This window comes from Flavobacterium johnsoniae, from assembly GCF_001879205.1.
Lineage (GTDB): Bacteria > Bacteroidota > Bacteroidia > Flavobacteriales > Flavobacteriaceae > Flavobacterium > Flavobacterium johnsoniae_A.
On record NZ_MLFK01000002.1, the window covers coordinates 1 to 230686 of the forward strand.

General features: G+C 33.0%; 217 protein-coding genes, 2 tRNA genes and 2 pseudogenes (1 of these 221 cut by a window edge). 64 read left to right on the forward strand and 157 right to left on the reverse strand.

Annotated features, from left to right (window positions below; translation table 11 throughout):
* Nucleotides 1–296: 296 nt before the first annotated feature.
* Nucleotides 297–2465 carry a hypothetical protein gene (locus tag BKM63_RS02310; RefSeq protein WP_071635069.1) on the reverse strand — a complete coding sequence of 723 codons (2169 nt, stop codon included), beginning with the start codon at nt 2463–2465 and terminating at the stop codon, nt 297–299.
* A gap of 202 nt (nt 2466–2667) precedes the next feature.
* Here BKM63_RS02310 and BKM63_RS02315 point away from each other — a divergent pair, with 202 nt between their 5' ends.
* The 7 genes from BKM63_RS02315 (at nt 2668) to BKM63_RS02345 (ending at nt 8600) form a co-directional block, all read left to right on the forward strand.
* Entirely contained in the window at nt 2668–3063 is a 396-nt protein-coding gene (locus tag BKM63_RS02315) for a septal ring lytic transglycosylase RlpA family protein (RefSeq protein WP_071635070.1), read from the forward strand.
* Nucleotides 3064–3295: 232 nt separating this feature from the next.
* Complete coding sequence (locus tag BKM63_RS02320; RefSeq protein ID WP_071635071.1) at nt 3296–4063, forward strand: ParA family protein; 768 nt, start codon at nt 3296–3298, stop codon at nt 4061–4063.
* A 5-nt stretch (nt 4064–4068) separates the two neighbouring features.
* Entirely contained in the window at nt 4069–4971 is a 903-nt protein-coding gene (locus BKM63_RS02325) for a ParB/RepB/Spo0J family partition protein (protein ID WP_071635072.1), read from the forward strand.
* On the forward strand, nt 4971–5531 hold the full coding sequence (locus BKM63_RS02330; RefSeq protein WP_071635073.1) for a DUF5683 domain-containing protein: 561 nt from the start codon (nt 4971–4973) through the stop codon (nt 5529–5531). Before BKM63_RS02325 ends, BKM63_RS02330 begins: the two co-directional genes overlap by 1 nt.
* A 40-nt stretch (nt 5532–5571) precedes the next feature.
* Nucleotides 5572–6273 carry a 4-hydroxy-tetrahydrodipicolinate reductase gene (gene dapB, locus BKM63_RS02335; RefSeq protein WP_071635074.1) on the forward strand — a complete coding sequence of 234 codons (702 nt, stop codon included), beginning with the start codon at nt 5572–5574 and terminating at the stop codon, nt 6271–6273.
* Between the two features lie 64 nt (nt 6274–6337).
* On the forward strand, nt 6338–7891 hold the full coding sequence (gene lepB, locus BKM63_RS02340; protein WP_071635075.1) for a signal peptidase I: 1554 nt from the start codon (nt 6338–6340) through the stop codon (nt 7889–7891).
* 94 nt (nt 7892–7985) lie between these two features.
* Nucleotides 7986–8600, forward strand: coding sequence for a WbqC family protein (locus BKM63_RS02345; protein WP_071635559.1), 615 nt, complete (start codon nt 7986–7988; stop codon nt 8598–8600).
* A 30-nt stretch (nt 8601–8630) separates the two neighbouring features.
* Here the strand turns inward: BKM63_RS02345 and BKM63_RS02350 are convergent, their stop codons facing one another.
* Nucleotides 8631–10628 (reverse strand): hypothetical protein, encoded by a 1998-nt coding sequence (locus BKM63_RS02350; RefSeq protein WP_071635076.1) that lies wholly within the window; start codon nt 10626–10628, stop codon nt 8631–8633.
* Nucleotides 10629–10658: 30 nt separating this feature from the next.
* A complete protein-coding gene (locus BKM63_RS02355) occupies nt 10659–11948 on the reverse strand; it encodes a S28 family serine protease (protein ID WP_071635077.1) in 1290 nt (429 codons plus the stop codon).
* A gap of 308 nt (nt 11949–12256) precedes the next feature.
* Here BKM63_RS02355 and BKM63_RS24095 point away from each other — a divergent pair.
* Together BKM63_RS24095 and BKM63_RS02365 are read left to right on the forward strand one after the other, a co-directional pair.
* Nucleotides 12257–14141, forward strand: a pseudogene (locus BKM63_RS24095) (MGH1-like glycoside hydrolase domain-containing protein).
* A 40-nt stretch (nt 14142–14181) separates the two neighbouring features.
* Nucleotides 14182–15402 carry a M24 family metallopeptidase gene (locus BKM63_RS02365; protein ID WP_071635078.1) on the forward strand — a complete coding sequence of 407 codons (1221 nt, stop codon included), beginning with the start codon at nt 14182–14184 and terminating at the stop codon, nt 15400–15402.
* A 239-nt stretch (nt 15403–15641) separates the two neighbouring features.
* Here the strand turns inward: BKM63_RS02365 and BKM63_RS02370 are convergent, their stop codons facing one another.
* The 9 genes from BKM63_RS02370 to BKM63_RS02410 form a co-directional block, all read right to left on the reverse strand.
* Nucleotides 15642–19493 carry a M43 family zinc metalloprotease gene (locus BKM63_RS02370; protein ID WP_083572164.1) on the reverse strand — a complete coding sequence of 1284 codons (3852 nt, stop codon included), beginning with the start codon at nt 19491–19493 and terminating at the stop codon, nt 15642–15644.
* A 255-nt stretch (nt 19494–19748) separates the two neighbouring features.
* Nucleotides 19749–21206, reverse strand: coding sequence for a SusD/RagB family nutrient-binding outer membrane lipoprotein (locus BKM63_RS02375; protein ID WP_071635080.1), 1458 nt, complete (start codon nt 21204–21206; stop codon nt 19749–19751).
* A gap of 12 nt (nt 21207–21218) precedes the next feature.
* Nucleotides 21219–24425 (reverse strand): SusC/RagA family TonB-linked outer membrane protein, encoded by a 3207-nt coding sequence (locus tag BKM63_RS02380; protein ID WP_071635081.1) that lies wholly within the window; start codon nt 24423–24425, stop codon nt 21219–21221.
* A 389-nt stretch (nt 24426–24814) separates the two neighbouring features.
* Complete coding sequence (locus BKM63_RS02385; protein WP_071635082.1) at nt 24815–26977, reverse strand: S9 family peptidase; 2163 nt, start codon at nt 26975–26977, stop codon at nt 24815–24817.
* On the reverse strand, nt 26974–28278 hold the full coding sequence (locus BKM63_RS02390; protein ID WP_071635083.1) for an aminopeptidase P family protein: 1305 nt from the start codon (nt 28276–28278) through the stop codon (nt 26974–26976). The genes BKM63_RS02385 and BKM63_RS02390 overlap by 4 nt, the downstream gene beginning before the upstream one ends.
* Before the next feature lie 3 nt (nt 28279–28281).
* Nucleotides 28282–29517, reverse strand: a complete 1236-nt coding sequence (locus tag BKM63_RS02395) for an NAD(P)/FAD-dependent oxidoreductase (protein ID WP_071635084.1) — start codon at nt 29515–29517, stop codon at nt 28282–28284.
* A 73-nt stretch (nt 29518–29590) separates the two neighbouring features.
* The gene (locus BKM63_RS02400) at nt 29591–30601 is read right to left on the reverse strand and encodes a 4-hydroxyproline epimerase (RefSeq protein WP_071635085.1); all 1011 of its coding nucleotides are present in this window, start codon (nt 30599–30601) and stop codon (nt 29591–29593) included.
* A complete protein-coding gene (locus BKM63_RS02405; RefSeq protein WP_071635086.1) occupies nt 30601–32187 on the reverse strand; it encodes an aldehyde dehydrogenase (NADP(+)) in 1587 nt (528 codons plus the stop codon). Before BKM63_RS02405 ends, BKM63_RS02400 begins: the two co-directional genes overlap by 1 nt.
* A gap of 55 nt (nt 32188–32242) precedes the next feature.
* Nucleotides 32243–33157 carry a dihydrodipicolinate synthase family protein gene (locus BKM63_RS02410; RefSeq protein WP_071635087.1) on the reverse strand — a complete coding sequence of 305 codons (915 nt, stop codon included), beginning with the start codon at nt 33155–33157 and terminating at the stop codon, nt 32243–32245.
* 178 nt (nt 33158–33335) lie between these two features.
* On the opposite strand from BKM63_RS02410, the gene BKM63_RS02415 reads away from it, so the two are divergent.
* On the forward strand, nt 33336–34181 hold the full coding sequence (locus BKM63_RS02415; protein WP_071635088.1) for an AraC family transcriptional regulator: 846 nt from the start codon (nt 33336–33338) through the stop codon (nt 34179–34181).
* Nucleotides 34182–34311: 130 nt separating this feature from the next.
* Here the strand turns inward: BKM63_RS02415 and BKM63_RS02420 are convergent, their stop codons facing one another.
* The 7 genes from BKM63_RS02420 to BKM63_RS02450 all read right to left on the reverse strand — a co-directional run bounded on the left by BKM63_RS02420 (nt 34312) and on the right by BKM63_RS02450 (nt 41396).
* Complete coding sequence (locus tag BKM63_RS02420) at nt 34312–35358, reverse strand: endonuclease/exonuclease/phosphatase family protein (RefSeq protein WP_071635089.1); 1047 nt, start codon at nt 35356–35358, stop codon at nt 34312–34314.
* Between the two features lie 18 nt (nt 35359–35376).
* Complete coding sequence (locus tag BKM63_RS02425; protein WP_071635090.1) at nt 35377–36240, reverse strand: rhomboid family intramembrane serine protease; 864 nt, start codon at nt 36238–36240, stop codon at nt 35377–35379.
* A 45-nt stretch (nt 36241–36285) separates the two neighbouring features.
* Nucleotides 36286–37035, reverse strand: coding sequence for a rhomboid family intramembrane serine protease (locus BKM63_RS02430; protein ID WP_083572165.1), 750 nt, complete (start codon nt 37033–37035; stop codon nt 36286–36288).
* A complete protein-coding gene (gene mutL / locus BKM63_RS02435; RefSeq protein WP_071635091.1) occupies nt 37032–38966 on the reverse strand; it encodes a DNA mismatch repair endonuclease MutL in 1935 nt (644 codons plus the stop codon). The genes BKM63_RS02430 and mutL overlap by 4 nt, the downstream gene beginning before the upstream one ends.
* A gap of 159 nt (nt 38967–39125) precedes the next feature.
* Nucleotides 39126–39809 (reverse strand): DUF6624 domain-containing protein, encoded by a 684-nt coding sequence (locus tag BKM63_RS02440; protein ID WP_071635092.1) that lies wholly within the window; start codon nt 39807–39809, stop codon nt 39126–39128.
* Between the two features lie 141 nt (nt 39810–39950).
* Nucleotides 39951–40523, reverse strand: coding sequence for a 6,7-dimethyl-8-ribityllumazine synthase (gene ribH / locus BKM63_RS02445; protein ID WP_071635093.1), 573 nt, complete (start codon nt 40521–40523; stop codon nt 39951–39953).
* Nucleotides 40524–40616: 93 nt separating this feature from the next.
* Nucleotides 40617–41396 (reverse strand): tetratricopeptide repeat protein, encoded by a 780-nt coding sequence (locus BKM63_RS02450; protein ID WP_071635094.1) that lies wholly within the window; start codon nt 41394–41396, stop codon nt 40617–40619.
* Nucleotides 41397–41781: 385 nt separating this feature from the next.
* Between BKM63_RS02450 and recF the strand changes: the two genes are divergently transcribed.
* The 11 genes from recF to BKM63_RS02505 all read left to right on the forward strand — a co-directional run bounded on the left by recF (nt 41782) and on the right by BKM63_RS02505 (nt 51167).
* Nucleotides 41782–42861, forward strand: a complete 1080-nt coding sequence (recF, locus tag BKM63_RS02455; RefSeq protein ID WP_071635095.1) for a DNA replication/repair protein RecF — start codon at nt 41782–41784, stop codon at nt 42859–42861.
* A 153-nt stretch (nt 42862–43014) separates the two neighbouring features.
* The gene (locus tag BKM63_RS02460) at nt 43015–43689 is read left to right on the forward strand and encodes a DUF2461 domain-containing protein (protein ID WP_071635096.1); all 675 of its coding nucleotides are present in this window, start codon (nt 43015–43017) and stop codon (nt 43687–43689) included.
* Nucleotides 43690–43768: 79 nt separating this feature from the next.
* Entirely contained in the window at nt 43769–44815 is a 1047-nt protein-coding gene (locus BKM63_RS02465; RefSeq protein ID WP_071635097.1) for a glycosyltransferase, read from the forward strand.
* 136 nt (nt 44816–44951) lie between these two features.
* Nucleotides 44952–45965: a UDP-N-acetylmuramate dehydrogenase gene (gene murB / locus BKM63_RS02470; protein ID WP_071635098.1), complete on the forward strand. Its 1014-nt coding sequence runs from the start codon at nt 44952–44954 to the stop codon at nt 45963–45965.
* 125 nt (nt 45966–46090) lie between these two features.
* On the forward strand, nt 46091–46549 hold the full coding sequence (locus BKM63_RS02475) for a GNAT family N-acetyltransferase (RefSeq protein ID WP_071635099.1): 459 nt from the start codon (nt 46091–46093) through the stop codon (nt 46547–46549).
* A gap of 13 nt (nt 46550–46562) precedes the next feature.
* Entirely contained in the window at nt 46563–47177 is a 615-nt protein-coding gene (locus BKM63_RS02480) for an FMN-binding negative transcriptional regulator (RefSeq protein ID WP_071635100.1), read from the forward strand.
* An 84-nt stretch (nt 47178–47261) separates the two neighbouring features.
* Nucleotides 47262–48368, forward strand: coding sequence for a glycosyltransferase (locus BKM63_RS02485; RefSeq protein WP_071635101.1), 1107 nt, complete (start codon nt 47262–47264; stop codon nt 48366–48368).
* The gene (locus BKM63_RS02490) at nt 48359–48910 is read left to right on the forward strand and encodes an RNA polymerase sigma factor (RefSeq protein ID WP_071635102.1); all 552 of its coding nucleotides are present in this window, start codon (nt 48359–48361) and stop codon (nt 48908–48910) included. The genes BKM63_RS02485 and BKM63_RS02490 overlap by 10 nt, the downstream gene beginning before the upstream one ends.
* A 154-nt stretch (nt 48911–49064) precedes the next feature.
* Nucleotides 49065–49892 (forward strand): energy transducer TonB, encoded by an 828-nt coding sequence (locus tag BKM63_RS02495; protein ID WP_071635103.1) that lies wholly within the window; start codon nt 49065–49067, stop codon nt 49890–49892.
* Between the two features lie 94 nt (nt 49893–49986).
* Nucleotides 49987–50718 carry a DUF4184 family protein gene (locus BKM63_RS02500; RefSeq protein ID WP_071635104.1) on the forward strand — a complete coding sequence of 244 codons (732 nt, stop codon included), beginning with the start codon at nt 49987–49989 and terminating at the stop codon, nt 50716–50718.
* 68 nt (nt 50719–50786) lie between these two features.
* Nucleotides 50787–51167 (forward strand): PH domain-containing protein, encoded by a 381-nt coding sequence (locus BKM63_RS02505; RefSeq protein WP_071635105.1) that lies wholly within the window; start codon nt 50787–50789, stop codon nt 51165–51167.
* A 60-nt stretch (nt 51168–51227) separates the two neighbouring features.
* Here BKM63_RS02505 and BKM63_RS02510 read toward each other — a convergent pair whose 3' ends face one another.
* Complete coding sequence (locus tag BKM63_RS02510) at nt 51228–52103, reverse strand: M48 family metalloprotease (RefSeq protein WP_071635106.1); 876 nt, start codon at nt 52101–52103, stop codon at nt 51228–51230.
* Between the two features lie 330 nt (nt 52104–52433).
* On the opposite strand from BKM63_RS02510, the gene lipA reads away from it, so the two are divergent.
* The 3 genes from lipA to BKM63_RS02525 all read left to right on the forward strand — a co-directional run bounded on the left by lipA (nt 52434) and on the right by BKM63_RS02525 (nt 56570).
* A complete protein-coding gene (gene lipA, locus BKM63_RS02515; protein WP_071635107.1) occupies nt 52434–53300 on the forward strand; it encodes a lipoyl synthase in 867 nt (288 codons plus the stop codon).
* A gap of 72 nt (nt 53301–53372) precedes the next feature.
* Nucleotides 53373–54371 carry a type I glyceraldehyde-3-phosphate dehydrogenase gene (gene gap / locus BKM63_RS02520; RefSeq protein WP_071635108.1) on the forward strand — a complete coding sequence of 333 codons (999 nt, stop codon included), beginning with the start codon at nt 53373–53375 and terminating at the stop codon, nt 54369–54371.
* Nucleotides 54372–54398: 27 nt separating this feature from the next.
* A complete protein-coding gene (locus tag BKM63_RS02525) occupies nt 54399–56570 on the forward strand; it encodes a tetratricopeptide repeat-containing hybrid sensor histidine kinase/response regulator (protein ID WP_071635109.1) in 2172 nt (723 codons plus the stop codon).
* Nucleotides 56571–56587: 17 nt separating this feature from the next.
* On the opposite strand, the gene lpxK is transcribed toward BKM63_RS02525, so the two are convergent.
* Nucleotides 56588–57604, reverse strand: a complete 1017-nt coding sequence (gene lpxK, locus BKM63_RS02530) for a tetraacyldisaccharide 4'-kinase (RefSeq protein WP_071635110.1) — start codon at nt 57602–57604, stop codon at nt 56588–56590.
* Nucleotides 57605–57697: 93 nt separating this feature from the next.
* Between lpxK and BKM63_RS02535 the strand changes: the two genes are divergently transcribed.
* The 5 genes from BKM63_RS02535 (at nt 57698) to rluF (ending at nt 61912) form a co-directional block, all read left to right on the forward strand.
* Entirely contained in the window at nt 57698–58792 is a 1095-nt protein-coding gene (locus BKM63_RS02535; protein WP_071635111.1) for a Nif3-like dinuclear metal center hexameric protein, read from the forward strand.
* 3 nt (nt 58793–58795) lie between these two features.
* On the forward strand, nt 58796–59575 hold the full coding sequence (locus tag BKM63_RS02540) for a zinc ribbon domain-containing protein (RefSeq protein ID WP_071635112.1): 780 nt from the start codon (nt 58796–58798) through the stop codon (nt 59573–59575).
* A gap of 140 nt (nt 59576–59715) precedes the next feature.
* Nucleotides 59716–60579, forward strand: a complete 864-nt coding sequence (locus tag BKM63_RS02545) for an alpha/beta fold hydrolase (protein WP_071635113.1) — start codon at nt 59716–59718, stop codon at nt 60577–60579.
* Between the two features lie 66 nt (nt 60580–60645).
* Nucleotides 60646–60990, forward strand: coding sequence for an antibiotic biosynthesis monooxygenase family protein (locus tag BKM63_RS02550; RefSeq protein WP_071635114.1), 345 nt, complete (start codon nt 60646–60648; stop codon nt 60988–60990).
* 97 nt (nt 60991–61087) lie between these two features.
* The gene (rluF, locus tag BKM63_RS02555) at nt 61088–61912 is read left to right on the forward strand and encodes a 23S rRNA pseudouridine(2604) synthase RluF (RefSeq protein WP_071635115.1); all 825 of its coding nucleotides are present in this window, start codon (nt 61088–61090) and stop codon (nt 61910–61912) included.
* 65 nt (nt 61913–61977) lie between these two features.
* Here the strand turns inward: rluF and BKM63_RS02560 are convergent, their stop codons facing one another.
* The 12 genes from BKM63_RS02560 to BKM63_RS02615 all read right to left on the reverse strand — a co-directional run bounded on the left by BKM63_RS02560 (nt 61978) and on the right by BKM63_RS02615 (nt 78262).
* Nucleotides 61978–63885 carry a PQQ-binding-like beta-propeller repeat protein gene (locus BKM63_RS02560; RefSeq protein ID WP_071635116.1) on the reverse strand — a complete coding sequence of 636 codons (1908 nt, stop codon included), beginning with the start codon at nt 63883–63885 and terminating at the stop codon, nt 61978–61980.
* 141 nt (nt 63886–64026) lie between these two features.
* Complete coding sequence (locus BKM63_RS02565) at nt 64027–65415, reverse strand: DUF4153 domain-containing protein (protein ID WP_071635117.1); 1389 nt, start codon at nt 65413–65415, stop codon at nt 64027–64029.
* A 58-nt stretch (nt 65416–65473) separates the two neighbouring features.
* A complete protein-coding gene (locus tag BKM63_RS02570; protein ID WP_057124184.1) occupies nt 65474–65764 on the reverse strand; it encodes a winged helix-turn-helix domain-containing protein in 291 nt (96 codons plus the stop codon).
* 4 nt (nt 65765–65768) lie between these two features.
* Nucleotides 65769–66383, reverse strand: coding sequence for a hypothetical protein (locus BKM63_RS02575; protein ID WP_071635118.1), 615 nt, complete (start codon nt 66381–66383; stop codon nt 65769–65771).
* Between the two features lie 307 nt (nt 66384–66690).
* Nucleotides 66691–67659: a magnesium transporter CorA family protein gene (locus BKM63_RS02580; RefSeq protein ID WP_242661087.1), complete on the reverse strand. Its 969-nt coding sequence runs from the start codon at nt 67657–67659 to the stop codon at nt 66691–66693.
* 348 nt (nt 67660–68007) lie between these two features.
* Nucleotides 68008–68895, reverse strand: a complete 888-nt coding sequence (locus BKM63_RS02585) for a bifunctional 5,10-methylenetetrahydrofolate dehydrogenase/5,10-methenyltetrahydrofolate cyclohydrolase (protein ID WP_071635120.1) — start codon at nt 68893–68895, stop codon at nt 68008–68010.
* Between the two features lie 141 nt (nt 68896–69036).
* Nucleotides 69037–70389 carry a signal recognition particle protein gene (gene ffh / locus BKM63_RS02590; RefSeq protein ID WP_071635121.1) on the reverse strand — a complete coding sequence of 451 codons (1353 nt, stop codon included), beginning with the start codon at nt 70387–70389 and terminating at the stop codon, nt 69037–69039.
* Between the two features lie 300 nt (nt 70390–70689).
* On the reverse strand, nt 70690–72372 hold the full coding sequence (locus BKM63_RS02595) for an MBOAT family O-acyltransferase (protein ID WP_071635122.1): 1683 nt from the start codon (nt 72370–72372) through the stop codon (nt 70690–70692).
* A gap of 1 nt (nt 72373) precedes the next feature.
* The gene (locus BKM63_RS02600) at nt 72374–73702 is read right to left on the reverse strand and encodes a GDSL-type esterase/lipase family protein (RefSeq protein ID WP_242661088.1); all 1329 of its coding nucleotides are present in this window, start codon (nt 73700–73702) and stop codon (nt 72374–72376) included.
* Nucleotides 73703–73784: 82 nt separating this feature from the next.
* Nucleotides 73785–75266, reverse strand: coding sequence for an SGNH/GDSL hydrolase family protein (locus BKM63_RS02605; protein ID WP_083572166.1), 1482 nt, complete (start codon nt 75264–75266; stop codon nt 73785–73787).
* Between the two features lie 278 nt (nt 75267–75544).
* Complete coding sequence (locus tag BKM63_RS02610) at nt 75545–76168, reverse strand: HmuY family protein (protein WP_071635125.1); 624 nt, start codon at nt 76166–76168, stop codon at nt 75545–75547.
* A gap of 27 nt (nt 76169–76195) precedes the next feature.
* Entirely contained in the window at nt 76196–78262 is a 2067-nt protein-coding gene (locus tag BKM63_RS02615; protein ID WP_071635126.1) for a TonB-dependent receptor plug domain-containing protein, read from the reverse strand.
* A 103-nt stretch (nt 78263–78365) separates the two neighbouring features.
* Between BKM63_RS02615 and BKM63_RS02620 the strand changes: the two genes are divergently transcribed.
* On the forward strand, nt 78366–79271 hold the full coding sequence (locus BKM63_RS02620; RefSeq protein WP_071635127.1) for a DUF6607 family protein: 906 nt from the start codon (nt 78366–78368) through the stop codon (nt 79269–79271).
* Between the two features lie 490 nt (nt 79272–79761).
* Here BKM63_RS02620 and argS read toward each other — a convergent pair whose 3' ends face one another.
* Complete coding sequence (argS, locus tag BKM63_RS02625) at nt 79762–81540, reverse strand: arginine--tRNA ligase (RefSeq protein WP_071635128.1); 1779 nt, start codon at nt 81538–81540, stop codon at nt 79762–79764.
* Nucleotides 81541–81870: 330 nt separating this feature from the next.
* Here argS and BKM63_RS02630 point away from each other — a divergent pair, with 330 nt between their 5' ends.
* Nucleotides 81871–84297: a TonB-dependent receptor domain-containing protein gene (locus BKM63_RS02630; protein ID WP_071635129.1), complete on the forward strand. Its 2427-nt coding sequence runs from the start codon at nt 81871–81873 to the stop codon at nt 84295–84297.
* An 84-nt stretch (nt 84298–84381) separates the two neighbouring features.
* Here the strand turns inward: BKM63_RS02630 and BKM63_RS02635 are convergent, their stop codons facing one another.
* The 3 genes from BKM63_RS02635 to BKM63_RS02645 form a co-directional block, all read right to left on the reverse strand.
* Nucleotides 84382–85053: a copper homeostasis protein CutC gene (locus BKM63_RS02635; RefSeq protein WP_071635130.1), complete on the reverse strand. Its 672-nt coding sequence runs from the start codon at nt 85051–85053 to the stop codon at nt 84382–84384.
* 107 nt (nt 85054–85160) lie between these two features.
* A complete protein-coding gene (locus tag BKM63_RS02640; RefSeq protein ID WP_071635131.1) occupies nt 85161–85484 on the reverse strand; it encodes a GIY-YIG nuclease family protein in 324 nt (107 codons plus the stop codon).
* Nucleotides 85485–85692: 208 nt separating this feature from the next.
* A complete protein-coding gene (locus tag BKM63_RS02645; protein WP_071635132.1) occupies nt 85693–86700 on the reverse strand; it encodes a 3-oxoacyl-ACP synthase III family protein in 1008 nt (335 codons plus the stop codon).
* 263 nt (nt 86701–86963) lie between these two features.
* On the opposite strand from BKM63_RS02645, the gene BKM63_RS02650 reads away from it, so the two are divergent.
* The gene (locus BKM63_RS02650; RefSeq protein WP_071635133.1) at nt 86964–89375 is read left to right on the forward strand and encodes an alpha/beta hydrolase family protein; all 2412 of its coding nucleotides are present in this window, start codon (nt 86964–86966) and stop codon (nt 89373–89375) included.
* A 108-nt stretch (nt 89376–89483) separates the two neighbouring features.
* Here the strand turns inward: BKM63_RS02650 and BKM63_RS02655 are convergent, their stop codons facing one another.
* Nucleotides 89484–90434 (reverse strand): ABC transporter ATP-binding protein, encoded by a 951-nt coding sequence (locus BKM63_RS02655; RefSeq protein WP_071635134.1) that lies wholly within the window; start codon nt 90432–90434, stop codon nt 89484–89486.
* A 291-nt stretch (nt 90435–90725) separates the two neighbouring features.
* Here BKM63_RS02655 and BKM63_RS02660 point away from each other — a divergent pair, with 291 nt between their 5' ends.
* Nucleotides 90726–91169: a DUF1648 domain-containing protein gene (locus BKM63_RS02660; RefSeq protein ID WP_123907038.1), complete on the forward strand. Its 444-nt coding sequence runs from the start codon at nt 90726–90728 to the stop codon at nt 91167–91169.
* A 56-nt stretch (nt 91170–91225) separates the two neighbouring features.
* Here BKM63_RS02660 and BKM63_RS02665 read toward each other — a convergent pair whose 3' ends face one another.
* Nucleotides 91226–91921 carry an OmpA family protein gene (locus tag BKM63_RS02665; RefSeq protein WP_071635136.1) on the reverse strand — a complete coding sequence of 232 codons (696 nt, stop codon included), beginning with the start codon at nt 91919–91921 and terminating at the stop codon, nt 91226–91228.
* 17 nt (nt 91922–91938) lie between these two features.
* Entirely contained in the window at nt 91939–92445 is a 507-nt protein-coding gene (locus tag BKM63_RS02670; protein WP_071635561.1) for a lipocalin family protein, read from the reverse strand.
* Nucleotides 92446–92647: 202 nt separating this feature from the next.
* Here BKM63_RS02670 and htpG point away from each other — a divergent pair, with 202 nt between their 5' ends.
* The 5 genes from htpG (at nt 92648) to BKM63_RS02695 (ending at nt 98720) form a co-directional block, all read left to right on the forward strand.
* Nucleotides 92648–94531 carry a molecular chaperone HtpG gene (gene htpG, locus BKM63_RS02675; protein WP_071635137.1) on the forward strand — a complete coding sequence of 628 codons (1884 nt, stop codon included), beginning with the start codon at nt 92648–92650 and terminating at the stop codon, nt 94529–94531.
* A 205-nt stretch (nt 94532–94736) separates the two neighbouring features.
* On the forward strand, nt 94737–96002 hold the full coding sequence (locus BKM63_RS02680; protein WP_071635138.1) for a patatin-like phospholipase family protein: 1266 nt from the start codon (nt 94737–94739) through the stop codon (nt 96000–96002).
* Between the two features lie 52 nt (nt 96003–96054).
* Nucleotides 96055–96927 (forward strand): hypothetical protein, encoded by an 873-nt coding sequence (locus BKM63_RS02685; RefSeq protein WP_071635139.1) that lies wholly within the window; start codon nt 96055–96057, stop codon nt 96925–96927.
* Nucleotides 96928–97025: 98 nt separating this feature from the next.
* Nucleotides 97026–97850 carry a hypothetical protein gene (locus tag BKM63_RS02690; protein ID WP_071635140.1) on the forward strand — a complete coding sequence of 275 codons (825 nt, stop codon included), beginning with the start codon at nt 97026–97028 and terminating at the stop codon, nt 97848–97850.
* 135 nt (nt 97851–97985) lie between these two features.
* Nucleotides 97986–98720, forward strand: coding sequence for a DUF4369 domain-containing protein (locus BKM63_RS02695; protein ID WP_071635141.1), 735 nt, complete (start codon nt 97986–97988; stop codon nt 98718–98720).
* Between the two features lie 55 nt (nt 98721–98775).
* Here the strand turns inward: BKM63_RS02695 and BKM63_RS02700 are convergent, their stop codons facing one another.
* The 8 genes from BKM63_RS02700 to idi form a co-directional block, all read right to left on the reverse strand.
* Nucleotides 98776–99234 carry a DUF5362 family protein gene (locus tag BKM63_RS02700; protein ID WP_071635142.1) on the reverse strand — a complete coding sequence of 153 codons (459 nt, stop codon included), beginning with the start codon at nt 99232–99234 and terminating at the stop codon, nt 98776–98778.
* Between the two features lie 149 nt (nt 99235–99383).
* Nucleotides 99384–99457, reverse strand: a tRNA-Thr gene (locus BKM63_RS02705).
* Nucleotides 99458–99566: 109 nt separating this feature from the next.
* Nucleotides 99567–99640, reverse strand: a tRNA-Thr gene (locus tag BKM63_RS02710).
* 76 nt (nt 99641–99716) lie between these two features.
* Nucleotides 99717–99983: a hypothetical protein gene (locus BKM63_RS02715; RefSeq protein WP_012022371.1), complete on the reverse strand. Its 267-nt coding sequence runs from the start codon at nt 99981–99983 to the stop codon at nt 99717–99719.
* Nucleotides 99984–100040: 57 nt separating this feature from the next.
* Nucleotides 100041–101009, reverse strand: coding sequence for a type I phosphomannose isomerase catalytic subunit (locus tag BKM63_RS02720; protein ID WP_071635143.1), 969 nt, complete (start codon nt 101007–101009; stop codon nt 100041–100043).
* A gap of 61 nt (nt 101010–101070) precedes the next feature.
* Nucleotides 101071–101529: a peroxiredoxin gene (locus tag BKM63_RS02725; protein ID WP_071635144.1), complete on the reverse strand. Its 459-nt coding sequence runs from the start codon at nt 101527–101529 to the stop codon at nt 101071–101073.
* A 3-nt stretch (nt 101530–101532) separates the two neighbouring features.
* Complete coding sequence (locus BKM63_RS02730; RefSeq protein ID WP_071635145.1) at nt 101533–101943, reverse strand: 6-carboxytetrahydropterin synthase; 411 nt, start codon at nt 101941–101943, stop codon at nt 101533–101535.
* Nucleotides 101944–101964: 21 nt separating this feature from the next.
* Nucleotides 101965–102492 carry an isopentenyl-diphosphate Delta-isomerase gene (idi, locus tag BKM63_RS02735; RefSeq protein WP_071635146.1) on the reverse strand — a complete coding sequence of 176 codons (528 nt, stop codon included), beginning with the start codon at nt 102490–102492 and terminating at the stop codon, nt 101965–101967.
* Nucleotides 102493–102788: 296 nt separating this feature from the next.
* On the opposite strand from idi, the gene msrB reads away from it, so the two are divergent.
* From msrB to BKM63_RS02760, 5 genes are all read left to right on the forward strand, one after another.
* The gene (msrB, locus tag BKM63_RS02740) at nt 102789–103343 is read left to right on the forward strand and encodes a peptide-methionine (R)-S-oxide reductase MsrB (RefSeq protein ID WP_071635147.1); all 555 of its coding nucleotides are present in this window, start codon (nt 102789–102791) and stop codon (nt 103341–103343) included.
* Between the two features lie 6 nt (nt 103344–103349).
* Entirely contained in the window at nt 103350–103958 is a 609-nt protein-coding gene (msrA, locus tag BKM63_RS02745) for a peptide-methionine (S)-S-oxide reductase MsrA (protein WP_083572168.1), read from the forward strand.
* Nucleotides 103959–104320: 362 nt separating this feature from the next.
* The gene (locus BKM63_RS02750) at nt 104321–104773 is read left to right on the forward strand and encodes a carboxymuconolactone decarboxylase family protein (protein WP_071635148.1); all 453 of its coding nucleotides are present in this window, start codon (nt 104321–104323) and stop codon (nt 104771–104773) included.
* A gap of 79 nt (nt 104774–104852) precedes the next feature.
* Nucleotides 104853–105191, forward strand: a complete 339-nt coding sequence (locus BKM63_RS02755; RefSeq protein ID WP_071635149.1) for a YciI family protein — start codon at nt 104853–104855, stop codon at nt 105189–105191.
* 62 nt (nt 105192–105253) lie between these two features.
* A complete protein-coding gene (locus tag BKM63_RS02760; RefSeq protein ID WP_071635150.1) occupies nt 105254–106504 on the forward strand; it encodes an RNA polymerase sigma factor in 1251 nt (416 codons plus the stop codon).
* A 61-nt stretch (nt 106505–106565) separates the two neighbouring features.
* Here BKM63_RS02760 and BKM63_RS02765 read toward each other — a convergent pair whose 3' ends face one another.
* A complete protein-coding gene (locus BKM63_RS02765; RefSeq protein WP_071635151.1) occupies nt 106566–107003 on the reverse strand; it encodes an META domain-containing protein in 438 nt (145 codons plus the stop codon).
* A gap of 259 nt (nt 107004–107262) precedes the next feature.
* On the opposite strand from BKM63_RS02765, the gene BKM63_RS02770 reads away from it, so the two are divergent.
* Both BKM63_RS02770 and BKM63_RS02775 read left to right on the forward strand, forming a co-directional pair.
* Nucleotides 107263–108666, forward strand: a complete 1404-nt coding sequence (locus BKM63_RS02770; protein ID WP_071635563.1) for an aminopeptidase P N-terminal domain-containing protein — start codon at nt 107263–107265, stop codon at nt 108664–108666.
* 199 nt (nt 108667–108865) lie between these two features.
* Entirely contained in the window at nt 108866–109825 is a 960-nt protein-coding gene (locus BKM63_RS02775; RefSeq protein WP_071635152.1) for a quinone oxidoreductase family protein, read from the forward strand.
* 239 nt (nt 109826–110064) lie between these two features.
* On the opposite strand, the gene BKM63_RS02780 is transcribed toward BKM63_RS02775, so the two are convergent.
* Nucleotides 110065–111153, reverse strand: coding sequence for a DUF6630 family protein (locus BKM63_RS02780; RefSeq protein WP_071635153.1), 1089 nt, complete (start codon nt 111151–111153; stop codon nt 110065–110067).
* A 74-nt stretch (nt 111154–111227) separates the two neighbouring features.
* The gene (locus BKM63_RS02785) at nt 111228–112787 is read right to left on the reverse strand and encodes an NAD(P)/FAD-dependent oxidoreductase (RefSeq protein ID WP_071635154.1); all 1560 of its coding nucleotides are present in this window, start codon (nt 112785–112787) and stop codon (nt 111228–111230) included.
* Between the two features lie 455 nt (nt 112788–113242).
* On the opposite strand from BKM63_RS02785, the gene BKM63_RS02790 reads away from it, so the two are divergent.
* Entirely contained in the window at nt 113243–113482 is a 240-nt protein-coding gene (locus BKM63_RS02790) for a hypothetical protein (protein ID WP_071635155.1), read from the forward strand.
* Between the two features lie 69 nt (nt 113483–113551).
* On the opposite strand, the gene recQ is transcribed toward BKM63_RS02790, so the two are convergent.
* Complete coding sequence (recQ, locus tag BKM63_RS02795; RefSeq protein WP_071635156.1) at nt 113552–115747, reverse strand: DNA helicase RecQ; 2196 nt, start codon at nt 115745–115747, stop codon at nt 113552–113554.
* 87 nt (nt 115748–115834) lie between these two features.
* Between recQ and BKM63_RS02800 the strand changes: the two genes are divergently transcribed.
* From BKM63_RS02800 to BKM63_RS02820, 5 genes are all read left to right on the forward strand, one after another.
* Nucleotides 115835–116800, forward strand: a complete 966-nt coding sequence (locus BKM63_RS02800; RefSeq protein ID WP_071635157.1) for a KpsF/GutQ family sugar-phosphate isomerase — start codon at nt 115835–115837, stop codon at nt 116798–116800.
* Nucleotides 116800–117615, forward strand: a complete 816-nt coding sequence (gene tatC, locus BKM63_RS02805) for a twin-arginine translocase subunit TatC (protein ID WP_071635158.1) — start codon at nt 116800–116802, stop codon at nt 117613–117615. Before BKM63_RS02800 ends, tatC begins: the two co-directional genes overlap by 1 nt.
* On the forward strand, nt 117608–117961 hold the full coding sequence (locus BKM63_RS02810; protein WP_071635159.1) for a carboxymuconolactone decarboxylase family protein: 354 nt from the start codon (nt 117608–117610) through the stop codon (nt 117959–117961). The genes tatC and BKM63_RS02810 overlap by 8 nt, the downstream gene beginning before the upstream one ends.
* A gap of 87 nt (nt 117962–118048) precedes the next feature.
* Complete coding sequence (lptB, locus tag BKM63_RS02815; RefSeq protein WP_071635160.1) at nt 118049–118789, forward strand: LPS export ABC transporter ATP-binding protein; 741 nt, start codon at nt 118049–118051, stop codon at nt 118787–118789.
* Between the two features lie 65 nt (nt 118790–118854).
* On the forward strand, nt 118855–119073 hold the full coding sequence (locus tag BKM63_RS02820) for a DUF5808 domain-containing protein (RefSeq protein WP_071635161.1): 219 nt from the start codon (nt 118855–118857) through the stop codon (nt 119071–119073).
* A 47-nt stretch (nt 119074–119120) separates the two neighbouring features.
* Here the strand turns inward: BKM63_RS02820 and BKM63_RS02825 are convergent, their stop codons facing one another.
* Together BKM63_RS02825 and BKM63_RS02830 are read right to left on the reverse strand one after the other, a co-directional pair.
* Nucleotides 119121–119978, reverse strand: a complete 858-nt coding sequence (locus BKM63_RS02825; RefSeq protein ID WP_071635162.1) for a glycoside hydrolase family 25 protein — start codon at nt 119976–119978, stop codon at nt 119121–119123.
* A 10-nt stretch (nt 119979–119988) separates the two neighbouring features.
* Nucleotides 119989–120699 carry a CDP-alcohol phosphatidyltransferase family protein gene (locus tag BKM63_RS02830; RefSeq protein ID WP_071635163.1) on the reverse strand — a complete coding sequence of 237 codons (711 nt, stop codon included), beginning with the start codon at nt 120697–120699 and terminating at the stop codon, nt 119989–119991.
* A gap of 295 nt (nt 120700–120994) precedes the next feature.
* Here BKM63_RS02830 and BKM63_RS02835 point away from each other — a divergent pair, with 295 nt between their 5' ends.
* Together BKM63_RS02835 and BKM63_RS02840 are read left to right on the forward strand one after the other, a co-directional pair.
* Nucleotides 120995–121978 (forward strand): PorV/PorQ family protein, encoded by a 984-nt coding sequence (locus BKM63_RS02835; protein WP_071635564.1) that lies wholly within the window; start codon nt 120995–120997, stop codon nt 121976–121978.
* 38 nt (nt 121979–122016) lie between these two features.
* The gene (locus BKM63_RS02840; protein WP_071635164.1) at nt 122017–123156 is read left to right on the forward strand and encodes a DUF4105 domain-containing protein; all 1140 of its coding nucleotides are present in this window, start codon (nt 122017–122019) and stop codon (nt 123154–123156) included.
* Here the strand turns inward: BKM63_RS02840 and BKM63_RS02845 are convergent, their stop codons facing one another.
* From BKM63_RS02845 to BKM63_RS03150, 61 genes and pseudogenes are all read right to left on the reverse strand, one after another.
* Nucleotides 123157–124551 carry a sugar transferase gene (locus tag BKM63_RS02845; protein ID WP_071635165.1) on the reverse strand — a complete coding sequence of 465 codons (1395 nt, stop codon included), beginning with the start codon at nt 124549–124551 and terminating at the stop codon, nt 123157–123159. It abuts the gene before it with no gap.
* 56 nt (nt 124552–124607) lie between these two features.
* The gene (locus BKM63_RS02850; RefSeq protein ID WP_071635166.1) at nt 124608–125954 is read right to left on the reverse strand and encodes an O-antigen ligase family protein; all 1347 of its coding nucleotides are present in this window, start codon (nt 125952–125954) and stop codon (nt 124608–124610) included.
* Between the two features lie 4 nt (nt 125955–125958).
* Entirely contained in the window at nt 125959–127029 is a 1071-nt protein-coding gene (locus BKM63_RS02855) for a glycosyltransferase (RefSeq protein WP_071635167.1), read from the reverse strand.
* Nucleotides 127026–128144: a glycosyltransferase gene (locus BKM63_RS02860; RefSeq protein WP_071635168.1), complete on the reverse strand. Its 1119-nt coding sequence runs from the start codon at nt 128142–128144 to the stop codon at nt 127026–127028. The genes BKM63_RS02855 and BKM63_RS02860 overlap by 4 nt, the downstream gene beginning before the upstream one ends.
* 41 nt (nt 128145–128185) lie before the next feature.
* On the reverse strand, nt 128186–129355 hold the full coding sequence (locus BKM63_RS02865) for a glycosyltransferase family 4 protein (RefSeq protein ID WP_071635169.1): 1170 nt from the start codon (nt 129353–129355) through the stop codon (nt 128186–128188).
* The gene (locus BKM63_RS02870) at nt 129356–130006 is read right to left on the reverse strand and encodes a CatB-related O-acetyltransferase (RefSeq protein WP_071635170.1); all 651 of its coding nucleotides are present in this window, start codon (nt 130004–130006) and stop codon (nt 129356–129358) included. It abuts the gene before it with no gap.
* A 1-nt stretch (nt 130007) separates the two neighbouring features.
* Complete coding sequence (locus BKM63_RS02875) at nt 130008–131405, reverse strand: hypothetical protein (RefSeq protein ID WP_071635171.1); 1398 nt, start codon at nt 131403–131405, stop codon at nt 130008–130010.
* Nucleotides 131406–132290 carry a hypothetical protein gene (locus tag BKM63_RS02880; protein ID WP_071635172.1) on the reverse strand — a complete coding sequence of 295 codons (885 nt, stop codon included), beginning with the start codon at nt 132288–132290 and terminating at the stop codon, nt 131406–131408.
* Entirely contained in the window at nt 132290–133723 is a 1434-nt protein-coding gene (locus BKM63_RS02885) for an MBOAT family O-acyltransferase (protein ID WP_071635173.1), read from the reverse strand. The genes BKM63_RS02880 and BKM63_RS02885 overlap by 1 nt, the downstream gene beginning before the upstream one ends.
* Nucleotides 133724–133900: 177 nt before the next feature.
* The gene (locus BKM63_RS02890) at nt 133901–134599 is read right to left on the reverse strand and encodes a cytidylyltransferase domain-containing protein (RefSeq protein WP_071635174.1); all 699 of its coding nucleotides are present in this window, start codon (nt 134597–134599) and stop codon (nt 133901–133903) included.
* Nucleotides 134599–135759 carry a UDP-N-acetylglucosamine 2-epimerase gene (neuC, locus tag BKM63_RS02895; protein WP_071635175.1) on the reverse strand — a complete coding sequence of 387 codons (1161 nt, stop codon included), beginning with the start codon at nt 135757–135759 and terminating at the stop codon, nt 134599–134601. Before neuC ends, BKM63_RS02890 begins: the two co-directional genes overlap by 1 nt.
* Nucleotides 135756–136772 carry an N-acetylneuraminate synthase family protein gene (locus BKM63_RS02900; RefSeq protein ID WP_071635176.1) on the reverse strand — a complete coding sequence of 339 codons (1017 nt, stop codon included), beginning with the start codon at nt 136770–136772 and terminating at the stop codon, nt 135756–135758. Before BKM63_RS02900 ends, neuC begins: the two co-directional genes overlap by 4 nt.
* Nucleotides 136773–136851: 79 nt before the next feature.
* Nucleotides 136852–137826, reverse strand: a complete 975-nt coding sequence (locus tag BKM63_RS02905; RefSeq protein WP_071635177.1) for an acyltransferase family protein — start codon at nt 137824–137826, stop codon at nt 136852–136854.
* Nucleotides 137823–138950, reverse strand: coding sequence for a glycosyltransferase family 4 protein (locus BKM63_RS02910; RefSeq protein WP_071635178.1), 1128 nt, complete (start codon nt 138948–138950; stop codon nt 137823–137825). The genes BKM63_RS02905 and BKM63_RS02910 overlap by 4 nt, the downstream gene beginning before the upstream one ends.
* Before the next feature lie 5 nt (nt 138951–138955).
* Nucleotides 138956–139981: a glycosyltransferase family 2 protein gene (locus BKM63_RS02915; RefSeq protein WP_071635179.1), complete on the reverse strand. Its 1026-nt coding sequence runs from the start codon at nt 139979–139981 to the stop codon at nt 138956–138958.
* A complete protein-coding gene (locus BKM63_RS02920) occupies nt 139965–140222 on the reverse strand; it encodes a hypothetical protein (protein ID WP_071635180.1) in 258 nt (85 codons plus the stop codon). Before BKM63_RS02920 ends, BKM63_RS02915 begins: the two co-directional genes overlap by 17 nt.
* A 45-nt stretch (nt 140223–140267) precedes the next feature.
* On the reverse strand, nt 140268–141158 hold the full coding sequence (locus BKM63_RS02925; RefSeq protein WP_071635181.1) for a glycosyltransferase family 2 protein: 891 nt from the start codon (nt 141156–141158) through the stop codon (nt 140268–140270).
* Nucleotides 141155–142078: a glycosyltransferase family 2 protein gene (locus tag BKM63_RS02930; RefSeq protein WP_071635182.1), complete on the reverse strand. Its 924-nt coding sequence runs from the start codon at nt 142076–142078 to the stop codon at nt 141155–141157. Before BKM63_RS02930 ends, BKM63_RS02925 begins: the two co-directional genes overlap by 4 nt.
* Nucleotides 142071–142484, reverse strand: a complete 414-nt coding sequence (locus BKM63_RS24025; protein WP_071635183.1) for a hypothetical protein — start codon at nt 142482–142484, stop codon at nt 142071–142073. Before BKM63_RS24025 ends, BKM63_RS02930 begins: the two co-directional genes overlap by 8 nt.
* A gap of 11 nt (nt 142485–142495) precedes the next feature.
* Nucleotides 142496–142930 carry a glycosyltransferase gene (locus BKM63_RS24030; RefSeq protein WP_071635184.1) on the reverse strand — a complete coding sequence of 145 codons (435 nt, stop codon included), beginning with the start codon at nt 142928–142930 and terminating at the stop codon, nt 142496–142498.
* A gap of 29 nt (nt 142931–142959) precedes the next feature.
* Nucleotides 142960–143883 (reverse strand): glycosyltransferase family 2 protein, encoded by a 924-nt coding sequence (locus BKM63_RS02945; RefSeq protein ID WP_071635185.1) that lies wholly within the window; start codon nt 143881–143883, stop codon nt 142960–142962.
* Between the two features lie 15 nt (nt 143884–143898).
* On the reverse strand, nt 143899–145053 hold the full coding sequence (locus BKM63_RS02950) for a glycosyltransferase family 4 protein (protein WP_123907039.1): 1155 nt from the start codon (nt 145051–145053) through the stop codon (nt 143899–143901).
* Between the two features lie 911 nt (nt 145054–145964).
* Nucleotides 145965–146285 carry a glycosyltransferase family 2 protein gene (locus tag BKM63_RS23410; RefSeq protein WP_347511954.1) on the reverse strand — a complete coding sequence of 107 codons (321 nt, stop codon included), beginning with the start codon at nt 146283–146285 and terminating at the stop codon, nt 145965–145967.
* Nucleotides 146286–146381: 96 nt separating this feature from the next.
* Nucleotides 146382–147548: a glycosyltransferase family 1 protein gene (locus BKM63_RS02960; protein WP_071635188.1), complete on the reverse strand. Its 1167-nt coding sequence runs from the start codon at nt 147546–147548 to the stop codon at nt 146382–146384.
* The gene (rffA, locus tag BKM63_RS02965) at nt 147541–148668 is read right to left on the reverse strand and encodes a dTDP-4-amino-4,6-dideoxygalactose transaminase (protein ID WP_071635189.1); all 1128 of its coding nucleotides are present in this window, start codon (nt 148666–148668) and stop codon (nt 147541–147543) included. Before rffA ends, BKM63_RS02960 begins: the two co-directional genes overlap by 8 nt.
* Nucleotides 148668–149297, reverse strand: a complete 630-nt coding sequence (locus tag BKM63_RS02970; protein ID WP_071635190.1) for an acetyltransferase — start codon at nt 149295–149297, stop codon at nt 148668–148670. The genes rffA and BKM63_RS02970 overlap by 1 nt, the downstream gene beginning before the upstream one ends.
* Nucleotides 149298–149367: 70 nt before the next feature.
* Nucleotides 149368–150060 (reverse strand): WbqC family protein, encoded by a 693-nt coding sequence (locus BKM63_RS02975; protein WP_071635565.1) that lies wholly within the window; start codon nt 150058–150060, stop codon nt 149368–149370.
* Between the two features lies 1 nt (nt 150061).
* Nucleotides 150062–151336 carry an ABC transporter ATP-binding protein gene (locus BKM63_RS02980; protein ID WP_071635191.1) on the reverse strand — a complete coding sequence of 425 codons (1275 nt, stop codon included), beginning with the start codon at nt 151334–151336 and terminating at the stop codon, nt 150062–150064.
* A gap of 45 nt (nt 151337–151381) precedes the next feature.
* Nucleotides 151382–152248: an ABC transporter permease gene (locus BKM63_RS02985; protein WP_071635192.1), complete on the reverse strand. Its 867-nt coding sequence runs from the start codon at nt 152246–152248 to the stop codon at nt 151382–151384.
* A gap of 168 nt (nt 152249–152416) precedes the next feature.
* Nucleotides 152417–154384: a polysaccharide biosynthesis protein gene (locus tag BKM63_RS02990; protein ID WP_071635193.1), complete on the reverse strand. Its 1968-nt coding sequence runs from the start codon at nt 154382–154384 to the stop codon at nt 152417–152419.
* A gap of 82 nt (nt 154385–154466) precedes the next feature.
* Nucleotides 154467–155351, reverse strand: coding sequence for a glucose-1-phosphate thymidylyltransferase RfbA (rfbA, locus tag BKM63_RS02995; protein ID WP_071635194.1), 885 nt, complete (start codon nt 155349–155351; stop codon nt 154467–154469).
* A gap of 70 nt (nt 155352–155421) precedes the next feature.
* Nucleotides 155422–156267: a dTDP-4-dehydrorhamnose reductase gene (rfbD, locus tag BKM63_RS03000; RefSeq protein WP_071635195.1), complete on the reverse strand. Its 846-nt coding sequence runs from the start codon at nt 156265–156267 to the stop codon at nt 155422–155424.
* Nucleotides 156267–156815 (reverse strand): dTDP-4-dehydrorhamnose 3,5-epimerase, encoded by a 549-nt coding sequence (gene rfbC, locus BKM63_RS03005; protein ID WP_071635196.1) that lies wholly within the window; start codon nt 156813–156815, stop codon nt 156267–156269. The genes rfbD and rfbC overlap by 1 nt, the downstream gene beginning before the upstream one ends.
* Nucleotides 156816–156838: 23 nt before the next feature.
* Nucleotides 156839–157975: a DegT/DnrJ/EryC1/StrS family aminotransferase gene (locus tag BKM63_RS03010; RefSeq protein ID WP_071635197.1), complete on the reverse strand. Its 1137-nt coding sequence runs from the start codon at nt 157973–157975 to the stop codon at nt 156839–156841.
* Complete coding sequence (locus BKM63_RS03015; protein ID WP_071635198.1) at nt 157968–158393, reverse strand: WxcM-like domain-containing protein; 426 nt, start codon at nt 158391–158393, stop codon at nt 157968–157970. Before BKM63_RS03015 ends, BKM63_RS03010 begins: the two co-directional genes overlap by 8 nt.
* Nucleotides 158390–159355: an MraY family glycosyltransferase gene (locus tag BKM63_RS03020; protein ID WP_071635199.1), complete on the reverse strand. Its 966-nt coding sequence runs from the start codon at nt 159353–159355 to the stop codon at nt 158390–158392. The genes BKM63_RS03015 and BKM63_RS03020 overlap by 4 nt, the downstream gene beginning before the upstream one ends.
* Nucleotides 159355–160257, reverse strand: coding sequence for an NAD-dependent epimerase/dehydratase family protein (locus BKM63_RS03025; RefSeq protein ID WP_071635200.1), 903 nt, complete (start codon nt 160255–160257; stop codon nt 159355–159357). Before BKM63_RS03025 ends, BKM63_RS03020 begins: the two co-directional genes overlap by 1 nt.
* A gap of 20 nt (nt 160258–160277) precedes the next feature.
* Entirely contained in the window at nt 160278–161429 is a 1152-nt protein-coding gene (locus tag BKM63_RS03030; protein WP_071635201.1) for a glycosyltransferase, read from the reverse strand.
* 39 nt (nt 161430–161468) lie between these two features.
* Nucleotides 161469–162299: a glycosyltransferase family 2 protein gene (locus tag BKM63_RS03035; RefSeq protein ID WP_071635202.1), complete on the reverse strand. Its 831-nt coding sequence runs from the start codon at nt 162297–162299 to the stop codon at nt 161469–161471.
* A 45-nt stretch (nt 162300–162344) separates the two neighbouring features.
* Nucleotides 162345–163460, reverse strand: a complete 1116-nt coding sequence (locus BKM63_RS03040) for a glycosyltransferase family 4 protein (RefSeq protein WP_071635203.1) — start codon at nt 163458–163460, stop codon at nt 162345–162347.
* Nucleotides 163461–163495: 35 nt separating this feature from the next.
* Nucleotides 163496–164600, reverse strand: a pseudogene (locus BKM63_RS24100) (EpsG family protein).
* Nucleotides 164601–164674: 74 nt separating this feature from the next.
* Nucleotides 164675–165694, reverse strand: coding sequence for a glycosyltransferase (locus BKM63_RS03055; protein ID WP_071635206.1), 1020 nt, complete (start codon nt 165692–165694; stop codon nt 164675–164677).
* An 88-nt stretch (nt 165695–165782) separates the two neighbouring features.
* Nucleotides 165783–166799: a polysaccharide biosynthesis protein gene (locus BKM63_RS03060; protein ID WP_071635207.1), complete on the reverse strand. Its 1017-nt coding sequence runs from the start codon at nt 166797–166799 to the stop codon at nt 165783–165785.
* Nucleotides 166796–167518: an NAD-dependent epimerase/dehydratase family protein gene (locus BKM63_RS03065; protein WP_071635208.1), complete on the reverse strand. Its 723-nt coding sequence runs from the start codon at nt 167516–167518 to the stop codon at nt 166796–166798. Before BKM63_RS03065 ends, BKM63_RS03060 begins: the two co-directional genes overlap by 4 nt.
* A gap of 12 nt (nt 167519–167530) precedes the next feature.
* Complete coding sequence (locus BKM63_RS03070) at nt 167531–168427, reverse strand: glycosyltransferase family 2 protein (protein WP_071635209.1); 897 nt, start codon at nt 168425–168427, stop codon at nt 167531–167533.
* Nucleotides 168427–169083 (reverse strand): CatB-related O-acetyltransferase, encoded by a 657-nt coding sequence (locus tag BKM63_RS03075; RefSeq protein ID WP_083572171.1) that lies wholly within the window; start codon nt 169081–169083, stop codon nt 168427–168429. Before BKM63_RS03075 ends, BKM63_RS03070 begins: the two co-directional genes overlap by 1 nt.
* Before the next feature lie 91 nt (nt 169084–169174).
* On the reverse strand, nt 169175–170281 hold the full coding sequence (locus BKM63_RS03080) for a glycosyltransferase family 4 protein (RefSeq protein WP_071635210.1): 1107 nt from the start codon (nt 170279–170281) through the stop codon (nt 169175–169177).
* Complete coding sequence (locus tag BKM63_RS03085; RefSeq protein WP_071635211.1) at nt 170266–171780, reverse strand: lipid II flippase MurJ; 1515 nt, start codon at nt 171778–171780, stop codon at nt 170266–170268. Before BKM63_RS03085 ends, BKM63_RS03080 begins: the two co-directional genes overlap by 16 nt.
* A 39-nt stretch (nt 171781–171819) precedes the next feature.
* Complete coding sequence (locus BKM63_RS03090) at nt 171820–172890, reverse strand: lipopolysaccharide biosynthesis protein (protein ID WP_071635212.1); 1071 nt, start codon at nt 172888–172890, stop codon at nt 171820–171822.
* Between the two features lie 12 nt (nt 172891–172902).
* On the reverse strand, nt 172903–175335 hold the full coding sequence (locus BKM63_RS03095; protein ID WP_071635213.1) for an SLBB domain-containing protein: 2433 nt from the start codon (nt 175333–175335) through the stop codon (nt 172903–172905).
* A 45-nt stretch (nt 175336–175380) separates the two neighbouring features.
* Complete coding sequence (rfbB, locus tag BKM63_RS03100; protein WP_071635214.1) at nt 175381–176427, reverse strand: dTDP-glucose 4,6-dehydratase; 1047 nt, start codon at nt 176425–176427, stop codon at nt 175381–175383.
* Between the two features lie 4 nt (nt 176428–176431).
* A complete protein-coding gene (locus tag BKM63_RS03105; RefSeq protein ID WP_071635215.1) occupies nt 176432–177427 on the reverse strand; it encodes a mannose-1-phosphate guanylyltransferase in 996 nt (331 codons plus the stop codon).
* 1 nt (nt 177428) lies between these two features.
* Nucleotides 177429–177851: an adenylyltransferase/cytidyltransferase family protein gene (locus BKM63_RS03110; protein WP_071635216.1), complete on the reverse strand. Its 423-nt coding sequence runs from the start codon at nt 177849–177851 to the stop codon at nt 177429–177431.
* A 13-nt stretch (nt 177852–177864) separates the two neighbouring features.
* The gene (locus BKM63_RS03115; protein ID WP_071635217.1) at nt 177865–179154 is read right to left on the reverse strand and encodes a nucleotide sugar dehydrogenase; all 1290 of its coding nucleotides are present in this window, start codon (nt 179152–179154) and stop codon (nt 177865–177867) included.
* 292 nt (nt 179155–179446) lie between these two features.
* Nucleotides 179447–179911, reverse strand: a complete 465-nt coding sequence (locus BKM63_RS03120) for a UpxY family transcription antiterminator (protein WP_071635218.1) — start codon at nt 179909–179911, stop codon at nt 179447–179449.
* A gap of 95 nt (nt 179912–180006) precedes the next feature.
* Nucleotides 180007–181398, reverse strand: coding sequence for a UDP-glucose 6-dehydrogenase (locus BKM63_RS03125; RefSeq protein ID WP_071635219.1), 1392 nt, complete (start codon nt 181396–181398; stop codon nt 180007–180009).
* Between the two features lie 22 nt (nt 181399–181420).
* Nucleotides 181421–182404 (reverse strand): SDR family oxidoreductase, encoded by a 984-nt coding sequence (locus tag BKM63_RS03130; RefSeq protein WP_071635567.1) that lies wholly within the window; start codon nt 182402–182404, stop codon nt 181421–181423.
* Nucleotides 182405–182414: 10 nt separating this feature from the next.
* Nucleotides 182415–184865 (reverse strand): polysaccharide biosynthesis tyrosine autokinase, encoded by a 2451-nt coding sequence (locus BKM63_RS03135; protein WP_071635220.1) that lies wholly within the window; start codon nt 184863–184865, stop codon nt 182415–182417.
* 15 nt (nt 184866–184880) lie between these two features.
* Entirely contained in the window at nt 184881–185675 is a 795-nt protein-coding gene (locus BKM63_RS03140; RefSeq protein ID WP_071635221.1) for a polysaccharide biosynthesis/export family protein, read from the reverse strand.
* 70 nt (nt 185676–185745) lie between these two features.
* Nucleotides 185746–186366 (reverse strand): recombination mediator RecR, encoded by a 621-nt coding sequence (gene recR, locus BKM63_RS03145; RefSeq protein ID WP_071635222.1) that lies wholly within the window; start codon nt 186364–186366, stop codon nt 185746–185748.
* A 177-nt stretch (nt 186367–186543) separates the two neighbouring features.
* A complete protein-coding gene (locus BKM63_RS03150) occupies nt 186544–186909 on the reverse strand; it encodes a CoA-binding protein (protein ID WP_071635223.1) in 366 nt (121 codons plus the stop codon).
* Nucleotides 186910–187061: 152 nt separating this feature from the next.
* On the opposite strand from BKM63_RS03150, the gene BKM63_RS03155 reads away from it, so the two are divergent.
* A complete protein-coding gene (locus BKM63_RS03155) occupies nt 187062–187691 on the forward strand; it encodes a MarC family NAAT transporter (protein ID WP_071635224.1) in 630 nt (209 codons plus the stop codon).
* Nucleotides 187692–187762: 71 nt separating this feature from the next.
* Here BKM63_RS03155 and ctlX read toward each other — a convergent pair whose 3' ends face one another.
* From ctlX to rpsL, 37 genes are all read right to left on the reverse strand, one after another.
* The gene (gene ctlX / locus BKM63_RS03160; protein WP_071635225.1) at nt 187763–188698 is read right to left on the reverse strand and encodes a citrulline utilization hydrolase CtlX; all 936 of its coding nucleotides are present in this window, start codon (nt 188696–188698) and stop codon (nt 187763–187765) included.
* A gap of 78 nt (nt 188699–188776) precedes the next feature.
* Nucleotides 188777–189691: a dimethylarginine dimethylaminohydrolase family protein gene (locus tag BKM63_RS03165; RefSeq protein ID WP_071635226.1), complete on the reverse strand. Its 915-nt coding sequence runs from the start codon at nt 189689–189691 to the stop codon at nt 188777–188779.
* Between the two features lie 63 nt (nt 189692–189754).
* Complete coding sequence (locus BKM63_RS03170; RefSeq protein WP_071635227.1) at nt 189755–191032, reverse strand: citrate synthase; 1278 nt, start codon at nt 191030–191032, stop codon at nt 189755–189757.
* Between the two features lie 157 nt (nt 191033–191189).
* On the reverse strand, nt 191190–192482 hold the full coding sequence (gene eno, locus BKM63_RS03175) for a phosphopyruvate hydratase (RefSeq protein ID WP_053470835.1): 1293 nt from the start codon (nt 192480–192482) through the stop codon (nt 191190–191192).
* Between the two features lie 103 nt (nt 192483–192585).
* Nucleotides 192586–193704 carry a glutamine-hydrolyzing carbamoyl-phosphate synthase small subunit gene (carA, locus tag BKM63_RS03180; RefSeq protein ID WP_071635228.1) on the reverse strand — a complete coding sequence of 373 codons (1119 nt, stop codon included), beginning with the start codon at nt 193702–193704 and terminating at the stop codon, nt 192586–192588.
* Between the two features lie 241 nt (nt 193705–193945).
* Nucleotides 193946–194434 carry a 50S ribosomal protein L17 gene (gene rplQ, locus BKM63_RS03185; RefSeq protein WP_017495007.1) on the reverse strand — a complete coding sequence of 163 codons (489 nt, stop codon included), beginning with the start codon at nt 194432–194434 and terminating at the stop codon, nt 193946–193948.
* A gap of 36 nt (nt 194435–194470) precedes the next feature.
* A complete protein-coding gene (locus BKM63_RS03190; RefSeq protein ID WP_008464329.1) occupies nt 194471–195463 on the reverse strand; it encodes a DNA-directed RNA polymerase subunit alpha in 993 nt (330 codons plus the stop codon).
* A gap of 21 nt (nt 195464–195484) precedes the next feature.
* Nucleotides 195485–196090 carry a 30S ribosomal protein S4 gene (rpsD, locus tag BKM63_RS03195; RefSeq protein WP_029272055.1) on the reverse strand — a complete coding sequence of 202 codons (606 nt, stop codon included), beginning with the start codon at nt 196088–196090 and terminating at the stop codon, nt 195485–195487.
* A gap of 90 nt (nt 196091–196180) precedes the next feature.
* Nucleotides 196181–196564, reverse strand: a complete 384-nt coding sequence (rpsK, locus tag BKM63_RS03200) for a 30S ribosomal protein S11 (protein WP_012022477.1) — start codon at nt 196562–196564, stop codon at nt 196181–196183.
* 8 nt (nt 196565–196572) lie between these two features.
* Nucleotides 196573–196947, reverse strand: coding sequence for a 30S ribosomal protein S13 (gene rpsM / locus BKM63_RS03205; RefSeq protein WP_012022478.1), 375 nt, complete (start codon nt 196945–196947; stop codon nt 196573–196575).
* Between the two features lie 2 nt (nt 196948–196949).
* Complete coding sequence (gene ykgO, locus BKM63_RS03210) at nt 196950–197066, reverse strand: type B 50S ribosomal protein L36 (protein WP_002987490.1); 117 nt, start codon at nt 197064–197066, stop codon at nt 196950–196952.
* 12 nt (nt 197067–197078) lie between these two features.
* Nucleotides 197079–197294, reverse strand: coding sequence for a translation initiation factor IF-1 (infA, locus tag BKM63_RS03215; RefSeq protein ID WP_007136545.1), 216 nt, complete (start codon nt 197292–197294; stop codon nt 197079–197081).
* A 7-nt stretch (nt 197295–197301) separates the two neighbouring features.
* On the reverse strand, nt 197302–198648 hold the full coding sequence (secY, locus tag BKM63_RS03220) for a preprotein translocase subunit SecY (RefSeq protein WP_017495008.1): 1347 nt from the start codon (nt 198646–198648) through the stop codon (nt 197302–197304).
* Between the two features lie 13 nt (nt 198649–198661).
* On the reverse strand, nt 198662–199114 hold the full coding sequence (gene rplO / locus BKM63_RS03225) for a 50S ribosomal protein L15 (protein ID WP_071635229.1): 453 nt from the start codon (nt 199112–199114) through the stop codon (nt 198662–198664).
* 11 nt (nt 199115–199125) lie between these two features.
* Complete coding sequence (rpmD, locus tag BKM63_RS03230; protein WP_056068811.1) at nt 199126–199308, reverse strand: 50S ribosomal protein L30; 183 nt, start codon at nt 199306–199308, stop codon at nt 199126–199128.
* 11 nt (nt 199309–199319) lie between these two features.
* On the reverse strand, nt 199320–199844 hold the full coding sequence (gene rpsE / locus BKM63_RS23415) for a 30S ribosomal protein S5 (RefSeq protein WP_085950926.1): 525 nt from the start codon (nt 199842–199844) through the stop codon (nt 199320–199322).
* Nucleotides 199845–199847: 3 nt separating this feature from the next.
* A complete protein-coding gene (gene rplR / locus BKM63_RS23420; RefSeq protein WP_083572173.1) occupies nt 199848–200198 on the reverse strand; it encodes a 50S ribosomal protein L18 in 351 nt (116 codons plus the stop codon).
* 11 nt (nt 200199–200209) lie between these two features.
* Nucleotides 200210–200752, reverse strand: a complete 543-nt coding sequence (gene rplF / locus BKM63_RS03240) for a 50S ribosomal protein L6 (RefSeq protein WP_071635230.1) — start codon at nt 200750–200752, stop codon at nt 200210–200212.
* An 18-nt stretch (nt 200753–200770) separates the two neighbouring features.
* Nucleotides 200771–201169 (reverse strand): 30S ribosomal protein S8, encoded by a 399-nt coding sequence (rpsH, locus tag BKM63_RS03245; protein ID WP_029272051.1) that lies wholly within the window; start codon nt 201167–201169, stop codon nt 200771–200773.
* A 78-nt stretch (nt 201170–201247) separates the two neighbouring features.
* Nucleotides 201248–201517 carry a 30S ribosomal protein S14 gene (rpsN, locus tag BKM63_RS03250; RefSeq protein ID WP_008464305.1) on the reverse strand — a complete coding sequence of 90 codons (270 nt, stop codon included), beginning with the start codon at nt 201515–201517 and terminating at the stop codon, nt 201248–201250.
* Between the two features lie 3 nt (nt 201518–201520).
* Entirely contained in the window at nt 201521–202072 is a 552-nt protein-coding gene (rplE, locus tag BKM63_RS03255) for a 50S ribosomal protein L5 (RefSeq protein ID WP_017495015.1), read from the reverse strand.
* Between the two features lie 2 nt (nt 202073–202074).
* A complete protein-coding gene (gene rplX, locus BKM63_RS03260) occupies nt 202075–202389 on the reverse strand; it encodes a 50S ribosomal protein L24 (RefSeq protein ID WP_026727873.1) in 315 nt (104 codons plus the stop codon).
* An 11-nt stretch (nt 202390–202400) separates the two neighbouring features.
* Complete coding sequence (gene rplN, locus BKM63_RS03265) at nt 202401–202769, reverse strand: 50S ribosomal protein L14 (RefSeq protein ID WP_007803649.1); 369 nt, start codon at nt 202767–202769, stop codon at nt 202401–202403.
* Between the two features lie 2 nt (nt 202770–202771).
* Entirely contained in the window at nt 202772–203032 is a 261-nt protein-coding gene (gene rpsQ / locus BKM63_RS03270; protein ID WP_007803646.1) for a 30S ribosomal protein S17, read from the reverse strand.
* Nucleotides 203033–203049: 17 nt separating this feature from the next.
* Nucleotides 203050–203241: a 50S ribosomal protein L29 gene (gene rpmC, locus BKM63_RS03275; RefSeq protein ID WP_008464297.1), complete on the reverse strand. Its 192-nt coding sequence runs from the start codon at nt 203239–203241 to the stop codon at nt 203050–203052.
* Between the two features lie 12 nt (nt 203242–203253).
* The gene (gene rplP, locus BKM63_RS03280) at nt 203254–203679 is read right to left on the reverse strand and encodes a 50S ribosomal protein L16 (RefSeq protein WP_017495016.1); all 426 of its coding nucleotides are present in this window, start codon (nt 203677–203679) and stop codon (nt 203254–203256) included.
* 19 nt (nt 203680–203698) lie between these two features.
* Nucleotides 203699–204457, reverse strand: a complete 759-nt coding sequence (gene rpsC / locus BKM63_RS03285; protein ID WP_012022487.1) for a 30S ribosomal protein S3 — start codon at nt 204455–204457, stop codon at nt 203699–203701.
* A gap of 5 nt (nt 204458–204462) precedes the next feature.
* Nucleotides 204463–204876: a 50S ribosomal protein L22 gene (gene rplV / locus BKM63_RS03290; RefSeq protein WP_007803631.1), complete on the reverse strand. Its 414-nt coding sequence runs from the start codon at nt 204874–204876 to the stop codon at nt 204463–204465.
* A 6-nt stretch (nt 204877–204882) separates the two neighbouring features.
* Entirely contained in the window at nt 204883–205161 is a 279-nt protein-coding gene (rpsS, locus tag BKM63_RS03295; protein WP_031456039.1) for a 30S ribosomal protein S19, read from the reverse strand.
* A gap of 6 nt (nt 205162–205167) precedes the next feature.
* A complete protein-coding gene (gene rplB / locus BKM63_RS03300; protein WP_035650459.1) occupies nt 205168–205992 on the reverse strand; it encodes a 50S ribosomal protein L2 in 825 nt (274 codons plus the stop codon).
* A 9-nt stretch (nt 205993–206001) separates the two neighbouring features.
* Entirely contained in the window at nt 206002–206292 is a 291-nt protein-coding gene (gene rplW / locus BKM63_RS03305; protein ID WP_012022489.1) for a 50S ribosomal protein L23, read from the reverse strand.
* Nucleotides 206293–206299: 7 nt separating this feature from the next.
* Nucleotides 206300–206929 carry a 50S ribosomal protein L4 gene (gene rplD / locus BKM63_RS03310; RefSeq protein WP_057124293.1) on the reverse strand — a complete coding sequence of 210 codons (630 nt, stop codon included), beginning with the start codon at nt 206927–206929 and terminating at the stop codon, nt 206300–206302.
* Complete coding sequence (rplC, locus tag BKM63_RS03315; protein ID WP_057124294.1) at nt 206929–207546, reverse strand: 50S ribosomal protein L3; 618 nt, start codon at nt 207544–207546, stop codon at nt 206929–206931. Before rplC ends, rplD begins: the two co-directional genes overlap by 1 nt.
* Before the next feature lie 404 nt (nt 207547–207950).
* Nucleotides 207951–208256, reverse strand: a complete 306-nt coding sequence (rpsJ, locus tag BKM63_RS03320) for a 30S ribosomal protein S10 (protein WP_007803605.1) — start codon at nt 208254–208256, stop codon at nt 207951–207953.
* Nucleotides 208257–208266: 10 nt separating this feature from the next.
* Nucleotides 208267–210423: an elongation factor G gene (gene fusA / locus BKM63_RS03325; protein WP_071635231.1), complete on the reverse strand. Its 2157-nt coding sequence runs from the start codon at nt 210421–210423 to the stop codon at nt 208267–208269.
* Nucleotides 210424–210433: 10 nt separating this feature from the next.
* Nucleotides 210434–210910 (reverse strand): 30S ribosomal protein S7, encoded by a 477-nt coding sequence (gene rpsG / locus BKM63_RS03330; RefSeq protein ID WP_071635232.1) that lies wholly within the window; start codon nt 210908–210910, stop codon nt 210434–210436.
* Between the two features lie 24 nt (nt 210911–210934).
* On the reverse strand, nt 210935–211318 hold the full coding sequence (rpsL, locus tag BKM63_RS03335; protein ID WP_007136570.1) for a 30S ribosomal protein S12: 384 nt from the start codon (nt 211316–211318) through the stop codon (nt 210935–210937).
* Nucleotides 211319–211501: 183 nt separating this feature from the next.
* Between rpsL and BKM63_RS03340 the strand changes: the two genes are divergently transcribed.
* The 9 genes from BKM63_RS03340 (at nt 211502) to BKM63_RS03380 (ending at nt 225810) form a co-directional block, all read left to right on the forward strand.
* Nucleotides 211502–213205 (forward strand): hypothetical protein, encoded by a 1704-nt coding sequence (locus BKM63_RS03340; protein WP_071635233.1) that lies wholly within the window; start codon nt 211502–211504, stop codon nt 213203–213205.
* A gap of 89 nt (nt 213206–213294) precedes the next feature.
* The gene (locus BKM63_RS03345) at nt 213295–216573 is read left to right on the forward strand and encodes a SusC/RagA family TonB-linked outer membrane protein (RefSeq protein ID WP_071635568.1); all 3279 of its coding nucleotides are present in this window, start codon (nt 213295–213297) and stop codon (nt 216571–216573) included.
* 11 nt (nt 216574–216584) lie between these two features.
* The gene (locus BKM63_RS03350) at nt 216585–218045 is read left to right on the forward strand and encodes a SusD/RagB family nutrient-binding outer membrane lipoprotein (protein ID WP_071635234.1); all 1461 of its coding nucleotides are present in this window, start codon (nt 216585–216587) and stop codon (nt 218043–218045) included.
* Between the two features lie 302 nt (nt 218046–218347).
* Complete coding sequence (locus BKM63_RS03355) at nt 218348–221536, forward strand: SusC/RagA family TonB-linked outer membrane protein (RefSeq protein ID WP_071635235.1); 3189 nt, start codon at nt 218348–218350, stop codon at nt 221534–221536.
* Nucleotides 221537–221552: 16 nt separating this feature from the next.
* Entirely contained in the window at nt 221553–222992 is a 1440-nt protein-coding gene (locus tag BKM63_RS03360) for a SusD/RagB family nutrient-binding outer membrane lipoprotein (RefSeq protein ID WP_071635236.1), read from the forward strand.
* A gap of 13 nt (nt 222993–223005) precedes the next feature.
* A complete protein-coding gene (locus BKM63_RS03365) occupies nt 223006–223644 on the forward strand; it encodes a DUF5011 domain-containing protein (RefSeq protein WP_071635237.1) in 639 nt (212 codons plus the stop codon).
* Entirely contained in the window at nt 223595–224152 is a 558-nt protein-coding gene (locus BKM63_RS03370; protein WP_123907040.1) for a lipid-binding protein, read from the forward strand. The genes BKM63_RS03365 and BKM63_RS03370 overlap by 50 nt, the downstream gene beginning before the upstream one ends.
* Nucleotides 224153–224237: 85 nt before the next feature.
* Nucleotides 224238–224972: a 23S rRNA (guanosine(2251)-2'-O)-methyltransferase RlmB gene (gene rlmB / locus BKM63_RS03375; protein ID WP_012022498.1), complete on the forward strand. Its 735-nt coding sequence runs from the start codon at nt 224238–224240 to the stop codon at nt 224970–224972.
* Between the two features lie 37 nt (nt 224973–225009).
* Complete coding sequence (locus BKM63_RS03380) at nt 225010–225810, forward strand: DUF2490 domain-containing protein (protein ID WP_071635238.1); 801 nt, start codon at nt 225010–225012, stop codon at nt 225808–225810.
* Nucleotide 225811: 1 nt separating this feature from the next.
* Here the strand turns inward: BKM63_RS03380 and BKM63_RS03385 are convergent, their stop codons facing one another.
* Nucleotides 225812–226318, reverse strand: a complete 507-nt coding sequence (locus tag BKM63_RS03385) for a hypothetical protein (protein ID WP_071635239.1) — start codon at nt 226316–226318, stop codon at nt 225812–225814.
* A gap of 70 nt (nt 226319–226388) precedes the next feature.
* Nucleotides 226389–227147 (reverse strand): rhomboid family intramembrane serine protease, encoded by a 759-nt coding sequence (locus BKM63_RS03390; protein ID WP_071635240.1) that lies wholly within the window; start codon nt 227145–227147, stop codon nt 226389–226391.
* A 164-nt stretch (nt 227148–227311) separates the two neighbouring features.
* Between BKM63_RS03390 and BKM63_RS03395 the strand changes: the two genes are divergently transcribed.
* Nucleotides 227312–228589 (forward strand): replication-associated recombination protein A, encoded by a 1278-nt coding sequence (locus tag BKM63_RS03395; RefSeq protein WP_071635241.1) that lies wholly within the window; start codon nt 227312–227314, stop codon nt 228587–228589.
* Nucleotides 228590–228601: 12 nt separating this feature from the next.
* Here the strand turns inward: BKM63_RS03395 and BKM63_RS03400 are convergent, their stop codons facing one another.
* The 3 genes in view from BKM63_RS03400 to radC are tightly spaced (at most 3 nt apart) and all read right to left on the reverse strand, a layout consistent with a single transcriptional unit that may run on beyond the window.
* Entirely contained in the window at nt 228602–229342 is a 741-nt protein-coding gene (locus BKM63_RS03400) for a hypothetical protein (RefSeq protein ID WP_071635242.1), read from the reverse strand.
* 2 nt (nt 229343–229344) lie between these two features.
* Nucleotides 229345–230031, reverse strand: a complete 687-nt coding sequence (locus tag BKM63_RS03405) for a YjjG family noncanonical pyrimidine nucleotidase (protein WP_071635243.1) — start codon at nt 230029–230031, stop codon at nt 229345–229347.
* Between the two features lie 3 nt (nt 230032–230034).
* Nucleotides 230035–230686, reverse strand: the 3' portion of a protein-coding gene (gene radC / locus BKM63_RS03410) for a RadC family protein (RefSeq protein WP_071635244.1). The gene runs 38 nt beyond the window's last position; only the last 652 of its 690 coding nucleotides appear in the window; the start codon falls outside the window, past its right edge — the gene reads right to left on this strand; its stop codon occupies nt 230035–230037.

Here is a 230686-nt window from a genome sequence, read left to right on the forward strand (position 1 = left end):
TTTTTTTTTGCATTAATCTCAAATATAAATAATACGAAAAAAGGTTATCACGTCCCGATTGAAAATCCGGAAGACCGCAGGTTCTCCCGAAAGCTGTCGGGACTGCCACCCCGAAAAAAGTCTTTTCATTTACTTAAAGACTTTTTTAGAACAAACTGAAGACTAAAACTCCAATATTTTTAATTGTTTAAAATTTATTCCAACATAAAAAACATAGCCCGTGGTTGAAACCACGGGCTATACAAATAAACAATCTCTAAAAATCAGGATATTAAGAGGTTTTTCAATATCAAAATTTATTTCTCCATATTAATATAAGCAGGATAAGATTCCCGATTAGGCAAATTAAATTCCTCATCAAAAGGCTGTGTTCCTTCTCCATTATTATACAACGCTATGCGTTTTGCGCCAGTTGCTGTGCTGCCTCCAATTCCGTTAATAACGTTTTGAATATTCCCTGGCCCCGCAAAACGTGTAATGCACATTTTTTCGAGCTTCACATTTGGACTATTCGGTATTTCAAAGCCATTTTTCTTATTCACCTTCCCATCAGTTCCGGTAAAAACTGCATACGAACCCATACCGATAGTTTGATGTTCTTTTACTGTATTAGCTACTTTAAATGCGGCATAGCCATCTATCCTGCCTCCCTGACTGCTCCAACTTGCCTGATTTGGAGCATCGTATGGCGGTTCGTTCTGAAAGAAATACGTTCTGCCTCTTTCTCCTAGCCAAAGCACCTCATATTCTTGATAATGTTCGGTAAACAGAGCATAAAGGGTAACATCATTACCTGTAACGATAAGTCCGTTTTTACATCTGTCTCTTAACCAGCGTAAATCTCCGCCACGCTGCGAACCATGGTCGGCACGCCACAACCAGAAATGATCACCCACTACATTATTACTATTTATCTGCATCGAAGCGTGTATCTGAATATTTTTTGACTGAACACCTCCTACTCTGCACGTAATATCAGAGAGCAAAATAGGATTAGCAGAATGATCTGCGTTTGCTCCTTCGTTACCAATTCGAACCTGATAAGTTGTACTATTGAATGAATCCATCAAAAGTCCTGCAATGATAATTCCGTCCTTATCATCAGCATAGATACAACCCCACGTATTTTTCTCAGTTGGCTCTAGTGTTACCGAAGCTATCCCTGCTCCTAAAAGTATTGCATCTTTTCTATTTACCTGAATAGGTGCATTCAATGAGTAATGTCCCGGTGTAAAAAATATATTTTTACCTGTTTTTAGTGCCTTATTAATTTCTACATCAGTATCACCTTCTTTGGCAACATACCAATCCGTAAGCAAATCCTGGGCTTTCCCCTTACCCATATCTGAGGCAGTCCAAGAAACCCCTACTCTATCCTTTTCCCATGCCGGAACAAATACTTTGTATTCACCATCTTTATCTATAAAAAGAAAAGGTTTTTCCCTGATAATAGGCGTGGTTGGAATTGGAGAATTAGCTTCATCTGCCTGCGGAGGATTCACACAACCCTGCCACACCATATTGTATGAACCTCCCATAGCTCCCGATCCGGAAGGAAAAATAGTATTTCGGGTATACCATTGTTGTTGTCCGCCCCAGTTTGGTCTGGACGAAGTATAATGCGTATCAGCAATAAAACCACCGCTGCCCCAAAAGTTAGTATCACCAATATCTGAAATATATTTAGAAGTACTTTCAATCAGCATTCTTCGCGCACTGGTAGACTGAGAGACTGTCCACGCAAAATCTCTCATTACTTCTACATTCTCTACAGAACGCCAAAATGTACACGTGGCATTTGCGCCTCCCGAAAGATGAGGCCTTGTGAATACAGAACCTAATTTAACATCTGAAGGAACTTTACCTAAACCTCCAATATGGGAGTAGAAACCCAATTCTATTGAATTGGCCGTCGCCGATGACGCAGAACCAGATCCTCCCGAATCGTAAGTCTGTCCCTCAACATTTGCTTTAAAATAATAAGCCTGCCGTTTTGTGGTCCACTCACCGTTTGATCCGCTTAAACCTATAGCACTAAATTGTGAATTAATATCCTTACGTGCCGTTTCTGCTTTTTCATATTTTCTGTCGTAGAAATACATATTGCTGCCAAAAATTTGATTTTCAAGTGAAACTATAATGGTTACAGCGTTACGGGTAACCTTATAGTAATTCTCATATTTATCAGCATTTGGTTTATTATCTGTAAAGGTCAATTTAGAAGTTGAACCAACAGAAACAAAATCTGACGCCAATCGACTTCCGCCTCTGGTAATTATGTAATTCCCGGAAGAACCGAATGCAGGCCATGACAAGGTTATACTATGGTTTTTCTTGTTGTAGACAATTTTGCCTTCTACCTTATTCTCCTCATTTTTTTCAGCAGATGAATTTGGTGCTGTAAAACTGCATAGTAGCAGCATAACTGCAAACACAGCACATACTGAGATTAACTTTTTAATCATAATCTTTTTGGGTTTAATAGTATTTTTAAAGAGCCCAAAATAGTCATAATCCTTAATCTATATGTTCATTTTTAGTTCCAAATTTCTTATCAAAAACTATACAAAAATGTAAAATTTGTCTTTTAACAGCATTAATATACCTTATTGGACGAGCCCATCCTTTATAAATAGATTTTTTTTGCCGATCGTAAAAACATAGAAAATGAAAAAATTAATACTATTTGTAATATTCCTTATTTCCGCAGCCGCCACTGCACAAAAAACATTCAGGGATTCCTGTAATATCAACATAAAATATGAGTTATATAAAACAAATGCACACGCCTCGTATTATCATGATAAATTTAATGGAAAAAAAACGGCAAGCGGCCACAGATTCAATAACAATGATTTAACTGCTGCCCATAAAAAACTCCCATTCGGAACAATGTTGAAAGTTACAAACGAAATAAACACTAATTTCGTTATTGTAAAAATTACAGATAGAGGACCATTTGTTAAAGGAAGAGAAATCGACCTAAGCAAAAGAGCGTTTTTGCAAATTGCTTCCAATAAAAAAAGCGGTGTAGTTTATGTAAAAATTGAAATATTAAAATAAAGGTCCGATAAAACCCTTCATCAAAGTTAAAATCAAGCTCATTTCTCTTTTAAAACAGAAACACCACTTAAATTCATCAAATTTAGTTTACAATTCTATCAGCATCTAAAAATTATTTTTCTGCCGAAGACGCACGAAACCTCAATTAAGCGAAGTTTCATAAATGTTAACAAAATAGATTTTCAAAAACCATAAATAATTGTATTTTTACGGTTCAAAATTCAGAAAATAAATGGGCAAAATCATTGCGATTGCTAATCAAAAAGGAGGCGTTGGAAAAACGACAACATCTGTAAATCTTGCAGCCTCACTAGGTGTTTTAGAGAAAAAAGTATTATTGATCGATGCTGATCCTCAAGCTAATGCCACATCCGGCCTTGGGATTGACGTAGAATCTGTTGAACTTGGAACTTACCAAATTCTTGAACATACCATAACGCCAAAAGAAGCCATTTTAAAATGTACAGCTCCAAATGTTGACGTGATCCCTGCTCACATTGACCTTGTTGCTATCGAAATTGAATTGGTTGACAAAGAAAACCGTGAGTACATGCTTAAAAAAGCATTAGAAGAAGCAAAAGAAGAATATGATTATATCATTATCGATTGTGCTCCTTCATTAGGTTTATTAACCCTGAATGCTTTAACAGCTGCTGATTCAGTAGTTATTCCTATTCAGTGTGAATATTTCGCACTTGAGGGATTAGGAAAATTATTGAACACTATTAAAAGTATTCAAAAAATACACAACCCTGATCTTGACATCGAAGGATTATTATTAACTATGTATGATTCCAGGTTACGTTTATCAAATCAGGTGGTTGAAGAGGTTCAAAAACACTTTAATGATATGGTTTTTGATACCGTTATTCAGCGAAATGTAAAATTAAGCGAAGCACCAAGTTTTGGCGAAAGCATTATTAATTACGACGCTACAAGTAAGGGTGCAGTTAATTATATTAACTTAGCTCAAGAGATTATAAAGAAAAACAGTAAATAGTTTTTATGACAAAAGCAATTAAAAAACAAGCCTTAGGAAGAGGATTATCAGCATTATTAAAAGATCCGGAAAACGACATTACATCAGTAGAAGACAAAAATGCTGATAAGGTTGTTGGAAATATTATTGAGCTTGAAATAAGTGCTATCGAAATAAATCCGTTTCAGCCTAGAAGCAATTTTAATGAGGAATCATTACGCGAATTAGCCACTTCTATCAAAGAACTTGGTGTAATTCAACCTATTACTGTTCGAAAATTAGATTTTAACAAATACCAGTTAATTTCCGGAGAGCGTCGTTTGCGTGCTTCAACTTTAGTTGGTTTAACTCATGTTCCGGCTTACATTCGTATTGCCAATGATAATGAGTCTCTGGTTATGGCATTGGTTGAAAACATTCAGCGTCATGATTTAGATCCAATCGAGATTGCACTTTCTTACCAGCGTTTAATTGACGAAATTCAATTGACACAGGAACAAATGAGCGAACGTGTTGGAAAAAAACGTTCTACAATTGCCAACTATTTACGTCTTTTAAAACTAGATCCGATTATTCAAACAGGTATTCGTGATGGTTTTATCAGTATGGGGCACGGTCGTGCGATCATCAATATTGAAGATCTAGACATTCAGACCGATATTTATCAAAAAATTGTAAGTCAGAATTTATCTGTTCGTGAAACAGAAACATTAGTAAAAAATTACCACGAAAGCTTAAAGCCAAAAGAAGAAGGAAAACCGAAAGCTGATTCTTCATTTGTAGTTAGAGAAACACAGAAAAATTCTTTTAATGATTATTTTGGCTCAAAAGTTGATATTAAAGTTGCCGGCAACGGAAAAGGAAAAATCACCATTCCATTTAGCTCTGAAGCCGACTTTAATCGAATTGTAAAATTAATTAACGGATAGTGAATAAAATTGTCCCCATAAGTTTATTGTTCTTTCTCTTAGGAACCGTCTCTCTTTTTGCCCAGGTAAAAGAAGAAACGGTTTTGGTCGCTAAAGACAGTACTAAGTTAGAAGAAATAGACCCTCTTACACCAGCAAAAGCAGCTTTCTATTCTGCTATTTTACCCGGTCTTGGTCAGGCATATAATAAAAAATACTGGAAAATTCCTTTAGTTTACGGAGCTATTGGTACAAGTTTATATTTCTATATAGACAACAATAACAAATATCGTGATTATAGAAACGCCTACAAACGAAGATTAGAAGGCTATAATAACGATAAATATGAATTTTTAGATGACAGCAGACTTATTGCCGGTCAGAAATTTTACCAGAGAAACAGAGACCTTTCTGCTTTATTTGTTGTCGGCTTTTATGTTTTAAACATTATTGATGCCAATGTTGACGCTGCCTTGATTCAATTCAACGTAAATGAGAGACTATCAATGCGTCCGGAAATTTATCCCAACGATGTAACATTTAAACCAAATGTTGGACTAACTTTTAATTATCGTTTTTAAATAGTTTTCTTCTATTTAAAAATTCACAAATACATATAAAATGAAAATTGCGCTTTTAGGATACGGAAAAATGGGTAAAGTAATTGAACGAATTGCTTTAGAAAGAGGTCATGAAATAGTTTTAAAGAAAGATGAATTCAATACATACGACGGACTTTCAACAGCCGATGTTGCCATTGATTTTAGTGTTCCCTCAGCTGCAGTTCATAATATTTCTGCTTCTTTTAATGCTAATGTACCCGTAGTTTCAGGAACAACGGGATGGCTTGAACATTACGACGAAATGATTGCGCTTTGCAATGAGAAAAAAGGAGGTTTTATCTCGAGCTCCAATTTCAGTCTGGGTGTAAATATTTTCTTTGGATTAAATGAATATCTTGCTAAAATCATGAAGCAGTTCGATTCATACAAAGTTTCAATGGAAGAAATTCACCACATTCATAAACTTGATGCTCCAAGCGGCACTGCGATTTCTTTAGCTCAAGGCGTTATTGAAAACAGTAATTATACCGGATGGAGTTTAGATGAAGAAAAAAGCTCACATATTCGTATTGACGCAAAACGAATAGGAGAAGTTCCGGGCACACACACCGTGAATTACGATTCTGCTATTGACAGTATTGAAATCAAACATACTGCTCATAATCGTGAAGGTTTTGCTCTGGGTGCTGTTATCGCCGCAGAATGGCTTGCAGGAAAACAGGGAATTTTCACTATGAAAGATGTATTAAACTTACAATAAATCGAATAAGTTTTGGATTAATAAAACATTCAATCCTTAATTTGAAACCTAAAAATACAATATTATGACACTTTACTCTTGGTTCGTATTTTTCTTAGCTGTTCAGATAATTCATTTTCTAGGTACATGGAAATTGTATCAGGCAGCGGGAAGAAAAAGCTGGGAAGCAGCAATTCCGGTATATAATTCAATTGTTTTGATGAAGATTATCAACCGTCCAACATGGTGGACGTTACTGCTTTTCATCCCTATTATAAACTTAATTATGTTTCCGGTTGTCTGGGTCGAAACCTTAAGAACATTTGGTAAAAAATCAACTCTAGATACCATTTTAGGAATTTTTACTCTTGGTTTTTATGTTTATTATGTAAACTATACGCAAAAGTTAGAGTACAATGCCAACCGCAAATTGACTCCTGAAAACAAAACTGCTGATACAGTAAGCTCGTTGCTTTTTGCCATTATCGTAGCAACATTAGTACATACTTATGTAGTACAGCCTTATACTATACCAACTTCTTCATTAGAAAAATCGTTGTTAATTGGAGATTTCTTGTTTGTAAGTAAATTAAACTATGGCCCGAGAGTTCCTATGACGACTGTAGCATTACCTATGGTACATGATTCAATTCCTTTAACAAAAAGAAAATCATATTTAAGCTGGCCGCAATTACCTTATTTTAGATTTCCTGCTTTCGAAAAAATTAAACGAAGCGATATTGTTGTCTTTAACTGGCCTGTCGATACCGTACATTATTTTTACGAACCAAAAGGAAGACCAGGGGTTATCAAGCCTATTGATAAAAAATCAAATTATGTAAAAAGATGTGTTGGTATTCCTGGTGACAGTTTATCAATTAAAGACGGTTTTGTTTTCATTAACGGAAAAAAATTAGTTTTACCTGAAAGAGCAAAACCTCAGTATTCATATTCAGTAGCTTTAGACGGAAAAACATCTATTGATTTTGAATCTTTATTCAAAGAATTGGATATTACAGATCCGGCAGGTTTTAGAAGTGAAAAACGAGATACACTTTATTTTAGAGCTTTGACTGAGGCAAGCGCTGAACGTTTAAAAAACACTCCTGGTGTTACTGCTGTAAAAAGAGAAATTGATAAAGGAAATGACAACGCGATTTTCCCTCATATCAACAAATGGAATCAGGATAATTTTGGTCCGATTTATATTCCGGAAGCTGGTAAAACAGTTGCCTTAACGAATGAATCTTTACCATTTTACAAAGAAATCATTACCAATTACGAAGAAAACACTTTAGAACTAAGCGGTTCTAAATTTATAATAAACGGGAAAGAAACGAATACCTATACCTTTAAGCAAAACTACTATTGGATGATGGGAGACAATCGTCACAATTCTGAAGACAGTCGTTATTGGGGTTATGTTCCGGAAAATCATATCGTAGGAAAACCAGTTTTCATCTGGATGAGCTGGGATACAAATGGAAAAGGAATCAACAAAATTCGCTGGAGCAGAGTCTTCACTACTGTAGACGGCGAAGGACAACCGCAATCTTATTTCAAATATTTCCTAATTGTTCTTGCACTTTATTTCGTTGGAGAATTCTTCTGGAGAAAAAGAAAAGAAAACAAAGCATAATTAAAAAAAGTTATTTTTGTTTCAGGTTTCAAGTTTCAGGTTCGCAAAAACTTGAAACTTGAAACCTGAAACTTTTAAAACAAAAATAGAAATCATGAATTCCTTATTACTTCCTACTTATTTTCCGTCAATAAGCCACTTTGCAGTTATGGCTCAATCTGAAAATATAACTTTTGAAATGGAAGATAATTTCCAGAAACAGACCAATAGAAACCGAACTTACATCTATAGTCCAAACGGAATTCAATTATTAAATATTCCTGTTAAGCACTCCAAATCGGCGCATCAAAAAACAAAAGATGTTAGAATCGAAAATGAATTTGACTGGCAGAAACAGCACTTTAAATCCTTGGAAGCAGCTTATAGGAGTTCTCCTTTTTTTGAGTTTTTTGAAGATGATATTGCTCCTTTTTTTGAAAAGAAACATACTTTTTTAATGGACTTAAATATGGAAGTTTTAGACCTTACAGCTAAATGTCTTCGTATGAAATTAGAATTCGGAAAAACAGCTGAATACTTTCATGAAACAGAGAATATTGCTGATTTCAGATATTTAGCCAACGGAAAAAAAGACACAAATTCATTCGAAAAATACACTCAGGTTTTTGACGACAAACACGGTTTTATCAACAATTTAAGTGTTTTGGATTTACTTTTTAACGAAGGAAAATTTGCAATGGATTACTTAAAAACGCAAAAGTTACTTTAAACGTTTCTAAGCAATCCAGTATTTATTGGTTTAATTCAATTTTACCTGAATTGTTTCTCCTTCCTTAATCACTTTATTAATCCATATTTTGTTTTTGTCTGAAACTGTGATTTTTAGTTTCTTATTGATTCTCTCTACCGTAATATCAAAGTTTTTATTAGCCAGATAAATAGCACTTAAACTCATTTTTGGCCAGGATTGAGGCAACCTCGGAACAAGGTCAAAACTATTTAAACCAGTTGGACGAATTCCAAACAACCCTTCGGTAAAAACCCTGCAGTACAAACCGCTTTCTGCGGAAAGATGACGCTGGTTTCCTTCCGGAAATGCTTCTACAGGATAAGGAACATGATCGCCCAGCAATCTTCGATTAGAATAATAATGTAAAAAACGAATTGCTTTTTCAGATTCTCCTGCCGACAAAACCCCTCGCAAGGCATATAAAGTCGAACGATCCCAAAAGGTTTTATCACCTGCCTGACTCGCTAAGCCATCTTGTGTCCATAATTTTGAAGAGAATAAAGCATCAATAGTTCCTTCTTTTCGATCATAGATTCCCATTGCCAGAGGTGTACAAATCCAGGCACGCAAAATATCATTTTCTTTGTAATATTTATAAGTATCAAATCCGTCAATTCTGGCACCAAAATATCTTTCAATTGCAGCTTTCATTTTATCAGCCTGTACTTTGTAAGCTGTTAGTTTTTTTGATGATCCGCCAAGCTCTTTCCCAAGAAAAACGGCAGAAATAAGAGCATCATAATACAATGACGACGTATTTAGATTTGCTTTGCCTGAAGGAAAACGACCTTCTAATTCATCTGAATCAGAAAGAACAACTCCTTCCTCATTTATTTTTAACCGGCAGTATTCCAGACACCATTCAATCAGAGGCCATAACTGAGCAGCTTCTTTTTTACTTCCTTTCGCCAAAGCATAACGAGCAGCGCCATAAGCTATCATAGCCGCATCTCCCCGATCGCCAGCACCATTCCAAATATCGGTTCCTTCTGCAATTATAGAACTTGGAATTGGCTTATATTCTTTATTCATAAATTTCGCAAAGTGCAAATAAGCATTTAACGAAGCTTTATCTGCATATTGATAGCCTAGAAAAGGAAAAAACGGGCCTATATATTCTGCTTCATCATTTGCCCAAATAGCAGCATAATAAGCTTCGCCTCCCGGGCTGTGCATTGGACCTCCTTTTGTATCGAAGATACTTTCTGCAGCTCTTAATTTCGCGAAAGCAAATTCTGTATTTAATACTTCATCCGGAGTTTTAAGCACTAATTTATTCTGAATTTCAAAAACCAGATCTAAACGTTTCTGTTTTTCTTCTTCTATATTGATTAAAGGAATATTTTCGCCTGTTTTTGTTCCGAAGTATATAACCGAGAACGAAACTTCTTCATTGGGTTTAAGAGTAAAACTGCCATGATTTAAAGTATAAACGTTAACCTGATAACTTCCCTCTGTACCCTTTTCCGGATCAGAATGATAAACAGATTCGGTTTTAGGCACTTCAACAATGCAATTCTTGTCGAACGTGTTTTTTAAAGTATACTTTTCACAATATCCAGCCAGCGATGTCATGGGAAAATATTCTCTGGTAATTTCAAGTTTACTATCAACCTTACTGTTAACTTGTAATATTCCGTTGAGAGAAATAGCCGTTACCTTTTCATCTGTGATTGGTTTGTAATTTACAGTCACCAATTCCAGACCGTCCTGAGCAAACTGCCGTGTAAAACTCGCATGTGTATTATTGGGAATCGTTCTCAGCATTGGCCAGACCAAACTTCGGGTGGCATGAAAAGCACCATTTGCCAAAACACCATAGCGAATAACACCTGAAATTCTTTTACCGCTCATTTCGATATGGTCATCATGCGGAATATCTTCTTTAATTTTCCACGAAATTGAATTTTCAGAATCAATTTGCCAACGATTATTTTCCTGCGAAAACAAATTGCATGCGGCTAAGTTAAAAACAATTAAAAACAGAAAAGTCTGTGTTTTTTTCATTCGGTTATTCTTATTTTTTTGATTATCTATTTATAAGTTTTCTATTTCCAGCCATTTTGAAAGCGTTTTCATGATAAGCTGCTGATCCTTTTCGGGAAAATCTTTTACTCTTGTCGAATGGCTTCCTGTTGGTAAAACCATTTTCAACGCATCAAGCTTTGGATCTGGCGTTGGCGAACAAGAATACCAAGTATCGTAACCGCCATAGATATATAGAATTTTATCTCCTTTATTTTCTACATATTTTCGAACTTTTTTGATGTATTTTGGATTGTACTTTATCACAACTCCTTTGGGTGCAAAACGATCGTTTGATGAACTTCTTACAATTTGAAGCAAATCAGCAACGGGAGATAAATCAAAACCATAATATCCTAATTCAGTTAAATGCTGATAATAGGACGGCAGATAATTAAAATACATTTTGTCGTTGTAGGTTCTAACACCTACTATATTATCGAGATACTCAAATAATTCTTTGGCAGAAGCAGTTACAGGAGGAATCGCATCACATTTTCCTCCCCACTGCCAAAAAGAAAAAGGGAATTCTAAAACCGCATATTCTAAAGCTTCATTGAAAGAAACCTCAGTAAACGTCATTTTTTTTGCCACTGCATATTGCGTAAACTCTTTTAAAACAGCTTCTCTATTTTCTAAAACTGCTCTTTGAAATGCCTTAATTTTTTCTCTGCATTCCGGCGTGCCAACTGTTCTGGTATGTTCTATTGTTCTTGGATCTTCCTGCGTATTAATCAATGGAGCAACATACGGCATTGCCACATCAACATCGTTTGGATATTTTGACTTATATATTAAAGCCGTTTCACCGCCTTTACTTATTCCGGTCGAAATCCATTTTCCTGAATACAAATGCTTTAGCTTACTCACAATATCATGGTAATCTTCAACAGCCTGATCATTCGTTAAATATTCCCATTGAATTGGTTCCGGACGTGATTTTCCGTAAAAACGATATTCAACTGCAACTTGATTGGCGTTTAATAATTTACTCACTTCGCTTTTAATATTCCCTGTATTATAACCGTGCGTTTCTATAACCATTGGCTTATTAAAATCAAGATGAGAAAGATAAATGTAATGTTTGAAAGTGCCTTTTTGGGGATTTAGATGATCTAATGGTTCTTCTAAAATCAATTGATACGATTCCGAATAGCCTTCTAAATTGTCTATAAGGGTAATTTCAGCTTTAGGAAATAATTCAGTCAGCTTTAAAAATAAAGTTGATGCTGTTTGTGCTGCACCATACTGCGGACTTAGGACTATGTAAAGTAATACTAGTAAGCTTTGTACTTTTTTCATTTTTTAAGGTTTAATTGATTTTTTAAAAATACTGGCTATACAAAGCTAAATCCGATACTATATTACCTGTAAATTATCCTATTTTATCTACTTTGAGTTAAAATATGAGTATGCCAAAATATTGACTTAATTTTAATTAAAAAGTGTAAAAAAATAACCTTCAAAATCTTATTTCAATCTGAAAAAAGCTTACTACTTAACTTATGCAAAACTTTATTTATTCTGTATTTTTTTTAACCGTGGTACAGCTTTCTTGTGCCCAAACTCAGTTTCCGAATTTAGAAAACAGCAAAAACAGCCTTAATTACATGGGTTACCCGGCCTCTGTAACAGACAGAACTTCCTTAGCTTTCTCTGATAAAGGTTCTTGGTTTGCTTATGGTTTTTTAAATCCCGATAAAGCAGAAGCCGGATTTTCGGGACCTTTACTTTTAACGGAGCAAAACGGCGTTTGGCTCAGCCCGGCTTTTACTTCTTTACATCTTAAAGAAAATAACGAGCAAAATGAAATCGACTGGAAAACTTCTTTGGTACAGCAAACCAGTTACAATAGTCATCTGGAACAGGAATTTAAAACAAAGAACCTCATCATCAGGCAGGAACTTCTTTTTTTATCCGCCCATACTGCTTTACAAAAAACAAGTATCACAAATATTTCAAACCAAAAGATAAAACTGGATTCTTATTTTTCAGGAGAAAACTATTTAAATACAATGGAACTCACGTCAGGGAAAAATGAAATAATCCTGAATTCAAAAAAAGGAAATGCGATTGGTCAGATACAATTTATTGGACAAAATGTAAATTTCAATATTACTTCCGAAAGCTATAAAACACTTCTTAATTCCTTCGTTTTAAAGCCAAAAGAAACAAAAGAAATTGTAGTTGCCCAAACCTTTATTTTTCCACAATACTCCTGGGAAAAAGAACAAAACAGCATTAAAAAAAGTAATTTTGATAGTATTCTAAAAACTACTAAACAGGAAAAAGAGACCCAATTAGCTAATTTAAACACTCATAAAAAAGCTGTTTACCAGAATCAAATCTATTCTGATTTATTAGGCAAACTAACCCTTACGTTACAAAATAACAGCCGAATTGCAGCAGAAGGTTTAAAACACAGCGGCATTTTCCCAAGCTATCATTATGAATGGTTCAATGGTTTTTGGGCCTGGGACAGTTGGAAACATGCTGCGGCGGTGGTAAATTACGATCCGGATCTGGCAAAAAACCAAATGCGAGCCATGTTTGATTATCAGGAACCAAACGGCTTTATTCCTGACTGCGTTTACCGCGATACTTTAATTGAGCCTAATAATTACCGAAATACAAAATCGCCGTTAGCCGCCTGGGCCATTTTGGAAATTTATAAAAAAACAAAGGATAAAAACTTTCTGAATGAATTTTATCCGAAATTAAAAAAATATCACGAATGGAGAACGAGACCACGATCAGGACGGATTATGTGAGTTTGGTTCGACTGACGGAACTTTAATTGCTGCAAAATGGGAAAGCGGTATGGACAATGCCGTTCGTTTTGACAACAGCGTTTTATTACAAAACAATAAACATGCTTTTTCTATTGATCGCGAAAGCGTAGATTTGAATTCATTTTTGTATGCAGAAAAAATATTTTTAGCTGCAATAGCTTCGGCTTTAGAAGATCATGCTAATTCATCAGCATTTAAAAGTCAGGCTGCGATTTTAAAAGAAAAAATACAAACTCAGTTTTGGGACGAAACTTCCGGATGGTTTTATGACAGCACTATTGATGGAAAAACGCTTTTGAAAGATATGGGCTGCGAGGGTTATTTTCCTTTATGGGCAAAAGCAGCAACTCAGGAACAAGCCGAAAAAATCAAAAAGAATATGATGAATCCTGAAATCTTTAATACTTTTATTCCCCTGCCAACGCTCGCGGCGAATCATCCTAAATTTAAACCCGAAGGAGGTTATTGGCGCGGCCCAATCTGGCTGGATCAGGTTTATTTCGGTATTACCGGCTTGTCGAATTACGGTTATCAAAAAGAAGCAGACCAACTGACTTATAAAACAATTCACAATGCAGAAGGAGTTCTTGAAAAAGGGCAAGCCATTAGAGAAAATTATCAGCCAATTACAGGAAAAGGACTTGAAGCTTATAATTTCAGCTGGTCTGCAGCGCACTTGATGATGCTATTGCTTAACGATTAAATTATTTAAAAAATATACTTAACTATAAAAATAAAAAAAGATGACTATTGGAGTTGGCGGATCTGACGTAAATACAGAACTAGAAAAAATACAAAATATGACGGGGAATGTAAAAGCCATTCAGCCCGAAGAATATAAAATGCGTATTCAAAAAGCCGTATCTATCATGAAAGCAGCAGGTGTGAAATCGCTTTACATTAATGCCGGAACGAACTTATATTATTTTACAGGAACCAAATGGAATCCTTCTGAAAGAATGGTGGGCGGTCTTTTGTTTGAAGACGGCAGTTTAGAATATATTGTTCCGAAATTTGAAGAAGGGACTTTTAATAAATTCAAACAAATAGACGGTAAAATTAACTGCTGGGAGGAGCATGAATCTCCTTATCAATTATTTGGAAAAATATTGAAAAACAAAAATATCAGTTCTGGTAAAATTGCTTTGGATGAATCTGCCGGTTATTTTTTAATTGATGGTTTAACCAAGGCCAATCCGGGTTATGAATTTCAAAACGCACAGCCTGTTACAACAGGATGCCGTATTCAAAAATCAGAAAATGAAATTGCTATTATTCAGCAGGCAAAAGAAATTACGATGGTCGTACAACGCGCTGCTGCCCGTATTTTGCACCCGGGTATAAAAGCAGAAACGGTAGTCGATTTTATAAACAAAGCCCATATTAAAGCTGGAATTTCTTCCGGTTCTTATTTTTGTATAGTGTTATTTGCAGATGATTCTCAATATCCGCATGGCGTAACAAAACCGCAGGATTTAAAAGACAATGACGTTGTATTGATTGACACAGGATGTCGTTTAGAAGGTTATTTATCTGATATCACACGTACTTACATATACGGAACACCAACTGAAGCGCATAGAAAAATATGGAACCTGGAAAAAGCAGCGCAAAGAGCAGCTTTTGATGCCGCACAATTAGGAGCCACCTGTGGCTCTGTTGACGATGCAGCGAGAAAAGTAATTGCACAAGCTGGTTTAAGTGGAGATTATGAACTTCCCGGATTACCTCATCGTGTAGGACACGGAACAGGATTAGATATACATGAATATCCTTATTTGGTTAGGGGAAATAATACCGTTTTGGCAGAAGGAATGGTGGTAAGCAACGAACCTATGATTTGTATTCCGGGACAATTTGGAATTCGCCATGAAGATCATTTTTATATGACATCAAACGGGCCAAAATGGTTTACAACTCCAATGCACAGTATTGAAAATCCGTTTGGCATTGAGGTAAATTAATCCTTATTTATTAGCATACAAAAAGGGGAAACGATATCGTTTCCCCTTTTTTCTTTACAACCAAAACTAAAAATTACTTAATTAACCTGGTGGATCACATTAATTTCAACACATAGAAACATAGAGTTCGCACTTTCAAAAAAGGCATTTCACTTATTTAAAACAAACATAGAGCTATGTGTTAGAAACATGTTTTTTCTATCTGTTAAATGATTTTTTTACTAATTACATCCAACGGGTTACTTAACCAATAATTTTTTACTTTCAGAAAAACTTCCGTCTGTAGCTATGACGATATAAACTCCTTTTCTAAGTTGATGAACCGGATAAGACACCGTGTTATTTAATACCGCTACTACAACTCCGGTATGATCGTAAATCGTTATTTTAATATTTGCTGCATTTAAATTGCTGAATTCAAAATTAACTACGTCTGTGGCCGGATTAGGATACATTGCAAATGATTTTGTAAAATCGACTTGAGCTACGCCTAAGTTTCCGTTTTGCAGATCAATTGTCAATGGTGCGCTCCAATCACTAAATTCAGAGGCGTTTTTCGCTCTTACTCTAAATTGGTAAGCGGTTTGTGTTCCCTGCTTCGGAATCCATAAATAATATGTTGATGAATTTCCAAATGTTGTCCAGCCTGTATTCGCATTATTTAACTGTACTTCATAGCTTGTCGCATTTGAAACTGTGTTCCATGAAGCATAAAAACCTGTAGAATAAACTCCTGCATTACCAATGTTCGAAGGCGTTGCCAATGTTACCGGATTTGGTATAACGGTTCCGGAAACTACGGTATAATCTTCTACTTCTCCGTCGGCAATATTATCACAAGCTGATGATGGGTTCGAATAATATTTCATTACAATTCGCATTCTTGTTGACCCGGTAAATGCAGCGGCAGTAAAACTACCCGTTGCAGTTCCGTTAGACGAGATTCCATCAATCACTTTTTCTGAAGGTTCAAAAATATTGTTTTTGTTATAGTCGATCCAGATTCCCCAAAATTCTGTGTAAGCATCTCCAGAAAAACCAGCTGTCAAACTTACGTTTGTAGGCGTACTTGGCGATACTGTAATTGTTTTAGAAGTATAATCAGCGTAACCACCTGTATTTTTACCGGAAACATTATTAAAACTTCCAATCGTTACAGAATTAATATATTCGTATTTATTGTCTGCCTGAGTAGTACAATAAGCTGAATTAGCCGTAATTGTGGCAGAAACTTCATTAGAATAAGCGGAATAAACAGTATTTGCTTTGGCACGAATTTTATATTTATAAGTACTGCCTGCTGTTAAACCCGTATTGGTATAAGTTACTGCTGTACTTGCCAAAGTTGCTATTTCTGCAAAAACATTATCTGCCCCTGCTCTTTCCACAACAATATTTGTGGCATTTACAGCATTATTTGTCCATGCTAATTGCACTTCTAAACTACTATTATTAGCCGTTGCTGTTAAATTAGAAGGAGCTAATACAGTTGCAGAAGTTTGGTTTCCTGCCAAAATCGGTTCGTTAGGTTTTGTATTGTATGCAAAATCCAAAACGGTATAACCGACTCCGCCAGCTTCTACTTTTACATGCATCCAGCCATAGCAGGTACGTCCTCTGCTTTTATATTCAAAACCTACATATCCGGTTTGATTGTCCCAGGCTGTATAGCTTGAAGTTCTTAAATCTAACTGGTCCGGATAAGCAGCACCGGGAGTTACAAAATTACTTGATGCTCCAATTGAAGTTCCCTGAGTAAGCAAAGAAATGTTTCTGGTTCCTGCCTGACCTACTAATCTTTTTCCGTAGGTTTCCATTTTTAATGCTCCAGGCGCAAACTGCCACACACCATATTCTGTATTATCACCAATTGCTAAATCAAAATACTGCCATGTTTGTGCCGATGAGGCCACATAATCAGGATTGTTTACATAGAAAATTCCGTAAGGAGCATCAAATTTTAAATTGATGGTTTTTGAAGCATTGTCCAGAGTAGAAATACCGCCCGTAATTGCTGCGTCTTTAAACGTAATAATCACCGCTGCATCATTTGCCGGAATATGCGCTGTGGCTTTTCCTGTAAAAGAAACCACCGCTTTATTATTGCCCTGAAGTGTCAGCACAGCAGTCAATCCTGCCAGAACTCCCGAAACCGTATAATCAGTTCCCGCTGTAAAACTGCCGGAACTTTTTGTAAAAGTTCCATTATTAGTTGATAATGAAATCAAACTGGTTGTTGTAACACCTCCATCATTAGCTTCAGCTTCGTATAAAATACTTTCAGATAAAGTAACAGCCGTTTTATTTGACATTCCGGTATAAATTGGCGTATTTGGCTGTGTATTATAAGCATATTCAGAAATAGTAAAAGAATCTCCGTTTGCTGCAACATTCACTTTAAACCATCCATAACAAGTTTGCCCTTCAATTTGGTATTCAAAACCAACATAACCTGATTTTCCTTCCCAAGCGGTATAAGTTGATGTTCTTATATCTAACTGATTTGGATATGCTCCAGGCGCTGTCATGTTGCTTGCAGGCCCTACTGCTGTATTTTGCCCAAGCAAAGAAATGTTTCTGGAACCTGCTTCGCAAACTAATTTTTTAGCATAGGTTTCAATTTTTAAAGCATTCGCAGCATAACGCCAGCCTCCAAATGAAGTATCATCTCCTTTTGCAATATCAAAGGGCTTCCATGTTAAAGAGGAAGAAATATTGACATCTGGCATGTCTACAAAAAATATCCCGTAAGGATCTGTAAATTTCAAATTAAAGAACAAAGAGGTACAAGATAAGCCAGTAGTACCGCCGGTAAAAGCAGCTGGCAAAAATGTAATTCCGGCCGTGGCATTTTGCGCCGCTGCGTGACTAAGCGCTTTTCCCGAAAGGGTCAGGGTTACCTGTCCGTTTGAATTTACGGTAAGTATTGGCGTAATTCCTGCTGGAAAAGCATGTGTAAAATGTGTTCCTGCAGATAAAGTTCCCGAACTTAATGCAAAGGTTTTACCTCCACTCAATGTTATAATCGATGGAGTATTAAAAGCTCCGTCGTTTACAACTGTTTCTTTAAGAGTCGTTACACTTGCCATTAAACTGCTTTCTGTTGAGTTTACTCCTGTATCAATTAAGTTTTGAGGCTGCCAAAGTGTGATTCTTGCAGGATGCTGTAAGGCGGCCAGCATTCTGTCTATTTGCCCTTGCGTATACATTTTATAACAGCCTTGCGCACCGTTATATCCCATGTAGTTTTCAAAATTTACCTTGTCGCCGCTACAGTTTGTGCCCGGTGTACAGGCAAGAGTATGCAAACCATCTTCCGCCGGTGTATCGCTGACTTCATCTGTGCCGGTACAACCTCCTTCAAAAGTGTGAATTAAATTTAGAAAGTGACCAAACTCATGTGTTAAGGTTGCCGAAAACTCTTTACTATACGAATTGTCATAAAGATAAGCTCCATTAAAAACAACACGTGCCGTATTACTTGCTGTCATATCCGAATTAGGATACCAGGCAACTCCAGAATTGTTTAAAGCCCCATCGTTATATAAATCATTCTGGATATAAACATTCATATATTTTGTATTATCCCAGGCATCTGCTGCAATCTGATCGTCGTAACCACCGCCGTTTCCGTAGCCATTTTTAGCGGGATGAAAAACGACACCGGTTGTACAGCCACCATTTGGATCTTTTTTGGCTAATTTAAATTCGACGTTTAAGGTTCCTCTTCTTGGTTGAAAAAAAGGCTCAACAGTTTGGTAATCTGCATTTCTTCCATTAAAATCATCATTCAATTGTGCCAAATGATTGACAATTTTCTCGTAAGTAATCGTTTTGCCGCTTTGCACATCTCCGTATATGTGAAAAACAACTGGAATGGTATAAGTAACCGCTTCTGTTTTAGCAGTTTTACTTTTACGCTGAAGGGTAAATTTCTTCGTAAAAGCATCGAAATCTTTTTTCTCCTGCAATGAATTCGGATTGGCCCGATACACTTTAGCGTTTTCTTCTGTGGTCCGGCAAGGAAGTCCTTGCGCACTCATTTTTGCTATCGCAAAAAAAAGCAATAATACTAGTAGTTTTGTTCTCATTTTTTTTGGGTTTTGTTATTACCAAAATTATTATGATGCCTTTTAACTGACTGATACTATCTAACTAATATTTAATACAAGATTAACAAGTTTTTAACCTTAAAAAAACACATTATTAAAAAATAATACAATTAAGCAATACATTCAATAACAAAAACAACACTTTATTAAAAACACATCAACCATATATAAAAACAAAAAAAACCGGATACCTAATTAAAGATATCCGGCTAAAAACAGGAAAACTAATTCAAATCAAAATTTATCCCAGAAAATTTTTGTGGTCATTAAATCTCCTCCAATAGCTGCGGCAGCTGCCTCATAATTTTCCTTATTCAAAGTTTTATCAAAAATGGAATAAATATTACGTACCGGAACTTTTCCCTGCGCGGCATCAACTGCGGTGGAAGGCGCTTGCAATAGCGGATAATCTAATCTTCTGTATTCCGTCCAGGCTTCAAATCCTCTATTGTAATAGGCTATCCAAAGCTGATAGGCTATCTTTTCTTTAGCAGTTCCTACGGCTGTTGCAAAATCTACATCAGTTCTATTTAGGTATGTTTGAGCATCAGCATTGGCAACTCCCCAAAATTGCATACTTGCCAAAATACCTTTTTTATAATATTCTTCTGCAGTTCCCCCTACACTAAAACCTCTATTGGCTGCATCTGCCAATAGGAAACACGTCTCTGTGTAATCAAATAAAACGCCCGGATTTGTTTTTTCTTTCAGCTTTGGACCCACATTAGAAAAATCACCATAACTTACCTGTTTAGCATAAGGCGCTCCTTTATAAACACCTTGCTTTTTAGAATTCGGATTAAAGAAAATATCACGTCTTGGATCTGCTTTCGCATTTAACTCATTAACAAAAAACTCCGTAGGCACAGTCTGGCTTTCGTTTACCAAAGTATCATACAACGGATTCATATCCACCAATGACGAAAAATACTGAAAAAGAGCTGTCTGGCTTTCGTTTGTCATAAGTCCGGAATTATAGGCACTTTCAACCATAGTTTTGGCTAAAGCAGGTTCAACATCAGCAAGATGCAACCCTAATTTTAGTTTTACACTGTTCGCCAGTATTTTCCATTTTCCAACATTTCCTTTATATATTAAATCGGCTGTTCCAAAACTGGCTTTACTGCTATCCATATCTGCAATTGCAGCATCTAATCGAGCGGCTAAATCTAAGTAAATAGCTTTTGCATCATCATATTTAGGATACGGATGCCCTTTAATATCCAAAGCTTCGCTATATGAAACATTGCCGAATAAATCTACCAGAGTTTGATAGGCCATTACAATCTGAACTTCCAGAATTGCCAAATTGTTTTTCTTAACAGCCATGTCTACCGCTCCCAAAGCTTCTTTGTCTTTAATTTGCTTTTGGGCGTTTACTAAATCCTGCAAAACATCTCTGTACAATAAAACAGCATGAGCATTTCCCAGATTTCTTCTTTCCTGATTGTAATTTACCTCATCTGTATAAGTTGTGGCTGTCCAATATTGCACATAACCTCTAAAGTTATTATTGTTCACAGAGGCATTGGTCAAAAAATAAGCAAAGTTAACTTGTGCACTTGTCATTAAGGCACCCGGTAAAACAGTCGTATAGGCTTTTTCGTCCTGATTTAAATCTTCTAAATTATCACATGAAACAGCCGAAAGTAAAATGGCGCCTGCGAAAAATATTGTTTTTACTATTTTCATTTTGTTTGTTTTTTAGAATTGAACTTTCATGTTAAAGTTGTACTCTTTTGAAGTAGGCAAAACTCCGGTTTGAAAACCCTGAAGATTTCCTGAAGAAAGTCCCGCTTCCGGATCAGCATAAGGCAGATTTTTACTGATAATCCATAAGTTGCTTCCGTTGACAGCGAAAATGATATTACTTATAAAAGTCTTAGTCAGGTATTTTGACGGCAATTTGTAGCTTAAACCAACCTCACGTAATTTTACATACGAAGCATCATATACATATTGCTGCTCTGGCATTGAATTATAAAAAGAATACCCGTCTGCACCTTCTACGCTTACAATTTTATCATTTGGAGTTCCATCTTCTTTAACACCAGGCAATAAAATACCACCGCCATTTGCAATTGGATCTCGCTGCGGGTTTCCTAAATGATTATTAGATACCGTACTTTGGTATATTCCTGTTGTATGTCCAAAACGCTGGTCTAACGAATACACATCTCCTCCTTTTTTTACATCGATTAAGAAATTAAATGAGAAGTTTTTATAATTAATTACGTTATTAAAACCGCCAATCCAATCCGGATTTATATCGCCGATTGTCGCTCCGGCCGTTTGCAAATATCTTCCGTTTGCACGAATTACTTTTTGACCATCAAGATAAGTAAAGCCAGAACCGATAAGCTGCCCAACTGGTTTTCCAACCTCAGCAACATATCCTACACCCTGAAAAGATCCTAACGAGATTCTATCAGCGCCTCCTAATGAAACAACTTCGTTTTTATTGGTAGACCAGTTTATTTTGGCTTCCCACGAGAAATTTTTTGTTTTAACCGGAACTACTGTAAGTGTTACCTCGTATCCTTTATTCTGAACATCTCCTGCATTTATCCAGGCTCTGGTATAGCCCGTTTGTGTTGGAGTTTCAATAGAAAGAATCTGATTTGTGGTATTCGTTTTATAATATGAAAAATCAAAACCTACTCTGTTTTTAAACAATTTAAATTCAATACCCGCTTCTACTCCCTTTGTTAGCTCACTTTTTAAGTCAGCGTTGCTTTTACTGTTTTCCGTAGAAAAACGAACCCCGTCAGGACCAAAATTATCGTTCTTAGGATAAGTTGATGAAGTCACGGCAAAAGGCGCATCATTACCCGTCTCAGCATAATTCAGACGTAATTTCCCGAAAGACAGCCAGTCTGTTTTAATGTGATTACTAAAAATGTAAGTCCCTGTAATAGAAGGATAAGAATATGTATTATTGTCTTTTGGCAATGTAGAAGACTGATCTACGCGATAAGTCCCTTCTAAAAAATACGTTTCTAAAAAATTAAAACTTGCATTGGCATAGATACTGTTTGTTCCTAAAGTAGTCTGAGACTCTGAAGGGCTGTTGATTTTGTCGATAGAATTATTCAACGCATAAATTCCCGGAACGACCAATCCTCCATTTGTTGCAGCAAATATCGAATTACTAACAGAGCGTCTCGAGTTTGCACCAACCATACCGTTAAACTTAATATTATCTGTAATATCTGTTTTAAAGTTCATTATCAAATCAAGATTGATTTCTCTAAAAGTTTTATCATATCTTGTATACTGCCCCAGTGTATTAGGCGTTCTTTTTGATCCTACAGCAATGCGTTCCTCTTGTAATTGATGGTAATAATCCACCGCACCTTTACCTACGATATCAAACCAGTCATTGATTTGTGTACTTAATGCAGCATTTCCGAAAAAACGATCTCGATCCAGCGTATTATAATTGTTATATCTCTGGAAATAAGGATTATCGTGAAATTGAATATTCAAATCATTAGGACCGCCTACACTCCAAGTCGTATTTTCTTTGGTCAGATTATAAGCGTCTTCCAAATCCTTAAAATCTACACTTGTAGAATACCATTGTCTAACACTGCTTAAATAATTATTTCCGCCGTCGCCATAACCTGTTTCATTCATTCCTTTGGCATTTGCTTTTAAGTAATTGGCAGAAGCCGATATTTTAGTCTTAGGCTTTAAATTATAACTTGCCGAGAAATTGAAATTATCTTTACGATTGTCACTGTTAGGTAAAATTCCCTGATCCTGATTGTAATTAGTATAACCAAATCTGAAATCGCCATTTTCATTCCCTGCAGAAACTGCTATTGTATTGATATAGGTTAAACTATTCTGATAGAAACTATTTGGATTATTTTTTACTGCTGTCCAGGGTTTCGCTTTTCCGTATCCAGGCAGTTCAGGATAAAATGAACTCCAATTGTAAACCAACAAATTAGGATCAAATTTCGGTCCCCACGAGGCATCATCAGTTGCAGCAAAAGGATGAACTCCACCACCTAAATCTACTGTACCATAAAAGTCTCCATAACCGCCTCCATATTGATTTTGGTATTCCGGTAATGTTTTTTTATCGACTACCCCAACAGTAATTCCAGAGCTAAAAGTTACTCCCAAACCACCTTTAGATTTACTTCCTTTTTTTAGTGTAACTAAAATTACTCCGTTTGAAGCCCTTGAACCATACAATGCCGAAGCTGCAGATCCTTTTAAAACGTTCATGGTTTCAATATCATCCGGATTAATATCCGAAGCTGCATTTCCGTAATCATAACCACCTGTATTACCGCCGCTTTTCTGATCGGCACTATTGGTATTGTCATTATTTAAAGGAATACCATCTACGATCCACAAAGCCTGATTGTTTCCTGTAAGCGAAGTAGTACCGCGAATGATAACATTTGTCGACCCTCCGATATTGTTGTTCCTTCTAATTTGTACACCGGCAATTTTACCTGAAATTGAGTTGGCAACATTTCCTGTATTTATCTTTGTCAAATCTTCTCCCTTTATCTCCTGAGTGGCGTATCCAAGGGATTTCTTTTCTCTTTTAACACCCAAAGCTGTAACCACAATTTCTTTCAGCTGTTCTGAGCCTCCTGATAAGACTACATTAACAGTAGTATTGGCTGCTGTTATTTCCTGGGTTTTCATCCCAATATAATTAAAAAGAAGAACAGAATTCGGACTCGCCTTAATAGCATATTTTCCGTCAAAATCTGTCTGTGTTCCTGTTTTGGCTCCCTTGATCGATACAGTCGCGCCCGGCAAAGGTATTCCTGCATCATCTGAAACAATTCCTGATACAATCCGCTCTTGTGCAAGCGCAAATTGTGCTAGCAGTACAAAAAAAAGCACCGCCGTTTTTCTTTGAAAAAACTTAAATTTCATAAAATGGTTTTATAATTAGTATTGGCAAATATTTTGCTTTTTCCATAATTTTTATGATAATATATTACCACAAAAACCGATTATATTACCCTTTAATTACGTAATTATTATTTTTACATGTATTATCTTACCATTTAAAAATGCTTCATTTTTTTATTGAAAAAACTATAATATGTATGGTGAAGAAATGATACGCAGATGATACGGATTTGGTATTGCGAAAACGCAGCTTTACACGGTTTTTTTTGATTTAGAAAAATGCTCCGGCGGAGATTTCATAGCAGATCATTTTTTATAGCTCAACTGATTTTTTGATTTATCCCAAAATAAAAAAGGAAGAACTTCTTTTTACAGAAATTCTCCCTTTTTTAACAATTCTAAAAAGTCTCTTATTTTGCTCCTGGCGGGCATTTTTCTTCAATAAATTTTATAAAAGTATCTGCTAAATGTCTTGTTGTTCCTTCGCCTTCGTAAATAGAATGAGAACGATTTGGATAAATCATTAAATTAAACACTTTATCGTATTTTATTAATTCGTTAATTAAAACTTCGGCATTTTTGTAATGGACATTGTCATCGCCTGTTCCGTGAATGTAAAGCAGGTTTCCTTTTAAATTCTTTGCATGTGTTACCGGCGAAGCCTGAATGTATGCTGTTTCATTTTCGCCTGGAAGCCCCATATAACGTTCAGTATAAATATTATCATAAAAATGCTGATCTGTAACTGCTGCTATAGCGACACCTGTTTTATAAATATCAGGATATTGAAACATTAAATTCAGCGTAACAGCACCGCCGCCGCTCCATCCGTGAACGGCCACTCTGCTGGTATCAATGAAATTCCATTTCAAAATTTCTTTTGCGGCCATAGCCTGATCGCGGGTATTTACAATTCCGATATTCTTATAAATAGATTTTCTCCATTTTGTTCCTTTCAAAACCGGAGTTCCTCTATTGTCCATTGCGATTCCGATATATCCTTTTGGAATTAACAAATCTATGAATCCGTTGAAATAAGGCATATCATTGGCAACAGAAGCCATTGGCTCTCCATAAACATAAAAAAACACCGGGTATTTTTTTGACGGGTCAAAATTTAATGGTTTCGCCATGATTCCGTCCATTTCTACGCCGTCAACCGTTGTTACTTTAAACTTTTCTAAAGAGAAATTACGTGTCGGTTTCACCAGAACATCAGCCTCTTTTGGTAATATTTTTTTATGATCTGATACTGAAACTAAGCGAATATTAAAATCACGATTGATATTAGAATTGGTATGTTTTGCATAAGCCCCGTCCGTAGAAAATTCATACTCATTAGTTCCTTCAAATATTTCCGGAGTAATTCTTTTTGTTTTTCGGGAATTTAGATTGGTTTCGTACAAATAGCGCTGCGTCGCATCTTTGGGACTCGCGATATAGTAAATTGATTTTGTTTTATCATTATACGCTTTAAAATACGCATCAAAATTTCCGGTTGTAATAAGTTCTTTCTTTTTGCCGTCACGGCTTATTTTATAAATATGCATCCAGCCATCAGCATCAGAACTCCATAAAAAAGCTTTACCGTTATCTACAAACTGACATGGAAAGCCATCGTAAACTCCGGAAGAAATATCAAAAACATCAATCCACTCTGCTGATTTTTCCTCATAGATTAAATTTGCTTTTCCGGATTTTGTATTACAATTATAAATCGAAGCCTGATTTTGATTTCGGTTTAACTGTACTACCATTACAGCATCTTTCTCCATCCATTCCATACGAACCAAATAATTATTATCAGGTTCACCGGGAATATCCAGCCAGTTTGTTTTTAAAGCATAAACATCAATAACTCCAATTTTTACATTCGAAGGTTTTTCTCCGGCTTTAGGATATTCAACCGGAACAATAAAGGGATACAAAGCATCTGTATTGTTAATCATGAAATGGAATTTTGTTTCTGAAGCATCAACGCGCCAGAATGCAATACTCTTGCCGTCAGGGCTCCAGCGAAATCCGTCGCGGGCTGCCAGTTCTTCTTCATAAACCCAGTCAAAAGTTCCGTTGATTATTTTATCTGTTCCATCGGTTGTTAAAGGTGTTATTTTACCCGAAGCCAGGTTTTCAAGATAAATATTATGCTTAGAAACATAAGCCACATTTTCATTATCATTAGAAAATTTGGTAAACATCAACGAAGACTCTTCTAAATTAGCTCCAAGCTTTCTGCCTTTTCCAGTCGCTAAATCAAAAAACCAGTAATCGCCTTTGGTATTGGCTCTCCATACTTTTTTGGAATTGGTATAAACCAGCACTTTTGTTTTGTTCTGATTCCAGACTAAATCTTCAACTTCTCCGCTAAAACCGGCATTTTTTAATTGCTCATTAGTAAGTATAGTAGTTCCCTGATTTAATTTGTCAACATCATAAACCAAAATATTTTGGTTTGAGTTTACCCAAAACGAATGCGAATTGGGCAGCCATTTTAATTCGTTAATATCAATGTCTGTTTGTGCAAAAAAGCTTGTGCAAACAAACAGGAGCAGTAAAAAGCGTTTTTTTATCATGATTTATTTTTGGTATTTATCAGCTGTTCTATTTCTATAATTTCAATTGGCATTTCTTCACACAAATTGATATTTCCGTTTTCTGTCAGTAAATAATCATTTTCTAATCGGCAGCCAATTCCTTCTTCCCGAATATAAATTCCCGGTTCACAAGTCAGCACCATTCCTTTTTCGAAAGGCTTTGAATACAACCCAACATCGTGAACATCAAGTCCTAAATAATGTGCCGTGCCGTGCATAAAATATTTTTTGTATGCCGGATTTTGAGGATCCTGCGCTGCAATTTCGTCTAAAGTAATCAGTTTCAGTTTTACTAATTCAGTTTCAATAAGATTTGCCATCTGCAATTCATAATCTTTAGACAAAACTCCCGGTTTTAAAAACTTAGACCCTTCTTTTAAGCAATGCAAAACAGATTCGTAAACTTCTTTCTGACGTGCCGAAAATTTCCCGTTTACCGGAAGACATCGTGTAATATCTGAATTATAATTAGCATAACAAACTCCAAAATCTACTAAAATCATTTCACCGTCTTTACAAACCGAATCGTTGGTATTGTAATGAAGTGAACAGGCATTTTTACCGGATGCGACTATGGGTTTAAACGCGTGACGATTTCCTCCGTTTTTAATATATTGATACGCCAGTTCGGCTTCTAATTCATATTCTTTTATCCCGGGTTTTACAGCATTCAAAAGTGCTTTAAATCCTTTTACACTTATCGAAACTGCTTTTTTAATCAAATCAATTTCTTCTTCTGATTTTACCGGACGCAGCTCTCGCGTAATTTTAGCCGCACGCTCGTATTGATGCAGCGGATATTTTTGTTTACACCACTGAATCATTCGATCCTGACGCGTATTCATTTCTGAAGTCAGCCTTTTAATATGCTCATTATGTCCTAAATAAATGGCATCGGCTTCAAATGCAAAAAGCTGTATGGTCTTTTCGAATTCATCAATCCACTTTACATTTTTAATTCCGGAAATGGCGGTGACTTTTTCTTTGCTTAAAAAATCTCCATCCCAGATCAGTGTTTGTTCATTGGCTTCTTTTACAAATAAAATGGCTCGATTTTCTTCTTTAAAAGCATCCGGATAAAGCACTAAAATAGTTTCATCCTGCTCAATTCCGGACAAATAAAACAAATCATTATTTTGGGCAAATCCCATTACATCATCGGCATTATTGGGCATTACATCGTTTGACGTAAGAATTGCCAAGCTGTTGTTTTGCATTTTTGCGGTAAACCTTTTTCGGTTATTTTCGAATAAAGAAACCGGAATTGAATCGTATCTCATATTTTATAATTGGAACATTTTTGTGTCAACAGACGTTGTTTTTCCTGAAACAATTTCAGTGATTAATTTTCCTGTCGCCGGAGCAAGACTTAAACCCATCATGGCGTGTCCTGTGGCAAAAGTCAAATTTACAACTTTTTGCGATCGCATAATAATTGGCATTCCAGATGGCGTACAGGGTCTGAATCCAAACCAGGTATCCTTCTCTTCGGGCATTGCAATTTCCATTTCCGGATAGAAATCGTTTATACTATTTACAATTCCCTGCAATCTGTTTTTATTGATTTTAGTATCGGCTGTATGCGTAATCTCCATAGTTCCCCCGAAACGAATATCTGTATTCATAGGAGTTACCGCTACTTTTCCTTCACATAAAATTGAAGGAATAGAGGGTTTGTGTTTTTTATCTTTTAAGGTAAAACTATATCCTTTTCCCGGTAAAATCGAAACCGAAATTCCTAATTTCTTTGCCAATGAAGGACTCCACGAACCGGCTGCCAAAACGACTTCATCTGTTGCAAATGTACCTTTGTCTGTTACAATTTTAGTAATTTTATGATGGTCAAAAAGAAAATCCTGAACCGTTGTAAGCGGATGAATTTCAACCTTTAATTTTGTTAATTCCTCTTTGATAAACTGCAGGAATTTTTGAGGATACAAATGTGCATCACTTTTATAATGAATACCCCCAAGAACATTTGTCACGGTGCCTTTCTCCACTTTTGCCACTTCAGCTGCCGAAAGGTAATTAACTTTTAAACCTGCCTTTTCTGCTTCTTTTGCTTCGTGAAACATTTCAGCTGCTGTTTTTTCTGTTTTATACAACATCAAAAGTCCTTTTTCTTCATAAAAAAAAGAATCGTTCGTGAGGGCAAAATCCTGGTACAGCTCTTTGCTCAATAAAGACAAATCCCGAAGTGCCGGAATTGCTTTTTCTACATGTTTTGCATTGGCGTGTTTATAAAATTGAAGTCCCCATTTTATTAAATCACTATTTAATCTTGGTTTTACATAAAACGGACTTTGGCTGTCAAACATCCATTTTATCCCTTGTGCAATCATACCAGGCTGTGCCAGCGGAATTATATGCGACGGAACAATCATTCCGGCGTTTCCGTAAGAACAGCCGTCGTTCATTGCCGACTGATCAAAAATAATTACCTCATATCCTTCTTTAGCAAGATAATAAGCTGAACACAAACCTATTATTCCTCCTCCAATTATACTAACTTTTTTCATCTCAACAGAATTAAAAAATTCATTGAAGGAGATCCCCTTTTCCCCTTCAATGAATTAAAATTTTTAATAGTTTTTAAATTACCTGAAAACCGTGTGCATACGGATCATCAGATTCATCGATCATGATGGTATTATAACCGTATACCTTTGCCCAGCCCTGAATGCTTGGCACAATTGCAGGAATCTCTCCAATGTTTGTTTCTTCTACAACCCTGCCAATAAATTTACTGCCGATATAACTTTCATGAATAAAATCCTCTCCTTTTTTAAGCTTGCCTTTCGCATGCAGCTGTGCAATTCGCGCCGAAGTTCCGGTACCGCATGGCGAACGGTCTATAGCTTTATCTCCGTAAAAAACTGCATTTCTGCCAGAAGATTTTGGATCTAATGGTTCTCCTGTCCATAACATATGACTCACATCACGAATGGTATCGTTTTGCGGATGAATAAAATAATCCGGATATTTTTGATTGATTCGTTTGCGAAGTTCCTGACTCAGCTGAATAATTTTGCCTGCAGAAAAATCCTGAATACCCGAGAAATTTTCCTGCGGATCTACAATCGCATAATAATTGCCGCCGTAAGCAACATCAAAAGTAATTTCGCCCAGTTCTGGACAGTCAATTGTTAACCCTTCTGCTGCCAGATATGATTTTACATTGGTTAAACGCACCCATTCTACTTTTCCTGCAGTTTGCTGGTATTCGATATTAACCAGACCTGCAGGAGCTTCCATTTTTATTTTTCCGGGTATTTTTGGCGTTACCAAACCTTCTTCGATTGCAATTGTAATTGTTCCAATTGTTCCGTGGCCGCACATTGGCAGACAGCCGGAAGTTTCGATAAACAAAATTCCAAAATCATTTTCAGGATCACTCGGCGGATACAAAATACTGCCGCTCATCATGTCATGACCGCGAGGTTCGAACATTAATCCTTTACGAATCCAGTCAAATTCTTTTAAAAAATGCTGCCGTTTTTCGCTCATATTGGCACCTTCCAAATTGGGTCCGCCGCCAGCCACAACTCTCACAGGATTACCGCAAGTGTGTGCATCTACACAAAAAAAAGTTTTCTTTGCCATTATGATATCTGAGATTTGGTTTGAATATTATTTACTGTTCTTAAAATTTGCAGCGGATTTTCATTTTGCAATTCAGGAGGCAATAACTCATTAGGCCAATTCTGAAAACTAAACGGACGTACCCAGCGGTAAACGGCATGAATACCAACGGCAGTAAATCTCGAATCTGAAGATGCCGGATAAGGCCCGCCGTGAATCATTGACGGACAAACCTCAACTCCTGTAGGAACGCCATTAAAAATCAAACGTCCTACTTTGTTCTGCATGGCTTTAATTAATTTGTCATACTCTTTTAATTCATTTGGCTCTCCAATGATTGTCCCCGTTAATTGTCCCTCTAATTGATTAACAATTTTCAGTAATTGTTCCTCATCATTACATTGCACCAGTATAGAAACCGGTCCAAAAACCTCGTGACTTAATGTTTTATTTTCTAAAAAAGTTTTTCCGTCAACCGTTAAAATCTGCTGTACTCCATAATTGGGCGCTGTATCCCCTTTATATGCAGCAATTTTAGAAACTCCGGTTTGAGAAAGCATGGTTTCAGTGCCTTCTTCAAAACCAGCTTTCATTGAAGGATGCAGCATACAAGATGGCTCGATCTTTTCAATGGCTTGTCCTAATTCTTCCAAAAATTTATCTAGTTCTGCTCCTTTAATTCCAATTAACAAACCAGGATTAGTACAAAACTGACCTGCCCCAAGCGTAATTGATCCTGCATAGGCAGCCGCCCATTTCTGGCTGTTTACAGCTAATGCTTCTGGCAGAAATACTACCGGGTTTATACTTCCCATCTCTGCAAAAACAGGTATTGGCTCTGGTCTTTGTGATGCAAGATCAAACAAAGCTCTTCCGGCACGAATACTTCCGGTAAAACCAACTGCTTTTACTAACGGATGTTTCACCAGACTAGCTCCAAGAGTTGTTCCCCCTCCAACCAGATTAGAAAAAACCCCTTCGGGCATATTTGTTTTTTGTGCCGCCTTAATAACTGCCGATGCCACCATTTCGCCAGTTCCAACGTGCATCGAATGACTTTTTACAATCACAGGACAGCCCGCGGCCAAAGCCGAAGCAGTATCTCCTCCCGCTGTTGAAAAGGCAAACGGGAAATTGCTTGATCCAAACACTACAACCGGACCTAATGGAACCATCATTTTGCGCAAATCTTCTTTTGGAGCAGGAACTCTGTCTGTTACTGCGGTATCAATTGCAGCCTGAACCCAGCTTCCCTCAGTAAGCATTTGAGCAAACGAACGCAATTGACCAACCATTCTGCCTCGCTCTCCCTCTGCTCTACCCATTGGAAATCCGGATTCACTGCAATACTGAACTAACAAATCATCTCCTAAAGCTAAGATTTCATCGACAATAGCATTTAAAAAATCTGCTTTTTCAAGACCGGAACAATTTTTATAAATTCCAAATGCCTGGTGTGCCAATGTAACCGCTTCTTCAATTTCTTCCTGACTGGCTTCTGTAAAAACCCAGGGATTTTCGGTATTTAACTGCGGATTAAACGTTTTAAATGTTCTGTTTCCTGCAGCTTTAAGCGTATTTCCAACATAATTTTTACCTGTAATCATATTTCTTTTTTTACTTTTTGAATGAAACCTGAAAAACCACCCTTATTCCAAACAATTATAAATTTTTATAATCAGGCAATTCAGGCCTTGATGCTAAAGATTTAGCGATAATCTCTAAAACATTTTCTCTTTCAGCTCCTTGAAGTGGTAATCTTGGTGCTCGGACATTTTCTGTACCAATACCTGTGGCTACTTCCGCAAGTTTGATATTCTGAACTAAAAAAGAATTAATATCCAGCTCCAGTAATGGCAGGAACCATCTGTATATTTTAAGAGCTTCGTCTATACGTCCTGCTTTGGCTAATTTGTAAATCGCTACAGTTTCTCTAGGAAAAGCATCGACCAAACCTGAAACCCATCCATGAGACCCCATTAATAAGCTTTCCAAAGCCAGCGTATCTACTCCTGATAATATTTTTAAACGATCTCCAAAACGGTTAATCATTCGGGTTACATTAGAAATATCCCTTGTCGATTCTTTTACTGCCTGAATATTATCGAATTTTAAAATTTCTTCAAACATATCCAGTGTTACTTCAATTTTATAATCAATTGGATTATTATAAACCATTATAGGAAGCGAGGTATTTTTAGCTACTTCAGAAAAAAATGTGACCGTTTCATAATCCGAGGCTTTGTAACGCATTGGAGGCAGCATCATTAAACCCTTTGCCCCATCTTCTTCCGCTTTATTAGCCGCTAAGATTGCACCCCGGGTAGTTTGTTCTGCTATATTCATGATTACCGGCACCAGATTATTAACCATACCTACGGTACCTTTTACCAATTCTCTCTTTTCTTCTTCTAAAAGTGTGCTTGCTTCTCCTAACGTACCGCCAAGAATTATTCCTTCAACACCAGCTTCTAGTTGTGCTTTTAAATTTACCTCAAACATCCTGAAGTCTAATTTATCATCTGCAGTAAATTTTGTGGTTACTGCCGGCATTACGCCTTTCCATTGAATACTCATAATATTGATTTTAATTAGAGTCAAAATTATTTATATTGAACACAGCAGGAGACTTATAAATTACCTCAAAATGATATTATTTTACCCGATATATGATGTTTACGCAAAAAATTAACTAATATATTGCTATTTTTTTACTAGAATAAAATATATTTGAAGTAACTAACCCAACCAAATCATGAAAGTTTTTCCATTCAAAATCCCTAAATCGGGAGAAGATCCTCTTATATATCAAGAAGATAGAGAAATTGTTTTTTATGACAAACTTCATCAGCATGAAGAAATTCAGATTAGTTTTATCGAAAAAGGGGAAGGTGCAATTTTCGCCGGTGATGCTATTTCGCATTACAAAGAAGGAGATATACTCGTGATTGGAAGCAACTTACCACATGTTTTTCGAAGCGAAGTCCGGGAAAATGAAGCATCAATTATGCGCACCTTATTCTTTACAACCAATTCATTTGGAAAAGACTTTTTCAACCTCAATACTTTTAAAAATATCCATCCGTTTTTAGAAAGCAGCAAAAATGGTTTTATCATACATAATGCACCAAAAAAGATGACAAAATCTTTTAAGAAGCTAAAAAAAGCCGACAATTATGAGCGTTTCATTTTATTTTTAGAAATCATGAAATGGCTTTCAAATAACGATAAAGAATATCTTTCAAACCATTTATACGATAAAAAAATTACGGATAATGAAGGAAAAAGAATGCAGACGGTTTTTGAACATGTGATGACAAACTTTAGCAAAAACATAAATTTAGACGAAATTGCCTCGATTGCCAATATGACCAAAAATGCTTTCTGCCGGTATTTTAAAGTCCGGACGAACAAATCTTTTTTTCAGTTTTTAATTGAAGTAAGAATTGAGCATGCTTCAAAATTATTAGCAAACAATAGTGAACTTTCTGTTCTGGAAATTGCAGAATTATGTGGTTTTAATAACATTTCTAACTTCAATAGAAAGTTTAAAGAGCTAAAACAAACCTCTCCTTTACAATATCGAAAGTTAAACATATAGACTACCTCATAATTTTAACCACACAACACAAAAGATTTGTGTTAATAGCTTTGCAAAATCTGCGTTTTCTACACGTAAAGTAAAATTAAATCTAAGTGTACTTTGCGGTAAAAAAATCTTTGTGAAAAAACTATTCAATAGAAAGTCGTGTCATAATTGGATAATGATCTGAATTTTCAAAATCAGAAAAACTTTCAAACTGCTTTACTTTCATTTTACTGTCGGTAAAAATATAATCTATTCGGGCCGGATAATACTTAAACTTATAAGTAGCCCCAAAACCCTCTCCTGCCTCTTCAAAAGCATCTTTTAGTTTTCCTTTAATACTGCGGTACACATAAGAAAACGGACTATTATTCATGTCTCCGCAAATAATAATCGGGCTTTTACATTTTTTAATGTGCTCTTTAAAAATTTCGGCCTGTTCTTGCTGCTGCCTGAATCCTTTACTGATTCTGGCATAAATAAGCTGCGATTTTTTTTGGTTTACATTATCAATATCATCTGAAATCTCACTTACATCCGGAGAAATTTTAATAGACTGCAAGTGCATATTATAAACTCGAATAACATCTTTTCCGCGTTTAATATCAGCATAAACTACATTATTATCTGATTTAGGAAAAATGATTTTCCCCTGATCTATAATTGGAAATTTTGAAAAAATAGCCTGTCCTGTTTTTATCTGTTTTCCATCAATAAAAATATAACGGTGCGGGTACACTTTCAAATCAATATGAGCCGAATTTGAATATTCCTGAATACATAAAATATCAGGATCTTTTTCATCTATAAAAGCTTTAATATTTTCCGGAATATCATCTCGGTCCAGCCATTTAAAAACATTAAAAAGACGAACATTATAACTCATTATCGAGAAATCTTTTTCATCTTTTACATATTCTTTGGCGGAGAATTTATAAAATTTGCTGATAAAGGTAATTCCGGTAAGCAAAACCAGACCAGACAAAATAAGACGTTTTTTAAACTGAATTGCCCAGTAAACAAAGAACAATCCGTTTGCTACAAAAAAGGCCGGCATAAACAGCGTAAGCACCGATAAAAGCGGAAAACTTTTAGGTGCTAAAAACGGCAGGACATAGACACTAAATGTAAGCACAGTCAGCACTATATTCAAAAAGAACATTATTTTATTAAACCACGAAAGGTTTTTCATATTATTCTGCTAAAAGGATTATTTTCCAGCTTTAAATAAAAACTCTTTTTCTTCTTTTGTAAGACAATCATAGCCGGACTGGCTGATTTTGTCCAGGATCTCATCAATCTGCTGCTGTGTTTTGTCTTTTGTAACAATTCTCGATGCAGGCTTTTCTGTAGGTTTTTTGTAATTTTTATGAACTTTTGTAAATGGGGTCGTTGGGGATTTTCTAAACAGGTTAGCAAAAAAATCTAAAATTCTAGAAATGATAATACTTAAATCTGTTCCGTTTTGAAGTAATTTGATGAAAATAAATCCGAAAAAAGCTCCTGCTAAATGCGAAATATGACCGCCCATATTTTCTAAACGAAGCTGCATTAAATCTAAAATCAAAATAACCGCGGTAATATGCCAAAGTTTTACATTGCCAATCAGCAGTAAACGAACATTCATCAACGGCTGATAAGTTGTAACACCAACCAAAATTGCCATAATAGCCGCCGAAGCCCCCACTATAGGTGCCGAAATATTTAGAAAATAAAAGCTTAATGCAAATACAACTCCTGAAAAAATAGCTCCCAGAATATACAATCCTAAATATTGCTTTTGGGTAAAAAAGGTGAGGAACAAATTACTTGCAAAATTTAAAACCAGCATATTAAACAATAAGTGCATAAATCCAAAATGGAAAAATGCATAGGTTAAAAACGTCCAGGGTTTAAACATAAAAACCTGTGGATCTGAAGACAATGCAATCCAGTTTGGAAAATCAAACTGGCCAATTGAAAATTTATAGAAAAAAATTAAAGAAATAAGAAAACAAGCGATGTTCCAATAAATAACGCGCATTGCTACACCTCCTAATTTATATTGTAGTTTTAAATCGTCAAGAATATTCATAAAGTCTCCTTTTGGTTTCTAAAATTAATTAATTAAAGTTAAAAATTAATTCCAACGATTATTGTTAAACTGATTTTTTTTCCAGTACCACATCATTAAAAAACCAGTAATTGCACCACCAACATGAGCAAAATGGGCTATACCTGTACCGCCGCCGCCAAACAAAGAAGTTCCTTTAACACCTAAGAACAAGTCGATTAACAAAAGTCCAGGAACAAAGTATTTGGCCTTAATAGGTATCGGAATAAACATCAAAGCCAATTCGGCATTAGGAAACATAAATGCAAAAGCCGTTAATAATCCATAAATTGCACCAGAAGCACCAACAACTGTTCCGATGTAAGCACTAGTAAATCCTTGAAATTGTGAAACACTTACTAAACTCTGCCATCTGGTATCAATTTTTCCTTCACTTAAAAGCTGTAAAATCTCTCCTTTATTAAAGCCATTAGCTATCAGGGTATTCATCGTATCCTGAAAGAAATAGTAATTTACAACTGTATGAAGTAAAGCTGAGCCCAAACCACACGAAATATAAAAGAATATAAACTTTTTTCCACCCCAAAAATGCTCCAGGGCAGAACCAAAAGAAACCAATGCAAACATATTAAATGCTATATGCATAATACCGCCATGCATAAACATGTGCGTGATTGGCTGCCAAACTTTAAAATTTGGGTTTTCTGGAAAAAACATTGCCAAATATTCATAAGATACCGGCACTAATTGAGAACCTATAAAAAAGATAATATTAATTATCAGCAGTTGTTTTACAACAGGAGTCATGTTCATCATAAGGCAAACTTTTTATCTATATCTTCAACACGCATGGTGATAAAGGTTGGTTTTTGAAAAGGTGAAATATTGGGATCTTTGCAGGCAAACAAACCGTTTACTAAATTATCCTGCTCTTTTTCGGTTAAATAAGATCCGGTTTTAACCGCTAAACTTTTTGCCATCGATTTGGCAATGGTATCATTTTGACTGTAACTGCTGGCCGGAATTCCGTCCTGCAAATCGCTCAATAATTGCTCGATTACAAGCGAAACTTCGCTTTCGGTAATATTTACCGGAATTCCCGAAATTACGACATGATCTGTTTTTGAATCTTCAAAAACAAATCCGGTTGTTTCTAATGAAGGTTTTAATTCTTCGATCAGTTTCATTTCTGAAGAAGTATAAAATAAATCTAACGGAAAAAGCAATTGCTGGCTTGATGCCTGATTTACCGTCATATTCAATAAAAACTGCTCATACAAAATACGCTGATGCGCACGCTGTTGATCTACGATTATCATTCCGGATTTAATTGGCGAAACGATATATTTTTTATGAATTTGATACGTTTTCTGACTTGCCTGTTCAACCTCATCATCATTAAACAAAGAAGAGGTTACTTCCTCATTTTCAAAAGTAAAAGGCGAACTTTCGATAGTTTCCGGATTCTCCGTATCTAAACCCACATACAAACTTTCCCAAGTTGCAGTAGGCTCTACTCTTTTTGAATATCCTCCAGAATAGGATGAACCTGAACTTGAACCCGAAGACAATGAAGATCCTGAACTGTAACCAGAACCCGATCCCGAAGTCTTGGTGTAATGCTGATTAGTCTTATCATCCGTAAAAGGATTAAAAGTACTATCAACCTGAATAGTAGGCGTTTCAGCCTCCATATCTTTATAATGATAAGGCGTATCTAAATTTGAATCTCTGTCGAAATCTAAAACCGGTGCAACATTAAACTGCCCTAAACTATGTTTTATCGAAGCTCTTAAAATGGCATACAAAGCCTGTTCATCATCAAACTTAATTTCTGTTTTAGTTGGATGAATATTGATATCGATTGTATTGGGCGGTACCTGAAGATACAAGAAATAACTTGGCTGAGAACCATCTTTCAAAAGTCCGTCGTACGCTGCCATAACCGCATGATGCAGATAACCGCTTTTTATAAAACGATCGTTAACAAAAAAGAATTGCTCTCCTCTATTTTTTTTGGCAAATTCAGGTTTACAAACAAATCCCTGAACATTTATAATCTCCGTATCTTCGCTTACAGGAACTAATTTTTCATTGGTTTTACCCGACATAATCCCCACAATTCGCTGACGATATCCTGCTGCGGGAAGATTGTACAATTCACTTCCGTTATGATAAAAACTAAAATGAATATTGGGGTGCGCTAAAGCTACGCGTTGAAACTCATCCATAACATGACGAAATTCAACCGTATCCGATTTTAAGAAGTTGCGTCGGGCCGGAATATTAAAAAATAAATTCTTAACCGCAAATGATGTTCCTTTTGGTAAAACAGCCACTTCCTGCGAAACGAATTTACTTCCTTCGATTACAATATGTGTCCCTAGTTCATCCTGATCTTGTTTCGTTTTCATTTCCATGTGCGCAATCGCTGCGATAGAAGCCAATGCCTCTCCACGAAAACCTTTGGTTCCAAGCGAAAACAAATCTTCGGCCTGACGAATTTTTGAAGTAGCATGACGTGCAAAACACAAACGCGCATCTGTAACCGTCATTCCAACTCCGTTATCAATAACCTGAACTAACGATTTGCCGGCATCTTTTATAATCAATTTAATATCAGTTGCCTTTGCATCAACAGCATTTTCTAACAGCTCTTTTACAACTGAAGCGGGTCTTTGAACCACTTCTCCAGCAGCAATTTGGTTAGCAACGTGATCAGGAAGTAATTGAATAATACTCGACATTAAGTAAAAATAGTTTTAAAGTTTACGGTTTAAAATAAAAACCAAGAAGCACAAATTTAGTGAATTTCTGTTGGGATTTGGAATATCTGCAATCATAAAAAAAACAAAAACCACAATCGGTTAAAAAACAGAAAGGTTGCTGTAATTGCAAAAGCAGGCCTAGTTCATTTTTGCAATTTCGTCCAGCGTGTAAACCCGATATTTAACTTCCATTCTTTCTGCATTTTCTTCGACTGTAGTGGTAAAACCAGCCTGTTTTCGAAGTTCATTTACTTTTTCAGGATTTTTTATGGGCGAAACATAATAAAAGAATTCTTTAAAACCAGTATTCTTATTGGTAATTTGTTTTCCCTGAACCTGCGTTCCGTAAATCTGCTCTTTTCCCTGCTGCGTTAAATAACGATCCTGCATCATGGCAAAACGAGTAAAAGGAATTTCACCTTTCTCTGCCGCTTTTTCTATCAGAGGTAAATATTGTGCTATTTTTTTACTGTGCTGAATTACATACCAGGCCGCTTCATTGGTTGGCTCTCCCACCAGACTTTTTCCGGGATAACCATAGCTGGCGATTATTTTTTCGACCTTCATCACATTAATAGAATCATTTTTAATCATGAGAGGTATTACATTATCCTTAAACAAAGCTTCGTTTTCGTAGCCCAGCTCTTTCATTATAAACGTTTTTCGCTCTTTAGACGTATCATAATCTAAATATTCTCTCAGAATTTGATCTGATTTTAAGATCTCATCTAATTCTGATTTTAATTTAAGATTAAGACTGTTTTGAGAATGAACCAAACTGGAAATAAAAACGAACACAAAAAGAAGTAATTGTTTTTTCATAGAATAACGATTAATATTTAGTTTTAAAATTAGCACATTATTCGGCTTACTTAGTGTTAGAGTAATCACAAAAAAAGCACAAAAAAAACCTGCACTATTTTTACACAGTGCAGGTTTTAATATTATTAAAACAAATGTGTTTTATTCTTTATCGATTTTTATCGGCGTTTCTTCAATTTGAAGCGCACCTGAAGACAATAACGGCTGATTAAACGGATGCGAAATAGACGCCTGTTGACGAATATATGCCATTTTTATTGCAGCGATTGCAGCTTCGGTTCCTTTGTTTCCGTGAGCACCACCGCTTCTGTCAATAGACTGCTGCATATTGTTATCTGTTAAAACACAAAAGATAACCGGAATATCAGTTTGAACATTCAAATCTTTAATTCCCTGAGTTACGCCTTCGCAAACAAAATCAAAATGTTTTGTTTCTCCCTGAATTACACACCCAATTACGATAACAGCATCGACATTTTGTGTTTGCAGCATTTTTTTTGCTCCGTAAATCAATTCAAAACTTCCCGGAACATTCCAGCGGATAATTTGCTGAGCGGGAACATCGCAATCAACCAAGGCTTCAAAAGCCCCATTATAAAGTCCTTCTGTTATAATCTCATTCCATTCAGAAACAACAATCCCAAATCGAAAGTCTTTCGCATTTGGGATCGTAGTTTTATCGTATTCTGATAAATTTTTATTTTCGGTAGCCATCTTTAATATTTTAGATTTTTTATTTTAATCCCGAAGCCTCGGAATAAATTCTTAAATACAAATCTACAATCTTAAATCTAAAGTCTAAAATTTTTATTGCGCTAATCCAATCAAAGCATCAACAGAACCAGCTTCTGGAGTTGCATCGAAGTTATCTTTAATATCATTTAAATATTTTAAAGCATCTTCTTTTTGACCTAAAGCCAAAGCCGTTTTAGCTGCTTTTAATAGGAAACGAGGCGTTGTAAAATCATTTTTATTTGATTCAGCCGCTTTTACATAATAGCTTAAAGCTTCTTTTTGATTATTCTTTTGAGAGTAAGCATCTCCAATAGCGCCTTTTGCCAAAGCACCTAAAATTAAATCATCAGATTTGAATTCGCCTAAATATTTAATAGCGTCATCAAATTTACCTGTATTTAAATATGCCATACCAGCATAGTAGTTTGCTAAATTTCCGGCATCAGTTCCAGAATATTCGTCAGCAATCTTCACAAATCCAAATTTACCTTCAGATCCGTTTAAAGCTAATTTATATAATGAATCACTTGCTACACCGTCTACCGCTTTTTGAAAGTTTTGTTGTGCAACAAACATTTCGTTTGCAGCTTCGTCTTGTTTAGGAGCTTCGATAAATTTTTGGTAAGCCAAATATCCAATAGTAGCAACTGCAATACCAGCAACTAAACCAATAATGATTTTTTGATTTTTAGCAACCCAATCCTCCGTTTTTGAAGCCGTTTCATCTAATTTCGAAAAAACACCAGCTGTTGTGCTGTCTTTTTCATCAATTACTACCTGTTGTTCTTCATTTACTTCTTTAACTTCCTTCTCTTTTGGTGCTTTATATCCTCTTTTATTGTAAGTAGCCATTTAAAATTAATTTAGTGAACGGCAAAAATAAAATTTTTATTGAAACTGAGGTAAAAAAAATCAAATTTATCACTATTTTAAAAAAAATATTTTCAATAAAGCTAACTCCTTTCGCGTCAGTGGTAAAATAAATCAACTTGAAACATCGCAAAAGCCTTTTATATCAATAAAATTAGATAATTTTACAGCCTCAAATTCTTGGTGATTTCAAATCATACTTTTATAAGTTAAAGCTTGGTTTTGGCCGTAGATTTCGCAGATTAACACAGGTTAAAAAGGGGCAGTAAAAAATCTTTCTAATCATTTTAAATCTGTGACAAACAAAAAAAATCAAAAATTTTTATTAGAAACCATCAAATTTTTCCTTTTTAGAGTCTCTTAAAAAATGCATTTAAACAAACTTTCTTTATTCAATTATAAAAATTTCGCCGAAGCCAGTTTTGATTTCGATATCAAGATTAATTGTTTTGTTGGCAAAAACGGAATTGGAAAAACCAATGTACTGGATGCCATTTATCATTTGGCTTATGGAAAAAGTTATTTTAATCCGCTTGCCGTTCAAAATATCAAACATGGTGAAGAGTTTTTTGTAATTGATGCCGAATTAGAAAAAAATGACAGAACTGAGCAAGTAGTGTGCAGTTTAAAAAAAGGACAAAAAAAGGTTTTAAAAAGAAACGGAAAAGCCTATGATAAATTTTCAGATCATATTGGTTTTATTCCGCTGGTCATTATTTCACCTGCAGATCGTGATTTGATTATAGAAGGAAGCGAAACGCGCCGTAAATTCATGGACAGCGTAATTTCGCAATTAGATTCGACCTACCTGCATCAGCTTATACAATATCAAAAAGTAATTGTACAGCGAAATGCACTTTTAAAATACTTCGCTCTCAATCATACTTTCGACAACGACACCTTATCTATATATAATGAACAGTTAAACGAATACGGAAAATCGATTTTTGAAAAGAGAAAAGATTTCCTGGAACAGTTTATACCTATATTTAATACACATCATCAGGCCATAACAGGTTCCGAAGAATCGGTGCAGCTGGTTTACGAAAGTCATTTATTTGAAAAAGATTTATTAACGCTTTTACAGGAAAACATCAATAAAGACCGGGCGCTTCATTATACAACTTCAGGAATTCATAAAGATGATTTGTCTTTTGAAATAGATTCACATCCCATAAAGAAATTCGGATCGCAGGGACAGCAAAAATCTTTTTTGATTGCCTTGAAACTCGCACAGTTTGAATTCCTGAAAAAACAAAGCGGCGTAAAACCTATTTTATTATTTGATGACATTTTTGACAAATTAGACGAAACCCGAGTGGCTAAAATTGTAGAAATGGTAAACAGCGAAACCTTTGGACAGCTTTTTATTTCTGATACACATCCGGAAAGAACCGAAGCGATTGTAAAATCAACACATCAGACCTATAAGATATTTAATTTGTGATTTTTAGTTTTGCCGCGAATTACACTAATTTTCACAAATTAAAGCTTTAACAAAGTTTTGAACTTTGTCAAAGCTGCGTCATAAATAATTAAAAATTAGCGTAAATTCGTGTAATTAGCGAAAAACAAATCAACTGCAATAAAAAAACAAAATATGCTAACGAAAGAATCATTGCAATTTTTAGACGATTTAAAAAAGAACAATAACAGAGACTGGTTTCAGGACAATAAAAAACGATATGAAATCTTCAAAAAAGATTACCATCAATTAGTAAGCGATTTTCTCGATGTGATGAAACCGCTTGATCCTTCTTTAGAATTGTTAGAAGTTAAAAACTGTACTTTTAGAATCAATCGCGATATTCGTTTTTCTAAAGATAAATCTCCTTATAAAGCACATTTAGGCGTTTGGATGTCAACCGGAGCTAAAGGTGCGAACCGCGCCGGATATTATGTTCATATCGAAAAAGGCGCGAGTTTTATTGCCGGCGGCTTTTATTCGCCCGAAGCAGAAGATTTGAAAAAAGTACGTAAAGAAATTGCTTTCTTCCATGATGATTTAGAAGCTATTTTGGCCGATAAAAACTTCAAAAAAGAATTCGGAAGCTTAGATGTAAACGAAACCAACTCACTTAAAAATCCACCGAGAGGTTATGAGAAAGACCATCCGGCCATTGATTTTTTAAAATTGAAAAGTTTTACAGCAACTCAAAAATATGATATTGCAGAAGTGACTCAAAAAGATTTCGTTTCAAAGATGAGTAAAAAACTCATTGCTTTAAAACCTTTGAACGAATTCATAAACCGCGCTTTAGAAACTGAAGAATAAAACAGATAAATCGACACGAATTTCACGAATTGACACGAATTAATTTGTGAAATTCGCGGCGAAAAAATTCATTTACCTAATGAAAAGAAAAATACTTTTTCTTGGAGAATCTTACCGCGCCGATGCTATAACCTGGATGAAAGGACTGAAAGAATTTGGCGATTTTGAAATCATTACCTGGGAACTTCAAACATCAAATAATTACAGATTCAAACGAATTTTAGAATATTTCTTGGCTCCCGCTTCTATTCGAAAAACAATCCGAAAAGAAAAACCAGACATGGTAATTGCCGAAAGAACGACTAGTTATGGTTTTCTTGCTGCAATATCAGGCTCAAAAACTATCGCAATCGCACAGCAAGGCCGAACCGATTTATGGCCGGAGGAATCTAAATTGTATCCTTTTAAGAAATTCATCCAAAAATACGCTTTCAAAAAAGCGCATTTAATTCACGCTTGGGGACCTGTTATGGCAATTCACATGAAAGCATCTGGAGTTGATATGGATAAAGTTCTAGTTCTCCCAAAAGGAATTGATTTGTCGCTTTTTACTTCTTCCATAAATAATTCAAACAAAATTGAAGCGATTGTAACACGCTCTTTAATGCCAGAATATCGACACGATTCTATTTTAAAAGCTTTTGCAATTTTACACCAAAAAGAAATTGATTTTTCTTTGACAATTGTTGGCGACGGAACGCGTTTGCAATTCCTAAAAGATTTGGCAAAAGAATTACAAATCGAAAATAAAGTGATATTTACAGGAAGAATTCCAAATACGGAACTCCCAAAATTATTACAGCAATCAAATATTTATATCAGCATGCCAATTACAGAAGGCGTTTCGGCATCTTTGTTTGAAGCAATGGCTTGTAATTGTTACCCTATAGTTTCTGAAATTCCAGGAAATCAAAGCTGGATTGCACATCGCGAAAACGGACAATTAATTGAAATTGACAACATTGAAATGCTGGCAAAAGAATTGATTTGGTCTTTTGAAAATCCTGAATCTAGAAACGAAGCAATTATCCGAAATAGAAAATTTGTGGAAGAAAATGCTAATTATAATATTAATATGAAAATTATTGCGGAGAAGTATCATGAGTTACTGGATTCTCTGCAATAGTTTAACCGCAAAGAACACTACGTTTTTCTCAAAGTTCGCTAAGCTTTGCATTCATCGCGTAAAACTTTGCGAACTTTGCGGTTAGAAAAAAATTATAATCCTTACTTTTGAACTCAGATTTAAAAGCCTTTTATTTATGGAAATCCAATCCAATTTTTCTTTAAAAAACTACAATACTTTTGGCATTGAAGCCAGTGCTAAAAAATTCGTTGCCGTTCATTCAATTTCCGAATTGAAAACTATTTTGTCAACAAACAAAAACGAGAAAAAATTTATTTTAGGCGGCGGAAGCAATATGCTTTTGACTAAAGATATTGATGCTCTGGTAATTCATATTGATTTAAAAGGTAAAAAAACAATTAAAGAAGATGAAGATTTTGTCTGGGTTGAAAGTCAGGCCGGAGAAACCTGGCACGATTTCGTTCTTTATACTATTGACAATAATTTTGGAGGATTAGAAAATATGTCGCTGATTCCGGGAAATGTGGGTACAACTCCAGTTCAAAATATTGGCGCTTACGGAACTGAGATTAAAGACACTTTTGTTTCTTGCGAAGCGATGGATATCGAAACTCAGGAAATGAAAACTTTTACTAATGCTGAATGTAATTTTGGCTATCGCGAAAGCATTTTCAAACATGAAGCAAAAGACCAATATATTATTACGTCGGTTGTTTTTAAACTAACGAAACGCAATCATAAAATCAATACTTCTTACGGAGATATTTTGGCAGAATTAGCGAAAAATAATATTACTGAACCAACTCTAAAAGATGTCAGTAATGCTGTAATCGCTATCAGACAAAGTAAATTACCAGATCCGAAAGAATTAGGAAACAGCGGTAGTTTCTTTAAAAATCCTATTTTACTAAAATCTGATTTCGAGAAAATTCATCAAAAATTCCCTGAAATGAAATTTTACGAAGTTTCAGAAACCGAAGTAAAAGTTCCAGCTGGGTGGTTAATCGAGCAGGCCGGTTTTAAAGGAAAACGTTTTGGCGATGCCGGAGTTCATAAAAATCAGGCTTTGGTTCTGGTGAATTATGGAAATGCAACTGGCCAGGAAATTTTAGCTGTTTCAAAAGAGGTTCAGAAAACTGTTTTTGACATGTTTGGAATCCATATTGAAGCTGAAGTTAATGTGATTTAAAACACGATTTACAAGAATTATTATTTCTGTCAGACTGAGCGAAATCGAAGTCCTTTTACACTGAAAAACATCTAGATTCCGTTCGATGTAACATAGCAATAAGAATGATCTTTATACGGTAAAAAATGAGCGAGAATATTTTGATTCAAAAAGCTGATCCAAACGATGAAAAAGTTCTGACAATTCTCGAAGAATTGTCTTCAAATCTTTACCTTCGTTTTGGAAGTGATGGAAAGAATTCTTTTCAGGATTGGCAAAACGACAATTTAAATTTTGTATTTGTTACAGCTGTAATCAACAATGAAATTGCAGGTTGCGGCGCCATCAGGCCGATTGATGAAAATATTGGAGAAGTAAAACGAATGTATTCAAAATTTCCAGGCAGGAAAATCGGAAAAACAATTCTGGCTTTTTTAGAAAATAAAGCAAAAGAAATTGGGTACAAAGAATTGGTTTTAGAAACAAGAGTAAAAAATCAAGAAGCTGTTCTTTTTTATCAAAAGCAAAATTATAACGTAATTCCGAATTACGGAAAATATATAGATAGACCAGAAGCTATTTGTCTTGGAAAATCTTTGATATAAAATCACATTTATAATGTACACACCAGAATTATACAAAAACGAAGATCCGGAATCGATAAGAACTTTTTTGAAAGAAAATAGTTTTGGAATCCTGATTAACCAGACAAACGGAAAGTTATGCGCAACACATATTCCGATAGAATTAGGAATTACTGCCGAGGGAAAAGAAATTTTAGAAGGTCATATCTCTAAACTGAATCCGCAGGCTGAAGGTTTTGCCGAAAATGATCAGGTTTTGGCTGTTTTTACTGGCCCGCATAGTTATATTTCATCTTCCTGGTATGATCATGAAAATGTGCCAACATGGAATTATATAGCCGTACATGTTTACGGAAGAATTAAAATTGTCGATTATGACACTTCGGTAGAACAACTTAAAAAACTGGTAGATAAATACGAAGCTAATTCTGAGAATCCTGTTCGAGTTGAAAATTTATCAGCAAAAACAATGCGTGAAGCCAGAGGGATTTTTGGTTTTGAAATCGAAATTGATGAAATTCAGGCCACAAAAAAACTCTCTCAAAACCGCGATGATCACAATTACCAAAATATAATTTCGGAATTACAAAAAACCGAAAACCCTCAGTCTATTGCTGTTGCAAAAGAAATGTCAAAATGCCGAAAGTAAATTGGCATTAAACATTGAAAATTAGTAATTCATAACTACCTTTGTTCTCGCAAAAATTCAAGTATTAACAGACATTAAAATCATATGCTTATTACTTTATTTTACTTTTTTATTGCTATTGTTTTTATTCAACTTTTCTACTATTTAGGAATTTTTGGAAAGTTTGCTTTTGCCAAACCTCAAGAGATTACACAAAAAAACATTCCTGTTTCGGTAATTGTCTGCGCAAAAAATGAAGAAGAAAATGTAAAGAAATTTATACCGCTTTTGGCAGAACAAAATTATCCTGATTTTGAAATTGTTCTTATTGATGACGCTTCCAGCGATGAAACTTTGGAAGTTTTTGAAGAATTTGAAAAACAATATCCAAACATACGTCTGGTTAAAGTTGAAAATAACGAAGCCTTCTGGGGAAATAAAAAATACGCTTTAACTTTAGGAATCAAAGCCGCAAAAAAAGATTATTTATTATTTACTGATGCAGATTGTTATCCTACTTCAAAAGACTGGATTACTGCAATGACTTCTCAATTTACGATGAACAAAACAATTGTTCTGGGCTACGGCGGATATGAAAAAAGAGAACGTTCTTTCTTAAATAAAATAATTCGTTTTGAAACAGTTTTAACTGCTGTTCAATATTTTTCATGGGCCAGAGCCGGATTTCCGTATATGGGAGTCGGACGTAATTTAGCTTATAAAAAAGAGGAGTTTTTTAATGTAAACGGTTTTATTAATCATATTCAGGTTCGTTCAGGCGACGATGATTTATTTATAAATGAAGCCGCAAACAAATCGAATACTACCATATCGTATACTCCGGAAAGTTTTACTTATTCTAAACCTAAAGAATCTTTTAAAGATTGGTTTACCCAAAAAAGAAGACATATTTCTACAGCAGAACATTATAAGTTTTTTGATAAATTTCAATTGGGACTTTTTTTCTGCTCACAATTATTTTTCTTTTTAACAGTTATTATTTTACTGGCTTTTCAATTTGAATGGATTGCTGTAGTCGCAATTTTAGCAACACGCTATACTGTAGCTTGGACTGTAGTTGGATTTTCTGCAGGGAAATTAAAAGAAAATGATCTTAAAATTTGGTTTCCTGTTATAGAAATTGCGCTTATATTAACGCAAATTAATATCTTTATAACTAATATCTTTTCAAAACCTGTATATTGGAAATAAATTCTAAAATAGAAAAAGCAAAAAAAGGTGACCAAGTCGCCTTTACTTTTTTATTAGATTATTACTGGAATGAAGTTTATGGCTTTATGCTTAAACGCACAGAAAACGAAACTACAGCCGAAGATATTACCATTGAAACTTTTTCGAAAGCATTTGACAAAATAGCTTCTTATAACCCCGAATTTCAGTTTAATACCTGGCTGATTGCTATTGCAAAAAACGTGTACATTGATTTATTACGTAAAAAGAAAACCAGTCTTTTTATAGAAATAACCGACACTGAAGACCAACAGGCATATAATATTGCCGACACTACTCCCTCTGCAGAAGATGCTTTAATTAAAGAGCAGAACCTTTCCCGCCTGCTTTTATGCATCAAAGAATTAAAACCCCATTATCAGGAAGTAATACAGCTTCGCTATTTTCAGGAAATGTCTTATCAGGAAATTGCAGCTAAAATTGATGAGCCTTTAAGCAATGTAAAAGTAAAATTATTACGTGCTAAAAAATTATTAGCCGAAATCATCAATCGTAATAGATAATTTATTATCTTTAAGAAAAGAATACGATATAATCATATTTTATCTTAAAAAACTTATTATTCACACACTAAAACAACAACTTCTACGTTGTTTGCTAAAACCAATTCTCTTTCGCGTATGATTTAAAGTTACTTAACCTTAAAACCCAAAAATCATGTCTAAATTAAGCATCTATGAAAACAAGTGGACCGATCTTGTTTTCGAAAACAAAAACAAAGAGTACGGAGCGTACCAACTTCGCCAGGAAAATCCTAAAACAACCGTTACAGCACTGTTTATAGCATTGTTATTAATAACGGCCTTCGGAAGTGTATCGATGCTGATTAATAAATTTAGTACGCATGATCCCGTAGAAACTGAGCCAGTAATTTATGACCCAACTATAACGGTTGTGGACATAGATACAAAGGTAAAACCTCCAACAGCTGAGCCTATTACTCCTCCTGTTCAAGAGGCAGCTGCAGCGGCACCAATAACAGCTGCTCAGCTTACAAATCCTGTAGTAACACGTACCGAAGAAGCTGTTGTCGAAATTGCCACAAACACACAAAACACTCCTGTTGTAGAAAACACAACCGGGACTGGAACTGCTACAAATGTACTGCCTTCAAATGGCGGTGGCGGCGGAACAGCAACAACTGAAGTAATTCCTTCTAATGAACCTGTAAATTCAGGAATATTAGACAAACTTCCGGAATTTCCAGGCGGTATTAATAAGTTTTATACTTATGTAGGCAACAATTTTACTAAACCAGATTTGGATGCCGAAAGAACTTTAAGAGTTTACGTTTCGTTTGTAATTGAAAAAGACGGTACAATGACTGACATTGTAGTTAAAAACGATCCAGGTTTTGGAATGGGAAAAGAAGCAATTAGAGTTTTAAAATCACTAAAAACAAAATGGACTCCCGGAATATTAGACGGGAAAGCAGTTAGAACTGCTTACAATCTTCCAATAACAATAAAAACAGAAGCTGAATAAAAGAAGAAAGCAGAACTTAGGTTCTGCTTTTTTTATGTCTTAATTAATCTTATATCTTTATAAAGAAATTATTTTTCCATTAATTAACACATAAATGCCATTCACTTTTTCTCATCCTGCCATAGTTTTACCTTTAAAATATTTACCAAAAAAATGGTTTTCATTTACTGGTCTTATTATTGGCAGTATGACACCTGATTTTGAATATTTCATCAGAATGAAAGTTCAAAGTAATTACAGTCATACTATTGCCGGAATACTCTGGTTTGATTTACCGCTGGCTTTACTTCTTTCTTTTATTTTTCACAACATCGTAAGAAATCAATTGTTTGAAAATCTACCCAATTGTATTAAGTCAAGATTTCAGCCTTTTATCACATTTAATTGGAATACTTATTTTATACAAAACTGGATTGTCGTACTAATTTCAATTCTTATCGGAACAGCTTCTCATTTATTCTGGGATAGCTTCACTCATGACCATGGTTATTTTGTAAATCACATTCCCGAACTGAAAGAGCCAATCTTAATATTTGAAAAAAAAGTTCCGTTATTAAAATTAGCGCAGCATTTTAGCTCTTTAATAGGAGCCGCAATTATTTTATTTTCAATTTCGAAACTTCCAAAAAGCAATATTCTCAAAAATTCAACAAACAAAAATTATTGGTTTTCAGTTTTATCATTATCAATAATAATCTTTAGTTTTCGTTTTACAATTGGACTTACAATAAAAGAATATGGGCATATCGTCGTTTCTGCAATATCTTCATTTTTATTTGCTTTAATATTGATTCCGCTTCTTTTTAAATTTAAAAGTGATAGTTAAAATTAACAAAATCAATTACTTTTACATTCATTAAAAACAAAAGCATTTAATTACTAAAAACATTAAAAATGGGAATATTTTCAGCTCTTATGGGCAATGCAGGAACTGTAAGCCAAGAAGATTTACTTAAAAAATACGGTCAGTTATTGACTGACAATGAACAAATTGAAATGGGTTTTAAACTAATCCGCGACACTTTCATTTTTACTAACAAAAGACTAATTCTGGTTGATGTGCAAGGATTAACAGGAAGTAAAACAGAATATAAATCGATTGCTTACAAAAGCATAACACGTTTCAGTGTCGAAACTGCAGGAACTTTTGATCTTGACGCTGAATTAAAAATCTGGGTTTCGAGCGAAATAAATCCAAGTATTGTAAAGCAATTTAATAAATCTGTAAATGTATATGATGTTCAAAAAGTTTTGGCACATCACGTTTTAGGTTAATTTAAAAGAATAAAAAAAAGCGGGCAAATCTAAATTCACCCGCTTTTTTATTTATAAAGACTATTTTTTCTTTGTAGTCGTAGTTTTCTTTGTAGTTGCAGCTTTTTTTGTTGTTGTCGCTTTTGGAACTGTATTGTCAATTTTTTGCTGCACGTATGGTTTATACAAACCATCTTTTTCTGCTCTTGCTCTGGCATCATCAGCTCTTTTCTTAGAATCAGGATGTGAACTCATCATTTGATCTATAAAAGAAGCTTCTGCACCTTCGCTCATTTTGGCCAGAATTCTAAACGCAGATTCTTCAGCGTTAACATTGTATCCGTTTTTCTTCAAGAAGTTATAGGAGTAAACATCTGCTTCTGTTTCTTGTTTACGGCTGTGTTTACTATCAATTAAAGCGCTTCCTATTTTCCCTAACTGACTGTCTGTTACTGCCGAAATTTTAGTCGATTGTGAAGCTGCGCCATCAATTAAAGCTTCTTTTTGGTACGCAGCGCGCATTGCATCTCTTGAATCATTATTGGCAACGTGGCCAATTTCATGCCCAATTACTGCCAGCAGTTCATTATCATCCATGATATCCATTAAGCCTGAATATACACGCACACTTCCATCGGCTGTCGCAAAAGCATTTACTTCTTTTACTTTGTAAACTTTATAGTTTAAAGTAAAACCATCACCTGCTGTATGTTTTCCAAAGACCCTATTTAATCTTAAAGTGTAGCCATCAGTTGGACCTGCCACTTCATTTTCAGTATCTAATTTCGCCACGGCTTCTTTTGAAAGCGCTACCGCATCGGCATTTGTTAAAGTAAAAGCTGTTACACCTTTTTGAACCGCTCCTATCGCTTTTTCCCCAAAATTAATCTGTGCATTCATTTTTGTAAAACCAAAAGCGGTAAACAAAACTCCTAATACGATAAATTTCTTTTTCATCTTTAAATAATATTACAATTTAACACCAAATGTATTACAATTAAAACTTCAAAATAAGCTCTTATAGGTTTATTTTTTAACAATTAAAGATATAAAAATTAAATGAGTAATAATCAGGCGATCATTGTAATTAGTATTAAAAATTCTAACAAACAAAAAGAAATCCTATTTTAAATTGATTTTGATAATCAAAACCCAGTATTTTAACTTCTTAACCAAACAATTCACAATAGGTTTTATTAAGAACTAATCTTTTAATCATCAAAATAAGCTTTAAACAAATCCTCAAATAAACAACATTCCGTATCTTTGTATTCTGATTTATGATATATGGAAACAGTCATTGAAAACATACCACCTGCAAAACCGAAATGGTTGAAGGTAAAACTACCAATTGGACAAAAATATACTGAACTTCGTGGTTTAGTAGACAAATACAGCTTAAATACTATTTGCACCTCAGGAAGCTGCCCTAATATGGGAGAATGCTGGGGAGAAGGTACAGCTACTTTTATGATTTTAGGAAACGTTTGTACACGTTCCTGCGGTTTTTGCGGTGTTAAAACCGGAAGACCGGAAACTGTAGACTGGGATGAACCCGAGAAAGTAGCACGTTCTATCAAAATTATGAACATTAAACATGCCGTAATTACAAGTGTAGACAGAGATGACTTAAAAGATGGCGGTTCTATTATTTGGATGGAAACTGTTAGAGCAATTCGCAGAATGAACCCAAATACCACTCTTGAAACTTTAATCCCGGACTTTCAAGGAATAGAAAGAAATATTGACCGAATTGTTGAGGCAAATCCTGAAGTGGTTTCACATAACGTTGAAACGGTTCGCCGTTTAACTCGTGAAGTTCGTATTCAGGCAAAATACGATCGCAGTCTGGAGGTTTTACGTTATTTGAAAGAAAAAGGAATTAACAGAACCAAATCCGGAATTATGCTTGGACTTGGAGAAACTGAAGAAGAAGTTTTTCAAACCATGACTGATTTACGTAATGCAAATGTTGATGTTGTTACTATTGGACAATATCTGCAGCCAACTAAAAAACATCTGCCGGTAAAAGAATTTATAACACCAGAACAATTTGCAAGATACGAGAAGTTTGGTATTGAATTAGGTTTCCGTCATGTAGAAAGCGGGCCTCTTGTTCGTTCTTCATACAAAGCACAAAAACATATTTTATAAAAAGTTTATCGTTTAATCGTTTAATTGTCAAACCGATTAAACGATTAAACGGTCAAACGAATCAACAAAAAATTGAAAACAAGAGTTGCTATTAATGGTTTTGGAAGAATTGGCCGAAATTTATTTCGTCTTCTTCTAAACCACCCTGAAATTGAAGTTATTGCAATTAATGATATTGCAGATAATAAAACGATGTCGCATTTAATAAAATACGACAGTATACATGGAGTTCTGCCTTTTCAGGTAAGCTTTGATGAAAAAGGAATTATTGTAGACGGCAGACATTTTTTATTTTTTCATGAAAAAAGTATTTCAAATCTAGACTGGAAAAGCCAGACAATTGATTTTGTAATTGAATCGACCGGAAAATACAAAACACACGAAGAGCTTAATGCGCATATTGAAGCAGGAGCAAAAAAAGTAATACTCTCTGCCCCATCAGAAGTTGATAGTATAAAAACAGTAGTTCTTGGAGTAAATGAACATATATTGGACGGAACAGAAAATATTGTTTCTAATGCAAGCTGTACCACAAACAACGCTGCGCCGATGATAAAAATCATTGAAGAATTATGCGGAATTGAACAAGCTTACATTACAACAATACATTCTTACACAACAGACCAAAGTCTTCATGACCAGCCGCATAAGGATTTGCGCAGAGCCAGAGGCGCAAGTCAGTCAATTGTTCCAACAACTACAGGTGCAGCTAAGGCATTAACAAAAATTTTTCCTAAATTGCATGAAAAAATCGGAGGTTGCGGCATTCGTGTCCCGGTTCCAGATGGTTCATTGACAGATATCACGTTCAATGTTAAGCGTGCTGTTACTATTGAAGAAATTAACATTGCATTTCAAAAAGCCTCAAAAACAAATTTAAAAGGAATATTAGATTACACAGAAGATCCTATCGTTTCTGTTGATATAATTGGCAATACACATTCGTGTTTATTCGACGCTCAACTCACTTCTGTCATCGACAAAATGGTAAAAGTAGTAGGCTGGTACGATAACGAAATTGGCTATTCATCAAGATTAATAGATTTGATTTTACTGATGAGAAAAACATAAGAATTCATTGTAAATGCACAGTCATACATGAAGTACTATCTTTTATTTGTTGTTTGTTTTTTAAATTCATTTTTGTATTCTCAAACCAAACAGAATACAGATAGTATTTCCTATTATAACAAACTGGCAAACAAAAAACTGAATAGTAAAGAATACAATGAAGCGGTTCTTTTAACCAAAAAATCAATTGATTTTTGCGAAACCAACCACATTCCTGAAGATTTAGCCAACCAAACTTTTAAACTTGGTAAAATTTATTATAATCAGCGGAAGTACGATGAAGCATTAAAAAACTTTCACAAAAGCGTCGCTTCTTTTGACAGTGTAAAACCAACCTGCACAAAAATCTTAGCCCTTCATTATATTGGTGCTGTTAATACCGCTCAAGGCGATTACAAGACGGCCGATATCTATTACGAAAAAGCTCAAAAACTTCTAAAAGAGCTTGGCGTTGTTGATAGTTCTGAAATTCTTAATTTTCAGAAAGCAATGGCATTCAAATCGAATAAGAATTTTGGCCTCGCCGCTAAAACTTTTCAAAAAATCATCAAAACACCAGATAATCCTGCGGTTTTAAAAACAAAAATCAAATCTTATTATCAGCTCGGATTAATTGAAACACAGTTAAAGCGGAATGATTCTGCTATGATTTATTTTGACAAGGCTTTAGATTACAATGCAAAAACAAACGATCTTGCCCAAAAATCAAAAATTATTCTGGCAGTAAGCCGGTTTTACAAACAAAACAAAAATTACGACCTCGCCTATTCCTACCTGGACGAACATTATCAGTTAGAAAATTATATTTTAAAACTAAAAAATGCCAAAATTGATTTTAATGAATTTCAAAAATTCAAAAAAAATCAGACTCTAAACAACACTCTTAAGAGAGAAAGCGAAGAAAAAATTCAGCTAAAAACTTATCGCTATTCTAAATTAGTCAGTATTTTAGCTATTGCCTTAATTTCTATTTTATCTCTTTTGAGTTTGGCTTTATACAAAAACAATATTATTCGTAATCAGAATAATTTGCTTTTAAGAGAAAAAAACAAAGAGCTAATTCTGGCAAAAAACAAAGCCGAAAAAGCTTCAAAAGCAAGATCTGAATTCCTCTCAACAGTAAGTCATGAACTTAGAACGCCTTTAAACGCGATTAACGGAATTACGCATTTACTGCTTGAAGACAATCCTAAAAAAACACAATTAAAGTATTTAGAATCGCTGAAATTCTCCGGAAATTACCTTACTACTTTTATTAACGAAATTCTTGAAATTAATAAAATTGATTCTACAAAAGTAGAAATAGAAAATATCAGCTTCAATTTAAAAGAATTACTATTTAATATTCAAGGATCTTTAAAAGAACTGGCCACTGCCAACAAAAACTACTTTAACCTTGAAATTGACGAAGCAATACCGGATAATTTAATTGGCGACCCAACGAAGTTATCTCAAATTATATTAAACTTAATTAATAATGCTTTAAAATTTACTCAAAACGGACATGTAAATGTTATTGCAAAACTATACGCCGAAGAAGATGAAAATGCAACTGTTTATTTTGAAATAGTTGATACCGGAATTGGTATTCCAGAAGACAAATTACAAACCGTATTTGAAAGTTTCTCTCAAGGTTCTATCGAAGTAAACCGTAAATACGGAGGAACAGGCTTAGGGCTTACGATTGTTAAAAAGTTAATTGAACTTTTAGGTGGCGAAATCAAATTAAAAAGCGAAGTGGGCAAAGGATCTACTTTTACTTTCAAATTAAATTTTAAAATTAATAACGAACCGTTGGAAGCAGTTACAGAAGAAAAACCATACAATGATAAACAATTACAGCACAAATCTATTTTGCTGATTGAAGATAATAAGATCAACCAGATGATTACGCGTAAAATGCTGGAAAACAAAGCAATTTCGTGTGAAATTATCGATAACGGCGAAGAGGCAGTGGAACTTTTAAAAGTGAAGCGTTTTGATATGATTTTAATGGATGTTCATTTGCCTGGAATTAACGGAACTACAGCAACACAGCAAATTAGAGAATTTGATAAAACTACTCCAATTATTGCACTGACCGCTATTTCACTTGACGAAAACAGGGATATGCTTATATCTTTTGGAATGAATGATGTAATTACAAAACCTTTTGTTCCAGACGAATTTTACAGTACTATTGCCAAATTCTTTGATTAAACTAAGATTCTAAGTTGTTAAGAATTTAGTTTAATGTATTCTAAAATCGAAACGTCAAAATTTTGCTGATGATTGATGAATGTGCTTTGAATAGGAAGATAATACAATTGCGAAACCAATTTCGAGTCTTTTAAACGAACATAATCTTTCTCGGTAGTAATTATTTTTCTTCCATTTGCTTTATTCTGAATAGCATCTAAATCGGTATCAGAAAAGTGATGATGATCCGGGAATGTTAAACATTCATCGTTTTCATTTTTCAGATAATCAAAAAATGGTTTTGGTTTTGCAATTCCGGCCAGAAGCAGTTTTGATTCTGATTTAATTTCTTCAACCATTATTTTTTCACTTTTACCATAAATTACAGTATCATAATCTATAAAAGTAAAAAAGATTTGCTGAGAGCAGCTTAACTTTAATTTCAATCGAATCTCAGCTTGTTTTTCTTCAGACAAATGCTTCGGACATTTGGTAACAACTACAATATTTGCCCTGTCTGCACCGCTTCGGCTTTCTCTTAAGTTTCCTGTTGGCAGCATAAAATCATCTGCATACAAATCATCATAAGAAGTCAGTAAAATATAATAACCCGCTTTTACTTTTCGGTGCTGATAAGCATCATCTAATAAAACAACTTGCGGCTTTTCTTTCTGCGAAAACAGCTGCGTTATTCCGTTTGTACGATTAGCATCTACAGCGACCTGAACGTTTGGGAATTTTTGATAAAACTGAAAAGGTTCATCCCCCAGAATTTCGGCATTTGAATTTTGATCGGCCAAAACAAAACCTTCAGACTTTCGCTTATATCCACGGCTTAAGGTCGCCACTTTATATTTATCAGATAATAATCGAATCAGATATTCAATTTGAGGTGTTTTTCCTGTACCGCCTACACTTAAATTTCCAACCGCAATAACCGGGACATTAAATGAAGTTGATTTTAGAATTCCTTTATCAAACAAAAAATTACGCATGCTTGTAATGAATCCGTATAAAAGGGCGAAAGGGAAAAGTATTTTACGAAGTAAGTTCATTTTACGAAAGTATAATTTTTTTCGTTAATTTGTTTAAAGTTTCAACCTGCACATCAAGAAAACCTGAAACTTGAAACCTGAAACAAAACTAAAATGAAAATCAAAGATATAATTACCGTACTAGAAGAAATGGCTCCTCTTGCCTATGCCGAAGATTTTGATAATGTTGGACTTTTGGTTGGAAATCCGGACACAAACAGCACCGGAATCCTGGTTTGTCATGATGCTCTCGAAAATGTGGTTGACGAAGCAATAGCAAAAAAATGCAATTTGATTGTTTGCTTTCATCCCATTCTATTCTCGGGAATTAAAAAAATAACCGGCAAAAATTATGTCGAACGTGCAATTTTAAAAGCAATTAAAAATGACATCGCAATTTATGCCGTTCACACCGCTTTGGATAATCACTCCGAAGGTGTTAATAAAATCTTCTGCAATGCTTTGGGCTTAATCAATACCAAAGTTTTAATTCCGAAACAGCAGTTTCTTCAAAAATTAGTTACTTACACCGTTCCTGATAATGCAGACAAAGTTAGAAATGCAATGTTCGAAGCAGGTGCGGGAACTATTGGAAACTATGACAACTGCAGTTTTAATTCAGAAGGATTTTTTACTTTTAAAGGAAACGAAAAAAGTAATCCTGTAATTGGAGAAAAAGGAAAACTGCATACCGGAACCGAAATAAAAATCGAAGTTATTTTTGAAAAACATTTGCAATCCAGAATTTTAAAAGCTCTTTTAACTAATCATATTTATGAAGAAGTGGCTTATGAAATCTACGATTTGAAGAATTCGCATCAAAATATTGGTTTGGGGATGATAGGTGAAATAGAAACTGAAATGGACGAAAAAGAGTTTCTTTTGTATGTAAAAGACATCATGATTGCGCGCGGCATTCGTCATTCTGCTTTTTTAGGAAAAAAAATAAAAAAGGTAGCCGTTTTGGGCGGTTCAGGAAGTTTTGCTATCAAGAATGCAATTCAGGCTGGAGCCGATGCTTTTTTGACTGCCGATTTGAAGTATCACCAATTCTATGAAGCAGAAAACCAGTTACTTTTAGCCGATATTGGTCATTTTGAGAGCGAACGCTATACAAAAAACTATATTGTTGATTATCTTCGAAAAAAAATTCTTAATTTTGCGATCATTTTATCGGAAGAAAATACAAATCCAGTTAAGTACTTATAGAATATGACGAATACGAAAGAATTAAGTGTTGAGGACAAGTTAAGAGCAATATATGATTTACAGCTTATTGACTCTAGAATTGACGAAATCAGAAACGTTAGAGGAGAACTTCCTTTAGAGGTTGAAGATTTAGAAGATGAAGTTGCAGGTTTGAGCACTCGTTCAGAAAAACTGAAAGGTGAACTTGAAGTGATTGAGGAGCAAATCAAAGCAAAGAAAATTGCTATTGAGGAGCATAAAGAGGTTATCAAGAAATACACAAAACAACAAGAATCAGTTCGTAACAACAGAGAATTTAATTCTTTGACAAAAGAAGTTGAATTTCAAGAATTAGAAATTCAGTTAGCTGAAAAGCAAATCAAAGAAATGAAAGCTTCTATCGAGCATAAAAAAGAAGTTATTTCTAACTTAAAAGAAAAACTTGACGCTAAAAGCTCTCATTTAAAACATAAAAAATCTGAGTTAGATGCAATTATGGCTGAAACTCAAAAAGAAGAAATCTTCTTATCTGAGAAATCTGCTGAATTTGCAGGGCAAATCGAAGAAAGATTATTAGCTGCTTACAACAGAATCAGAAGCAGTGTTCGTAACGGATTGGCTGTAGTTTCTATCGAAAGAGGAGCTTCTGCAGGATCTTTCTTTACAATTCCACCGCAAACACAGGTTGAAATTGCTTCTAGAAAGAAAATCATTACTGATGAGCACTCTGGAAGAATTTTAGTTGACAGCGCTTTAGCTGAAGAAGAAAAAGAAAAAATGGAACAATTGTTCTCAAAATTCTAATAAACGGTCCCGATTTAATCGGGACTTTTTTTTACATACTGTTTTGCCACAGATTAAAATGATTTTAATCTGTGGCAAAATATTTTTCGGCAGGTATAAAGTCATATTTTTTTACCTTTACTAAAAATAAAATTTAAGTTTTGGGAATTAAAAAAGGAATTCGCTTTATTACATTAAAATCGGTTGGATCATACATTAACTTTTTAAGCTATGTTCGTCCGCAAAAAGCTATGGAACTTTCTTATGCACTTTTTAGTCAGCCAAGAGTTGGAAGACTGCAAAAAGAAACACTTCCGAAAGTTTTAAAAAACACCGAAACGGAAATCTTTCATCATAACGAACATCATTTTCAAACCTACATCTGGAAAGGTAACGAGACCAAAATACTTTTGGTTCACGGCTGGGAAAGCAACGCCGCACGCTGGAAAAAAACTTTACCTCATCTTCAAAAATCAGGAAGTACCATTATTGCTATTGATGCACCCGCCCACGGACAAAGCAGCGGCCGGGAATTTAATGTACCTCTTTATGCCGAATTTATCAATAAAGCAGTAGAAAAATATCAGCCTGAAATTATTATTGGACACTCTATTGGCGGCGCAGCCTGTGTATACCATCAATATTTATTTCCAAATACGAGTATAAACAAAATGGTAATTCTGGGAGCGCCTTCAGATTTAAAAACCCTGATTGACAATTATATTTCGATGTTAAGTCTGAACACCAAAATGTTTTCTCTTTTAGAAAGTAAATTTGCAGATCGTTTTAACTTTAAACTAGAAGATTTCTCAGGACAAAAGTTTGCGTCTGAATTTACTATTCCTGGTTTTGTTGCTCACGATACTTCAGACAAGATTGTCGCTTTTGAGGAAGGAAAAAAAATAGCAAGCAACTGGAAAAACAGCAAATTTATCGAAACAAATGGTTTAGGGCACGGAATGCATGATGATGAATTATACCAGCAAGTAATTGATTTTTTGTTTGCTTCAGAAGATTCAAAGTAACAGGAAACAAAGGTTTATACTTTTACACGATATTTCAAATCTCAAAATCTAAAATCCAAAATTATTATGATCGCCGTAATTTTTGAAGTTATTCCAAACGAAGGAAAAAAAGATGAATATCTGGATATTGCAGCCAGCCTTCGCCCTGAGTTAAATACTATCGAAGGTTTTATTTCTATAGAAAGATTTCAGAGTTTGAATGATCCAGGAAAAATTTTATCATTATCTTTTTGGAAAGATGAAGAAAGTATTCAGCAATGGCGAAATCTTGAAATGCATCGTCACGCACAGTCAAAAGGAAGAAATGGGATTTTCAAAGATTATCATTTACGAATTGCAGCTGTTGTTCGCGATTATGGAATGTTTGAAAGAAAAGAAACTCCGGAAGATAGTTCTATTTTTCATGACTGAGTAAAGTTCTAAAAAAACATAGGGACAAAGATTCTTCTCAAAAATCTAAAATCTACAATCTAAACTCTAAAATAGTTTTTTTGCCTACTTTTGCAGTATGGAAGAGAATTTAAAACGTCTTAATAAATTTATTGGAGAAACCGGCTATTGTTCTCGTCGTGAAGCCGATAAATTAATTGAAGAAGGACGCGTAACAATAAATGGCGTAGTGCCGGAAATGGGAACCAAAGTTTCACCGGATGATGAAGTACGCATAGACGGGAAATTAATCGTGGAAAAGCATGAAAAAATGGTTTATCTGGCGTTTAACAAACCGGTGGGCATTGAATGCACAACTAATTTAGAAGTTCGAAATAATATTGTTGATTATATTAATTACCCTAAACGAATTTTTCCTATTGGAAGATTGGATAAAGCGAGTGAAGGATTAATTTTTATGACGAATGACGGCGATATTGTAAACAAAATTTTGCGCGCCAGAAACAATCACGAAAAAGAATATACGGTTACCGTAAACAAACCTATCACGGATCGTTTTATTCAGCGAATGGGAAATGGTGTTCCAATTTTAGATACCGTTACCAAGAAATGTAAAGTCGAGCAAATCAGCAAATACACTTTCAAAATCATTCTGACACAAGGATTAAACCGTCAGATTAGAAGAATGGCGGAGTATTTAGGTTATGAAGTTACAGCGCTTAAACGCATTCGTATTATCAATATTTCATTGGATGTTCCGGTTGGACGTTATCGCGATTTAACAGATGCTGAAATAAAAGAATTAAATCTTTTAATTGAACCGTCGAGTAAAACAGAAGAAGCAAGTTTACCAAAAGTAGAAACTCCAAATAAACCTTCAAGCAGAAGAACAGAATTCATCTCAAAACACGATCCCCGATTTAAGAAAAAAGGAGATTACTAGTTTTTACTCATAAAAAAAGGCGTATTGATTTTCAATACGCCTTTTTACTTTTATCAGATTATGAATTAGATTTTCTTATTGAAAATTCTTAATTCGTTTTCGTAGATGTAATAAACAGACTGCGTTGCAAAATCTACTTCGTAGATTGGACGCATATTTTCGAATAAGATTTTGTCTAATTCCGTTCCGTCATCTTTTCTCACTTTAACTAACACTTTTTGTTGTGTTGCTTCATCTTTAGCAAAAATATAAGAGAAATCACGGCTTTGTCTCATTGCATCAAAACGTTGTGAAAATCTTTTAGAAGCATCAGCTAACATCGCAGATCCTGCTGCTTGTTTTGCTGCTCTGTTTAATTGTTTGTCATTTTGTTTCTTGATAACAGAAGAACCCGTTTCTTGTCCTGTTGCCGGATCAATGTAAACCATTCTCCACTCAGATCCTACTGCTGCATTATATCCTGCAGAAACCCCTAAACCAATAGATCCTGCAGTAGCTAAAGCTTGTCCCCAAGCTCTTCCTCCATCACCTGGCTGTGTATAGATTTTGTGGTATAAAACTTTACCTTCTTTACTTACTCCCATAACTTCTGTAGGTCCTGAAAGAGCAACACCCCATGTAAACAATTCAATAGAGTTTAATTCTTTTTCTTTCTTGATATTCACTTTTGCAAATGCATCTGGCTTATCTTTTACAGTAGTATTGAATTTGAAAAGCTCTTCGTCATTATAAACTAAGAATTGATTGTTTTCTTCGTCAAAAACATTTAATAAAGGACGTTTTGGATTAAATTTCAAGTTTCCTCTCCATAATTTTTTACCCGTTTTATAATCTACCATATTACCATAAGTAGCGGTTAAGTATAAAACTTTGTCATCAACTTTACCTAAGTAGTTAATTGCATCTTCTTTATCATCAGAGATTTCGATGAAGCTCTTCCATTTTTTCTGACCGTCTTTGTCAATAAGCATCATTTCATTTTCGGCAACATATAAATAATCACCATCAATAGAAATTACTTTTTTCAATCCGTCGCCGCGAGCATCTTTTTTCCAAACTTTAGTACCATCTTTTAAGTTATAAAAGTTGAATCCGCTGTTGTGAGCTACCAGGATTTTATCTCCCCAGTCTTCTAAATAAACAATGTATTTTGTTTTGATTGCATCTTCCCAGATTGGTTTTCCGGTTTCAGCATCTAAAACATTTAAATATTGTTTGAAAGAAATTAATCCTTTACTGTTAATTACAACTAAGTTTTTATTGTTTTGCGTTGGAAACACTTTAGTATATTCTAATTCTCCAACCCATTTTAAAGCACCTGTATTTCTATCGATAGCAGATAATTTACCCATATAAAGAGAGTAAATTGTAGTATCACTTATTTCAGCTTCATTAGAAAAGTTTGATTTGAAAGTAAACATTGAAGCAAATGCACTTTTTGCATCTCCTTGTTCTGTTTTCCAAAGCACATCTCCTGTATTCAGGTCAATTAATGACGCGATAACTTTTCCATTTTCAGCACCTTTTACTAAATATTGGTTTTCTCCATATAAAAATTGACTGTTAAAAACAGTGTATTTATAATTAGCAGAATTGTAAACTACTTTTCCATCAATAGTATTAATTAAAACTGTTTTGTAGTTTACTAAAGCTTCAACGTATGGCGTACCATCGATGTTTTTTAAAATTCTTTTGCTTGCAAATAAATTATCTGTATCTAATTTACTTAACGCCTCAAGCGTAGTACTTTGACCAACAGTCTTATCTGCATCAAAACTCCATGCTTCAGCTTTTGTTTCAGGGTTAATTCCCTTTACGACATTTCCTTCTTTAACGACAATAACTCCGGTAATTGGGTTTTGCATTAAATCTTCGATTTTCGAATTCATTTTTAAAACTTCGTCAGCAGCTCTCTGGGCAAAACCAGTGAATCCGGCGAATATTAAAAAAAGAATCATAGTAATTTTTTTCATAGTTTTCTGCAGGTTAAATTTTATATTATTTTTAACAATTTGACAGCAAATATCCTATAATAGAAATTAATTAGCAAGCGGGTTAGTAAAAAAAATCTTTATAAAAATAAATTAATTTTTTATAAAGATTTTTTATTCGTTTTATGGCCTAACTTCAAGAAAATCATAATATAACGCTTTTGACAAAAAAGAATTATTTTGATAATTTTTAATCAATTCTTCTCTATACATTTCAATGTATTTGCCTTTTAAATGATTCTTTGCGGAATAAGCCCTGCGAGCCTCATCGTTAAAATTTAATCCGCTTAAAAATTCAAGCTCAACACCCTTATTTACAGCAATATTATAATTTGTAATCAGGTTTCCCCAATTCACATAACTGCACAAAAGAATCGTGGCATAGAAATACCAAACCAATTGATTCACCAGATATGCATTGGTTTTTTGTTTTGTAATTTTAAGGAAAGAATATACTAAACCTATAATAGCAAGAATTAAAAAAGCATACACTCCAAGACGTTTATATGTTAATCCGAAAAACGAAACATATTCTGAGTTTTTAATTATCGCGCTTATAATTAAAATTACATTTAGTGTAATCCATGTTTTTGCAAGTTTTTTTAATGCTGATGCTTTTTCATCAAAATTAAAACCGCCTTTAAAGTAAAATAAGATTACCCCAACTGCCATCAAAATTGAAAAAATAACAGCGTTTACACGTTCGTGAGTATCTGCGCTTAAGTTTGTTTTTTCAACTACTTCAAAAAACTGTTCGTAATTATAAGTTCCGATGAAAATTAAAAGCATAACATTTAGTAGCAGCAAAGTAATTTCGCCGCTTTTTCTTTCAAAGTCAATATCGAGGAATGAAAACGTATTTTGATTTTTAATTTCAGAAATAGTACTGAACTCATTGTTTAGTTTTGGATTAAACTCGTAACAAGCATCCGGAACCCAATAATTCCAGAAACTAAATGAAACGTAAAAGCCAAGTATACTAATTAGGATTAGCTGGAAAATATCGATATCTAAAGTGTAATCTGTAAAAAGTGATGAGAAATGATTACTTCCGAAAGAATAAACAATAAAAAACAGTCCTAAAAATATTAGCGGAATAACAACAAACGCAACTAATTTTTTGGCAAAATCGTTATGAATTTTACGTTCCGGAAGCCATTGCTTAAAAATGAAAACGCGTCCTAATGATGCAAATGCGTTTAAGAATATTAGCGGAAATATCTGTATGATTTTGAGCTCTCCATCCTGAGTTTTAAACTGTAAAAACAAAATTGATAAGGCTAAAGCAAAAAAGGAAGCAGCATCTCCGTACCACGCAAAAGCAAAACAAGACAAGATAGAAGTTACAACTAAAACCAAATGTGATCTGTCGACAAACTTTTCCTGAAAGAAGTAACTAATTAAAAGCGTTAGTATTACTCCAAAAATTGCGAGATTAACTCCTGGAACTTCGTTGTAAAAAAGCAAGGTAAATACCACCGTGCAGGCTAAAATAATTTGATGTTTTTTCATGATTTAATTTTTAAAAGTACTTTGTATTTCAAAGTTGTTAGACAAAAAAATATAGTTATTAAGATTTCATTAATTTTTCGAGATAAGAAAGGTGCTCTTTAAACGCCGCGCGGCCAAGCGGTGTTACCTGATAAGATGTTTTGGGCTTTTTACCCACAAATTCTTTCTTAATTTCGATATATTGTGATTTTTCAAGTGCAGAGGAATGACTCGCTAAATTACCATCGGTGATATTTAAAAGCGTTTTCATCTCGGTAAAATCTACCCAGTCGTTAACCATCAGAACGGACATAATACCCAATCTGACACGGCTTTCAAAATCTTTATTTAGTTTATCAATTATTCCCATTGGGTTATTTGTATTTTTTGAACATCACTAAACCATATAAAATATGCAGGATTCCAAATCCTAAGATCCAGAAAATTAATCCATAGCCTATATAGAAAAGAGAAATACATCCTAATAAAAGTTCGCAGAAACCTAAATATTTTACATCTGAGAAAGTGTATTTTTCTGCATTTATAAGTGCAAGTCCGTAAAAAATCAAAGTTGAAGGAGCTACAAAACCGTAACTTCCGTGGTACATTAAAGCTAAGCAGAATATTCCTCCTGCTGCAAGCGGTACGGCAAGATTAAACAGCATTTTTTTTGTTGCCGATGTCCAAATTGGCAAATTGTATTTTCGGCTTTTTCTAATGGTGAAAAAGATCCCAAAAGCAAAAGCAAAAGCTAAAATTAAAACGCCAATCCAGAATAATTCTGAAACTAAATTACCGGTTAACAATATATGTTCGTCAGTAAAATATTCGATACCGTTTATTTTAAAAAGCTGATAAACATACAATCCGCCAATTAAAGCCGAAAGTCCCGCGAAAACTCCCGAAAGTCCGCTTAAAGATATAAATCTGGAAGAGCGCTCCATCATGGAACGAATATGTGCTAAATCTTCTTGGTGCTTTTGATTCATAATTAAAGTACTTTGCACTACAAAGTTATTATTTATTTTGAATTGACAAATAAAAAGTATAAAAATATTTTTAATTTTCCTGCAAGGTTTTGGAAACTTGCAGGAATGAGATTTGTTATTATTGCGAAGTGCGTGAGGGATAGTAGCATGCTACCGAAGTAGCGCGAATAGCCCGACCGTGCCGAGATAAGAAGGCGTATATGCGCAAAGTATGTTTGCCTTCTTATCTCGGCACGGTCACGCCCAAAGTATAAAAACGAAAAAGCCCATTCTAATGAACAGGCTTTGTAATAATTTTAAATTCTAATTAAAACCATCTTCTTCTTTTGAATAAAAAGACTCCGAAAGAAGACAGGATAACGGAAACTAAAAGCAGGATCCAGATTCCGTATTTACTTTCTTCTAAGCCGTTTGGCACGTTCATTCCGTACAAACTGGCAATTAGGGTCGGAATCATTAATATGATAGAAATTGAAGTCATCTGCTTCATGATATTATTCATATTGTTTGAAATCACCGAGGCATAGGCATCCATCATTCCGGTTAAGATATTACTGTAGATATTGGCGGTATCTTGTGCCTGGCTTAACTCGATTTCTACGTCTTCGAGTAAATCCTGATCATAATCGGCTTTGTAAGCTTTTAGATTTTTGATGCGTTGAAATAAAACGTCGTTTGCTTTTAGAGATGTTATAAAGAATACGAGACATTTCTCGATTTGAAGCAATGCCTGCAATTCTTCGTTTTTGATTGACTTTTCCAAATTGTCTTCGGCTAGTTTTATTTTCTGATTGACTTGTTTTAAATATTTTAAGTACCAAACACTTGACGAAAGCAGCAGTCTTAAAACCCAGTCGAAGTTGTCTTTGACCTGAATGTTTTTGCGTCTTGAATACAACATAAAATCATATATAATTTCTGTTTTGTAAAAAGTGATGGTTACGCAGACATCGTCTTTAAAAATTACGCCCAGTGGAATGGTCTGAAAAGGAAGTTTAATGTCGTTGCTTTTTATAGGAACGCGCATGATAATAAGGGTCCAGCCGTCTTCGATTTCGATACGAGGTCTTTCGTCGATATCTTCGATATCATTGTAAAAAGCTTCGGGAATTTGAAGTTCTTCTAGTAAGTACTTTTTTTCTGTTTCTGTTGGATCTTCGATATTGATCCAGCAGTTTGGAGTCCATTTTGGTATTTCTAATAATCCGTTGTTGTTTGTGTAAAAGGCTTTCATTTCAAAAATACGGGTGTTATCGCAGCATTTTGAAATTTTCAAAAGCTGCTTTTAATTAAATACTAACGAATAATAATCGTCCATTTGGAGAAGTGTTTTTTTTAAGTGGTGCAAAAGTATCCTTTATTTTTAAGAACCGAAACTTTAAAGTATTAATTATATATTAAAATGGGGTTTAGATTTTTTTAAGCACGTAGAGACATAGATATACAAGCCGTAAAAGGCATTTCTTTTACATCAATCCACATAGCTATGTGTGAGGAAACGAGTTTCCTTTTTTTTGTATTCTTTTTAAACACATAAAAAAACTATGTTTCTATATGTTAGAAAGTTTGGTACAAAAAAAAGCCTGCTCAATTGAACAGGCTCTCTATTAATATTTGAAACGATTTATTTATTTTTTGCGCTTCGCATTTTGCGTGCTAAAAGTGTATTTTTCAAAAGCATTGCAATGGTCATTGGCCCTACTCCTCCAGGAACCGGCGTAATAAAAGATGCTTTTTTGCTTACGCCGTCAAAATCAACGTCGCCTTTTATTACATAACCTTTTGCGTTTGATGCATCGTCTACACGGGTAATTCCAACGTCAATAATTACTACTCCGTCTTTTACCATATCGCCTTTTAAAAATTCAGGAACTCCTAAAGCTGTAATGATAATATCTGCATTTTTAGTGAATTCGGCTAAGTTTTTAGTACGGCTGTGTGTTAAAGTTACTGTCGAATCTCCCGGATTTCCTTTACGGCTCATTAAGATGCTCATTGGTCGGCCTACGATGTGGCTTCTTCCAATTACAACAGTATGTTTTCCTGAAGTTTCTACTTTGTAACGCTCTAACAATTCCATAATTCCGAATGGTGTTGCCGGAATAAAACTTTCCATTTCAAGCGCCATTCTTCCAAAGTTAGTTGGGTGAAATCCGTCTACGTCTTTATCAGGATCGATTGCCAATAAGATTTTTTGCTCGTCAATGTGTTTTGGTAACGGCAGCTGTACGATATACCCGTCCAGATTATCATCTTCGTTTAATTCTTTAATTTTGGCAAGCAGTTCATCTTCGGTAATCGTTTCCGGCAGACTTACTAAAGTTGAATCAAACCCAATTTCCTGGCATGATTTTACTTTACTTCCTACGTAAGTTAAACTTGCACCGTTATTTCCCACTAAAACTGCTGCTAAATGAGGTACTTTTCCTCCGGCTGCTTTTATAGATTGAACTTCGGCTGCAATTTCGTTTTTAATGTCGTTAGATGTTTTTTTACCGTCTAGTAGCTGCATTGTTTTTGTTTCAGGTTTAAATTTATTTTGTTTCAGGTTTCATGTTTCAAGTTGAAAATGAAACTTAATATTTATTGAATTAAAAAAGTTTCAAGTTTTGGTCTCTTAACTGAAACCTTAAACTTGAAACTTTTAATTTTATTATCTCGGCATTCCTCCTGGCATTCCTTTCATGCCTCCCATCATTTTCATCAGATTTTTTCCGCCTGGGCCCTGCATCATTTTCATCATCTTGCTCATTTGGTCAAACTGCTTCATTAACTGATTTACCTGCTCGACTTTGGTTCCTGAACCTTTTGCGATTCTGGCTTTTCTTTTTACGTCGATGATGGCCGGTTTGCTTCTTTCGATTGGCGTCATGGAGTGGATGATGGCTTCTATATGTTTAAAAGCATCATCTTCTATTTCTACATCTTTCATGGCTTTTGAAGCTCCCGGTATCATTCCTACCAGGTCTTTCATATTACCCATTTTCTTTACTTGCTGAATCTGCGTTAGGAAATCATCAAAACCAAATTCGTTTTTAGCGATTTTCTTTTGAAGTTTTCTTGCTTCTTCTTCATCAAATTGTTCCTGAGCTCTTTCTACAAGCGACACAACGTCTCCCATACCCAAAATACGCTCAGCCATACGATCTGGATAGAAAACATCAATTGCTTCCATCTTTTCGCCTGTACCCACAAATTTGATTGGTTTGTTTACAACAGATTTAATTGAGATTGCTGCTCCACCACGAGTATCACCATCTAATTTCGTTAAGATAACTCCATCAAAGTTTAAGATATCGTTGAAAGCTTTTGCCGTGTTTACAGCATCTTGTCCTGTCATAGAGTCTACAACGAACAATGTTTCCTGTGGCTGAATTGCTTTGTGTACACGTGCAATTTCGTCCATCATTTCCTGATCTACTGCTAAACGACCAGCTGTATCGACAATTACGACATTGAAACCGTTTGCTTTTGCATGTTTAATTGCGTTTTGAGCAATTTCTACAGGATTTTTGTTTTCTGGTTCTGAGTAAACCTCAACCCCTATTTGATCTCCAACAACATGTAACTGATTGATCGCTGCCGGACGGTAGATATCACACGCTACAAGAAGTGGCTTTTTATTTTTCTTAGTCTTTAAGAAGTTGGCTAATTTTCCTGAGAAAGTAGTTTTACCAGAACCTTGAAGTCCAGACATTAAAATAACGCTTGGATTTCCAGATAGGTTAACTCCGGCAACATCACCTCCCATTAATTCTGTCAGCTCATCTTTTACCAGCTTCACCAATAATTGTCCTGGCTGAAGCGTTGTTAAAACGTCCTGACCAATTGCTTTTTCTTTTACTTTAGTCGTAAAATCTTTAGCAATTTTAAAGTTAACGTCGGCATCAAGTAAGGCACGACGAACTTCTTTTAAGGTATCAGCAACGTTTACTTCTGTAATTTTACCGTGCCCTTTTAATATATGGAACGCTTTATCTAACTTATCACTTAAATTATCAAACATACTATTTTCTTTATTTGAAGTGCAAAGATAATCTAATTAGATATTTCAGGCAATTTTTATTTGTGTGCAATTTAACCGCAAAGTGCGCAAGGTTTTACGCAAAGTGCGCTAAGTTTTTTTGCCACGAATTACACTAATTTTCCGAATTGCTAAAATTATTCTTTTTAGCCCTCGCAGATTTACAGATTGGGCAGATTTTAAAAATCATTTTAATCCTTTAATCTGTGGCTTTAAAAACAAAAAAGCGCAAAAGAATAAACCTTTGCGCCTTTGTAACTCTGTCCCTTTGAACCTTAAAATTTAAAACTGGAAATAAATAAACGGCTGTGAACCGGCAACGGCTGTAGCGTAAACAATCCAGTAAACAAAGCCCAGAATTATAGCTTTTATTAATAATGGTGTTCTGTCGAATGTCCATTTCATTTTGTCTGTGATAACTTCCGGCAGGAAATGCCAAACGTAACCAAACAACATTAACAAAAACACATTTTTATATCCTAAAATAATGGCCTGCCAATGCTCTGGCTCAAAAGTTAACTGACCAATATTGTTGATTACCTGTAGTGCTGTTTCAAAGTCTCGGGCGCGGAAAAAGATCCAACAGAAAACCACAAAATGAAACGTGATAATGATTGAAAATAATGTCCACAAGAAATTACTTTTCCCTTCTTTTTTAGCTGGGAAAAATTCAAGGAAAATTTTATGAACCGCTAAAGCTAATCCGTGCAGCGCTCCCCAAACGATGAATTGCGCTCCTGCTCCGTGCCATAATCCGCCCAAAAGCATAGTAGTGAACAAGTTTAGATTGGTCACTAAAGTTTGTTTTCTTTTGCTTGACAGCAGAAAAGATAAACAGAAAAGAGCAATGGAAACACCTGCAACAATCAGCGGAATTATACTGATATTGTAATTTGTTATTCCCCAAAGCAATAATCCGAAGAAGAATAAACTCGGGAATAAAAATCCTGCAAATGAACCTTCTCGGTTTCCTCCCATCGAAATATAAAGGAAATCTTTTAGCCAGGTTGAAAGCGAAATGTGCCATCTTCTCCAGAAATCTGTAATAGATGTTGATTTGTACGGCGTTCTAAAGTTGGCCGGTAATTTAAAACCTAATAACAAAGCGATACCAATTGCCATATCAGAATATCCTGAGAAATCGCAATAAATCTGGATGGCATATCCGTATGAAGCCATTAAATTTTCGAACGAAGTATAACTCATCGGCGTATCAAAAACACGATCGACAAAGTTCACCGAAATGTAATTTGAAATTACCGTTTTCTTAATTAATCCGCCAATAATTAAAAACAAGGCGTTGTTTACATCTTGTTTTGTCAGGTTTAATTTTTGGTAAATCTGCGGCAGGAAATCTTTGGCACGAACGATTGGCCCGGCAACTAACTGTGGGAAAAACGAAACGAAAAATAAATATTCGATGTAATTTTTTGTAGGCTTAATTTCTTCACGATAAATTTCGATGATGTAACTCATCGATTGAAAGGTATAAAACGAAATACCTACAGGTAGAAAAATGTCATGAAATTTAAAATTACCATTGAACATATCATTGTAGGTTCCAATCATAAAATTCATATACTTGAAATACCCAAGCAATCCTAAATTCAGGATTACACTTATAACCAGATATATTTTCTTTACATTGTCTTTCTTTTCCCTGTATATAATCTGACTCAAACCATAATCTACAACCGAAGAAAGCAGCAAAAGTAAAAAGTAAATACCACTTGACTTATAATAAAAGAAAAGTGAAAAAAGAATAACGTAGGTTAATCTTAAATAAAATGTTTTGCGTAAAAAGCCATACACAAAATAAAACACCAAAAATAATCCTAAGAATAAACCGGTATTAAATAATAATTTTTCGTCTGGATTATAAATAAACCATCCCTTAACTTGTTCTATTGTAATTGCACCAAAATTTTGGATGAACCAATCATTAATGCTATCTATTGTTATCAACTTACTTCTTTGATTTAAAATTATCGTATGCTTTTAAAAACGCCTCTGAAAACAAATTACCTTGTTTTTCGTATCCTTTTTTAGAATAATGAACCCAATCCGGCCCAATTAATCCTGTTGCTTTTAGATTTCGAATTCCTTCCATTCCTCCAAACTCATCATACAAATCCCAAACTGCAAAACCATCCGTTTGTGCGATTTCTATAATTTGTTTTGTGTAATCATGAATATAGGTATTCGGTCTTTTTCTAAGCAGTGATGGCGGCGGTGTCATCACGATTATTGGAACATTTATTCCTTGTGCCTTTATATTGTTTATAAACTCTCTTAAATGCTTAATGTAATTTCCTGATTCCAGTTTTTCGTAGCTTTCATTTGTTCCGAGTGAAAACACAAGTAAATCCGGATGCAGGGCTTTTAGCTGTTCAAAAAACAAAGGATATTTATTGTAATCTGAATACTTCGCTCCGTTTACCCCAATTCCACTGTAAATTAAACCGGGCGAATCTTTTTCTAAAACAATTCCGTTTAGCTCAAATTTTGAAGCTTTTTTGCCCGGAATCAAATAAATCTTGTCTAATGCTTTTTCTGAATTATAATAATGACAGTAAGAATCAGATTCGAGATTTAGAGATACAAATTCAGATGTTTTTATGTTCTTTGCCTGCGTTTCGTTTGTTGGAATTTTTAAAATTCTTCCCGCCCGAATATTGTTTGATTTAAGCTGATTTGCTCTTTTTATTTCAGCAATCGACACATTATATTTATCTGCAATTACAGAGATTGCTTCTCCTTTTTTAATTTTATGTGTAATTACTTTTCGCTCTGTTGTCTCTATAAATTTGGTTTGAGATGATGTTGCCAGATCAAACATCTCTTCATTTCCCGGAGTTATAATTTTAATTGAATTAAACTTATAAGCCGGATCTTTGATATTAAGTTCCAAAACAAATCCTCCTGAGTCCCTCCAAAGCCCAAAACCGCTTAAACCAACCGGATAATTTCTTTGTGGATAAATATTTCGATAGCTTTCCCAGACTCTATTGCAGCGAAAACGCTCATTATACGATCCGTTTGTTTTGGCCAGTTGATACGGAAAAACCAGACCGCGCCCGGCATTTCCAAATTTTCGCTGTAGATCTTTCCTGATTTCATTTGTCATTAAATCTCCCTGAATATGCGAATCGCCAATATGAACGATATTTATTTTCTGGTTATTATGACTTTCGTTTTTCTTTATCTTTTCAAAAAAAGACTCTAACACCTTGGCATTATAAATCTCATTACTAGAAATAGGGTCAACAACTGCTGTATCCACTTTTTGAATCATATTTTTTGTGGTTGAAATTGGATCTGTCTTTTGAGTCTTATCGTTAGTTGAGAAAAAAAGACAACAAAAGAAAATAATTAGTCTATTCATTTACGCTGTCTTTTTTCACAGAGACGGAATCTGCTTTGGGTTTTCTAATCGCTTTTGGCTTAACACCCGTCTCACGCTTTTCGCGCAAGACTTTATATTGTTCGTAACCTTTGTTTAACTGACTGTACAATAAATTACCAATTGCTTTTGCCCCTCTTTGATTAAAATGTGTATAATCTTTATTGGCTTTCGCAGGAGATTCATCAACCCATTTTACCATCGATCCGTCGCCTCCCATTAAGGTATATAAATTTACAAATCCGGATTCTGTTTCGAGCGCGTACTTTTTCTGAGCTTTCATTAAAGGTACAACTGCCGAGTCGGTTTTCATTTCTAAATCATACTTAGTCGATTTATCTGCTGTCGAAACAATTAAAATAGAAACTCCCGGAAATGATTCTTTTATTTTATTAACGGTTTTGGTCATTCCTTTTTCATACCAGAAATAATTTTTGGTTCCGTAATTCAATACGTTTGTTCCGTAATGAAGAATAATCAAATCGTATTTCAGGTTATTGTTAAAAGCCTGCATTACGCTGGCATCAAACATAGAAATTGGTAATCCTGAATTTCCTCTTTGGGAAAAATTATCAACATGAACACCGGTTCCGTTATCAAAATTAAATCCATAAATCGGAATTGAATCGGCGTGGATGAAGTTAGCTTTGAAAGATTTTATACTTCCTGAAGTTACTTTTAAACTGTTCACAAGATTGTTTGGCGAAAGGTTTTTTCGAAGTGTATCTTTCCCGATAATAAAATTCTCATTTCCTTTTTTAGATGATCTTCCATAAAACAATGTTGGGTTATCTAAAGTAGTAGAATATTTATTTGGTCCGGCTTCATACTGAACCCAGGTTGTATTTACTTTATCATTTGCAAAAAACACATGACCGTTTACACCAAAAGGGCTTGTTGGTCTTTTTACATTTAAATACGATTGTGTTTTCCAGTTTTTAGAAAACAATGTTTTTACCGAACCTCGCGATGCTGATGATTCTGAAATGATAGAAACAAAGCCAACACCATTTCCTCCAAAACGTTCCTGATAATTCATACGAACATCCTGCACAATCAAATCTCCATCGGTCATAGAATCTCCGTAATAAGCGATTCTCACATGTCTCTGCGGATTTTGTTCCAGCTGATATAATTTTTCATAGAAAGAAATCAGATATTGAAATCCTTTGTAATTATCAAAAGTTTCTGATGGAAATTCGATTCCTTCTGATGCATCATAAACAATTTTTTCCTGACCCAGTTTACGTTCACTTTCGGCAATGCTGTCACCATCTGTAGACAACGAATCTTTGGCTACTGATTCCAGAAGCAGACTATCGATAAGTACATTTTTGGAATCAACCTTACTATCAGAAAAAATTTTATCTGGCAAGATTTGTTTAAACCCAATAAAAGCAACAAATGCCAATGCAACGATTGCAAAAGACTGAAAGAAATATGATTTTGTATTCACTTACTAATTATAATTTTGAAGATGGAATAACGAATAATTATTTATTAAATTTTCTGTTAATTCCGTTTATAAAAAATGATGCGCAAAGATAGAATTAAATCGTTCGTTTTTAACTCATTTTAACAATAAAGAAAATAAAAAAAGAGGTTAGAAAAAATCTAACCTCTTTATCAAAAAAAATAAAAAAAACAAAGCTAATGATTAACTAGATTTTTAAATATGTTTTACTTAAAATAACCTCAAATAATAATTTTACCCGAGATTAACAATACTTTTTTTTAGAAATTTGTAGTGCTATTAGCTTGGTATGCGAAATTGAATGTGTAAAATGGAGATACAGAAGTTTCTGTTGGTGCAGCTGGTGCATCTTTATAATAACTTAAGATCTCAAATTTTGCATATTTACCATCATGAGTTTTTATTACAAATACTTTTCCTGCGATAGGTGAAATAATGTGAGTCTCTGCATTATAAGAATACCAACCTTTACCGCTTCCTGTAGGAATTGCGTAAACAGTAGCACCATCTTGAGCAAAAGTACTAGCTGCAGGAAATGCAGTTACACTAGCAAATGTACCAGAAACAATACTTGCAGCTCCAGTTCCTGTTCTTTCAGGTTCATCGTTAATACCAATTTTAGCCCCTCCGTTAACAATAATTGTTGTACCACGGAAAGCAACATCCCAACTATTATCTGTTACCACCTTGTTTTGAGAAAAACTGAATTTTGTAAAGGCACCACCAACCGGCTGTCCTTGTCCACCTGTTTGAGGTGCAGCAAGATTAGACACTTTTGTTGTTACAACTGCAGGAGTTTCCTCTTTTTTATCATCATCGCTGCTGCAAGATGCCGTAAAGATGAATAGTGCTAATAGCGAAAGTTTTAAGAATTTTGTTTTCATTTTGTAAATGTGTTAAATAAATGTTGATTAAAAATTATATTGAAGTCTTGCAAAAAGCTGCCTGCCTGACAGGTTGCTAATTTGTCCTGGATCTGTATAATCAAGTAAGTTGTTAGCTCCAGCCTGAAGCATAAATTTATCGCCTATATATTTTGAAATTGATAAGTTTGTTATGAAGTAATCACTAACAAATTTGTCATATTTGTCAAGAATTTGGTTTCCGTTAGTATCAAATAATCCGTATTTACTTCTATAGAAAACACGTAAATTAATATCTGTTTTTATTTTAGGAATCGTGTAAGCGAATTTAATATTAGCAGTATGTTTAGATCTGTTATACAATCCAAAGTAATCCGATTTTTTAATTTGAACTGTTTGTAAGTCTGAGTTACGGATATACTGATAGTTTTCAAAATTATCCAAAACAGATTTATCTTTTGCTGTAAGATACTGGTATCCAAATGATATAGAGAATTCTTTAGTGAAATCATAGGTCGAATTAAATTCTAAACCATATGTAAAAATTTTACTGATATTGAAATAACTAAAAATATTCTGTCCATTTGTTTTTTGAGCTACAACACGAGTATCAATTAAATTATCTATCGAATTATAGAAGGCATTTGCATCTAATCTTAACTTATTTTTTTTGTAAAAAGTTCCAAAATTGAAGTTTATTGAACTTTCGGCTTCCAATGGTTTATTAAAATTTACACCCTCTGTTCTTGACAAAAGCTGGCCTTCCTGTTCAAATTGGTTTAAACGACTTTCCGCTACATTATAACCCAAAACTGTATATCCTACTGACGGGTTGGTAAAGTCAAAAAATAATTGACGGAAATCAGGCGCCTTATAACCATATCCTACTGAAGATTTTAGCGATAAGTTATCGTTTATTTTATAATTCACTGCTAATTTTGGACTTAGCTGTGACGCATATTCGCTATGGCTATCATATCTGAATCCAGCAAGAATATTCCATTTTTCTGTTGGATTACAATCATATTGCAAATAAAAATACTGAGAATTAAATTTTACATTCTTATCAAAATAAGTTCTGTCTAAAGTTTCATAATTCACCCCAATACCACCTGTTAATTTATCATTCTTTAATGAAAGAGTTGTTCTAATCTCTGGACGAAAAAGCCATTGATCATAATATGCTTGTTCATAAAGAACATTATTTTGATCATTTAGAAAGGAATCATTTTTGTAATTAGTTGCGTATAACTCATATTCAGAATAAAGCTTTTCACTCCACTTTTGTTCTAATTTAATTTGTGAATTCCATTCGTTTTCTTTTGCGTCACCTTTATAAGTTTCTGAATCAATAATTGCTATGTTATCCATTTTCATATTATAAAAACGATTGCTTACAATTAATTTCAAATTATCTGAAAAATCATAGTATAATTTAGGCTGAATTGTAAAATTATAAAATGGCTCAATGTTTTGTAAAGGCATACTTTTATCTAAATCGTACCCATCTGTAGAATAAAAATTTGCAAAAAGATTAGCGGAGAATTTCTTTTTTTTCCAAAGAAGATTAGCATTGGCATCACTTGTATTAAATGTGCTGTATCTATAAGAAAGACTACCAGAAAACATATCTTTTTTGGGCTTTTTTGTAATTACATTAATTACTCCACCCATTGCTTCAGAACCATATAAAGCTGAAGAAGCTCCTTTTACAATTTCAATCCTCTCTATATTTCCAACTGAAACTCTTGATAAATCTAACACACCAGAGCTTCTCCCCACTAAAGGAACACCGTCAATTAAGATCATTGTATATACCGCATCAAGTCCCTGCATTTGAATACCTTCAAAACCACTTTCATCAGGAATTAAGATAATCCCCGTTTGTTCATTCAAAATCTCATTTAATTTCGTTACACCAGACTTCATAATTGCTTCTGATGTGATAATTGTCATTGGTAAAGGCAATGAAGAAAGTACTCTTTCTGTTCTTGTCGCGGTAGTAACTTTAACCTCTGATAATTCGTTTGCTGCAATACTATCTTTTTTAACTTCTTGAGCAACAGAAACCTGAAACAAAAGCAAAACTGCAAAAAGAGTAAATTTTATTTTCATTATTTTTATTCAATCTTAATAATCGATGCAAATATATAACTATTTTTAATTGTTCTAAATTAAATTTATATATTTGCAAAAATTAAAAACAAATCAATAAGTTATGATTACAAAAAGCCTCTATTTTTCAGCCATTATGGCTTTAACATGCAGCCTAGGTTTCAGTCAGGACGCAAAAAAACAACAAGATATTAAGTCAATTAAATCAATGTGTGGTTGTTATGAAGTAAAATTTAATTTTGCGGAAACATTTCAATATGCTAAAGACTCAGCGGCTTACAAACCTTCGCAAACTAAACATGAATCTGCTTTAGAATGGGTAGAATTATTAGAAGATACTCCTAATAAAATTGTAATGCAGCACTTATTAATTGTAAGTGATGATATGATTATCAAACACTGGAGACAAGATTGGTTATTTGAAAATACAGACTTATATACTTTTGATAAAGGAACTTCCTGGAAATACAAAAAACTGGATAAAAAAGCTGTAAAAGGTCAATGGACTCAAAAAGTATATCAGGTAGATGACAGTCCGCGCTATGAAGGATCTTCGACTTGGGTGCACGTAGACGGACAAGATTACTGGGCTAATGTTGCTGATGCTCCGTTACCAAGAAGAGAGCAGACAAAACGTAACGATTATAATGTTTTAAAAAGAAGAAACATTCACGAAATCACTGCTACAGGATGGAACCATGAGCAAGATAATGACAAGTTAATTAGAGATGACAGCGGTAAAGATGTTTTATTAGCTCAGGAAAAAGGACTTGACGTTTATACTAAAGTTCCAGATATTAAATGTATCGCAGCTCAAAAATGGTGGAAAGAAAATAATGCCCTTTGGAAAAACGTTCGCGACAAATGGCAGACTCTTTTTGACAGACATCAGGATTTAAACTTAGAAGCAAAAGTAGACAGAAAAGCGCTTTACTCTTTATTGTTTGATTTAAAGCCAACTGCTACTAAAGCAGAATCTGATGCAATCATCAACAAATTTGTAAAATAAAATATTTGTGTTAGTTATAGAAAAGCCGATAGTTTTAGGACTATCGGCTTTTTTTATTCAAAAAAAACCGTCTAAAATGAGACGGTTATTGTTCCTTATTATTTTTACTAAAAGGGTTACTAATTCAAAATAGTTAAAAATGAATATAAGGAGGTATCTATAAATTCAGCTGTTTACTAACTCAATCATACATATATCTTTTATCTCAGTAACAGCAATTTAACTAAAAAAGTATTGCTTCAAATTACATTTCACAAAATGGTTAAAATCATTTAAAAAAAGCAAAAAATGTACTTGTTTTAAAATAAAGTACGAAAATTAATACAATTATAAATTTATTCCTACATAAAAGTCTCTTTTAACTTAAAAATTAAATTGCATTGTTTTTAGGAGCTTTTTTTGATTAAGGAATTTCTAAAAATTTTAAACAAAAAAAGCCGATAGTTTTACAAAACTATCGGCTTTTAAATTTTCGTTATTATTAAGTTTCTTACATTCTTTCCGGAACCTCAATTCCTAATAAACTAAAAGCTGCTTTTATAACCTCAGCAACTTTTTGCGAAAGCTGAACTCTGAATATTTTTTTGGTCAAATCGACTTCTCCTAAAATATGAACCGACTGATAAAATGAATTATATTCTTTTACCAAATCATACGTATAATTTGCAATTAATGCGGGGCTGTGATTTTGAGCTGCATTCTGAATTACTTCCGGAAACAATTCAATTTGTTTTACCAGTTCTTTTTCTTTCTCATGAAGTTCTTCAATAGTTGTTTTTGCAGAAAAATCAAAATCAGCTTTGCGGATTATTGATTGGATTCTGGCATAAGTATATTGAATAAACGGACCTGTGTTTCCAGCAAAATCAACAGATTCCTCCGGATTGAACAAAATACGTTTTTTTGGATCTACTTTTAAAATATAATATTTCAAAGCACCAAGTCCAATTGTTTTATACAATTTTGCTTTTTCATCGGCTGAATAGCTGTCCAGTTTCCCTAAATCCTCAGAGATTTGTTTAGCCGTATCTGTCATATCCTGCATTAAATCATCGGCATCAACAACGGTTCCTTCACGGCTTTTCATTTTTCCAGATGGTAAATCAACCATTCCGTATGATAAATGATATAAACTTGAAGCCCAGTCAAAACCTAATTTTTTCAGAATCAGGAATAAAACTTTAAAGTGATAATCCTGCTCGTTACCAACTGTATAAACCATTCCGCCAACATCCGGCATATCTTTTACACGTTGAATCGCAGTTCCGATATCCTGCGTCATATAAACGGCAGTTCCGTCAGAACGTAATACAATTTTACGATCCAGTCCTTCATCTGTTAAATCAATCCAAACTGAACCATCAGGATCTTTTTCAAAAACACCTCTATCAAGACCTACCTGAACAACATCTTTTCCTAATAAATACGTATTGCTTTCGTAGTAATATTTATCAAAATTAACTCCAAGATTCGTATAAGTTGCATCAAAACCGTCATAAACCCATTGGTTCATTTTTTTCCAAAGTGCAATTACTGCTTCATCTCCGGCTTCCCATTTCTTAAGCATTTCCTGTGCTTCAATAATAATTGGAGCCTGTTTTTTAGCTTCTTCTTCGGTTTTACCTGTTTCAATTAGTTGATTGATTTCGCCTTTGTAAGCTTTATCAAACTCAACATAATACTTACCAACAAGTTTGTCTCCTTTTAAGTTGGAACTTTCAGGAGTTTCTCCGTTTCCAAATTTTTCCCAGGCCAGCATCGATTTGCAAATATGAATACCACGATCATTGATAATTTGCGTTTTGTATACTTTTTTACCCGAAGCTTTCAGAATTTCAGCCACAGAATATCCTAACAAATTGTTACGTACGTGACCTAAATGCAACGGTTTATTAGTATTTGGCGAAGAATACTCAACCATAATTGCCTTATCATCTGGATTAGGAGTTACATATCCAAACTTATTATTGTCTTTTATATCATTGAAGAAATTAAGATAATAACTATCTGAAATTACAATATTCAAAAAACCCGAAACTACATTAAAGCGTGCGACCTCAGAAACGTTTTCAACCAGATAAGTTCCAATTTTATTTCCTAATTCGGCCGGATTACTTTTAATCACTTTCAGCAAAGGAAAAATTACCATTGTAATATCGCCTTCAAACTCCTTTCTGGTAGTTTGAAACTCGATTTTATCGACAGAAACGTCAAATAATGCTTGTATTGCTTTTTGTATAGAAGGTGTAAGAATTTGTGATAATGACATGTAAACTTATTTTAAAGTGAGCAAAGATACTGCTTATTCATCAATTACAGAAAATGAAAAACATATTAAATTCTATATTTCTCCTAGATATTCTTAAAAAACGCTTTGTTGTGATTGTTAAAATTATCAAAAAATTAAAATGCTAATCTCTTACAAAACAGGAGATCACAAAAATTAAATATTTTTTTTCGCTTTTTTATGTAACATAACGATAACAAAATAGTCTTAATAAGAGCTTCAGAATCCAAATGAAGTACAAAATCAAAAAAGAAAAAAACAAAAAAATCATCATCATCATCAATCAAATCAAAATAATCAAGTAAACAAGCTATGAAACTAAAATTCTTTCTGTTCGCACTACTGGGGGTAATTGCAACAGCACAAGCACAAAACTCGGGAACGGTCTCGGGTAAAATTATAGAAAAATCCAATAATGCACCTATTTCTTACGCTACCGTTTCTATTAAAGACAACGGAAAGGTAGTTTCCGGAGTTAATACAGATGACAACGGAGAGTTTAGCATTAAAAATTTAGCTTTAAAAAGTTATACTATCGAAATTCAATATATCGGATTTAGAAAATACATTGGTTCTGTACTTTTAAGCGAAAACAAAAAAACAGCAACTGTTAATGTTTCTCTTGAGGAAGAGGCAACTCAATTAAAAGGGGTAAATATTATTGCGGAACGTTCTACAATCGAACAAAAAATCGACAGAAAAGTAGTGAATGTTGGTAAAGATTTAACAACAGCTGGAGCTTCCGCATCAGACATCATGAACAATATTCCGTCTGTAAACGTAGATCAGGACGGGAAACTTTCGCTTCGTGGTAACGACAATGTTCGTGTATTAATTGACGGAAGACCTTCTAACATTGATCCTGCTCAGTTATTGAAACAAATCCCTTCAACTTCTATTAAAAAAATCGAGTTGATTACAAATCCTAGTGCAAAATACAACCCGGAAGGAATGTCGGGAATTATCAATATTATTCTACACAAAAATGCGAATACTGGTTTTAACGGAAGTTACAGCGGTGGTATTACTTTTGGACAAACAGCTAAATACAATCAGTCTTTAGATTTAAACTATAAAACCGGAAAAGTAAATTTCTTCGGAAATGTGGGGCAAAACTTTGGGACGTATTACAACGACGGTTTTATTAAAAGATATGATGAAGATATTGTTCAAAAAATAGACGTTATGAACGACAACGATTCTTATTTGTATAAAATAGGAATGGACTATTTAATTGATGATCACAACACTTTATCGATCTATACGAATCAAAACAAATCAAACGGAAAAGGTTTTGTAGATACTGATATCGATTATAATAACGTAACAGATTCTGATATTGCTAACATTTTTCAGAAATCTAGATACTGGGGACCAGATCAGGTTGGAACTTATAATTTAGCTTACAAACATATCTTTAAAAAAGAAGGACATACTTTAGATTTTGAAGCCAATTACAGCGACAATAAAGAAACTCAAAATGCTGCTTTTGATACTAAAACAACAAAAATTGACAATACCAGCGCTGATGTATTGTATAATGACTACCTAAAAGGGACAAGAAAATTAAGTACTGTAAACGTAGATTATGTTAATCCGTTAAACGAAAAAACAACTCTTGAAGCTGGTGCAGAAGCCAGAATTACAAGAACCGATAATGATTACACTACAGGAAACCCATTACTGCCTGTAGCAGATCGAATTTCTAACTATACTTATGACACTGATATTTACTCTGCTTATGTAACATTTGGACAGAAATACAAAAAATTCAGCTATCAGTTAGGCGCTCGTTTTGAAAGTTATAAAATGCAGGCGAACTTAAATCAAGGTGAAACTGCGAGGTCGTATGGTGATGACTACATTACTTTATATCCTTCTGCTTATTTAACTTATAACTTAAACGAAAAAAACACTTTGCAATTTAGCTACAGCCGTCGTGTTGACCGTCCTAGTTTAGAGCAGACAAAACCTATTCGTGAATTTGCTACTCCATTAGTTACTTCTTTAGGAAATCCTGATTTAAGACCACAATTTACCAATTCTGTAGAAGTAAATTACACTAAAACGCTTGAAAAAGGAAGTTTTACTGCTGGTGTTTTTGTGAGAAGCATTAACGATCAAATCAGCAGAATTTTATATCCAGACCCTGCAGATGCAAGCAAAGAAAAGCAGATAATGTCTTATACAAACTACGATCATAATACTGCTTATGGATTTGAAGCTTCTTTTAATTATAAAATTACAAAATGGTGGGACATTCAGCCTTCTATTGATTTTTCGAGCATTAATCAGGAAGGTATCGTATTTCAATACAACCCGAAAGACAAAACAAGTAATCCTATTGAAAGAAAAATTACAGTTGCTGCATTCAACGGACGTATGAATTCTAACTTTAAAGTAAACAAACGTTTAAGCTTTTTACTTTTCGGATTTTACAGAGGTGCGGTTGACGGACTTCAAAACGACAGTCACGAAATGTACAAAATGGACATTGGTTCACGCTATACTTTGTTAGACAACAAAATGAACATTAGTGTACGTTTTAATGACGTTTTCAACACTATGAAATACGCTTTCGACAGCTTGTATCCTTATCCGCAATCAGGACAATTTACATGGGAAAGCCAAACGGTTTATTTAGGTTTAACGTATAACTTTGGTGGAGCAAAAATCAAAAATTTACAGCGTAAACAAAGAGACGATAATACTAATAAAGGTGGCGGCGGCATGTTCTAATCACCGCTTTTATTAGATCTATTTTAAATAAATTCTTGTAGAAAAAAAGCCTGGAGTATGCCAACTCCAGGCTTTTCTATTTATTTAAAGAAAATTTTTCAATTCTTTTATTTCTTCGGGATTTGCTGTTTCTGAATCGTTTGTAATTGCTGATGAATGATAAAACGTTAAATCCAATCGTTCTTGTAATAATTTAATATTGGAAGACCTCAAACCACCGCCGGGCATTATTTCTATTCTGTCTCCGGCCAATTTCTGGATTTTCTCCAAAACCAAAATTCCTTCTTCAACATTTACACCTTGTCCCGAAGTTAAGATTGTTTTGAATCCACAGTCAATCACATCTTCCAGAGATTTCTCTACATCTTTAACAACATCAAAAGCACGGTGAAAAGTACAAGAAAGCGGATGCGCTAAATGCACTAATTCTCTATTTTGTTTTTTATTGACCTTCCCGTTTTCTTTTAAAATTCCGAAAACAAAACCATCGACTCCCAGTTTTTTATATTGTTTGATATCTTGTTTCATTTCGGTAAGTTCTTCATCAGAATAAACAAAATTACCGCCTCGGGGTCTTATGATCACATGCATTTTAATATTAAGACTTTCGCGCACTTTTACCACCAAAATAGAGTTGGGAGTTGTACCGCCAAGTTTCATGTTTTCACAAAGCTCGATTCTATCAGCGCCATTTTCCTGGGCAATTATGGCTGATTCATAATTAAAGCAAGCTATTTCGAGTTGATTTTTTTTCATTGTAAAATATCTAAAAAAGGCTTCGACTTCGCTCAGCCTGACAAATATAAATTAAATGACTTTAACTCGATTGGTTAGCCTGAGCAAAGTCGAACGCTAAGTTACAATTAAAGTTCTTTTTTATTAAAATTTTTATGACTGGATTCGTTTAAACATTCTGATAATTTTTTCAAATCTTCCCACTTATCATTTATTATTGCTTCTTTCTTTTTTCGACTCCAGCCTTTAACTTGTTTTTCAAATGCAATAGCCTGATACACATCATTAAACTCTGTACAAAAAACTAATTGCAATGGTCTTTTATTAAAAGTATAACAGTCTTTATTTAGACCATAATTGTGTTCATTTAATCTTCTTTCAATATTATTTGTAAATCCTGTATAGTAACCATTATCAGAACATTTTAGTATATAGACATAATATCTTTTCATTTCGTTTTTATTCTAAAAATGCAAAAGTAAGAAAATTACCTTTACTCATATTTAGTTGTCAGGCTGAGCGAAGTCGAAGCCACACTCCTATTAGCACGCCATTAACTCATGTAAAAATTGCTTCGACTTCGCTCAGCCTGACAAATGGAAATAAAAAAACCTGCTCCAAAAAGAGCAGGTTTTAAAATATAATGCAAGATGAATTAATTTACCATTTAATGATAGCACTCGCCCAGGTGAATCCACTTCCGAAAGCGGCTAAAACTACCGTATCTCCAGATTTGATTTTACCTTGTTCCCAGGCTTCGGTTAAAGCGATTGGAATAGAAGCTGCAGTGGTATTTCCGTATTTCTGAATGTTATTATGAACCTGATCGTCTGTTAATTTGAATTTATTCTGAATGAACTGCGAAATCCTTAAGTTAGCCTGATGCGGAATCAGCATATCAATATCCGAAACCTGAAGACCGTTTGCTTCTAACCCTTCGTTAATTACTTCTGCAAAACGAACAACAGCATTTTTAAATACAAACTGTCCATTCATATACGGATAATAACTTTCGTCATTTGGATCATTATCAGCCAAAATATCAGTTACCCATCGTGCTCCCATTCCCGGCGCCTGCAAAGCTAATTCCTCGGCATGCTGTCCTTCTGAGTGCAAATGTGTAGATAAAATTCCTTTTGTCAAATCTTCTTCACGGCTTAAAACAGCAGCTCCTGCTCCATCTCCAAAAATTACCGAAACACCACGTCCGCGAGTAGTCATATCTAAACCTGTTGAATGAACCTCAGAACCAATTACCAAAATGTTTTTATACATTCCCGTTTTAATATATTGATCTGCTACAGAAATTGCATAGACGAAACCAGAACATTGGTTTCTAACATCTAAAGCTCCAACTGTTTTTAATCCTAAATCACGTTGTACTAAAACTCCAGGTCCTGGAAAATAATAATCCGGGCTTAAGGTAGCAAAAACTACAAAATCGATATCTTCTTTAGCAACACCTGAACGTTCGATGGCAATTTTAGCGGCTTTTACCCCCATTGTCGTTGTGGTATCTTCTCCTCGAATAATATGTCTTCTTTCCTGAATACCGGTTCTTTCCTGAATCCATTCGTCATTGGTATCCATTATTTTAGACAAATCATCGTTTGTTACAACATTTGAAGGAACATAGTATCCTAAGCCCGCTATTTTTGAATGATACATATCGTATTGTTATTTGTTAAAAATTTAGAATGCAAATTTAAGTATACTTTAAAACATTAGCGTACAAATTACTATTTTTTTCGTTATTATCAATTTAATATACTTTAATTATCAGACTGTTTAAAATCATTTACCCTATAAAAAAACAACTTTTAGAGTATTTTACTGAAAAGAATGAAAATTAACATAGAATATGTAACAAGACAAATGTACCTTAGACAAACATTTTGAATACCATTTTTTAAACCCCTAAAATTCAAATTATGAAATTAAAGGTTACCTTGTTCTTACTTTTAGGTTTTGGGTTTTATTCTTTCGCCCAGGAGAATTTAACCTATCAAAAACCTTCTAAATCTATTTTAGATCTAGCCGATTATCAACGAGCTCCTTCTGTCTCTATGGACACTAAAAAGGAAAACATGCTCTTAATGTATCGAAACACTTATAAAACACTTGACGATTTAAATCAGGAAGAAGTTCGTCTGGCCGGTTTGAGAATTAATCCTATTACTAATATTTCTAGCACTGCAACGTATTTTATCAATCTTAAAATTAGAAAAATAAGCGGTAAAGAAGAAGTTCAGGTCTCTGGTCTTCCAACTAATCCAAAGATCACCAATATACTTTGGTCGCCAAACGAGAAGAAAATTTTATTTTCTCATACTGCCAATTCCGGTGTTGAACTTTGGGTTTTAGATGTTGAATCTGCACAAGCTGTAAAACTTACAGAAGCAAATGTAAACGCCAATCTTGGAAATCCTTTTAACTGGTTCCTTGACAACGAAACCATTTTGGTAAAAATGCTTCCTAAAAACAGAAAACCTCTTTTAGATTCTAAAAAAGATTTACCAACCGGACCAATTGTATCTAATACTTCCGGGGAAAAATCTCAAAACAGAACCTATCCTGATATGCTGAAAAACAAAAATGATGAAGCTAATTTTGAAAACAGCATTACTTCTGAATTATACAAAGTAAAACTTAACGGTGATGCTGTTTTGTTTAAAGAAGCCGCCATGTTTGCAGGAGAAAGAATTTCTCCAGACGGGAATTATATTATGCTTACAACCATTCAGAAACCATTTTCTTATGTTGTGCCTTTAAATAGATTTCCATCTAAGACAATTGTTTATGATATAAGAGGAAAAGAAATAAAAACCGTTAACGAAGTACCACTAAACGAAGTTATGCCAAAAGGTTTTATGGCTGTTCGAAAAGGAAAAAGAGAAATGACCTGGAGAAATGACAAGCCATCTACATTAGTTTATGTAACAGCATTAGACGAAGGAGATCCGGCAAATAAAGTTCAGTTTAGAGACGAGGTTTTTCTTTGGGATGCCCCTTTCGATAAAGATGCATCGTCTTTGGTAAAAACACCACAGCGTTTTAGTGATATTACTTGGGGGAATGATAATCTTGCTGTTGTTTCTGATGAATGGTATGACACCAGAAATACAAAAACGTATTTAATAAACCCATCAAACCCGACAGAACAGCCAAAAGTAATTACAGATAGAAATTCGCAGGATGTTTATTCTGATCCGGGAGTTTTTGAAACCAGAAAAAACGAGTACAACAAACATGTTCTTGTTCTTGAAAAAGACAATTTATACAGAATTGGAGAAGGTTATACTAAAGAAGGACAATTCCCTTTTATAGACGAATTTAATTCTAAAACTTTAAAGTCAAAACGTATATATACTTCGACTTACAAAGACAAAAAAGAAGATATTTTAGAAATTGAAGACTATAAAACCGGTAAAGTTTTAGTTCAGATTCAGTCGAAAAGCGAATATCCGAATTACTACTTCAGAAACATCAAAAAACAAAACAGCTTAACAGCTATAACAACTTTTAAAAATCCGTTTGAAAGTATTAAAAACGTAAGCAAAGAAGTAATTAAATACAAGCGTAAAGACGGCTTAGAGCTTTCGGGAACGTTATATCTTCCTGCTGGTTATGACAAGGCAAAAAAAGAAAAACTTCCTTTGTTGATATGGGCTTATCCTGCTGAATATAAAGATAGAAACAGTGCATCACAGTCTACCCAAAACTCAAACGAATTTACATTTCCGTATTACGGATCATTTGTTTATTGGGTAACAAAAGGATATGTTGTTTTAGACGATGCCGCTTTTCCAATTATTGGCGAAGGTACAACAGAACCAAATGATAATTTTATTTCGCAATTAGTAGACAACGCCGCAGCAGCTATTGACGCTGTTGATGCCTTAGGATATATCAACCGCAAAAAAGTGGCTGTAGGAGGACATTCTTATGGTGCTTTTATGACTGCAAATTTATTAACACATTCTAATCTTTTTGCCTGCGGTATCGCCAGAAGCGGCGCATATAACAGAACGCTTACCCCATTCGGATTCCAAACAGAACAACGTAATTACTGGGAAGCACCGGAAGTTTACAACACTATGTCGCCTTTTATGAATGCAGATAAAATGAAAACTCCTTTATTATTAGTTCATGGCGAAGCCGATAATAATCCGGGAACTTTTACTTTGCAGACAGAACGTTATTTTCAGGCTTTAAAAGGTTTGGGAGCTCCAGCAAGAATGGTAATTCTGCCAAAGGAATCGCATAGTTATGTTGCCAAAGAAAACATTTTTCACTTGCTTTGGGAACAAGATCAGTTTTTAGAAAAGTATTTAAAAAACTAACTTTTAAGAACCGCTTTATATAAAAAACCCGACAGATTTTATCTTCTGTCGGGCTTGTTTTTTATACATCAGAAATTTATCTGATTATCTAATTGGCGCATTTTCTAATTAAAGATAATTTAAGCCCAAAAATATTTCCTGTTCAAGCGGTAAATCAATTTCACTTTCAAAAAAGATCAGCTGTCTTTTGTAAACGGTTTCAATTAAATAATGACTTCCTCTAAAATAAGTTCTTCTAATTTTCACCGGAAGCTTAGATTCTGCAACCATTTTAAATTGATGCGGATATACTAACGTTTTATGCGTTTCGTCTTCATAAGGCACTAATAAATGCGTAGCAACTTCATTTACTTCACCAAATAATGAAGCTACATATTTCGTTTCCGGATCTTCGTATATTTTGTTCGGATCGCCTTTTACAAGCACTTCACCATGGCGCATTACAATTGCCTCATCTGCAAACGACAAAGCATCGGTGCTGTCATGCGTTGCAATAATACAGGTAATACCCTTTTGTTTTAAGTAACGAAATAAATTTCTGCGTAAAGCATTTTTACGAAAAGCATCAATCTGGCTGAAAGGCTCATCCAGCAAAATAACTTCTGGTTCTAATGCTAAAACACGCACCAATGCAACTCTCTGCTGCTGACCGCCGCTCAAAAATTTAGCTTTTACATTAGAAAATTGTTCCATCTCAACCATTTCAAGCAACTCCTGAACACGAAGTTTTTTCATATTAGCAAAACCATTAGAAAGGAATTTTCCAACATTTTCAGCAACAGTTTCATAAGGAGACAAATCAAAGTCCTGCGCCAGATATTTCATAAAAGGCATTCCCGGAATCAAATTGTATTTTGGTCCCAGAATAGGTTTTTCATTATAAAATATTTTGCCCTCGTCTAAGTCGAACAAACCATACATAAGTTTTAAGAGTGTGCTTTTACCGCATCCGCTCTCACCGATAATGGCAATATTTTCGCCTTTATTGATCGTAAAAGAAACATTTTTAATAACCGGAGTATCCGTATATGAAAAAGATATATTTTGAATGTCAAGCATGAGTTCTAATTGAGAGGTCAAATTTACAATGTTTAATTTCTAAAGTCAAAAAAAATAAAATTAGATTATTATCGAAATTAAATCTTTCGTTTGATAATTTAAAATTAGTATTATTGTAAGAAAATATATAATTTAATATTTTATTTTATAAACATGAAAAAATATCTAATTATTGTATTTGTATTTATATCGCAAATAAGTCATGCAACATGGTATCTTTTCTTTTTTTTCAAGTACTGCATCGTTAATACTATGTCTGTATCCAACTTACGGATCAATAAATTTTAAATCATGGTTACAAAAAAAACAAAACTTCTATACCTCATAAGTGTATCAATATTATTATGTTACACAATGGTATTAATAGAAAACTATAATAAAATTTCTGACATAGTACCTTCACATATAGACATTACTGGAAAAATAGACCAATACAGTAATAAAAAATCTTTAATCGTTATTACTATAGTCAATATCATAATTTTAAGTTTTATATGGCTTCTTATTAAAAAACCGCACTTGGCAAATTATCCTCTAGAAATTACAGAAGTAAATAAAGTTTCTATTTATAAAAAAATGCAGGTATTTTTAGCAATTATAGCAATAATTACGACGAGTGCTTTTTCATATTTAATATTTAAAACTGTACATTATGAAAATGAGTTTATCTATTTTCTTTTTTATATAATTATTTCTCCTTTATTAGTACTTCTTTTCTTTAACAATAAATATTAAAAAAAAAGCTGCTTCAATTAAGAAACAGCTTTTTTTATATTTTATTTTGTGTTCGACTATTTTCCAGCTTCAGCTTTTGCGTCGTTCACCATTTTATCATTTGCTGTAATAGAGAATTCAACACGACGGTTTTGTGCTCTTCCTTCTGGAGTGTCGTTTGTTGCAATTGGATCAACAATTCCTAAACCTGAAGTTTTAAAACGGCTTGATTTCAATCCTTTAGAAACTAAATATGCCTGCACAGAAGCAGCTCTTTGTCCTGAAAGTGTCAAGTTATACTCTGGTTTACCAGTGTTATCTGTATAACCAAAGATTTGAATATCAGTATCTCCGTAATCGTTAAATACAGGAACTAATTTATCTAAGTTTGCTTTCGCCTGAGGAGTTAAAGTTGATTTATTTGTATCAAAGCGAACTGCATTTTCATTTAAAGTTAAGTGAATTCCTTCTCCTACTCTTTCTACAGAAGCACCTGGTAAAGCCTGATCAATTTCACGGGCTTGTTTGTCCATTTTGTTCCCAATTAAGGCTCCGGTTCCACCACCTACAGCAGCTCCAATTGCAGCTCCTAGCGCAGCGTTTCCGCCTTTTCCTAAATTATTTCCCAAAATACCACCAATAAGACCACCGGCAACTACTCCAATTCCGGCTCCTTTTTGAGTGTTATTTGCGTTTTTTACTGAATCACAGCTTGCAAAAAAACTAACTAATACAAGTAAACTACTTAAACCTAAAACTGTTATCTTTTTCATTTTTATCTTTTTTAATATTAATTAGCTCTTTGAAATTGGTAAGTAACATCTTTTACTTGTCCACCAACATTGATATTATCGATTAACTGAAAAGAAGTATCAGTTAAACCTGCAACTTTTAGTAAGTATCCTTCTTTTACATTTTTTGATTTTGTTCCCGGATTAACAATTTTAAGAACAAAAAGCCCCTGATTGTTAATACTCCAAACAATTGGCGAAGTAAAAGCTGTACAGCTTGCAGAATTCAAAGTCATTGTACCTTTATTGTTGTTAGAAATAAAGTTCCAAGAACTGCCAATAAAACATTTAGAATCTGCCAGATCAAATGAGTTTACTTTAATATAGTCAGAACCCGGATAAGTTACATTGGTAAGAACCCAATTCCCCTTAATAGCAACTTGAGTAGGTCTGTCAAGTTTAGTCGAAAGCGTAGTTGCTTCTGTTGAAGTCGAAGCTGTAGACGAAGCTGATTTACACGCAAATAAAGTTGCGGCAACCATGCAAATGAAAATAATCTTCCTCATTTTGTACATTTATTTAAGTTAATACTTACACGTTTAACAATTATTATACCACAAATATACGATTCATTGACTTAAATTCAATTTTAGAATCTAATTATTTTCTTTCAAAATTAACATTTCCGCCAATTTGTCACCTTAAAAAAAATGGTATTTTATTTGACGGAATGAAAATCATCAAGTTAAATTCAAAAAGTAAAAAAATATGACAACAGGTAAAATTAATGTTTCGGTAGAAAACATCTTTCCCTTAATCAAAAAGTTCTTATACAGTGATCATGAAATTTTTCTTCGTGAGCTGGTTTCAAACGGAACTGATGCTACGTTAAAGTTAAAACACCTTATCAGCATTGGCGAAGCTAAAGTAGAATATGGAAATCCTATTATCGAAATTAAAGTAGATAAAGAAGGAAAAAAAATTCACATTATCGACCAAGGTCTTGGAATGACAGCTGATGAAGTAGAAAAGTACATCAATCAGGTTGCATTTTCAGGAGCTGAGGAATTCTTAGACAAATACAAAGATTCTGCAAAAGATTCTGGAATTATCGGACATTTTGGTCTTGGTTTCTATTCTGCGTTTATGGTAGCTGAAAAAGTAGAAATCATCACAAAATCATACAAAGATGAACCTGCAGCACACTGGACATGTGACGGAAGTCCGGAATTTACTTTAGAACCAGCTGACAAAACTTCACGTGGTACAGAAATTATCCTGCACGTTGCCGAAGATTCTTTAGAATTTTTAGAAGATTCTAAAATTGCCGGTTTATTGAATAAGTATAACAAGTTTATGCCTATTCCAATTAAATTTGGAACAAGAACAGAAACACTTCCTAAACCAGAAGATGCTCCTGAGGATTACGTTAACGAAACTGTTGAAGTTGACAACATCATCAATAACCCAAATCCAGCGTGGACAAAACAGCCTTCTGAATTATCTGATGAAGATTACAAAAACTTCTACAGAGAATTATATCCAATGCAGTTTGAAGAACCGTTGTTCAACATTCATTTAAATGTAGATTATCCGTTTAACTTAACTGGTATTTTGTATTTCCCTAAATTGGGTACAGATATGCAGATCCAGAAAGACAAAATTCAATTATACCAAAACCAGGTTTACGTTACTGATAACGTAGAAGGAATTGTACCTGAATTTTTGACAATGCTAAAAGGTGTTATCGATTCACCGGATATTCCGTTAAACGTTTCCCGTTCAGGTTTACAAGCAGATGGAGCTGTTAAGAAAATTTCAAACTACATTACTCGTAAAGTAGCTGATAAATTAAAAGCTTTATTTAACGAAAACCGTGCTGATTTTGAAGCAAAATGGAACGACATTAAAATCGTTTTAGAGTACGGAATGCTTTCTGAAGATAAATTCTATGAAAAAGCAGGAGCGTTTGTTTTATACCCAACGGTAGACAATACATATTTCACTTTAGAAGAATTAAAAGAAAAACTAAAAGAAAACCAAACTGATAAAGATGGTAAACTTGTAGTTCTGTATGCTGGAAACAAGGAAGAACAACATTCTTACATTGAAACAGCTAAAGAAAAAGGGTACGAAGTATTGCTTTTAGATTCTCCAATTATTTCACATTTAATTCAGAAAATAGAAAACGATAATCAAGATCTAACTTTTGTTCGTGTAGATTCTGATCATATTGATAACTTAATCAAGAAAGACGAAAACACAATTTCAAAATTATCTGATGACGAAAAAGCTGCTTTAAAAACTTCATTAGAAGCTTATATTCCAAAAGCATACAGTGTACAATTAGAAGCTATGGACAGCCAGGCAGCTCCATTTATTATTACGCAGCCAGAATTTATGCGTAGAATGAAAGAAATGAGCCAGACTGGTGGAGGCGGAATGTTCGGAATGGGTAATATGCCAGAAATGTACAATTTGGTTGTAAATACAAACTCAGATTTGGCTTCAAGCATTTTAAATACCGAAGATAAAACACACCAGGAGCATTTAGTTAAGCAAGCTTTAGATTTAGCTAAATTATCTCAAAACCTATTAAAAGGTGAAGCTTTAACTGCTTTCGTAAAAAGAAGTTTTGAAATGATTAAATAATTTTTCAATTACAATATTTCTTAAATCCTGCAAAATAACTTGCAGGATTTTTTTTGCTTCATACGAATCTTCGGGCTTTAAAAAAGGGGAATTCTCCCCTTTTCAGATGAAAGACGAATTTATATTTTTACAATATTGAAAATCAAACAATTAAACGAAATTTGATTTTCAAAAAAGCCAAACCAAAACATAAATTCTGAAAATCATGGAAAAAACAAAATTTACAGAAAACGGCGAAGTTTTAGCCATTCTAAAAGACTTAAAAGAACAAATTAGAGATAAGAAATTCTCAGATATTACAGATATAAACAATTATCAATATGTCGATTTAGTTCAGGAAGGCGGCGGTGTACTCGGAATTGCATTGGTGGGCTATGTGTACGTTTTGGAACAAATGGGAATTCGGTTTTTAAGTCTGGCAGGAACATCGGCCGGAAGCATCAATACCATGCTTATGGCCGCCGCCGGAACCTGCGATGTCGAAAAATCAGAATGGATTTTAGACTGCCTTTGCAATAAAAATTTATACGATTTTGTGGATGGAGATCATGATGCACGAGAATTTATTGACGCTCTACTGAGCGATGCCGGTAATTTGAAATTAATAATGAAAGGCAGTCAGGTTGTCGATAATTTCAAAGATGATTTAGGATTGAATCCCGGAAATAATTTTCATCAATGGATGACCAATCTGCTTTCGCAAAAAGGAATTAAAAATTATGCCGATTTAAGAGCATTAAGAGAAAAAGGCGTTTCAGACCAAAACAAATTATTCCGGATAAACAGAGTAAATCTGGGAGACAAAGAAGAATACAACCGTCCCGATCATTGGAGTGAGATAGCCATAATAACAGCTGATATTACCACCGAAAGCAAAATTATATTTCCAAAAATGATTGATTTATTTTATTCTAATCCTGATGTTCAAAATCCAGCCGATTTTGTACGGGCTTCAATGTCAATTCCGCTTTTCTTCACTCCTTTTAAAATTAAAAACATTCCTACTGGAGTTGAAGCCTGGAATAAATGGAACGATGCTACTTGTTTGAGAACCTCCGTTCCATCTGAAGTTATGTTTATGGATGGCGGTATTATATCTAACTTTCCTATTGATATTTTTCACGAAAATCTGAATGTCCCTGCTTCTCCTACATTTGGAATAAAACTCGGTTACGATAAAAATGAAATCAATAAAAATGAAAAGTTTTCAAATTTAATAAGTTCAATGTTCGATACTGCGAGATATGGATATGATTCTGAATTTCTGAGAAAAAATCCCGATTTCAAAAACCTCATTGGATATATTGATACCGGAAGCCACAACTGGCTTAACTTTAATCTGACTGATGATGCAAAGATTGATTTGTTTATTCGCGGCGCTCAAAAAGCTTCAGAATTCTTAAGCAAATTTGATTGGGAGGAATACAAAAAAATCAGAAAAGCAAAAAGTGAGTACTATAAAACAGTTTAAATTTTATACTTAAAACTATTATATTTGAGGATTAACTAACCAACCTTAAATAATGAAAAAAGTATTGATTGTAATTTCGATTGCACTCTTGTTTATGTCTTGCAACAACGACGATGAAAACAATTTGCAAGTTGAAAGCAAACAAATAAAAACTATTAAAATTAACCAGTTTTATGTTGACAGTCTTTTCTATAAAGAAGAAAAACTAACCTCCCTTAAGTCATATCACCGAGGATTATTAATGAAGACTGATAATTATGAATATAATACCGCTGGATTTTTATCAAAAAAGATAACCAGCAAATCTCCGGGCGGACAGTTAAATTCAGTTGATTATGAGTACTACCCTGACGGGCGTTTAAAATCGAGAAAAGTCAGACTAACAGGATTTGCCGCCACAGAGCAGATTATCACCTACGATTATGCTTATGATGGTAATAAAATTATTATTACTGATGACAAGTATGGACCAAATCAACGCACTATAATGTTAGACTCAAAAAACAGAATTACTTTAATCGAAAAACAAGGCGAATACTCACAACTGAACTTTCGGTTTTGCGAATATTCATACGACGAAAACGATAACATCACGACGATGAATTTTAAAAGTAATGAACTCTCTGAACTTAACATTTATAATTTTGATTTTGACAAAAAAACAAATCCTTTTCCTTCTTTAGATTTTAATCTTCCAAATGACTTAAGTATCAACAAACTAGAAGCAGTATCTATTGATGCCGTTTATGATTTTACACAAATGGGAACCGGCGATTATATTTGCTTTTTTAATTTTCAAAATCATAACAATATTACCAGCATTAAAGTTCAGAACTTTAATAGCAGCTATAATTATCAATATACTGATTTCAACTTTCCATCAGAAATTATATTTAAAAATTACATCATGAAATTCAGCTATTAAGAAACAAATTACTAAAAATCAACCACTTACAAAAACCATTATAACTGTTTTTTTATTAAATTTGACTGCCTTTAATCTAATCTTAAACAAAAACCAATATGAAAAAAACCATTATTTTAATTACCGCTATTTGCATTTCGGCACTTTTGTATGTTTCCTGCTCCAGCAATGATGAAGTTGTAAATCAGGCAGACACTACCAGTATAAGCGCATCTGTAGTAATCGATGCTATAAACGAAATGGATGTTAACACAGGATTAACTGTAACAAACAGTAATCCGACAGGAAAAACAGCCGAAACTCCCAACCCAACCTGCGGTAATGTTACTGTCGCAACTCCAAACGGAACTGCTTATCCAAAAGTTTTCACTGTAGACTATGGCACCTCCGGATGTACGATTAATCAGATTACAAGAAAAGGAAAACTAAAAATTACACTTTCGGGGCCAATTATTACAACCGGAAGCAAAATGACCGTAGAAAGAATAGATTATTCTGTTGGCAATCTTAAACTCGAAGGTACTATAGAATATACAAACACAACAACAGTTGCAACTGTACCGCAATGGACCAGAAAAGTAACTAACGGAAAACTGACTGATGCTGCCGGGCGTGTTTTCACAAATTCAGGATCTGTTACGGTTAAGCAGACTGCCGGGGTTGACACTCCTTATGTTTTAGAAGATAATGTATACGAAATGCCAGAAGGAAATCATACCGTTACTTCAGAAAAAGGCGGCTCAATAGTACTTACCGTATTAGAAACCTTAGTTAAAAAATATTCTTGCGATTACATCTCTAAAGGAAAATTAAAAATTGAAGGCGGTTTTTTAAATGGCGTTGTTAATTACGGAAATAACGATTGTGACAACAAATATACTTATACCCACGAAAGCGGCGCAACGTATACTTTAGGAATGTAAACGCTTCATTTTAAAAAAAATATGTAAATCCCAATTTAGAAATAGATTGGGATTTTTATTTTTTTGAAAAATTAAACAGCGGCTTATTTACATTCAAACTATTTTCTTTATTTTGCACCAAAATCCAATAAACTAATGAAAAAATCAATTATTGCCTTTGTTACTCTTGCACTACTTGCATCATGCAGCAAAAAAGAATCAGCTGACAACTTACATATTACAGGAAATGTAAAAGGCCTGAAAACCGGAACCTTATATATTCAAAGAATTGTAGATACAGCTCTTGTTGCTATTGACAGTATCAAAATCGACGGAAATTCGGCTTTTGAAAGAGATATCAAATTAGAATCTCCAGAAATGCTTTATTTATTTTTAGATCGTGGTGTAACAAATTCTTTAGACAATAATATATTATTCTTCGCTGAGCCGGGAAATATCAATATTGAAACCAATTTGGATAATTTCATTGCAAATGCAAAAATTACAGGATCTAAAAATCAGGAATTATACGAGGAATACCAAAAAATAAATACTCGTTTTAGAGACGAAAACCTGTCTATGGTTGAATTAAAATTCAAAGCTTTAAAAAGACAAGATCAAAAAGCAATTGACAGCCTTGATGCAAAACAACAGTCAAATATCAAAAGAAAATATTTGTATGCTACCAACTTTGCCATCAACAATAAAGATCATGAAGTAGCACCTTATATTGCTTTGGCAGAGATTTATGATATCAATATTAAATTTCTGGACACGATTCAAAAATCGATGACGCCAAAAGTAGCCAAATCACTTTACGGAAAAAAGCTGACCAAATATGTTGCTGAAATCAAAAAAGCAGAACAAAAAGCTCCTGCAGTAACAGAATAATAAAAAAAATGTCCTGAAAATTCAGGACATTTTTTTTTATAATAAATTGAGAATTTTAACTACCCAGAATTGCACCTAAAATACCAAATACAAATATAAGTCCGTACAGCACTATAATGGCAATCATTAAAATACCAACAAATTTATAATGTGATTTTAAATAGCCGAATGAAGTTGTCAATGCTTCTGAATCACTATCCTTAAAAGCCTTTTTGGTATTTGCACCAAATTTAAACAGATAGTACACAGGAAAGAAATAAACCGCAGCCAATACAAAATATACCACGCTCATAATTGTTCCAAAAGAACCACCATAAGCGCCCATTCCAGGCATCGAGCTTCCCATGGTTGAAAATATTGCACCCGCAAAAATGGCGATTAGGATGATAAAGCCAATTCCAACAAACCCAATTATACCTAAAAAATACGCCCATTTTCCGGCTTCTCTTAAAAAGTCTTTTGCAGATTGGTCAAGCTGCAACTCAAATTTTTCAAAAACTGAAGTTTCTTCCATTATTTTATGTTTTTTGGTTAAGAAACAAACATAAGAAAAATATTATTAACAATTACAATTCGAAAAAATTCCACCTGAAACCTAAAACTTAGAATTTAAAATTTAGGCATAAAAAAAACCACCACAAATTGTGATGGTTTTTATTGTTGAGCCGATAGAGGGACTCGAACCCACGACCTGCTGATTACAAATCAGCTGCTCTAGCCAGCTGAGCTACATCGGCCTCTTTTCAGAGTGCAAAGATAAAATTGTATTTTTAATTTCCAAAAATAATTTCACACCTCTCTCTATAAATACAAAAACCATCACAATTGTGATGGTTTTTATTGTTGAGCCGATAGAGGGACTCGAACCCACGACCTGCTGATTACAAATCAGCTGCTCTAGCCAGCTGAGCTACATCGGCCTCATTACGGGTGCAAATATAAAGCGGTTTTTCGTTTTCCCAAAATAAATTTGCACTTTTTTACACTTTTTTTTGCTTATAAAGCGTTGATTTTTTCAATCAATTGATTAGCAGTTTGTTCTAATTCAACATTGATTTGTTTGAAGTGTGCTTTTTTATTTTCAACGTTCTTAGCGTTCACTTTTGTAATCAAAGTATCAAATGCAGCAATAGCTTCATCGATTAAAGCATTCGTTTCCGGAGTAGGATTTCCTGTTGTAGACATCTCAAACAAGTAAACTGCCTCAATAATATCTCCTAATACAAAATTGATGTCTTTCTTTAAATTTTTAACGTTTGCCATTTTTATTATAATTTTAATTTGCGTCTGCAAAAGTACACATTATCTTTAGATTACGTGCTATGAAATGTAAATTTCTAAAATTGAAGCTTTTCCGTTTAAAATAAATGCATTTATCGCAGCCGGAACTAAAACGGTATCACCTTTTATATAAGTGTGTTTAAATCCGTCGTATTCGATTTCGAAGCTTCCTTCAATACACATATAAACCGTAAATGTTTCTCCGTTTTTTGAAACTTCCACTTTATCTTCTAAAGGAATAAAATTTGTCGTGAAATAAGGACAATTAACAACTGTATTCGAAGTATTCGCTTTCGAATCGTATTTCTTTTGTGTATCAACTTTATTGTAGTTAATAGCATCAAGTGCTAAATCTACATGCAGTTCTCTTTTATTTCCTTGTGCATCTACACGATCAAAATCGTATAATCTATAAGTAATATCAGAAGTCTGCTGAATTTCGGCAACCACTAATCCTGCTCCAATTGCGTGAACTGTTCCGGTTTCTAAAAAGAAAACATCTCCGGCTTTTGCTTTTACATCATCTAAAATAGAAACTAAAGTATTGTCGTGTAAATGTTTTAAATATTCTTCTTTACTTGAGTTTTCTTTAAAGCCAACAATAATTCTGGAATCAGCGTCAGCTTGCATTACATACCACATTTCGGTTTTACCAAATGAGTTGTGACGTTCTTTTGCTAATTTATCGTTTGGATGAACTTGTATTGAAAGATCTTCGCGTGCATCCAGGTACTTAAAAAGTAACGGAAATTGTTTTCCAAAGCGCTCGTAAACTCTCGTTCCAAGAATTTCGTTTGGAGTTTCATTAATAAGATCCATTAATGATTTTCCTTTTAAGTCTCCGTTGGCAACTGTGCTGACATCACCTTCTACCGTAGACAACTCCCAGCTTTCACCAGTAATTTTAGAAGTGATCGGTTTGTTTAATACTGTTTTTAGTTTCTCACCGCCCCAGATTCTTTCTTTTAGGATTGGTTCAAATTGCAATGGGTATAAATTTGGTTTCATATTTTAATTTTAGGCTAATATCTATATTAATTAAACAACGATCTAATACTATTTTTTTAATCTATAATACTAATTCTTTTATTATTTCCAGAGCTTTCGAAATATGTTTTTCGGCGTTCATACTATCAAAAATATAAATAACCACTCCGTTTCTGTCAATAATGTAAGTCACTCTGCCCGGTAAAAGCCCAAATAAATTATTTTTCACACCAAAAAGATGTCTCAGTCTTTTATCCTGGTCCGAAAGTAAAATAAATGGCAGTTTGTATTTATTGGCAAATTTATGATGCGATTTTACACTGTCGCTGCTCACACCAATAACCTCTGCACCTAAGTCTTTGAAATCTTCGTATTGATCTCTAAAACTACAGGCTTCGGTAGTACAGCCGGGCGTATTATCTTTTGGGTAAAAATAAATCACTAAAGGTTTTCGTCCTAAAACACTTTGGCTTTCAAAAACATCTCCGTGACTATCTTTTGCAGTAAAATTCGGAACTATATCTCCTATTTTTAATGACATTTATTATTCTCCTTTATAAGTTACAAAATTGCGGTCTGTTTCATAAAGCACGACTTCCAAGTCAAAATCGGGCTGAATTCTTTTTCTAATTTTATTCCATATCACAACGGCAATATTTTCTGCAGTTGGATTCAAATCCTGAAATTCCGGAACGTCCAGATTCAGGTTTTTGTGATCAAACGGAATTTCTACTTCTTCCAGTATAATATCCGCTAATACTTTCACATCTAAAACAAAACCAGTTTCCGGGTCAATTTTTCCTGTAACACTTACTGTTAAACCATAATTATGACCATGAAAATTGGGATTATTACATTTTCCAAAAACAGCATTGTTTTTTTCTAATGACCAATCTTTCCTGTGCAATCGATGTGCAGCATTAAAATGCGCTTTTCTTGATATGGTTACTTTCATTTAGGTTTTGGTTAACTTTGGTTATAATTTGTGGTCTTCGAGATAATGATCAAATTCATCAAAAATTATCTTAAACCAAACCGTGTAAATTTCGGGCTGTTTCTCAATATCGGCTTTAACATCTTCAATACTCATCCATTTCCAGTCTTCTACCTCATCAGGATTTATGGCTGGTTCATCATTATAATAACCAATCATCACATGGTCTAATTCATGCTCTGTTAAACCATTATCAAAAGGCGCCTTGTATATAAAATGAAACAATTCTTTCAGTTCTGCTTTAAATCCCATTTCTTCAAATAGTCTTCTGCTTCCTGCTTCGATGTTAGTTTCACCTTCACGCTGGTGACTGCAGCAAGTATTGGTCCACAGTAAAGGAGAATGATATTTATGATGAGCACGCTGCTGCAGCATTATTTCATTTTTACTATTTAATATAAAAACCGAAAAGGCGCGATGTAAAAGGGCTTTTTCATGTGCTTCTAATTTTGGCATCAGGCCAATTTGTTCATCGTCTTGATTAACTAATATTACGTTTTCTTCTGTCATAAGGCGTATTGATTTAACAAAAATACGAAAAAAGAAATGGCTATAAAATCCTAGAAGACATTGTGAAAAGTTTAACTACTTCTCTTTTTACATAAAATTTTGATTTACAACAAACTGCAATTATGCTCATCACAAAAAACCTTTAAAAATAAGATTAAAAAACTACAGTACTCAGTTTTACGTAAATAATAAAAAGTTAAAACATACTTAAATATATCTGAATTGTAATTAAGGCGACATTTTGAAGTTAAATCTCTCCGTATCTTTGAAATTCAGATTAATGCACCCAAAAATTTATGAAATCTAAAAACTTAATTTTCAGCCTTTGCTTTTTGATTCCGCTGTTTATTTTACAGGCATGCGGACAAAACACAAAAAAACAATCCGCAAAAACGGTTACTATGGAAAACAAAATCTCTAAGCCCGGAAATCCTTACTATTCAAACACAGACACAACCAAATTAAACGTAAGTAATGCCGAATGGAAAAAGGTTTTGCCCGAAGATGTTTATGCCGTTATGCGTGAAGCTGACACCGAAAGACCTTTTACAGGAAAATATTGGAATACCGACGAAAAAGGAACTTATTACTGCGCCTCTTGCGGCAACCTTCTTTTTAGATCAACTGCTAAATTTTCGAGCAGCTGCGGGTGGCCAAGTTTCTTTGAACAGGAAAACAAAAAAAGCATTGTTTTTAAAAATGATAATTCACTTGGAATGGAAAGAATTGAAACTCTTTGCGGACGTTGCGGCGGACATTTAGGCCATATTTTTGACGATGGACCGGAACCAACCGGAAAAAGGTACTGCATGAATTCTATTGCTCTTGATTTTATTCCGGATAATAAATAACTACAAATGAAAAATATATTTTTAATCTGCCTTTTTGCTTTATCAAGTGGCGTATTTTCTCAAAATAAAAAAGCATCAAACCTGGAAACCATTACGCTTGGCGGAGGATGTTATTGGTGCGTTGAAGCCGTTTACGAAAACCTTGACGGAGTAAAATCTGTTGTTTCAGGATTTTCTGGAGGAAAAACTGCAAACCCAACTTATGAAGAAGTCTGCACCGGAACAACAGGACATGCCGAAGTGGTTCAGATTACTTACGACAAAAATGTAACCGATATTAATGAAATCTTTAAAGTCTTTTTTACTGTTCACGACCCCACAACTCTAAATCGTCAGGGTGCAGATGTAGGAACACAATACCGATCTGTAATTTTTTATAAAAATGCCGAACAGAAAAAAGCAGCCGAAAGTATTATTGCCGAATTAAACAAAGCAAAAGTGTACAATAATCCAATCGTAACAAAAGTCGAGCCTTTTAAAGTTTTTTATAAAGCCGAAGATTATCACCAAAATTATTATGCAAATAACAAAAACCAGCCGTATTGCAAAATGGTGATTCAGCCCAAAATAGAAAAATTCGAAAAAGTTTTTAAAGACAAACTCAAAAAGAAATAAAGAGTATTAAACAGATTTTATAAAGACTGTCTTTTTGAGACAGTCTCTTTCTTTCTTCAAGCTTCGGAGGAGCGGCATATATTAGATTATAAAAAATATGTCGCTCCTCCGGAGCTTTTTTATTTGTCTTATTAAATTCTATAAATATTTCACCCCGCTGGTGTTTGCTGATAGCATAATTTTATAAATATTCTATTACCCCAAAAAGGCTGTCTCAATAGACAGCTTTTTTTATTTCACAAACCCTTGTAAATATTGGGTTTTTCTCTAGCTGAAAAAATAATTCACTTTTTTTTTATTTTTTTGTCCAATTCTGAAAGTTCAGTTGTCATTAGGGTATAAACATTTAAAATTATATTATTATGGAAACTAGAATTAATGTATTCGAAAAAGGTCAAAAAGCAATCAGCACTTTATTTGGAGTAACCGGCTATTTGAAAAAATCAACAATCGAGAGATCTCTTATGGAATTGGTAGATTTCAGAATTTCTCAAATAAACAATTGTGCTTATTGTTTAGACATGCACTCAAAAGAGGCTTTGGCCAATGGCGAAACTACACAACGTTTGTTTGGATTAAGTGCTTGGAGAGAAACTCCTTATTTTACAAAACGAGAAAGAGTCGCCCTTGCTTATGCAGAAGCGGTAAACGCATGTGAAGTTCCTGATGATATTTACGATTTAGCAAAAACAGAATTTACAGAAGAAGAATTAATCGACCTTACCCTTGCAATAGCAACTATTAATACCTGGAACCGCATAAATATCGCTTTTTCTAATACTCCGGGATCTTACAGAGTAGGGCAATTTGGATAATAACCAATAGGTTGTTTTCTAAAAACAATTAACTTTATACAGCTTAAAAAGAAATTGATCACTTATAAAACATAAAAAAATGAATGAGTTTTTATTGATTTTCAGAAGAGATTTTATAACAAAAGAAACACAGCCTTCTCCAGAAGAATTACAGCAGCATTTGCAGCAATGGCAAAACTGGTTTGGAAGTCTGGCTGCTCAGGATAAATTAGCAAGACCTTTACAACGATGGGACGGACAAGGAAAACTTGTAAATTCTAATAAAGGAATCACTGACGGCCCTTTTGTGGAAATTAAAGAATCGATTGGCGGATTAATTATCATTAAAGCCAAAGATTATGATGAAGCTGCCGAAATCGCACAAGGATGTCCGGTACTAAATTTTGGCGGAAATGTCGAAATAAGAATGGCCGTTTAAACTTTGAAATAACTTATATAAAATGCCTTTGTATCTTTACTTAGGCATTTTTTCCTTAAAGTATGGAACATAGAGAACTTATACCAAATTTATTCCGAACAGAGTATCAAAAAATTGTATCAGTACTCTGCAGCCTCTTTGGAATTCATCTTATCGAAATTGCCGAAGATATTGTAAGTGACACTTTCCTGACCGCTTCAGAAACCTGGGCGATTAAAGGAATTCCAGAAAATCCAACCGCCTGGCTCTATACCGTTGCCAAAAACAAAACCAAAAACCATTTAAAAAGAAACAATGTTTTTGAAACCAAGATAGTTTCCGAAATAAAGCACAATACTCCATTAAACAATCCTGAAATCGATATTGATTTGTCTGATCAAAATATTGCAGATAGTCAGCTGGCAATGATATTTACAGTCTGCAATCCGTGTAATTCTGAAGAAGCCCAAATTGCTCTGGCTCTAAATTTATTGTGTGGTTTTGGAATAAATGAAATCTCCGATGCTTTCCTCTCAAACAAGGAAGTTATTTACAAAAGAATCAATCGTGCCAAAGAAAAACTCAAGGAAGAAAATATAAAAATTCAAAATCCCAGCAATTCTGAAATAAAAGACCGAATGAAAACGGTTCTAAAAACCATTTATCTGCTTTATTCAGAAGGCTACTATTCTATTTCCCAAAACACTACTTTACGAAAAGATCTTTGTACCGAAGCAATGCGTCTGACTTATTTATTAATTCAAAACGAAAGTACAAATCTGCCGCAAACGAATGCTTTAATGGCATTAATGTGTTTTCATTCTTCAAGGTTTGATGCAAGAACAGGATCTAATGGCGAAATTATTTTATACGAAGACCAGGATCAATCACTTTGGAACCAAGAATTAATCGATAAAGGGACATATTTTTTAAGCCAGTCTTCAACTGGAAATACACTTTCAAAATATCACTTAGAAGCTGGAATCGCTTACTGGCACACCATTAAAACAGAAACAACCGAGAAATGGGAAAATATACTGGAACTCTACAACAATTTGATTATTTTAGAATATTCACCAATTGCGGCACTAAACAGAACTTATGCCTTATCTAAAGTAAAAGGCAAAGAAGAAGCAATTCGTGAAGCCGAAAAATTGAATTTACAAGACAATCATTTTTATTTTTCTTTGCTCGGAAATCTATATTCTGAAATGAACTCAAAAAAAGCCTTACAGCATTTCAAAACGGCACTCGGCTTAGCCAAAACTACTGCCGACAAAAACATCATCAGTAAAAATATTGCACAGCTTCAGTTAAAACAAGATCAGCTTTAGCCCCAAATAAAAAAGTGAAATGATTACTCATTTCACTTTCCCGATATTTTATTTTTTCAAATTATTGTTTAGCCACTTTTTTAAATCGCATCATAGGAACATCTCCTTCAATTAAATTTAGTTTTTCATCTTTATCAATAGAGTAGCTCGTAATTTTTTTCATTTGCTGCAAAAACTGTTGTTCTCCCCCGCCGTCACAAAACATCATTGTCGTTGGTCCAGGTTCTCCAAAAGTTAAGGATTTTCCATTTAAAGTATATGGTGCGCTATAACCATTACATCCGTTATTACCATACACTTTTGTTTCTTTTTTATCAAAAGTAATCTGCGGTTTTTTATTCGGGTACAATCCTTCAAAAGCAATTCTTGGTCCCGAAATGTATTCCAGCTCCCAGGTTGTGTCAAATAAATTTCCTGCATTAGCAGTATCTTTTGATGCATTACATGAAGTAATAAATAAAGTTAAAACCGAAACGACTGCGAGTGTGTATTTTTTCATAAATGTGTTTTTTAAAGGTTATTATAATTTGTTTTTTGAAGATTAAAATTCTGATCAACATTCCCTTCTCAATATCCATGCCCATTTATCAGGTTTATAAAGTTAAATTTTTACAATAAACCGTAATTTTCTGATCTCTAAGTTACATTATTTTATTTAATTTTCTCTTAGTCAAATATTTAAATTCTAATTTTCGATTCCCTTTTTTTCGTAATTTGCATTGATCAAAAAACCAAAACATCAATCAAAAATCAAAAACATGAAACAATTTCTCTTATTGTTTGTCCTCTTTTTTAGTTTCTCTCAGGGTCAGTCTCAGGAAAATCTTCCAACAGATTATCTCTCAAAAGAATTTCATCAGGGACGCCGCGGCGCTTTTAGAAATTTAATGCCTGCTAATTCTATTGCAGTTATTTTTTCTTATCCGGAAAGAGTTTTCTCAAAAGACATCAATTATAATTATCATCAAAACCCTGATATGTATTATTTAACGGGCTACAAAGAACCCGATGCTGTTTTATTACTTTTTAAAGAACCACAAGGCTCTGAAAAATATACAGAGGTTATTTTTGTGAGAGAAAAAAATGCCGGCAAAGAAACCTGGACAGGAAGACGGCTAGGAATTGAAGGCGCAAAAACAAAGTTAGGTTTTACAACTGCTTACAACGGAAAAGATTTTAAAGACTTTAAGCTTGATTTCAAGAAATTTGACAGCATTATTTATGATAAAATCCCAACAGATATCTCAGGAGGCAACAACATTGACAACCTTCACGCTTTAATCCAAATCTTTAAGGCAAAAGCAGAGATCATTCAGGAAAACGAATCCTCTGTCAATTTGTTCACAAATATTACTAATTCACTTCGTGAGATAAAAACTCCCGAAGAACTGGAATTAATGCGAAAATCCGTTAAACTTTCCTGTATTGCCCATAATGAAGTAATGAAAGCAGTTGGCCCTGATATGAGCGAAAATGAAGCTGACGGAATTCATGCCTACATTCATAGACATTATGGTGCCGAAGGCGAAGGTTATCCGCCAATTGTAGGAGCCGGTGCAAACGGTTGTATTTTACACTATGGCGAGAACAACGCTGCAAAAATTGACAATCAGCTATTACTAATGGATGTGGGTTCTGAATATCACGGTTATTCTGCAGATGTTACCAGAACAGTTCCTGCAAACGGAAAATTTACCGAAGAACAAAAAGCAATTTATCAACTTGTTTATGAGGCGCAAGAAGAAGTTTTTAAGATTTGCAAAACAGGAACCCCTTTTCAGGATTTAAACAAAAAGGCCAAAGAAATAATTACCGCCGGATTAATAAAACTCGGAATCATTACAGATCCTAATGATGTCCGAATTTATTATCCACACAGTTGTTCGCATTTTCTTGGCTTAGATGTTCACGACAAAGGAAATTACACAGGTATTTTAAAAGAGAACATGATTTTTACCGTCGAACCTGGAATCTACATTCCTGCAAACAGTAAATGCGATAAAAAGTGGTGGAATATTGGCGTTCGTATTGAAGATGATATTTTGATTACAAAAGATTCCTATGAAAATCTTTCTGCAGACTCTCCAAGAAAATGGCAGGATGTTGAAGCTTTAGCCAAACAAAAAAGCACTTTTAATGAAATGAAATTTCCTAAAATATAATTTACTTTTTTGCCACAGATTATATGATTAGTATGATTTTAAAATCTCCTTCAGTTTGCCACGAATTTCACGAATCTACACTGATTAATTTGTGAAATTCGTGGCGAAAATTATTTTCCTTTTATCCGATAGCCATCAGGAGCGATAAAAAACTAGAACGAATTTTCACGTACTTTGTATTCCTAAATTTAATTTAAAAATGAAAGCACTTACCTTCTCTTCTTTTGGGAATTCTGATGTTTTAGAATATATCGAAATCCCTGCTCCGCAATTAAAAAGTGATGACATTTTAGTTGAGATGAAAGCCATTGGGTTAAATTTTGCCGACGTTTACAGACGAAAGGGAAATTATCATTTAAAAGGAAATCCACCCTTTATTGCCGGTTATGAAGGAGCCGGAATTGTGGTTGATGCCAACAATCATCCTGAATACAAAGCTTGCGATCGTGTGGCTTTCGCCGATGTTCCATTTGCTAATGCTGAATTGGTTGCAGTTAATATAAATCACGTTTTACCTTTACCGGAAACTATTTCTTTTGAAACAGCAGCTTCTGTTTTATTACAAGGTTTAACAGCGCATTATCTGGCAACAGATAGTCATAAAACCGTAAAAGGAGAAACTGTATTAATTCATGCCGTTGCCGGCGGGGTTGGGCAAATCCTTACGCAAATAAGCAAACTTTTGGGCGCCAATGTTATTGGTTTAACCTCATCTGCAGAAAAAGCAAAAGTTGGCTATGATCAAGGTGCAGATCATGTTTTTCTTTACAATGAAGATTGGAAATCAAAAATTTTTGAAATAGCCCCAAATGGCGTTGATGTTGTTTACGACAGTATTGGAAGCACTTTAGCCGAAAGCTTTGAAGTTACAAAAGAACGCGGTCAGGTTGTTTTCTTCGGAATGGCAGGCGGAGATCCCGCACCTGTAGACCCCAGAATGTTAATGGACGGCTCTAAAACTTTAACCGGAGGTGATTTATGGAGCTATTTAAATTCAAAAGAAGAAAGAATCAAAAGAGCGAACCAATTATTCAATTGGATTACCGAAGGAAAAATCAAACTTTCAGAACCCACCTCTTTCAAATTATCCGAAGGCAAACTAGCCCACGATTATCTCGAAAGCCGAAAAAGTACCGGGAAAATAATTCTGATTCCGTAGATAGTTTTCAGTTTTCAGTCTCGGTTTTCAGTTTCAGTTTTCAACACAATCTTGTCATCCCGAGGAACGAGGGATCTTCGCAAGAAACTCCGCAATCAAAATCGTCAAACTTGTAGAGCTACTTACGAAGATCGTTCCTCGGGATGACAAAATAAGCATAAAAAATCCGTTTTTATCAGCGTTTTCGCTTAGCGAATGTTTTATCCACGTACTTTCTTTGCGCAAAAACTCAACCCAATTTACAATTGATCAACCTCAATTTTCGTTAATTGAGATAATTGTAAAATTCTGGGAACATCATTTTTGTTCGCTACAAAAAACAAATAATTATCTCCGTGGGTATCGTAACTCATTAATTCAAGGCCTTTTTTCTCTAAAGCCGATTGAATGTACGGAAACAAATCATGACTATAGGTTTCTTCCGGATATTCAAAATTAAGATCTTCGCCAATCATTTCAGAGATAAAATATTCTGCATCTTCGGGATCAAATTTCCAATCGCTGTTCCAGGCATCAATATTTTCAAAGAAATTAAAATGGCCATTTACTATATTGTGATAATCTTTTGCCTCTTTATTAAAATTTTTAAAAAGCTTTTTTGATTCTTTTTTAAGCTCTTTTTCTTCAATATCTCCTCTCGAAACTAACTTTATAAATTCTTCAAAGGTTTCCAGATTAACGGCTTCGGCTTCTATTAAATTTTCTTGCGAAGGAAGTTCAACACTCTCCGGAATTTCGATATTTAAATACTGGCAGATTCCCTGTAAAACCAATTTAAAATCTTTTATCCCTATTGCCTGGCTTTCATTTTTTGGATTGTTGAAATCTAAAAGTTCACTATCCAGCAATCCTTTTGTATAATCAAAGAAATGGGTTCCTGAATATAAAATTTTAAAATCGTTAGTTTCTAAACTATTTGTACAGCAAAAAAAGATAATGAAATTTTTGATGGAACGTTTAAAGAACTTTTTTTCTTCGGAAGTTGGCTCCGAATAAAACTGAATGTGTATAAAATCATATTCTAATCCCTGATCTATTATATCTTGAGAAAGAACCCCAATATCCATCTTTTTATAAAGTTCATTTAAAACCTCATAAGAATTACTGAATCCTGCTTTTTTGATTTCTGCTCTTCCTTCTTCATGATCTAATGAACCGGGAAAATAAAATAAGTTAACAGATACCTCTTCCTTAATTCCTTTTACTTTAAGCTCAATACCAGACTGCTCATTATATAAGTACGAATAAATGGGATCAATAACATCAAAAGAAATAATCGATTTTGGATCATTATTCCTACCAAACAAATTAGAAAAGAAATTTTTCATTGGGCATATAAGTATTAAAAACTAAAGCAATAAATATATCACTATTTTTAATAACCCGAAACCCGGTTAGTGAATTATTTTAAAGATTCAGCAATCATTAAAGCGCATTTTTCACCGTCGATTGCTGCAGAAATAATGCCTCCTGCATAACCTGCTCCTTCACCACAAGGATACAATCCTTTTATCTGCAAATGCTCCAAAGTCATAGGATCTCGCGGAATTCTAACAGGAGATGATGTTCTGCTTTCCGGAGCATGCAAAATAGCTTCATTGGTTAAATAACCGCGCATTGATTTTCCAAATTCCTTAAAACCTTCGCGTAAAATCTGCGATAAAAATCCCGGAAAAACCTGTCCCATTTCAACCGAAGTTGTTCCCGGAACATACGAAGTTTTAGGAATATCAGCAGAAACTTTATTCTGGGTAAAATCGACCATTCTTTGCGCCGGAACTTTTTGAGTTTTTCCAGCTAAATGCCATGCTTTTTGTTCGATGCTTTTTTGAAATTCCATTCCGGCCAAAGCACCAAATTTTGCAAAAGGTTTAAAATCTTCCAGTTTTAATTCAATTACAATTCCGGAATTTGCCGTTGCCTGATCACGTTTGGAAGGCGACCATCCATTTGTAACTACCTCACCCGGACTTGTAGCACAAGGTGCAATTACACCACCCGGACACATACAAAACGAATACATACCGCGACCATTCACTTGTTTTACAATCGAATAAGGTGCCGGAGGTAAATATTCGCCTCGATAATCACAGCTGTACTGAATACTATCAATTAATTCCTGAGAATGTTCTGCACGAACTCCTAAAGCAAAAGGCTTAGCTTCTATTAAAATTTTCTTTTTATCAAGCAATTCAAAAATATCACGTGCGGAATGTCCGGTTGCTAAGATTAATTTATTGGCCAGAATCTTGTCTCCGTTTTGGGTTACAATTCCTTCAACTTCGTTACTTTTCACCAAAATATCGGTTACGCGTGTATCAAACAAAACCTGACCGCCAAATTCGATGATTTTATTTCGAATATCTTCAATGATTTTTGGCAATTTATTGGTTCCGATGTGCGGATGCGCTTCAACCAAAATATCTTCTGAAGCACCAAAAGCAACCAAAAGCTCTAAAATTCGGGTTACATCGCCTCGTTTTTTAGAACGTGTATATAATTTTCCGTCTGAGTATGTTCCGGCTCCGCCTTCACCAAAACAATAATTGGAATCCTCGTTAACAATGTGCTCTCTATTGATTGCTTTTAAATCGCGTCGGCGTCCGCGAACATCTTTTCCGCGTTCGATTACAATTGGCTTTAAGCCCAATTCGATTAATTGCAAAGCAGCAAAAAGTCCTGCAGGGCCTGCACCAACAACAATCACTTCCTGGGCAGAAGAAACATCTTTATATATAGGAAGCTCGATTTTAGTTTCCTGAAACGGTTCTCCCTTTAAATATATAACAACTTTCAAATTGATTTTAATCGCTTTTTGACGCGCATCAATCGAACGTTTTAAAATAGAAACGTGCTGAATTTCCTTAGGAGAAACCTTTATTTGTTTAGACAAATAGTCTTTAAGCAACAATTCGTTTGCGGCTATTTCCGGAGTTACCTGAAGTAAAAGTTCTCTTGGCATTGTATCTTTTTTATTCTATTAGCTTTTCTTTCTATGAAAAGAAGATGCAAAAATACTATTTTGAACTGACTTTATATAATTAACCGCAAAGTACGCTAAGATTTAATTTTACTTTACGGATAGAAAACACAAAGTTCGCAAAGCTAGATCAACACAAAGCTTTGCGAACTTTGTGTTTTTTATAAAACCGTACCTTTAAAAAATCATAGCGCACTTTGCGGTTAATTATATAGCAGCTTTTCTCTTTTTCGTAAAATCTTTAATATTCATTTTAAGCCATAGATTACTTTGGATTAAAAAGATTTCTTTGAAGAAAAGATAGACGCACTGCAGTGTGTCTCTACAGAAAAAAACTCAGTCCCGAAGCTTCGGGATAGCATCTCAGAGCCTCAGCACCTTTTTTTAAAATAGACTTTGTACCTTTGCCTCTCTGAACCTTTGCACCTTTAAAAAAAATGTCTAGAAAAATAAAATTGATTTGGGATTTTCGCGGTCCGGCTTCTGCAAAAACAGCCGAGCATCATGAAATTCATTTGAAAGAATTTATAGCAATTGAAAAATTACCATTAAATATAACCGGATTCAAAATCATAAATGATATGCATGCAATCGCTTTTATGGTTGTTACGGATGAAAATATGATTCAGGTAAGAGATGCTTTGAAACCGCATCGGGGGGAAGTTTATTCTGAGTAAGATGTGAAATGAAAAATGTGAGATGTTTGTATCGAAAAATACATTTTACATCTCACATTTAACTTATAACTAGTTAGCAACTTCACTAATAAATTTAATACGCATCAAACGTAGTTCATCGATATCATAATCGCCGTCAAATTCTTTTAGAGCGTCTTCGATTTTATCTGATTCTGACTCCATGAAATAATCGTGAATTTCTTCCTGCTGATCGTCGTCGAGCATATCGTCAATCCAGTATTTGATATTTAATTTGGTTCCCGAATATACGATTTGTTCCATTTCTTTAATTAAGGCATCCATCGTCAGCCCTTTTGCAGAAGCAATATCACTTAATGGCAGTTTTCTATCGATATTCTGAATAATGTATAATTTGTTGGCAGAGTTTACTCCGGTAGATTTTACAACCAAGTCGTCTGGGCGAATGATGTCGTTATCTTCAACGTACCTACTTATTAAGGTAACAAATTCGCCACCGTATTTTTTTGCTTTTCCTTCACCAACTCCATGAATATTATACAATTCCTGTAATGTTATTGGATATTTTAAAGCCATATCTTCAAGAGAAGGATCCTGAAAAACAACAAACGGAGGAACCCCTAATTTTTTAGCTACTTTTTTACGCAGTTCGCGAAGCATTCCCATTAAAACTTCATCGGCTGTGCCAGATGATTTTGCTGATGCTACAATTGCTTCGTCATCGGCTTCACTGTATTCGTGATCTTCAGACATCATAAACGAAACAGGTTTCTTGATAAAATCCAGACCCTCTTTTGTAATTTTTATTACGCCGTATGTTTCTATGTCTTTTGAAAGATAACCAGAAACTAAAACTTGTCTTAGTAAAGCCATCCAATATTTCTCATCGTGATCTGAACCAGAACCAAAATAAGGCTGTGTATCTGTTTTATGCGCTTTAATAACCGCATTGATTCGGCCAATTAAAGTAAACACAATTTCTTTAGACTTATAAATATGTTTGGTATCGCGAACAATTTCAAGCAGTTTAACGACTTGATCTTTGGCTTCAATTTTATTTTTCGGATTACGAACGTTGTCGTCCATATCTGCACCTTCTCCGGTTTCGCTGTCAAATTCTTCACCAAAATAATGCAGCAGGAATTTTCTGCGCGACATTGAGGTTTCGGCGTACGCTACTACTTCCTGCAAAAGGGCAAAACCAATTTCTTGTTCTGCAACTGGTTTCCCGGACATGAATTTCTCCAGCTTTTCTACATCCTTATAAGAGTAATAAGCTAAGCAATGTCCTTCTCCTCCATCACGACCGGCGCGTCCTGTTTCCTGATAATAACTTTCGAGAGATTTTGGAATATCGTGGTGAATTACAAAACGAACATCTGGCTTATCAATTCCCATCCCGAAGGCAATTGTGGCTACCACAACATCTACGTCTTCCATCAAAAACATATCCTGATGTTTCGCACGTGTTTTTGCGTCTAAACCTGCGTGATAAGGAACGGCACTGATTCCGTTTACTTGTAAAACTTCGGCAATCGATTCTACTTTTTTACGGCTTAAGCAGTAAATAATTCCAGATTTGCCTTTATGCTGTTTGATAAATCGAATAATATCCGATTCTATATTTTTTGTTTTTGTACGTACTTCGTAATATAAATTCGGCCTGTTGAATGATGCTTTAAAAGTATTGGCATCGGCCATATCCAGATTTTTAAGAATATCTTCCTGAACTTTTGGAGTTGCTGTAGCGGTAAGTCCGATAATTGGCACCTTCCCTAATTGCTTAATAATATTTCTAAGATTCCTGTATTCAGGCCTAAAATCATGTCCCCATTCTGAAATACAGTGTGCTTCGTCGATTGCAACAAATGAAATTGGCACACTTTGCAAAAAGGCCACATATTCTTCTTTTGTTAAAGATTCGGGAGCAACATATAAAAGCTTAGTTAATCCAGAACTAATGTCTTTTTTTACTTGGGCAATTTCTGTTTTGGTAAGAGAGGAATTCAACACATGTGCAATTCCGTTTTCTGATGAAAGGCTTCGAATCGCATCTACCTGATTTTTCATCAAAGCAATTAAAGGAGAAACAACAATGGCCGTTCCGTCCTGAATTAAAGCGGGTAATTGATAACAAAGAGACTTCCCGCCGCCCGTAGGCATAATTACGAAAGTATTCTTTTTATTTAAAATACTCGTAATGACTTGCTCCTGCAAGCCTTTAAATTGGCTAAAGCCGAAATACTTCTTTAATTCCTTGTGTATTTCAATTTCGTTTGAATTCATTCTTTATATTAATGGATATTTTGTATAAATTTGCAACACATAAAGATACAACTTTCTTTTATACATACAAATTTTAAATATTCTGTTTTGATTACAAAAGAAAATATATTGGCAATCGCCAAAAAAACAATACTCTCTGAAAGTGAAGCAATTATAAAGTTAATTGATTTTCTGGACGAAAATTTCTTCGAAGCAACCCAACGTATTTACGAAACTAAAGGCCGATTGATCGTTACAGGGATTGGAAAAAGCGCCATCATTGCACAAAAAATGGTTGCCACTTTTAACTCAACCGGAACGCCGTCGATGTTCCTGCATGCCGCAGAAGCTATTCACGGTGATTTAGGAATGATTCAAAATGATGATATTATAATTTGTATTTCAAAGAGCGGCAACAGTCCGGAAATCAAAGTATTAGTTCCGTTATTAAAACGCTTTGGAAACACCTTAATTGCTATTACTGGAAACGTAACTTCGTTTCTTGCAAAAGGTTCTGATTATGTTTTAAATACAACTGTCGACACAGAAGCATGCCCGATAAATTTAGCCCCAACAAACAGCACTACAGCACAGCTTGTTATGGGAGATGCTCTGGCAGTATGCCTTATGGAAATGCGTGATTTTAAACCCGAAGATTTCGCAGTTTATCATCCGGGAGGTGCTCTGGGGAAAAAACTTTTGCTTCGCGTAAAAGACATGATAGAACATTCTCTAAAACCAGCCGTTTCTCCGGATACTTCTATCAAAAAAGCAATTTTCGAAATTTCTGAAAAAAGACTGGGTGTTACCGCAGTAATTGAAGACAATAAAATTATCGGAATTATTACAGACGGAGACATCCGAAGAATGCTAAATGACGTAGATACTATTGCAAACTTAACTGCTAAAGATATTATGTCAAAAAATCCTAAATTAGTTTCTTCAGAAACTATGGCAGTTGATGCTTTAAATATTTTAGAAGATTTTTCGATCACACAGCTTATTGTGGCTGACAACGGCGAATACAAAGGAGTATTACATTTACATGACATTTTAAAAGAAGGAATCGTATAATGGCAAAGAAAAACCTTGGCGAGATGTCATTTTTAGACCATCTTGAAGAACTAAGATGGTTATTAGTTAGAAGTACAATTGCAATATGTATTATGGCATTTGCTACTTATTTTATCAGCGATTATTTGTTTGATGATATTATTTTAGGCCCAACAAGACCAACATTTTTTACCTATGTTTGGTTTTGTGATTTATCGCACCAGCTGGGTTTTGCAGACAGTATTTGTATTACCAAATTGAATTTCATTATTCAAAATACCGAAATGGAAGGTCAGGTAAACATTTTTGTATGGATGTGCTTACTAGCCGGTTTCATTTTAAGTTTCCCGTATATTTTATGGGAACTTTGGAAATTTATCAGCCCGGCACTTTATGAAAAAGAAAGAAAACATGCTAAGATATTTATATTCACATCTTCTCTTCTTTTCTTTTTAGGAGTAATATTTGGGTATTATGTAGTAATTCCAATGTCGGTTAACTTCGTGGCAACTTTCTCCATCAGTGAAATGGTTATCAATCAGTTTACTTTAGACTCTTATATGGGAATGGTAAAAACCAGTATTTTAGCCAGCGGATTGTTCTTTGAACTGCCAATTATCATTTATTTCTTAACCAAACTAGGACTAGTAACTCCTGAATTTTTAAGAAAATATTGGAAATATGCTGTTGTAATTATTTTAATTATCGCTGCAATCGTGACGCCGCCAGATGTTGTGAGCCAGACTATTGTTGCGATCCCAATGCTTATTATCTACGAAGTGAGTATCCTTATTTCGAAGATTGTTTATAAAAATAAATTGAAAGAAAATGTCTGAATTAATACAAGAGTTTAACGACTATCGTTCTAAAATGAACGAAAAATTACTAGCTGACAATAACAAAATTGTAAAGCGAATTTTTAACCTGGACACCAATGCTTATGCGCCGGGAGCTCTTGATGTAAAAACAAAAGAACTTTTAGGCTTAGTTGCTTCTGCTGTTTTGCGCTGTGACGACTGCGTAAAATACCATTTGGAAACCAGTTTTAAAGAAGGCGTGTCTAAAGAAGAAATGATGGAAGCCATGGGAATCGCTACTCTTGTTGGAGGAACAATCGTAATTCCGCACCTTAGAAGAGCTTACGAATTTTGGGAAGCTTTAGAAGAAGCCGAAACTAAATAATTGTTAATAGGTTTATTTGTTGAATCGTTTATTCGTTAATTTGTACCGAATAAACGATTCAAACGTTTAAACAATTAAACTTAAAAAATGAAATTAAGAGCCGATAATTTAATCAAAACATACAAAGGCCGAAGTGTTGTAAAAGGAATTTCTGTTGAAGTAAATCAAGGAGAAATCGTTGGTCTTTTGGGACCAAACGGTGCCGGAAAAACAACTTCTTTTTACATGATCGTGGAGTTGGTAAAACCAAATTCAGGAAATATTTATCTTGATGATTTGAACATTACCGATTATCCAATGTACAAACGTGCACAGCAAGGAATTGGTTATTTAGCACAGGAAGCTTCTGTTTTTAGAAAATTAAGTATTGAAGATAACATTCTAAGCGTTCTGCAGTTAACTAAGCTTTCAAAAGAAGCACAAATTGCCAAAATGGAAAGTTTAATTGAAGAATTCAGCTTAGAACATATTCGCACCAACCGAGGAGATTTACTTTCGGGAGGTGAGCGTCGCCGTACCGAAATTGCCCGCGCCTTGGCAACAGACCCGAAATTTATTTTATTAGATGAGCCTTTCGCCGGAGTTGACCCCGTTGCCGTAGAAGACATTCAAAGAATTGTAGCACAGTTGAAAAACAAAAATATCGGAATCCTGATTACAGACCACAACGTTCAGGAAACTTTAGCTATTACCGACAAAACTTACTTAATGTTTGAAGGAGGAATCCTGAAAGCCGGAGTTCCCGAAGAATTGGTAGAAGATGAAATGGTTCGCCGTGTTTATCTTGGACAAAACTTCGAACTTCGTAAAAAGAAACTTGAATTTTAGTTTAAAGTATTCAGTCGCAATTTTCAGTCACAGTACTGAAAACTGCGACCGTTAACTATAAAAAAATGAAATCAGAAAAACCAACTCAGGAAGATTACGACAAGTGGCACAAAGACCCAAAAAATTGGTATTTCGGATTTTGTTATTACAATCCTAAAGACAAACGATTACTTCCGCCAAAGAGAATTGAATGGATGGGTCTTACTATAAATTTTGCCAATCCTTATTCTGTAATGCTTTTGTTGCCCTTTCTGATAATTGTTATTTTAGTTTTATCAAAATAAAGCCAAGAAACTAGAAGTACACTACAACTGCGACCGAGACTGAAAACTTATTCAACCGTTATAAACTGCAGCTGTTCTATATCTCCATTATAAATATTAACATCAACACGATGTTTGATTCCCGGCAGAGAAGCTTTTTCTGTAAACTGCCAAAACAGCCAGTCGTCTTCAATTTTTTCTCTGTAGAAGTTGTAATTGGCAATCCAAAATAAATATTCTCCAAATTCTTCTTTTAAGAAATCAGAATAATATCGTTCACCGGAATAAATAATCGGACGAACCTGATAATGCTTTTCCACTTTAGTCAACCAACGTTTTAAACCTTTTTTCAAACTGTCCAACGGCTGATTTTTTGGCAATTTTTCAATATCTAAAACAGGGGGCAAATCTCCCTTTTGCAATTTTACCGTTTTAATAAAAAGATCAGCCTGCTCGATAGAATTTTCGTTTGGACGATAGTAATGGTAAGCACCACGCATGATTTTATTTTCTTTTGCACCTTCCCAATTACGTTTAAACTGTCTGTCAACGCGATCGTTTCCGGCTGTTGCCCGAATAAAAACAAATTGCACAGGATATTTTTCGTCTAAAATCTCAACTTCTTCCCAATCTACTTTTCCTTGAAATTCAGATACGTCAATTCCAACCACTTTTCCTTTATGATTTTCAAGAACACGAATATTTCTCACATCAGAAAGATGCTTACCTACCTCATCTTCATCTAAAACTTTATCTGTTTTAAATCCGAGATAATAAGCTAGTCCGGCACGATAATGATAAATTGTTCCAATGAAAAGCAAAGCCAGAAAGGAGAAAACAACAAAACGGATTACTCTGCCGAACAAAGATCGGCTAGGTTGTGGTTTTCGGGAATAAGAAGTTCTTTTTGTCGTTTTTCTTGCCATTCGAATAAAACTACTTTTTCAAAAACAAATTGTTTACAACTGAAAGTAAAACGTAAAAAATAATAATTAGAGGAATAGCTCCAAAATGAAATAATAAAAGTAAAACGAAAGAAATTAAAAGAAATACAACTTGCAAAGCATTGTCTTTTAAATTAAACTTTTTCACCTTTAAAGAAAACAACGGGATTTCAGCATTCAAAATATAAGCACTGCATAAAGTAATCACCAATAAAACCCATTGATTTGTCAAGATTTCAAGCAGCATTAAAGAATCTGAAAATTGTAAAACCAGAGGAAGACTTAAAATAAAAAGCGAATTTGCAGGCGTTGGCAATCCAATGAACGAATCCGTTTGACGTGTATCAATATTAAAATTTGCTAAACGATAACAAGAACCCAAAGTCACGATAAATCCTAAAAACGGAATCGCTGGATGAGTACCTAATTCATGAGCACTGTTTGTAAACAAAGTATACATTACATATCCGGGAGCTACGCCACTGGTTACCATATCTGCCAAAGAATCTAACTGAAGCCCAAGAGGGCTGGAAACTTTGAATAACCTGGCAAAGAAACCATCAAAAAAATCAAAAAAGATTCCGAGGCAAACCATATAAAAAGCCATTTCGTAATTAGCTTCAGAAATAAAAACTATTGCTACGCAGCCACAAAAAAGATTAATTAATGTAATTAAATTCGGAATGTGCTTTTTAATATTCATGTTTAGGTTTTGATAAATTTTGATTGACAAATTTCGCATAAATAAGCGACATTAGTAGAAAAAATTTCTATTAAAATTTCTATTAAACAAAAAGTAAAATTAAAGATAGATTCTTAAAAACTTAACTTTTACAATAATTTGAATTAGATGCATAAAATATTATATTTTTGATGAAAATTAAAACAGGCCTAAGTCTGCAAAAAAATATCGATTGAAAAAACTTTTTGCGTTTTTATTATTTTGGAATTTTACATCACAGTATGCCCAAACTGTTCGAAAATATTCGAACGAGTTTATGAATATTGGTGTTGATGCGGCGGCGTTAGGAATGTCGAGCGCTGTGACAGCCTCTACAAATGATGTAAATTCTGTTTATTGGAACCCGGCAGGTTTAACCAATCTTGAAGACCATCAGCTTTCTCTAATGCACGCCAGTTATTTTGCCAATATTGCACAATATGATTTTATTGGTTATGCAAGCCCAATTGACGATCGAAGCGCCTGGGGAATTTCAATGATTCGTTTTGGAGTCGATGATATTATGGACACCACGCAGTTAATCGACAGTCAGGGAAATATTGATTATAATAGAATCCGTTTGTTTTCGACAGCCGATTATGGTTTTACTTTTTCATACGCCAGAAAACTTCCGGTAGATGGCTTTCAATACGGAGTAAATGCAAAAATTATTCGAAGAGTTATTGGTAAATTTGCCAATTCATGGGGTTTTGGTTTTGATGTAGGACTGCAGTTTGAGCACAATGACTGGAAATTTGGATTAATGCTTCGTGATATTACAACAACTTATAATGTTTGGAATATTGATGAAGAGGAATATGCGAAAATTGCAAATGCAATTCCGGGAGAAAATAATGAATTACCGGAAAGCACTGAAATAACACTGCCAAAAGCACAATTAGGAGTTTCTAAAAAATTTGAATTTCATAACGATTATAGTCTTTTGGCTGCCGGAAATTTGAACATGCGTTTTGAACAGACAAATGATATTATTTCGTCAAAAGTAGTAAGTATTGATCCTGCACTTGGATTTGAGTTTGGATATACCGATCTTGTTTTTTTAAGAGCCGGAGCCGGAAATTTTCAGAATGTGATGCAATTAGACAATACTGAAAAATTGAGTTTTCAGCCTAATATCGGACTAGGCTTTAAATACAAAGGTATTCAGGTTGATTACGCTTTAACTGATTTAGGAAATCAAAGCGCAGCTTTGTACTCAAATATATTTTCGATAAAAGTTGATTTGGGTATTTTTAGATAAAAATTACAAAAACGTTGAACTTCTTAAAATTTTAAATTATGAAAAAGGTCCTTTTACGAAAAACACTTTTTAGTTTACTATTATTACTAAGTTTTGCAATTGGCTTTAGCCAAAACGTTCCTTTATCAAAATATGCCAAAATAAGCGTTATTACATGCGGATTAGGAAATGAAACGTATTCATACTTTGGTCATACCGCAATTAGAGTTGCAGATCCAATCAACAATCTTGATGTCGTATACAATTATGGAGCCTTTGACTTTAGAACTCCAAATTTTGTTGCCAAATTTACAAAAGGTGACTTACAGTATTTTGCAGTTGCTCATTCATTTGCCGATTTTATAAATGATTATACTTCTGAAAAAAGAAGCGTTTTTGAGCAGGAGCTACTTGTTTCTCCAGAGTTAAAACAAAAGTTGTTTGACAAGTTAAATGCCGTATTATTTTCGAACGAACGTTATTATACTTATAAGTTTATTGACAAGAATTGTACTTCTATGGTTGTCGATGTTATCAATTCGACTTTAGGCAGCAATGTAATTGTAAAAAAACAAGACACAGATAAAACGTATCGTTCTATTTTGTTTCCTTATTTTAATGGTCATTTTTATGATCAATTAGGAACCAGTATCATTTTTGGGACTAAAGTCGATCAATTAGGAACTAAAATTTTCCTGCCATTTGAGCTAAAAAACAGTTTAGAAGACACTACTTTTCAAGGTCATCTTTTAGCAGCAAAAAGCCAGACACTTTTAAGTTTTGAAAAAGAAACTCCTAGCTCATGGTGGAACAACATTTATACCTATTTGTTTATTTTAGGGTTTGTAGTTGTGGTACATAATAAAGTAGTAGACAAAATCTATCTTTTGATTCTATCTTTAATGGGAATCTTTTTTGTTTCGGTTGGATTTTATTCTTTTCACCAAGAACTGGCGATGAATTATAACGTATTGTTATTTAGTCCGTTTTTATTGATTCTGATTTTCTTTTCAATTGCAAAAAACAAAAGATGGACGTATAGGTTTGCTGTTTTACATTTAATTTTTCTGATTGTTTACAGCATATTTATGATCAACAAAGCACACTTTTTAATTGTCCTGCCAATGATTATTACAAGCGGTTTTGTTTTAGTAAGAGTTGCAATAAGAAACAAAAAACGTATCCCGATAATTATTTAATTATTGGCCGCGGTAAAATAAAACAGTTGTAATTGTTTTAAAAGTAATACTCAAATCAAGAAATATACTTCTGTGTTTGATGTAATATAAATCATATTGTAATTTTATCAAACTTTCGTCAATAGATTCTCCGTAAGAATAATTTACCTGTGCCCAGCCTGTAAGTCCAGGTTTAATAACATGACGCGTTTCATAAAAAGGCATTATTTTGGCAATTTCATCAACAAAAAATGGTCTTTCGGGTCTTGGCCCAATTACAGCCATATCTCCTTTTAAAACATTATAAAACTGCGGTAATTCGTCTATTCTGGATTTACGCATGAATTTACCAAAGGGAGTTATTCGTTTATCGTTTGAGACTGCAAAAACAGCTCCATTTGTTTCAGAAGCTTCAATCATGGTTCTGAATTTATAGATTTTAAAAACATTTCCATTTTTCCCCACTCTTTCTTGTGTATAAAATAAACTTCCTTTATTCGCAATAAGATTTCCGACAAAAATAAAAGGAATTAAAAAAAGACAAATCAGGAGACCTGTGAAAGAAAAAACTAATTCTAAAAAGCGTATCAAAAACAAATATAATTTGTTGTTATTGCTTCGGCTGAAAGGGAAAAAACGATAAAAATCACGTTCAATATAATGCACAGGAATACGCTGTGTTTTACTTTCGTATACCTGAGTATATTCTCTAATTATGTTTCCCGACTCCAAAAGATGTAATAATTGCTGATATAAATCAGGAGTGATACCATCTGTCCTTTGAGAAGCAATAACAATTTCTGAAACATTATGCTTTATTACAAATCTCTCCAGGTAACTTTTCTTAATTTCTTTTACGTAATGAAAATTAGAACTGGTTTCAGAAAGTGAATCTGAATTCACGAAACCAATTATTTTATAATGCGGATCAACATTTTCAAGTCCCAAAACCAATTCTTCAACCTGCTCCTTATCACATATTAAAATTACATTTTGAGAAAAACGATGGGATGCAAGAAAAATGGCATAAAAAAAACGCCATAGCAGCATAATAAGTAATACTACCGAATAAAAAATCAAGATTACTAAACGCTGTTTTGGAAGTTCGGGAGATAATACTGGCGTAAGAAGATAAACCAGAACTGCTGTAGAAACAGAAAGAACAACACTTTTTAGTACCTGAAACTGATTACTTGCAACTTGCAGATTATACATTTCGAAAATAGTTCCAAAAATCAACAAATAACCAATAAACATAATAGGTCTGTATATGGTTTCGCTTTCAAATGCAAAATAATGAAAATCGAAAAAGACATTTAAAAGATACAATATTACTGCAACAAAAAAAATATCCGATGCAAAAAGCAAAACTTTTCGCTCTGAAATTTCAAAATGCATTTTCCTTTTTGGACGCATATATTTATGTAGATTAAGGGCTTTAATTTGAGGCAAATGTATTATAAAAAAACAATTTACCTAATAGGCTCATTTGTTTTTTCAGGAATTTTTACCTGAACAGAAAGAAGACATAAGGCATAAACAAATGCAGGAGCCGCAATTCGCATAGCTGCGTGATTTATTGTAAGCAGCCAAAAAACAAAAAACGATAAAAAGTACAGATGCTGCCGGTTATTAATGTATAATATAAAAGGAGTTACAAATAGGATTAGTAGTCCAAAAATTCCAAATAATCCGTGTTCACTAAACATTCTTGTGATTTCATTATGAGATGCTGTATCTTGTCCAAATGACTCTTTTCTTAACTCTTTTCCCATTCCTGCTCCGACACCTGTAACAGGGTTGTCTAAAAACAATTGATATTCTGCACCCATAATTGCTTCTCTTCCGCCCAGCCGATCATTTTTCACTCTTCCTCTTGCATCTTTATTGGCATATCTTTTTTCTATGAGCCCACTTGTTTGTAAGGAAGTATATCCCCAAATTCCAATTCCTAATAAACCAACTAAAACTACAACCAAGCTTAGTTTAGTTTTTCCGATAGAATTAGAAAAATAGTACATTAAAAACATTAAACACATAATCATAGCAACTCCAGCAACCACTCCGCCACGCGAAAAAGTTGCAATTCCTCTATAACTAACAAAAATGAAGAGAATTCCATTTAACAAAATCATTAGCTTCGTTTTTGAGAATAATACTAATTGTGAAAAGAATATAAACATTCCCAATCCTAAAATCGTTGAAACCTGATTTGGTCCGAATCCGCCCGAAGTCGCAAAATTAGAACTAGTCCCTTTAACCACTTCCTTTATACTTGGATTATATAAAAAAAGATAAACAACATTAGAAACTATTGGCAGCCCCATAAGCTTTAAAATTTGCTCTAAATCTGTAAATGATATTCTCCTTTTATACATATATATAGAACAAAAAGCTAAGCAAAACGGCCCAGACAAATTAAATACTAAAGCTTTTTTTACATCTGTATCAAAATGTGCTGTAACAGTTGCTACTAAAATTCCCGGAATTAATAAAATTAGGAATAAGCCATAAATAAGTGCATTCGTAGAAAAATTTCTATAGAGCATGCCCAGCAACATAAATATCATAACACAAATCTTTATGTACTCATTGTTAAAGTTACCTCCGGTCATCCTTAAAAAAACCTCAACACCAACTAAATATGCCGAAACATACAGAACTTCATTATTCTTATTTTTATTTCGGGAAACAAAGTATAATCCGATAACAGGAATTAGGAATGCGTAAACTTTTGATAAAAGCGGTATTGTAAAAACAACTAAAGCAATTACGGCATGAATAAAAACCGCAAAACCATAAGACATGATTTTTTTCATTACTTTATCTTTTATATTCTAAAATTAATTTTTCGACCACGACTTCTTCTGAATAATTTTTAATAACCGACATTTTAAAGTTAGAAGAAACTTTTTTTCTCAGGAAATCATCCTCAATCATTTTTTTTAATTGGCATTTGATTTCAAAATCATTGAGAGGATTAAATAACAATCCATTAAATTCATTTTGAATAATCTCAGAGCAAAAACCAACATTAGTAGATACAACACCGAGATCATTCATAGCATATTCCAGCAATGTAACAGGAAATCCTTCTTGTGTAGATGCTAAAACTCCAATCGATGCCTGAGATAAAATATTTTTAATATCTCTTCTTTCTCCGTACAAATGTATATGATTTTCTAATGAATTTAATTTTATAAAGTCTTTTAGTTCTTCTGAATAACTGTTTAAATAATCTTTGCCAATTAAATGAAGACTCCATTCAGACTCGTACAATTTTAATTCTTCATAAGCCCTAATAATTGCAATATGATTTTTAGGTTCTTTTAAATTTGCTAAAAAAACAATTCTTTTACCTTCTTTTCCCTTCAAATTTGTTATTTGGGTATTATCTTTTTTATCAATGGTAAAATTTGGAATGAAAACTACCTTTTTACAAAGCAGGTTCTTTGTACTCCAATTTTTTAATTGATAATTAACAACAAAAATGGAGGAAAAAAGAAGTGAAAATAAAAACAAAACTTTATTTTCTTTTCGTGATTCTTTAACTCGGGTTCCATAATGTTCATGCCATATAATCTTAGCTTTTGGTAAAGTCAACTTAACCAAAACAGCAATAAAAAAAGAAGAGCTGTGCGCATGAATGATATCAATTTTATTTTTGACTATGTATTGTCTTAATTTAAATATAGCCTGGATATCAATTTTCTTCTTTTTATTTAAACACAAATACGAAACACTTTCGCTTATTTGATCAAGCAGCTGACCTTCTTTTCTAGTAGCAATTAGTCCTGAAAAAGTTATCTTCTTTGATAATGCATTAGCGTAATTAACGGCCATTCTCTCGGCACCACCGGCTTCCAGTGAATCTATTAATTGCACCACTCTCATTTAATCAACATTTTTTTTATTTCAGATTCAAAAAGTTCAGTTGTATAATATTGAGACCATTCACTTGCCTTTTCACTCATTTCTAAAAAATGTTTTTCATCTGAAATAAGATTTACTATTTGATCTAAATCTTTCTCTAAATTTTTATCTAATAATATTCCTCTTTTTCCACCGCCAAGCATATAAGGAACACATGAAACTTTTGTTGCTATTGGTACGCACCCCCAAAACATCCCCTCTGCAATTGCTTTCGGCCAACCTTCACTTTTAGAAGGCAAAATTACAAAATGACTTTTTTTGTATGCACTTTTTAAAGTTTCCTTACTTTGATTTCCTTTTAAAAAAATAATATTTTCCAGTTGATTTTCTTTTATATATTTTTCTAAAAAAGTTCGTTCGACACCTTCTCCATATAAACTTAAAGTTACAGAATGCACCTTTCTGGCTAATTCTTCAACTAATTTTATAGCATAAATCGGATCTTTTCCCGAAACCAAACTTCCTGCAAAAACAAACTCTATAACTTGGTTTAATGATGTTTTTTCAATTGCTTCTTTTTCATTTTCTGAATAAGTTGCTGTAAAAAAGGACTTAATATTTTTAGTTTGTTTTTTCCAATCTCCATAAACTAAAACTGTCATATTTTTAGTTAAAAAAGTATTATTTAGGATCTTTTTTTGCAGCTTATAAGTCCAAGGCTGCTTACTTTGAGGATCCCAATTCCCAGCATATTTTGCCGTTTTTGTTTTATTTGGAAAAAAAATCTGCACAAAACATCCCAACAAGCCCATATTTCCAGGGCATCTTAAATGGATATGATCCGCATTTTTCATTGCCCAAAAAATTTTCCAAAGGATGAAAGGAATTTTAAAAACAGAAAAAATGCTGTTTTTAAAACTTGTAAGATTAAAATCAGGTATGCTCCTAAAATCGATTTCAGTATAATTATACGAAATGTCTATAGCGGTTTGATTAAGATTTTTTAATGGAGCAACAATTATCAATTTATTGATATGCCGAAGCCATATATTCATTTCGCTAACATAAGGAGCATAACCATAAAATTGATTATTTTCTTCAATATGTCTAACATGTGTTATTATAACAAATCTCATTTAAATATTTTTTTTGAGAAATTCAGACAATATTTTCCAGATTAAATCTCTGTAAATGGTAATTCTCGTTTGATCATCAAGTTAAAAAAATCAATATTTTGTTTTATATTATTTTCTAAACTATATTTTTCGAATACAAATTCTCTAGCATTTTTGCCTATTATTTCTGTTTCCGCTTTGTTAGCAAGAAGCCAAACAATCTTTTCAGCAATATCTTTCGGATTATAAGGATCACATAATAATCCGGTTTTAAAATCTTCTATAGCTTCAGGGCCTGGGCCTAATTTGGTAAAAACAACAGGTTTTCCCATAGCCATTGCTTCTGGGGCGACTAATCCCTGAGTTTCCATATGAGACGGAAAAACACAAACCTCAGCTTCTGAATATGCTAAAGGAATATTGGAATAAGAAATGGCTCCATGAAAGTGAATGTCTTTTATTATTTCTCCCAACTGAGGCAATTCTTTTTCTTTTAGCATTTGAATGTACGAACTACCGTCTGGATAAAACCAATCTCGTCCATAAATTTCTAAAGCAGCATCCGGAAATTCTTTTTTCACATATGGAAAAGCCTGAATTAGTTGGCGTATTCCTTTTTTTTCGCAAACTGTACCGGCAAATACAATTTTATCAGCAAGTTGGGTATTAATTATCGGCTTAAAAAAATCCGTATCAATAGGGTTACTTATGTAAGCTATCGGTTTATTTTGATAACTTAAATACTGCTCTGTATGTTTTTTTACATATTGAGAAACTGCAATAAAACCATCAGCTTTACTAAAAGATTTCTTTTCCTGAAATCCTTTCCATTTATTAATTTTTCTATTCTCGCTCTCAGCAAAAAAATGATGACCTCCGTGTAAACGGATTATGTATTTAATATCTTTTAATTTATTGATAAAAGCGAGACCTAGTTCAGAGGATTCAACAATATGTATTGGGTCTTTTTTATGAATTGCCTTAATTTTACTATTGATCTTTTTGGAATTTAAATACCAAGAAAACCCTTTTACTACGCTCTTTTTTAATCTATAAATCTTTATACCATCTATTATGTGAGTTTCATCTTGGGCGACATAATTTATTCCAACAACAGATACCTTCAAGCCTTTTTTAACCAATGCGCTACCGATCGTTTTTACAAAAGTACCTATTCCTCCATGTGGAAAACCATCTTTTGGAAATTCATTTGTTAAGAAACAGATGTGCATTTATATATGTTTTTGAATAAAGTTTTCAATTGGCAAATAGAAATCATTTATGTTTAGTTTAATTTTTTCTTCAGACCAATTCCACCAGCTAATAGTATTTAATGCGTCTATAATTTCTTGATTGTGCTTGAATTTAACTACTTGTGCAGGTATACCTCCTACTATTGCATAATCTGGAACATCATTAGATACAACCGTACCTGCCATAATTGTAACCCCGTTTCCTATTTTTATTCCTGGCAAAATAGTTGCATTCATACCAATCCAAACATCATTACCAATTATGATATTCGCTTTTTGAGGTTTTAAGTTATTCTTTATATCTCCAGCTTTATATCTTACATTGTTAATTGTAACCTCATCTTCTTTCTGTAAAACTTCGTGAAATAAGGGGAAAGAAGTAATTTGACTTTCTGTATGAAAACCAGAATCGCAAACAAAATTTACATCATTTGCAATAGAACAATATTTTCCTATTGTTAAGCTGGAATCGTTATACCATTTCCATGCAAAAGCTCCATTGTCATAGGTTTTATCTCCAATATTCGCCCATTTAGCATCTTTTAAATAGACTTTATTTTTGCCTTTTAAGTAATTATAGTAATTAATTCCGAGAATATGCCACAGTAGTTTTCTGATATTCTTTATCATATTATTTTTCTGTTTTACTTTCTAAAACTTTTGCAATTTTAGATGATGCAGTATTCTCATTATTGCCATTTACAACCTCGAACCATTCTTTGAGATTTTGCATTGAATGTGCATCTTCTTTATTTATGACCTTACTTATGATTTCTTCTTTATTATTAAGCCAAATTACAGAATTATGGTTTGGCATGCTTTTAAAATGCTGAAACTGATAAATTGTTTTTACTGACCAGTTTTTATTCGTTTGATTTTGCTGGTCATAATTAATAAACACACATGGTTTATTAAACATTCCAAAATCAAAAGCCATAGTTGAACCAACATTCACTACAATTTCTGAATAAAAAGCAGTGCTTACCAGTAATTCAACATCATCAAATGAGGGATAAATAGAGTTCCATTCTTTCGAAGTATTAAAATACCATAATGGCGAAGCCTCTTTAATTAAATCTTTATATTTATTTGTAACCGCATCAAATCTTCCTGAAAAATCAACAGGACATCTTCTTAACAATATTTGGTACTCATCTTGTAAATTTGCTTTTAAAATTGCATCGGCAATATCTTTTAGATAACTCGGATCATCTGGAGATGTTTTAACGTCATCCCCTGAAAAACAGATTATTTTTTTATTTAAATCTAAATTATATCTTTTGTAAAAAGTCTCTTTTTCAATTATATTTTGCTGGTCCTGATAAAACTCAAATTGTGGAGTTCCGGTAACTTGAATTTGGTCTGGAGAAATTTCAGGATAATATAATTTCAATTCCTCTTTCATATATTCTGACCAAACGAAATAATTATCAGCTCGTAAAGCCAAACGTGCTTTAGGCAGATTATCCCAGGAATAAATTACAGTTGATGAAGAAATCCCCAGATCTTCCGCTGCAGCAAATATTGTTGCCGCTTTTAATGCTCTTTGATGTGAACAAAAAATAGCTTTAGAATCTGTTTTCTTCATAACATCTTTAACCTGAACATAAAAAGAGTTTTGCCGAATAGCTTTCTGATATTTTTTTTCTAATCCTAGTATACTGGAATAGCTTTTAAAAAGCAGACTTAAAACTTCGATCGTTTTATAAAAGATCTTATTAGAAATTGTTTTTTGGTTCCAATTCCAATTACTCAATAAAGACGGATTGTTGACTTTCGAATTATTATATCTTAATCTGGAAAGACAAATTAACTCTCTTAAAAACTTTTCTTTTACAGATTCCTTGTAGCCAGGAATTGTAATTTCTTCATCAAAATGAGTGTATTGCTTAATAGCCGTTATAGTCTCAGGATCAAAGTTATGAAACAAAACTAAATCTTGTTTTGAATTATTGAACACGTTAGAATATAGATAATTTCTAATTCCAACTCCATCTGGAAACAGCAATAACACTTTCTCTTTCTTCATTTAGTTTTTGGAAAAAAAGTCATTTAATATTTTTGCTGTAAAAACTCTAGCTCCCGCATCGTTCATATGCCCGCAAGACGAAAAATATTTATCTTCGATCACTACATTTTCGTAATTATGAATTTCCGGATAGGCTTTTTTTACTTTATCAAAATAATTCATCCCTTTAGTATTTTCGCATATTGGGGTCATAAGAGCTATAAAATTGATTTGATTAGCTTTACAAAGCTCTTTAATTTCTTCGTAATATTTATTGTGTTTTAATGGGTTTAAATTGACAATATTATTTTTCATATTGCCATTTTTATGTTTTTCTAAAGGATAATAGCCTAAATTATCTAAAGCATTTGTTTTTCTATCGACAGAAATAAAAAAAGCTTCTCTGAATCCTATTTTACCATCATATTTAATATATCTGTAAAATGGAATATAGTAAAGTTCATTAAAATCAGCTTCATTTGAAAAATGATCTTTGATAACTTCTGAGTTATGAATATAAGGCAGGAATCTAGCGGAAATCCCTTCGGCCTGATGCTCGTTTGACAAATTCAAATCGGCTTCTAGAATGACATTTTTTATTTCGTATTTTCTTTCGATCATTAATTTCAGCATTAATGAAGCTTCAAATAAATGACCGCCACTCATTCCGTAGTTGAATGTTTTTAGCCCTTTGTCTTCAAACATTTGTGCCACAAAGTGGTTGTTTGCTCTTGACGACCCTAAAATAACAACATCATATTTTTGAGCATTGGAATTAAAAACCTTTTCAATTTTTCCGCGATTATTAGAATGCGTAAAAATAAACGTATACAAACCATCTAGTACAAATGCTGTTAAAATAGTTATTGCAACAATTTTTGCTATATAAATTAAAAACTTCTTCATTAAAACTGAAAATATATAAATTCCTTATAATCTGAAAATGTTCCAAACGCCATAATCGCTAAAATTGCCAAGGCTGTTTTGAGTGTTGACCATTTTCCAGAAAGCGGCTCTATTTTACTACGGTTATTCCATTCGATTAAAACAAATATTCCAATCAATAAAAGGAGTTCATAACTATAGCGTTCGTTAGCTAAATATTGAAAACTAAAATCCTTAGTAGTGATAATACGTTTAAGATACAATAACGCATCTGAAATTGTGCGTGCCCTAAAAAATACCCAGGCAACACAAGTAATTATAAAGGTTAAAAATATACTTAGAATTGTTTTTACAGAATCGAAATTTCGTTTTAGCACTATCTCATTTATATTATTTCTGTTGCTGTTTGAAAGAAGTAAAGGCAGGAAATAAACAGCATTGATAAATCCCCAGGCGATATAGGTCCAATTGGCTCCATGCCAAAACCCACTTACAACAAAAATGATAAATGTATTTCTAATTTTCATCCAAAGTCCGCCTTTGCTTCCTCCTAACGGAATATATAAATAATCGCGAAACCATGAAGAAAGTGATATATGCCAACGACGCCAAAACTCGGCAATATCTCTTGAAAAATAAGGATAATTAAAATTGCGTAATAAATCTATCCCAAACAATTTTGAAACTCCCAGAGCTATATCTGAATAACCTGAAAAGTCACCATAAATTTGAAAGGCGAAATAAACCGCTCCCATAATTAATGAAAAAGAATTCATTGAAGTATAATTATCGAAAATTGCATTGGCGTAAGTGGCACAAGTATCTGCAATAACTACTTTTTTAACTAAACCCCATATTATTTGACACACTCCATCTTTCGCCGTTTGAAAGTTAAATTCACGTTTTATTTTTACCTGTGGCAATAAATGAGTTGCTCGCTCGATTGGCCCGGCAACTAAAAGAGGAAAATAGCTGACAAACAATGAATAATCAACAAAATTATATTCGGCCCTAATTCGTTTATAATAAATATCTATAACATACGACAATCCATGAAATGTATAGAATGAGATTCCGACAGGAAGCACAACATTCAGTAAAATTGGACTTGCTTTTAATCCCACAGAAGTTAATAAGTCGGAGAATGAAGCTGCAAAAAAGTTATAGTATTTAAAGATCCCCAGAAAACCCAGATTGACCAATATACTTAGCCAAAACCAAAATTTTCTGCTGTTTTCTGATTTTCCTTTTTCAATTTGAATTCCGGTGTAATAATCTAAAAAAGTTGAGAAAACCAATAAAAAAAGAAAACGCCAATCCCAACAAGAATAAAAATAGTAACTGGCAATAATTAATAAAGCATTCTGCGTGCTTTTGTTTTTATTAAAAACAAACCAATATAATAGAAAAACAATTGGCAGAAAAATAGCAAACGCTATGGAATTAAAAAACATATAGTGTTAAAAAAAAAATTGTTTTGAAAGCAACAAAGAAAAGATTTTTTCCCTTAAAAAGAAGTTTTTAATTTCTATTCGAATTTATTATATAAAACATTAATGCATTGTTTTAATTTTATATTGTTTTAAAAGGGTTAATAATTTAAACTATCAAATCAATTAAACTAAAAATAATTATTTAAATTTCCCACGAACAATCTCTTCAGCCTTTTCCCAATCTTCCAATGTATCAATATTGATGTAAAATTCAGGGTCTGACTCTATAAAAGCAATACTTTCTCCATACAAAGATTTATTCTCCAAAAGAACTTTTGTCTTTGTTATGTAAATATTTCCATCTCTGTGATAAGTAGTTGGAAGTTCTTGTCGTCGACTAATGATTTCTGTTTCTCCTGTAGCAATTTTCAAATTTCCTTTATCATTCATTTCAAATGTCCAATGCGGATTATATATATGTGGCACTTTGAGTACTGAGACCAAAGAATCCGCATCCTTCTCTATAAAATTTTCAATAGCCTTGTCTAAAAAATCAACTGTTCTAAAAGGGCAAGTTACCTGCAAAAGACAAACAGCATCAAAATAAATATCATTAAATTGGTACCATTCTAATGCATGAATGATTGTATCAATTGTTGGTGTTGTATCTTCTGCCAAGTTCATTGGCCTGATAAATGGTGCTTTTATTCCTAATTTTTTTGCTGTTTCAATAATTTCATGGTTCTCTGTCGAGATAATCAACTCTGTAAGTTTTTTTGACTGCAGAGCTATTTCTGAAGTATAAGCCAATAATGGTTTATCATTTAACAGCTTAATATTTTTACCTGGAACTCCCTTTGAACCTCCTCGAGCAGGAATCAAACCTAAAATCCTCATTAGTAAGTAATTGTTTTATGAAACTGCAAAGGTAATTCCTGTAATAAGTCAGCAATTTCATTACCAGCACTTCCATTTCCGTAAATAGATGAAGAAGCAAATTTTCCATTATTAATAGAATTTAATATTGCAGATTCAATTTTCTCTTGACAATAATCAACATCAATGCTATTACCTCCCCTGTCTCTTTTATTTTGTCTAGACCCAATATTTACAACTGGAACTCCTAGAAAGGCACATTCTCTAATACCAACACTTGAATTTCCAATTAAGCACAAACTATGATTCAATAAATGTAAGAAATCTATTCCCTCCATATTCTTAAAAAAATGAACGTTAGGTAATTGATGTTTTTCTCTAAAAGCACGTATTCCTGTTGATGTTCCATCTGCACCAGCGTCTACATTTGGCCAAAACCAAAGTGTGGGAATATCTAATTTATAAATGGCTTCAAGAGTTACTTCAATATGTTTACGCGAATCTTTATATTCTGTTGTTACTGGATGCTGCATTACAACAAGATATCCTTTTGAAAGATCCGGTTTTGCTCCTACACCACCGTATTTCTCATATGGATCAAATAAAAGTTTTTCCGTTTCATTAATAGTCGTTGCTAAATCAATCGATGGACAACCTGTATTAAATACCATTGAAGGGTCTTCTCCTAATTTAATTACACGCTCTTTTGCATTTTCAGAAGCAACAAAATGATAATCAGCTAATTTTGTAATTGCATGACGTACCTTCTCATCAATATTTCCTGTTACCTCACCTCCTTGAATATGTGCCAGAGGAATATTCATATAAGAAGCAGCAATAGCTGTAGCCATTGTTTCAAATCTATCGGCAATTGTAACTACAATATCAGGTTTTAGATTATCAAAAACACTAGATAATTCTAAAATACCTATTCCTGTTGTTTTGGCAGCTGCGGCTAAATTTTCGCCCTCCAGAACATTAAAAACTTTTGCCGCAATATTAAAACCATCTTTTTCTATATAATTAACCGCAGAGCCATATCTATCTAAAAGTGCAGATGCAGCAACTACTAATTGCAATTCTAAATCAGGATGTTTATTGACAGCTTCTAAGACAGTCTTGACACGACTGTATGAAGGGCGCGCTGTAACAACGACAGCAATTTTTCTTATTTGGTTCATGCTAAATCTTCTTCATTTAAAAAGTCCCATTGTTTCATATCAGATTTAAGAGGTCTCCCAATTATATCTTTATAATTGCTGGTTTTAATACCATATCCTGTTGGTTTTTTTGCTTCTAAATCTTCGAAGCTTAGAATATGACCTTTTGGTAAGTTTTTATTAACAGCTAAAGATTTTTCAAAAATTTGTTTCAAAGATAATACAGAATCAACATTGTTTTTATTAACCGGATGCAACAATGATTTAGAAATATTTCTAACTCCTTCTATTAATTCTTTAGCTTCATATAATGTCAATGAAGCTTTTGAATCCGGGCCAAAAAGCCCTCTGTCAAAAACCACATGAAATTCTAAAATAGAAGCGCCTAATGCCGTTGCAGCTATGCAAGTTTCTTTTTTTGCAGAGTGATCTGAAAAACCAACCGGAACATCATAACGCATTTTTAATTCTGAAATAATATTAAAACCATACTGTTCCGGCTGTGTAGGATAAGCAGTCATACATTGCAAAATTGAAAAGCTAACATTTCTTTCTTTTAAAAAAGTGACTGTTTCATCCAATTCGGTATATGAACTCATGCCAGATGATATAATTACTGGTTTACCTGTCCTGGCTATTTTTTCTAAAATTAGAAAATTATTGACTTCGCCTGACCCAATTTTATAACAGCTAATTCCAATTTCTTCTAACCAGTCTACAGCCATATTACTAAACGGAGAACATATAAAATCAAGTCCGATTGTATCACAGTGTTTTTTTATTCCTTTCCATTGATCTAGCGAAAAGCCCATTCTTTTCCAATAGTCAAAACGAGTGTTATCTTCTAAAGAAAACTTAACTCTAAAAGGCTCAAACTCGCTGCTTTCGGCTTCTGCAATATGCATTTGAAATTTTACTGCGTTGGCACCAGTTTGTGCTACAGCATCAATATAAGAATACAACATTCCTAGACTACCATCATGGGCCTGACCAATTTCTGCTATTATATAAGGCGTAGGTTCTTTCAAATACATGTTATACTTTTATTATTTAAATTTGATTTTGCTAAAAAGAAATTCTTTTTAGACTTCATTTTGTTTCGAAGTGGTTTTTCTACCAAAATATATAAAATAGAACTACAATCAATAGAATAAACCTTATAAGAAAAACGACTGTTGGGTCAATAATCTTAAAATATTTATTAATACTATAAGCACTTACTATAGAATAAATTGGATGCTGCAATATGTAAATTCCGTAACTGATTTCTCCTAAAAAAACAAATGCTTTTTTCTTAAACAATCTTGTTAAACTACCAATATTAATAGATAGTAAAATGATTAATGGTATGAAAAAAACTGCCAGCAAACCATTGTGATAGTGCATTTCCATTGGAAACCTTAACGCTAAAGCGATTAATCCAGACAGTAATAAAATAAAAAAATCATAATTTGCCTTTTTATCTTTTAAATACTTTATAAAAAACAATCCTGCCAAATTTCCTATTAAAAATTCATTTAAATGCATTATAGGATTACGATCTAAAAGGAGAAATTCATTATCAAAAAACAAATGATATATTATTTGGCTAAAAATCCAGAATAAAATAATATAGAGAGAAAGCTTTTTTAGTTTTATGTTTTTAAATAACGTATTGAACAGGAAAGGAAAAATTAAATAAAAAATAAACTCTACAGATAATGACCAGCCAGGCGGGTTAATCGTCAAACTTTTGTCTGGAACCCAAGATTGAACCATTAAGATATTTAAAACTAAACCTGAAAAATCCAAATTTTCTGAGCGAATTTGCAGAATAAACATCACTAGGATTGCCAAAAAATATAATGGATAGATTCTTGTAAATCTATTTAAATAGTATTCTTTATTCGAAATAAGCGACTGATTTGAATAGGCTATTATCATCACAAAACCAGACAAAATAAAAAAGTAACTTACAAATACATCTGCATTAAGAAAAATAAAATCTACATATTTATTGTTAAATAAAAAACTTTTCTGACCATAGTGAAATATAACAATTGAAACTGCCGCTAAAAATCGGGTAAAAGTTAACTGTTCTACCCTCATAATTCTAACAAGTTATTTTCTATCCTAAATTTTGCGTTTTTTATAATAATGTTCATCTGGGTATTCCATTTTTCCATAGAATATAAATCAGAGGAAAATTCATATGTTTCAAATTCTCCTTCTAAAAAATCATTTATTGCAACTTCCCATTCTGATACAAAATGAGGTCTTTGAATTAATTTTCCCAACTTCCCATATTGTAAAACTTCCGGAACACCACCTAAAGCAGAAGCAATACAATAATTGCCACAATGTAAAGCCTCGATTAAACTAAGACCAAAACCCTCCTGCCATAATGTTGGAAAAAGATAACAATCTGAAACTTGATAATATTTTGGAAGTTCGTCATTTTTAATTTTACCCAAAAAAACAACTCCGTCTATTTTTATCTCCGAATTACAACCAATAACTAACAAAACAATATTTTTTTGAGGAGTATAAAGTCTATTCCAAACATCTAAAATTAAATGTAATCCTTTTTTAGGTCTATCTTGAGAACACCATATAAAAACTTTTTTACCATCAAATCCCATTTGCCGTTTTAATGTTATTTTCTGATCAAAACTAATTTTAGCGAATTTTTTAGTATCAATACCATTATGCAGAACCGAAAAATAACTTGGCAAAACAGTAATCTGTTTTTTGTGCTCCATATAGCTATCATTTGTAAGTACAATTAATTCATTGACTATTTCATAAAAATCTTTTACTGAGTCTTGTTTAATATGTGGAAAATACCCATGATAAAAGAATTGAATATAACATTGTTTGTCAATGCCTTTTGAAATAAGATATTTTTTTAAAGGCTTCACTATTCCATAATTGTCAACAATTTGGATAATATACTTTTCACTCGGCATAATTAACTTACTTAGTGCCTGAAAATATTCTGTATTTTTTCTTTTAAAAATTTTATGCTGTAATTTGTTCCAAAGTGTAAAATTTACAAAACTATAATTTATACCATTATATAGGTTATCAGGTTTACTGCAAACAATGTAATCTATTTTATGATTACTTCTCAGATAATTAGCGTATAAAGTAGGCCAACTTCCAATTTTTGAAAAAGGCAGTGGCACTTGAGAAATCAAAATGACTTTACAATCAACAAAAACATTTTCCACTTATTTTAATAATTTAAAGGGTTTGTTAAGCCTATTCTTTTTAGCATAAATGTTCTTGTTTTTTTATTATTAACTAAACGTAAAAACAATGAACCTATTTTTCTTGAAAGAAAGCCTATTTTTTTATCTTTTATATCATTAATGTCAATGCCATTAGAAGTTTCCTGAATTAAGTCAGAACAAACATCATTCATCCACTTCTCTTTTTTATTTCCCATATGAAAAGCAAAATTCTCCCTTGTTGCAAGCCTTAAATAACCAAGATTATCATTTGGTGTATCTATGAATTTTGCCTCTACGCCACCTACTATTTTTATAAATGCCGGCTCATTAGTGCCTTTATCAAAAACATCTCTCTTAAGTGTAGCTACAAAATGACCGCATCCCATTACAGCTCTCGCAGAATTAGTTTTATTTTTTAAAACTAAATATTTTTCTAGATGAATAGGTTTATACATTAATTCTTTATTTCCTAAACTCACATCAAATTTATGCATTGCTTCAGGATCAAGCACATTTTCAAATCTCAGTTTACCTTTAAAAAAACCATAAAACCATGTACTTGAAGTATTATTTGTTAAAGCTTTACTGCTAGGCACAGGACTTACCATTCCTGCTTCTGGAAAATTAACAAACACATCTTCAACTGCGGTCTGCCATCCTTGTTTAAATAAAACATCAGCATCTGTAATAGTAATCAAAGGCTCTAAATTGCCTTTAGATGCCGCCAAAATAGCATTTATTTTTCCTAAATTCTCCTTGGAATGAAAAACCTGATCAATATAAATTGATTTCTCAAATTCCGTATCAATAAATTCTTTTACTAAGGGATGGCAATCATTATTATAAATTGTAATTCGTGTTTTTGTATGTATCGTTTTTAATAGGGATTGTAAACATAACTTAAACACCTCAAATGATTCTTCAAAATATCCTTCGAAATGAGGAATATAAACAGGAATTATTACCCTATGATAATTTTCAATTATAAGGTTTTTATTTTCCTTTTCAGGATTAATTCCTATTCTCATAATGCTCTACTAGTTTTTTAATTCCATTTTCTAAAGAAATTGATTCTCTCCCTAAAAGAGTTTTCATTTTTGTAGTGTCAGGACATCTTCTTAACATATCTCCTTCTTCAAGAGCAGGTAAGTAAATAATTTGTGATTTAGAATTTGTAATGGTAATATTTTTTTGTTCCAAATCTAAAACAGCAATTTCAATATCACTTCCTACATTCCCGGCACTTCCGGTTATAAGTATTGTTTTCATTTATTTTAAAAATTATTTAAAAGAAGATAAATATGTATTATCTTGTCAGGAGTTCTTTAAAGAAGTATTATTTTCATTAAAACATGTATTTAGAAAATAAAGAGGTCTAAGGTATAAATTAATTTTCTTTATTCTCAGAGGATTTTCCATCAACTCATTTCTCGTATTTAAAGCGCTGATTAATAATTTTACACGAATCCAGTATAAAACAAAGGGATTTTTTATCCTCATTCTTTTAAAATTCTCATACATTTTTTTCTCAATACCAATATACTTTTTTCTCTGAACTGATAATCGTGCTCCATCTAGATATTCTCTATAAAACGCCAAGGGTTCATTAATGTAATATACTTTATGTCTATAAAACATTCTTTGGTAGAAGTCTATGTCTTCACCCACCATTATACTTTCATCAAATAATAGATCTGACTGGAAGACCTCTTTTCTAATTAAAGGAGTTGGAGACTTCACTACCCAGCAGCCTAATGCATTCCAAAAGACATATCCAGATCGTTTATTTATTTTATTCTGTGCTGCTCCTATAATATTTCCAGTAAGTTCTCCCTTTTCATTCACTACTGCTGCAGATGAATGAACACAATCAACTAAAGGATTTTCCATTAGAACTTTAACCTGTTTTTCAATTTTTAACTTATCCCAAAAATCATCATCATCTAAAAATGCAATAAAGTCTCCTTTGGCTTGTTTTATGCCAAAATTTCTTGCCGATGATAAACCACCATTTATTTTGAAATAATAAGTGCAATTAGAAAATTTAGAACAAATATTCTGAGCATAATGATTCACTGAACCATCATCTATTATCAAAATTTCAATATTTAAATAAGATTGATTTACTACTGATTGAATTGCTGTTTCCAGATATTCTTTTCTATTATATGTCGTGATAATGACTGTTATTAAAGGGGAAATCATTTTTTTAGGAGTTTTGAAACAAAAAATTGAATCAATTTATAAAAATATAAAGCTTTAAGATTTTTATCTATTTGAATCTTTTGAATACTTGAAGTATTTAAAAAATTATCTTTATGAGTCCAAATATAATTTTTTATGTAATGATTTATAAAATGCTCATATTTCTCTGTCTGTCCAAAAAAGTTCAAATAATTTGCTCTTTCATGATAAACCCCTTCTAATTTATGTTTCAATAAAAAAGATGATGTCGACCCTTCATGTCTTCGAAAAAAATTCAAGTTTTTATTTAAAAATGCAAAAGAGCTATTTTGAAGTAAATATGACCAAAGAAAAATATCCGAGCATAATCTATTATCAAAAACTATTGCTGGAATGGAAAACTTTGGTTTTCTAAAGACCACAGAACTCCCATTCGTTATATAAGTATCAAAAGGCATACGTTCAAAAAAAATCTTTCCATCAATAATTTTAAAAGCATTTTTTTCAACAGCTAAATCTTGTGTTCTTTTGGTTGAATCGTAAATAGTTCTATTATTTTCGACATAATTGCTTGAGCAAAAAGCTAAAGCAGTTTCTTTATTAGAATCTAAAATCGTAACTAGTTCTTCTAGAAATTTTGGTTCACAAAAATCATCAGTCTCTGCAATCCAAACATATTCTGTGTTGGCCAATTCAATTCCTTTTTTCCATGAGAAATAACCGCTTCCTGAGTTTTTATCGTTTATAATATAATGCTTCACTTTAAAATCAGTATTTTGCTTCAAAAAGTCTGAAATTATCTGTGTACTGTTATCTTTAGATTGATCATCAATTATAATCGCTTCCCATTCTTTGTAGGTTTGATTAAGAATACTATTCAATCTCTCCAATAAAAATTCACCATGATTATAGCTTGGTAATATTATAGAAACTTTAGACATCAAATCTAAATTTAGTTTTTAATTTATACATTTTTAATTTCAATATCTTGTAATTTAATATATCAAAAGGCCTATTAAGTATGTTAAGTATCCAAAGTTTAAAAGGTACATTTTTATAATAAAGACATAATTCTAGAAATTTTTTTAGTGCTAATGATTCTAAATGACTGTTTTTGTTAAAAACTCCTTTTGGGAGTTTACTTTTGTATAAATCATGAAATTTAATAATTCCTTTTATAAAATCTAAGTTTGTATTCCCATTAGAAAAATGTTCTATTAGAATTTGATCAGAAACTATAATCTGATATCCTTTATCTAAGACATCAATACTAATACCTAAATCATAACAATGAAAACCAGAAATTCTTTCATTAAACTCAACTGCTGTGCTTTTTTTTAAAGCCATAAAAACACCATCTATTCTGCGACATTTTCTTCATTTCTTTCTCTAAAACCCAATTTAACATATCTTGACGGCTTATAAGGATAGTGTTGAATCAAATTCATGTTCAAAAGTTCTTCTTTTGTATGCCAAAATGCGCTAGGATATTTACTTTTATATTTTGCGCCTGCAACTCCAATTAATCCTAATTTTAAATTTGATTCAAATGTATTAATAACTATCTGTCCCCAATTCAGGGTATGAAAAATGACATCTTCATGGACAAACAGCAAATATTCGTATTTTGATTTTTGAATTCCTTTATTGTAAGCTTTCGTAATTGATAAATTCTCTATCGAATTATCAATCCTTATAATTTCATAGTCTAGTATTCCAATGGTTTCTTGAATGCTTTTATATACTTTATCGTAAAGATGTATATTTCTAGAGCAGATAATTATCGAAATCATATTTTTCTGGTTTACGAAAGATTTAAAGATTACTTATTTTTAGTTTTGAATTGTAAAAATTTCTTAAAAATTTTTTCTCCCAATCTTAGCATTCCAATTTTTTTGAATATTTTTTTCATTATTAATCCAAACTGATAACTGTTTGATTTTTTAATTGCGCTCAAGTTATTGCGAAACAATTTAGCCGAATTAAAATGTCGTGTTATTAAATCAACTGAAAACTTATGGTATTGATCGTAAGTCAATATTTCTTTTAACGAATCTAGAATTTTAATTTGATTATCATCTGCGCCAATTGTATTCATCCTTCCAGACGGATTAATCCTATAATACGCTAATGGCAAGTCTATAAAACGATAATTAGGATTGTTTTTAAAAATTTTAATCCACACAATCCAATCTTCTTGGGCTGATAAATTTTCTGAAAATTTTATGCTCTGAAATAATTTTATATCAAAAAAGCCACATTGTAATTGAATTGAAAATAGATTATACAAAAAATTATCAAACGTAAATGATGCTTCATTGAGCTGACAAAAAGCTGGTAAAATTTCTTTAGAATCAGAAGATATCATTTTAAAGTTTGAAATCACTAATTGTGTATTTCCTTCAACAGATTTAAGCATTTCATTTACAGAAAACTCTATTTTTTTATCATCTAAAAGATCATCTGAATCTAAAAATTGAATATAAATTCCTGAAGCTTTTAAAATACCAAAATTTCTTGTACTGCTTACACCGCTATTCTTTTTATAAAAATATTTGAATCGACTGTCTTTAATTTCCCATGATCTGGCGATTTCTTCTGTTTTATCAGTACTCCCATCATTAACAATTATACATTCCCAATTACTATAAGTCTGGTTGTAGACAGATAGCAGAGTTTCATTAATAAATTTGTCCTGATTGTAGCATGGTATTATAATCGATACTTTGGGGTTTTGCATTGACATCTTTTATATTTTGATTTAATCAAGTAATAATGATTTATATTTTTCTCTAAAATTTTCAATTCCAAATTTATTTACTCCATATTCTTTTGCATTGTTTGAAAGCAATAGTCGCTCTTCATCATTTTGATACAAATAAATTATTTTTTCAATAAATTTATTTTCAATATCCTTAAGAACTAATTCATTTTCAATCAAAAAACCATTAAAATTATCCATTAAATGCTCACTAATGCTGCCTACATTAGTAGAAATAGGAATTACTCCATACATCATTGACTCCATAATTACCATTGGAAATCCTTCTCTATAAGAAGTTATCAAAAGAATATTTATCTTACTATACCATTCCTTCAAAATATTTTCATCTTTAATTTCTCCTAAATTGATTATACCCGCATTTTTAATAGCTTTTTCGTTTTCTTCAAAATTAGGACCAGCCATAACAAATCGAATATTAGGATAATACAATTTCATATTATTTGCGATTTCTAAAAACATCTCAGGTCTTTTTTCTTTAGCCCACCGACCAACAAATCCAACGTAAAAAATATTAGATTCTTTGACATTATGACTTTCTTCCAAAGTTTCTATACCATTAGGAATAATTTGAATTCTTTCATCGAACTTGGACAAACTTTTAGATTTATATAAATCCATGTAATCCTCCTTTGTTTTGAAATTAATTACGATCCTTTTATCTAAATTTTTGACATATGGTAAGCTGAAAATTTCAATGCCTCCTTTGTCTGGCTTAATGAATGCATGGGTAAGATCATATTTTTTAATTGTTTCGTTCAAATGAGGTATTAGTTCATAATAAAACAATGAATGACAACCAAAAACTGATTTTAAATTTTGACAGCTATTAATTTTACTTATCAAAACTTTGGTAAATATTTTTTTTACAAGATAATTTCTATTTAGAAAATCATATACTTCATAACCATTTGCATATTTAAAAAATTGTTTTTTAAAACCCTCTGAGTAAGATCTGTCAGTAAAAAAGATATAATTTTCAACTTCATTTACCGCTTTAACAATATTTAAATGTACTTTTTCTGCTCCGCCAGTATGATAATAAGGAAAGAAGAAAATAACTTTAGCTCTTTTAATTTTATTCAATTCGAAAACTATGAAAGAAATAAGTTTCAGCAATGCCTTTACTTTCAAAAAAAACAATCTTATTTTAGATTTATTATTCACTCTTTAGTTTTCTATTTTTTTTTAAAACGTTGCTTTCTGTTCCTAATATTTTTTTTACAATTCTAAACTGTAGTAAGAACAAATTATCTCTTTTTTATGTAGGACTCTTTTATTGCAGATGCTATTTTCCGTATATATTTAAAATCTATTTTTTTCTTTACTTACTTTATTGAATGCTTTTTTGAATCCTAGCAAATATTCTGAGTTTCTAAAATAATAAAACTCCGAAAATTCGATCCACGATGAATGCCATAAATGAACTGTATAGGATTCGGTATATATATACTTTTTATAATTTTTAAGATCCTTTTTGTTTTCAAAAGGAAATGGGTAGAAATAGGGATAATGACACTAACTACGATCTTTGAAATTTCATCTCTTATTTTTTTTCAGATTTTCTTTGACATTAAACATGTGATCTCTTCATAATTAAATTATCTGAAAGTTTCTAATTTTTTTTCAATTTTATTACCAATACTCTTGTTTGACTTAATAACTCTTTCTTCTAATCTCTCTATTAATAATCTTGAATTCTCTTCATTCAGCATTCTTCTACGGATATAATAGAGTAAATAAAGCTTATAATCTTCTTTAGGAATATAATACTTTCTAAGTTATCTAAGGCAGATATTGTATATTCTAACATATGGGAAAAACTTTTAGTCATATTATTATCATGACTACGATAGTAAGCTAATATTTCATCAATAAAAACTGCATGAACATTTTTTTGAAAAAAAATAACCACATTAACCAATCTTCTTTCGCTTTCAAATCTGTTGGAAAACGAAAATCTAAAAATAAAGCACTACTTAACAAACCACAATGTATCGGAATATTAAATCTAAAATCCCACCCATATAATATCTGATTATATTCTAGACAATCTTGATTAATTGACCATGACTGGTTAACCAATCTTTAGGATAATCTTTAAACATTTTAAAATGAGTAATGATAATATTGAATAATAAATGGTATTTTATGGAAGCAAGTGATTTACTTATTTTCTGAGAATCCAAACAATCATCAGCGTCTAAAAACTGAATATAATTACCTTTTGCAACATCCAATCCAGCATTTCTAGCACTACTTAAACCACCATTTTCTTTATAAATGTATTTAAAACGCGAATCTTTTATAATCCAGTTCTCGGCTACTTCCTCGGTATTATCTGAGCTGCCATCATTAACAATAATACATTCCCGATTTCTACAGGTTTGATCAAATACAGATTGTAAGCTTCATCCAAATATTGGGCTTGATTGTAACAGGGAACAATTATGGAAATTAAATTATCCATTTTCTAAATTCTTTTTGGACGAATTAATATATGAATTTTCTAAAACAGAAATATATTTATCAATATTTCTTGTTTGTAAAACATCCTTAAACTGAGACATTGATAATGATTCTGCTTTTTGCTTATCATTTAATATTTCAATACTAAAATCCACAAAATTATTTAAGTTCTTAAAATGTGGATAAATCTCATTGTATGGATTGAATGGCTTCGCAAAAAAATCCCAACAAATCAATGGGGTTCCTGTAGTACAAATATCAAAACCAGCATATCCAGCTGGTCTATCATTATTATATCCTTGAAACCACGACAAATCTATATTTTCATTAATAGTTGTCTCTAAGATATCTTCCTGATGTCCCCGAAAAAAAACTTTTTCTGTAATTCCTAATCGTTCTAAGTATCCTGTCATTTCTTCTATTATGGGATCGCCGTTTCCAAATACATGTAATTCAACATTTGGCATTTTATCAAGTAACAATTGAAAAGCATAAAAAAAAGGATCTAAAGGTTTGTTTTTGTTTAATCGTGTAAATATTCCAATTTTCTTTACTGATTTTTCATTGAAATTCCATTTCTTTTCCTTTACATTGATTTTCATTAATAGAGGAAAAAAAGTGTGCTTAATATTTTTAAACTGACTATATTCACCATCTTCCTGTTTAAACCCTGAAATAAAATGATAGGGATAATCAAAATCATATAAGTCATATAAACGAGCATCTTGAAACTTAGCGCTCATAGAATGAATCAAACTTTTCTTTTTGATATTTTCTGGCACACTATGTATAAAAGTATATTCGCCCATCCAATGAATTATTTCAAATTCATTTAGATAAGAAAACAACGACGAATTGTATTTGCTTTTCTTTCTTTTAAATTTTCTCCTTGTGATTTTATGGAAAATCATTTCCCATATTGATATATTTTTATTTTCTAAAAATGGATCTATAAAATTTATTTTTGTCCCTAGAGCTTCATGTCTGCTTTCATAATAACGTTCTTTCCAATTAGCAGATATTGATTCTTTTTCTTCAAGACACAAAATAGTTAAATTGAATTTGCTTTTATCAAGTGCTGAATCGATTTCATAAGCAAATCTTTCTGCTCCAGCTCTATAAAACACCTGAACTACAAATAATACTTCAATCTTATTCATTTATTATTTCATTACAAATTTTTATTACATCAGTATTCGTTAATTCAAAATATAAAGGCAGACGTAGTAATCTTTCTGAGTAATAATCTGACCATCTTAGTTCCAAAGCTTTGTTATATTTTAAATAATATTCACTTCTGTGCAAGCTTAAATAATGAAAAACAGCTTGAATTCCATTTTTTTTCAGACGAAAAACATATTCATTCCTTTTTTCCAGAGATTCAAAAACCAAATAAAACATATGAGCATTGTTTGTCGCATAATTTGGTATTTGTGGCAATTTAAAATTACTGTTGGTATTATTTAAACGCTCATAATACTGTTCCCAAATTGCTTTTCTTCTTTCCTGTATCTTATTTAACTGCTTTATTTGCGCCCAAAGGAATGCTGCAATAACTTCAGATGGTAAAAATGAGGATCCAATATCTACCCAGCTATACTTGTTCACTTCGCCTCTAAAAAAAGCAGAACGATTAGTTCCCTTTTCCCATATAATCTCAGCACGGTTAGCAAATTGCATATCATTAATGGCTAACATTCCGCCTTCTCCCGAAATAATATTTTTGGTTTCATGAAACGAAAAAGCAGCTAAATGCCCTATCGTTCCTAGAGCTTTTTTTATACCGTTTTTTCCCGTGTAAAAACTGTCTACAGCTTGAGCGGCATCTTCTATAACAAATAAATTGTATCGATTAGCCAATTCCATTATAGTATCCATATCGCAAGCCATACCTGCATAGTGTACTGGAACTATAGCTTTGGTTCTAGGTGTAATTAAAGCTTCCAATTTAGTGGTGTCTATATTTGGATTCTCTTCACTTGAATCAGCAAAAATGATCTTTGCTCCTCTTAGCACAAACGCATTCGAGGTAGAAACAAAAGTATATGAAGGAATTATAACTTCATCACCGGGCTCAATATTTATTAAAATAGCAGCCATTTCTAATGCATCTGTACAAGATGTTGTTAACAAACATTTTCCGAAACCATACTTCTGTTCAAAAAACTGCTGACATAATTGTGTATACTTTCCGTTTCCTGATATTTTTCCGGAAGCTACTGCATCCTCAATATACTGTGTTTCTTTGCCTGTTAAATATGGTTTGTTAAAATTTATCATTATCTTATAAATCGTACTGGACTGCCTATATATAAACCTTTTTTATCAATAGATTTTATGACCAGTGATCCGGCTCCTATTTGGGTTTTAGCTGTAATATTAATATTATCTATTATTGTCGAATTAATTCCTAAAAAACATTGCTCTTTGATTGTTGTAAACCCTGCAACTGCAACTCTTGGCGATAAAAAAGAATGACTTCCTATAATGGTATCGTGTGCGATTGTACAGCCAATATTTAAAACTACATTTTCTTTAATGACTGCTTGAGCATCAATAATACAACCAGGATAAATTACTGTGCCTTTTTCTACTATTGCTGTTGAATCTATCAAAGCTGTTGAATGTATAATTTTACCAAAAGGGATTTTTGCCTGAAATTTTTCGAATATTATTTTCTTTTCTGCCAAATGTTTATAGCCAATACCAATTAACAACTCATCAAATTTTTTCAATTCAAAAGCTTCTTCAATATCTTTCGTTTTACCTATCACTGGAATATTGTTTACTATTTTTTCTTTAGAAAAGTCATCAAAAAATACCACATTACTATAATGAAGATCAGACAGAGCATAACGGGACAGTTGCTGTCCTAAATCTCCTGAACCAATGATGGCTAATGTTTTCATATTAATTGTTCAGTTTTTTTTGATTCTGAAAGGATTTTTATATTGGATAATGTTAAATAAGAATACTAATTCAAACACTGAATTTAAAGAAATTAACTGCATTTTTTCCCTCACAAAAAATTAAATCCAAAACTGACACATAATGTTCAAATTTGCCATGTAGCTGCTGATATTCTGGATAACCTGAATAATCAAAATAATGAACTTTTATGCCCGCTTCAATAAATACTTGTTCATTCATATAGGACTTAGCGGCGGGGCCTGAATAATAATCTGTTCCATTTAAATTTAAACAAATATCTGCTAATCTTTCTGAACGTTCTTCTTTTAGTTTAAATTCAGAAGAAAATTTAATATTTGATTCTATTTTTAATATTTCGCAAATTGAAGAAATAAATCTAAAATTTATTTCTGTTAAATAAAGTGATGTGGAATTAAGGTACAATTCTTCAAAAAAATCTTTAAAATCTATAAAATTTTTAGATTTAGAGTAATTGGCTTTAATACTATTCCAATGGTCTATATTCCATTTTTTATCTGAAATTTTAGTTTCATTTATTTTTTGAAAATATTTACCTTTCACTTCAACAGGAATTGTCAGCCATTTATTACCATTAGATGTTTTAATAATGTTTCTATTTCTCCAATCTCTTTTGGTAAACTGCATATCATCATATATAACAAATTCATCTGATAAAGCAATGGCATCAAAATAACCTTTCCAAGGGATATAGTTAGATTGTGTAATAACAATTTTCTTCATTTTAAGCTTCATTATTCTGGCTCCAAGACAACGAAGGCCTAATAAAACCATTTACTTTGCCTAAATAACCAGATTCTCTTTTAACATCTTTTACTTCAAATGTTAATAATTCCTCATCACTAAATAAGTCTTTCATTTCATTTGTGTGGAAGTAACAATAAATTTGATATACATCGTCGTTTAAAAAATTTGCCGGAATTCGACAACTAATATCAGTAAGTTCTCCAATCTTACAATCAAATTTACCTCCTGAACCAAATACAACATCGCCTTTTATAGTTAGCAAATCGTATCCTATAGAAATTCGTTGCTTATCGGTTTTATTTATGATTTTCATTCTAAAGTCGACTGCTGATGTCACATCAATAACCTGACTTTTATCCGAAGCGGATGCATTTTCGATTGCGGCATACAGAATTTTAATATTGTCGTTCCCTTTGGCTTTATCTGCATTATCAAAATTAATTATCCTTTCAGAAAAAGAATTACTTTGCAAATATTCAGATATTATTTGAGTTGGACTGCCATCTCCAAAAACACTTCCATTATTCATACTTATAACTCTAGTACAAAGTGTTTCTATTGCCGCCATGTTATGACTTACAAACAAAACTGTTCTTCCTTGACCTCTTGATATATCCTGCATTTTTCCAATTGCCTTTTTCTGAAATTCTGCATCGCCTACTGCCAATACTTCATCAATAACCAAAATCTCAGGCTCTAAAAATGCCGCAACAGCAAAAGCCAGTCGAACAGTCATTCCAGAGCTATATCTTTTTACAGGAGTGTCAATATAACGTTCACATCCGGAAAATTCAATAATTTCATCAAGCTTTGAAGATATTTCCTTTTTGGTCATTCCTAGAATGGCACCGTTTAAAAAGATATTTTCCCGACCAGTCATTTCACCATTAAAACCAGTTCCTACTTCCAATAAAGATGCTATTCTCCCACGAGACTTTATTATTCCGGTTGTTGGAGCCGTAACTTTTGAAAGTATTTTTAGAAGTGTCGACTTTCCAGCACCATTCTTACCAATTATACCCAAAACTTCCCCACGTTGAACTTCAAAATTAATATCCTGTAATGCCCACACATAATCAGAAGTTCCTTTAGTAGAGCGGTCATTTGTATCACCAATTTTTAAATACGGATTCTCTTTACCACGAATTTGATGCCACCAACGATTTAAATCATGGCTCAAAGTTCCGGTTCCTACTTGGCCTAAACGATATTGTTTAGAGATATTTTCGGCTTTTAAAATAATGTCTTTCAACTTAAAAATAGATTTGAGATAAAAAAAGTGATAGTTAAATTAGTTTTATACAGTATCGATGAAACTTTTTTCTGTTTTATTAAAAATTAATAGTCCTATAAAAAAAATAGTAATTGTTAATCCAATAGTATAAGTTAATCCTAAAATTGAAATTTCTCCAATATCTAAAAGCATATATCTCGATGTTTCAATGATATAGGCAAGTGGATTATATTCTACAATCCATCCGTAAGAAGGCAATTTACTTTTAACCAATTCCATTGGATACATAACTGCTGATAAATACATCAGTAATTGTATTCCAAATCCAATTAAATTATTTAAATCACGGTATTTAGTTACCATTGATGAAATTAACATTCCGAGTCCTAGTCCTAAAATCCCCATTATGATTATCAAGATGGGGAAAAATAACACAGATCCGTTCAAACTTAAATCATAACCGCTGAAATAATAAAAAATGTAGAATGCAATAAATATCAAAAATTGTATTCCAAACTTAATTAAGTTAGAAATTACAACTGCGAGAGGTGTAATGATTCTTGGAAAATAAACTTTTCCGAAGATACTTGCATTTGCCCTAAAAGTATCAGAAGTTCCAGTAAGACAAGCAGTAAAATAGTTCCAAACTGTAATACCAGCCAAATTAAAAAGAAAAGGTGGAACAGTACCTGTTTTAATTCCAGCAACATTATTAAATATTATAGTAAAAGTTACAGAAGTAAATAATGGCTGTATTAAGTACCAAAGTGGTCCTAAAATCGTTTGCTTATATACTGTAATTACGTCCCTTTTTACAAATAACATTAACAGATCTCTATACTGCCAAATCTCTTTGAGATTAAGTGATAAAAATTTATTTTTTGGTCTTATTTCGAATAGCCAGTCACTCGAGGTATTTGTATTGTTCATTAAAATTTTTATAAATGTATTTTTATAAATCTAAAAGACTGAAAAACAACCTAAAATCAGAAATTAACAGGATTTTTACCCTCTTACTAAATTCCTAAAATGCAAAAAGGCGTTTTATAAAAAAAACACCTTTTAGTCAATAATAAGTTTTTATGTCACTTTAAAAATCTATTTGTCTAAAATTTCAAAAGCAGAATTCATACTTTTAAATTCAGGCACTATTTTCTTCATTTTTGCGACAATATCATCATTTTCATAAAAGTCTGCAATTCCAATTAACTCATCAATATCAATATGTAAATCTTCATATTCATCTTGAATTTCCTGAGCAATCATAATTTTATTATGATAAGTAGGTAACGTTTTAGAAGTATCATTTAGCAATTCTTCGTATAATTTTTCACCAGGTCTCAAACCTACAATCTTTATTTTAATCTCCTTGTCTGGAATAAACCCAGCAAGTTTGATCATTTTCTTAGCCAAATCAATTATTCTAACTGGTTTACCCATATCAAAAATATAGATTTCACCACCATTACCCATTGCTCCAGCTTCTAATACCAATTGACAGGCTTCCGGGATAGTCATAAAGTACCTAATGATATCCTGATGCGTAATTGTAACTGGTCCGCCTTCTGCAATTTGTTTGGTAAACAAAGGTACTACAGATCCATTCGAACCTAAAACATTTCCGAAACGAGTTGTAATGAATTTCGTTACACCTGGAATATTTTCCTTTTGATTTTTCAAAGATAAAGACTGCACGTATTTTTCAGCTATCCTTTTACTGGCTCCCATAACATTACTTGGGTTCACAGCTTTATCAGTTGATACCATTACAAATTTTTTGACATGGTATTTACAAGATAAATCGGCTAGATTTTTTGTTCCTTTAATATTTGTTAAAATAGCCTGTGAAGGATTTTCTTCCATTAATGGAACATGCTTGTAAGCTGCTGCGTGATAAACAACATGCGGATTATAATTTTTAAAAACTTTTTCTAAAGCTTTTTTACTTTTAACATCGGCAATTACAGCTACAATTTTAGCTGTACAATTCATACTAAGAGTTTCCAGACATAAATTATGTAATGGAGTTTCGGCATGATCTAAAATAATAACCGTTTTTGGATTAAAACCAAGAACCTGTCTTACTATTTCACTTCCAATGGAACCAGCAGCACCTGTAATGAGGACTGTTTTATCTTTTAACTGCTTCGAAATAGATTTACTATCTAAAACGATAGGTTTTCTTTCTAATAAATCTTCAATCTGTATATTCTTTACTTTTTGAGAAATCTCTTTTTGATTCTCCCAATCTGAAATTAAAGGAACTGTATAAACTCTATAATTAAATTCAAGACATTGATCAACGATGATTAATTGTTCATCTTTTGTCAAACTCTTGTCAGCAATAATAACACCTTCTGCGGCAACTGAACGCATTAAAGCAGGAAGTTTTTTTCGCAAAATCAAAATTGGCAAATCTAACATACGCTTAGATGCATTTTGATTATTTTTATCTACAAAACCAACAATTTTAAAACGAGATGGAGTTTCAAATTTTAAAGCATTTGCAACAGAAATTGCATTTGCATCTGTTCCGTAAATTACAGTACGAATTAATTTTGAGTTGGTTTTTTCTGAAAAATACATTTCAAAAGTCTGCTTTACAATCACTCGATATAGGAACAAACCACAAAATGACAAAACAAGATTAATAAAAAGCGCAGTGTTTAAAAATGCTTTATGCCCAGTATATAATTCAAAAACTAAATTAAAAAACAAGAAAAAAACTAAAACTGACATTTGAGAAAACAGCAGTTTTATAGCATCAATATAAGATGAATGCCTAATAATTCCTGAATAGGTTCTAAATAGCCAAAAGAAAAATATGTTTACAAAAAGTAAACTTGCCACGTAATAGAATTGATGCGAAGTAACAATATATCCTAATGCTGTCCCTTCGAAAAGCATATAGGTGAAAGTAAATGAAAAAATTAAAACCATCACGTCAATTGCCACAATGATCCATCTAGGCAAATAACTAAGGTTATTAATATTTGCCCTTAAATTCCTTGGCGACAAGGAATTATATAATAGAGACGATATTTTGGTTTGATTATCTGTATCCAATTTGGTTTGATTTAGTTTTGTAAACTTAGTCTGTCTTACAAAAATACAAATTAAAGGTTTAAAAATTTATTTCATATGAAAATTAAACTTTGGATCCTTTTCTCTTTTGTTTTAAAAATTCTATTAAATATGTCCCATAACCAGATTTAACTAAAGGTAATGCCAAATTTTCCAATTGTTCATCATTAATAAATCCTTGTCTCCAAGCTATTTCTTCAATACAACCTACTTTTAAACCCTGCCTTTCTTCTAGAACCTGGACAAACTGGCCCGCTTGCATTAAACTATTAAAAGTCCCTGTGTCTAACCATGCTGTACCTCTGCTTAGAATTCCAACTTTTAAAATTTTTCTTTCTAAATATACCTTATTGACATCAGTAATTTCATATTCCCCACGAGAACTAGGTTTAATATTTTTTGCAATTTCAACAACGGAGTTATCATAAAAATATAATCCCGGTACTGCAAAATTAGATTTTGGTTCTTCAGGCTTTTCTTCAATAGAAATTGCATTTAGGTTATCATCAAATTCAACAACACCATAACGTTCCGGATCAGAAACATGGTAAGCAAAAACTACACCTCCATTTGGCTTTGTATTAGCTTTTAATAATTCTCGCATATTAGACCCAAAAAAAATGTTATCTCCAAGTATTAATGCAACATCATCATTACCAATAAATTCCTCACCTATTACGAATGCTTGTGCTAAACCATTTGGAATTGCCTGCTCCGCATAACTAAATTTACAACCTAAAGAAGATCCGTCTCCTAATAATTTTTTAAAATTAGGTAAGTCATGTGGAGTAGAGATAATTAATATTTCATTGATACCTGCCATCATTAAGGTTGATAACGGATAATAAATCATTGGTTTATCATAAACTGGCATCATTTGTTTACTCATTGCCAAAGTTAACGGATGTAATCTCGTACCAGAACCTCCGGCTAAAATAATTCCTTTCATAAATCTTAATTTTAGATCTTAGATTTAAATTTCTTAAACAAATATGTCTGAAATTTAAATTCGGAGATTTTTATATAAACATATTTTTTAAACTTTTCTTATAGTCAGGTATATCTAAATTATAAGATATTTTTATTTTTTTCTTATCTAACAATGAAAATTCAGGACGCTTTGCCGGAGTTGGATAGGAAGCTGATGGTATACCGCCAACTTTGCAATTATATCTTCCTAATTCTTTTATAGAAAGTGCAAATTCATACCAGCTAATTTCTCCCTCGTTTGAATAATTATAAATACCTGGAATCCATTTAGAAAATTTCAGAATCTCAATCATTGCCTGAGCCAAATCTGCGGCATATGTGGGCGATCCAATCTGATCATTTACTACATTAATTTCATCTCGCTCCTGCATCAATCGCTGCATTGTTTTGACAAAATTGTTTCCAAATTTGCTATAAACCCAAGAGGTTCTAATAATAATTGAATTTGGATTTTCTTTCAAACAAGCTAATTCACCCGCCAATTTACTTTCTCCATATACATTTATCGGATTTGTATCAGCATTTTCATTTAAAGCAACGGAAGAAGATCCATCAAACACATAATCTGTAGAGACATGAATTAGTTTTATATTATTTTCAAATGAATAATTAGCGATTATTGCTACAGCAAGATGATTGATTGTAAACGCAAGTTCTTTTTCAGTTTCAGCTTTATCAACTGCTGTATAAGCTCCACAATTAAATATAATATCAGGTTTAATTTCTTCTAACTGAACTTTCAATAACTCTAGATTATCCAAAGTTATTTTTGTTCTGTCTGCAAAAATCCATTCAAATTCAGGATACGATTTTGACAAAACTGCAAGCTCAGAACCGAGCTGCCCATTTGCTCCTGTAACAAGTATTTTTCTCATTAAAACAAACTATTACAATTCTCAATAAATGGAAGAACCTGATCTTTTTCTGAAACGATTGCATCATTTAAATCCAAACCCCAATCAATATTTAAAGAAGGATCATCATATTTAATTCCGCCTTCTGAAGCTTTATTATAAAACTGATCGCATTTGTACATAACAGATGCCGTTTCGCTGATAACCGAAAATCCATGAGCGAAACCTTGTGGAACTAATAATTGCTTTTTATTCTCAGCAGATAATAAAACACTAAATGATTTCCCATAAGTAGGAGAATCTTTTCTCAAATCAACTGCAACATCAATAATTTCTCCTTCTAAAACACGCACTAATTTCGTTTGTGCAAATGGCGGATTTTGATAATGTAAACCTCTCAGTGTACCTTTTTTAGAAAAAGACTGATTGTCCTGAACAAATTCTATATTAATACCTAAATCTTCAAATTTAGTTTTACTATATGACTCAAAAAAATAGCCTCTTTCATCACCAAAAACTGTTGGCTCAACAATAACTAAATCTTTTATAAATGTTTCTTCAATCTTCATGTTTAATTTCGCTCCTAATTTTATTATACAAAGAAGTTTTCCACTACTTGTTTTATTCTTTTTTTATCCTCTAAAGATAGATTTCCCGATGGAAGACATAAACCTTTTTCAAATAAACTCTCAGCAATATTTTTACCATAATAGGGATATTCTTCAAAAATAGGCTGTAAGTGCATTGGCTTCCAAAGCGGGCGACATTCGATATTTTCGTTTTCAAATGCCATTATTAATTTTTCCCTGTTTATATCTTTTTCATTATGATAATCAACTAAAATTGTTGTCAGCCAACAATTCGAAAAAAAATCCTGATTCGAATTTTCAAAAACAGTAACTTCTTTAATGTTTTTAAAACTTTCTTTATAAAAAGAATTTATTTCCCTTCTTTCTTGGATATTCTTTTCTAAAATCTCCATCTGACCAAGACCGATTCCTGCGCAGACATTACTCATTCTATAATTATAGCCAATCTCACTATGCTGATAATGAACTGCTTTGTCTTTGGACTGAGTTGCAAAAAATAATGCTTTTTCTTTAACAGATTTAGAATTTGATATTAATGCCCCTCCACTTGAAGTCGTTATTATTTTATTTCCGTTAAAAGACAAAATTCCTATTGTACCAAATGCACCGCAGTTTTTACCTTTATAACAACTTCCTAATGCTTCTGCACTATCTTCTATTATTGGAATGTCATATTTATCTGCAACAGCATGCACTTCCTCAATTTTATATGGATTTCCGTAAAGATGTACTGCAATTATTGCTTTCGGCTTTTTACCTTTTTTAATCCTATCCTCTATTGCTATTTCTAAAAATTCTGGGCAAATATTCCAAGTTTCTTTTTCGCTGTCTACAAAAACTGGTACAGCTCCTTGGTATAAAATTGGATTTGCTGAAGCTGAAAAAGTCATACTTTGACAAATAACCTCATCTCCAGCTTTAATTCCCAATACAACTAAAGCCAAATGAATGGCAGATGTTCCCGAATTTAACGCTGTAATAAATGATTTCTCTCCAAAATACATCTCTAAAGTATCCTCAAACTCCTTTACATTTGGACCTCCTGAAGTAATCCAGTTGGTTTCAAATGCACGTTGAATGTAATCCTGTTCAGAGCCACTTTGTCTGGGTAATGAAAGATAAATTCTCTTATTATCCATTTAATTTCCAATAATTGCTTTCATATCGCACATCATCTTCACTAACCTTTGTAAGTGGTAATGTTGAAAACGAAATTAACTTTGAATTTGATTCTAAAGATTCTATTGCATTTGCATATCCTGCTGGAATATGAACAATTTTACTGTCTGATTCCGAAACCAAGATAGTTTCAATAGGCAAATTTTTTGAAGGGCTTTCCCAATTATCGATTTTTACAAAATGAATTTTGAAAGAACCTGTCAAACAATAAAAATTTTTTTCATCTAATTTATGACCCTGCCAAGCCCTAATCGGATTTTCATCAGAATTACTTATGATATAAAATCTCTCAATATCTTTAAATACAAAATCATTTACATAAGAAATACTTCCTCTATGATCCGAAAAACTTCCGCCTTGAATTACTTTCGGATTCATGCTTTTGCTTTTACATTATATTTACTCAACAAGTAAAATTTTGATGAGTAAATCATTATCAATGGAACAATCACAATAACAAACAAAACTATATCATTCACTTTTTGATAAAGGAATATCACCAAAAAAGAAATTCCTATCTGAACCAAAGCATAGTACAACGAAACAAGCCTGTGTTGTATTTTATACTCATTACTTAAAATCTGGTAAAGGTGTAAACGGTGCGCTTCGAAAATATTTTGTTTTAGATATAAACGATGCAAAATAGTACAAACAGCATCAGCTCCGTAAACTGCTAAAAATAAAAGCCAGATTAAAGAATTTGTATTCAAAATAAGTTTTAAAACCAAATAAATAATCCAAAACGCAATAGCAATACTTCCTACATCTCCCGCAAAACATTTTGCTTTTTTTCTGTAATTGAAAAACAAAAATACTAAGCTTGCTATTATGGCATACTTTATAAAGGACCCGTCTGTAAAAAGTTGGATTCTTGTATTTACATACAATAAAGATCCCATTACTACAATTGTATACAAGCCAGTAATACCATTAATTCCGTCCATGAAATTATAGGCATTAATTAGACCAATAGCCAAGATATATGCAATAATCACACTCCACACTGGAACTAAAGTAAATAAACTTAAATCATAAAAAATTAAAGTTATTGCGATGAAATGAATTGAGATTCTGATTTTATTTGATAAGCTCTGAATATCATCCCAAAAACTCACCAAGCTAACCAAAGTAATTCCCGTAAAGAAAAAATAATTAATTTGGATATGCTGAATAAAATAAAGCAAGGCCGAAAACCAAAAAATGATTCCCCCTCCGCGTAGCGTAATCTCTGTATGTGAACTTCTTAGATTTGGTTTATCAATGATATTGAATCTATCAGCTACTTGGAAATAAAGTAACATTAAGATCATTAAAAATATTCCTAATATAGTGTATTGCATTATTTATTTACGAAGCTTTTAATTGTTCTTTCTAACCCTTCTTTGGCAGTATTAGGTAGTTTATCAATCCCTATTGCATCTTTAATTTTTTGATTAGAAACCCTATAATTTTCTGTCAACTTTTGAACAGTCTCAGAATTCAAAGGAAATTTAATTAAATCGCCAACTTTTGCAATGCCATTAATAATTCCTTTGGGAATCGGAATTGATCGATCTCTCTTATTTAAGACAGTAGAAATAATCCTTACCAGTTCATTTGTTGACAATACTTCATCATCAGCAAAATTATAGACTCCAGAAGGAATTTCTTTATTTTCAAGAATTCCTTTAATTAAAAAATTAAGATTATCTATACCTAAAAATGATCTTTCATTATGAAATGATCCTAAAGGATATGGAATTCCTTTTTTAACTAGATTAAAAAGTAGATTTAAATTTCCTTTATTTCCAGGGCCATGAATCATACACGGTCTTATTATAAAAACTCTTTTCCCTTCCGGAATTTCTTTTGACAAAATATATTTTTCTGCAGACCATTTAGATTGTCCATATGGCGTTTCAGGATTGGCATGAACATCTTCAAATAAAACTTCTTCAACCTTATCAGCAACAGCTTTTACACTACTGAAATAAATGAAAACTTTAATTCTACTTCCCAAAAATGCATCAAATAAATCTTTCGTTAAATTTGTATTTATTTCAAAATAGTCTGATACAACACTTGTTTTTTTTGAGTCGTGAGCTTTACCCGCTAAATGGATAATTGCATCACCCTTAATTTCAGATTTCCAATTTAAATTTCTTAGTGAAACAGATGTTATTGAAAAATATAAATTTGATAAATAAGACGATAAATTTTGCCCAACAAAACCTGAAGTTCCTGTTATTATTATTTTGTTCATTTTACATTATAAAATTTCATTCAATTTTTAAAATCATTAACAAGCTTTAATTGTTCTTGAACAAAAAAAGAACGAGAATATATTTCTCTATCTAATAAAGAATTAGAAAAAAAACGCTTACGGGTTTCAGGTTGTAAACTTAAAAACTCTATTTTTTCGACAATTTCATTAATGTCTTTTTCCTTAGAAATCGATTTAATTAAATACCCATTGTAGTTATCTTTCACAACATCTGAATTTCCTCGTTCATCTAATGTTACAACTGGTATTCTCATTGCCAATGCTTCTACTATGCAAACGGGCAAACCTTCTTTTTTACTAGGAAATAAAAATACATCTGTAATGGATAAATATTTATCTACCTCGGATGTATAACCAATATTAATAATGTTTTCATTTCTCAATAAATCTATTTCATTTGTATCCTTAAGTCCCGTTGAATGTATAGGATCACGGCCACCTATTAACAGTAATACGAATTTTCCAGGAAATTTTTCTTGTAATTTAACAAAACTATAATAAACTAAATCAAATCCTTTAAACTCAACAAATCTACCAGTATAAGTAATTACAAATTTATCCTCGATTCTTAAATTTTGTTTTAATTTTAATTGATCAGTTTTAGTAAATTTATTCGGATCAAATTTATTAATATCACATCCAACACCACAAGAATTATACTTAAATGTTTTTCTATTAAAAAGTTTGCTTACAAATCTATAGTCTTCATTATTTATAAGAAATATTTTATCTAATCTAAAAAAACAAAATACTTCAACAACTGAAAACATTATTTTTCTAATACCGTTGCTGGCATTCATTCCCAATCCGTGGAAAGTTCCCCAATATTCTATACCTCTTTTTTTAAAAAAAACTGTTGGAAAGATACCCGTAGTGAAATGAGCGTAAATTAATTTTGGTTGTACTTTGTTAACTATTTGCCTTATTGACAAAGCGCTTTTTATCAATTTTATAATAGATGTAGATCTTGGTATTTCAACATTGTGGAAGTTTAAGTTGTATTTTTTATAATCAAATTTATCAATAATATTAATAACATTTGAGCTTGAGCAAATAATATGAACTTCATTTTCAGTACTTAGACTTACTGCAAGTTCCGCTAAAAAATTATTAAAGCTACCGTAATCGGTTATAATAATTAGAATTTTCATCTGTTTATTTTATTACTGGACCATTTTTTTTGCATAACACTACCAATTCAACTTATTTATAAAACTTCTTCTCTTTATCAATAGCACTCTTCTAGCATATTTTAAGCAATAAAAATTAAAAATTAAAACATATTCAAACAAGTCAATTAATTTACATTTGTAAGCATACCTTAAATTTATAAATTCACCTTTTTGCATTTCCCAAAGATTGCTAGATAGTCCACGCTCTTCAAAAAATGTTTTACCGCCACCCGTAATTACAAGACTCTCATTTAATAGATAACACTGTTTGCTAATTGCAATTTTTATAAAATAATTTGCATCTTCGCTAAAATTTTGATATTCATCAAAAAAGCCAACATCATTCAAAATATTTTTCTTAAAAATTACAGTTGGAGTAATAAAAAACATTTTATAAAGTAAATTTTTTGCAGAAATCTTAGTTACCAATTGAAAGTGTATGTTCAAAAACTTCTTAAAATGTTCTCCATTTCTATTTGCTCCCAAAAAGTCAATAGTAGGATTATCTAATAAAATTTCAATTTGTCGTTCTAATTTATTTGGCAACCATTCGTCATCACTATCCAAAAGAGCTATATAATCTCCTTTTGCATGTTTCATTCCTTCATTCCTAGTCTTTGAAACACCTTGATTTAACTGACTAATATATTTAATATTAAGATGATCATTTCTTTCTATGTATTCTGATATAATTAGCTGAGAATCATCCTTACTTCCATCATTTACAATTATTACTTCAAACTCTTTATAACTTTGATTTTTTACAGATTCTAGAGTTGCTAAAATAGTATTCGAAGCATTATAAACTGGAATAATAATACTAACTAGAGGCTTGTACACTATTGTCATAATTTTTATTAGTTAGTAAAATTTAGAATTTATATAAAATTATTCTCATTGCATTATCTGAAATAAATTTTCACAGTAAATTTCCCAAGTACATTTTTCATCGACCCTCTTTCTTGCTCGTAGTCCTTCATTTTTTAATATCGATCTATCATTTAATAAAGAGCTTATCAAATCATACAAATCTGATTCATTATCTTGTTCTATTAACCAACCGCCATTATTCTGTTCAACAGCATCCGAAATACCTCCTGTTGTCGTACCAATAACAGGTATTCCGCAAGATTGAGCTTCTAAAAAAACTAATCCAAATCCTTCTACGTTAATATCTTTATGATTTTCTCTAGTACATAAGACAAATAAGTCATTAGAATTATAAAAATTAGGTAAATCCTCATCTTTTATAAAACCGTGAAAAGTAACTAAATTTGAAATCCCTAGATTATTTATTCTTTGAATTAATTTGCTCAAGTATCCTCCCGTACCAGCAATGTTCCAAATTATTTTACCATTATAATTTTCATTCAATTTTAACAGTGTCTTAGCAACAAAATCATGACCTTTAAATTCTTCAATTCTGGATACGGTACAGATTTTCAAAACTTCATTAGAGATTTCTACATTAGAAGGCTTAAAAAAATCATTATTAACACCTAAAGGCAACTCTTGACAATTTGCAGAATCAGAAATTTTATTCACTAATTTTTTAGTAAAATTGCTATTAGCTACTGTTAGTTTTACATTGTTTAAAATAAATTTTGCATAGAAAGGCAACCAAACATTTCTTCTAAAGGAAGAATTTCCACTAGTTAATTCTGCTCCATGTGCTAAAACAAATATATTTTTAAAGCCACTAACTTTACATAAAATAGCTTCAGGATGCCAAGTTCCACATATAATATCATAATTATCCTTGTTTTTTATTTTAGATAAATATTGTATCGCTTTTAACTCGCATAAAATACGTCTCTTAGGAAGTTTAATAACTTCCACTTCTTTCAAATTGTATGGAAGATTAACACCCTCTTTCTTTGGTGTCAAAACTTGGATTGACTTATAGTAAGGTTTCATTCCGACCGCAATCTCTTGGCAAAGTCTTGCTATTCCTCCATTAGAAGGTGGAAAATCGAATGAAAATATTATAAGTTTTTTTGAAGAGTTCATAAATGATAATAAATATTAATACTTTATAAATAAAATTAAAGGCCTTCTCTTGGAAAATACTCATTAATAAAAATGCCTTTATATGGTAAAAACAACATTGGAAATTCAGAAATGGATTGATAAAATATCAAACAGGCATATATCAATAAAATAAGTAAAATATAACTTCTTTCTTTTTTGTACTTAAATAACAATAACTGGCTTGCCAAAAGAAAACACTCCATCACATTAAAATAGAAACCTCCTCTACCTACCAAAATTATGAATGTATCTTTGAAAAGAAAATAGATACAAAGTCCAAATACATAACCATTAAATATTAGCCTATAAGACTGCCATTTTTTAACAAGGAAATCATAATTGACTAGAAACAAGACAAAGAACAGTAATCGTCTAATTAATCCTGTTAAACTCAAAGATGTTTCAGAAAGCTGATTCAATACATATCCTTCAGCTTTGTCTGAAGAAGCTCCTCCTAAAAAATTTGCAAAACTGGAGAAAGCATATGTAGGGATGCTTGATTTCCCTATTATAATTGCTAATACAAGCGCTCCAACAACAAAATACCTTTTAAAATCTCTATTTAAAAAATAATATATAAGAAAAAATAGTGCGGAAGTATGAAACAAAAATGCTAAGAAAACGTATAAAAAAAATAGTCTGTTTTTATCTTCTAAAATAAATTTTAATGAATAAAGACAAATAGCCAAAGCTAAACTGTCTATTAGAACCTAATATTCCCATAGTCGATGTATAATATATAAACATCGAAATTACAGGATAAGGACTTAATAGTTTATTAGCCTTAAATACTAAAAAATAATAAATTAAGGCATGAATAATTAAAAAAAAAGTATAACTATCTGTAAACGACCTTATAACATAGACAAAATATCCATATCCAATTTCGAAACCTAATAAAACGTCTAAAAAGATTTTCTCGTATGCTCCTGCGGCTAAAAAATGCGTATAATAAGGAACCCAGTCAGTTCCTGTTTCCCACCTAAATCCAACTTGAAATATTAAAAAAATAAAAATTATGGAATACAATATTTTCTTATTGTAATCAGTCAAATCTATTCTTACTTCAAAATAAGCAAATATACTAAACAATAAAAAAGTACATATATATATAGCCAAAACAAGTTGTTAAGAGATTTTAAATTTGTAAGAATTAGAAAAAGTAAATATCATATAGTAAACTATAATATTTTTTAGTTTGCATCATCAACAAAATCATTAACTAAAAATTTAGCTCTTGAAATATAATTGTCATCCAAATCAATTGCTTCTCTAAATTTATTTGCACTACTTAGTGCTTCATCGTAATTTTTTAAAATAAAATTTGCAATTTCTACTAATTCTTGCAAACTTCTGTAGTAATAAACATGTTCTTTATCTACAAATTTATTTTTAAATTCTGGAACAACAGTTGAAATTTGAGGAATTGACGAAAGAGCAATTTCAAAAAATCTTAAATTTGAAGATGGATAGTTTAAGTGATCAATTGCATTTAACGCAATCTTACTTTTTGCAGTATAATTTAAAAACTCATTTAACTCTACCATTTTGCTCACAATCTCAAGATTCTTTTTATTATGAAATGGTAATTTTTCCCATCCAAGACCAACAATTAAAAATTTGCTGTTTGTGAAATTCTTCATCAACTCATTCACAGCCTCGTAACGCTCTGGCCTATAAGCACCTACAAAAGAAAAATCGTATTCAGTTTCTTTATGCGAATTTGCAACATAATTTTGAGTTAGAAGTGTATCGCCTGCAAAAGGCAACCACTTTGCGCCTACACCATGACTTGCAAAAATCTCGACGTTTTTTTCAGAATGTGTATAAATATTATGATAATATTTTAAATTTGAAAAAACACCGTTAGACATATTGACTATTGAATCTGGCCAATAAAAGGAAACATTATTACAAAAAATTTTAAAGTATTCAATTGTCCCAGGATATATTAACACACTTGTAAATACAATAATAGCATGAGGCCTTTCTGTAAATATCTTTTTCGATATAGCATGATTTCCGCGTATAGTTGAAGGTAAAATATCTATATAAAGCCCAACTCGTTTTAAAATTTTAATAGGTATAAAGGAGTTACACAGATTTTTAAAATCAACTATTTCTACCTCAAAGTTACATTTTTCTAATGCCGATTTGTAACTTCTTTCCATTCCAAATTTACTATCGGATCCAATAATAATTATTTTCTTCATTTTCAAATTTTAAAATACTTTATAGTAAAATTAGATTTTCAATATAAAATATTAGTATTAAATTAAAAATTACTAAGGTAATTTTTAATTATTTTAAATATTTCTGTATGAAATCCTGTTTTAATAATAGTTCAACTAACTCTTCAGTATTTAGAATTTTTGTATTACTAGAGTCGAATGGTAGTACAGATGAATTTCCTAGGAAATTATTACTGTTAGAATAATTTAAATCTCTTAAATCTGGCTGTACTCTAAAATAATTATCGTGACTTGATGATCTGGTAGCTTCTTCTGAAGATAATAAAGTTTCGTGAAGTTTTTCACTATGTCTAAAACCTATAGTCTTTATTCTAGCTTTTTTATTAAATATTACCTCTAATGCGCTAATTAAACATTCTATTGAAGCGCTGGGGGCTTTTTGAACAAATAGTTCACCTTGAGTACCATGTTCTAAAGCATATAAAACTAGATTTACTGATTCTTGTAATGACATCATAAATCTTGTCATATTCATATCAGTAACCGTCAATTCATCATCATTTAAAAGTAACTTAATGAATAACGGTATTACTGATCCTCGGGATCCCATTACATTACCATATCTTGTGACATTGTAAATAGTCTTCACAGTACTTTTGTGATTTAAACCATATGTAAAAGTTAACTTTTCCATCATAGCTTTTGACATACCCATTGCGTTTATCGGCTGTACTGCTTTATCTGTACTTAGCATTACAACTTTTTTTACGTCGCCTAATCTTGCTACCTCTAATACATTATTAGACCCAACAATGTTTGTTTTTACAGCTTCGAAAGGGAAAAACTCACATGAAGGTACATATTTTAAAGCTGCTGCATGAAAAACATAATCCGAATTTTCAAATGAACCAAATAATGAATCTCGATCTTTAATATCACCTATAATAAATTCAACTTTATCACTTGGAAATTTTTTCCTTAAAGTATCTTGTTTCGTTTCATCTCTTGAAACAATCTTTATTTTTTTAACCTCACTGTTGCTTAAAAAATCTAACAATGTAGATCCAAATGATCCTGTTCCCCCAGTTATGGTAATTGTTTTATCTTTTAGAAAGTTTGTATTCATATTTTATTTAAATAAAAGTTATATGTAGTAAATAAATTATTTAGAAATTTATCTTTGTTATTTTCAGAAAAATTAAATTCAATTTTTTTTATAGTTTCAAATAAATCGTTAACTGTGATTTCCACAGTTTCAGAAAACACTTCAATCATTTCAAATCCTTTGTTAGTCCTATTTACTATTTTACTGTTAATTGTGTGCAGTAAATCATCGACATACAATAATTGTAGAACTTTGTCTCCATCAACAATATTGCTTTTTAACTTATTGACTATATTATTGCAGAAAGTAGCCACAACTGAAACATAATTAGGCTTCATTCCTGGTCCAAATATGCTTGGAATTCTTAAACATAAAAAATAGTTCTTTTCTTTGAATACTAATTCATTCAATAAAAACTCATTATATCTTTTACTGACTCCATAAATGCTATCTGATGAATAATGAATTGATGAAAAATAGATATACATCTTATTTTCAAATTCATTTATGAAAGAAAAGATTCGCTGAGAATGGTAAATATTATATAAAAAGAAATCGTTTTCACAGTTAGATCTAGAAACACCTGAAGCGTTTACGATAACATCTGCACTACTTATTTTATTTTTCAATGCCACATCCTCATCGTCAATTTTCGCAACTTCTATTTGATGACTCTGAGATAGAAAAGAGATTAAATTTTTTCCAATAAAACCTGTTGCTCCAAATACTAAAATATTCATACTTTTTTATAATTAATATTTTTTTGCTACTTCTTTAAAATATTTTAAATTTTCACTCATTGTATACTTTAAATTTAAAAAGTTTAAACTCAAAAAGAGAAAATCAGATATAACATATTTATAAAAATTCTTTAAATCATTTTTCTTCAAATACACTACTCTACTTTGGTGCGTTATAATTCTTTTTCTGTTAGAATAATTCTCTATTACTTTACCGCTTACTTCTTCAAGGTGAATAATTTTTGTATTCGTAAAGACATACTGTCTGTAACCTAAATTAGAAATTCGTTTCTGTAAATCCGATTCTTCATAGTACATAAAAAAATCTTCAGAAAAACCATTCATTTTATCAAAAAGTTCTTTTCTTATAAACATATCTGCGCCTATCACATAGTCAATCTCAAAATATTCTTTTTCAAAATCATATGTTTTAGCAATTGGATCTAAGAGAAAAGATCTTAAAAAGGGGATTTTTCTCCAATTTTTTCTATTTTCTTTATCACAAGTTGGGAAACTATTTCCAAAGCCATTATGTTCAAGTTTCTCGTCAACTAATAAAGTACCTAAAACTCCAATATTTAATTTTTTTTCATTTTCAGTGAAAAATGAAATGAATTTTTGGATTGAATTTTCAATTAATATAGTATCAGAATTCAACAGAAACAAAAAATCTCCTTTTGCGTATTTAGCACCCAAATTATTAGCTCTTCCAAACCCAACATTTTCTTTAGAAGAAATTACTTTAACCGTTGGGAAGTTTGTTTTTATATATTCTCGTGACCCATCAGACGAAGCATTGTCAACAACAATAACTTCAAATTCAACTAGTTGAGTATGTTCAAATATAGATTGAATACAATTGAATGTTATCTCTCTAGTATTATAGTTTACTATGATTATAGAAACCATTAAATATCTTTTTTAATTAAATTAATTATATATTGGTCTAGGGGAGTATAAAATAATTCAACATTTTTAAGTATCGCTTCTAAACCAATCTTTTCCAAATCAATTGCAACTCTTTCTTGTATTAAATTTTCTGATATTCTCCATTTTATAAATTTAGCAGGATTTCCACCCACAATTGAAAATGGCATAACATCTTTGGTTACAACACTTCCTGCTGCAATTATAGAGCCTTTCCCTAATGTTACACCAGACAGAACAAGTACATTATTGCCAATCCACACTTCATCCTCGACTTTAATTGGTCCCTTAGTTCCCGCATCATCTTCTGAAAAATCTTCTAAAAAATGCGCTTTTAATGGATAAGTTGTAAATGTATTTATCTTATGATTTCCCCCCAATATAAACACAACATTAGAAGCAATGCTTACAAAGTTACCGATAGATAACTGCTCACTCTTATTCTCAAACGATTCAGTAATAATTTCACCGTAAGAGTGCTTTCCAACAGTTATTATTTTAGAATTTTTAACATTTAGCGAAATGGTCGTAGAATTATGTTTATTATTTAATCTCCATTCTACCATTTGCATTCTTCTTTTCAAATTCCAGATAAATTCTACTCGAAGAAGATTTATTAATTTTAAGTACTTAATCATATTTTTTAACGTAAGTTGCTTTAAACTATAGTAATCTAATTAGTGAGACAAATAAAGATTAGCTTTATTTTATATTATAATTCAAACAATTTTAGTTTAGCTCTCGTAAAATAATTTCATTCAGGTTGCCACAAATTTTCTTCCAATAAAAATTATCATATGCGTAATCCTGTATTTTTTCGCAGTTGTACTCAAGTTTTGCCGAATTATTCGCCATTTCTGTAATTTGTATAGTTAGAGAATCGTAATTACCTACCTTGAATAATACTCCTAATTCCCCATCAGAAGTAACATCAATTGCGGATGAAAAATTAGGACAAATTAAAGTACAACCAGATTTTATAGCTTCTAAAAAAACAAGAGGAAAAGCTTCCATAGGAGAAGTCAATGCAAATATTTTTGCTTTATCATATTTTGCTTGCAATAAGCCTCTATCGGTAATATTACCAGTAAATATAACTCTAGAAATTAAATCTGGATTTTCCTTAAAATAATGATTGATGTACTGATTAAATCCATTATCAATAGGTCCTACTAATTCTAGTTTCCAGTCTTCATTCTCTTTTGCAAAATCTTTAAATGAATTTAATAAAACTTCATTATTTTTTTCTTTACTGCCAATTCTGCCAACCGTTAAAATTATATTTTCCTTGGAACTAAATTTGACTTTGTTTTTAGAATTATAATATCCATTTGGAATATAATTTAATTTCCCATTAAATAAATTTTTAGAATTTAAATATTTATATAATGTCTTGGTTTCGACGCTTAAAATATTGATCTTTTTCAAAATATAAATTAATTTTTTACTTAATCCAGCATTTTTTATAGAATCATTAGCATCAAACTTTAAGTATGTAACATTCTTAGAAAATGTAATAAGTTTTAAAAATTTAAAAAACAATAAATATATTATACTCTCTTTCGAAATATGATAGCATTGGACAATATCATATTTTCTAAAATTTAATAATATATACCAGCATACATCAATTATTTCATTATTAAATTTCCTAGTAATAAAAAGGTGTTTTAATCCTTTAACATCAGTTTCTACATATGGATAACGTCCATTTTCAAAGCTAATAAGAGAGGAATCGTAACCATATTCTTTATGGAGCACATAAGGAATCATTCCGACATCTTTTATTAAATGAACATTGGAAGTCTTAGGGAAGATCGTTAAGAATTTAAGCATTTATTCTTTAATTTTGAATAATATTTATAAATTATTTCTTTTTCCTCTAAATTAAAAACATAAGCAAATATTGTTATAATTACACCAGTTAATACTGATATATTGAAAATTTGTACGTAAGGATTAATATTTCCATTAAAGTATTTGCTAACAAAAAATATTGTTACAGTGCTAATGATTAATATGAACATGTATTTACAAAATGATCTAATAATTTTTTTAGTTTTGTAAGGAAAATACAATGACATGACTATTCCTGCAATTATATGAGAAATAAAAAGGGATATTGGAAATATATAAATCCCCACAGTTGAAATAAATACTAAGTTTATTACAATAGAGATAATTTGTGCAAATACACCTAAAAAAGCATATTTTTTACTACGATTTGAGGATAAAAGAGCCATTCCAAAAATTACATAAATAAAAACAGCAAGTATACTCCAACTATAATAGATTGTTAATTCACTAATTTGAAACAGCATATTACTCGGAATTTTTCCTTTATTAAAAAAAATATAAACAATAGACATTGAGCATGAAGTAAATATTGGAATTACAAAAGATAATAACAGTAGACCTAATTGTAGTATTTCCATAAAATTTGATGTAAATTCTCTAGGTTTTTTATCAATATATTTTGAAGATAATACAGGAACCAACATTGTTACCAAAACACTAGTTAATACACTTGTGAAAATATCTGTAAATTTTCGCGAATAATCAAGTACAGATACATATCCAATTCCTAAAGTACTAACTAATGTTTTTTCTAAAACAGCAGATATTTGACCGAAAGAATAAGGTAAGAAAAAAGGAAGTGCAAAAATAATAAAGATTTTAAAATCTTTAACTTTTATAACTGAATATGAAAAAATTAAAATATTTAATTTTTTTATTTGGAAGAGTAATAAAATAAGTAAAAGTATTGCTCCAATGTAATATGATAAAACCAAAGAATATATCCCGATATAAGGAGCTAGAAAAACAAGTAAAACTAAATTTATAATTGAAGTAATAAATCCCGTTATTTCTGGCACAAAAAAAGATTCATATGCATTTAATAAACTTGTAGCTATCGCTGAAAGTTGTGTAATCAACAATATCGGCGCAGCTATTATAATCATTTTTATTAACCTCTCATAATGCATTCCCGAATATGTTGGAGCAATAATATTCGCTAAAAACTGAGGATAAACAAAAATGAAGCATACTAATCCGATAGATATTAGTACAGTAAAAAAAAGCATTGATTTTGTTTTCCTTAACGCCTCAATTTCTCCGCTTTCACCGCGCAAAAAAATGAATTTGGATCTAAAAGTTTCATTTATTGGTCCCCAAATTGCCATGTCCAAAAATAAAACAACAGATAAAGCTAATAACCATACATCTTTATCCAAACTTACACCAAAATATTTTGCTGTAAGTGATAAATTTAGAACTCCAACTAATAATTTTACAATTCTTATTAGAAATAGTAAACTTGTATTCCTTTTCAAAATATCTAACTTTATTTTATCACTGTTAAAAAGAAATAATTAAACCATCTCGTTAAGAATTCTTCGAATTACAAGAAAAAAAACGGTTAAAAAACCTGCCAAAATACCTCCCAATATAATGCCCTTTAATTTTCCGAACTTTTCTTTAGCTAATGGCAAAATTGGTCTATCAACTACCTGAATTAATGGAGTTTCTTTTCGTAAAGTAACCTTTGCAAGTTCGGCTTGCTTAACTAATTCTGTTAAGATTGCAGTATTAGCTTGAACATCAACCTGTCTTCTGGCCGATGGTGTTCTACGTACATTCAGTGCTGGATTTAGATTAAAAGTGTTATCATTAGCGATTGCAACTCCAGTAATCGCACCATTAAGTTCCCTACGTATTGAATCAACTTGATGTTCTAAAATATCCATATTTATTCTAGCTTTTTTACTTTTAGTAGTTACATAGAATTTCCCCACTTCTTTAGCTAATGCTTCACAAAAAACTTTGGAAAATAACTCGTTTTCAGACGCGACATCAACACTAATAATTGATGCTTTTTTATCTTTTTGTAAAACTGATAAACTTGATTTAGATAGTTGATTATAGATACTGCCTAATATACTATCTTGTATTCTTGTAAAGTTTTTACGATTAGCATTTGGCAAAAACTGAATTTCATTTAGTGATGGATTATTAGACCAATATTCTCTCCATTTATTGTTTTTAATATACATCTCAGCTATTGAAATTTCTTTTCCATCTAATCTAACTGGAGATAGTAGGGTTTTCTCAACCATTACTCTTGATTTAAATAATTCAGTCAAATTAGAGCCAGTAAATATACCACCGCCACTTCCACCTAAATCTAAACCAAAAGAACTTGCTAAACCTAAGGCGCTTCCTAAACCACCTCCTCCAGATTTCTCATCCTCTAATGCAAAAGACAATGTTGCAGTATAAATAGGCTTTTTTAAAAATGAATATGTAAGTCCTAATCCTCCACCTATCATTCCAGACAAAATAATTATCTTCCATTTGGAAAGCAAAAACCCAGACCATTCTCTAATTTTTTGAATTAATTCTTTAAACGAAATTCCATCGTTTTCTTTAATACTTTTTTCCATTAAATAGATTAGTTATTTAAAAGCAGTTACAATTAATAAAGCTAAACTCGAAATTACACTACCGATTCCAACCCATTCTCCTGTACTCATTTTTTTTCTATCTGGTTTTTCTGGAACAACAATCTGTGAATCTGGTAATACTTTTGGATAAGATCTAAAAAACAAAAATGATCCCGTAACAGCTGCTTTACCATTTGGATAAATTATATAAGCCTTTCTTTTCCATCCTTTATTATCAACACCACCAACAGAGTTTATATAGTATTTAAATCCTTTTCCACTCCTATATGGAATTTCGGAAGTCAACAATACATTACCTGTTACTTTTACACCTTCATTGTAAACTGCAACTTCAATTTCATCTCCAGGAAATAAAGTCACATTTGAAAAATGATTTTTATCTTTAACTATTTTTTCCCAATTAACTGGAATTGTAGCAAACTTTAATTCTTCTTTTAACTTTTTAGTCAATTTATCTTTTAAGGTATCATTTTTAGATAAATTCAAATCTATACTTTCTAACTTTTCAATTTGTTCTTGTTTAATTGGTCTCTTGATTTTCATTCCATCTAAATTTGCAATAGATGTCAATCCTCCTGCTCTCATTACCACATTGTAAACCGTCTCTTTTTTATTTGCCAAAACATATTTACCTGGATATCCGACAGCACCACTAACAGTAACCATTTCTGGTTTTTCATAAACAGCCATTCTCCGAATATTAATGACATCGAATGGTTTTAAAACAAAATTTTTAATTTGCTCATTATTGTCTGCTGTAATTTCAAGCTCAACTAACTCAATTCTTTTAGGATTAGCATCATCAATTTCATCCGACTTAACCATCCTGGCAATCTCAACTCTTTTAGAAGCTGAACCTGTTAGTCCTCCAACCTGAACTACTAAATCGTTAAGGGTTAGATTATCAAAATATTCATATTCACCAGGATTTTTTACTTCTCCATCAATTGTCACTTTATATTCTTCTCTAAAATCTAAAATAGAATAAACAGTTACAATATCTTCTCTTTTCAATTCAAGATCGGCACTTAAATCCCCAGATAGAGCTGCACTTAAATCTACATTTACAATTTCTGTTGTCAAATCTGTTTTTAAACGAATAATTCTAGCTCTTTTTGTATACGCGTCTTCTTTTAAACCTTCTGCTCTTGTAACAAGATCAGAAATTCTCATTCCTTCATTGTACGAATAGTAATCTGGCCTGAAAACTGCACCCTCAATTTTGATACGATTTTCGAAACGATTTAAAATTTTTGTAATTCTAAAGACATCCCCAGATTGTGGCTGATAAGTACTATATTCGCTTTCATTTATATCATGAACCTTAAATTCTTTACCTGTTTTTTGCAAGACATTTACAGATGCAGTATATGCAAATTCGTTAAATCCGGATGCAAAATTCAATAGATCAGAGAATTTTTCTCCCCTTTTCATTTCAAAAATCCCTGGACGTTTGACTTCTCCTTCAACTGTAACTCTCTGACTGTAAGCAGGGATTCTGATTACATCATTGTCCTTTAAACTGACATTGTCAGACTGATCTCCTTTCACTAAAAAGCGGTAGATATCTATATTTCTATAAACTTTATTATTTCGTATTAATTCAATGTTTCTGTAACTTCCATTTTTTCCAGGTCCTCCAGCCAAATGCAACGCATTATAAACTGTTGCTAGAGAAGAGATAGAGTAGTTACCTGGCTGTTTACCTCCAACAACGGTAATTTTAATAGTACGAATACGTCCTAAACTTACACTTACTTGAGATTGCCCAGACGAAACTGTACTATAAACTCTTCCTATAGCTGCCTTAATTTTTTGAGTAGCAGCTTCAATTGACATCCCTGACACAGAAATTTGTCCTACATAATCAATTGTAATTTTACCTTCAACGCTAACAGGTATGCTTGCATTATATTCCTGAACTCCATATACACTCACTTGCAATTCATCTCCAGGGCCTAAAACATAGTTCATTGGAGTTGCCAATTTTAAATCTGGTTCAAAATTTAGTGTAGGATTATCAAATAATTCTGATCCAAAAATTAAGGCATTAGCTGAATCTTTAACTTTTTCATTTTTAATTTCTTCCTGCTTTCTTCCTGAATCCTTATTTCCTGTTTTGGATTTATTATCTTTATCCTTGGCGTCCCCTTTAGAATTTTTCTTCTCAAATTCAGTAAGTTTAATTCGCAGCTTATTAAATTCTGTTTGACTCATTCCTTTAGAAAGTGCCATAGGTTCTACTTGATCAATTGAAGTATTATTACTTTTAAGCTGTGCACTTATTTTTGCCAAGTCATCATCAGACAAATAGTCTACTTTTATTGTACTTAAATCTTTCGATTTAAGAATATCTTGCGCATATCCATTAAAAGAGAACAAGAAAGTAAAAACCAGAATAAGAACGTATATTATTTTTTTCATATTTATTAATCTTAAAAGAACTAAGTTTTAATTAAAATTGTCTTTTTATGAATATTGTTTTTCATAGTATTCCTTATAAGAACCAGATGTTACGTTCTGCAGCCACTCTTCATTACTTAAATACCAATTTATAGTTTTTTCCAAACCTTCTTCAAAAGTAACAGATGGCTTCCATCCCAATTCTTTATTTATTTTTGAAGCGTCAATTGCATATCGTAAATCATGACCAGGTCTGTCTTTAACGTATGTAATCAAATTTTGAGAAGTACCCTTATCTCTTCCTAATTTTTGATCCATTATTTCACATAGTAACTTCACCAAATCAATATTTTTCCACTCGTTAAAGCCTCCAATATTATAAGTTTCGTGATTCTTCCCTTCATGAAAAACTAAATCTATAGCAATGGCATGATCTTCAACAAATAACCAATCGCGTGTATAATTACCATCACCATAAACAGGTAGAGGCTTGTTATTTATAATGTTATTTATAAAAAGCGGGATTAATTTTTCAGGAAAATGATAAGATCCGTAATTGTTTGAGCAGTTTGTTAAAACATAAGGTAACCCATAAGTTTCTCCATAAGCTCTAACAAAATGATCAGAGCTAGCTTTTGATGCAGAATAAGGAGAGTTTGGATCATAAGGTGTTGTTTCTGTAAACAAACCCTCAGCACCCAAAGAGCCATAAACTTCATCTGTACTAATATGATAAAATCTCTTTGCTTCAAAATCTCCTTTCCATTGATTTTTTGCAGCATTTAACAAGTTCATTGTTCCTATGACATTTGTTTTTACAAATGCAAGCGGATCTTCGATAGAACGATCTACATGAGATTCTGCCGCCAAGTGCAAAACTCCATCGAAATTATGTTGTGCAAAAAGTTTATTGATAAAAACTTCGTCAACAATATCACCTTTCACAAAAGTGTAGTTAGATTTATCTTCTATATCTTTTATATTCTCAAGATTCCCAGCATAAGTCAGAGCATCCAGATTAAATATCTGATACTCCGGATATTTATTTACAAAACGTCTTACTACGTGAGAACCAATAAAACCAGCACCGCCAGTAATTAGAATTTTTTTCATTTGATTAATTTAATAAATCTGAATTTATTCTTTCCAACTCACTGTAAATGTCTTTTACATCTTGTGAGTTTTCTTTCTGCAAAATTAAATTTGCTGTATCTGTATATACAAAAATAGTGTTTTTTAATCCTAAAAACGTGGTGTGCTTTCCTGAACCAATTACCATATTTCCGTTTTTGTCTATTGGATGCCCTTTTGAAACTAAATACTCATAAACTGATTCAAAAGAACCTAAATCTGACCATGAAAAAGAAGCTGGTACAACTTTAATTTTTTTACTTCTTTCCATAACAGCATAATCAATACTGATTGACGGAATTTGCATTGATAAATCTAAATCCAAGAATCCCTCTTTGGATGCTTCCCAAACTTCTTTAGATTTTTCATAAACATCTGGTTGAAATTGTTTCAACTCTTCTAAAAGAACTCCTGCTTTAAAACAAAACATGCCGCTGTTCCACAAAAAGTTGCCTCTTGCAATAAATTCTTTAGCAGTAGTTTCATTTGGCTTTTCACGGAACGAAATTACTTTATCACCTTTTGACTCGATATATCCATATCCAGTTTCTGGCTTAGTTGGAATAATTCCAAATGTTACGATATAACCTTCCTTAGCTTTTAAAACAGCTTCTTGGATAGCATTATTATAATCATCCATTTTATCAATTATATGATCAGAGGGAGTTATAATTAAGATATCATCAGGATTAGATGCAAAAGCTGCAAACGCAATTGCCGCTGCAGTATTTCTAGGTGTAGCTTCTACAATATTTAGATAAGACGTTTTAGTTTTATCCATCACTTTTCCGCTTAAATGATGATTATCAACGTTGCCAACAACCATCACTTTATCTGCTAAATGATTATTGCGTTCAACCGTCATTTCGAATAAAGATTTATTTTCAAATATCTCTAAATATTGTTTTGGCTGACTTTTTCTAGAAAGAGGCCATAACCTGCTTCCTACACCACCCGTTAAAATAACGTGAGTTATTGACATATTATATTTTTTTTAATTGTTTTTCAGCAACTTCTTTTCTAAGATTGCTACTTGAAAATCGATGATCTCTAACATTAAAATATAGCGTTATCCCTTTCTGTTCACAGTAATCACGGCCAGTAAAGTTTTTCTCTCTATATTCATCTCCAATGATTCTTACATCTATTTTAAAAGATCTCAAAATATCTTCTAAATCTTGTTCTGTTGCATAAGGGACAATTTCATCTACAAACTTGCAGCCTTTTAATTGTATATACCTTTCCACCACTGTTTGAGAAGGACTATTTTTTTCAGGACGATCAAGTGTTGGGTCTGTTTGCAAGCCAACTATTAAATAATCACATTCTCTTTTTGCTTCTTCTAACATCTTAATATGTCCAGCATGCAATAAATCAAAAGCACTAAAAGTTATTCCTACTTTCATAATTTAATAAAATTTAAAGTCTATTATCAGCTATGGTTCCCAAAACTCCTTTTACATCGTATAATAAACTATTTTCTTTTTGCAACTCTGAGAAATTTAATTCTAAACACTCCTTGTGAGAAACTCCCAGAACAATGGCGTCAAATGTATTATCGGGAATACTGTTAATTGTTATTAAATTATATTCTTTTTTTACATCATTTGCATTAGCTAACGGATCGAAAATTGTTACTACAATTCCGTATTCTTTTAATGCTTTTACAACGTCTACAATTTTGGTATTACGAACATCAGGACAATTTTCTTTAAAAGTAATTCCAAGCATTAACAAATTTGCTCCATTAACCGAAATTCCTTTTTTAATCATTAACTTCACGATTTGAGAAGCTACATATTCTCCCATACTGTCATTCAAACGTCTTCCTGCTAGAATTATTTCGGGATGATATCCAAATTCCTGAGCTCTTTGTGCTAAGTAATATGGATCTACACCTATGCAGTGCCCACCCACAAGACCTGGTTTAAATGGTAAGAAATTCCATTTTGTAGCAGCAGCAGTTAAAACTTCCTGCGTATCGATATTCATTAAATTGAAAATCTTAGCTAATTCATTCACAAAAGCAATATTGATATCTCGCTGAGAATTTTCAATCACTTTGGCTGCCTCGGCTACTTTTATTGATGGGGCTAAATGCGTACCAGCAATTATAACTGATTTGTATAATGCATCGACTTTTAAACCAATTTCAGGAGTTGAACCAGAAGTAACTTTTAGAATTTTTTCTACAGTATGTTCCTTATCTCCAGGATTTATTCTTTCAGGAGAATACCCTGCGAAAAAATCTTCATTAAATTTCAGTCCTGAAACTTTTTCTAAAACAGGTACACATTGTTCTTCTGTAACACCTGGATAGACCGTTGATTCATAAATCACGATATCTCCTCTTTTAAGTATTTTGCCAACTGATTCGCTGGATTTATATAAAGGTGTTAAATCAGGTCTATTGTTTTTATCAACTGGTGTTGGAACTGTTATAATGAAATAGTTACAGTTTGCTATATCTTCAAGCTGATTTGTACAGTATAATCCAACTTCATTTGTTTGATTATTAACCAATACTTTTTTTAAAGTCTCAGAATCAATTTCTAAAGTTGAATCAACTCCAGAATTTAAACTTTCAACTCTTGTTTCGTTTATATCAAATCCTACAACTGAATATTTTGTAGCAAATAATCTTGCTAAAGGCAAACCAACATAACCTAAACCAATAACAGCTATTTTTATGTTTTGTTCCAATTTCATTACTTTTTTATAATTTCACTCATTACAACTCATGGCTTCGCCCTTCTGAGTCACAAAATTTTGTCTCAGATGCCTTAAAATCATTTTCGGCAAATATAACATATTCACATTACTTAATCAATACGGTTTGTCGTATTACTAAAAAGAAATCGTATTAATTTTTTCTAAAAAAAACAAACTACTCTTAATCAAGTAATAAAGATTTTATTTACAAAAACGAAGAGAGTATAAAACATTAAACAATGATTAAACTCTCTTCCTTAATTTAATTCGTTCCTCTTTAGAAACGCAACTATTTATATTTTATTTTCAAAACACAGCCTAATGATTCAAGTACTAAAATATAATGTGTCTTCGAGACCTCCTGAACTATTGCATTTTGATTACTAAAAGCTCCTGTTTCTAATTTAATCCTGTCACCAACCTGAATTTTAGTTACTGAAACATCTACAATATTTGAAGCATTTAAACTACTCTTAATGTTCGATATTTCTTCATCTCTAACAATTGCAGGTTTCCCTAACCAAAACAAATATCTTACAACACCAGCAATTTGAAACACAGAATTTCGATCTGAATTTTCTAATTGCACAAAAACATAGGAATTAAAAAGCGGCATTTCAACCTTTTTCTTTCTATCAGACCATTCTTTGATTTGAGTAATCAGTGGACAATAACATTCAATTCCCATTTGAGTAAGCTTTTCAGCTACTTTTTTCTCCCATTTCGGCTTTGTATACAGAACATACCAATTCATAATCTTTAATTATCTCGAAAATAAAACTCTTTTTCAATCTCACTTTGCCAACTTTCCATCTTCATCTTAATTTTATTTCAATTCATAAGATCCAATTACGAACCTATTCCATTATATATAAATCCAATTGACTGCAATTCTTTTGCATTTAGAATATTTCTTCCATCAAAAACAAACGCCGGCTTATGCATTGAATCATAAATCTTTTGCCAATCGTAAGTTGTAAATTCATCCCATTCTGTTAAAACGGCAACTGCATGAGATCCTTTACAAGCTTCGTATGCATTATCAAAAATTATTAGCGCCTTGGCATTTTCTTCTGCAGATCTTGTTTCTAAATAATCTAAATCGCTAAGCATTTTAGTTCTTGAAACTTTTGGATCATAAACAGAAATTTTTGCTTGTTCATTAATTAAATCATCGGCCACATAAATCGCCGCTGATTCTCTTGTATCGTTGGTATCTTTTTTGAATGCCCACCCTAAAAAGGCGATTTTCTTGTCGGCTACAGTATTATACAGTGTTTGAACAATTTTATTTGAAAACCTTCTTTTTTGATGATCGTTCATAATAATAACTTGTTCCCAATAATCTGCCACTTCATTTAACCCATATGTTTTTGCAATATAAACCAGATTTAAAATATCTTTTTGAAAACAAGAACCTCCAAAACCAACAGAAGCTTTTAAGAATTTTGGTCCTATCCTACTGTCCATTCCGATTGCTCTTGCCACTTCATTTACATCTGCACCTGTTTTTTCGCAAAGTTCAGACATTGCATTAATAGAAGAAATACGTTGTGCCAAAAATGCATTCGCAGTTAACTTAGATAACTCAGATGACCAAACATTTGTTGTTAGAATTTTATCTTTACTAACCCAGTTTGCATAAACATCAACCAAAGCTTTAATCGCGGCTTCCCCTTCCGGAGTTGTGTCTCCTCCAATTAAAATTCGGTCTGGGTTCAATAAATCTGTAACTGCAGTTCCTTCTGCTAAAAATTCAGGATTTGACAAAATCTGAAATTGAACACCATTTCCTGTATTATCTAGTATACTTTTAATTGCTTCGGCAGTTCTAACAGGTAAAGTTGATTTTTCTACCACAATTTTATTCTGCTTCGCTACTTTTGCAATTTGTCTGGCACACAATTCAATATACTTTAAATCAGCTGCCATACCTTTTCCTTTACCATAAGTTTTGGTTGGGGTATTTACAGAAATAAAAATAACTTGTGCCTCATCGATTGCCTTTTCAACTTCTGTTGAAAAAAATAAATTTCTGCCTCTAGCCTCAGCTACGATTTCTGAAAGTCCAGGCTCATAAATCGGAATATTATCAGTATTTGGATCATTCCAATCTTTTATTCTCTGTTCATTCAAGTCTACAACTGTAACCTGAATATGTGGACATTTTTGAGCAATTACCGCCATTGTCGGACCTCCAACATAACCAGCACCAATGCAGCAAATTTTTGTAATTTCCATCTACTCTCTTATTATCTTATTTTTATTTCAAATTATTCCAATACCAGCTAACAGCCTCTTTTAATCCCTCTTGTAAAGAATATTTTGGATTGTAGCCCAGTAGTTTTTTTGCTTTTTCGATACTTGCCAACGAATGCGGTATATCTCCTGCACGGTTTTCACCATAAATAATTTCGACTTCAGCAATTTTCGGATCAAATTCCGACAGGTACTTTTTTAGATAACCCACTAAATCATTTAATGTATTTCTATCACCAAAAGCAGTATTATAAACGGTATTAACTGCAGTCTGATTTTCAATAGTCATAGCTAATTCATTCATTTGAATTACATTATCTATATAGGTAAAATCACGTGAATAATTGCCGTCGCCATTAATTACAGGGCTTTCAAGATTCATTAACTGTCTAACAAATTTCGGAATAACTGCCGCATAAGCACCATCCGGATCTTGTTTTCTTCCAAAAACATTAAAATATCGAAGTCCAATAGTTTCTAAACCATAGGTTCTGCTGAAAATTTCAGCATATAATTCGTTTACATATTTTGTTATTGCATAAGGTGACAAAGGTTTCCCTATTACTTCTTCAACTTTTGGCAATCCTTCAGAATCTCCATAAGTAGACGAACTCGCTGCATAAATAAAACGTCTTACTTTTGCATCACGAGCAGCTACCAGCATATTTAAAAACCCAGAAACATTGACATCATTAGTTGTTATTGGATCATTTATTGATCTTGGAACAGAGCCTAAAGCTGCCTGATGCAAAACATAATCTACACCTACAACCGCCACTTTACAATGTTCAAGATTTCTAATATCACCTTCAATTAATTTGTAATTGGGATTATTTATAAAATCTTTCAGATTATGACGATGACCTGTAGAAAAGTTATCTAAACAAATTACCCTATGTCCCAATCCTAAAAAATACTCCGATAAATTCGAACCAATAAATCCTGCTCCTCCGGTTATTAATATGGTATTTTGACTTGAAGTTTTCATTTGCTCTACATTATTTTTTTCTAAATACATTAGAAATCAGTTTCCAAATTCCAGTTTTTTCTTCTTCTTCATGATATCCGTTTGCATAAGCTCCATAGCCGTAGCCATATCCGTAAGTAGAACCATATTTTGCTTTATTTTCAAAACCGTTAAAAACGATACTGGCATTACTCAGTTCTCCTCTTTTAATTCTGTTATTAAGCAACGTGATCATATCTTTTTTAGTATAATTTTGTCTTACTATATAAAGAGTAACATCGGCATATTGAACTAACTCCAGAGCATCTGAAACCAAACCTACTGGAGGCGTATCCAGAATAATATAATCATATTTCTGTTTAAGTTCCTCCATCAACTCAGTCATGGCATCGCTTAAAATTAACTCAGATGGATTTGGTGGAATTGGTCCTGAAAGTATAACATCCAAATTTGATATCTGGGTTGAATTTGTAATTTCCGCCAAAGTATTTTGTCTGATCAAATAATTCACTACCCCTAATTGATTATTGGTCAAACAAAATTCATCTGCCAAACGAGGTTTTCTCAAATCTAAACCAACAATTACGGTTTTCTTTTCGCTTAAAGCAAAAACTGTTGCGATATTTATAGAGCAAAAAGTTTTTCCTTCACCACTAATAGAAGACGTAATCATTAAGGTTTTTGAACCGTTTAACTGCTGTCTTTTGTATAAAAATTGCAATGACGAACGAATACCTCTAAAAGCTTCTGAAAGTGCAGACTTTGGCTTATCAAATACAGCCAGGCTTACAGCATCTTTATTAACCCCCACAACACCTATTATCGGTATATCGGTTAGTTTATTAATATCATCCGTATTTTGAATTGAATTATTTATAAAGAAAATCGCAAATACGAACATCAGTGGAATTAAAATTCCTAAAAACAAAGCAAGCACATAATTTGCTGAAGTTTTTGGCCCAATTAACCCCCCGCCAATATCTTTAGCAGGATCAATAAAATGAATATCTGATAAATTAGAAGCTTTTACAATTTCGGCTTCATTTCGTTTCTGAAGAAATTCAGTATAAATATTATCGCTTAAATCATATTTTCTCTTGATTTTTAATAATTCCTGCTGCTCTTCCGGAAGTTTTCTTACTGTGCTTTCTGCCTGACCAATTTTAGCATTCACTAATGAAAGATCGTATAATAAAGAAGCTTTTGCAGAAGCAATATTTTCTAACAAAACACTTTTTACAGCCTGCATTTGATTGTCAAAATCCTTAAAAATCTTATCGCTTTTTACCGCATAAGCCATTTCTGATCTTTGCGTCGATAAAGCAATAAGTTTTGAAACACTTGAAACAATATTTGGATCTTCTATACCAGCAACAGAAGGCGCCGGAAGTCTTGAATAATCAACACTATTATTCAAATATGTTTTTAAAGAATTATAATAAGCAATTTTTCTTGTAACTTGATCTTTTTCTACATCAAAGTCCATTATTTTATCTGAGAATTTTGCTCCTCCGTCTTCAATCTCAAATATATTTTTATCTTTTCTGAAAGTTTTTAATTCATTACCCGTTTGCTTTAACTGAGATTCCATAGCAACAAGTGTACTATCTATAAATCTTATTGTATTAGTCGCGAACTGGTTTTTACCATCCAGCTGAATTTTAATTAACATTTTTACAGTCGAGTTCAAGTACTCAACCATTCTTGCTTTGTTAGTCCCCTGTAAACTTAAAGTTAATAGAGAACCTGCATTTTTATCCGCATCAACATTTATTTCTCTATAGCGAGCAACAGTTCCGTCAAAATCATTAAATTTTACGAAATATTCTTTTCCTTTATAAAAACCTGGATTGTCATTAATTTGCAATTTCCAGTTTAAAAAAGGAAGAGAAACCTGCTCTCCAACTTTATATTTTTTAGCAAAAGTTACAGGCTGTACAGAAGTATTACTGTATATGTTGTTTGAATATGTTATTAATGAAACCGAATTAGTTTCAAAAGGAATCTCAATTTGGTATTCATTTTCACTTAAAAATTTAATCTTGATTAAAGTATTGGCAAGCTGTCCTTTTGTTTTATCAATGTCTACATAAAAAGGAACTGCACCATAAGAATCGATTAAATTATATTTACCTTGTTCTAAATAATCTATATAGTACTGCAGTTTATTAACAACTAATTCGTTGTGAGATCGAGATTGTAAAATTGTCGAAATTCCGTTTACCTGATCAGAAATACCTCCCCAATTAAAAACCAAGCTGGTATTTGATGTAAAAAACGGATTGCTTTCTTCTTTGATTGAAATCATAGTCTGCATTCCGTAAATTTTTTCTTTTCGAATATTTACCTGATATGCAATAGTAAAAGCGATTATTAAACTGGCCAAAAACCATTTCCAATAACTTAAAATTTTCAGCAAAAACCCTTTAAAATCAAAATTTGAATGATTCTCAAAAATGGAAAAATCTTTTATATCTAACATCTTCTGAATAGAGTTTTAATTTTTGATTATCAAATAAACTGTCGTTGCTAATGACAATAAAGTTATAATAGTACCTATCGACTGTATACCTGTCTGTCCTGTTCCCCATGTTTTTTGCCTTAAAGGCTTAACATATATGTAATCATTTGGCTGAAGATTATAGTAAGGTGACTTCATTACATTGACATCAGTAAGATCCAGATCATGCATTTGAACTCCAGTAGGTGTTTGACGAATGATTGTTACTGATTTTCTATTCCCAACAGTTGTAATATCGCCTGAATTCGCGATTGCTTCCATTATATTTACTCGTTCTTGAAACAATGTTTTAGTACCCGTACTTCCAACTTCTCCATTGATAGTATATCTAAAACCCGCTAGTTTTACTGTTACAAAGATATTAGCTTCGCTTTTAAAATGCTCTTCAAGAAGCTTTTTTTCAATGTTAACCCTAACCTCTTCTAGAGTGTAACCAATAACGTTAATTTCTCCTAAAATTGGCATTCTTATATTTCCGTGATCGTCAACCGTAAATCCATCAAAATACAAAACCGCCTCTGATTTTGCGGTGGCTGCAGAAGTATTTTCTGTTGTATTAAAAATAGCTACCAGCTTTGGATCGATTGCTTTTATATTAATACTTAAAACATCATTTACCTGAAGTCTATATGGTTTTGATTCTACCGCAGCAATATTAGGGTGTTCACTTGAAGAATTTTTATCTTGCAAATAAGTTAGATCTTTTATAGGAATGCAAGAGGTAAATAATGCACTTATTAATAATAGAATACAGATGCTCTTTCTGGTCATTGTTAAAATTTTACCGCAAATATAGCTTTTCCTTTAGTTTCCAGAAAATCTATGTTTTATTTGATTTTAGTTAATTATTTTTGAAAGTTTTTTCGAATGGAACCCGATGCAGAATACTTCGTCCAAGGGTAATTTCGTCCGCATATTCTAATTCATCTCCAACAGAGATTCCTCGTGCAATAGTGGAGATTATTATTTCTGATTCGGCGATTTGTTTATAAATATAAAAATTGGTAGTATCTCCTTCCATTGTTGAGCTCAAAGCAAAAATAATCTCAATTATTTTTCCTGCTTTTACTTTTTCAACTAAGCTAAAAATATTTAACTGACTTGGGCCAACCCCTTCGATTGGAGAAATTTTCCCACCCAAAACATGATAAATCCCTTTATACTGTCCCGTATTTTCAATAGCCATGACGTCGCGAATATCTTCAACTACACAAATGGTCTGATGATTTCTGGCAGAATTTGCACAAATTTCGCAAACTGTTGTATCCGAAATGTTATGGCAATTTTCGCAAAACTTAATATCTTCACGCATATTCAACAGCGCTTGCGACAAGAAACCTGTCTGCTCTTTTGGCTGTTTTAACAAATGAAGAACCAAACGCAATGCCGTACGCTTACCTATTCCAGGCAATTGCGACATTTCGTTGACTGCTTTTTCTATTAGTTTTGATGAAAATTCCATGACGACAAAAGTAACATATTTAATGGTATCCGCAGCTTTGACGCATCTAAAATCAACTCTTTACATAAATAAAAAATTGTTTCTTAAAATTTATCTGACCAAATAGAAACAACATCCATTTATGACTATCTTAAAGCAAAGAGACCATAAAAGAAGCAGTAGAAAATCCTTAATATATTAATATTGGTTTGTAGCCAGCAAAACCAAAGTGCAAGCAACTTCTACTTCTATATTATTTAATTCTAGTAATTGATACAGTTCAGGGTTTTCTGTTCCGGGATTAAAAATTACTCTTTTTGGCTGCGCTTCAACAATATAATTATAATAATCTCTTTGACGCGAAGGATTTAAGTACAAGGTTACGGTATCTATATTTTTAACAGGAACCGCTTTGGTATGGATTTTCACACCTGCAACTTCACCTGTATTTTGTCCAATTGCAAGAACTGTATGTCCTTTTTGAGTTAGTGCATTTATCGCTCTAAAAGCATAACGATCTGGTTTTGTGGTAGCACCAAGAAGTAAGGTTTTTTTATTTTTCATCATTTTTAGAATATTCCACAAAAGTAGTCAAAAAGGATGAGCTTAACTTGTCTTATTGATTTAGAAAATTGACTGTAAAAAACAATATCATAATATTAATTTGCCTGCAGATATTAAAATTTGACTATTTTTACTTTACTAACCAATATTCTATGGATCTATTTATCTATCTGTTTGCAGCGCTTTTCTCAGTACTTAACCCAATAGGAACTGTTCCAATTTTTGTTGGATTAACACAGCATGACTCACAAAAAGAACGTTCGCGAATTTCTCTGTGGACTGCCATAAATGTTGGCATTATCTTATTGGTCTCTTATTTTATTGGCCAATACGTCTTAACCTTTTTTGGAATAAGTATTGATGCACTTCGCATTGCGGGCGGAATTGTAATCGTAAACTCTGGTTTTTCATTGCTTTCTGGTAAATTCAATAAAAAACGAGGAATTAACAAAAAAATTGAAAACGAAGTACAACAAAGAAACGATATAGCTTTAACTCCATTAGCAATTCCTATGCTTGCCGGACCTGGCTCTATCTCTTTATTAATTGCATTTTATCAGGAGCATCATGAAATGGAAGAAATTCTTTTTTCCTGCCTGGCAATTATAGCAATTGCAATAGTAATTTTTCTGATTCTAAAAAGCGCACATTACCTCGCAAGAATTTTAGGTGCATCTGGAATTGTAGCAATTTCGAGAATTGTAGGGTTTATTGTAATCTCTATAGGTATTCAATATATCGTAAGTTCTATCGTAAATATTATCAAAGGAAATTTAATGTGATTAATTATCTCCTAAAAAACAAAAAGGGATAAAAATTTAATTTTATCCCTTTTTGTTTTTTTTGAATTACTTTAATTTCTTGGCAAGAAAACTTCCGCCATCATACATCTGGCACTTCCGCCTCCGCAAGCCTCAATAGTATCTAAGCTTGAACTTAAAATCTCTGCATGTTTTTCTAATTGCTGCACTTGTTTCGGGGTTAGACTTTGATGAGCTGATGCACTCATAACAATATATTTTTTATCGTTTGTTCCTCTAACTTCTAACATATTCCCGGCAAAATTATTTACCTGATTTTCTGTAATTAATATAATTTCTTTTTTATCTTCTTTTAAATTATCAAGAACCATTTTACGTTCTTTTTTATCATCGATACAATCTGCACAAATAACAGCAAAAGTTTCACCAAGGCACATCATAACATTGGTATGATAAATCAACTTACGCTCGCCGTCAACAGTCTGAAAAGCTTCAAAAATTACAGGAGCATAATCAAAATCTTCGCAGAATTCAATAAACAATTCCTCATCTGCACGCGGTGATAATGCGCAATATGCTTTTCCATTGGCACGGTCTAAAAGCAAGCTTCCTGTCCCTTCCAAAAAATAACCATCATCTTCTGCAGATGTATAATCCATTATGTTTGAAATTTCAAAACCTTTTTCCTCCAAAGTGTCTAAAATATCTTCACGACGTTCCTGACGACGATTCTCAGCAAACATTGGATAAAGAGCCACATCTCCATTTTCATGAAATGATACCCAATTGTTTGGAAAAATACTATCTGGAGTATCTGTTTCCAAATTATCCTCAATTACCGTTACATCAACTCCAACTGCTCTAAGTTTTTCAACAAAAGCATCAAATTCTTGCTGCGCCTTTGCGTTAACTGTACTCGGTAATAAACCATCCAGTACTTTTTGATAATAATTATTTACGGCAGTCTGCTCATTCATTCTGAAAGCAACAGGCCGAATCATTACAATTGCATTTGTTGTTTGTTTCATTTTATATATTTTTTTGTTTCAGGTTTCAGGTTTCACGTTGCATAAAAAACTTGAAACCTAAAACTTTGAAACTATATTTTAGTCTCTAATTAACGGCAAAGTTGAACATCTCAACAATCCTTCTTGCTTAGCAATTTCGGCATACGGAATTTCTTCTACAGTAAAGCCATTTGCGCGCAGCCAGTTATTTAATCTTGTAAAGTTTTTCTCAGAAACAACAACATCTTTATCAATCGAAAATACATTCGAAAACATGTTGTACATTTCTTCTCTTTCGATATGAAATAAGTTCTCTTTTCCGAAAAGATTTACCAAATATAAATAATCTGCCTCTTCTCGAAAACCTCTTTTATAGATGATTCCCTTATTTCTTCCCACAGGTTGAAAACAGCAGTCTAAATGTAATGCGTTATCACGAGCTTCTAATTTTGATTTAACCAAATCAAATTCTTTTACAATTTTATCAGGAAACAATTCTTTAATAAACTTAACCCCATGCATATTGGTTCTGGCTGTTATATAATCTTTGTAATCACTTCCTTTATAAGTTCCTATAAAAATATGATCGTTCCAAAGCATTACATCACCGCCTTCAATATGAACTTCTTCCGGTGGACGAACTACTTTTAAAGGATCAATTTGATCAATTACGTATTGAATAGCATCTAACTCACGTTCGCGATCAGGTAAAATATTCGACTTTATAAAAATATCATCAATTACAAATCCGATATCTCTTGCAAATATCTGATTGTAATTTTCGATCATTTCAGGACGATAAACAGTTACATCATACTTCTTAAAAACAGCATTAAAAGCATCCATTTCTGCGACCATATCTTTTTCAATAGGATATGTTCCTGCTTTAATATGTTCCAATGATTTAGGATCATAGGCTTCATCAATTGACGGAGTTGGCCCATTATGAACGGCTGAACCCAAAACTACAGCACGCAGTCTCGACGTTTCGTTCTTTACATTTAATTGCAACATAACTTTATTATATTTTGGACAAAGATAAAAAAAGCTTCACAGTTAAGTGAAGCTTTAGTTTTTTTATTTATTAGACTTGAACTCTCTTAAAGGATGTCCAGTATAAATTTGTCTAGGTCTTCCAATTGGTTCTTTATTTTCACGCATTTCTTTCCATTGCGCAATCCAACCCGGAAGTCTTCCAATTGCGAACATTACTGTAAACATATCAGTTGGAATTCCTAATGCTCTGTAGATAATTCCAGAGTAGAAATCAACGTTTGGATATAAGTTTCTTGATTTAAAATAATCATCTTCTAAAGCCGCAGCTTCTAATTTTTTAGCTATTTCTAAAATAGGATCTTCAACTCCTAAAGTTTCTAAAACTTCTTTAGCTGCTTTTTTGATGATTTTTGCTCTTGGATCAAAGTTTTTATAAACTCTATGACCAAATCCCATTAAACGGAAAGGATCATTTTTATCTTTTGCTTTCGCCAAGAATTTATCCGTATCTCCTCCATCTTTATTAATTTCTTCCAGCATTTCAAGCACTGCTTGATTTGCACCTCCATGAAGAGGCCCCCAAAGAGCTGAAACTCCAGATGAAATAGAAGCAAATAATCCTGCATGAGATGAACCTACCATTCTTACTGTAGATGTAGAACAATTTTGTTCGTGATCTGCATGAAGAATAAATAATTTATCTAAAGCATCAACTACAACTGGATTTGCCGAATAAGGCCCTGTAGGCAGCTTAAACATCAATTGCATAAAGTTCTCTACATATCCCGTTGTATTATCGTAATAATTTAAAGGATACCCCATAGATTTTCTATAAGTCCAAGTTGCGATTACAAGAAATTTACCCATTGTTTTACAAATGGCTTCGTACATTTCTTTTTCATTGTCCACATTAACTGCTTTTGGATTAAATGCTGTTAAAGCACTTGTTAAGGCAGATAGTACACCCATTGGATGAGCTGTTTTTGGGAAACCGTCAATGATATTTTTCATCTCTTCGTTTACCAAAGTATGTTTTTTAATACCATTTTCGAATTGCTCTAATTCCTGAGCTGTTGGTAATTCTCCAAAAATCAACAGATAAGAAACTTCCAAAAAGTTAGCCTTTTCAGCCAAGTCTTCGATTGAATATCCTCTGTAACGTAAAATTCCTAATTCGCCATCTAAAAAAGTAATTTCACTTTTACAAGATCCAGAATTTTTATATCCCGGATCAAGAGTAATAATACCAGTTAAATCACGTAATTTGTTAATATCGATAGCTGATTCATTTTCGCTTCCTGTGATTATTGGAAGTTCAATTTTCTTACCATCTATTTCTAATGTAGCTATTTTTGACATAATATAATTGGAAATAATTCTATAAAATAATAATTTACCAAATCTAATGAATTTAAGACTAATTAAAAAAAGAATACTGCTATGAATTTGTTAAAAGTCCAAAAAAAAACCATTCGTAAAAAACGAATGGTTTAATATTACTATATAATTCTTATAATTATTTGATCTTGAAAGCGTTTAATCCAGGGAAATAAGCAGTACTTCCTAACTCTTCTTCGATTCTTAATAATTGATTGTATTTTGCCATACGATCAGAACGAGATGCTGAACCAGTTTTAATTTGACCACAGTTTAAAGCAACTGCTAAGTCCGCAATTGTATTATCTTCAGTTTCTCCAGAACGGTGAGACATTACTGAAGTATACCCAGCATTTTTAGCCATATTTACTGCAGCGATAGTTTCTGTTAAAGTACCAATTTGGTTTACTTTTACAAGGATTGAATTAGCAATACCTTTTTCAATACCAGTAGACAAACGAGCAACATTAGTCACAAACAAATCATCACCTACTAATTGTACTTTGTTTCCAATTTTTTCAGTTAAGTATTTCCATCCATCCCAGTCATCTTCGTACATACCATCTTCGATAGATATAATTGGATATTTAGCTGCAAGTTCCGCTAAATAATCAGCTTGTTCTTCAGATGTTCTGATTTTTCCAGTTTCGCCTTCAAATTTAGTGTAATCGTATTTTCCGTTTACATAAAACTCAGAAGCAGCACAATCAAGAGCAATCATAATTTCGTCACCGAAAGTATAACCTGCCTTTTCAACCGCAAGTTTGATAGTATCCAAAGCATCTTCCGTTCCACCAGCTAAGTTTGGAGCAAAACCTCCTTCATCACCAACAGCTGTACTTAAACCTCTATCGTGTAAAACTTTTTTCAAGCTGTGGAAAATTTCAGTTCCCATTTGCATCGCGTGAGTAAACGAAGTCGCTTTTACAGGGAAAATCATAAACTCTTGGAATGCGATAGGCGCATCAGAGTGAGAACCTCCATTGATGATGTTCATCATTGGAACAGGTAATGTATTAGCAGAAACTCCACCTACGTATCTGTATAAAGGTAATCCAAGTTCGTTTGCAGCCGCTTTTGCAGCAGCTAAAGAAACTCCTAAAATAGCATTAGCTCCTAATTTAGATTTATTTGGAGTTCCATCTAAATCAATCATTAATTGATCGATAGTATTTTGTTCAAAAACAGAAGTTCCAACTAATTCTTCAGCAATAACAGTATTTACATTGTTCACTGCATTTAAAACTCCTTTTCCAAGATAAGCCTTACCTCCGTCACGTAATTCAACAGCTTCGTGTTCTCCAGTTGATGCTCCAGATGGAACCGCAGCTCTACCTAAAACTCCGTTCTCAGTTACTACATCAACCTCAATAGTTGGATTTCCTCTGGAATCCAGAATTTGTCTTGCGTGAACTTTAATTATAATACTCATTATTTTTGTTTTTTATTAATAGATAATATATTTTTTTTCCGAAATTATAAAAATATTCAATATTAAAAACGTATTTTCCTTATTAAACACCTTTATTTATTAACTACATCGTTTTAGAGGCAGCTAGTTTTATATTCTCAACAAATTGATCAAATAAATAAGACGAATCATGTGGTCCAGGACTTGCTTCTGGGTGATATTGCACTGAAAAACAATTCTTATTTTTCATTCTCATACCCGCCACAGTTCCATCATTTAAATGTAAATGTGTAATTTCTAAATCAGGATGATTATCTAATTGTTCTTTGTTTACAGCAAAACCATGATTCTGAGAAGTAATCTCTCCTTTTCCAGTAATCAAATTCTTTACCGGGTGATTAATACCACGATGTCCATTAAACATCTTATAAGTCTGAACTCCATTTGCCAAAGCAATTACCTGATGTCCTAGACAGATCCCAAATAAAGGTTTATCCTGAGCAAGAATTTTCTTTGCTACTTCAATCGCTCCAAATAAAGGATCTGGATCCCCAGGCCCATTCGACAAGAAGAAACCATCCGGATTAAACGAATTTAAATCCTCATAAGTTGAGTTGTATGGAAAAACTTTTATGTAACAATCTCTCTTAGCAAGATTTCTTAAAATGTTCTTTTTAATTCCAAGGTCAAGTGCAGAAATTTTATAAGTTGCATTTTCATCTCCAACAAAATACGGTTCAGTCGTCGATACTTTCGAAGCAAGTTCTAAACCCTCCATATTTGGAACATTTGCTAATTCTTTCTTTAAATCTTCAATTGAAGTTCCGTCCGTGCAAATTACCGCATTCATTGCGCCGTTATCACGAATGTAACTTACAAGAGCTCTTGTATCAACATCAGAAATACAAATTAGATTTTGCTTAGCAAAGTAATCCTCTAAACTTCCAGAAGCACCTTCTCTTGAATAATTAAAGCTAAAGTTTTTACAAACCAAACCAGCAATTTTTATGCTGTCTGACTCAACTTCTAAATCATTAACACCATAATTACCAATATGCGGATTAGTCGCAACCATAATTTGACCAAAATAAGAAGGATCTGTAAAAATCTCCTGATATCCGGTCATTCCAGTATTAAAACAAACTTCACCAAAAGTTTTACCGCTGATTCCGATAGATTTACCATGAAAAATAGTTCCATCGCTAAGTAATAAAATGGCGCTTTGTCGTGTTGTGTATTTCATTCTTTAATTTGTATTGTTTTTAATCGTCTTATGAAACTTTTGATGTTTCATTTGTAATTAGATATTTTGCAAATTTACTTCTTTAAAAGAGCGCTGCCAAGATTTTTTAAAAATTTCATTCATAAAAATAAAACCAAGGCGTTGAAATAAGTTAAATTTTGCTCTTTAAAAAAAATCAAAAAAAAAGGATAAACTAAAAATTAGCTTATCCTTGATTTCTATAGAATCATTACTTTCATAATTATTCAGAAGCTTCAGTAGTCGTTTCTGATTCAGCAGCAGGAGCTTCAGGAGTACCCTCAGCTTTTTTAGCTTTACCACCACGACGGCTTTTTGCTTTTTTAACTTCTTTTTTACCACCATTGTAAAGTTCATTGAAATCTACAAGTTCGATCATTGCCATATCAGCATTATCTCCCAAACGATTTCCAACTTTAATGATACGAGTGTATCCACCTGGACGGTCTCCAACTTTAGCAGCCACATCTCTGAACAAGTCAGTTACAGCATATTTGCTACGTAGGTATGCAAAAACAATACGACGATTGTGAGTCGTATCTTCTTTTGATTTAGTGATTAAAGGCTCAACGAATTGTTTAAGCGCTTTAGCTTTAGCAACAGTAGTGTTAATACGTTTGTGCTCAATAAGAGAACAAGCCATATTAGCCAACATAGCTTTTCTATGTCCAGTCTGTCTGCTTAAGTGATTGAATTTTTTTCCGTGTCTCATTGCTATTTTAAATTTAATCCGCCGAGGCGGATTGAATTATTCTTTATCTAATTTGTATTTAGCTAAATCCATTCCGAAAGTTAAATTTTTAACTGCAACAAGTTCATCAAGTTCAGTTAAAGATTTTTTACCGAAGTTACGGAATTTCATTAGGTCATTTTTATTGAACGATACTAAATCACCAAGTGTATCAACTTCAGCCGCTTTCAAGCAATTTAATGCTCTCACAGATAAATCCATATCAACAAGCTTAGTTTTAAGCAATTGTCTCATATGCAATGACTCTTCATCATACGATTCTGTTTGTGCAATTTCGTCAGCCTCAAGTGTAATTCTTTCGTCAGAAAACAACATGAAATGGTGAATTAAAACTTTAGCAGCCTCAGTAAGAGCATCTTTTGGATTAATAGATCCATCAGTTTTGATTTCAAAAACTAATTTTTCGTAATCTGTTTTTTGCTCTACACGGAAGTTTTCAATTGCATATTTTACATTTTTTACCGGAGTAAAAATAGAATCTGTAAAAATTGTTCCAATTGCAGCATTCTGTTTTTTGTTCTCTTCAGCAGGAACGTATCCTCTACCTTTTTCGATTGTTAAATCGAAGTTCAATTTGATTTTAGAATCTAAATTACAGATAACAAGGTCTGGATTCAAAACTTGAAAACCTGAGATAAATTTTTGAAAATCACCTGCTGTTAATTGATCTTTACCAGAAACAGAAATAGTAACTGATTCATTATCGATATCTTCGATCTGACGTTTGAAACGTACTTGTTTTAGATTAAGGATAATTTCGGTAACATCTTCAACAACACCTGAAATAGTAGAAAACTCATGATCTACACCTTCGATACGAACAGATGTAATTGCATAACCTTCTAATGCTGAAAGCAAAACTCTTCTAAGTGCATTACCAACTGTCAATCCATAACCAGGTTCTAAAGGTCTAAATTCGAATTTACCTTCAAAATCGGTTGAATCGATCATGATAACTTTATCGGGCTTTTGAAAATTAAATATTGCCATAAATTTCGACTAAGTCAATTATTATTTGTTGTACAACTCTACGATTAATTGCTCTTTAATGTTTTCTGGAATTTGAAGTCTTGCAGGTACAGAAACGAAAGTTCCTTCTTTAAGATCATTGTTCCAGGTAATCCATTCATAAACATGACTTGAATTTGACAAAGAACGTTCGATAGCTTCTAAAGATTTAGATTTTTCACGAACTGCAACTTTATCACCAGGTTTAAGGTGGTAAGAAGGAATATTTACAACTTCACCATTAACAGTAATGTGTCTGTGAGATACTATTTGACGAGCACCTCTTCTAGATGGAGCAATTCCCATTCTAAAAACAACATTATCTAATCTTGCTTCACATAATTGTAATAAAACTTCACCAGTAACACCTTTAGTAGCTGATGCTTTTTCGAATAAATTTCTGAATTGTTTTTCTAAAATTCCATAAGAATATTTAGCTTTTTGCTTTTCCATTAACTGAACAGCGTACTCAGATTTTTTTCCTCTTTTTTTAGCCATCCCGTGTTGTCCAGGTGGGTAATTTCTTTTTTCGAAAGATTTATCATCTCCGAAGATTGCTTCGCCAAATTTACGAGCGATTCTTGTGCTAGGACCAGTATATCTTGCCATTTTGAATTGTTTAAGATTGAGATTATGAATTCAGGTCTTATCCTTCGATAATCTATTTTCAATCTAGGTTATACTATATTATTTTGAGTATTAAACTCTACGTCTTTTTGGAGGACGACATCCGTTGTGAGGCATTGGAGTAACATCGATAATCTCAGTAACTTCAATTCCACCGTTATGAATAGAACGGATAGCAGACTCACGTCCGTTTCCTGGTCCTTTTACATAAACTTTTACTTTTTTAAGTCCTGCCTCAAGAGCTACTTTACTACAATCTTCTGCTGCCATTTGAGCTGCGTACGGAGTGTTCTTTTTAGAACCTCTGAAACCCATTTTACCAGCTGAAGACCAAGCAATAACTTCACCTTTCTTATTTGTCAAAGAAATGATAATATTGTTGAAAGTCGAAGAAATATGAGCTTCACCCGTTGATTCAACGATAACTTTACGTTTTTTTGCAGTTGCTTTAGCCATATTACTTATTATTTAGTTGCTTTTTTCTTGTTAGCAACAGTTTTTCTTTTTCCTTTTCTAGTTCTAGAGTTGTTTTTAGTTCTTTGACCTCTTAATGGAAGACCAGATCTATGACGAATTCCTCTATAACAACCAATATCCATTAAACGTTTGATGTTTAAAGAAACTTCAGAACGTAACTCTCCTTCAATTTTGTAAAATGAAACAGCGTCACGAATCGCTCCGATCTCATCATCATTCCAATCTTGAACTTTTTTATCTTGGCTAACTTGAGCTTTCTCTAAAATCTCAATAGCTCTACTTTTTCCTAATCCGAAGATGTAGGTAAGTGCTATAACACCTCTCTTGTTTTTTGGGATATCTACCCCTGCTATTCTTGCCATAATTATCCTTGTCTTTGTTTAAATCTAGGATTCTTTTTGTTTATCACGTACAATCTTCCTTTTCTACGCACGATAATGCACTCGGCACTTCTCTTTTTTACTGATGCTCTAACTTTCATAGTGAATATCCTTTAATATCGATAAGTAATTCTTGCTTTTGACAAATCGTAAGGACTCATTTCTAGTTTCACTTTATCACCAGGTAATAATTTGATATAATGCATACGCATCTTTCCAGAAATATGAGCAATTACAATATGTCCATTTTCTAACTCCACACGGAACATCGCATTAGATAATGCTTCGATGATTGATCCGTCTTGTTCTATTGCTGATTGTTTTGCCATAAATATATTAAGCTACTGCTTTTCTATTTTTACCAGTCTTCATTAAACCATCATAATGTTTGTTTAACAAGTATGAATTGATTTGTTGAATAGTATCTATTGCAACCCCAACCATAATTATTAATGAGGTACCTCCAAAAAACATTGCCCAAGATTGTTGTACATCCATAATACTTACAACAATAGCTGGGAACACAGCAATCAAAGCAAGGAATAAAGATCCTGGGAAAGTTATTAAAGACATCACTTTATCTAAGAAATCTGAAGTTTCAGCTCCCGGACGAACTCCAGGAATAAAACCACCACTTCTTTTTAAATCATCAGCCATTTTGTTAGTAGGTACAGTGATTGCAGTATAAAAGAATGTAAATACAATAATTAAAGTTGCAAAAACAAAGTTATACCAAAAACCAAACATATTACTAAATGCACCAACAATAGATTGTGATGTATCTGACTTAGACAGTCCAGCTACAGCTGCAGGGATAAACATAATTGCCTGAGCAAAAATGATTGGCATAACTCCAGAAGCATTAAGCTTTAGAGGAATCCATTGTCTATTACCTCCTGCCAAATCTTGCTCATAGTCACCAGTTGTTGTACGACGAGCGTACTGAACCGGAATTCTACGTACTGCCATTGTAAGCAATACACAAGAAATGATTACTAATAACCACACAATAATTTCAATAACTAACAACATTGGACCTCCATTGTTATTGGTAACTCTCGTAGTAAACTCTTGAATAAAAGCTTGCGGTAAACGAGCTAAGATACCAACCATAATTAATAATGAAATTCCATTTCCAATACCTTTATCTGTAATCTTCTCACCAAGCCACATAGCAAAAATTGTACCTGTAACTAAAATGATAACAGACGAGAACAAAAATTCAGGAGAATTAAAGCCTAGTAGAAATGCACTACCAGGCAATGTTCTGTATAAATTATAGATATAAGTTGGACCTTGAACCAGTGTAATAGCTATAGTCAACCAACGAGTGATTTGATTAATCTTTTTTCTACCACTTTCTCCATCATTTTGAAGTTTTTGCAAATAAGGAATCGCAATTCCCATTAACTGAACAACAATAGATGCAGAAATATAAGGCATAATACCTAAAGCAAAAACTGAAGCTTTAGAGAAAGCACCCCCAGTAAACATGTCCAGGATAGATCCTAAACCATTTTTAGTTTGTCCCGCTAAACCTGTTAATTGAGTTGCGTCAATACCAGGAAGCGTAACGTGTGCACCAAAACGATATACTAAAAGCAATCCTAATGTAATTAAGATTCTGTTTTTCAGTTCTTCGATTTTCCAAACATTACTTATTGATTCAATAAATTTCTTCATCTTAATAGATAAGTTATATAGTTACAGCCTCTCCACCAGCAGCTTCAATAGCCGCTTTTGCAGTAGCAGTAAATTTGTGGGCAGTTACTTTTAATTTTGCTTTCAATTCTCCTCTACCTAAAATCTTAACGATTTCATTTTTGGTAGCTAGACGATTTGCTACGAAATCTGTCATAGAAACAGAATCAGTAATCACACCATTGTCTACTAATAATTGAAGCTTATCTAAATTAACACCTTCGTATTCTTTACGATTGATGTTTTTGAAACCAAACTTAGGAACACGTCTTTGAAGCGGCATTTGTCCACCCTCAAAACCAATCTTTTTAGAATAACCAGAACGAGATTTTGCTCCTTTGTGACCTCTTGCAGCAGTGCCACCTTTTCCAGAACCTTCTCCTCTACCTAATCTTTTATTTTGATTGTGCGTTGATCCCTCAGCAGGTTGTAAGTTACTTAAATTCATAACAGTATTTGTTATTTAGCTTCTTCGACAGAAACTAAGTGTTTAACTTTGTTTATCATCCCAAGGATAGCAGGATTTGACTCATGCTCCACAACTTGTCCCATTTTACGTAGACCTAAAGCTTCTAAACCTCTCTTTTGAGAAAGAGGGCAGTTGATCTTGCTTCTTACTTGTTTTACTAATAATTTAGCCATAATTTCCTTGATTAACCTTTAAAAACTTTTTCTAAAGAAACACCTCTTTGTTTTGCAACAGTATGAGCGCTTCTCATTTGTAATAAAGCATCAAAAGTTGCTTTAACTACGTTATGAGGATTTGATGATCCTTGAGATTTAGATAATACATCGTGAATACCTACTGATTCAAGAACCGAACGAACAGCTCCACCAGCAATAACTCCTGTACCATGAGAAGCAGGAATTAAGAATACACGTGCACCACCAAATTTACCTTTTTGTTCGTGAGGAACAGATTGACCATTCAAAGGAATTTTTACTAAATTTTTCTTAGCATCTTCTACTGCTTTCGCAATTGCTTCAGAAACGTCTTTAGATTTTCCTAATCCGTGACCAACTACTCCATTTTCATCACCTACAACTACAATAGCAGAAAAACCGAAAGCTCTACCCCCTTTTGTAACTTTAGTAACACGATTAACACTTACCAGACGGTCTTTAAGTTCAAGACCACTTGGTTTTACCAATTCTACATTTTTGTATTTAGACATAATATATTAGAATTTAAGTCCAGCCGCTCTTGCGCCTTCTGCTAATGATTTAATACGACCGTGATATAAATATCCACCTCTATCAAAAGTAATGGTATCAATCCCAGCTTTTAACGCTTTCTCTGCAACTAATTTTCCAACAGCAGCAGCGATTTCAACGTTAGTACCTTTTCCTATTTCTTTTTCTCTCGAAGATGCAGCTAATATAGTAACTCCATTTACATCATCAATAAGTTGAGCATAAATTTCTTTGTTACTTCTAAATACAGATAGTCTTGGTTTAGCAGCAGAACCACTAATCGTTTTTCTAATTCTGAATTTAATTCTCTGTCTTCTTTCAGATTTTGTTAATGACATAATCTTATTTTTTAAGCTGATTTACCCGCTTTTCTTCTTAATACTTCACCCACAAATTTAACACCTTTACCTTTATATGGCTCTGGCTTACGGAAACCTCTGATTTTCGCAGCAACTTGTCCTAAAAGTTGTTTATCAAATGATGTTAATTTTACGATTGGGTTCTTACCTTTTTCAGATATCGTTTCTAAAGCTACTTCTGGAGCAATTTCTAAAACAATATTGTGAGAATATCCAAGAGCTAAATCTAATTTTTGACCTTGGTTTGAAGCTCTATAACCAACTCCAACTAATTCAAGTTCTTTTGTAAAACCTTCATTTACTCCAATAATCATATTATTGATTAATGATCTGTATAATCCGTGTTTTGCTCTATGGTCTTTATGATCAGACGATCTTTCAACTTGTACTTGATCGCCTTCAACTTTTACATTTACGTCCGAAAACTCCTGAGTTAGTTGACCTTTTTTTCCTTTTACTGTAATAATACCGTCCTTAACTTCTACAGTTACTCCAGCAGGAACTACAATTGGGCTTTTACCTATTCTTGACATCTTATTTAGTCTTTAAAATTAGTATACGTAACAAATTACTTCACCACCTACATTTAATTGTTTCGCTTGTTTTCCAGTCATAAGACCTTTTGAAGTTGAAACAATTGCAATTCCTAATCCGTTAAGGATTCTTGGTAATTTGGCAGCACCTGCATATTTACGTAAACCAGGTTTACTAATTCTTTGGATATCTTTAATTACAGGCTCTTTAGTATCTTTATCATACTTTAAAGCAATTTTGATAGAACCTTGAACAGTGTTCGTCTCAAATTTGTAACTCAAGATATAACCTTGATCAAATAAGATCTTAGTTATTTCTTTTTTAAGATTAGAAGCTGGAATTTCAACAACTTTGTGGTTTGCAGCCACAGCGTTACGAACTCTAGTCAAATAATCTGCAATAGGATCTGTATACATATGTATTTGATTGCGATTATGGTTTTCAGGAAGCACTCTGCCTCCTGAACCTTTAATCAATTTATAAACTTTTTTAAATTACCAGCTGGCTTTTTTTACACCTGGAATTAATCCATTATTAGCCATTTCACGGAAAGTTACACGTGAAATACCGAATTGACGGATATAACCTCTAGGTCTTCCAGTTAATTTACAACGGTTGTGTAAACGAACAGGTGAAGCGTTTTTTGGTAATCTTTGTAAACCTTCATAGTCTCCAGCTTCTAATAAAGCTTTTCTCTTTTCAGCATACTTAGCTACCGTTTTTTCTCTTTTCACCTCACGGGCTTTCATTGATTCTTTAGCCATATCTTAATTCTTTTTAAAAGGTAATCCTAATTCAGCCAATAATGACTTTGCTTCCTTGTCTGTTTTTGCAGTAGTAACAAATGTAATATCCATTCCTGAAATTTTGTTTACTTTGTCAATATCAATTTCTGGGAAAATGATTTGCTCTAAAACTCCAAGATTGTAGTTACCTCTTCCGTCGAAACCAGTAGCTTTGATACCACTAAAATCTCTAACGCGTGGTAAAGCAGAAGTAATAAGTCTATCTAAAAACTCATACATTCTTTCACCACGTAAAGTAACTTTTGCTCCAATAGGCATCCCTTTTCTCAATTTGAATGACGCAACGTCTTTCTTTGAAATTGTAGATACTGCTTTTTGTCCAGTGATCTTTGTTAACTCATCAACTGCATAGTCAATAAGTTTTTTATCAGATACAGCTGCACCAACTCCACGGCTCAAAACGATTTTTTCAAGTTTTGGAACTTGCATAACGTTTGTATATCCGAACTCTTCTTTAAGAGCAGAGATTACTCTACTCTTATATTCTTCTTTTAGTCTAGGTGTATATGCCATTACTATAGTACTTGATTAGATTTTTTTGAAAATCTTACTTTCTTATCTCCTTCTACTCTAATACCTACTCTAGTTGTTTCCTTAGTTTTAGGGTCAATTAGAGCAATGTTAGAAATTTGAATAGAAGCCTCTTTCTTAACGATACCACCTTGAGGGTTTTTAGCACTTGGTTTTGTATGTTTCGAAACCATGTTTACACCTTCAACTATCGCTTTATTTTTCTCACGGTAAACACGTAAAACTTTACCTTCAGCACCTTTATGGTCTCCAGCAATAACTCTTACGATATCTCCTGATTTTATTTTTAGCTTTATCATCTTAAAACGAATTAAAGCACTTCTGGTGCTAATGATACAATTTTCATGAATTGTTTTTCACGAAGTTCTCTTGCTACCGGACCAAAAACACGAGTTCCTCTCATTTCCCCTGCAGCGTTCAAAAGAACACATGCATTGTCATCGAAACGGATATAAGAACCATCAGCTCTTCTCACTTCTTTTTTGGTACGCACAACAACTGCAGTTGAAACAGCTCCTTTTTTAACGTTTCCGTTTGGAGTTGCATCTTTAATAGATACTACAATCTTGTCACCAACAGAGGCATACCTTCTTTTGGTACCTCCTAAAACACGGATAGTTAAAACTTCCTTAGCTCCCGTGTTATCTGCTACTTTTAGTCTTGATTCCTGTTGTACCATAATTATTTAGCTCTTTCTAAGATTTCAACTAATCTCCAACATTTTGTTTTACTTAAAGGACGCGTTTCGCTAATTCTTACAGTATCTCCAATGTTACAGTCGTTTGTTTCGTCGTGTGCAACATATTTCTTAGTTTTCAACACGAACTTACCGTATAATGGGTGTTTTACTTTTCTTACTTCAGCAATAACAATAGATTTATCCATTTTATTCGAAGTAACAACACCAATTCTTTCTTTTCTTAAATTTCTTTTTTCTTCCATCTTTCAGCAGAATACAATTATTGTAACTCTCTTTTAGTTAACTCTGTAGCCAATCTTGCAACTGTTCTTCTAACGCTTCTAATTTGAAGTGGGTTAGCAATTGGAGAGATAGCGTGAGCCATTTTTAGGTCAGCATATACTTTCTTAGTTTGACTAAGTTTTTCTTGCAACTCCGCTGCAGAAAGATCTTTTATTTCTGATTGTTTCATAATAAATATTAATTATGCTTCGAAATCTCTAGCAACGACGAACTTAGTTTTTACTGGAAGTTTTTGAGCTGCAAGACGTAAAGCCTCTTTTGCAACTGACAATGGAACTCCTCCAACTTCAAACATAATTCTTCCTGGTTTAACAACAGCAGCCCAATACTCAACTGCTCCTTTACCTTTACCCATACGTACTTCAAGAGGTTTCTTAGTAATAGGTTTGTCTGGAAATATTTTAATCCATAATTGTCCCTCTCTCTTCATGTAACGAGTTGCAGCGATACGCGCAGCTTCGATTTGACGAGAAGTTAAGAACATTCCATCTTCATGTACAGATTTAATACCAAACATTCCATTAGAAAGTTCATGCCCTCTTTGAGAGTTACCTTTCATTTTACCTTTTTGTACCTTACGGTATTTTGTTCTTTTAGGCTGTAACATTTTTCTTTAGTTTAAAAATTTACTTTCTTTTACGAGCGTCTGGTTTTCCACCTTTATTAAAGTTAGATTTACCTCTAGGGGCATCTCCACCTTTACCACCGCCAGTACCAGATTGTTTTTTATCCATTCCAGCAAGTGGAGAAAGATCTCTCTTTCCATAAACTTCACCTTTCATGATCCATACTTTGATACCCATTCTACCGTAAGTAGTGTGAGCTTCAGCCAAAGCATAATCAATATCAGCTCTGAAAGTTGATAGAGGAATTCTACCTTCTTTGAAACCTTCTGAACGCGCCATCTCTGCACCATTCAAACGACCAGAAATCAAAACTTTGATACCTTCAGCGTTCATACGCATAGAAGCAGCAATAGCCATTTTGATTGCACGTCTGTAAGAAATACGGCTTTCGATTTGACGAGCGATGCTTGTCGCCACAAGATAAGCATCTAACTCAGGTCTTTTAATTTCAAAGATGTTAATTTGAACCTCTTTGTCAGTAACTTTCTTAAGTTCTTCTTTTAACTTGTCTACCTCTTGTCCGCCTTTTCCGATAATAATACCAGGTCTAGCAGTAGTGATAGTAACGGTTACAAGTTTCAAAGTTCTCTCGATGATTACTTTTGATACACTAGCTTTTGATAAACGAGCGTGGATATACTTTCTGATTTTGTGATCTTCGGCAAGTTTATCACCGTAATCATTTCCACCATACCAGTTTGAGTCCCACCCTCTGATGATACCAAGTCTATTTCCAATTGGATTTGTCTTTTGTCCCATGCTGCTTAAGAATTGCTTTGTGTGTTATTGATAGCTCCAAGCACGATTGTAACGTGATTAGAACGTTTTCTTATTCTGTGTGCACGACCTTGTGGAGCTGGACGAAGTCTTTTTAACATCATTCCACCATCTACTCTGATCTCTTTAACAAATAATCCAGCTTCTTCTAAATTACCTTCACTATTTTTTTGCTCCCAGTTATTGATTGCAGATAATAATAGTTTTTCTAATTTTCTTGAAGCTTCTTTAGAACTGAATCTTAAAATGTTAAGTGCTCTTTCTACCTTCTGACCTCTTACCAAGTCCGCTACTAAGCGCATTTTTCTAGGTGAAGTAGGGCAGTTATTCAATTTTGCGAAAGCAATAGACTTATTAGCCTCTTTTCTCGCATCTGCTGTTTCTCTTTTACGAACTCCCATTGCTTCTTATTTTTTACCTTTATTTTTTGCTCCAGCATGACCTCTAAAAGATCTAGTTGGTGAAAACTCTCCTAATTTGTGACCTACCATGTTTTCTGTTACGTAAACTGGTACAAATTGACGACCGTTATGAACTGCGATAGTTTGTCCAACAAAGTCTGGAGTAATCATTGAAGCTCTAGACCAAGTCTTTACTACTCCATTTTTTCCACTTTCTATGTTTTCCTGAACTTTCTTGTCTAATTTATAATGAACGAAAGGTCCTTTTTTTAATGAACGTGCCATATCTTATTATTTCTTTCTACGTTCTACGATATACTTGTTACTCGGGTTTTTCTTAGAACGAGTTCTGTAACCTTTAGCTGGCAATCCGTTTCTTGAACGTGGGTGCCCTCCAGAAGAACGTCCTTCACCACCTCCCATAGGGTGATCAACTGGGTTCATCGCTACTGGTCTAGTTCTAGGTCTTCTTCCTAACCATCTTGTTCTACCTGCTTTTCCAGATACAACTAATTGGTGATCAGAATTAGAAACAGCTCCAATTGTAGCCGAACAAGTTAACAAGATTAATCTTGTTTCACCAGATGGCATTTTAATTGTTGCATATTTCCCGTCTCTTGCCATTAACTGAGCAAAAGTTCCAGCTGAACGAGCGATAACCGCTCCTTGTCCTGGACGTAACTCAATACAAGATATAACAGTTCCAAGAGGAATTCTGCTTAAAGGTAATGTATTACCAATTTCCGGTTGAGATTCTGGACCAGAAACTAATTTCTGACCAACTTTCAATCCGTTTTGAGCAATAACATAAGTTTTCTCTCCATCAGCATAAGCTAATAAAGCGATAAACGCAGTACGATTTGGATCGTATTCGATTGATTTCACTGTAGCTGGAATTCCATCTTTAGTTCTTTTGAAATCAATAATACGATATCTCTGCTTGTGACCACCACCCGTATAACGCATGGTCATCTTTCCTTGACTATTTCTACCTCCAGAGTTTTTTATCGGCGCTATCAAAGAGCGTTCCGGCTTATCAGTTGTAATGGCGTCATAACCATTCACAACTCTAAATCGCTGACCTGGGGTAATAGGTTTTAATTTTCTTACTGACATTTTTCTATCTTAGATATTGTTGTAAAAATCAATTGTTTCTCCTTCTTGTACTTGAACAATTGCTTTTTTAATTGCATTTGTCTTTCCACTGATTAAACCACTTTTAGTGTATTTAGTAGATCTGTCTGGTCTCACATTCATTGTGTTAACAGAAACGATAGTTACTCCATAAGCAGCTTCAACAGCTTTCTTAATTTGAACTTTGTTTGCTTTTTTGTCAACAACGAACCCGAAACGGTTTAGAACTTCACTTTCTTTGGTTACTTTTTCAGTTACTATAGGTCTAATTATGATACTCATACTCCTATTATTTACTTAAATTTTCTTCAATTAACTCTAAAGAACCTTCCAAAAGCACCAAATTATTAGTGTTTAATATTGCGTAAGTGCTTAATTCTGAGCTAGTTACGACATTAGAAGCCTTTAAATTGCGTGACGACAAATATACATTTTTATTTGACTCTCCCAACACAAATAGAGATTTTTTATTTTCTAACCCTAAAGCTTTCAAAACGTTAATGAAATTTTTAGTGTTTGGCGCATCAAAATTAAAGTCTTCAAGAACGATAATATTTGACTCTTTTGCTTTGATTGAGAAAGCTGATTTTCTTGCCAATCTTTTCAATCCTTTATTCAATTTAAATGAATAACTTCTTGGTCTTGGTCCGAAAACTGTTCCTCCACCTTTAAACAAAGGATTCTTAACACTTCCCGCACGAGCTGTACCCGTACCTTTTTGTTTTTTAATCTTACGCGTACTTCCAGTTACTTCAGCTCTTTCTTTAGCCTTGTGAGTACCTTGTCTTTGATTAGCAAGATATTGCTTAACATCAAGATATACTGCGTGATTGTTTGGTTCAATTGCGAATACTGAATCAGAAAGTTGAACTTTTCTTCCAGTATCTTTTCCGTTGAAATCTAATACTTTTACTTCCATTACTTCTGAATGATTACGTAAGAGTTTTTATGCCCAGGAATACATCCTTTAACAACAAGTAGGTTCTTTTCAGCAACTACTTTTAAAACTCTAAGGTTTTGAACTTTTACATTATCTCCTCCCATTCTTCCAGCCATACGCATTCCTTTGAATACTCTAGATGGATAAGAAGAAGCTCCTACAGAACCTGGCGCTCTTAAACGGTTGTGCTGACCATGAGTAGCTTGCCCAACACCACCAAAACCGTGACGTTTAACAACACCTTGGAAACCTTTACCTTTAGACACACCTTGTACATCTACAAATTCTCCTTCTTCAAAAATAGAAACATCGATAAGATCTCCTAATTTTTGTTCAGTTGCAAAATCTTGGAATTCAACGACTTTTTTCTTAGCAACAGTTCCAGCTTTTTTAAAGTGACCTAAAGCCGCTTTAGTAGAATGTTTCTCGTTTTTGTCATCGAAACCTAGTTGCAACGCTTCGTACCCGTCAACACCTTTGGTTCTGACTTGGGTAACAACACACGGCCCAGCTTCGATTACTGTACAAGGAATGTTTTTCCCGTTTTCGTCGAAAATACTAGTCATGCCGATTTTTTTACCAATTAACCCAGACATAAATATTAATTATTAATTACTAAAATTCCCTTCAATTTGAAAATAACAGAAATTTCCAAACAGGGAGTGCAAAAGTATACATTAAAATCGAATATACCAAACAGTTACAAAAATTAAATCGCTCATTATCAAAATTCAAGGATTCAACTTCGTTACAAACAGACTTAATTTGATCTGAAAAATGTTTTTTCACAATACAAAAACCAAATAAAGTTATTAACAATAACAATCTAAACAATTAAACCAAAAACATCGTCAAGTACTTAAAACAAAAGGCATTTCAATAAAAAACTTACTATTCAACCAAACTCAAAGCAAGAAAAATTAACATTAAAATTCAAAAGCAACCAACAAAAAAAGCGAGACATTGCTGTCTCGCTTTTTATATATAAAATATAATAAAATTATACTTTTATCTCTACTTCAACTCCACTTGGCAATTCAAGTTTCATTAATGCATCAATAGTTTTAGATGAAGATGAATAAATATCAATCAATCTCTTGTATGACATTACTTCAAATTGCTCTCTCGCTTTTTTGTTAACGTGCGGAGAACGTAACACAGTGAAAAGTTTTTTGTGAGTTGGCAACGGAATTGGTCCTGTTACAACTGCTCCAGTAGTTTTTACTGTTTTTACGATCTTTTCAGCAGATTTATCTACCAACATGTGATCGTAAGATTTTAGTTTTATTCTGATTTTTTGACTCATTTTCTTAAAATTAAGCGTTACCTTTTGCTTTTTTGATTACCTCTTCTGAAATATTAGAAGGTGTTTCTGCATAGTGAGAAAACTCCATTGTTGAAGTTGCTCTACCAGAAGATAATGTTCTTAATGTCGTTACATATCCAAACATTTCTGATAAAGGCACATCAGCTTTAATAGTTTTTGCACCATTTCTATCACCCATATCATTAACCTGACCTCTACGACGGTTCAAGTCACCTACGATATCACCCATATTTTCTTCTGGAGTAATAACTTCGATTTTCATGATTGGCTCAAGAATAACAGCTCCAGCAGCACGTCCTGATTCTTTATAACCCATTCTTGCAGCTAATTCAAAAGATAATGCATCAGAATCCACAGGGTGGAAAGATCCATCAGTTAAAGTTACCTTCAAACTATCCACAGCATATCCTGCTAATGGACCAGTTTTCATAGCCTCTCTAAATCCTTTTTCAACAGCAGGGATATATTCTTTAGGAACGTTACCACCTTTTACAGCATTGATAAATTGTAATCCAACTGGAACTTTACCATCAACTTCATCAGCAGGTTCGATTGTAAATACGATATCACCAAATTTACCACGACCTCCAGATTGTTTTTTGTAAGTTTCTCTGTGTGTTGCAGATCTTGTAAACGCTTCTTTGTACTCAACTTGAGGCTCACCTTGGTTCACTTCAACTTTAAATTCACGTTTCATACGATCAACTAAGATATCTAAGTGAAGTTCACCCATACCAGAGATAATTGTTTGCCCAGAAGCCTCATCAGTTCTAACTGTAAATGTTGGATCCTCTTCAGCTAGTTTAGCTAAAGCCATACCCATTTTATCAACGTCAGCTTTTGTTTTTGGCTCAATAGCAATACCAATAACCGGATCAGGGAATTTCATAGACTCCAAGATAATTGGATTCTTCTCATCACATAAAGTATCTCCAGTTTTAATATCTTTAAATCCAACAGCAGCACCAATATCTCCAGCCTCAATAAATTCGATTGGATTTTGTTTATTAGCATGCATTTGATAGATACGAGAAATTCTTTCTTTATTACCAGAACGAGTATTTAAAACATAAGAACCAGCATCTAAACGTCCAGAATACGCACGGAAGAAAGCTAAACGACCAACGAATGGGTCAGTAGCAATTTTAAATGCTAAAGCTGCGAATGGCTCTTTAACGTCTGGCTTACGTAAAATTTTCGTTTGATCTTCCTCTAACAAATCAGCATCATCAGGATGAATACCCTCAATACCTTCTTTATCTAAAGGAGATGGTAAATATTTACAAACTGCATCCAACATAAATTGAACACCTTTGTTTTTGAAAGACGAACCAGCAAGCATTGGAATGATTGCCATATCGATAGTAGCAGCTCTTAATGCATTGTTGATTTCTTCCTCTGTAATAGAGTTTTCATCTTCCATGTATTTATCCAAAAGATTCTCATCATAAGTTGCAATCTCTTCGATAAGGATAGAACGGTAATGCTTCACATCATCAACCATATCAGCCGGGATATCAACGATATCAAAAGTAGCTCCTTGAGTTTCATCATGCCATACAATAGCTTGATTTTTAACTAAGTCAACAATACCTTTAAAATCAGCTTCATCACCAATAGGTAAAGTAATTGCAACCGCATTGGATTTCAACATATCTTTAACCTGTCCGCACACAGCTAAAAAGTTAGCACCTTGACGGTCCATTTTATTTACGAATCCCATACGAGGAACTCTATATTGATCAGCAAGTCTCCAGTTAGTTTCTGATTGAGGCTCAACACCATCAACAGCACTAAACAAGAAAACTAAACCATCAAGTACACGCAAAGAACGGTTTACCTCTACAGTAAAGTCAACGTGTCCAGGAGTATCAATAATATTAAAGTGGTAAGGCAATGATTCTGGAAGAACTTTACCTTGCTCTGTTGGAAAATTCCAAGTACAAGTTGTAGCCGCAGAAGTAATTGTAATACCTCTCTCTTGCTCTTGTGCCATCCAGTCCATTGTTGCAGCACCATCGTGTACTTCACCAATTTTATGTGACTTTCCAGTATAAAAAAGAATACGCTCAGTTGTTGTTGTTTTACCAGCATCAATGTGAGCAGCAATCCCGATATTTCTTGTATATTTTAAATCTCTAGCCATTTCTTACGAATTAAAATCTAAAGTGAGAGAATGCTTTGTTAGCTTCTGCCATTTTGTGAGTATCCATTCTTTTCTTAACCGCAGCACCTTCTTCTTTAGCAGCAGCTAAACATTCTGACGCTAAACGTTGTGCCATAGATTTTTCATTTCTTCTTCTAGAATAAAGTATTAACCACTTCATTGCCATAGAGATTTTTCTATCTGGACGAATTTGCATTGGGATTTGGAATGTAGCTCCACCAACTCTACGGCTACGTACTTCTACGTGAGGCATAACGTTTGTTAAAGCATCTTTCCAAATTTCTAATGAAGTTTTCTCTGAATCTTGCTTTTTAGACTCAATGATGTCAATCGCATCATAAAATACTTTGAAAGCTGTAGATTTCTTACCATCCCACATTAAGTTGTTCACAAAACGCGTTACCAATTGGTCATTAAACCTTGGATCCGGTAAAAGTGGTCTTTTCTTTGCCGCTCTTTTTCTCATGTCTTTTTCTTAAAAGTTTTTAAATTACTTTTTTGCTTCTTTTGGGCGTTTAGCACCGTACTTAGATCTTCTTTGCGTTCTTCCTGCAACACCTGACGTATCAAGCGCTCCACGAACGATATGATATCTAACACCTGGTAAATCTTTTACCCTTCCGCCTCTAACTAATACTATCGAGTGCTCTTGTAGATTGTGTCCTTCTCCAGGAATGTAAGCATTCACTTCATTACCATTTGTCAAACGTACACGCGCAACTTTACGCATTGCAGAGTTTGGTTTTTTTGGTGTAGTAGTGTAAACACGCGTACAAACCCCTCTTCTTTGAGGACAAGAATCTAAAGCAACCGATTTACTCTTCTTAGTTATCTGAGTTCTTCCTGTTCTTACTAATTGTTGAATTGTTGGCATAATTAATACTAAAAATTATTATGTTTATTAAATTCCCGCTTTTTACGGGGTTGCAAATGTATAAAATAATTTTCACTATACAAACGTTAATCTATTAATTTTCAACAACATTATTTAATGGTATGTTTTTACAAACAAACGATAGATATTTGCAATACATTTAATTAAACAAAATTACTACACTTGAAACAGTTTTTCCAGACATTGTTTTTTTTACTGATAAGTATCTCTGCTTATACACAAAATTTTCATTTAAAAATAAATGGATCAGACACTACGGAAAACAAAATCATTGATTCACTAAACTACGCCACAATTCATCCCAACATAAAATCGCTTTTTAACGAAATTAAAATCACTTCTGAAAAGCTTTCAAAAAAAGGTTTTTTAGACAACAAAGTACTAGAAACTAAACCAATAAATGACAGCACATACCTCACGCTTTTTAGCTTAAAAAACAAAATAAAATACATACATATATATATAGGTACAAATAATGCTTTTTTAGATACCGATAAAAGACAAAACGACACCATAATTATTCCCTATAATGAAGTTGAAAATTATCTAAATGAAAAAATAATTAATGCCGAAAAGGCTGGTTTCGCACTTAGTAAAATTAAACTTGAAAATATTCGAAGAAAGAATCTGGCAATTTATGCTGACTTAAATTTTAAATCCGAAAAAAAACGCCATGTAAATTCAATTATTCTAAATTATATAAATAACTCTTCAAGCAATTTTTTCCCAAAAGGACATCTAAAGCAGCTTAATAAAAAATACCTAAACAAAACCTTTAACCAGCAAATCACAAAAGAACTTTACGAAGACATTAACAGCTTTGAATTTGTTACACAAACAAAATACCCGGAAATACTTTTCACAAACGACTCTACGAAAATCTATACTTATATAGAAAAAAGAAAAGCAAATACGTTTGATGGCTTTATTGGATTTTCGAATGATGAAAACAAAAAAGTAATACTCAACGGCTACCTTGATGTTTCATTAATTAACACACTTCATGCCGGTGAACAATTTTCATTATACTGGAAAAGCGATGGAAATCAACAGAAAACTTTCAGTACTAAACTTGAAATTCCATATATTTTCAATTCATCTTTAGGAATCAAAGCGCAACTGAACATATTTAAACAGGACAGCACATTTCAAAACACGAAAACCGGTATCGATCTTGGATATTATTTAAACTATAATTCTAAAATTTATCTTGGCTATCAATCTACCGAATCAAGCGATATTCAAAACACAAACAACTCATTTATAAGTGATTTCAAGAATTCATATTTCACAAGTTCTTATGAATATAAAAAAATAGATTACGAAAACAGCCTAATGCCTAAAAAAGCTTTTCTATACTTTTTAACTGGTTATGGAAAAAGAGACACCAACAATGATCCTGAGACAGCCGGTACCAGCAAACAGTTTCAAATAAACTTAAACGCTTTATATAATTTCGAAATCAATAGCAAAAATTACATCAATTTAAATTCACAAACTTTTTATCTAAAAAGTAAAAATTACATCTCAAATGAATTATTTCGTTTTGGAGGAACAAAGTCAATTCGAGGATTTTTAGAAAATAGCCTGCAGGCAAATTTTACCACATCAATTCTTACAGAATACAGATATGTAGTTTCATCAAATCTTTATATAAATTCTATTTTAGATTATGGCCTTTATCAAGATTTAACAAGCTCAATTAATCGTCAAAAAATAAGAAAATTAATCGGCTTAGGAGTAGGCACAGCAATACAAACACCCAACGGAATCATCAATATAAATCTAACAAATGGTGCAGAAAAAACTGCAGAATTAAAATTATATAACACTATCGTAAATATATGTTATAATGTTAAATTTTGATGTTTGTAAAGAAAACATTACCAAAAGATTTGTTTTATTAACAAATTATTATGAATTTAGTTAAACTAATTCAAAATAATTTGTTAATTATGAAACCAAAATGCTACAAATTTTTAGTACTAATATTAGTACTAATTGCGCAAGTAACCATCGCGCAAGAAAGAGTTGTTTCGGGTACCGTTACTGATGAATCAGGCCTCCCTCTCCCGGGCGTAAGTGTCTTATTGAAAGGAACAAACACTGGAACACAAACTGACTTTGACGGAAAATATTCGATTAAAGCTACACTAAGCCAAACATTAGTTTTTAGCTATATTGGCACGACGTCTCAAGAAGTTAAAGCTAGTTCCACAAATGTTAATATTAAATTAACAGGAACAGCACAGCAATTAGAAGGAGTTGTTGTTACAGCCTTAGGTTTATCAAGAGAAAAGAAATCTCTTGGGTACGCAACACAAGAAGTAAAAGGAGAGAATTTAGCGGCTGTAAAAAGCGACAACTTTGTAAATGCTATTTCTGGAAAAGTTTCGGGCGTACAAGTTAAAAGAACAACAAACTTTGGAGGATCAACCAACATTGTTATTAGAGGAAACTCATCTTTAACCGGAAACAATCAGGCTTTATTTGTAATAGACGGTGTACCAGTAAGCAATAACAACTCCAACTCGAGAGACCAAGAGCAGTCTGGAGCAGGTTACGATTATGGCAGCGCTGCATCTGACATTAATCCAGAAGATATCGAATCAATAAACGTACTTAAAGGCTCGGCAGCAAGTGCACTTTACGGATCACGCGCTGCAAATGGAGTTGTTGTAATAACAACAAAAAAAGGAAACAAGAAAAGTAAAGGATATTCTATTACTATTAATTCAGGAATAACAGTTGGCTCCATTGATAAAAGTACTTTTATAAAATATCAAAATCAATATGGCGGCGGATACGGACCTTATTATGGTCCTGACGAGGATTCCTATTTAGATCATATTGACATCAATGGAGACGGCGTTTTAGACAATGTTACCCCATTAACAGAAGATGCCTCTTACGGACAAGCATTTGACCCTAATTTATTAGTGTATCAATGGGATGCTTTCTATCCGGAATCTCCAAACTACATGAAAGCTACTCCGTGGCAAAGTGCTAAAAACGGCCCAATAACTTTTTTTAAAAAACCAGTTGCACTTACAAATTCCATATCGATAGACAAAGGTTTAGAAAATGGTTATTTAAGATTAGGCTTTAACAACCTTGATCAAACCGGGCTTTTACCTAATAGCTCGTTAAAGAGAAATACTTTAACATTAAATGCCTCAACTCTTATTAACGACAGGTTAACAGTATCCGGCTATGGAAACTTTACCAAAACAAGCACTATAGGACGAAATAGTACCGGATACAATGACAACATTGCCGGTAACTTTAGACAATGGTGGCAAACTAATGTTGACATTCAAGGCTTAAAACAAGCTTACGACCTAACAGGAAGAAACATAACATGGAATCCTAAATCATATACAAATCCTACTCCAGCATTCTGGGACAATCCTTATTTTCAACGTTACGAAAACTACGAATCAGACAGCAGAAATAGATTTATTGGTAATGCTTCTTTAAACTATAAAATAACAAGCTGGCTTGATGCATTTGGTAGAGTTTCTGTTGACACCTATGACGAAATACAAGAAGAACGAAGAGCCATAGGTAGTGTAGCGGTTAATTTTGGTATTGGAACCGGTGGAGGCGATGGATCTATTAACAGAAACCCGGCATCTTCAGGATACTCAAGAAAAAACATTGGTTTTAGTGAGTACAATTATGATTTCATGTTAAACTATAATACAGATATTACACAAAAACTAAACCTTAAGGGAGTTGTTGGGGTAAACATCAGAAGAAGTTATTACAGTTCTATTTTTGCGGCAACCAATGGCGGTCTTGCAATACCAAAACTTTATGCTTTACAAAATACTGTCAGCCCATTATTGGCACCTATTGAAAGAGATGAATCTATTGGCGTAGATGGAATATACGGAAGTGCTTCTTTTGGATATGAAGATTATTTATTCCTTGAAGGGACAATAAGAAGAGATCACTCTTCAACTCTTCCAGAAGCAAACAGTTCTTACTACTACCCTTCAGTTTCATCAAGTTTTGTATTCTCTAAATTTGTACAAGCTGACTGGTTGTCATTTGGAAAAGTCAGACTTAATTATGCTGAAGTTGGAAACAGCCCAGGTTTCGACAGAGTATTAGATACTTATAATGTTAATACAGCATTTGGAGCAGCATCTGCTTCTGTAAAAGACACTAAAAATAATCCGAATCTAAAACCAGAACGCACAAAAAGTTATGAGGCAGGTTTAGAACTTTCTTTCTTTAAAAAGAGACTAGGACTTGATTTCTCCTATTACAAATCAAATTCAATTGACCAAATCATCCCTTTAAGACTAACAGCATCTACAGGATATCTATACGAATTAATTAATGCCGGTGAAATAGAGAATAAAGGAATTGAAATTTCCTTAAATGGTACTCCCGTAAAAACAGATAATTTTTCATGGGATATTAATCTAAACTTCGCACGTAACAGAAATAAAGTAGTAGACCTTCTAGACGGAATTGACAACTTACAATTGGGATCATTCCAAGGTGGTGTTACAATAAATGCGGCAGTTGGACAACCATACGGCGTAATTTATGGAACTCAATATACTTATTTAAACGGCCAAAGAGTTGTTGATCCTGCAAATGGTCAATATATCAAAACTTCAACTTCTGACAATAAAATTGGAAATGCAAATCCAGATTACACAGGAGGTTTAAATAACAAATTTACCTATAAAAATTTCTCTCTTGAGTTCTTAATTGACATCCAAAAAGGAGGACAAATATTCTCATTAGACCGTTATTATGGCCTAGCAACAGGTTTACCTGATGATACGGCTTTCTTAAATGATCTTGGAAACCCTATTAGAAATCCAATTACTTCAGGTGCTGATAGCGGCGGATTCATCAATCCGGGAGTTAACCCAAATGGAGCTGTGAATACAACCAGAATTAACGCCAGCCAATTTGGAGCACAAGGATATAGAAGAGGATTGCCAGACGAAGCATTTGTATATGATGCGAGTTACATAAAATTAAGACAAACCTCAATTTCTTATTCTTTATCAGAAAAAACATTAAGAAATACTTTTATAAACGGAATGACTTTAAGCGTTGTTGGAACAAATCTTTGGATTATACATAAAAACTTACCCGATGCAGATCCAGAATCAGGTTTAGGCGCAGGAAATCTACAAGGGTATTCAACAGGATCTCTTCCATCAACAAGAGATATCAGCTTCAACGTTAAAATCCAATTTTAAATCAAGAAATCATGAAAAAAATATTTATAATTCTACTCACTGCAGCAACATTTTCATCTTGCTCGAATGATTTAGAAAATCTAAACATAAACGTTAAGGATCCATCAAACGTACCTGGGGAAGCATTATTTACAAGTGCTCAAAAAAGTTTAGTTGACCAGATGACGAATACAAATGTAAACAACAACATTTTTCGATTAATTAATCAATATTTTACCGAAACAGTATATACTGATGAAAGTAATTATGATTTAGTAACCAGAACAATTCCTGAACAGCATTGGCAATTTCTTTACAAAGATGTATTAAAAGATTTAGATCAAAGCGCCAAAAATATTAATGCTACTCCAGTTGGTTTAACAGAAAATCCTCTAGACAAGCAAAACAAACTTGCGATCATTGAGGTTTTAAATGTTTATACTTATGCAATATTAGTAGAAACCTTTGGTAACGTTCCTTATTCTCAGGCACTAAATCTAAATTACAAAACACCTAAATATGATGATGGCCTAACTATTTATAAAGATCTTATATCCAGGTTAAACACCGCTATAGGAAAACTTAACACGGGAGGTAAAAGCTTTGGAGATAACGACAGAATTTATGGTGGAGATGTAACTAAGTGGATCAAATTTGCAAATACTTTGAAATTAAGAATGGGTATTACTATATCTGATATTCCTGCTGAAAGTGCATTAGCACAAGCGACCGTTTCTAGTGCGGCCCCTTTTGTATTTACATCAAATCTTGACAATGCCGACCTTAAATATTTAACAGCAACACCAAATACGAATCCATTATATATAGATCTCGTTGCCAGTGGTCGTGACGATTTTGTTCCTACGAATACATTAATAGACAAAATGAATGCCTTAAATGATCCAAGACGTGCAAAATATTTCGACAACAATATGGATGATCCTTCTACTCCGGAAATTGAATATATTGGCGGAGAAAATGGCGCAAGTAATTCATATGCCCAAAAAACTCACATTACACCAACAATTAAGGCTCCTGATTTTCCCGGAACAATTTTAGATTATGCCGAGACAGAATTTTTATTAGCCGAAGCAGCTGAAAGATCTTTATATGGAACTCCATCTGATGCTGAAGGACATTATAATGCAGCAATAACAGCTTCTATATTAGATTGGGGAGGAACAGTGGCAGATGCAACAACTTATCTGGCTAATCCAGCCGTAGCATATACAACTGCTGCCGGAACCTGGAAACAAAAAATTGGAACTCAAAGCTGGATCGCTTTATATAATAATTCCTTTGAAGGATATTCTTCTTACAGAAGACTAGACTTCCCTGTTTTGGTCAAACCAGCCGACGCAGTATCTGATATACCAATGCGTTATACTTATCCAATTATTGAACAATCTTTAAATAAATCTAGTTATACACAGGCGAGTGCCGCAATTGGAGGTGATAAAGTAGAAACGAAGTTATTTTGGGATAAATTTTAGATATTGATTATTTTAAGACAAAACCACCTCAAAAAGAGGTGGTTTTTCTGTTTAAAAGTTACAGAAAAAACAATTATTCCATCCATTTTCTTAAATTTAACATTTCAGTTAATAACGATATTTTTAATTATTATCAAATTATGCCTTTCTAATTGCGAATATCAAAACTATAACTGTTTTTTAACGCTAAAAAAACAATATCTTATAGTAAAATCATAATTTAACGAAAAAAAAAGCATTTTATATTAGGTAGATTAACAAATTATTAAGATTTTTGTCGAACTAATTCAAAATATTTAAAAATGAAACTAAAGTTCAATGGATTCTTAGTACTTTTATTAGTACTAGTTGCGCAACTTTCTTTTGCGCAAGAAAGAGCTGTTTCTGGAACAGTTTCTGATAATGCAGGAATGCCTTTACCAGGTGTGAGTGTATTAGTTAAAGGAACAAAAACAGGAACACAAACTGACTTTGATGGTAAATTCTCTATCAAAGCATCTTCAAGCCAAGTTTTGGTATTTAGCTACATCGGGATGAAAACCCAAGAAGTAGCTGCAAGTTCTTCTACTGTAAATGTAAAATTAGCAGATGCGGGAGCGCAAGAACTTGAAGGTGTTGTAGTAACTGCCTTTGGTATTAAAAGAGAGAAAAAATCTCTTGGTTACGCAACAACAACTTTAAAAGCAGATGCACTTACAGCTGTAGTAAACACTAACCCTTTTGAAACATTATCAGGAAAAATTGCTGGGGTTGACATTACTGCTCCATCACAACCTGGAGCTGCAACAAAAGTTATCATTCGTGGATTGAATACTATTACAGGTAATGCAGGACCACTTTACATCGTTGATGGATCTCCAATTAACAATACCTCTACTGGTACAAGTAATAATGGTGTTGCATCAGTAAGCAGATCATACGATTCTGGAAACGGAGTTAGTGACCTTGACCCTAACAACATTGAAAGTATGACAGTTCTTAAAGGAGCTGCAGCTTCTGCATTATACGGATCAAGAGCTGGAGGTGGTGTAATTATCATTACAACTAAAAAAGGAAAAGCAAACACTGGTATCAAAGTTGATATGTTAGCTTCGACAGAATTTAGTGAAGTTGCTAGAGTTCCACATTTACAAAATGATTTTGGACAAGGATGGAGCGGAGCTGGATACACAGGATCTGGTGCAAGTAATGAAAATGGATCTTGGGGACCTAAATTCACAGGAGAACTTAGACCTTGGGGAACTGTTTACAATAACAGTCAGCAAATTAAACCTTATGTTGCTTTAAAAGATAACGTAAGAGATTTTTACAACACTGGTATATTAGCTACACAATCTGTAAACTTAAGCGGTGGTGGAGACACATCTGACTTCTCTTTAGTATTTTCAAATGTAAATAGTGATGGAGTTGTTCCAACAGATGTTGATCAATACAAGAAACAATCTATTGGTTTCAATGGAGGATTAAAAGGTAAAAGATTCACTTTAAGAACTTCATTAAACTACGTATACAAAAACCAAGCTGTAGTTAACACAGGACAAGGTGATGACGCAGGACAAGGTTCTACATTACAACAAGATTTATTACAAATCCCAAGAGACATTAGTATAGTTGATTTAAGAGATTACAAAAACAATCCTTTTAACAGCCCTTCTTACTATTTCACTCCTTACGCTGCAAATCCATATTTTTCAGTTAACGAGAACAGCACTAAAGTTTACGGAAACAACGTTTTTGGTAATGTTAACTTAAGCTACAAAATAACTGATAAATTAACAGCTTCATGGCAAATTGGTGGTAACGTAAGATCTGAAAGATTAAAAAGTTACGGAGCTATTGTAAATTATTTACCAGGAAGCCCGCAAGATATTGCTGGAAGTTTAACTGTAGGTGGAGTTACTGAAGGAAGATCTGAATTCTCAGAATTTGATACATTCTTCAACCTTAACTACAACACAAATTTAAGTGAAGACTGGACATTAAACCTTTTAGGTGGTGTTAACTACAACAAAAGAGAGAATGATCAGTTAACTAATACAATTACTAACCTTGGTATCCCTGGATACTATGAACTTTCAAACTCAGCGGTAAGACCTACTATTACACAATCTAATAGTTTGAGAAAAACTGGAGCAGTTTATGCATCTGCAGAATTTGCTTTCAAAAACAGATACTTTGCTACAATTACAGGAAGAGAAGATGTAACATCTACTTTACCAATTGGAAACAACGCTTATTTTTACCCAGCTTTATCTTTGGGTGCAATTGTAATTGATAACGGAAGTACTTTCTTAAAATTAAGAGGTGCTGCTTCTAAAATTGCAAATGATACTAACCCTTATGTTACTGAAAATTCATACATCTCTGGATCTGCTGCTGCAAACTTTGGTATAATTGCATCTCCAATTGGAGGAGTAAGTTTCTATGAAGCTTCTGGAAGATTAGGTAATTCAGAATTAAAACCAGAAAGTACAGTTGAGTATGAAGTTGGTGCTGAAGGATCATTATTCAAAAATAGAATTAGCTATGATGTTGCTTTGTACCACAAAACAACTTCTGATTTAATTGTTAATTTACCATTAGATCCATCTACTGGTTTTACACAAAAAGCTATCAACGCAGGAGACATTGTAAACAAAGGTATTGAGCTTTCTATTACTGCAAGCCCAATCAAAAACAAAGATTTTACTTGGAGCTTAACTTACACTTTCACTAAAAACCTTAATGAGGTTACTAAGTTAGCTGACGGTTTTGACAGAATTGATTTAGCAACAGCTTATGGTGTTTCTTTCTCTGCTGTAAAAGGACAACCAATTGGAGCATACTATTCTCTAGTACCAAAAACTACTCCTACTGGTCAACCAATCGTAAGCCCAACTACAGGTATTAATGTACAAACTACAGATTTACAAAATATTGGAAATGCACAACGTAATTTTGTAATGGGTCTACAAAATAACTTCAAATACAAAAACTTTAATTTAGGTTTCTCTTTAGACTGGAAAGATGGAGGAGAATTCTACTCTTACACAAAAAGACTTTCACATTTCGTAGGAAATGGTATTGAGACTACTTACAACGACAGAGGACCGTTCATCGTGCCTAACTCAGTTAATGAAGTAATAACTAATGGTGTTGTAAGTTATGTTGAAAACACTACTCCTGTTGCTTGGGATCAAGTAGCAAATTACTACAACCCTCAAAACAATGTATCTTCTGAAAGCACTCACGTAATTGACAAAACTTTCGTAAGATTAAGAGAGATCAACTTTAACTATGATTTCCCTTCTTCAGTTAGCAAAAACATGGGACTAAACAAAATTACATTAGGTATCTACGGAAGAAACTTATTTATGTGGACTCCAGGAGAAAACCCATATACAGATCCAGAAACAGGAACTTATGGAACAGGTGTACTTTCAGATTTAGGAGAATTTGGAACTAACCCTTCACAAAGATCAGTAGGTGGAGTTTTAAAATTATCATTCTAAAAAATAATATAGAAAAATGAAAAAGATAGCAACATTAATAACAGCTCTTTTCTTATTGGTGTCATGTGATGAAACATTTGACATTAATAGAGACCCGGATGCATTAGCTCCTGGACAAGCAAATAGCACTATTTTTCCTGCTGGTATTGCAGGTCTTGCAGGTGCTCAAGGATCTTACTATGCAATAATTGGTGGATTTTGGTCTCAATTTTGGACACAAAATCCAACATCTAATCAATATAGAGATATTGATCAATATAGTATTGGAACAAATAGCTACCAAGCTGCATACACAGCTATGTTTGATGCATTAAACGACATTAGAGTTGTAAAAGCACAAGCTGCTAAAGAAGGAAACACGAAATATTACTTAATGGCAACTGTACTTGAAGTTGAAGCTAATCAAGTTTTAACAGATTTATATGATGCTATCCCATATGCTGAGGCAAATAATGTAAACATCTTACAACCTAAATTTAACACAGGAAAAGAAGTTTATGACTTAATGATTGCTGATTTGAAAACAGCTTTATCAAAAGATTTAAATGCTTCTGTAGGTGATAACCCAGGTAAAGATGACTTCCTTTTCCAAGGAGACATGACTAAATGGACAAAATTTGGTAATACATTATTGTTAAAACTTTATACAAGATTAACTGAAGTTGACCCAACATTAGCTCAATCTGGAATTACAACTTTAATTAATTCAGGTGCTGAATTTTTAGATGTTGATGATGCTGCTATGACTCAATTTGAAGATGCTGCTGACAGAAGTAATCCACTTTACGAATCAGATAGAAGACAATTAAATACTACTTTAAACTTAAGAGCTAGTAAAACATTATTTTCTTACTTATCAGTTAATGGAGATCCTCGTTTAGCTAAATACTACAATCAACCAGGAAACCCAAACAACCAAGGTGATTTTGACAATACTTCTGTTCCTAACTTATCTTTAGTTATTTTAAATGCAAAAACTCCTGTTTTCTTTATTAGTAGAGAAGAGAGTAACTTTTTACAAGCTGAAGCTCTTACAAGATACTATGGAGGTGCTGGTGCAAAAGCTAAATATGATGCTGGTGTAACAGCTGCTATGGCTAGATTTGGAGGAGATGCTGCTCCTTTCTTAGCTGCTGGAGGAAAATATGAATTCCCAGCTGCTGGAACACCTGCTGCACAAATAGAAGCAATTATTACTCAAAAATGGATCGCTAGTTTCCCTGGAAACGGTTATGAATCATTCTTAGAGCAAAACAGAACTGGATATCCTAAAGTTTCTGCTGTAGCACAAAGTAGTGAATTTTATGTACCTGGTCAATTTACAATTTCAGTAAAAGGTCAAACAGGTACTTTATTCCCAAAAAGAATTGTGTTACCTAATAACGTAAAATCTAGAAATCCAAATGCGCCAGCAATTAAAGCAATTACTGACCCAGTTTGGTGGGATGTTAACTAATAAAAAATAGATCATGAAAAAAATATATATACAATTAATGGTAGTTCTTGTTTCTGGATTATTGTTTACATCTTGTGACGCAGATTCAAGTGCTAATGTTTCGAAGGTAACTTTTTACCCGAACTTAACCATGCATGGTGATGAATTGGTTGTCCTAAATCAAGGAGAAACTTACACTGAAGCAGGTGTTGATGCTGAAGCAAACGGACAATCACTTCCAGTAAAAATAAGTGGTACTGTAGACACAAGCAAACCAAGTATGTACAAGATTAACTATTCTGCTGTAAATACTGACGGATTTCCAGCTACTTTAACTCGTACTGTAGTTGTTTTAAGTACTGCACCAAGTACTATTAATTTAGAAGGTTCATTTGTTAGAGGTGCTAACGTTAACGTTGTAACAAAAATAGGCGACAGAAAGTATGTTTGCGACAATGCTACAGGTTATAATGTAGATGCTGACAATCTAACTTTGGAATTCTATAACATAGATGACAAACAAATTTACGCTCCTTACAACCCAAGCGCTTCTGAATCAGGAATTTCTGCAGAAAGCAATATTGGAACCATAACAGACAAAGATAACTGGAAATGGGTAATTTATGCTTCTTCAGTGTTTGGTACAGCTGAGAGAATATTTAAACGAATCTAAAATTATTAAAATGAAAAAATTAAAACTAAATATAACACGTGTACTTGTAGCAATACTTGTACTTACGTCATTTGTAGCTTGTGACGAAGTTGGTGATACTGATCCAGGAGGAACATCTGCTGAAGCATTTGCTGGGGATTGGTTTATTTCTGCAACAAATCCTGCTGGAGCACCAGTGTCAAGCCACTTATTGTTTTCTACATACAATACTGCGGCTAATGACAATACTTTATGGTTAGATGATCATAATCTTGCTGCTGCTAAAAAATTCAAAGTTAAAGTAACTTTCAATAACGATGGAACATTTTCAGTAACATCTGCAACTAGTGCTTACGGTACAAAAACTGTAACAATAACAGATGGTAAAATTGAAAAAAACGCAGCTACTACTCAGGGAGGACACACTGTAGACAAAATCTCTTTCAAAGCTGAGTTTAGTGGAGAACCAGGAATTATCTACTCTTACGTAGGTGAAAAGAGAACTGGTTTCTTAGAAGACGAATACTAAAAATAAAATTCTTTTAGTATATTTTAAACCGCTCTGTTAATTCAGAGCGGTTTTTTTATATAAACATAATACCTATATTTGTTCCATGGAAAAAGAACATCAAATATTTGGCATTAGAGCCATTATAGAAGCAATACAAGCAGGTCAGGAAGTCGATAAAGTATTTATACAAAAAGAGATTTCGGGTGAATTAATGAAAGATTTAATGAAGGTGATGAAACGTGCCAACATTAATTTTTCTTATGTTCCTGTCGAAAAACTAAACCGATTAACACCTAATAACCACCAAGGTGCTGTGGCTACGATTTCGCCAATAGGATTTATCGATATAGAGCATCTTGTAGAATCAACTATCGCTTCGGGTTCAAAACCATTATTTTTAATTTTAGACCAAATCTCTGATGCCAGAAATTTTGGCGCCATCATTAGAACTGCTGAATGTACCGGCGTTAATGGTATTATAGTTCAAAAAGCAGGTTCAGCACCCGTAAATGGAGACACAGTAAAAACATCAGCAGGTGCCGTTTTTAATGTTCCAATCTGCAAAGTTGAACACATTAAAGATGCAATATTCTATTTACAGGGATCCGGAATCAAAACTGTTGCCGCTACCGAAAAAACAGACCAAAATATTTATGACTTATCATTAAACGAACCTCTAGCTATTATAATGGGTTCAGAAGATAGAGGTATAAACCCTTCTGTTCTTAAAATTGTAGATGAAAAAGCAAAACTGCCAATGTTTGGTTCAATAGGATCACTTAATGTTTCTGTCGCTTGCGGTGCATTTTTATACGAAGCAGTACGCCAGAGAAGTTAAAGCATCAAAAATAGAATGACAACTTAATAATAATTAAATGTCTTCAAAGTTTGCTCATAACATAGTCCATAAAAAAAAAACTTATCTCATTGTAATTTTTTTAATTACAACCATGAGTTATGGGCAGACAACAAAGTACAATCAGTACTGGGGTGAAATGCAGTTTAACAGAACCATAAGTGAAAAATGGTCTGCAGAACTTGATTTAGCCACCAGTTACAGCAGTACGGCATCATCTCCAAACATATTCGAGAAAAACACACAAAGATCATTTAGAGGATGGGGACATTACTATTTGTCTCCACGCTGGAAATTATCCTCATTTATTGGATACTTCAGCAACAAAGATGTTCCTGAAATTGGGCAGTTCGAATCTCCAGAATGGCGATTTGCTTTACAAGCAATTTACTACTTTCATAAAACCGGCTATACGCTGAGTACCAGAATGCGAACGGAACTTCGGCATATGAAAAATGAAGACGATACATATGAAAATGTTATACGCTATCGTCAGCAAATAAAATACATACAACCCATCAACAGTAAATTTCTACGTAAAGGTGTTATTTATGCTATTGCTTCTGATGAGATTTTCCTAAAATCGGAAACAAAAGTAACCGGCCTTAGTTTTTTTGACAGGAACCGATTAAATATTGGAGCCGGATACTTATTCACAGACGATATACAAGTAGAGATTACGTATGCCAATGAATATCTGCCCAGAGATAACAACAATCAAATTGTAAACGCGGCATCTTTAACAATTACGTTTAACAATCTTTTTAAAAATCTGGAAAAAAAATTCCTCCATAAACCAGAAGAAAAACATGATGAATAAATCATTTGTCTTCTTCTTTTAAGAAACAAGCAAGTTGTTTTATAATAGCGCTTTTATGGAGTTTAAAGTTATAATCACGGACAAACTCCGTCCCTTCCATATTAATTGCAGCTACAACAGCTTCAAATTTCGAAAATGCATCAATGTCTTTTTTATCTATAAGATATAAAACCTGCATAACCGAATCGTTTCTTATATACTGTGTATCATAATGTGCCAATTTATAATCTTTATTATCAGCCAAACGAATAACTAAATCATCATTGATTTTTTTTCCTTCTTTTTTTTCAGGGAAAGGTGTAGGCTGCAAGGCTACGTAATAATTTTCTTTATCCGTTACAATGTTAATCTTCAAAGATTTTGTTTTCGTCGTATAGAAAACCGCCGGATCAAAATAATAAACCATAGAACCATCAGCAAGGACCTTATTTTTTATATCACATTGTGCATAAGATTTAGCAGCTCCTAAAATCAATAAAATCAAAACAGAAAAAAGAAGTTTTTTCATAATGTCAACAGATGAAATTAAAATGATTCATACACAAAATTAAACATTTTAATCAACACCTATTTAATTTTCAATCTTTATCTACTGATTCAGATTTAGTTACAATATAATTCACAACAACATTTGAATTAAAAAAAGAAGCTGCCTCCTCTTCTTCAACCACTTCTGTATTAACAAAATTTCCTTGTTCATCAAAATGTTTCATAAAGGGATCTTCCATCGGATCAAAATCCGGCTTCTGCCAATCGTAAATTATTGGTTTTGTATACTCAGGAGTTTTATAATATAAAGAAAGTCCAAATCCTGTGATAAATCCAGCTAAATGCCCTTCCCATGAAATTGTCTTATCAACATCCGGAAAAACATACCAAATCATACCGCCATAAAGTAATATTACCGACAAGGAAAGAGCAACTAAACGATAATATTTGGTTTGTATTCCTTTAAAGAAAATAAAGCTGACCAAAACATAAATCAATCCACTGGCTCCAATATGAAAATTTTCACGTCCGATAATCCAGGTTATTAATCCCGAAAACACGATCCCATAACCAATTACAGGAATACATTGTTTTGGATAAAAATATTGCAATGCGGCCAACAGCACTAAGAGCGGAATAGAATTGTTATATAAATGTTCTAGATTTTCATGAATAAAGGGACTAAAAAGAACACCTTGCAGACCTGAAAAATCTCGAGGGTAAATTCCGTTTTGATAAAAATCAAAATCAAAGCGAATCTGCACCCAATAAATGATCCATAAGAGAAGAACAAAAAGTACCGGAAGTCCGATAACGGAATTTGTGAATTTAAAGTGGTTATCATTCATAAATTTTAATTCTAATTTTCGGATATTAAGACATCAAAAAACTATCCAAACGAAATTTACTGATAATTTGTCAGCTGAAAGCATTTATGTTAAATGTTTATGATTGAACTGGTATATCTTTTTCTAACCAATAAATTTAATTCTGAAAATAGTAATTTTACAAAATGGAAGCACCGTTAGCCGAGCGAATTCGCCCACAGAAACTAGAAGATTATATAAGTCAAAGCCATTTGGTTGGTCCTAATGGATCTCTGACACAGCAAATTTCGAAAGGAATAATTCCGTCCCTAATTTTTTGGGGACCGCCGGGAACAGGAAAAACAACCCTGGCACAGATTATTGCCCAAGAATCAAAACGCCCATTTTATGTACTGAGTGCCATAAACTCCGGAGTTAAAGATATTCGGGATGTGATCGAAAAGGCAAAACAAAGCGGTGGTCTCTTTACTGCCAAAAATCCGATTTTGTTTATTGATGAGATTCACCGTTTTAGCAAATCACAGCAAGACTCCCTTTTGGCAGCAGTAGAAAAAGGCTGGATAACACTTATTGGCGCCACAACAGAAAACCCAAGTTTTGAAGTGATTCCTGCATTATTATCCCGCAGCCAGGTCTATAGATTAAATGCCTTCACAAAAGACGATTTAGAAGCCTTATTGCATCGCGCAATGAAAATCGATACAGAACTGGCTTCAAAAAATATAGTCCTAAAAGAAACCGAAGCATTATTGCGACTTTCCGGCGGTGACGGAAGAAAATTACTTAACATATTTGAACTTGTTGTAAATGCTTCTCCAAGCAATGAAATAGTAATAACGAACGACCGCGTTTTCGAATTAGTACAGCAAAATACTGTTTTATATGATAAAACCGGAGAACAGCACTATGACATAGTTTCTGCTTTTATAAAATCGATTAGGGGAAGTGATCCAAATGGAGCAGTTTACTGGCTGGCAAGAATGATCGAAGGCGGAGAAGATGTAAAATTCATCGCAAGAAGAATGTTGATTTTATCAAGTGAAGATATTGGCAATGCAAACCCAACTGCATTTATCATGGCTAATAACACTTTTCAGGCAGTTTCTACAATTGGCTATCCGGAAAGCAGGATCATATTGAGCCACTGTGCAATTTATTTAGCCACTTCGCCAAAAAGTAATGCATCGTATATGGCAATTGGAAATGCCCAGCAATTAGTAAAACAAACCGGCGATCTGCCTGTTCCAATTCATTTAAGAAATGCTCCTACAAAGCTGATGAAAGAACTAGGTTATGGCGAAGATTATAAGTATTCGCACGATTATGTTAATAATTTTGCTGAACAAGAGTTTTTACCGGACGCCATAAAAGAAACGGTTCTTTACAATCCAGGAAGCAATTCTAGAGAGAACAGCAACCGTGAATTTTTAAAGAACCGTTGGAAAGACAAGTATGGATATTAAACCATTCTTTATTTAGAATTTTACAGAAATTTTTTCTGAAACTAGTTTGTCATTTTGGTAATACTCAAAGTACCAGCCATTATCTTTTGCATTTAAAGAGCCTTGTACACCGTCTTTAATAGCGATAAAAGAGTCCGGACGTGAAGTCTTAAGTAACTTCATCACAACTTTTGGTGTTTTATCAATTAATTGATATCCATTTTCAGTTGGCTGTGCATACAATAAATTAGGATCTGACACATCTGCCACAGGCGCTGCAGAAACCACATTTGTAGAAACAACCGCCGCAGCTGCAGCCGTAGTTGGAACTTGTTTAGAAGACATCGTTTTTCCGTTATAAGCATAATGCTGTGCAATAATAGACACAAATGCATTATCAAGACTTTCTTTATACGCTACTTCATAATCTTTTTCTCTACTTTTTCCTGTTTCAGAAGTGTAAATTACTTTTCCGTAGCAATCTTTAAATTCAACAAAGAGCTTAGTAACTAAAAAAGCATTGTCTCTTTTAACGTCAATATAAAGTAACTCACATCTGTCACCTAAACCTGCTGGTATTTCTTCATTAGCATAATAAGCTTTAAAACCAGCTTTAAGCAAATTAGATTTAGTAACGGTAGCCATCCTGTACTGATTATCAGTTTTCATAAACTCGTACTTTAATGGTATAATTACAGCTTTATAGTCATTAATAGATTGCGAAAATCCAAGGACTGAACAAAGTAGTAAAGCAAATAAAACTTTTAGTTTCATAATTATAAATATTTTTTAAGTTCTAATAAATGATTAATTTGTTTATAGTTTTTAGGAGCATCGATGTTTCTTATATTAAAAAAAATAGCATCCAGCCCTGCATTTAATGCTCCGTTTACATCTGCATCAAGATCATCACCAATCATAATACTATTCTCTTTTGATGCCTGAGCCAAGTTAACAGCATAATCAAAGATAATACTATTTGGCTTTTTCACACCAGCTAATTCAGAATTTGTAATAGTAGTAAAATAATCCCCGAGCGCCGCATTGGTAATTTTCTTGTCCTGAACATTTGCAAAACCATTTGTAATAATATGGAGTTTATATTTTGGTTTTAAATATTCTAAAACTTCAATTGCTCCATCAAACAGATAATTATTGTCAGTTAAAAACTCAATGTAATCGCTGGCAATCTGATTAATATTTTCATCAGACATTGAATAGTTTAAAGCATCAAAAGAAAGCTTTAGTCTATTGTAACGCAATTCCTGATGCGTAATTTGATCGTTTTGATATAATCTCCAGCATTCCTGATTTATAGGGATGTATTTTTCAATAAAATCTTCGATTCTAATTTCTCCGAAATTATTTTTAAAAATACGATCAAAAGCCATTTGAGAATTTTTATCAAAGTCCCACAATGTATGATCTAAATCAAAAAAAATGTCTGTAATGTTGGTATTCATAAATTAAAAAATTCCTTCATCTACAAAACTATAATATTTTGTCTCAGTAATGATTATGTGATCTAAAATTTTAACATCTAAGAGTTCCCCACCTATCTTAATTTTATTTGTAATTTGTTTATCTGCATCGCTTGGGTTAAAGTTCCCCGAAGGATGATTATGACACAAAATCAAGCTTGTAGCACCATTTTCTAATGCTAATTTAAAAACCAATCGTATGTCCACAACGGTTCCGGTAATACCGCCTTTGCTTAATTGCGATTTTGAAATTACTTTATTTGAATTATTAAGAAAAAGCACCCAAAATTCTTCATGAGAGAGTTCGCCTATAATGGGCTGCATGATTTCGAAGACAGCTTTGCTGGAGGTTATTTTCTTTAATTTCACCGCATCTTCTGTTCTTTGTCTTCTACCCAATTCTAATGCAGCAACAATTGAAACTGCCTTTGCCTCTCCTATTCCTTTAAATTTCATTAATTGAGAAATAGATAATTTTGCTAACGAATTTAAACCTCCAGCACCAGCCAAAATACGTTTACTCAAAGCTACAGCTGACTCATTACGACTTCCTGAACCAATCAGAATAGCAATCAACTCGGCATCACTTAAGACATCTTTCCCTTTTAGTATTAATTTTTCGCGCGGTCTGTCATCT

Excerpts from the sequence above, each read along its gene's own strand:
- lpxK (WP_071635110.1), bottom strand. The coding sequence starts at position 57,604 with ATGAACTTACTTCGTAAAATACTTTTCCCTTTCGCCCTTTTATACGGA.
- BKM63_RS03090 (WP_071635212.1), bottom strand. The coding sequence starts at position 172,890 with ATGGAAAAAAGTATTAAAGAAAACGATGGAATTTCGTTTAAAGAATTA.
- BKM63_RS02400 (WP_071635085.1), bottom strand. The coding sequence starts at position 30,601 with ATGGCAAAGAAAACTTTTTTTTGTGTAGATGCACACACTTGCGGTAAT.
- rpsM (WP_012022478.1), bottom strand. The coding sequence starts at position 196,947 with ATGGCAAGAATAGCAGGGGTAGATATCCCAAAAAACAAGAGAGGTGTT.
- BKM63_RS02695 (WP_071635141.1), top strand. The coding sequence starts at position 97,986 with ATGAAAAAATCAATTATTGCCTTTGTTACTCTTGCACTACTTGCATCA.
- BKM63_RS02820 (WP_071635161.1), top strand. The coding sequence starts at position 118,855 with ATGAAATCAGAAAAACCAACTCAGGAAGATTACGACAAGTGGCACAAA.
- BKM63_RS02560 (WP_071635116.1), bottom strand. The coding sequence starts at position 63,885 with ATGAAAAAAATTACTATGATTCTTTTTTTAATATTCGCCGGATTCACT.
- BKM63_RS02700 (WP_071635142.1), bottom strand. The coding sequence starts at position 99,234 with ATGGAAGAAACTTCAGTTTTTGAAAAATTTGAGTTGCAGCTTGACCAA.
- BKM63_RS03380 (WP_071635238.1), top strand. The coding sequence starts at position 225,010 with ATGTCTTCAAAGTTTGCTCATAACATAGTCCATAAAAAAAAAACTTAT.
- BKM63_RS02460 (WP_071635096.1), top strand. The coding sequence starts at position 43,015 with ATGCTAACGAAAGAATCATTGCAATTTTTAGACGATTTAAAAAAGAAC.
- rpsD (WP_029272055.1), bottom strand. The coding sequence starts at position 196,090 with ATGGCAAGATATACTGGTCCTAGCACAAGAATCGCTCGTAAATTTGGC.
- BKM63_RS03365 (WP_071635237.1), top strand. The coding sequence starts at position 223,006 with ATGAAAAAAATATATATACAATTAATGGTAGTTCTTGTTTCTGGATTA.
- BKM63_RS02575 (WP_071635118.1), bottom strand. The coding sequence starts at position 66,383 with ATGAATCAAAAGCACCAAGAAGATTTAGCACATATTCGTTCCATGATG.
- BKM63_RS02780 (WP_071635153.1), bottom strand. The coding sequence starts at position 111,153 with ATGAAAAATTTCTTTTCTAATTTGTTTGGTAGGAATAATGATCCAAAA.
- rpsQ (WP_007803646.1), bottom strand. The coding sequence starts at position 203,032 with ATGGAAGAAAAAAGAAATTTAAGAAAAGAAAGAATTGGTGTTGTTACT.
- BKM63_RS02485 (WP_071635101.1), top strand. The coding sequence starts at position 47,262 with ATGCTTATTACTTTATTTTACTTTTTTATTGCTATTGTTTTTATTCAA.
- BKM63_RS02505 (WP_071635105.1), top strand. The coding sequence starts at position 50,787 with ATGGGAATATTTTCAGCTCTTATGGGCAATGCAGGAACTGTAAGCCAA.
- BKM63_RS02310 (WP_071635069.1), bottom strand. The coding sequence starts at position 2,465 with ATGATTAAAAAGTTAATCTCAGTATGTGCTGTGTTTGCAGTTATGCTG.
- argS (WP_071635128.1), bottom strand. The coding sequence starts at position 81,540 with ATGTCATTATCACAAATTCTTACACCTTCTATACAAAAAGCAATACAA.
- BKM63_RS03345 (WP_071635568.1), top strand. The coding sequence starts at position 213,295 with ATGAAACCAAAATGCTACAAATTTTTAGTACTAATATTAGTACTAATT.
- BKM63_RS03095 (WP_071635213.1), bottom strand. The coding sequence starts at position 175,335 with ATGAAAAAAATAATATACGTTCTTATTCTGGTTTTTACTTTCTTGTTC.
- rplO (WP_071635229.1), bottom strand. The coding sequence starts at position 199,114 with ATGAATTTAAGTAACTTACAACCTGCTGAGGGATCAACGCACAATCAA.
- recQ (WP_071635156.1), bottom strand. The coding sequence starts at position 115,747 with ATGAATTCAAACGAAATTGAAATACACAAGGAATTAAAGAAGTATTTC.
- BKM63_RS02915 (WP_071635179.1), bottom strand. The coding sequence starts at position 139,981 with ATGAGAATAGGAATTAATCCTGAAAAGGAAAATAAAAACCTTATAATT.
- rpsN (WP_008464305.1), bottom strand. The coding sequence starts at position 201,517 with ATGGCTAAAGAATCAATGAAAGCCCGTGAGGTGAAAAGAGAAAAAACG.
- msrB (WP_071635147.1), top strand. The coding sequence starts at position 102,789 with ATGAAATCTAAAAACTTAATTTTCAGCCTTTGCTTTTTGATTCCGCTG.
- rpsC (WP_012022487.1), bottom strand. The coding sequence starts at position 204,457 with ATGGGACAAAAGACAAATCCAATTGGAAATAGACTTGGTATCATCAGA.
- BKM63_RS02525 (WP_071635109.1), top strand. The coding sequence starts at position 54,399 with ATGAAGTACTATCTTTTATTTGTTGTTTGTTTTTTAAATTCATTTTTG.
- BKM63_RS02440 (WP_071635092.1), bottom strand. The coding sequence starts at position 39,809 with ATGAAAAAACAATTACTTCTTTTTGTGTTCGTTTTTATTTCCAGTTTG.
- lipA (WP_071635107.1), top strand. The coding sequence starts at position 52,434 with ATGGAAACAGTCATTGAAAACATACCACCTGCAAAACCGAAATGGTTG.
- BKM63_RS02600 (WP_242661088.1), bottom strand. The coding sequence starts at position 73,702 with ATGATTCAAAAAGTGGATACAGCAGTTGTTGACCCTATTTCTAGTAAT.
- msrA (WP_083572168.1), top strand. The coding sequence starts at position 103,350 with ATGAAAAATATATTTTTAATCTGCCTTTTTGCTTTATCAAGTGGCGTA.
- rplP (WP_017495016.1), bottom strand. The coding sequence starts at position 203,679 with ATGTTACAGCCTAAAAGAACAAAATACCGTAAGGTACAAAAAGGTAAA.
- BKM63_RS02850 (WP_071635166.1), bottom strand. The coding sequence starts at position 125,954 with ATGAAAAAAATCATGTCTTATGGTTTTGCGGTTTTTATTCATGCCGTA.
- BKM63_RS03030 (WP_071635201.1), bottom strand. The coding sequence starts at position 161,429 with ATGAAAATTCTAATTATTATAACCGATTACGGTAGCTTTAATAATTTT.
- BKM63_RS02655 (WP_071635134.1), bottom strand. The coding sequence starts at position 90,434 with ATGCTTGACATTCAAAATATATCTTTTTCATATACGGATACTCCGGTT.
- BKM63_RS03015 (WP_071635198.1), bottom strand. The coding sequence starts at position 158,393 with ATGAATCCGAAAGTAATTCAAGGCGGAAGTTTTTCGGATCATAGAGGA.
- BKM63_RS02535 (WP_071635111.1), top strand. The coding sequence starts at position 57,698 with ATGAAAATCAAAGATATAATTACCGTACTAGAAGAAATGGCTCCTCTT.
- BKM63_RS02975 (WP_071635565.1), bottom strand. The coding sequence starts at position 150,060 with ATGAAGAAAATTGTTATTACACAATCTAACTATATCCCTTGGAAAGGT.
- rplD (WP_057124293.1), bottom strand. The coding sequence starts at position 206,929 with ATGGAAGTAAAAGTATTAGATTTCAACGGAAAAGATACTGGAAGAAAA.
- mutL (WP_071635091.1), bottom strand. The coding sequence starts at position 38,966 with ATGTCGAGTATTATTCAATTACTTCCTGATCACGTTGCTAACCAAATT.
- rpsH (WP_029272051.1), bottom strand. The coding sequence starts at position 201,169 with ATGTATACAGATCCTATTGCAGATTATTTGACTAGAGTTCGTAACGCT.
- BKM63_RS02585 (WP_071635120.1), bottom strand. The coding sequence starts at position 68,895 with ATGCAGCTACTAGACGGTAAAAAAACATCTAACGACATTAAAAACGAA.
- murB (WP_071635098.1), top strand. The coding sequence starts at position 44,952 with ATGGAAATCCAATCCAATTTTTCTTTAAAAAACTACAATACTTTTGGC.
- BKM63_RS02865 (WP_071635169.1), bottom strand. The coding sequence starts at position 129,355 with ATGCACATCTGTTTCTTAACAAATGAATTTCCAAAAGATGGTTTTCCA.
- BKM63_RS03110 (WP_071635216.1), bottom strand. The coding sequence starts at position 177,851 with ATGAAAGTAGGAATAACTTTTAGTGCTTTTGATTTATTGCATGCTGGA.
- rplF (WP_071635230.1), bottom strand. The coding sequence starts at position 200,752 with ATGTCAAGAATAGGTAAAAGCCCAATTGTAGTTCCTGCTGGAGTAACT.
- BKM63_RS02925 (WP_071635181.1), bottom strand. The coding sequence starts at position 141,158 with ATGATTTCCCCTTTAATAACAGTCATTATCACGACATATAATAGAAAA.
- rpmD (WP_056068811.1), bottom strand. The coding sequence starts at position 199,308 with ATGGCTAAATTATTAGTAAAACAAGTAAGAAGCAAGATCAACTGCCCT.
- rfbB (WP_071635214.1), bottom strand. The coding sequence starts at position 176,427 with ATGAAAAAAATTCTAATTACTGGCGGTGCTGGTTTTATTGGTTCTCAC.
- BKM63_RS02355 (WP_071635077.1), bottom strand. The coding sequence starts at position 11,948 with ATGAAAAAAGTACAAAGCTTACTAGTATTACTTTACATAGTCCTAAGT.
- BKM63_RS02875 (WP_071635171.1), bottom strand. The coding sequence starts at position 131,405 with ATGAAGAAAGAGAAAGTGTTATTGCTGTTTCCAGATGGAGTTGGAATT.
- BKM63_RS02640 (WP_071635131.1), bottom strand. The coding sequence starts at position 85,484 with ATGAAAAGATATTATGTCTATATACTAAAATGTTCTGATAATGGTTAC.
- BKM63_RS02900 (WP_071635176.1), bottom strand. The coding sequence starts at position 136,772 with ATGTATTTGAAAGAACCTACGCCTTATATAATAGCAGAAATTGGTCAG.
- BKM63_RS02840 (WP_071635164.1), top strand. The coding sequence starts at position 122,017 with ATGAAAAAGGTCCTTTTACGAAAAACACTTTTTAGTTTACTATTATTA.
- BKM63_RS02890 (WP_071635174.1), bottom strand. The coding sequence starts at position 134,599 with ATGAGGATTTTAGGTTTGATTCCTGCTCGAGGAGGTTCAAAGGGAGTT.
- rpmC (WP_008464297.1), bottom strand. The coding sequence starts at position 203,241 with ATGAAACAATCAGAAATAAAAGATCTTTCTGCAGCGGAGTTGCAAGAA.
- BKM63_RS02365 (WP_071635078.1), top strand. The coding sequence starts at position 14,182 with ATGACTATTGGAGTTGGCGGATCTGACGTAAATACAGAACTAGAAAAA.
- BKM63_RS02855 (WP_071635167.1), bottom strand. The coding sequence starts at position 127,029 with ATGAGAGTGGTGCAATTAATAGATTCACTGGAAGCCGGTGGTGCCGAG.
- rluF (WP_071635115.1), top strand. The coding sequence starts at position 61,088 with ATGGAAGAGAATTTAAAACGTCTTAATAAATTTATTGGAGAAACCGGC.
- BKM63_RS02405 (WP_071635086.1), bottom strand. The coding sequence starts at position 32,187 with ATGATTACAGGTAAAAATTATGTTGGAAATACGCTTAAAGCTGCAGGA.
- BKM63_RS02880 (WP_071635172.1), bottom strand. The coding sequence starts at position 132,290 with ATGAAGAAGTTTTTAATTTATATAGCAAAAATTGTTGCAATAACTATT.
- BKM63_RS02715 (WP_012022371.1), bottom strand. The coding sequence starts at position 99,983 with ATGGCAAACGTTAAAAATTTAAAGAAAGACATCAATTTTGTATTAGGA.
- BKM63_RS02375 (WP_071635080.1), bottom strand. The coding sequence starts at position 21,206 with ATGAAAATAGTAAAAACAATATTTTTCGCAGGCGCCATTTTACTTTCG.
- BKM63_RS02835 (WP_071635564.1), top strand. The coding sequence starts at position 120,995 with ATGAATATTGGTGTTGATGCGGCGGCGTTAGGAATGTCGAGCGCTGTG.
- BKM63_RS02540 (WP_071635112.1), top strand. The coding sequence starts at position 58,796 with ATGACGAATACGAAAGAATTAAGTGTTGAGGACAAGTTAAGAGCAATA.
- BKM63_RS02465 (WP_071635097.1), top strand. The coding sequence starts at position 43,769 with ATGAAAAGAAAAATACTTTTTCTTGGAGAATCTTACCGCGCCGATGCT.
- BKM63_RS02550 (WP_071635114.1), top strand. The coding sequence starts at position 60,646 with ATGATCGCCGTAATTTTTGAAGTTATTCCAAACGAAGGAAAAAAAGAT.
- BKM63_RS02685 (WP_071635139.1), top strand. The coding sequence starts at position 96,055 with ATGAAAAAAGTATTGATTGTAATTTCGATTGCACTCTTGTTTATGTCT.
- BKM63_RS03010 (WP_071635197.1), bottom strand. The coding sequence starts at position 157,975 with ATGGATAATAAGAGAATTTATCTTTCATTACCCAGACAAAGTGGCTCT.
- BKM63_RS03370 (WP_123907040.1), top strand. The coding sequence starts at position 223,595 with ATGCTTCTTCAGTGTTTGGTACAGCTGAGAGAATATTTAAACGAATCT.
- BKM63_RS02570 (WP_057124184.1), bottom strand. The coding sequence starts at position 65,764 with ATGGGAATAATTGATAAACTAAATAAAGATTTTGAAAGCCGTGTCAGA.
- BKM63_RS02645 (WP_071635132.1), bottom strand. The coding sequence starts at position 86,700 with ATGTATCATTCAAAAATAGCGGGCTTAGGATACTATGTTCCTTCAAAT.
- secY (WP_017495008.1), bottom strand. The coding sequence starts at position 198,648 with ATGAAGAAATTTATTGAATCAATAAGTAATGTTTGGAAAATCGAAGAA.
- BKM63_RS02660 (WP_123907038.1), top strand. The coding sequence starts at position 90,726 with ATGGTTACAAAAAAAACAAAACTTCTATACCTCATAAGTGTATCAATA.
- BKM63_RS02565 (WP_071635117.1), bottom strand. The coding sequence starts at position 65,415 with ATGAAAAAACATCAAATTATTTTAGCCTGCACGGTGGTATTTACCTTG.
- BKM63_RS02495 (WP_071635103.1), top strand. The coding sequence starts at position 49,065 with ATGTCTAAATTAAGCATCTATGAAAACAAGTGGACCGATCTTGTTTTC.
- BKM63_RS02380 (WP_071635081.1), bottom strand. The coding sequence starts at position 24,425 with ATGAAATTTAAGTTTTTTCAAAGAAAAACGGCGGTGCTTTTTTTTGTA.
- rplE (WP_017495015.1), bottom strand. The coding sequence starts at position 202,072 with ATGGCATATACACCTAGACTAAAAGAAGAATATAAGAGTAGAGTAATC.
- BKM63_RS02620 (WP_071635127.1), top strand. The coding sequence starts at position 78,366 with ATGATTACAAAAAGCCTCTATTTTTCAGCCATTATGGCTTTAACATGC.
- BKM63_RS02725 (WP_071635144.1), bottom strand. The coding sequence starts at position 101,529 with ATGTCATTAAAAATAGGAGATATAGTTCCGAATTTTACTGCAAAAGAT.
- BKM63_RS02750 (WP_071635148.1), top strand. The coding sequence starts at position 104,321 with ATGGAAACTAGAATTAATGTATTCGAAAAAGGTCAAAAAGCAATCAGC.
- BKM63_RS02970 (WP_071635190.1), bottom strand. The coding sequence starts at position 149,297 with ATGAAAACATTAGCCATCATTGGTTCAGGAGATTTAGGACAGCAACTG.
- BKM63_RS03135 (WP_071635220.1), bottom strand. The coding sequence starts at position 184,865 with ATGTTAGATATAAAAGATTTTTCCATTTTTGAGAATCATTCAAATTTT.
- BKM63_RS03400 (WP_071635242.1), bottom strand. The coding sequence starts at position 229,342 with ATGAAACTAAAAGTTTTATTTGCTTTACTACTTTGTTCAGTCCTTGGA.
- rpsJ (WP_007803605.1), bottom strand. The coding sequence starts at position 208,256 with ATGAGTCAAAAAATCAGAATAAAACTAAAATCTTACGATCACATGTTG.
- BKM63_RS03080 (WP_071635210.1), bottom strand. The coding sequence starts at position 170,281 with ATGCTTAAATTCTTAACGATCTTCCCTAAGACTTCCAATGTTCATTTA.
- BKM63_RS03120 (WP_071635218.1), bottom strand. The coding sequence starts at position 179,911 with ATGAATTGGTATGTTCTGTATACAAAGCCGAAATGGGAGAAAAAAGTA.
- rplN (WP_007803649.1), bottom strand. The coding sequence starts at position 202,769 with ATGGTACAACAGGAATCAAGACTAAAAGTAGCAGATAACACGGGAGCT.
- rplQ (WP_017495007.1), bottom strand. The coding sequence starts at position 194,434 with ATGAGACACGGAAAAAAATTCAATCACTTAAGCAGACAGACTGGACAT.
- BKM63_RS02885 (WP_071635173.1), bottom strand. The coding sequence starts at position 133,723 with ATGTTTTTTAATTCCATAGCGTTTGCTATTTTTCTGCCAATTGTTTTT.
- recF (WP_071635095.1), top strand. The coding sequence starts at position 41,782 with ATGCATTTAAACAAACTTTCTTTATTCAATTATAAAAATTTCGCCGAA.
- BKM63_RS03155 (WP_071635224.1), top strand. The coding sequence starts at position 187,062 with ATGGATCTATTTATCTATCTGTTTGCAGCGCTTTTCTCAGTACTTAAC.
- BKM63_RS02450 (WP_071635094.1), bottom strand. The coding sequence starts at position 41,396 with ATGGCTACTTACAATAAAAGAGGATATAAAGCACCAAAAGAGAAGGAA.
- BKM63_RS03115 (WP_071635217.1), bottom strand. The coding sequence starts at position 179,154 with ATGAAATTGGAACAAAACATAAAAATAGCTGTTATTGGTTTAGGTTAT.
- BKM63_RS02650 (WP_071635133.1), top strand. The coding sequence starts at position 86,964 with ATGAAATTAAAGGTTACCTTGTTCTTACTTTTAGGTTTTGGGTTTTAT.
- BKM63_RS02790 (WP_071635155.1), top strand. The coding sequence starts at position 113,243 with ATGTCTAGAAAAATAAAATTGATTTGGGATTTTCGCGGTCCGGCTTCT.
- BKM63_RS02765 (WP_071635151.1), bottom strand. The coding sequence starts at position 107,003 with ATGAAAAAATACACACTCGCAGTCGTTTCGGTTTTAACTTTATTTATT.
- BKM63_RS02610 (WP_071635125.1), bottom strand. The coding sequence starts at position 76,168 with ATGAAAACAAAATTCTTAAAACTTTCGCTATTAGCACTATTCATCTTT.
- ribH (WP_071635093.1), bottom strand. The coding sequence starts at position 40,523 with ATGGCTACCGAAAATAAAAATTTATCAGAATACGATAAAACTACGATC.
- BKM63_RS02390 (WP_071635083.1), bottom strand. The coding sequence starts at position 28,278 with ATGAGATACGATTCAATTCCGGTTTCTTTATTCGAAAATAACCGAAAA.
- BKM63_RS03355 (WP_071635235.1), top strand. The coding sequence starts at position 218,348 with ATGAAACTAAAGTTCAATGGATTCTTAGTACTTTTATTAGTACTAGTT.
- BKM63_RS03065 (WP_071635208.1), bottom strand. The coding sequence starts at position 167,518 with ATGAATATTTTAGTATTTGGAGCAACAGGTTTTATTGGAAAAAATTTA.
- BKM63_RS02945 (WP_071635185.1), bottom strand. The coding sequence starts at position 143,883 with ATGTCAATGCAAAACCCCAAAGTATCGATTATAATACCATGCTACAAT.
- BKM63_RS02905 (WP_071635177.1), bottom strand. The coding sequence starts at position 137,826 with ATGAGGGTAGAACAGTTAACTTTTACCCGATTTTTAGCGGCAGTTTCA.
- BKM63_RS02475 (WP_071635099.1), top strand. The coding sequence starts at position 46,091 with ATGAGCGAGAATATTTTGATTCAAAAAGCTGATCCAAACGATGAAAAA.
- BKM63_RS03190 (WP_008464329.1), bottom strand. The coding sequence starts at position 195,463 with ATGGCAATATTTAATTTTCAAAAGCCCGATAAAGTTATCATGATCGAT.
- BKM63_RS02395 (WP_071635084.1), bottom strand. The coding sequence starts at position 29,517 with ATGAAAAAAGTTAGTATAATTGGAGGAGGAATAATAGGTTTGTGTTCA.
- dapB (WP_071635074.1), top strand. The coding sequence starts at position 5,572 with ATGAAAATTGCGCTTTTAGGATACGGAAAAATGGGTAAAGTAATTGAA.
- BKM63_RS02325 (WP_071635072.1), top strand. The coding sequence starts at position 4,069 with ATGACAAAAGCAATTAAAAAACAAGCCTTAGGAAGAGGATTATCAGCA.
- BKM63_RS02345 (WP_071635559.1), top strand. The coding sequence starts at position 7,986 with ATGAATTCCTTATTACTTCCTACTTATTTTCCGTCAATAAGCCACTTT.
- ffh (WP_071635121.1), bottom strand. The coding sequence starts at position 70,389 with ATGTTTGATAATTTAAGTGATAAGTTAGATAAAGCGTTCCATATATTA.
- BKM63_RS02920 (WP_071635180.1), bottom strand. The coding sequence starts at position 140,222 with ATGAAAACAATACTTATAACCGGAAGTGCCGGGAATGTAGGAAGTGAT.
- BKM63_RS02825 (WP_071635162.1), bottom strand. The coding sequence starts at position 119,978 with ATGGCAAGAAAAACGACAAAAAGAACTTCTTATTCCCGAAAACCACAA.
- BKM63_RS03075 (WP_083572171.1), bottom strand. The coding sequence starts at position 169,083 with ATGATTAAGTACTTAAAATTAATAAATCTTCTTCGAGTAGAATTTATC.
- BKM63_RS02930 (WP_071635182.1), bottom strand. The coding sequence starts at position 142,078 with ATGTCTAAAGTTTCTATAATATTACCAAGCTATAATCATGGTGAATTT.
- BKM63_RS02860 (WP_071635168.1), bottom strand. The coding sequence starts at position 128,144 with ATGAGATTTGTTATAATAACACATGTTAGACATATTGAAGAAAATAAT.
- BKM63_RS02315 (WP_071635070.1), top strand. The coding sequence starts at position 2,668 with ATGAAAAAATTAATACTATTTGTAATATTCCTTATTTCCGCAGCCGCC.
- ykgO (WP_002987490.1), bottom strand. The coding sequence starts at position 197,066 with ATGAAAGTTAGAGCATCAGTAAAAAAGAGAAGTGCCGAGTGCATTATC.
- htpG (WP_071635137.1), top strand. The coding sequence starts at position 92,648 with ATGACAACAGGTAAAATTAATGTTTCGGTAGAAAACATCTTTCCCTTA.
- BKM63_RS03130 (WP_071635567.1), bottom strand. The coding sequence starts at position 182,404 with ATGAAAACTTCAAGTCAAAATACCATATTAATAACCGGAGGAGCAGGA.
- BKM63_RS02430 (WP_083572165.1), bottom strand. The coding sequence starts at position 37,035 with ATGATGAACATGACTCCTGTTGTAAAACAACTGCTGATAATTAATATT.
- BKM63_RS02415 (WP_071635088.1), top strand. The coding sequence starts at position 33,336 with ATGAAAGTTTTTCCATTCAAAATCCCTAAATCGGGAGAAGATCCTCTT.
- BKM63_RS03035 (WP_071635202.1), bottom strand. The coding sequence starts at position 162,299 with ATGACAATAGTGTACAAGCCTCTAGTTAGTATTATTATTCCAGTTTAT.
- BKM63_RS02830 (WP_071635163.1), bottom strand. The coding sequence starts at position 120,699 with ATGAATATTAAAAAGCACATTCCGAATTTAATTACATTAATTAATCTT.
- BKM63_RS02425 (WP_071635090.1), bottom strand. The coding sequence starts at position 36,240 with ATGAATATTCTTGACGATTTAAAACTACAATATAAATTAGGAGGTGTA.
- BKM63_RS03125 (WP_071635219.1), bottom strand. The coding sequence starts at position 181,398 with ATGGAAATTACAAAAATTTGCTGCATTGGTGCTGGTTATGTTGGAGGT.
- BKM63_RS03350 (WP_071635234.1), top strand. The coding sequence starts at position 216,585 with ATGAAAAAAATATTTATAATTCTACTCACTGCAGCAACATTTTCATCT.
- BKM63_RS03390 (WP_071635240.1), bottom strand. The coding sequence starts at position 227,147 with ATGAATGATAACCACTTTAAATTCACAAATTCCGTTATCGGACTTCCG.
- lptB (WP_071635160.1), top strand. The coding sequence starts at position 118,049 with ATGAAATTAAGAGCCGATAATTTAATCAAAACATACAAAGGCCGAAGT.
- BKM63_RS03360 (WP_071635236.1), top strand. The coding sequence starts at position 221,553 with ATGAAAAAGATAGCAACATTAATAACAGCTCTTTTCTTATTGGTGTCA.
- rplX (WP_026727873.1), bottom strand. The coding sequence starts at position 202,389 with ATGATAAAGCTAAAAATAAAATCAGGAGATATCGTAAGAGTTATTGCT.
- rplC (WP_057124294.1), bottom strand. The coding sequence starts at position 207,546 with ATGTCTGGGTTAATTGGTAAAAAAATCGGCATGACTAGTATTTTCGAC.
- BKM63_RS02730 (WP_071635145.1), bottom strand. The coding sequence starts at position 101,943 with ATGAAAGTAACCATATCAAGAAAAGCGCATTTTAATGCTGCACATCGA.
- BKM63_RS02385 (WP_071635082.1), bottom strand. The coding sequence starts at position 26,977 with ATGATAAAAAAACGCTTTTTACTGCTCCTGTTTGTTTGCACAAGCTTT.
- BKM63_RS02870 (WP_071635170.1), bottom strand. The coding sequence starts at position 130,006 with ATGATAAAGAATATCAGAAAACTACTGTGGCATATTCTCGGAATTAAT.
- BKM63_RS02960 (WP_071635188.1), bottom strand. The coding sequence starts at position 147,548 with ATGAATAAGATTGAAGTATTATTTGTAGTTCAGGTGTTTTATAGAGCT.
- neuC (WP_071635175.1), bottom strand. The coding sequence starts at position 135,759 with ATGAACCAAATAAGAAAAATTGCTGTCGTTGTTACAGCGCGCCCTTCA.
- BKM63_RS02690 (WP_071635140.1), top strand. The coding sequence starts at position 97,026 with ATGAAAAAAACCATTATTTTAATTACCGCTATTTGCATTTCGGCACTT.
- BKM63_RS03055 (WP_071635206.1), bottom strand. The coding sequence starts at position 165,694 with ATGAAGAAAATAATTATTATTGGATCCGATAGTAAATTTGGAATGGAA.
- BKM63_RS02770 (WP_071635563.1), top strand. The coding sequence starts at position 107,263 with ATGAAACAATTTCTCTTATTGTTTGTCCTCTTTTTTAGTTTCTCTCAG.
- BKM63_RS03385 (WP_071635239.1), bottom strand. The coding sequence starts at position 226,318 with ATGAAAAAACTTCTTTTTTCTGTTTTGATTTTATTGATTTTAGGAGCT.
- BKM63_RS03395 (WP_071635241.1), top strand. The coding sequence starts at position 227,312 with ATGGAAGCACCGTTAGCCGAGCGAATTCGCCCACAGAAACTAGAAGAT.
- rplW (WP_012022489.1), bottom strand. The coding sequence starts at position 206,292 with ATGAGTATCATAATTAGACCTATAGTAACTGAAAAAGTAACCAAAGAA.
- BKM63_RS02720 (WP_071635143.1), bottom strand. The coding sequence starts at position 101,009 with ATGAAACCAAATTTATACCCATTGCAATTTGAACCAATCCTAAAAGAA.
- BKM63_RS24025 (WP_071635183.1), bottom strand. The coding sequence starts at position 142,484 with ATGGCTTTAAAAAAAAGCACAGCAGTTGAGTTTAATGAAAGAATTTCT.
- BKM63_RS03070 (WP_071635209.1), bottom strand. The coding sequence starts at position 168,427 with ATGGTTTCTATAATCATAGTAAACTATAATACTAGAGAGATAACATTC.
- BKM63_RS02985 (WP_071635192.1), bottom strand. The coding sequence starts at position 152,248 with ATGAACAATACAAATACCTCGAGTGACTGGCTATTCGAAATAAGACCA.
- BKM63_RS02845 (WP_071635165.1), bottom strand. The coding sequence starts at position 124,551 with ATGCGTCCAAAAAGGAAAATGCATTTTGAAATTTCAGAGCGAAAAGTT.
- BKM63_RS02615 (WP_071635126.1), bottom strand. The coding sequence starts at position 78,262 with ATGAAAATAAAATTTACTCTTTTTGCAGTTTTGCTTTTGTTTCAGGTT.
- BKM63_RS02410 (WP_071635087.1), bottom strand. The coding sequence starts at position 33,157 with ATGAGTATTCAATGGAAAGGCGTAATGCCGGCAGTAACCACAAAATTT.
- BKM63_RS02775 (WP_071635152.1), top strand. The coding sequence starts at position 108,866 with ATGAAAGCACTTACCTTCTCTTCTTTTGGGAATTCTGATGTTTTAGAA.
- BKM63_RS03140 (WP_071635221.1), bottom strand. The coding sequence starts at position 185,675 with ATGACCAGAAAGAGCATCTGTATTCTATTATTAATAAGTGCATTATTT.
- BKM63_RS03150 (WP_071635223.1), bottom strand. The coding sequence starts at position 186,909 with ATGAAAAATAAAAAAACCTTACTTCTTGGTGCTACCACAAAACCAGAT.
- BKM63_RS02500 (WP_071635104.1), top strand. The coding sequence starts at position 49,987 with ATGCCATTCACTTTTTCTCATCCTGCCATAGTTTTACCTTTAAAATAT.
- BKM63_RS02635 (WP_071635130.1), bottom strand. The coding sequence starts at position 85,053 with ATGAAAAAAAATCAACTCGAAATAGCTTGCTTTAATTATGAATCAGCC.
- ctlX (WP_071635225.1), bottom strand. The coding sequence starts at position 188,698 with ATGAAACAAACAACAAATGCAATTGTAATGATTCGGCCTGTTGCTTTC.
- BKM63_RS02670 (WP_071635561.1), bottom strand. The coding sequence starts at position 92,445 with ATGAGGAAGATTATTTTCATTTGCATGGTTGCCGCAACTTTATTTGCG.
- rplR (WP_083572173.1), bottom strand. The coding sequence starts at position 200,198 with ATGTCATTAACAAAATCTGAAAGAAGACAGAGAATTAAATTCAGAATT.
- BKM63_RS03105 (WP_071635215.1), bottom strand. The coding sequence starts at position 177,427 with ATGTCAATAACTCACGTTATTTTAACGGGTGGTGTAGGAAGCAGGTTA.
- BKM63_RS02480 (WP_071635100.1), top strand. The coding sequence starts at position 46,563 with ATGTACACACCAGAATTATACAAAAACGAAGATCCGGAATCGATAAGA.
- BKM63_RS02420 (WP_071635089.1), bottom strand. The coding sequence starts at position 35,358 with ATGAAAAACCTTTCGTGGTTTAATAAAATAATGTTCTTTTTGAATATA.
- BKM63_RS02755 (WP_071635149.1), top strand. The coding sequence starts at position 104,853 with ATGAATGAGTTTTTATTGATTTTCAGAAGAGATTTTATAACAAAAGAA.
- BKM63_RS03025 (WP_071635200.1), bottom strand. The coding sequence starts at position 160,257 with ATGAACAAAATAATAATAACAGGAACTTCAGGTTTTGTTGGGCAAAAT.
- rffA (WP_071635189.1), bottom strand. The coding sequence starts at position 148,668 with ATGATAAATTTTAACAAACCATATTTAACAGGCAAAGAAACACAGTAT.
- lepB (WP_071635075.1), top strand. The coding sequence starts at position 6,338 with ATGACACTTTACTCTTGGTTCGTATTTTTCTTAGCTGTTCAGATAATT.
- BKM63_RS02510 (WP_071635106.1), bottom strand. The coding sequence starts at position 52,103 with ATGAAAAAGAAATTTATCGTATTAGGAGTTTTGTTTACCGCTTTTGGT.
- BKM63_RS24030 (WP_071635184.1), bottom strand. The coding sequence starts at position 142,930 with ATGATTTCGATAATTATCTGCTCTAGAAATATACATCTTTACGATAAA.
- BKM63_RS02320 (WP_071635071.1), top strand. The coding sequence starts at position 3,296 with ATGGGCAAAATCATTGCGATTGCTAATCAAAAAGGAGGCGTTGGAAAA.
- fusA (WP_071635231.1), bottom strand. The coding sequence starts at position 210,423 with ATGGCTAGAGATTTAAAATATACAAGAAATATCGGGATTGCTGCTCAC.
- rpsL (WP_007136570.1), bottom strand. The coding sequence starts at position 211,318 with ATGCCAACAATTCAACAATTAGTAAGAACAGGAAGAACTCAGATAACT.
- rpsG (WP_071635232.1), bottom strand. The coding sequence starts at position 210,910 with ATGAGAAAAAGAGCGGCAAAGAAAAGACCACTTTTACCGGATCCAAGG.
- BKM63_RS02680 (WP_071635138.1), top strand. The coding sequence starts at position 94,737 with ATGGAAAAAACAAAATTTACAGAAAACGGCGAAGTTTTAGCCATTCTA.
- BKM63_RS02810 (WP_071635159.1), top strand. The coding sequence starts at position 117,608 with ATGTCTGAATTAATACAAGAGTTTAACGACTATCGTTCTAAAATGAAC.
- BKM63_RS03165 (WP_071635226.1), bottom strand. The coding sequence starts at position 189,691 with ATGTTGCAATTAAATGTAAAGAACGAAACGTCGAGACTGCGTGCTGTA.
- rplB (WP_035650459.1), bottom strand. The coding sequence starts at position 205,992 with ATGTCAGTAAGAAAATTAAAACCTATTACCCCAGGTCAGCGATTTAGA.
- rpsK (WP_012022477.1), bottom strand. The coding sequence starts at position 196,564 with ATGGCTAAAGCAACTGCAAAAAAACGTAAAGTTATCGTTGAATCAACG.
- tatC (WP_071635158.1), top strand. The coding sequence starts at position 116,800 with ATGGCAAAGAAAAACCTTGGCGAGATGTCATTTTTAGACCATCTTGAA.
- rpsS (WP_031456039.1), bottom strand. The coding sequence starts at position 205,161 with ATGGCACGTTCATTAAAAAAAGGACCTTTCGTTCATTATAAATTAGAC.
- BKM63_RS02370 (WP_083572164.1), bottom strand. The coding sequence starts at position 19,493 with ATGAGAACAAAACTACTAGTATTATTGCTTTTTTTTGCGATAGCAAAA.
- rfbD (WP_071635195.1), bottom strand. The coding sequence starts at position 156,267 with ATGAGAAAAATACTTGTTACAGGAGCAAATGGGCAGCTCGGTTCTGAG.
- carA (WP_071635228.1), bottom strand. The coding sequence starts at position 193,704 with ATGAAATACACAACACGACAAAGCGCCATTTTATTACTTAGCGATGGA.
- BKM63_RS03405 (WP_071635243.1), bottom strand. The coding sequence starts at position 230,031 with ATGAATACCAACATTACAGACATTTTTTTTGATTTAGATCATACATTG.
- eno (WP_053470835.1), bottom strand. The coding sequence starts at position 192,482 with ATGAGTATTATAATTAAAGTTCACGCAAGACAAATTCTGGATTCCAGA.
- BKM63_RS02665 (WP_071635136.1), bottom strand. The coding sequence starts at position 91,921 with ATGAAAAAGATAACAGTTTTAGGTTTAAGTAGTTTACTTGTATTAGTT.
- idi (WP_071635146.1), bottom strand. The coding sequence starts at position 102,492 with ATGACAGAAGAAAACGTAATATTAGTTAATCAAGACGATGAACAAATT.
- BKM63_RS03170 (WP_071635227.1), bottom strand. The coding sequence starts at position 191,032 with ATGTCAAAAATAGCTACATTAGAAATAGATGGTAAGAAAATTGAACTT.
- BKM63_RS03020 (WP_071635199.1), bottom strand. The coding sequence starts at position 159,355 with ATGCAATACACTATATTAGGAATATTTTTAATGATCTTAATGTTACTT.
- BKM63_RS02630 (WP_071635129.1), top strand. The coding sequence starts at position 81,871 with ATGAAACTAAAATTCTTTCTGTTCGCACTACTGGGGGTAATTGCAACA.
- rplV (WP_007803631.1), bottom strand. The coding sequence starts at position 204,876 with ATGGGAGTTCGTAAAAGAGAAACAGCAGATGCGAGAAAAGAGGCTAAT.
- BKM63_RS02760 (WP_071635150.1), top strand. The coding sequence starts at position 105,254 with ATGGAACATAGAGAACTTATACCAAATTTATTCCGAACAGAGTATCAA.
- BKM63_RS02785 (WP_071635154.1), bottom strand. The coding sequence starts at position 112,787 with ATGCCAAGAGAACTTTTACTTCAGGTAACTCCGGAAATAGCCGCAAAC.
- BKM63_RS02350 (WP_071635076.1), bottom strand. The coding sequence starts at position 10,628 with ATGAAAAAAACACAGACTTTTCTGTTTTTAATTGTTTTTAACTTAGCC.
- rfbA (WP_071635194.1), bottom strand. The coding sequence starts at position 155,351 with ATGAAAGGAATTATTTTAGCCGGAGGTTCTGGTACGAGATTACATCCG.
- BKM63_RS03060 (WP_071635207.1), bottom strand. The coding sequence starts at position 166,799 with ATGAATACAAACTTTCTAAAAGATAAAACAATTACCATAACTGGGGGA.
- rlmB (WP_012022498.1), top strand. The coding sequence starts at position 224,238 with ATGGAAAAAGAACATCAAATATTTGGCATTAGAGCCATTATAGAAGCA.
- recR (WP_071635222.1), bottom strand. The coding sequence starts at position 186,366 with ATGGAATTTTCATCAAAACTAATAGAAAAAGCAGTCAACGAAATGTCG.
- BKM63_RS03040 (WP_071635203.1), bottom strand. The coding sequence starts at position 163,460 with ATGAACTCTTCAAAAAAACTTATAATATTTTCATTCGATTTTCCACCT.
- rfbC (WP_071635196.1), bottom strand. The coding sequence starts at position 156,815 with ATGAAGATTGAAGAAACATTTATAAAAGATTTAGTTATTGTTGAGCCA.
- infA (WP_007136545.1), bottom strand. The coding sequence starts at position 197,294 with ATGGCAAAACAATCAGCAATAGAACAAGACGGATCAATCATCGAAGCA.